This is a genomic window from Thioalkalivibrio sp. ALJ3, assembly GCF_000377205.1.
Classification (GTDB): domain Bacteria; phylum Pseudomonadota; class Gammaproteobacteria; order Ectothiorhodospirales; family Ectothiorhodospiraceae; genus Thioalkalivibrio.
This window is the reverse complement of the sequence record NZ_KB897908.1, coordinates 56,736-286,201: the sequence shown is the minus strand read 5'-3', so window position 1 is coordinate 286,201 and position 229,466 is coordinate 56,736. Positions and strand designations below refer to the sequence as shown.

200 protein-coding genes, 7 tRNA genes, 3 other RNA genes, 2 pseudogenes and 2 riboswitches (1 of these 214 only partly in view) are annotated in these 229,466 nt (G+C 64.2%); of the genes and pseudogenes, 65 read left to right on the top strand and 147 right to left on the bottom strand.

Features of this window, described 5'->3' with window-relative positions:
* Positions 1-219: 219 nt before the first annotated feature.
* From C935_RS0110055 to C935_RS0110035, 5 genes are all read left to right on the top strand, one after another.
* The gene (locus C935_RS0110055; protein ID WP_018862375.1) at positions 220-1,137 is read left to right on the top strand and encodes an HPP family protein; all 918 of its coding nucleotides are present in this window, start codon (positions 220-222) and stop codon (positions 1,135-1,137) included.
* A 63-nt stretch (positions 1,138-1,200) separates the two neighbouring features.
* Positions 1,201-1,277: transfer RNA gene (locus C935_RS0110050), tRNA-Arg, on the top strand.
* A gap of 181 nt (positions 1,278-1,458) precedes the next feature.
* Positions 1,459-1,696, top strand: a riboswitch (cobalamin riboswitch).
* Between the two features lie 186 nt (positions 1,697-1,882).
* Positions 1,883-4,012: a TonB-dependent siderophore receptor gene (locus C935_RS0110045; RefSeq protein WP_231372841.1), complete on the top strand. Its 2,130-nt coding sequence runs from the start codon at positions 1,883-1,885 to the stop codon at positions 4,010-4,012.
* Positions 4,012-5,487, top strand: a complete 1,476-nt coding sequence (locus C935_RS0110040) for a PepSY-associated TM helix domain-containing protein (protein ID WP_018862373.1) — start codon at positions 4,012-4,014, stop codon at positions 5,485-5,487. The genes C935_RS0110045 and C935_RS0110040 overlap by 1 nt, the downstream gene beginning before the upstream one ends.
* 60 nt (positions 5,488-5,547) lie before the next feature.
* The gene (locus C935_RS0110035) at positions 5,548-5,877 is read left to right on the top strand and encodes a hypothetical protein (RefSeq protein WP_018862372.1); all 330 of its coding nucleotides are present in this window, start codon (positions 5,548-5,550) and stop codon (positions 5,875-5,877) included.
* Positions 5,878-5,888: 11 nt separating this feature from the next.
* Here C935_RS0110035 and C935_RS0110030 read toward each other — a convergent pair whose 3' ends face one another.
* On the bottom strand, positions 5,889-6,575 hold the full coding sequence (locus tag C935_RS0110030) for an arylesterase (protein WP_026278758.1): 687 nt from the start codon (positions 6,573-6,575) through the stop codon (positions 5,889-5,891).
* Here C935_RS0110030 and C935_RS0110025 point away from each other — a divergent pair.
* Together C935_RS0110025 and C935_RS0110020 are read left to right on the top strand one after the other, a co-directional pair.
* The gene (locus C935_RS0110025) at positions 6,574-7,284 is read left to right on the top strand and encodes an ABC transporter ATP-binding protein (RefSeq protein ID WP_026278757.1); all 711 of its coding nucleotides are present in this window, start codon (positions 6,574-6,576) and stop codon (positions 7,282-7,284) included. The genes C935_RS0110030 and C935_RS0110025 overlap by 2 nt on opposite strands.
* A complete protein-coding gene (locus tag C935_RS0110020) occupies positions 7,281-9,803 on the top strand; it encodes an ABC transporter permease (protein ID WP_018862369.1) in 2,523 nt (840 codons plus the stop codon). The genes C935_RS0110025 and C935_RS0110020 overlap by 4 nt, the downstream gene beginning before the upstream one ends.
* Before the next feature lie 32 nt (positions 9,804-9,835).
* On the opposite strand, the gene C935_RS0110015 is transcribed toward C935_RS0110020, so the two are convergent.
* Positions 9,836-10,717, bottom strand: coding sequence for an undecaprenyl-diphosphate phosphatase (locus C935_RS0110015; protein WP_018862368.1), 882 nt, complete (start codon positions 10,715-10,717; stop codon positions 9,836-9,838).
* A gap of 258 nt (positions 10,718-10,975) precedes the next feature.
* Here C935_RS0110015 and C935_RS0110010 point away from each other — a divergent pair, with 258 nt between their 5' ends.
* Positions 10,976-11,407 (top strand): Rrf2 family transcriptional regulator, encoded by a 432-nt coding sequence (locus tag C935_RS0110010; RefSeq protein ID WP_018862367.1) that lies wholly within the window; start codon positions 10,976-10,978, stop codon positions 11,405-11,407.
* A 24-nt stretch (positions 11,408-11,431) separates the two neighbouring features.
* Positions 11,432-13,099 carry an ExeM/NucH family extracellular endonuclease gene (locus tag C935_RS0110005; protein ID WP_018868306.1) on the top strand — a complete coding sequence of 556 codons (1,668 nt, stop codon included), beginning with the start codon at positions 11,432-11,434 and terminating at the stop codon, positions 13,097-13,099.
* On the opposite strand, the gene C935_RS0110000 is transcribed toward C935_RS0110005, so the two are convergent.
* The 10 genes from C935_RS0110000 to C935_RS0109955 form a co-directional block, all read right to left on the bottom strand.
* Positions 13,096-14,034 (bottom strand): mechanosensitive ion channel family protein, encoded by a 939-nt coding sequence (locus tag C935_RS0110000; protein ID WP_018862365.1) that lies wholly within the window; start codon positions 14,032-14,034, stop codon positions 13,096-13,098. The genes C935_RS0110005 and C935_RS0110000 overlap by 4 nt on opposite strands.
* A gap of 9 nt (positions 14,035-14,043) precedes the next feature.
* Positions 14,044-14,850: a hypothetical protein gene (locus C935_RS0109995; protein ID WP_018862364.1), complete on the bottom strand. Its 807-nt coding sequence runs from the start codon at positions 14,848-14,850 to the stop codon at positions 14,044-14,046.
* Positions 14,851-14,917: 67 nt separating this feature from the next.
* Complete coding sequence (locus tag C935_RS0109990; protein ID WP_018862363.1) at positions 14,918-16,003, bottom strand: PA0069 family radical SAM protein; 1,086 nt, start codon at positions 16,001-16,003, stop codon at positions 14,918-14,920.
* A 98-nt stretch (positions 16,004-16,101) separates the two neighbouring features.
* On the bottom strand, positions 16,102-16,593 hold the full coding sequence (locus C935_RS0109985; RefSeq protein ID WP_018862362.1) for an O-acetyl-ADP-ribose deacetylase: 492 nt from the start codon (positions 16,591-16,593) through the stop codon (positions 16,102-16,104).
* A 7-nt stretch (positions 16,594-16,600) separates the two neighbouring features.
* On the bottom strand, positions 16,601-17,065 hold the full coding sequence (locus tag C935_RS0109980; protein WP_018862361.1) for a hypothetical protein: 465 nt from the start codon (positions 17,063-17,065) through the stop codon (positions 16,601-16,603).
* Positions 17,066-17,188: 123 nt separating this feature from the next.
* Complete coding sequence (gene pyrC, locus C935_RS0109975) at positions 17,189-18,226, bottom strand: dihydroorotase (protein ID WP_018862360.1); 1,038 nt, start codon at positions 18,224-18,226, stop codon at positions 17,189-17,191.
* A gap of 52 nt (positions 18,227-18,278) precedes the next feature.
* A complete protein-coding gene (locus C935_RS0109970) occupies positions 18,279-18,488 on the bottom strand; it encodes a DUF167 domain-containing protein (RefSeq protein WP_018862359.1) in 210 nt (69 codons plus the stop codon).
* Between the two features lie 183 nt (positions 18,489-18,671).
* Entirely contained in the window at positions 18,672-19,418 is a 747-nt protein-coding gene (locus C935_RS0109965; protein WP_018862358.1) for a class I SAM-dependent methyltransferase, read from the bottom strand.
* Between the two features lie 73 nt (positions 19,419-19,491).
* Positions 19,492-20,385 carry a hypothetical protein gene (locus C935_RS0109960; RefSeq protein ID WP_018862357.1) on the bottom strand — a complete coding sequence of 298 codons (894 nt, stop codon included), beginning with the start codon at positions 20,383-20,385 and terminating at the stop codon, positions 19,492-19,494.
* 164 nt (positions 20,386-20,549) lie between these two features.
* Positions 20,550-21,410: an alpha/beta hydrolase gene (locus C935_RS0109955; RefSeq protein WP_018862356.1), complete on the bottom strand. Its 861-nt coding sequence runs from the start codon at positions 21,408-21,410 to the stop codon at positions 20,550-20,552.
* Between the two features lie 118 nt (positions 21,411-21,528).
* Between C935_RS0109955 and C935_RS0109950 the strand changes: the two genes are divergently transcribed.
* A complete protein-coding gene (locus C935_RS0109950; RefSeq protein ID WP_018862355.1) occupies positions 21,529-23,742 on the top strand; it encodes a bifunctional (p)ppGpp synthetase/guanosine-3',5'-bis(diphosphate) 3'-pyrophosphohydrolase in 2,214 nt (737 codons plus the stop codon).
* Positions 23,743-23,821: 79 nt separating this feature from the next.
* Here C935_RS0109950 and C935_RS13455 read toward each other — a convergent pair whose 3' ends face one another.
* The 10 genes from C935_RS13455 to bluB form a co-directional block, all read right to left on the bottom strand.
* The gene (locus tag C935_RS13455) at positions 23,822-25,585 is read right to left on the bottom strand and encodes a flagellin (protein WP_018862354.1); all 1,764 of its coding nucleotides are present in this window, start codon (positions 25,583-25,585) and stop codon (positions 23,822-23,824) included.
* Positions 25,586-25,897: 312 nt separating this feature from the next.
* Positions 25,898-26,527 carry a YIP1 family protein gene (locus C935_RS0109940; protein WP_018862353.1) on the bottom strand — a complete coding sequence of 210 codons (630 nt, stop codon included), beginning with the start codon at positions 26,525-26,527 and terminating at the stop codon, positions 25,898-25,900.
* 75 nt (positions 26,528-26,602) lie between these two features.
* Entirely contained in the window at positions 26,603-27,373 is a 771-nt protein-coding gene (cobS, locus tag C935_RS0109935; protein WP_018862352.1) for an adenosylcobinamide-GDP ribazoletransferase, read from the bottom strand.
* Positions 27,374-27,482: 109 nt separating this feature from the next.
* A complete protein-coding gene (locus C935_RS0109930) occupies positions 27,483-28,055 on the bottom strand; it encodes a histidine phosphatase family protein (protein ID WP_018862351.1) in 573 nt (190 codons plus the stop codon).
* Positions 28,052-29,113, bottom strand: coding sequence for a nicotinate-nucleotide--dimethylbenzimidazole phosphoribosyltransferase (gene cobT, locus C935_RS0109925; protein ID WP_018862350.1), 1,062 nt, complete (start codon positions 29,111-29,113; stop codon positions 28,052-28,054). The genes C935_RS0109930 and cobT overlap by 4 nt, the downstream gene beginning before the upstream one ends.
* 89 nt (positions 29,114-29,202) lie before the next feature.
* On the bottom strand, positions 29,203-29,727 hold the full coding sequence (cobU, locus tag C935_RS0109920) for a bifunctional adenosylcobinamide kinase/adenosylcobinamide-phosphate guanylyltransferase (RefSeq protein WP_018862349.1): 525 nt from the start codon (positions 29,725-29,727) through the stop codon (positions 29,203-29,205).
* Entirely contained in the window at positions 29,724-31,211 is a 1,488-nt protein-coding gene (locus tag C935_RS0109915) for a cobyric acid synthase (RefSeq protein ID WP_018862348.1), read from the bottom strand. Before C935_RS0109915 ends, cobU begins: the two co-directional genes overlap by 4 nt.
* The gene (gene cobD / locus C935_RS0109910; protein WP_018862347.1) at positions 31,208-32,203 is read right to left on the bottom strand and encodes a threonine-phosphate decarboxylase CobD; all 996 of its coding nucleotides are present in this window, start codon (positions 32,201-32,203) and stop codon (positions 31,208-31,210) included. The genes C935_RS0109915 and cobD overlap by 4 nt, the downstream gene beginning before the upstream one ends.
* Positions 32,204-32,219: 16 nt before the next feature.
* Positions 32,220-33,122, bottom strand: coding sequence for an adenosylcobinamide-phosphate synthase CbiB (gene cbiB, locus C935_RS0109905; RefSeq protein ID WP_018862346.1), 903 nt, complete (start codon positions 33,120-33,122; stop codon positions 32,220-32,222).
* Entirely contained in the window at positions 33,119-33,838 is a 720-nt protein-coding gene (gene bluB / locus C935_RS0109900) for a 5,6-dimethylbenzimidazole synthase (RefSeq protein ID WP_018862345.1), read from the bottom strand. The genes cbiB and bluB overlap by 4 nt, the downstream gene beginning before the upstream one ends.
* 94 nt (positions 33,839-33,932) lie before the next feature.
* Positions 33,933-34,135: riboswitch (cobalamin riboswitch) on the bottom strand.
* A gap of 146 nt (positions 34,136-34,281) precedes the next feature.
* On the opposite strand from bluB, the gene C935_RS0109895 reads away from it, so the two are divergent.
* The 4 genes from C935_RS0109895 (at position 34,282) to C935_RS0109880 (ending at position 38,136) form a co-directional block, all read left to right on the top strand.
* Complete coding sequence (locus C935_RS0109895) at positions 34,282-35,184, top strand: cobalamin-binding protein (protein ID WP_018862344.1); 903 nt, start codon at positions 34,282-34,284, stop codon at positions 35,182-35,184.
* A 6-nt stretch (positions 35,185-35,190) separates the two neighbouring features.
* Positions 35,191-36,162, top strand: a complete 972-nt coding sequence (locus C935_RS0109890) for an iron ABC transporter permease (protein WP_018862343.1) — start codon at positions 35,191-35,193, stop codon at positions 36,160-36,162.
* The gene (locus C935_RS0109885; RefSeq protein ID WP_018862342.1) at positions 36,162-37,016 is read left to right on the top strand and encodes an ABC transporter ATP-binding protein; all 855 of its coding nucleotides are present in this window, start codon (positions 36,162-36,164) and stop codon (positions 37,014-37,016) included. The genes C935_RS0109890 and C935_RS0109885 overlap by 1 nt, the downstream gene beginning before the upstream one ends.
* Positions 37,017-37,287: 271 nt before the next feature.
* On the top strand, positions 37,288-38,136 hold the full coding sequence (locus C935_RS0109880) for a pirin family protein (protein WP_018862341.1): 849 nt from the start codon (positions 37,288-37,290) through the stop codon (positions 38,134-38,136).
* 155 nt (positions 38,137-38,291) lie between these two features.
* Here the strand turns inward: C935_RS0109880 and glpK are convergent, their stop codons facing one another.
* The 17 genes from glpK to rnhB form a co-directional block, all read right to left on the bottom strand.
* The gene (glpK, locus tag C935_RS0109875) at positions 38,292-39,809 is read right to left on the bottom strand and encodes a glycerol kinase GlpK (protein WP_018862340.1); all 1,518 of its coding nucleotides are present in this window, start codon (positions 39,807-39,809) and stop codon (positions 38,292-38,294) included.
* A gap of 49 nt (positions 39,810-39,858) precedes the next feature.
* Positions 39,859-40,245, bottom strand: coding sequence for a VOC family protein (locus C935_RS0109870; protein WP_018862339.1), 387 nt, complete (start codon positions 40,243-40,245; stop codon positions 39,859-39,861).
* A complete protein-coding gene (ispF, locus tag C935_RS0109865; RefSeq protein WP_018862338.1) occupies positions 40,242-40,742 on the bottom strand; it encodes a 2-C-methyl-D-erythritol 2,4-cyclodiphosphate synthase in 501 nt (166 codons plus the stop codon). The genes C935_RS0109870 and ispF overlap by 4 nt, the downstream gene beginning before the upstream one ends.
* A complete protein-coding gene (ispD, locus tag C935_RS0109860; RefSeq protein ID WP_018862337.1) occupies positions 40,739-41,488 on the bottom strand; it encodes a 2-C-methyl-D-erythritol 4-phosphate cytidylyltransferase in 750 nt (249 codons plus the stop codon). Before ispD ends, ispF begins: the two co-directional genes overlap by 4 nt.
* A complete protein-coding gene (gene ftsB / locus C935_RS0109855) occupies positions 41,481-41,888 on the bottom strand; it encodes a cell division protein FtsB (protein ID WP_018862336.1) in 408 nt (135 codons plus the stop codon). The genes ispD and ftsB overlap by 8 nt, the downstream gene beginning before the upstream one ends.
* Before the next feature lie 156 nt (positions 41,889-42,044).
* A complete protein-coding gene (gene eno / locus C935_RS0109850) occupies positions 42,045-43,322 on the bottom strand; it encodes a phosphopyruvate hydratase (RefSeq protein ID WP_018862335.1) in 1,278 nt (425 codons plus the stop codon).
* A gap of 83 nt (positions 43,323-43,405) precedes the next feature.
* Positions 43,406-44,248 (bottom strand): 3-deoxy-8-phosphooctulonate synthase, encoded by an 843-nt coding sequence (kdsA, locus tag C935_RS0109845; RefSeq protein WP_018862334.1) that lies wholly within the window; start codon positions 44,246-44,248, stop codon positions 43,406-43,408.
* Positions 44,249-44,299: 51 nt separating this feature from the next.
* Entirely contained in the window at positions 44,300-45,967 is a 1,668-nt protein-coding gene (locus C935_RS0109840; RefSeq protein WP_018862333.1) for a CTP synthase, read from the bottom strand.
* A 96-nt stretch (positions 45,968-46,063) separates the two neighbouring features.
* A complete protein-coding gene (locus tag C935_RS0109835) occupies positions 46,064-47,740 on the bottom strand; it encodes a PP2C family protein-serine/threonine phosphatase (protein WP_018862332.1) in 1,677 nt (558 codons plus the stop codon).
* Positions 47,737-48,573: a GGDEF domain-containing protein gene (locus tag C935_RS0109830; RefSeq protein WP_018862331.1), complete on the bottom strand. Its 837-nt coding sequence runs from the start codon at positions 48,571-48,573 to the stop codon at positions 47,737-47,739. Before C935_RS0109830 ends, C935_RS0109835 begins: the two co-directional genes overlap by 4 nt.
* Before the next feature lie 32 nt (positions 48,574-48,605).
* Positions 48,606-48,998 (bottom strand): DUF1987 domain-containing protein, encoded by a 393-nt coding sequence (locus C935_RS0109825; protein WP_018862330.1) that lies wholly within the window; start codon positions 48,996-48,998, stop codon positions 48,606-48,608.
* Positions 48,998-49,591 (bottom strand): SiaB family protein kinase, encoded by a 594-nt coding sequence (locus C935_RS0109820; RefSeq protein ID WP_018862329.1) that lies wholly within the window; start codon positions 49,589-49,591, stop codon positions 48,998-49,000. The genes C935_RS0109825 and C935_RS0109820 overlap by 1 nt, the downstream gene beginning before the upstream one ends.
* Positions 49,584-50,279 (bottom strand): ABC transporter substrate-binding protein, encoded by a 696-nt coding sequence (locus C935_RS0109815; protein WP_026278755.1) that lies wholly within the window; start codon positions 50,277-50,279, stop codon positions 49,584-49,586. Before C935_RS0109815 ends, C935_RS0109820 begins: the two co-directional genes overlap by 8 nt.
* A gap of 183 nt (positions 50,280-50,462) precedes the next feature.
* Entirely contained in the window at positions 50,463-51,692 is a 1,230-nt protein-coding gene (tilS, locus tag C935_RS0109810) for a tRNA lysidine(34) synthetase TilS (RefSeq protein ID WP_026278754.1), read from the bottom strand.
* Positions 51,693-51,729: 37 nt separating this feature from the next.
* Complete coding sequence (locus C935_RS0109805) at positions 51,730-52,695, bottom strand: acetyl-CoA carboxylase carboxyltransferase subunit alpha (RefSeq protein ID WP_018862326.1); 966 nt, start codon at positions 52,693-52,695, stop codon at positions 51,730-51,732.
* Positions 52,696-52,853: 158 nt separating this feature from the next.
* Complete coding sequence (gene dnaE / locus C935_RS0109800; protein ID WP_018862325.1) at positions 52,854-56,333, bottom strand: DNA polymerase III subunit alpha; 3,480 nt, start codon at positions 56,331-56,333, stop codon at positions 52,854-52,856.
* Positions 56,330-56,935, bottom strand: a complete 606-nt coding sequence (gene rnhB / locus C935_RS0109795; RefSeq protein WP_018862324.1) for a ribonuclease HII — start codon at positions 56,933-56,935, stop codon at positions 56,330-56,332. The genes dnaE and rnhB overlap by 4 nt, the downstream gene beginning before the upstream one ends.
* 155 nt (positions 56,936-57,090) lie before the next feature.
* Here rnhB and C935_RS0109790 point away from each other — a divergent pair, with 155 nt between their 5' ends.
* From C935_RS0109790 to lpxB, 3 genes are read left to right on the top strand one after another with little or no spacing between them, the layout of a single operon-like run.
* A complete protein-coding gene (locus C935_RS0109790) occupies positions 57,091-58,104 on the top strand; it encodes a Gfo/Idh/MocA family protein (protein ID WP_018862323.1) in 1,014 nt (337 codons plus the stop codon).
* On the top strand, positions 58,101-59,198 hold the full coding sequence (locus tag C935_RS0109785) for a DegT/DnrJ/EryC1/StrS aminotransferase family protein (protein ID WP_018862322.1): 1,098 nt from the start codon (positions 58,101-58,103) through the stop codon (positions 59,196-59,198). The genes C935_RS0109790 and C935_RS0109785 overlap by 4 nt, the downstream gene beginning before the upstream one ends.
* A gap of 20 nt (positions 59,199-59,218) precedes the next feature.
* The gene (gene lpxB, locus C935_RS0109780) at positions 59,219-60,373 is read left to right on the top strand and encodes a lipid-A-disaccharide synthase (protein ID WP_018862321.1); all 1,155 of its coding nucleotides are present in this window, start codon (positions 59,219-59,221) and stop codon (positions 60,371-60,373) included.
* 20 nt (positions 60,374-60,393) lie between these two features.
* On the opposite strand, the gene lpxA is transcribed toward lpxB, so the two are convergent.
* The 13 genes from lpxA to rpsB form a co-directional block, all read right to left on the bottom strand.
* On the bottom strand, positions 60,394-61,176 hold the full coding sequence (gene lpxA / locus C935_RS0109775) for an acyl-ACP--UDP-N-acetylglucosamine O-acyltransferase (RefSeq protein ID WP_018862320.1): 783 nt from the start codon (positions 61,174-61,176) through the stop codon (positions 60,394-60,396).
* Positions 61,173-61,631 (bottom strand): 3-hydroxyacyl-ACP dehydratase FabZ, encoded by a 459-nt coding sequence (gene fabZ / locus C935_RS0109770; protein WP_018862319.1) that lies wholly within the window; start codon positions 61,629-61,631, stop codon positions 61,173-61,175. The genes lpxA and fabZ overlap by 4 nt, the downstream gene beginning before the upstream one ends.
* A gap of 66 nt (positions 61,632-61,697) precedes the next feature.
* Positions 61,698-62,699, bottom strand: coding sequence for a UDP-3-O-(3-hydroxymyristoyl)glucosamine N-acyltransferase (gene lpxD / locus C935_RS0109765; protein WP_018862318.1), 1,002 nt, complete (start codon positions 62,697-62,699; stop codon positions 61,698-61,700).
* A gap of 4 nt (positions 62,700-62,703) precedes the next feature.
* Entirely contained in the window at positions 62,704-63,240 is a 537-nt protein-coding gene (locus C935_RS0109760) for an OmpH family outer membrane protein (RefSeq protein WP_018862317.1), read from the bottom strand.
* 19 nt (positions 63,241-63,259) lie between these two features.
* Positions 63,260-65,602 carry an outer membrane protein assembly factor BamA gene (gene bamA, locus C935_RS0109755; RefSeq protein WP_369771394.1) on the bottom strand — a complete coding sequence of 781 codons (2,343 nt, stop codon included), beginning with the start codon at positions 65,600-65,602 and terminating at the stop codon, positions 63,260-63,262.
* A 32-nt stretch (positions 65,603-65,634) separates the two neighbouring features.
* Positions 65,635-66,996: an RIP metalloprotease RseP gene (gene rseP, locus C935_RS0109750; protein ID WP_018862315.1), complete on the bottom strand. Its 1,362-nt coding sequence runs from the start codon at positions 66,994-66,996 to the stop codon at positions 65,635-65,637.
* Positions 66,993-68,198 (bottom strand): 1-deoxy-D-xylulose-5-phosphate reductoisomerase, encoded by a 1,206-nt coding sequence (gene ispC / locus C935_RS0109745; protein ID WP_018862314.1) that lies wholly within the window; start codon positions 68,196-68,198, stop codon positions 66,993-66,995. The genes rseP and ispC overlap by 4 nt, the downstream gene beginning before the upstream one ends.
* Before the next feature lie 22 nt (positions 68,199-68,220).
* On the bottom strand, positions 68,221-69,054 hold the full coding sequence (locus C935_RS0109740; protein WP_018862313.1) for a phosphatidate cytidylyltransferase: 834 nt from the start codon (positions 69,052-69,054) through the stop codon (positions 68,221-68,223).
* Positions 69,047-69,799 carry a polyprenyl diphosphate synthase gene (gene uppS / locus C935_RS0109735; RefSeq protein WP_018862312.1) on the bottom strand — a complete coding sequence of 251 codons (753 nt, stop codon included), beginning with the start codon at positions 69,797-69,799 and terminating at the stop codon, positions 69,047-69,049. Before uppS ends, C935_RS0109740 begins: the two co-directional genes overlap by 8 nt.
* Positions 69,800-69,813: 14 nt before the next feature.
* A complete protein-coding gene (frr, locus tag C935_RS0109730; RefSeq protein WP_018862311.1) occupies positions 69,814-70,371 on the bottom strand; it encodes a ribosome recycling factor in 558 nt (185 codons plus the stop codon).
* Positions 70,364-71,101, bottom strand: coding sequence for a UMP kinase (gene pyrH / locus C935_RS0109725; RefSeq protein ID WP_018862310.1), 738 nt, complete (start codon positions 71,099-71,101; stop codon positions 70,364-70,366). Before pyrH ends, frr begins: the two co-directional genes overlap by 8 nt.
* Before the next feature lie 121 nt (positions 71,102-71,222).
* On the bottom strand, positions 71,223-72,095 hold the full coding sequence (gene tsf / locus C935_RS0109720) for a translation elongation factor Ts (RefSeq protein ID WP_018862309.1): 873 nt from the start codon (positions 72,093-72,095) through the stop codon (positions 71,223-71,225).
* Between the two features lie 113 nt (positions 72,096-72,208).
* Positions 72,209-72,991, bottom strand: a complete 783-nt coding sequence (gene rpsB / locus C935_RS0109715) for a 30S ribosomal protein S2 (RefSeq protein ID WP_018862308.1) — start codon at positions 72,989-72,991, stop codon at positions 72,209-72,211.
* 292 nt (positions 72,992-73,283) lie between these two features.
* On the opposite strand from rpsB, the gene map reads away from it, so the two are divergent.
* Together map and glnD are read left to right on the top strand one after the other, a co-directional pair.
* Complete coding sequence (gene map, locus C935_RS0109710; RefSeq protein ID WP_018862307.1) at positions 73,284-74,069, top strand: type I methionyl aminopeptidase; 786 nt, start codon at positions 73,284-73,286, stop codon at positions 74,067-74,069.
* A 1-nt stretch (position 74,070) separates the two neighbouring features.
* A complete protein-coding gene (gene glnD, locus C935_RS0109705) occupies positions 74,071-76,752 on the top strand; it encodes a [protein-PII] uridylyltransferase (protein WP_018862306.1) in 2,682 nt (893 codons plus the stop codon).
* 6 nt (positions 76,753-76,758) lie between these two features.
* Here glnD and C935_RS0109700 read toward each other — a convergent pair whose 3' ends face one another.
* Positions 76,759-77,511 carry an OmpA family protein gene (locus C935_RS0109700; protein ID WP_018862305.1) on the bottom strand — a complete coding sequence of 251 codons (753 nt, stop codon included), beginning with the start codon at positions 77,509-77,511 and terminating at the stop codon, positions 76,759-76,761.
* A complete protein-coding gene (locus C935_RS0109695; RefSeq protein WP_026278753.1) occupies positions 77,508-78,611 on the bottom strand; it encodes a hypothetical protein in 1,104 nt (367 codons plus the stop codon). The genes C935_RS0109700 and C935_RS0109695 overlap by 4 nt, the downstream gene beginning before the upstream one ends.
* 292 nt (positions 78,612-78,903) lie before the next feature.
* Between C935_RS0109695 and C935_RS0109690 the strand changes: the two genes are divergently transcribed.
* The 9 genes from C935_RS0109690 (at position 78,904) to hpnC (ending at position 89,287) form a co-directional block, all read left to right on the top strand.
* Positions 78,904-79,575: a PhnD/SsuA/transferrin family substrate-binding protein gene (locus C935_RS0109690; RefSeq protein ID WP_018862303.1), complete on the top strand. Its 672-nt coding sequence runs from the start codon at positions 78,904-78,906 to the stop codon at positions 79,573-79,575.
* Positions 79,576-80,043: 468 nt separating this feature from the next.
* Positions 80,044-80,436: a DoxX family protein gene (locus C935_RS0109685; protein WP_018862302.1), complete on the top strand. Its 393-nt coding sequence runs from the start codon at positions 80,044-80,046 to the stop codon at positions 80,434-80,436.
* A gap of 275 nt (positions 80,437-80,711) precedes the next feature.
* Positions 80,712-83,534, top strand: coding sequence for an EAL domain-containing protein (locus C935_RS0109680; RefSeq protein ID WP_018862301.1), 2,823 nt, complete (start codon positions 80,712-80,714; stop codon positions 83,532-83,534).
* A gap of 76 nt (positions 83,535-83,610) precedes the next feature.
* Positions 83,611-84,231, top strand: coding sequence for an NAD(P)H:quinone oxidoreductase (gene wrbA, locus C935_RS0109675; RefSeq protein WP_018862300.1), 621 nt, complete (start codon positions 83,611-83,613; stop codon positions 84,229-84,231).
* 71 nt (positions 84,232-84,302) lie between these two features.
* Positions 84,303-85,640 carry a TRZ/ATZ family hydrolase gene (locus tag C935_RS0109670; protein WP_018862299.1) on the top strand — a complete coding sequence of 446 codons (1,338 nt, stop codon included), beginning with the start codon at positions 84,303-84,305 and terminating at the stop codon, positions 85,638-85,640.
* A gap of 11 nt (positions 85,641-85,651) precedes the next feature.
* On the top strand, positions 85,652-86,395 hold the full coding sequence (gene ubiG / locus C935_RS0109665; RefSeq protein WP_026278752.1) for a bifunctional 2-polyprenyl-6-hydroxyphenol methylase/3-demethylubiquinol 3-O-methyltransferase UbiG: 744 nt from the start codon (positions 85,652-85,654) through the stop codon (positions 86,393-86,395).
* On the top strand, positions 86,392-87,078 hold the full coding sequence (gene gph, locus C935_RS0109660) for a phosphoglycolate phosphatase (protein ID WP_018862297.1): 687 nt from the start codon (positions 86,392-86,394) through the stop codon (positions 87,076-87,078). Before ubiG ends, gph begins: the two co-directional genes overlap by 4 nt.
* Positions 87,063-88,412, top strand: a complete 1,350-nt coding sequence (gene rmuC / locus C935_RS0109655; RefSeq protein WP_018862296.1) for a DNA recombination protein RmuC — start codon at positions 87,063-87,065, stop codon at positions 88,410-88,412. The genes gph and rmuC overlap by 16 nt, the downstream gene beginning before the upstream one ends.
* A 5-nt stretch (positions 88,413-88,417) precedes the next feature.
* Positions 88,418-89,287 carry a squalene synthase HpnC gene (gene hpnC / locus C935_RS0109650; protein ID WP_018862295.1) on the top strand — a complete coding sequence of 290 codons (870 nt, stop codon included), beginning with the start codon at positions 88,418-88,420 and terminating at the stop codon, positions 89,285-89,287.
* 20 nt (positions 89,288-89,307) lie between these two features.
* Here hpnC and C935_RS0109645 read toward each other — a convergent pair whose 3' ends face one another.
* The 3 genes from C935_RS0109645 to hemN all read right to left on the bottom strand — a co-directional run bounded on the left by C935_RS0109645 (position 89,308) and on the right by hemN (position 91,462).
* The gene (locus tag C935_RS0109645) at positions 89,308-89,505 is read right to left on the bottom strand and encodes a DUF2283 domain-containing protein (protein WP_018862294.1); all 198 of its coding nucleotides are present in this window, start codon (positions 89,503-89,505) and stop codon (positions 89,308-89,310) included.
* Between the two features lie 280 nt (positions 89,506-89,785).
* Positions 89,786-90,007 carry a hypothetical protein gene (locus C935_RS0109640; RefSeq protein WP_018862293.1) on the bottom strand — a complete coding sequence of 74 codons (222 nt, stop codon included), beginning with the start codon at positions 90,005-90,007 and terminating at the stop codon, positions 89,786-89,788.
* Positions 90,008-90,076: 69 nt separating this feature from the next.
* Complete coding sequence (gene hemN / locus C935_RS0109635; protein ID WP_018862292.1) at positions 90,077-91,462, bottom strand: oxygen-independent coproporphyrinogen III oxidase; 1,386 nt, start codon at positions 91,460-91,462, stop codon at positions 90,077-90,079.
* Positions 91,463-91,644: 182 nt separating this feature from the next.
* Between hemN and hpnD the strand changes: the two genes are divergently transcribed.
* From hpnD to C935_RS0109620, 3 genes are read left to right on the top strand one after another with little or no spacing between them, the layout of a single operon-like run.
* A complete protein-coding gene (gene hpnD / locus C935_RS0109630; protein ID WP_018862291.1) occupies positions 91,645-92,502 on the top strand; it encodes a presqualene diphosphate synthase HpnD in 858 nt (285 codons plus the stop codon).
* A gap of 13 nt (positions 92,503-92,515) precedes the next feature.
* A complete protein-coding gene (gene hpnE, locus C935_RS0109625) occupies positions 92,516-93,850 on the top strand; it encodes a hydroxysqualene dehydroxylase HpnE (protein WP_018862290.1) in 1,335 nt (444 codons plus the stop codon).
* Positions 93,847-94,656, top strand: a complete 810-nt coding sequence (locus C935_RS0109620) for an SDR family NAD(P)-dependent oxidoreductase (RefSeq protein WP_018862289.1) — start codon at positions 93,847-93,849, stop codon at positions 94,654-94,656. The genes hpnE and C935_RS0109620 overlap by 4 nt, the downstream gene beginning before the upstream one ends.
* Before the next feature lie 346 nt (positions 94,657-95,002).
* Here the strand turns inward: C935_RS0109620 and C935_RS0109615 are convergent, their stop codons facing one another.
* The 3 genes from C935_RS0109615 to C935_RS0109605 all read right to left on the bottom strand — a co-directional run bounded on the left by C935_RS0109615 (position 95,003) and on the right by C935_RS0109605 (position 99,509).
* Entirely contained in the window at positions 95,003-97,279 is a 2,277-nt protein-coding gene (locus tag C935_RS0109615; protein ID WP_018862288.1) for a YgiQ family radical SAM protein, read from the bottom strand.
* A 143-nt stretch (positions 97,280-97,422) separates the two neighbouring features.
* A complete protein-coding gene (locus tag C935_RS0109610) occupies positions 97,423-97,851 on the bottom strand; it encodes a hypothetical protein (RefSeq protein ID WP_018862287.1) in 429 nt (142 codons plus the stop codon).
* Between the two features lie 101 nt (positions 97,852-97,952).
* Positions 97,953-99,509 carry a glutamate synthase-related protein gene (locus C935_RS0109605; protein ID WP_018862286.1) on the bottom strand — a complete coding sequence of 519 codons (1,557 nt, stop codon included), beginning with the start codon at positions 99,507-99,509 and terminating at the stop codon, positions 97,953-97,955.
* A gap of 130 nt (positions 99,510-99,639) precedes the next feature.
* On the opposite strand from C935_RS0109605, the gene pdxH reads away from it, so the two are divergent.
* From pdxH to C935_RS0109555, 11 genes are all read left to right on the top strand, one after another.
* Positions 99,640-100,284 carry a pyridoxamine 5'-phosphate oxidase gene (gene pdxH, locus C935_RS0109600; protein ID WP_018862285.1) on the top strand — a complete coding sequence of 215 codons (645 nt, stop codon included), beginning with the start codon at positions 99,640-99,642 and terminating at the stop codon, positions 100,282-100,284.
* Positions 100,285-100,362: 78 nt separating this feature from the next.
* Positions 100,363-100,452: transfer RNA gene (locus C935_RS0109595), tRNA-Ser, on the top strand.
* Positions 100,453-100,505: 53 nt separating this feature from the next.
* Positions 100,506-100,636: non-coding RNA, RtT sRNA (locus C935_RS13110), on the top strand.
* A gap of 221 nt (positions 100,637-100,857) precedes the next feature.
* Positions 100,858-101,241 carry a VOC family protein gene (locus tag C935_RS0109590; protein ID WP_018862284.1) on the top strand — a complete coding sequence of 128 codons (384 nt, stop codon included), beginning with the start codon at positions 100,858-100,860 and terminating at the stop codon, positions 101,239-101,241.
* A 12-nt stretch (positions 101,242-101,253) separates the two neighbouring features.
* Positions 101,254-101,610, top strand: a complete 357-nt coding sequence (locus tag C935_RS0109585; protein ID WP_018862283.1) for a YciI family protein — start codon at positions 101,254-101,256, stop codon at positions 101,608-101,610.
* Between the two features lie 42 nt (positions 101,611-101,652).
* Positions 101,653-102,108, top strand: a complete 456-nt coding sequence (locus C935_RS0109580) for an SRPBCC family protein (RefSeq protein WP_018862282.1) — start codon at positions 101,653-101,655, stop codon at positions 102,106-102,108.
* Positions 102,098-102,697 carry an AAC(3)-I family aminoglycoside N-acetyltransferase gene (locus C935_RS0109575; protein WP_026278751.1) on the top strand — a complete coding sequence of 200 codons (600 nt, stop codon included), beginning with the start codon at positions 102,098-102,100 and terminating at the stop codon, positions 102,695-102,697. The genes C935_RS0109580 and C935_RS0109575 overlap by 11 nt, the downstream gene beginning before the upstream one ends.
* Positions 102,694-103,611 carry a VOC family protein gene (locus C935_RS0109570; RefSeq protein WP_026278750.1) on the top strand — a complete coding sequence of 306 codons (918 nt, stop codon included), beginning with the start codon at positions 102,694-102,696 and terminating at the stop codon, positions 103,609-103,611. The genes C935_RS0109575 and C935_RS0109570 overlap by 4 nt, the downstream gene beginning before the upstream one ends.
* A gap of 95 nt (positions 103,612-103,706) precedes the next feature.
* The gene (locus C935_RS0109565; protein WP_012982914.1) at positions 103,707-104,072 is read left to right on the top strand and encodes a DUF1428 domain-containing protein; all 366 of its coding nucleotides are present in this window, start codon (positions 103,707-103,709) and stop codon (positions 104,070-104,072) included.
* On the top strand, positions 104,069-105,385 hold the full coding sequence (locus C935_RS0109560) for an RNA polymerase sigma factor (protein ID WP_018862279.1): 1,317 nt from the start codon (positions 104,069-104,071) through the stop codon (positions 105,383-105,385). Before C935_RS0109565 ends, C935_RS0109560 begins: the two co-directional genes overlap by 4 nt.
* Positions 105,386-105,618: 233 nt before the next feature.
* On the top strand, positions 105,619-106,827 hold the full coding sequence (locus C935_RS0109555; RefSeq protein WP_018862278.1) for a site-specific integrase: 1,209 nt from the start codon (positions 105,619-105,621) through the stop codon (positions 106,825-106,827).
* A 134-nt stretch (positions 106,828-106,961) separates the two neighbouring features.
* Here C935_RS0109555 and C935_RS0109550 read toward each other — a convergent pair whose 3' ends face one another.
* Complete coding sequence (locus C935_RS0109550; RefSeq protein ID WP_018862277.1) at positions 106,962-107,882, bottom strand: replication-relaxation family protein; 921 nt, start codon at positions 107,880-107,882, stop codon at positions 106,962-106,964.
* Positions 107,883-108,635: 753 nt separating this feature from the next.
* Here C935_RS0109550 and C935_RS0109545 point away from each other — a divergent pair.
* A complete protein-coding gene (locus C935_RS0109545) occupies positions 108,636-113,168 on the top strand; it encodes a hypothetical protein (RefSeq protein WP_018862276.1) in 4,533 nt (1,510 codons plus the stop codon).
* A 158-nt stretch (positions 113,169-113,326) separates the two neighbouring features.
* Here the strand turns inward: C935_RS0109545 and C935_RS13305 are convergent, their stop codons facing one another.
* The 10 genes and pseudogenes from C935_RS13305 to C935_RS0109505 all read right to left on the bottom strand — a co-directional run bounded on the left by C935_RS13305 (position 113,327) and on the right by C935_RS0109505 (position 124,501).
* Complete coding sequence (locus tag C935_RS13305) at positions 113,327-113,881, bottom strand: hypothetical protein (protein WP_155996735.1); 555 nt, start codon at positions 113,879-113,881, stop codon at positions 113,327-113,329.
* A gap of 73 nt (positions 113,882-113,954) precedes the next feature.
* Positions 113,955-114,461 (bottom strand): hypothetical protein, encoded by a 507-nt coding sequence (locus C935_RS12795; RefSeq protein WP_018862275.1) that lies wholly within the window; start codon positions 114,459-114,461, stop codon positions 113,955-113,957.
* Positions 114,462-114,891: 430 nt separating this feature from the next.
* A complete protein-coding gene (locus C935_RS0109535; RefSeq protein ID WP_018862274.1) occupies positions 114,892-115,419 on the bottom strand; it encodes a hypothetical protein in 528 nt (175 codons plus the stop codon).
* Positions 115,420-115,519: 100 nt separating this feature from the next.
* On the bottom strand, positions 115,520-115,837 hold the full coding sequence (locus C935_RS13300; RefSeq protein ID WP_196800537.1) for a DUF1889 family protein: 318 nt from the start codon (positions 115,835-115,837) through the stop codon (positions 115,520-115,522).
* 235 nt (positions 115,838-116,072) lie between these two features.
* Positions 116,073-119,267, bottom strand: a complete 3,195-nt coding sequence (locus C935_RS0109530; protein ID WP_018862273.1) for a type I restriction endonuclease subunit R — start codon at positions 119,265-119,267, stop codon at positions 116,073-116,075.
* Between the two features lie 696 nt (positions 119,268-119,963).
* Entirely contained in the window at positions 119,964-120,317 is a 354-nt protein-coding gene (locus C935_RS12790) for a hypothetical protein (protein ID WP_018862271.1), read from the bottom strand.
* The gene (locus tag C935_RS0109520) at positions 120,314-120,967 is read right to left on the bottom strand and encodes a hypothetical protein (RefSeq protein ID WP_155996733.1); all 654 of its coding nucleotides are present in this window, start codon (positions 120,965-120,967) and stop codon (positions 120,314-120,316) included. Before C935_RS0109520 ends, C935_RS12790 begins: the two co-directional genes overlap by 4 nt.
* 20 nt (positions 120,968-120,987) lie before the next feature.
* A pseudogene (locus C935_RS13405) lies at positions 120,988-121,119 on the bottom strand (DUF4357 domain-containing protein); the annotation flags it as partial.
* Entirely contained in the window at positions 121,116-122,525 is a 1,410-nt protein-coding gene (locus C935_RS0109510) for a restriction endonuclease subunit S (protein ID WP_018862268.1), read from the bottom strand. The pseudogene C935_RS13405 and the gene C935_RS0109510, both read right to left, overlap by 4 nt.
* The gene (locus C935_RS0109505) at positions 122,522-124,501 is read right to left on the bottom strand and encodes a class I SAM-dependent DNA methyltransferase (RefSeq protein ID WP_018862267.1); all 1,980 of its coding nucleotides are present in this window, start codon (positions 124,499-124,501) and stop codon (positions 122,522-122,524) included. Before C935_RS0109505 ends, C935_RS0109510 begins: the two co-directional genes overlap by 4 nt.
* Positions 124,502-125,271: 770 nt before the next feature.
* On the opposite strand from C935_RS0109505, the gene C935_RS12785 reads away from it, so the two are divergent.
* Both C935_RS12785 and C935_RS0109490 read left to right on the top strand, forming a co-directional pair.
* Positions 125,272-126,687: a YfjI family protein gene (locus C935_RS12785; protein WP_196800535.1), complete on the top strand. Its 1,416-nt coding sequence runs from the start codon at positions 125,272-125,274 to the stop codon at positions 126,685-126,687.
* 659 nt (positions 126,688-127,346) lie between these two features.
* Positions 127,347-127,592 carry a hypothetical protein gene (locus C935_RS0109490; protein ID WP_018862264.1) on the top strand — a complete coding sequence of 82 codons (246 nt, stop codon included), beginning with the start codon at positions 127,347-127,349 and terminating at the stop codon, positions 127,590-127,592.
* A 916-nt stretch (positions 127,593-128,508) separates the two neighbouring features.
* Here C935_RS0109490 and C935_RS0109480 read toward each other — a convergent pair.
* The 5 genes from C935_RS0109480 to glgC form a co-directional block, all read right to left on the bottom strand.
* Positions 128,509-128,583: transfer RNA gene (locus tag C935_RS0109480), tRNA-Val, on the bottom strand.
* 221 nt (positions 128,584-128,804) lie between these two features.
* A tRNA-Ser gene (locus C935_RS0109475) sits at positions 128,805-128,894 on the bottom strand.
* 56 nt (positions 128,895-128,950) lie between these two features.
* Positions 128,951-130,420: a 4-alpha-glucanotransferase gene (gene malQ / locus C935_RS0109470; RefSeq protein WP_018862262.1), complete on the bottom strand. Its 1,470-nt coding sequence runs from the start codon at positions 130,418-130,420 to the stop codon at positions 128,951-128,953.
* Positions 130,420-132,099: a glycoside hydrolase family 57 protein gene (locus C935_RS0109465; RefSeq protein WP_018862261.1), complete on the bottom strand. Its 1,680-nt coding sequence runs from the start codon at positions 132,097-132,099 to the stop codon at positions 130,420-130,422. The genes malQ and C935_RS0109465 overlap by 1 nt, the downstream gene beginning before the upstream one ends.
* Before the next feature lie 52 nt (positions 132,100-132,151).
* Positions 132,152-133,417, bottom strand: a complete 1,266-nt coding sequence (gene glgC, locus C935_RS0109460; protein ID WP_018862260.1) for a glucose-1-phosphate adenylyltransferase — start codon at positions 133,415-133,417, stop codon at positions 132,152-132,154.
* 68 nt (positions 133,418-133,485) lie between these two features.
* Between glgC and glgB the strand changes: the two genes are divergently transcribed.
* The 3 genes from glgB to C935_RS0109440 all read left to right on the top strand — a co-directional run bounded on the left by glgB (position 133,486) and on the right by C935_RS0109440 (position 136,834).
* On the top strand, positions 133,486-135,696 hold the full coding sequence (gene glgB / locus C935_RS0109455; protein ID WP_018862259.1) for a 1,4-alpha-glucan branching protein GlgB: 2,211 nt from the start codon (positions 133,486-133,488) through the stop codon (positions 135,694-135,696).
* A 554-nt stretch (positions 135,697-136,250) separates the two neighbouring features.
* Positions 136,251-136,472 carry a CopG family transcriptional regulator gene (locus tag C935_RS0109445; RefSeq protein ID WP_018862257.1) on the top strand — a complete coding sequence of 74 codons (222 nt, stop codon included), beginning with the start codon at positions 136,251-136,253 and terminating at the stop codon, positions 136,470-136,472.
* The gene (locus C935_RS0109440) at positions 136,460-136,834 is read left to right on the top strand and encodes a type II toxin-antitoxin system VapC family toxin (protein ID WP_018862256.1); all 375 of its coding nucleotides are present in this window, start codon (positions 136,460-136,462) and stop codon (positions 136,832-136,834) included. The genes C935_RS0109445 and C935_RS0109440 overlap by 13 nt, the downstream gene beginning before the upstream one ends.
* 76 nt (positions 136,835-136,910) lie before the next feature.
* On the opposite strand, the gene C935_RS0109435 is transcribed toward C935_RS0109440, so the two are convergent.
* From C935_RS0109435 to C935_RS0109415, 5 genes are all read right to left on the bottom strand, one after another.
* Positions 136,911-137,342, bottom strand: coding sequence for a restriction endonuclease (locus tag C935_RS0109435; protein ID WP_018862255.1), 432 nt, complete (start codon positions 137,340-137,342; stop codon positions 136,911-136,913).
* Positions 137,343-137,596: 254 nt separating this feature from the next.
* The gene (locus C935_RS0109430) at positions 137,597-137,866 is read right to left on the bottom strand and encodes a type II toxin-antitoxin system RelE/ParE family toxin (protein ID WP_018862254.1); all 270 of its coding nucleotides are present in this window, start codon (positions 137,864-137,866) and stop codon (positions 137,597-137,599) included.
* On the bottom strand, positions 137,850-138,074 hold the full coding sequence (locus C935_RS0109425) for a DUF6290 family protein (protein WP_018140871.1): 225 nt from the start codon (positions 138,072-138,074) through the stop codon (positions 137,850-137,852). The genes C935_RS0109430 and C935_RS0109425 overlap by 17 nt, the downstream gene beginning before the upstream one ends.
* 241 nt (positions 138,075-138,315) lie before the next feature.
* On the bottom strand, positions 138,316-138,723 hold the full coding sequence (locus C935_RS0109420) for a type II toxin-antitoxin system VapC family toxin (RefSeq protein ID WP_018862253.1): 408 nt from the start codon (positions 138,721-138,723) through the stop codon (positions 138,316-138,318).
* Between the two features lie 3 nt (positions 138,724-138,726).
* Positions 138,727-138,963, bottom strand: coding sequence for an AbrB/MazE/SpoVT family DNA-binding domain-containing protein (locus tag C935_RS0109415; protein WP_018862252.1), 237 nt, complete (start codon positions 138,961-138,963; stop codon positions 138,727-138,729).
* Between the two features lie 308 nt (positions 138,964-139,271).
* On the opposite strand from C935_RS0109415, the gene C935_RS0109410 reads away from it, so the two are divergent.
* Both C935_RS0109410 and C935_RS0109405 read left to right on the top strand, forming a co-directional pair.
* Positions 139,272-139,508, top strand: a complete 237-nt coding sequence (locus C935_RS0109410) for a type II toxin-antitoxin system Phd/YefM family antitoxin (RefSeq protein ID WP_018862251.1) — start codon at positions 139,272-139,274, stop codon at positions 139,506-139,508.
* Positions 139,508-139,942: a type II toxin-antitoxin system VapC family toxin gene (locus C935_RS0109405; protein WP_018862250.1), complete on the top strand. Its 435-nt coding sequence runs from the start codon at positions 139,508-139,510 to the stop codon at positions 139,940-139,942. Before C935_RS0109410 ends, C935_RS0109405 begins: the two co-directional genes overlap by 1 nt.
* 78 nt (positions 139,943-140,020) lie before the next feature.
* Here C935_RS0109405 and C935_RS0109400 read toward each other — a convergent pair whose 3' ends face one another.
* From C935_RS0109400 to C935_RS0109270, 28 genes are all read right to left on the bottom strand, one after another.
* Positions 140,021-140,929: a glycosyltransferase gene (locus C935_RS0109400; RefSeq protein ID WP_018862249.1), complete on the bottom strand. Its 909-nt coding sequence runs from the start codon at positions 140,927-140,929 to the stop codon at positions 140,021-140,023.
* A 27-nt stretch (positions 140,930-140,956) separates the two neighbouring features.
* Positions 140,957-141,928 carry a UDP-glucose 4-epimerase GalE gene (gene galE / locus C935_RS0109395; protein WP_018862248.1) on the bottom strand — a complete coding sequence of 324 codons (972 nt, stop codon included), beginning with the start codon at positions 141,926-141,928 and terminating at the stop codon, positions 140,957-140,959.
* On the bottom strand, positions 141,925-142,482 hold the full coding sequence (locus C935_RS13285) for a hypothetical protein (protein ID WP_018862247.1): 558 nt from the start codon (positions 142,480-142,482) through the stop codon (positions 141,925-141,927). Before C935_RS13285 ends, galE begins: the two co-directional genes overlap by 4 nt.
* A 59-nt stretch (positions 142,483-142,541) precedes the next feature.
* Entirely contained in the window at positions 142,542-143,696 is a 1,155-nt protein-coding gene (locus tag C935_RS12780; protein WP_018862246.1) for a glycosyltransferase family 4 protein, read from the bottom strand.
* Entirely contained in the window at positions 143,697-144,815 is a 1,119-nt protein-coding gene (locus tag C935_RS0109380; RefSeq protein WP_018862245.1) for a glycosyltransferase, read from the bottom strand. It lies immediately after the preceding gene.
* A complete protein-coding gene (locus C935_RS0109375; protein ID WP_018862244.1) occupies positions 144,803-145,315 on the bottom strand; it encodes a hypothetical protein in 513 nt (170 codons plus the stop codon). The genes C935_RS0109380 and C935_RS0109375 overlap by 13 nt, the downstream gene beginning before the upstream one ends.
* Before the next feature lie 293 nt (positions 145,316-145,608).
* Positions 145,609-146,727: a glycosyltransferase family 4 protein gene (locus tag C935_RS0109370; RefSeq protein WP_018862243.1), complete on the bottom strand. Its 1,119-nt coding sequence runs from the start codon at positions 146,725-146,727 to the stop codon at positions 145,609-145,611.
* Positions 146,724-147,575, bottom strand: a complete 852-nt coding sequence (locus C935_RS0109365) for a glycosyltransferase family 4 protein (protein ID WP_018862242.1) — start codon at positions 147,573-147,575, stop codon at positions 146,724-146,726. Before C935_RS0109365 ends, C935_RS0109370 begins: the two co-directional genes overlap by 4 nt.
* A gap of 490 nt (positions 147,576-148,065) precedes the next feature.
* Entirely contained in the window at positions 148,066-149,250 is a 1,185-nt protein-coding gene (locus tag C935_RS13105) for a glycosyltransferase family 4 protein (protein ID WP_155996732.1), read from the bottom strand.
* Positions 149,247-149,978, bottom strand: a complete 732-nt coding sequence (locus C935_RS13280) for a hypothetical protein (RefSeq protein WP_155996731.1) — start codon at positions 149,976-149,978, stop codon at positions 149,247-149,249. Before C935_RS13280 ends, C935_RS13105 begins: the two co-directional genes overlap by 4 nt.
* A 227-nt stretch (positions 149,979-150,205) precedes the next feature.
* Positions 150,206-151,045, bottom strand: coding sequence for an FkbM family methyltransferase (locus C935_RS13100; protein WP_081616597.1), 840 nt, complete (start codon positions 151,043-151,045; stop codon positions 150,206-150,208).
* 323 nt (positions 151,046-151,368) lie between these two features.
* A complete protein-coding gene (locus tag C935_RS0109350; RefSeq protein WP_018862239.1) occupies positions 151,369-153,177 on the bottom strand; it encodes an ABC transporter ATP-binding protein in 1,809 nt (602 codons plus the stop codon).
* A 452-nt stretch (positions 153,178-153,629) separates the two neighbouring features.
* Positions 153,630-154,577 (bottom strand): NAD-dependent epimerase/dehydratase family protein, encoded by a 948-nt coding sequence (locus C935_RS0109345; protein ID WP_018862238.1) that lies wholly within the window; start codon positions 154,575-154,577, stop codon positions 153,630-153,632.
* Entirely contained in the window at positions 154,574-155,350 is a 777-nt protein-coding gene (locus tag C935_RS0109340; protein ID WP_018862237.1) for a glycosyltransferase family A protein, read from the bottom strand. The genes C935_RS0109345 and C935_RS0109340 overlap by 4 nt, the downstream gene beginning before the upstream one ends.
* A gap of 477 nt (positions 155,351-155,827) precedes the next feature.
* Entirely contained in the window at positions 155,828-156,742 is a 915-nt protein-coding gene (locus C935_RS0109335; RefSeq protein WP_038044514.1) for a glycosyltransferase family 2 protein, read from the bottom strand.
* A gap of 112 nt (positions 156,743-156,854) precedes the next feature.
* Positions 156,855-158,126, bottom strand: coding sequence for an O-antigen ligase (locus C935_RS0109330; protein WP_018862235.1), 1,272 nt, complete (start codon positions 158,124-158,126; stop codon positions 156,855-156,857).
* Between the two features lie 89 nt (positions 158,127-158,215).
* Entirely contained in the window at positions 158,216-159,151 is a 936-nt protein-coding gene (locus tag C935_RS12850; RefSeq protein WP_018862234.1) for a glycosyltransferase family 2 protein, read from the bottom strand.
* A gap of 156 nt (positions 159,152-159,307) precedes the next feature.
* Positions 159,308-159,934: a class I SAM-dependent methyltransferase gene (locus tag C935_RS0109320; RefSeq protein WP_026278746.1), complete on the bottom strand. Its 627-nt coding sequence runs from the start codon at positions 159,932-159,934 to the stop codon at positions 159,308-159,310.
* 60 nt (positions 159,935-159,994) lie between these two features.
* Positions 159,995-160,675, bottom strand: a complete 681-nt coding sequence (locus tag C935_RS0109315) for an AAA family ATPase (protein ID WP_081616596.1) — start codon at positions 160,673-160,675, stop codon at positions 159,995-159,997.
* A 37-nt stretch (positions 160,676-160,712) separates the two neighbouring features.
* On the bottom strand, positions 160,713-162,467 hold the full coding sequence (locus C935_RS0109310; protein WP_018862231.1) for an ABC transporter ATP-binding protein: 1,755 nt from the start codon (positions 162,465-162,467) through the stop codon (positions 160,713-160,715).
* Between the two features lie 595 nt (positions 162,468-163,062).
* Positions 163,063-163,476, bottom strand: coding sequence for a PIN domain-containing protein (locus C935_RS0109305; protein ID WP_018862230.1), 414 nt, complete (start codon positions 163,474-163,476; stop codon positions 163,063-163,065).
* Positions 163,476-163,751, bottom strand: coding sequence for a type II toxin-antitoxin system Phd/YefM family antitoxin (locus C935_RS0109300; RefSeq protein WP_018862229.1), 276 nt, complete (start codon positions 163,749-163,751; stop codon positions 163,476-163,478). The genes C935_RS0109305 and C935_RS0109300 overlap by 1 nt, the downstream gene beginning before the upstream one ends.
* Positions 163,752-163,884: 133 nt before the next feature.
* Positions 163,885-164,271, bottom strand: a complete 387-nt coding sequence (locus C935_RS0109295) for a type II toxin-antitoxin system VapC family toxin (RefSeq protein WP_018862228.1) — start codon at positions 164,269-164,271, stop codon at positions 163,885-163,887.
* Positions 164,255-164,515 (bottom strand): type II toxin-antitoxin system Phd/YefM family antitoxin, encoded by a 261-nt coding sequence (locus tag C935_RS0109290; protein ID WP_018862227.1) that lies wholly within the window; start codon positions 164,513-164,515, stop codon positions 164,255-164,257. The genes C935_RS0109295 and C935_RS0109290 overlap by 17 nt, the downstream gene beginning before the upstream one ends.
* Before the next feature lie 297 nt (positions 164,516-164,812).
* Complete coding sequence (locus C935_RS0109285; RefSeq protein ID WP_018862226.1) at positions 164,813-165,256, bottom strand: transposase; 444 nt, start codon at positions 165,254-165,256, stop codon at positions 164,813-164,815.
* Between the two features lie 227 nt (positions 165,257-165,483).
* Positions 165,484-165,864: a type II toxin-antitoxin system VapC family toxin gene (locus tag C935_RS0109280; protein WP_018862225.1), complete on the bottom strand. Its 381-nt coding sequence runs from the start codon at positions 165,862-165,864 to the stop codon at positions 165,484-165,486.
* Positions 165,861-166,067: an AbrB/MazE/SpoVT family DNA-binding domain-containing protein gene (locus C935_RS0109275; RefSeq protein WP_018862224.1), complete on the bottom strand. Its 207-nt coding sequence runs from the start codon at positions 166,065-166,067 to the stop codon at positions 165,861-165,863. Before C935_RS0109275 ends, C935_RS0109280 begins: the two co-directional genes overlap by 4 nt.
* Before the next feature lie 113 nt (positions 166,068-166,180).
* Positions 166,181-167,896, bottom strand: coding sequence for a bifunctional sulfate adenylyltransferase/adenylylsulfate kinase (locus tag C935_RS0109270; RefSeq protein ID WP_018862223.1), 1,716 nt, complete (start codon positions 167,894-167,896; stop codon positions 166,181-166,183).
* A 437-nt stretch (positions 167,897-168,333) separates the two neighbouring features.
* On the opposite strand from C935_RS0109270, the gene C935_RS0109265 reads away from it, so the two are divergent.
* Positions 168,334-169,431 (top strand): Wzz/FepE/Etk N-terminal domain-containing protein, encoded by a 1,098-nt coding sequence (locus C935_RS0109265; protein WP_018862222.1) that lies wholly within the window; start codon positions 168,334-168,336, stop codon positions 169,429-169,431.
* Between the two features lie 211 nt (positions 169,432-169,642).
* Here C935_RS0109265 and C935_RS0109260 read toward each other — a convergent pair whose 3' ends face one another.
* The 6 genes from C935_RS0109260 to smc form a co-directional block, all read right to left on the bottom strand.
* Positions 169,643-170,809 (bottom strand): nucleotide sugar dehydrogenase, encoded by a 1,167-nt coding sequence (locus C935_RS0109260; protein ID WP_018862221.1) that lies wholly within the window; start codon positions 170,807-170,809, stop codon positions 169,643-169,645.
* A gap of 397 nt (positions 170,810-171,206) precedes the next feature.
* Entirely contained in the window at positions 171,207-171,539 is a 333-nt protein-coding gene (locus C935_RS0109255; protein ID WP_018862220.1) for a MarR family EPS-associated transcriptional regulator, read from the bottom strand.
* A gap of 120 nt (positions 171,540-171,659) precedes the next feature.
* Entirely contained in the window at positions 171,660-173,576 is a 1,917-nt protein-coding gene (locus tag C935_RS0109250; RefSeq protein ID WP_018862219.1) for a nucleoside-diphosphate sugar epimerase/dehydratase, read from the bottom strand.
* Between the two features lie 333 nt (positions 173,577-173,909).
* Entirely contained in the window at positions 173,910-176,006 is a 2,097-nt protein-coding gene (gene ligA, locus C935_RS0109245; RefSeq protein WP_026278744.1) for an NAD-dependent DNA ligase LigA, read from the bottom strand.
* Entirely contained in the window at positions 176,003-177,196 is a 1,194-nt protein-coding gene (locus tag C935_RS0109240; protein ID WP_018862217.1) for a cell division protein ZipA C-terminal FtsZ-binding domain-containing protein, read from the bottom strand. The genes ligA and C935_RS0109240 overlap by 4 nt, the downstream gene beginning before the upstream one ends.
* A 62-nt stretch (positions 177,197-177,258) precedes the next feature.
* Positions 177,259-180,753 carry a chromosome segregation protein SMC gene (gene smc / locus C935_RS0109235; RefSeq protein ID WP_018862216.1) on the bottom strand — a complete coding sequence of 1,165 codons (3,495 nt, stop codon included), beginning with the start codon at positions 180,751-180,753 and terminating at the stop codon, positions 177,259-177,261.
* Between the two features lie 164 nt (positions 180,754-180,917).
* On the opposite strand from smc, the gene queF reads away from it, so the two are divergent.
* The 4 genes from queF to cysZ all read left to right on the top strand — a co-directional run bounded on the left by queF (position 180,918) and on the right by cysZ (position 183,834).
* Positions 180,918-181,340: a preQ(1) synthase gene (queF, locus tag C935_RS0109230; RefSeq protein ID WP_018174047.1), complete on the top strand. Its 423-nt coding sequence runs from the start codon at positions 180,918-180,920 to the stop codon at positions 181,338-181,340.
* Positions 181,341-181,349: 9 nt separating this feature from the next.
* Complete coding sequence (locus C935_RS0109225; protein WP_018862215.1) at positions 181,350-182,648, top strand: FGGY-family carbohydrate kinase; 1,299 nt, start codon at positions 181,350-181,352, stop codon at positions 182,646-182,648.
* A 245-nt stretch (positions 182,649-182,893) separates the two neighbouring features.
* The gene (locus C935_RS0109220; protein WP_018862214.1) at positions 182,894-183,103 is read left to right on the top strand and encodes a DUF3185 family protein; all 210 of its coding nucleotides are present in this window, start codon (positions 182,894-182,896) and stop codon (positions 183,101-183,103) included.
* 56 nt (positions 183,104-183,159) lie between these two features.
* Entirely contained in the window at positions 183,160-183,834 is a 675-nt protein-coding gene (gene cysZ, locus C935_RS0109215; protein ID WP_081616595.1) for a sulfate transporter CysZ, read from the top strand.
* Positions 183,835-183,852: 18 nt separating this feature from the next.
* On the opposite strand, the gene C935_RS0109210 is transcribed toward cysZ, so the two are convergent.
* Complete coding sequence (locus C935_RS0109210; RefSeq protein ID WP_026278742.1) at positions 183,853-186,078, bottom strand: TRIC cation channel family protein; 2,226 nt, start codon at positions 186,076-186,078, stop codon at positions 183,853-183,855.
* A 130-nt stretch (positions 186,079-186,208) separates the two neighbouring features.
* Between C935_RS0109210 and C935_RS0109205 the strand changes: the two genes are divergently transcribed.
* On the top strand, positions 186,209-187,276 hold the full coding sequence (locus C935_RS0109205) for an ABC transporter substrate-binding protein (protein WP_018862211.1): 1,068 nt from the start codon (positions 186,209-186,211) through the stop codon (positions 187,274-187,276).
* A complete protein-coding gene (locus C935_RS0109200; protein WP_018862210.1) occupies positions 187,263-189,236 on the top strand; it encodes a SpoIIE family protein phosphatase in 1,974 nt (657 codons plus the stop codon). Before C935_RS0109205 ends, C935_RS0109200 begins: the two co-directional genes overlap by 14 nt.
* Here C935_RS0109200 and C935_RS0109195 read toward each other — a convergent pair.
* The 3 genes from C935_RS0109195 to C935_RS0109185 form a co-directional block, all read right to left on the bottom strand.
* Complete coding sequence (locus tag C935_RS0109195; RefSeq protein WP_018862209.1) at positions 189,233-191,335, bottom strand: DUF1631 family protein; 2,103 nt, start codon at positions 191,333-191,335, stop codon at positions 189,233-189,235. The genes C935_RS0109200 and C935_RS0109195 overlap by 4 nt on opposite strands.
* Before the next feature lie 446 nt (positions 191,336-191,781).
* Entirely contained in the window at positions 191,782-192,108 is a 327-nt protein-coding gene (locus C935_RS0109190) for a non-heme iron oxygenase ferredoxin subunit (protein ID WP_018862208.1), read from the bottom strand.
* A 57-nt stretch (positions 192,109-192,165) separates the two neighbouring features.
* On the bottom strand, positions 192,166-192,531 hold the full coding sequence (locus tag C935_RS0109185) for a hypothetical protein (protein WP_018862207.1): 366 nt from the start codon (positions 192,529-192,531) through the stop codon (positions 192,166-192,168).
* Positions 192,532-192,628: 97 nt separating this feature from the next.
* On the opposite strand from C935_RS0109185, the gene C935_RS0109180 reads away from it, so the two are divergent.
* On the top strand, positions 192,629-193,177 hold the full coding sequence (locus C935_RS0109180; RefSeq protein WP_018862206.1) for a pyridoxamine 5'-phosphate oxidase family protein: 549 nt from the start codon (positions 192,629-192,631) through the stop codon (positions 193,175-193,177).
* An 8-nt stretch (positions 193,178-193,185) separates the two neighbouring features.
* Here C935_RS0109180 and C935_RS0109175 read toward each other — a convergent pair whose 3' ends face one another.
* Complete coding sequence (locus C935_RS0109175; protein WP_018862205.1) at positions 193,186-193,641, bottom strand: YaiI/YqxD family protein; 456 nt, start codon at positions 193,639-193,641, stop codon at positions 193,186-193,188.
* Between the two features lie 160 nt (positions 193,642-193,801).
* On the opposite strand from C935_RS0109175, the gene C935_RS13075 reads away from it, so the two are divergent.
* On the top strand, positions 193,802-193,978 hold the full coding sequence (locus tag C935_RS13075; RefSeq protein ID WP_018862204.1) for a PLDc N-terminal domain-containing protein: 177 nt from the start codon (positions 193,802-193,804) through the stop codon (positions 193,976-193,978).
* A gap of 30 nt (positions 193,979-194,008) precedes the next feature.
* Here the strand turns inward: C935_RS13075 and C935_RS0109165 are convergent, their stop codons facing one another.
* Positions 194,009-195,451: a P-loop NTPase gene (locus C935_RS0109165; protein ID WP_018862203.1), complete on the bottom strand. Its 1,443-nt coding sequence runs from the start codon at positions 195,449-195,451 to the stop codon at positions 194,009-194,011.
* A 195-nt stretch (positions 195,452-195,646) separates the two neighbouring features.
* Between C935_RS0109165 and C935_RS0109160 the strand changes: the two genes are divergently transcribed.
* Together C935_RS0109160 and C935_RS12770 are read left to right on the top strand one after the other, a co-directional pair.
* Entirely contained in the window at positions 195,647-197,773 is a 2,127-nt protein-coding gene (locus tag C935_RS0109160) for an HDOD domain-containing protein (RefSeq protein ID WP_018862202.1), read from the top strand.
* A 39-nt stretch (positions 197,774-197,812) separates the two neighbouring features.
* Positions 197,813-199,932 (top strand): annotated as a pseudogene (locus tag C935_RS12770) (EAL domain-containing protein).
* Positions 199,933-199,967: 35 nt separating this feature from the next.
* Here the strand turns inward: C935_RS12770 and C935_RS0109150 are convergent.
* From C935_RS0109150 to C935_RS0109090, 13 genes are all read right to left on the bottom strand, one after another.
* Positions 199,968-202,496: an EAL domain-containing protein gene (locus C935_RS0109150; protein ID WP_018862201.1), complete on the bottom strand. Its 2,529-nt coding sequence runs from the start codon at positions 202,494-202,496 to the stop codon at positions 199,968-199,970.
* Between the two features lie 133 nt (positions 202,497-202,629).
* Positions 202,630-203,751 carry a glycerate kinase gene (locus tag C935_RS0109145; protein WP_026278740.1) on the bottom strand — a complete coding sequence of 374 codons (1,122 nt, stop codon included), beginning with the start codon at positions 203,749-203,751 and terminating at the stop codon, positions 202,630-202,632.
* Between the two features lie 13 nt (positions 203,752-203,764).
* Positions 203,765-205,126, bottom strand: coding sequence for a GntP family permease (locus tag C935_RS0109140; protein ID WP_018862199.1), 1,362 nt, complete (start codon positions 205,124-205,126; stop codon positions 203,765-203,767).
* A 169-nt stretch (positions 205,127-205,295) separates the two neighbouring features.
* A tRNA-Cys gene (locus C935_RS0109135) sits at positions 205,296-205,369 on the bottom strand.
* Positions 205,370-205,456: 87 nt separating this feature from the next.
* Positions 205,457-205,532 (bottom strand) — tRNA-Gly (locus tag C935_RS0109130).
* Positions 205,533-205,605: 73 nt separating this feature from the next.
* Positions 205,606-206,157 carry a CDP-diacylglycerol--glycerol-3-phosphate 3-phosphatidyltransferase gene (gene pgsA, locus C935_RS0109125; protein WP_018862198.1) on the bottom strand — a complete coding sequence of 184 codons (552 nt, stop codon included), beginning with the start codon at positions 206,155-206,157 and terminating at the stop codon, positions 205,606-205,608.
* A gap of 283 nt (positions 206,158-206,440) precedes the next feature.
* The gene (uvrC, locus tag C935_RS0109120) at positions 206,441-208,264 is read right to left on the bottom strand and encodes an excinuclease ABC subunit UvrC (RefSeq protein ID WP_018862197.1); all 1,824 of its coding nucleotides are present in this window, start codon (positions 208,262-208,264) and stop codon (positions 206,441-206,443) included.
* A gap of 161 nt (positions 208,265-208,425) precedes the next feature.
* The gene (locus C935_RS0109115) at positions 208,426-209,064 is read right to left on the bottom strand and encodes a uracil-DNA glycosylase (RefSeq protein WP_018862196.1); all 639 of its coding nucleotides are present in this window, start codon (positions 209,062-209,064) and stop codon (positions 208,426-208,428) included.
* Positions 209,054-209,530 carry a CYTH domain-containing protein gene (locus tag C935_RS0109110; protein WP_018862195.1) on the bottom strand — a complete coding sequence of 159 codons (477 nt, stop codon included), beginning with the start codon at positions 209,528-209,530 and terminating at the stop codon, positions 209,054-209,056. Before C935_RS0109110 ends, C935_RS0109115 begins: the two co-directional genes overlap by 11 nt.
* A gap of 104 nt (positions 209,531-209,634) precedes the next feature.
* Positions 209,635-210,597: a beta-ketoacyl-ACP synthase III gene (locus tag C935_RS0109105; RefSeq protein WP_018862194.1), complete on the bottom strand. Its 963-nt coding sequence runs from the start codon at positions 210,595-210,597 to the stop codon at positions 209,635-209,637.
* Positions 210,594-211,622 carry a phosphate acyltransferase PlsX gene (gene plsX, locus C935_RS0109100; RefSeq protein WP_018862193.1) on the bottom strand — a complete coding sequence of 343 codons (1,029 nt, stop codon included), beginning with the start codon at positions 211,620-211,622 and terminating at the stop codon, positions 210,594-210,596. Before plsX ends, C935_RS0109105 begins: the two co-directional genes overlap by 4 nt.
* A 99-nt stretch (positions 211,623-211,721) precedes the next feature.
* Entirely contained in the window at positions 211,722-211,919 is a 198-nt protein-coding gene (gene rpmF, locus C935_RS0109095; RefSeq protein WP_012982981.1) for a 50S ribosomal protein L32, read from the bottom strand.
* Positions 211,920-212,024: 105 nt separating this feature from the next.
* Complete coding sequence (locus C935_RS0109090; RefSeq protein ID WP_018862192.1) at positions 212,025-212,546, bottom strand: DUF177 domain-containing protein; 522 nt, start codon at positions 212,544-212,546, stop codon at positions 212,025-212,027.
* Between the two features lie 131 nt (positions 212,547-212,677).
* Here C935_RS0109090 and C935_RS0109085 point away from each other — a divergent pair, with 131 nt between their 5' ends.
* From C935_RS0109085 to C935_RS0109075, 3 genes are read left to right on the top strand one after another with little or no spacing between them, the layout of a single operon-like run.
* A complete protein-coding gene (locus C935_RS0109085; RefSeq protein ID WP_018862191.1) occupies positions 212,678-214,096 on the top strand; it encodes an acetyl-CoA carboxylase biotin carboxylase subunit in 1,419 nt (472 codons plus the stop codon).
* Between the two features lie 33 nt (positions 214,097-214,129).
* The gene (gene oadA, locus C935_RS0109080) at positions 214,130-215,956 is read left to right on the top strand and encodes a sodium-extruding oxaloacetate decarboxylase subunit alpha (protein ID WP_018862190.1); all 1,827 of its coding nucleotides are present in this window, start codon (positions 214,130-214,132) and stop codon (positions 215,954-215,956) included.
* Positions 215,957-215,960: 4 nt separating this feature from the next.
* Positions 215,961-216,554 carry a nucleoside triphosphate pyrophosphatase gene (locus C935_RS0109075; protein WP_018862189.1) on the top strand — a complete coding sequence of 198 codons (594 nt, stop codon included), beginning with the start codon at positions 215,961-215,963 and terminating at the stop codon, positions 216,552-216,554.
* On the opposite strand, the gene C935_RS0109070 is transcribed toward C935_RS0109075, so the two are convergent.
* The 12 genes from C935_RS0109070 to C935_RS0109025 form a co-directional block, all read right to left on the bottom strand.
* Complete coding sequence (locus C935_RS0109070) at positions 216,555-216,929, bottom strand: metalloregulator ArsR/SmtB family transcription factor (protein WP_018862188.1); 375 nt, start codon at positions 216,927-216,929, stop codon at positions 216,555-216,557.
* A gap of 110 nt (positions 216,930-217,039) precedes the next feature.
* On the bottom strand, positions 217,040-217,291 hold the full coding sequence (locus C935_RS0109065) for a twin-arginine translocation signal domain-containing protein (protein WP_018862187.1): 252 nt from the start codon (positions 217,289-217,291) through the stop codon (positions 217,040-217,042).
* A 310-nt stretch (positions 217,292-217,601) separates the two neighbouring features.
* Positions 217,602-217,732: non-coding RNA, RtT sRNA (locus tag C935_RS13065), on the bottom strand.
* A gap of 52 nt (positions 217,733-217,784) precedes the next feature.
* Positions 217,785-217,901, bottom strand: a non-coding RNA gene (locus C935_RS13060) — RtT sRNA.
* 66 nt (positions 217,902-217,967) lie between these two features.
* Positions 217,968-218,058, bottom strand: a tRNA-Ser gene (locus tag C935_RS0109060).
* Positions 218,059-218,142: 84 nt separating this feature from the next.
* Entirely contained in the window at positions 218,143-218,391 is a 249-nt protein-coding gene (gene csrA, locus C935_RS0109055) for a carbon storage regulator CsrA (protein ID WP_018862186.1), read from the bottom strand.
* A 68-nt stretch (positions 218,392-218,459) separates the two neighbouring features.
* Positions 218,460-219,704, bottom strand: coding sequence for an aspartate kinase (locus C935_RS0109050; RefSeq protein WP_018862185.1), 1,245 nt, complete (start codon positions 219,702-219,704; stop codon positions 218,460-218,462).
* A gap of 155 nt (positions 219,705-219,859) precedes the next feature.
* Complete coding sequence (gene alaS / locus C935_RS0109045; protein ID WP_018862184.1) at positions 219,860-222,469, bottom strand: alanine--tRNA ligase; 2,610 nt, start codon at positions 222,467-222,469, stop codon at positions 219,860-219,862.
* 259 nt (positions 222,470-222,728) lie between these two features.
* Positions 222,729-223,211: a regulatory protein RecX gene (locus tag C935_RS0109040; protein ID WP_026278739.1), complete on the bottom strand. Its 483-nt coding sequence runs from the start codon at positions 223,209-223,211 to the stop codon at positions 222,729-222,731.
* Entirely contained in the window at positions 223,186-224,232 is a 1,047-nt protein-coding gene (gene recA / locus C935_RS0109035; RefSeq protein WP_018862182.1) for a recombinase RecA, read from the bottom strand. The genes C935_RS0109040 and recA overlap by 26 nt, the downstream gene beginning before the upstream one ends.
* 152 nt (positions 224,233-224,384) lie before the next feature.
* Entirely contained in the window at positions 224,385-224,915 is a 531-nt protein-coding gene (locus tag C935_RS0109030) for a CinA family protein (protein ID WP_018862181.1), read from the bottom strand.
* 7 nt (positions 224,916-224,922) lie between these two features.
* On the bottom strand, positions 224,923-225,222 hold the full coding sequence (locus C935_RS0109025) for a PilZ domain-containing protein (RefSeq protein ID WP_018862180.1): 300 nt from the start codon (positions 225,220-225,222) through the stop codon (positions 224,923-224,925).
* Positions 225,223-225,641: 419 nt separating this feature from the next.
* Here C935_RS0109025 and mutS point away from each other — a divergent pair, with 419 nt between their 5' ends.
* Complete coding sequence (gene mutS, locus C935_RS0109020; RefSeq protein WP_018862179.1) at positions 225,642-228,287, top strand: DNA mismatch repair protein MutS; 2,646 nt, start codon at positions 225,642-225,644, stop codon at positions 228,285-228,287.
* Here the strand turns inward: mutS and recD are convergent.
* Positions 228,284-229,466, bottom strand: the 3' portion of a protein-coding gene (gene recD / locus C935_RS0109015; protein ID WP_018862178.1) for an exodeoxyribonuclease V subunit alpha. Its footprint extends 863 nt past the window's final position; the window shows 1,183 of its 2,046 coding nt (coding positions 864-2,046); its start codon lies beyond the right edge, outside the window — the gene reads right to left on this strand; its stop codon occupies positions 228,284-228,286. The two genes, mutS and recD, sit on opposite strands and share 4 nt — an antisense overlap.

Below are 229,466 nucleotides of genomic sequence, written 5' to 3'. Positions count from 1 at the left end.
AGCGGGTAGTGGTTCTACCCGCAAGCGGCGCAACGCAGGATCGGGGAACAGGGGGCACCAACCCCACAAGCCATTGAAAGCAGGGGCTCGGCCGCTTTTGCGCGGGAACGGCGTTGCGGCTCCTTTGTGCAGAATGACTGCACGGCAGTCACCGCGCCTTGTTCCCACGCAAAAGCGACTCGAGCGCGGACGCGCGATTAAATCAGCGTCTCCCTAGACATGCGCATCGGACGCGACCTCTTTCTCGGCGACTTTCTCGACACCACCAACCACAAGGACAAGCTGATCGCTCTGGTGGGCGCGGTGATCGGGCTGTACCTTTCACTGGAAGTCGCGGCTTCCGTTACCGAGAGCGGGATCAATGGCCTCATCCTGGCCTCTCTGGGGGCGACCGCGGTCCTGCTCTTCGCCGCACCTCGGGCCGCGCTTTCGCAACCCTGGAATGTGCTCGGTGGCCACGCGATTGCTGCCATGGTCGGGGTCGCCGTTCGACACGCGGTGGATCACCCGCTAGTAGCGGCCGCGCTCGCGGTCGGTCTCACTGTCTATGCGATGTACTACCTGCGCTGCCTGCACCCTCCCGGGGGTGCAACGGCGTTGTATGCCGTGATCGGCGGCGCCTCGGTCGAAGAACTGGGCCTACTGTTCATCCTGCACCCGGTCCTCTCCAGTGTGGCCGTCATGTTGCTGGTCGCGGTCGCGATCAACTACCCGTTTCCCTGGCGCCGCTATCCGGCCGCCCTGGCGCGACTGAGCGAGCCCTCGCCTACAGACCCATCCGGCGCACTGGAGCGCTCGGGCATGAGCCAGGCCGATCTGGAGCACGCGATGCGCGATCTCAATCTGTACCTCGACCTGACCGAAGACGACCTTGCGCGTCTGTATCTCCTGGCGCGGCGTCATCACGAGCACCCGGATGCCATCGAGCTCGACGACATTCAGTCCGGGCAGTGCTACAGCAATGGTGCGCAGGACGGCGCCTGGAGTGTACGCAAGGTCCTCGCACGGGACGATGGTCAGGTCACGTATCGCGTGATCAGCGGCGCAGGCGTACCCGAGGAAGGCCACTGCCCCGTCGCGGACTTTGTCGCCTGGGCACACCACCGCGTGGATGCACGCGAATGGCCGTCGCAGTAGCCACTTCGAGGCCCCGCCCCTTTGGCGCGAATCCTGCCGCGCGCTTATACTCGCGACGCGATTGTCTCCGTAGCTCAGCTGGATAGAGCAGCCCCCTCCTAAGGGGCAGGTCGCAGGTTCGAATCCTGCCGGGGACACCATTTTCTTGACCTTCCCCCCAACGTCGCATCTCGATCCCCCACTGCGTCGAGTCTTTTTTGTCATTCGACAAAACCCGATCGCAATGCCTGACGTCACGGCAAAATTACATGAACACAGCTCGCTCATTGTGTTTGGGGCTGCTCACGCCATTCTTTGAACCCGACACTGTATTGCACTAACATCCAAGCCTCGCTCTCGGGTGCCCCTTGGCCATTCAGGTCAAGGTGTTAAACGGGAACCCGGTGAGGTGGTTGTGTTTACAGCAAGCGCCAAACCCGGGACTGCCCCCGCAACGGTGAGCGTGTAGAGACAGGCCAATTAGTGCCACTGCGGTCCCAGCCCGTGGGAAGGCGGCCTGCCTGGGTGAACCTGCGCCCGCACGCGAGTCCGGATACCGGCCCGACGAGTAAGGCCTCGCCACACCTGTGGCTCGGCCGGCCGTCTGGTGGTGCGTGGGGCACAACCGACGAGGAACAGATGGACTCGGTCCAGGCCTTGTCACGTCCGCACGGTTCCGATTTATCGAGAACCCTGTGCTGTTTTGCGCTTCCTCGTATTGCTCCCGCTCAACTGGTCAATGAACCCGTGAAGGAGCACATGCAACATGAGCACGACGCATCTCGGCACTATCAAGCCGTGTCACCGCCTGAAATACATCACTTTCGCGATGACGGTGGGACTAGCTAGCGCCCCGCAGATGGCTCCCGCTGACGAAACTCGTTTGTCGACTGTGTTGGTCGAGGCGGACCGATACAGTAGCGAACTGAACCTGGATGATTCTGCACCCACGGCAAGCCGTCTGGGTATCACGCTCGACGAACTCCCGGCCAGTGCAACGATCATAGACGCGGAAGAGCAACTTGCTCGTGGCGTCCGCAACACTCGAGAGGCTGTAGAAGCTGCAGGAGGTTTCTCTGGAGGAAACCCACCAGGTGCGCCGGCCTCATTCTCGAGCCGGGGATTCACCGGAAACGACATCACCATTCTGTACGACGGAGTGCGAGTCGCCGAACCAAGCATGTTCGCCCGCCCTGGTAGCAACTGGATGTACGACCGCGTCGAGGTCCTGCGCGGGCCGGCATCGGTCCTCCATGGTGAGGGGGCAATTGCCGGAGCCATAAACTACGTGCCGCGCCGGCCGGATCCGGACCGGACCTCCGGGGATCTGCTGCTGGGTGCCGGCTCGTTTGGCGAGAATCGGATTGGCGCTGGCATCGGTGGCCCGACCGATATCGACGGTCTCTCGTATCGTATCGATGGCAGCATCCTGACTCGCGATGGCGAGACCGACCGCACAGGGGAGCACTACGAGAACCTGAGTGCATCCCTGCGGTATGACGCGTCCGACCGACTGCAATTCACGCTTTCCGGTGAATGGATGCGCGATGACATTGAGGCTAATTTTGGTTTGCCTGTCATCGATGGCGGTATCGACGATCGAACAATCGGCAACAACTACAACGTCTCCGACGCCGAGATGGACATGGAAGGCTACTGGGTCCGCTTCGATACCGACTTTGCCGCTACCGACCGGCTTACTTTCCGCAATCAAGTCTACGTCCACGAGGCTAAACGCAACTGGAAGAACATCGAGGCCTATAGCTACGACCCCGAGAACGACGCCATTGAACGTTCAGTTCCGATCCAGATTGCTCATGATCAGGCCCTTGTGGGAAACCGCTTGGAAGCGATTCATGAACACACCCTCTTCGGTCTTCCTCACCGCGTCAGCGTAGGCGCCGAGGTGAGTCGAAATCGCTTCGAACACCACAACAACTCGCCCTACGCTGGACAGGACCGTGTAGACGTACACAATCCCGATCCGGGGCTGTATTTTTCGGACTCCCCGTTCGAACCTGGCATCCGTACGGTCAACCAGCGCTACGCAATCTTCGGCGAAAACCGGCTTGTGTTGGGCGGCGGCGTCAGCGTGATTGGGGGGCTGCGCCATGAACTGATCCGGCTGGATGGCGAGAACCTTCGCGAGAGCGAACGTACAGTTGAACATTACCGCCCGACCACCGGGCGTGTGGGGATTGTCTGGGACTTGCCAGCGGGTTTTACGGCATACGGCCAGTATGCAACCGGCGCCAAGCCCGTCGGCAGCACCGTGACCTTTTCCCCGGGGGCCGAAGGTAACCGCCTGGAGCGATCACGCTCTGTCGAAGCCGGACTTCGACAGAGGACCTGGGACGATCGACTGGAGTGGAGCTTGGCTTTCTACGACATCGCCAAGCGCAATCTCACTACCGAAGTCGCTGGAAATCCGGACGAGCAACGCCAGATCGGGCGTCAAGAATCGCGAGGCGCAGAGCTAACGCTCGCCATCCGTCCGTCGCGGCACTGGCGTTTACAAGCTGACGGGACCGTGCTAAACGCCGAGTTTGCCGACTATCGAGCAGGTGGAGAAAGCTTCGACGGCAACACACCGCCCAACGTGCCGGAACGCCTGGCAAACCTGCGTGCAGAATGGTTCGCAACTGACCGCCTTACTCTGGAGACCAATGCCCGTTATGTCGGTCCGCGAACAGGTGATGACGCGAACACCATCGAAATACCCTCCTACACACTATTAGGAGCTGCTGCCACATGGCATTTTCGAGAGTTTGACCTGACTCTAAGAGGTCGCAATCTAACCAATGAGCAACATGTAACGTGGAGTTCTTTTGGTGGCTCTCAATGGATTCTCGGCGAATCTCGCAGTCTTGAGTTAACCCTTAGCATGCAGTTCTGATGTTCGCCCGGCGCAGTATCTACCTGGCGCATCGCTACCTGGGGATCGCTCTTGGTTTGCTTATGGCCATGTGGTTTACCTCGGGCATGGTGCTCATGTACGTGGGCTACCCTTCACTTTCGCAGGACGAACGACTCTCCGGCTTGCCAAAACTAACGAAGCTTGATGATCTGCTCTCACCCGGTGAGGTGGTGGCCGGCCATGGTCCTATCGACGAGCTTCGCCTCAACAATGCGGGGGGGCGTCCCGTTTACCACATTCGCGACGGAAACGGACGGCGTAGCATCGACGCGCGGACTGGCGACCCGGTGTTGATGTCTGAAGAAATCCTTAATAGAACGGTGCGGCACCATTTGGGCGACAGTGTTGTGGCTGCCACCCTAATATCCGTGGACCAATGGACTGTCCCCAACCGGTTCGACACGCACCGGCCATTGATCCGAGCAAAAACGGACGACGATGCAGGGACATGGATTTATGTCTCCTCTCGTACCGGGGAAGTGGTGCAGTCCGCGACGCGCGCGGAGCGTCGATGGAACTGGGTGGGATCGGTGGTGCACTGGATCTACCCCTGGCAACTTCGCCAGCACCCCGAGATGTGGCGCCAGACTGTCATTTGGCTTTCCGTCCCCGCTTTGCTCCTGGTGGTCACGGGTGTTGTGATCGGCATCTGGCGGCTTCGGCTGCGACGGCGCTACAAGAACAACTGGATAACACCCTATCAGGGCTGGCAACGCTGGCATCACCTGCTGGGCATTACCTGCGCATTGTTCGTCTTTACCTTTATGTTGAGTGGCTTGCTATCGATGAATCCGGGGCAGATTTTTTCCTCGGCCAACCCGACCAAGGAGCTGGAAAAGGCCTGGCAGGGCGGGAAAATCCTCGGCACCACCAAGCTGGCGGGCATGCCACCTGGCGAATTTCTGGACCGTGACGATGATGTTCGCGAAATCGAGTGGCGGCGTCATGCCGACACTCCCCTCATCTTGCTGCACACCACTAGCGAAACGCGAGCCTTGCGCGCCAATGGGAAACCGGCCACATTCACCGACGTACGTCTGGAAGAACACGCCAACCAGGTTCTTCCCGGGGCATCTGTCCTAGAGGTTAAACGCCTTTCGGAACGCGACGCCTACTACTACGCCCGACGTAACGAACGGCCGTTTCCGGTGCTGCGCATTACCTTGGACGACGCCGATCGAACGGCGCTGTACGTCGATCCAGAAATTGGATCAATCGAATCCATTATCGATGACAAAGGACGATGGCGCCGGTGGTCATACAATGCCCTGCACAGCCTGGATATTCCTGTGTTGTGGGAAAACCGTCCTCTATGGGACATAACCATGCTGTCTCTTTCCCTGGCAGGTCTCGGCTTTAGTCTGACCGGCGTCGTGATTGGCTGGAGAAGACTCAACGGAGAGGAACGCACCAAGCGTCGGCCCAGAGGCAAGGACATCCGGGCCAAAAGTTAGCGAGACCGTTGTTTGCCCTACGGGCTGGCATCGTTCTGAAAAGCGCCGTAAGGTAAGCCAATGGCGACGCTCAGCACGGAACAGGCCGAACGACTGGTCGAGCTCCTGGCACCGTTGATCGGGGTGCAGGGGGAGGTGGACGGCCGCATGGTGGAACTGGTCGAGGTCCTCGACGAAGGCCCCCGCGGCGAGCCGGGTGTCGCGTTGATGGAGACCGGCCTGGACCGCCCAATTCAGGCCAATCAGTACGGCGACCCGCTGTCACGACATTCGCTCATCCGCACCCTGCCGCTGCTGTCCGAGGTCGAATCCGATGTCCATCCGGTGCTGCGCCAACTCCTCCCCGAGGATGTACTGGCGGATCTGCGCCGGGCGCTAGGGAAGCACTGATCGGTGTTTCCCTAGGAGACTGAAGCTGCGTCGTCCAGACAGGCCTCGATCCCGCGTATCATGGGCTCCAGGTGGGGCCACACGGCATCCAGCATGTAGGGCTGTGCCTCGGGCGTCGGATGGATTCCGTCATCCATGATCATGCCGTCGCGAAAGGCGACCTCGTGCAGAAAGAACGGCTCGAACACCAGTCCGCGTTCCCGTGCCAGATCCGCGAACACCGCCTCGAAGCGCTGGCTGTATTGGGGGCCATAATTCGGCGGGATACGGATCCCGAGCAACAGCGTCTGAGCACCCGTCGCGTCGATCGCCTCCAGCATCGCCTCCAGGTTCTCGCGCATGGCCCGTGGCGATAGCCCGCGCAGGCCGTCATTGCCGCCCAGGGCCAAAATCACGAGATCGGGACTCTCGCGCTCCAGGACCTCCGGCAGGCGCTCACGTCCCCCGGCCGTGGTCTCGCCACTAATCGAGGCATTCGCGATGCGCCAGGGGTGGTTGCGGTTGCCCAGGCGCTCTTCCAGCAGCCCCACCCAGCCTTCGGCGTCGCTCATTCCATAGGCCGAACTCAGGGAGTCGCCGAACACCAGCATTTTCGCGTGCTCTTTCCCTGAATTTTCCGCGCTGATGGAATTCGCAAGACCAAGCGGACTCCATAGCAACGCGAGCCACGCAAACACCATCAGGGAATAACGCCACATGGATGCATCCTCATCATCGGTTCTGGAAGCCCGAGACCTGCAACAGCGGATCGCCGGTCCCAGCGGTGTACTGGATATTCTGCAAGGAGTAACACTTGCGGTTCACGCCGGCGAGACGGTCGCCATACTCGGCGCATCGGGCTCGGGAAAATCGACGTTGCTTGGGCTTCTTGCAGGTCTGGACGCTCCAACGGCCGGAGAAGTTCGCCTGCTGGGGCAAACCATCAGCGAACTGGACGAGGACGGCCGAGCGGCCCTGCGCGCCGGGCGCGTTGGCTTCGTGTTCCAGTCATTTCAGCTACTCCCGGCACTAACTGCGTTCGAGAACGTACTGTTGCCGCTGGAACTGAACCCCGAACATGAGAGGCGCTCGCAGGCCGATATCTCCGCCTGGGCCCGCGACGCCCTGCAACGCGTGGGACTGAGCGAACGCGAAGCCCACTACCCGTACCAGCTCTCGGGAGGTGAACAACAACGCGTCGCCATCGCCCGCGCGATCGTGGATCGTCCGGCGGTATTGTTCGCGGACGAGCCCACCGGCAACCTCGACGGACAGACCGGCGGTCGCATCATCGAGCTGCTGTTCAGCCTGGCCCGACAACCGGATGACCATGACCAGCGCACCGCACTGATCCTGGTGACACACGACGCCGATCTGGCGCAGCAATGCGACCGCATCCTCCATATCCAGGACGGCGTGCTGGCATGACGTGGCTTGCTGGACGCGGGAGTCCGCGCGAATGGATTCGCGGTACCTGGCGCGAGTGGCGCAGCGCCGAACTGCGCGTGCTGGCTGCGGCGCTGGTCGTCGCGGTGGCAGCGGTCGCGGCGGTCGGATTCTTTACCGACCGCGTGGATCGCGGCATGGCGCAGCAGGCGACGCTGTTGCTGGGTGGGGACATGGCCGTCGTCGGCGACCAGCCGATCCCGGAGGACTGGATCGCAGAGGCCCAACGCCGAGACCTGCAGACCGCACGCACGGCCGCCCTGCCCAGCGTGCTGTTTACCCCCGAGGACGACTCCCGCCTATCCGCGCTGCGGGCGGTGGATCGTGACTGGCCGCTTCTCGGAGAAGCCCTCGTCCGGAGCAACCCGGACGCAGAACCCCAGCCACGCACGCAGGGTCCTGAATCTGGTACGGCCTGGCTGGAAGGCGCCCTGCTGCAAGCCCTGGAGTTGGAGATCGGCGATACGGTCGAGGTCGGCGAACTGGAACTGGAAGTGGCCGGCGAGATCACCCGCGAGCCGGACCGCGGCAGCGCCCTGCTGGATATAGCGCCCCGGCTAATGCTTGCCTATGAAGACCTGGGGGTCAGTGGGCTGATTGGGCCCGGCAGCCGCGTGCGCTACGAACTCTTCGTGACCGGCCCGGCGGCCCAGATCGAAAACTACCGCGACTGGATCGAGGAACGCCTGGAGCCAGGCCAGCGCCTGCGCGGTCTCGATGACGCCAACCCGGAGCTGCAGGTCGCCATCGAGCGCGCCGAGCGCTTCCTCGGGCTGGCCTCTCTGATGGCGGTCCTGCTAGCCGGTGCGGCAATTGCGGTCGCCGCTCATCATTTCGCCCAGCGTCGCGCCGATTCCGCCGCCATAATGCGCGCGCTGGGGGCCAGCGGGCGCCGGGTGCTCAAACTGTATTTTGGCCATGTCCTGATGATTGCCCTGTTGGCAAGCGGCCTGGGCTTGGTCATCGGCTTTGCCGCGCAGTTCGTACTCTCCGCACTGCTCGGCGAGTGGCTGGCGGGCGACCTGCCTCCGCCGGGGTTGCGCCCGGTGGCCGCCGGGCTCGGCGTGGGTCTGATCACCGCGATCGGCTTCGCCCTGCCCGCGTTGCTACGCATCGGCCAGGTGTCGCCCCTGCGCGTACTGCGGCGTGATCTGGGGCTCCCGCCCGCGTCCGTCTGGCTGTCGGGGCTGCTGGCCCTGCTGGCCTTCGGTGCGCTGTTGTACTGGCAGGCGGCCGACCCACGCCTGGCCGCCTGGGTCCTGCTGGGGACTGCGGGCGCGCTGATCGTGCTCGGGGCACTGGGCCTGCTGTTGGTGCTCGCGTTGCGACCACTGCGCAACCACGGGGGCATGGCCATGCGCTTTGGTCTCGCCAACCTCTCCCGCCGCGGCGGCCTGAGCGCCGTGCAGCTGGTCGCCTTCAGCATCGGCATCCTCGCGCTTCTGCTGCTGGCGATCGTGCGCGTGGACCTGCTCTCGGCCTGGGATGCAAGCATCCCCGAAGACGCCCCGAACCAGTTCTTCGTCAATATCCAGCCCGGGCAGGAAGAGGCGTTCGCTGACCGGATCGAGGCCTCCGGGCTCGAACGCCCGCAAATGGATCCGATGATTCGCGGCCGCCTGATCGCGATCAACGACCAGCCGGTCCAGCCCGATGACTTTGAGGACGACCAGACCCGGCGCCTGGTGGACCGAGAGTTTAACCTCTCCTACGCGGAAGAACCGCCGGAGCATAACCGCGTGGTGGAAGGCCACTGGTTCCACCACGGCCCGACCGGCGAGGCCGCGGACGGTGCCTGGTCGGTCGAGGCCGGACTGATGGAGCGTTTTGGTCTGGAGATCGGCGACAGCCTGACCTTTCGGGTCGCCGGGCAGCCCGTGCGCGGTGTCATCGCCAACGTACGCGAGGTCGACTGGGACAGCTTCCGGGTCAACTTCTTTGTCATCGGCCCACCCGCCCTGCTGGGCGAGCAGCCGCGCACCTACATCACTGCACTGCATGTGCCCGAAGGTATGGGCGCAGAGCAGAACCGCTGGCTGCGGGAGTTTCCGGCCATCTCCGCGATTGATGTCGGCGCGATCCTCGAACAGGTCCGGGACGTGATGGATCAGGCCACGCGGGCTGTGGAGTATGTGTTCCTGTTTACGCTGCTCGCAGGCCTGACCGTGCTGTTCGCCGCCGTGCAAGCCACGCGCGACGTGAGGCGACGCGAAACCGCCCTGTTGCGCACGCTGGGGGCACGACGCCACCACATCCGTCGCGCGCTGCTGGCCGAGTTCGGGAGCCTGGGCTTTCTGGCCGGCCTGCTCGCGGCCATCATCGCCACCGCCGTGGGGGCCCTGCTGGCCTGGCAGGTGTTCGAATTCGACTACCGCATCAACCCGATGACATTCGTCTTCGGGATCGCCGGGGGCACCCTGGGAATCGCGCTTGCCGGCTGGCTGGGCACTCGCAGCGTTCTGCGACAGGCGCCACTCGAGGTCCTGCGTGGCCCCGAGTGATGCGCCAGACGGCCCACTTCAGGAAACCCCGATCAGTGACCGTACATGATGTCGACGTCGAGGAAGCCGAACAGCACCAGGGCCGCCAGCGCCCAGACATAGAAGGAAAAGACCTTCAGTCGCGCGCGATAGAGGAAGAACAGCACCATCTTCAGGGAGACCACCCCGACCACCGCGGAGACCACGAACCCCACGATCAGTGGCGTCCATCCGAGTTCACCCAATCCGTTTCCATTGGTCCAGACGTCCAGCGACTGGACGGCGGTTGCCGCCAGGATGGTCGGGATCGCGAGAAAGAAACTGTATTCCGCCGCCCAGCGCCGCTTGAGGCCCGAGAACAGGGCAAAGGTGATGGTCATGCCGCTGCGGCTCAGCCCGGGGACCAGTGCGAAGCCCTGGGCCACACCAATGACCGTGGCAATCTTCGGCCCCAGCTTGCGCAGACCCAACGGGCGGCGACTGAGACGGTCCGTCCACCACAACAGGATGCCCGTCAGCGTGAGTGTGCCGGCGATCAGCGTCGGGTTGGCGAACACGTGCTCGAAGCTCGCCTTCAGCGTAAAGCCGATCACGGCCGTCGCGAAAACCGACAGCCCGCAAAGCAATGCGAGGCGCAGGAACAGCATCTCGCGGCCCGCGCTTCCGCCCGCCGAGGCCCATTGCCAGCTCTCGCGGGCGATCCCGCCGCTCAGGCGCCAGAGACTCTGGCGGAATACATAGACAATCGACACCAGCGTGCCGACATGCACCACCAGGTCGAACAGAATCATCTCCGGGCTTTCCGGCGGCGGCAGCGGTTCGCCACTAAGGATCAGCCAGTGCTGGGTGAGCACCAGGTGCGCGGTCGAGCTGACCGGCAAGAACATGAAGATTCCCTGCACAACACCGAGCAGGGTGGCAACCCAAACTGTCATTCCGATTCCGGTTTTGTCCCAAAGGCGCGCGCAGTATACGGAAACGGCCCGGAAAACGTTGCTACGAGGTTCGCGGAGCGGGGCTCGGTTTCATGCACCCAGCCTGCTTGTTTTTCCACCAGCACGGCTTTATCGTGCCATTAGACATTCACATAGCCGCATATTTGGCAGCCGGCCAACCGAACCTGTTTGCGCGCACGCGCCCGCGGGACCTGGCGAGCGCCGATGAGGCCTGCAATCCGCCAACGAGCCACCTCAATGCAACTAACCCGCTTCACGGACTTCTCCCTGCGCGTCCTGATGTACCTGACAGTCAAACCCAACGACCAGCGTGTCACGGTAACCGAGATCTCCGAACGCTTTGGCATCCCGCGCAACCACCTCGTCAAGATCGTCCACCAGCTGGGCCAGAAAGGCTATCTGGTTACCCGCCGCGGCAAGGGTGGCGGCATCTCGCTCGCACGCGACCCCGAAGCAATCAACATCGGGGCGGTCATCCGTGACATGGAACCCAACCTCAACGTCGTCGATTGCGAAAACCCGATGTGCCCTATTCTGCCTGGCTGCCAGTTGCGCGGGGTACTGGACGACGCACGCGACGCCTTCCTCGCCGTGCTCGACCAGTACAGCATCCGCGACGTGACGCAGTCACCCGATCACTTGCGATCCCTGCTACGCTTTAGCGCCTGAGTCAGCCATCCCGAGGACGCCGCCATGGATCGGCACGTTCCGTCCCATCGCCGCGCACCGCTCTCCGCCGTGCCGGTGCTCTTCGCAACTCTTCTGGCCGCGCCCGTCGCTCAAGCGCTAGCCCCGACGTGTCCGTTCGATGCGGCCAGCCTGACGACCGAGGACTTGCTCGACGATCCACCATCAGACGGTACATCCGTCGTGCTGGAGGGTATCGTCACTGGCGTCTTCATGGACGCTGACGAGCTGGGCGGCTTTTATCTCCAGGATGACGAACCCGACACGCCGACCGGGCTGTTCGTCTACGCCCCGCACCACGACCCGGTAACGCCGGGCGATCGCCTGCGCGTCCAGGGCCGTTTTGGCCATCACCACGGTCGCCCCCAGCTGGCCCGTATCGACGGCATCGAGGCTTGCGGCAGCGGTCGGCTGCCCGAGGCGGTGACGCTCGAGCTCCCACGCGACGCCCAGCGACTTTCGGACTTCGAAGACGTACGCGTGCGCTTTGATCAGACGTTGACCGTAACCGGGCACCATGAGCTTGAGCGTTATGGCAGCCTGAAGCTCTCCGCCGACGGGCGCCTGTGGCACCCGGGGCAGACGGGCGCATTCGACGACCACGACCATGTCGAACGCCGCATCGTGCTGGACGATGGCAGCTACCGCGCCCGCCCGGACCCCATCCCCTATCTGGACGATGAGGGGACACGTCGCGTCGGGAGCCAGGTCACAGGCCTGACCGGCATCCTGACGCATGCCTTCGATGCCCACCGCCTGCACCCGACCGAACCGCCTCAGTGGGAGGGGGGCACTCGCCCAGACGTGCCCGAGCCGGTCACAGGCGGCGCACTGCGCATCGTTACTGCCAACATGGAGAACGACTTTGTCACGTTGGGCGAACGCGGCGCGGCCAGTCGTGCCGAGCGCGAGCGGCAGGAGGCCAAGCTGAATGCCGCCCTGCTTCCCCTGAAAGCAGACCTGATTACGACAATCGAACTGGAAAACCGACCCGCCGCCCGCGAACGCCTGATCGAGCGCCTGAATCAGCACGGCGACATCCCCTACGAGGCCATCCGGCATCCGGCGCCCGGTACCGACGCCATCAAGGTGGGCATTACCTACCGCCCCGATCGGCTGGAACTGCTGGATGTCGTCGCCGACGAAGACCGGGTCCACCACCGTCCGCCGCTACTCGCGTGGTTCGGCACACCGGACGGCGCCCCCCTGTTCGGGGTGGTAGCGGTACATTTCAAGGCCAAGGTCGGCTGTCCGTCCAGCGGCGACGTGGATCGTGGACAGGGCTGCTGGAACGAGCGGCGCACGGCCCAGGCCGAACGCCTGGCGCAGTGGATCGAGCGGGAGCGTCGTGACGGACTGCCCGTGATCATTGCCGGCGATCTGAACGCCTATGCCGCCGAGGATCCATTACGTGTATTGCGCGAGGCGGGCAAGCGCGATCTGGTTTATGCCGAGCCCGACCAGGCCTACAGCTATGTCTTTCGCGGACAGTCCGGCCAACTGGACTACCTGCTCGGCCCAGCGGGAATCGCCGAACGTATCAGGGACGCCGGCTCATGGGGGATCAACGCCGACGAGCCGGCCTTTCTGGGATTCGATGGGAGCCAACCCGCCGAGGGACCATGGCGCGCCTCCGACCACGACCCGGTCTGGCTGAACCTGTGGGTCGACTAGTCGCGCGTCGGGAGTTGCTCTGACGCTCCTGCGTCGGCCTCCGGCTCCGTGGCCTCCTCGTCGATCTTCTCGGCGGCCTCCGTCTCCTCGTCGCTCAGGTTGTCCTGGATCAGGCGCACGGGGATCGGCCCGCCATCGATATGGCTCAGGGTGCGCTGCGGGAACGGGATCTCGATACCGGCCTCGTCCAGTGCGGCCTTCACCTGCATGTGCATGCTGTTGCGCAGATCCAGGAATTTCTCGCGCCGCGCCCATACGGACAGTTGAATCTTTAGCGCGGAATCCCCGTATTCGAGGAAGATGAACAGCGGCTTGGGCTCCTCCAGGCAGACCGGGTTGCGGTCCGCCACGCCCATCAGGATGTCGCGCAGCGCCTTCAGGTCGGTGCGATAGGCGACCCCGATCTGCATGTCCAGGCGACGGATCGGGAAGCGCGTCATGTTGGTGATCTGCGACTTCACCAGGCTCTCGTTCGGAACCCGCACCAGCAGGTTGTCGAAGGTGCGCAGCTTCACCGACAGCAGATCGATGGACAGCACCTCGCCCGTCGCATCCCCCACCTTGATGATGTCGCCCACCGAGAAGGGCCGCTCGCCGATCAGGAACAGCCCCGAGATCAGGTTGGACGCCGAGGTCTGCGAGGCAAAGCCCAGGGCCACCGTCAGGATACCCGCCGCCCCCAGCAGCACGGTGAGATCGAAACCCAGCTCGCGGAGCCCGGAGACGACTGCCAGGACGATGATGATGTAGAAGCTGATACGGCGCATCAGCATGATCTGCTGGGCATCCATGTGCCGCCCAAAGGCCCGCGTCAGATTGCGCGAAACCAGCCGCGCCAGAATCAAACCGACAATGATGTACAGCGAGGCCCGCAGCGCGGCGAGAAAACCGTCGCTGGTCAGAAAATCCATGGTGCCTTGCATCCAGCCGTCCATCCTGTGTTCCTATTGAAACAGGGCGCTGAACGCCCGCACCATCACATGCCGCCCGCCAACCTCGCGCGGCTCGGCGATCCGCTCCGCCCCCTCGGCCTCGGCGGGCGGGCCGGCGTCGATCTTCATCGCCGCCATGTCCTTGTCTTCCTCGCGCTCCATGCGTACCGCCGGGGTCCACAAGCGGTTGTGGCGGTCGGCATATACCGGGAGGCGCGGCACAGGAAGATTCACACGCTCAAGGAACAGCGCATCCACCGCCTTGTTGTGAATCGTCAGTGGCGTGACCACGCGATGCGGGCGCTCGGGGACATCCTCCAGGGCCAGCCGCGCCTGGGTGCGCGTGGCATAGCACAGCTCCCCCTCGACCGTGTTGGGCCCAAACCAGGTGTCCGAGGGTGCGTAAACAGGGAATTCGTGGGCTCGCGCATCGCCCAGATAGAACTGGACCCAGGCGGGCGAACTGAGAAACAGCGTGACCCGGCCCTGGGCAGGCACGTAGAAGGGATTTTCGGGCCGGCTGACCATCGGTCGATCGGCCAGCGCAATGCGCAGCTCCGGCTGTGTGTCGCCGGTGGCACCGGCAAAGCGCAGACGCTCGGAGAGCGATTCGGGCCATTCGGCGTCGGTCGGTACGTCGATATCCAGCGTCGCATCGGCGGCATCTCGCGGCCGATCCAGGCCCAGGCGCCATTCCGCCGGTGTATGTTCAAGCCAGATATCCAGTGGCCCGACGGACCAGCGCCCGATACGTCCCTGTGGCAACGACCAGCTCCCCCACCAGGTCGGTCGCTTCCCTGTCTTGTCCTTGTCGGTCATCCCTGCGGGTGTCCTGTGTCCGGTACCGATGTGCTCCGTGCCCACTGTAGCGCACTCAAGCGTATTCCTAGAATAGGTCCAGCTGCGGACCGCGCTCGGTCTGTGGCGCGGCGGGCGGACGAAAGCGCGTGGTATCCAGATCCGCAAGGCGCCCGGCCAGACCCGCCCGGCGCCGGGCCATCCGAAAGCGCTGACGCAGCAATGCGGCATAGGGTCCGGCGCCCACCATGCGGTGCCCGAAAGTCGAGTCATACAGTCGGCCCCCATGCGCCTCGCGCAGGCGCTGCAGCACATGATCCGCTTTCAGCGGGTGGTGCGTGCGCAGCCAGTCCTCGAACAGCGGCGCCACCTCCCGCGGCAGACGCAGCAACACGTATCCGGCACTGGTTGCCCCGGCCTCGCGCGCCGCATCCAGCAACGACTCCACCTCCCCGTCGGTCAGCACCGGGATCAGGGGTGCGACCAGCACCGCCACCGGTATTCCGGCCTCGCTCAGCCGCCGAATGGTCTCCAGACGACGCTGAGGAGCGGCGGCACGCGGTTCCAGGTGGCGCGACAGTGCCCGGTCCAGCGTGGTCACGGAGATCGCCACCTGCACCAGCCCCTGCTCCGCCATGGGTCCCAGCAGATCCAGGTCCCGCTCCACCAGCGCGGACTTCGTCACGATGGAGACCGGATGACGCGCCTCTGCCAGCACCTCCAGGATCTCGCGGGTGATCCGCCACTCGCGCTCCACCGGCTGGTAGGCATCCGTATTAATACCCAGCGCCAGCGGCGTCACGCGATGCGCGGGTCGTGCCAGTTCGCGGCGCAGGCAGTCCGCCGCGCCGACCTTGGCGAACAGCCGGCTCTCGAAGTCCAGCCCCGGAGAGAGCCCGACATAGGCATGCGCCGGCCGCGCGAAACAGTACGCGCAGCCGTGTTCACAACCCCGGTAGGGGTTCAGGGACAGTTCGAACGGGACATCCGGCGACTGGTTCCAGGACAGCACCTTGCGTGGGTGTTCCGGCGTCACCTCGGTCCGCAGCGGCCGGGGCTCCTCGTCGTCGCCCACCCAGCCATCATCAAACGCTTCGCGGTGGGTGGTCTCGAAGCGCGCCAGGGGCTGGATCGTCGCGCCGCGGCCACGAACCGGTCCATCGCGCTGGTTCATCGGCGCAGGTCGTCAAGGGAAGCACTGATCCATGTACACGCTCGCGCCCGAGCGCGCCCGTGTACATCAATCGGTGCATCCCTGGAAGACAGCATGCGTCAATGTCCCAGCCGTTCGCGGTAGACATCCGCATCGGCCGCACTGAATGCGCAGACCAGCAGACGGCGAAACTGGTCCTCCTGCGCACGCAGCTGTTCCAGCGCGATGCCCGCCGCGCGGTCCTTCGGAAAGCGGTAGACACCCGTGCTGATCAGGGGAAAGGCCACCTCGCGCAGGCCATATTCGATCGCCAGTTCCAGGCTTGCGCGGTAGCAGGCGGCCAGCAGCGTGTCCTCGCCCGCCTGGCCGCCCTGCCACACGGGGCCGACGGTGTGGATCACGTATTCGGCTGGGAGGCGAAACCCGGGGGTGATGCGCGCCTCGCCCGTAGGACAGCCCCCAATGGCTCGGGTTACCTCCAGGAGCTCGGGGCCGGCGGCGCGATGAATGGCCCCGTCGACACCGCCACCGCCCAGAAGGCTCTCGTTGGCGGCGTTAACGATCGCATCCACCTCCAGGGTGGTGATGTCGTCCTGTACGACCGAGATCATCGCGGGCCTACGCCGGCACCATCCAGAGGGTGAGCGACAACAGGATGGCGGTCATGCTCAGGCCGATCACCGGCAGCATCATGATCCCCGCCAGCGGCTCGCGCCGAAACAGCCGGAACGCCATCCCGATGAGCGTCAGGGCCCAGCCGAAAGCAACGAAAAACGCAAGCGCAAAGATCTCGTTGCTCCACAGCACGATCAGGGCCACCGGAAGCGCCAGGTTCAGAAACACCACCCCCAGCTCCTGCGAGCCGGCGGCGCGCCCTGCTGTCAGCGCGTAGCCATAGGCGGCCCAGACCATGACCATGCCAAACGCCAGTGCGCCCGCGGCCGGTGACTCCAGCGGGGCACGCAGGATCGCCGCGCCATGCGGCTCCAGGCCGACGCCCAGCGCAATGATCAGCAGGGCCACACCCACACTGATCAGTAGCCAGAACCACAGGGTTCCGCGTTGTACATCCGGTTCGGTCATGTGCCCTCCCTGGGGTAGGAAATGGAAACGCCATACAAACATTGTCTGTACTACCGGGGACCACCGGGACGGCTTGAGGTTCGACCCGGCCACGATCGGTGCCGGGTCAGTCACGTCGAAGGATCAGTACCGAGCCAACTGCCAGGCAACCGTCTCGCCCGCGCGCAGGGGCACACCCGGGTCATGGCCAAACAGCACGGCCTCCGGCACGGTCCAGTCGACCCGTTCCAGCGTGATGCTGTCGGTATTGCGCGGCAGGCGGTAGAAATCCGGGCCGTGGAAGCTGGCGAAGGCCTCCAGCTTGTCCAGCGCGTCCACCGAGGCGAAGGCCTCGGCATAGAACTCGATCGCGGCGTGGGCCGAGTAGATGCCCGCGCAGCCACAGGCGGACTCCTTCGCATGCCGCGGGTGCGGTGCGCTGTCCGTCCCGAGGAAGAAGCGTGGGTGTCCGCTGGTGGCCGCACGCAGCAGTGTCTGGCGATGGCGTTCGCGCTTCAGGACCGGCAGGCAGTAGTGATGCGGCCGGATGCCGCCGGCGAACAGCGCATTGCGATTGTACAGAAGGTGCTGCGGGGTGATGGTCGCCGCGATGTTCTCGGGGCCCGATTCGACAAACTCCACCCCCGATTCGGTCGTGGTGTGCTCCAGCACCACGCGCAGCTCCGGGAACTCTCGGATCAGCGGCTGCAGGTGGCGCTCGATAAACACCGCCTCGCGGTCGAAAATGTCGACCTCCGGATCGGTCACCTCGCCGTGCACCAGGAGCGGCAGATCGACCCGCTGCATGGCCTCGAATACGGGATAGCAACGCCGGATATCGGCGACCCCGCTGGCCGCATTGGTCGTAGCCCCCGCCGGATACAGTTTCACCCCGTGGATGAACCCGCTGGCCTTGGCGGCCTCGATCATCCCGGGCGTCGTTGCCTCGGTCAGATAAAGCGTCATCAGCGGCTCGAAGTCCGCCTCCTCCGGCAAGGCGGCGAGGATGCGCTCGCGATACTCGGCCGCCGCCTCCACCGTCGTCACCGGCGGCTTGAGGTTCGGCATGATGATCGCGCGGCGAAAACGCCGGGCGGTATCCGGCAGCACGCTGCCCAGCACGTCACCATCACGCAGGTGCAGGTGCCAGTCGTCGGGTCGGGTAATGGTTAGTCGATGCATCGGGTCGGACTCGTCTCGAGGCGCTACCGCCCACTACCGGCGAGAGCGCTTGTTACGGTGAGTTGGATGGTAACGCGCGGCGCAGATCCGCCTCGCTGTAACCCTCGATCGCCACGGTCTTGTCTCGCCCGGTCACGCCCGCCACCACGCTCACGTCCCGGGGCGGGCAACCCAGCGTCTTTGCCAGCAAAGCACAAACGGCCTCGTTCGCGCGGCCCTTTTCTGGCGGGGCCTGAACCTGCAGTTTGAGGATATCGCCCATCCACGGGCCGAGCCCCTGCTTTCAATGGCTTGTGGGGTTGGTGCCCCCTGTTCCCCGATCCTGCGTTGCGCCGCTTGCGGGTAGAACCACTACCCGCTACACGACGCGCCTTGTCTCGGAAAACAGGGGGCACCAACGCGGACGTGCGATTAAATCAGCGTCTCCTTAACCGGGCCACAAGTCCTATTCCGCCGGCCGGGTCGCCCGATAGGCGCTGAAAACGCCGAGTTGCACTTCACGCTCGACGTCGCGAAAGCCGACATCCTCCAGCACGCCCATGATTCTCTCCGGCGGCACGCACTCGTTGATCGTGTCCCAGAAATAGCGCATCAGGAGGTGGCCATCCGGGTCGCGCGTCAGCAGACGACTGAGAAACGGGATGAAGTCGCGGAAATAGAACCGCGCCATCTTGAACTGGCGCTCGGTGCTGGGGCGGGAGACCTCCAGGATCATGCAGCGGCCGCCGGGCTTGAGTACGCGGAAGTACTCGCCAAACAGCTCGTGCAGGTCGCGCACATGGCGCAGGCCGTAGCCCATGTAAACGCGGTCGAACTGCTTGTCCGGTAGCGGGAGTTGCTCGCCCAGGCCCTCGATAAAACGCGCCTTGATCGAGCGCCGGGCCACGTCGATCATGCCACGGCTGGGATCGACACAGGTGATGTTCTCGTCACCGACCACCTTGCGCACCTCGCGCGCCACCGGGCCCGTGCCCGTCGCGACATCCAGGATGTCCATGCCGGGCTTCAGGCCGGACTTCTTCAGCGCGTAGCGGCGATATGCCTGCCCGGTGCCGAGAAAGCCCCAGCGCAAAATACGGTCGTAATGCGGCGCCGTCCGGTCGAACAGGTCGTCGACAAACGCCCGCTTTTCCGACTCGTCGCCGTAATAGTCCTTCAGCACCGGATGCGGTTCATAGCCCGTATCACTCATCAAAGCCCCCCATTTTTTCGTGTGCTGCGTGCCGACCCCCGCGTGACTGTACACAGCGAGCGACCCCAAACGGCTACCCCTCGCGGTACAGCCCTTCGATCTCCACCAAAAGCTCGCTGCGGCAGATGTCGCCATGCAGGATCAGTACGTCTACGTCGTCGCCCAGACACTGGCGCAGATGACGCCACGCTCGCGCGCCGTCCGCGCGATGGCGCAGATAGACCTTCAGCATCGAGAGCTCGCCTGGATCGCGCAGGGCCACGGAGCCCTCCTCGGAGGCCGCCTCCAGCAGCACGCCAATGTTGCGCAGACTCTCGTCAATCTGTGCCTCGAGATCACCGGCATGCCGACTCTCGTGACCCACAATGCTTGCCGTGCCGGAGATGAACAGCTCCGCAGCCCCGCCCGCTTCCTGACTCATCCGTGCGCGCGCGAACGACGGGCTGCGCGGGCCGTACTGCCGCGGATAGCGAAATGCACTGACCTGACGCGGATTCTCGATGCGCAGCGTGGTCTCGCGCATGGCGATGAAATAGATCAGCATGCCGTCGACATGCGTGCCGATAGCCGTCGCTGCCGGCAAGTGCCGCTCGAAATCCGGCAGCGCCTCGAACACCCGAGCGCGCCCGGCACAAAAGCTGCGATAACGCTCTTGGCCGTGCAACTCCTGGTTGATCTCGGGGAAGTAGTTCCAGGCGCGCACCAGATGCCCAAAGCCTCGCTGCTGGCAGGCCTCGAGAATGGCGTGATAGGCGTGCTCGGTGATCGCCTCGGGATCCTCGTCGGCACCATGCGCCCTATACCAGCAGCCCACGAGCCGGTCGCCCGCTTGCGCCAGCATCAGGTCAGCAATCTGTTCGGTGCGTACGGCCCCCGCCGCATACCAGAGCTCGGGCGCCACCTCACTGCCTTCCGGGATCTCCAGCGGCTCGAGACCCAGGGCGATGTCGATACCATCGGGACGCAAAGTAGCGCCGGTAGCGCCCCCAAAACGCAGCGTCAGGATTGGCGCGGCATCCCGGCCTTCCTGTCGTCCGATCGCGAGCCCCGGAGGGCCAAGTTCAAGTTGAGGCATTCATGCGTCCATGCGGTTCGAGGCAGGCACAAAAGCAGGAGATTTTATCACCACGCCTATCCCTCGTCCCCTTCTTCCGACCGCTCCGGCGGACGCAGCTCCAGACCCGCGTCTTCCAGAAACTCGCGCAGACCTTCGGTATAGCGGGGCCCCGTGGCGCGGAACGCGTCGTTATGGCCACCGTCCATTTTCATCAAGCGCGCGCCGTCGCCACTCGCCTCCAGCAGGCGCTCGGAGTGCGCAAACGGCACGATCTCGTCATCGCGCGCATGCGCCAGTAGCAGTGGCGCCTCGATCGCCCCAACCCGCCCCAGCACGTCATATTCATGCCGGATCAGGGCGCGCACGGGCAGCCAGGGATAGATCTCCGCTCCCAGGTCGGCCGCCGAGGTGAATGCCGCCTCCAGGATCACCGCCGCAGGATTCTTCGTTTCCGCCAGCCGCGCCGCCACGGCGGCGCCCAGAGAGCGACCGAACAGCACGATTTCGTCGGGTTCGTACTCCAGGTGTTCGCGCAGCCAGTTCCAGGCCGCGCGGGCGTCCTGATGGGTCCCCTCCTCGTCCGGGCGACCCTGGCTCTGGCCGTACCCACGGTAGTCGATGATCAGCACGGCCAGCCCCAGATGGTGGAACTGCTCGAGTGACTCCAGGCGGTGCCCGATGTTGCCCGCATTGCCATGCAGGAACAGCAGGACGGGCGCATCGTCCGCCGGCCCCGGCAGATACCACCCGTGCAACTGGACACCGTCCTCGGTCTCCAGCGCCACATCCTCGTACTCCAGACCGATGTTCGAGGGATTACCGATTACATTGCTGCTCGGCATGTAGATCAGCCGGTCCTGTGTCAGATAGACCAGACCCACAATCAGGGCATATCCGACCAACAGAACGAGGACCAGCTTGATAAGGTTCAGCATGCCCTGATCGTGACCGGGCATCGGTGCGAAGGCAAGCCAAACCCGACACCCGTCACACAAGTTGCCGTCAATCGCGGCCTTGGCCCCAGGTAAGCCTGACGTACAATACGCATTCACCATGCGCCACTCGCTACTCACCAACACCGACCTGCAGGGCCTGGACCGCGACCAGCTGGTGGCGCACTTTGCAGGGCCCAACGGCGATTCGACGTCATCCGACGCACTGACAGACGCGCTGGCCATGGCGCTGGCTTCGGTGGACACCTCGAGTCTCGAAGCGCACCCCCTGGACGTTGCCGAGATCCTGCGCCAACTGAACGTGGATCGGCAGACGATCACCGCCGTCCTTCTGGTCAGCGCGTATCTCGCCCGACAGGTCAACGAACACTCCCTCAAGGAACGCTTTGGCGACTCCATCGCACGTTTGACGGTCAACGTGGCCACGCTGGTGAGCCGTCGTTTCGAGGCCCCGGCAGGGCGTCCGGAACAGGCCGAACGCCTGCGCCGCATGCTGATGGCGATGGTCGACGACGTGCGCGCGGTGCTGATCAAACTCGCCTATCGGGTGCAGCACCTGCGCCTGGCCGTCAAGGAGCCGGACGACGGCGCTCGCGTACTCGCACAGGAAACCCTTGACGTGATCGCCCCGCTGGCGAACCGTCTGGGCGTAGGTCAGCTGAAATGGGAGATGGAAGACCTCGCTCTGCGCATCCTCGAACCCGAGACCTACCGCGAGATCGCCAAGGGGCTGGAGGAAAACCGCACCGAGCGCGAGACCTATATCGAGCGCTTCGCCCATAGCCTGCGCGACCGGCTGGCCGAAGCCGGTATCCGGGCGCGGGTATTCGGACGGCCGAAGCACATCTACAGCATCTGGAAAAAGCTGCAGCGCAAGCAGACCTCGCTGGACGAGCTCTACGACCTGCGCGCCACCCGCGTAATCGTCGACGAGCTCGCCACCTGCTACACCGTACTCGGCATCGTGCACAACGACTGGCGCCACCTGCCCAGCGAGTTCGACGACTACATCGCCAACCCCAAGGACAACGGCTACCAGTCACTGCACACCGCCGTGGTCGGTCCCGAGGGCAAGGTCGTCGAGGTGCAGATCCGCACCCGCGAGATGGACGACTTCGCCGAGCTCGGGGTCGCCGCGCACTGGCGCTACAAGGAGGGCGGGCGCGAGGACCAGGCACTCAACCGGGCGATCAGCAGCCTACGGCAACTGCTGGAGGCCACCGACAACTCGGATCAGAACCTGCTCGACGAGATCCAGAGCGAGCCACTGCACCAGCGCGTATTCGTGCTCACGCCCCAGGGCGAGGTGATGGACCTGACCCAGGGCGCCACGCCACTGGATTTCGCCTACGCCGTGCACACCGAGGTCGGCCACCGCTGCCGGGGGGCCAAGGTGGACGGGCATATCGTACCGCTCACCTACAAGCTTAAGTCCGGCGAACGCGTCGAGGTGCTGACCACCCGTGAGGGCGCCCCCAGTCGCGACTGGCTCAATCCCAATCTCGGCTATCTGAACACCGCCCGCGCCCGCTCCAAGGTGCGCACCTGGTTCCGCCAGCAGCACCAGGACGAACACCTGGCCACCGGCAAGCACCTGCTCGACCGCGAATGCCAGCGCCTGGGCTGCGGCACCGACCTGGACCGCAGCGCCCTCGCCGAAGCCATGAAGTTTCAGACCTTCGACGAACTGCTGATCGCGCTGGGCGCTGGCGATATCACCACGAACCAGATTGCCGGGCGCATCTCCCAACAGCTGCGCGAGCAGCGCCAGGCAGAGAAAAGCCGTACCGAAGAAGCCGCCCCACCCCGGCCGGCCGAACCCCGCCGGGAAGGCCGCATCCAGGACGACGAGATCCGCATCCGCGGCGTCGGCGGACTGCTGACCACCCGCGCGCGCTGCTGCAACCCGCAAACGGGCGACTCGATCGTCGGCTTCATCACCCGCGGCGCCGGCGTCTCCGTCCACCGCAGCGACTGCGTCAACATCCTGCGCATGCCGGAGGAAAAGCGCGGCCGCCTGATTCCCGTATCCTGGGGCGACGAACCCGAACGCGAACCCATCACCCTCGAGCTCGAGGCCCACGACCGCGCCGGCCTGCTGGGCGAAGTCGGCAACGCCTTCTCCGCCAGCGGCATCAACCTGCTGCGCGTAAGCACCCGCACCGACCCCAACGACCGCAGCGTGCACATGGAACTCGAAGCCGAAATCACGGACCTCGGCGAACTCAGCACCCTGTTCGACCGCCTGCAATCCCTCGGCAGCGTCCAGTCCGTCCGCCGCATCCCCAGCCCTGGGGACGCTGCGAAGCCGTAGCCACCCCGGCTGTTTCGCGGCATCGGGCAGCGCGCTGCGCGATTACCACGCCAGCCTGTGCCTGCCTTGATTTCCCCACTTACTGCAGCAGGGCCAGGGCGTTCTGCGGGACCGCATTCGCCTGCGACAGCACCGAGGTACCGGCCTGCTGCAGGATCTGTGCCCGGGTCAGCTCGGCCGTCTCGGTCGCGAAGTCCGCATCGCGGATACGGGACCGGGATTCCTCCAGGTTCTCCGAGGTCTGCGTCAGGTTGGAGATCGTCGACTCGAAGCGGTTCTGGATCGCCCCGAAGTCACTACGGATGTCACTCACCGCGGTCAGCGCCGAGTCCACTCGCTCGATCACGTTGTTGGCGTTGGCGACCGTCAGCACATCCACGCCCGCCAGGCTGCCACCAGGCTCATTCTCCTCGCTGAAATTGAGCACGTTCAGCCCGACTGTCCCCCCAATGGTGATCTCCGAAGAGGAACGCACGTTCAACTGACCATCCTCGCCCACAAACGCTCGGGCCTCGCCGACCAGCGCGGCATTCATCGCGTCGATTAAATCCTGCTGGCTCGAATAGGTGCCGGCCGCCACCTCGACAGACTCGTTATCACCCGTCCGGATTGTAAAATCACCTTCGCCAACTTCGATGGTCTGGGCAGGGGTCAACGTCCCAGCGGCCTGGACCGTATTTGACTCAGTGCCCGTGTTATCGCTCATTTCAAAATCGGTGATTACGAAGTCGGTCGTATCGTTATTTTCGACGAGAAGGTTCGTACCGTCGTAAATAACCGTGATGTTGTTTTCGTCTATCGCGTTTGTGATTGCTGTCGCCACATCCCCGCCAGAGTCGCCCTCATTCCAGCTGAAGGTCACGTCAACGTCACCACTGCCAAAATCATAGGTGAACGAGCCACTGCCGCCGGTCGACAAATCCAGATTGTTAATCGGGCCGAGAGATGTCGTCGAATTGGAACCTGCAATCACTGACCTAGGCCCCACCGTGTTGGCATCTTCACCCGTGTCATCGGACAGGTTGACGTCAATGGCCAGGTCGCCGCCCGCATATGCCTCGGTCAGGCCGATCACCAGCTCGCCATCGACCACGGAGGCCTGAACGCCGTCCGGAAGATCGCCCCAGCCGTTGATCGCAGCCGCCAGATCCTCAAGATCGTCGACATCCCCGGCCGAAATCGTCAGGGTCTCGCCACCCATCTCGATGGTCCCGGTAACCCCGTCCCCCTCATCGAAGTCCAGATCCCCGAATCCACCAATCGTCAGTTCGGGGTTGCCTTCGGAAAGCACATCACCAAGATCAACGTCACTGGTCGCAGTCGCGATCTTGCCGATATCGCCCAGACGAGTGCTCGACTGCAGGTCCAGATCGATGGTCTCGCCCACATTGGCGCCCACCTGGAACTTGGCATCCCCAAAGCTGCCATCCAGGATCTTCTGGCCGTTGAACGAGGTCTGGTCCGCAATCCGGTCGATCTCCTGCAGACGCTGCTGCACCTCGCGGTTGATCGCCTCGCGGTCGGAGTCGGAGTTGGTCGCGTTCGCCGACTGCACGGCCAGCTCGCGAATACGCTGCAGGTTGTTCTGCACCTCCTGCAGGGCCCCTTCACCGGTCTGCGCCAGCGAAATGCCGTCGTTCGCGTTACGCACGGCCTGGTTCAGACCGCGAATCTGCGTGGTAAAGCGCTCGGAGATCGCCAGCCCGGCGGCGTCATCCTTGGCGCTGTTGATGCGCAGGCCCGAGGACAGTCGCTCAAGGCTCTGGGCAAGCGCGCCCTGCGAATTGCTCAGATTGCGCTGAGCATTCAGGGACATGATGTTGGTGTTGATGATCTGAGACATGGTCGCTCTCCTGTAAGAGTCTTGCGTCACCGCCTCGGCGGTTCTGGCGAACGGGCCAATCCCCGCTCTCAGGAGCCTTAACGACCTCCCCCTGAGAACCTTTAGCTCAGAACCACAATTTTTTTCATCCCCCCGGCAAATGCTTGCCACCCCCACCGCAGCGCCATCCCGATCCCGACTGCCGCACCCGAGTCGTCAACAAAGCGGACCCCAGTTCTTTGGTTGCCCCCTGTAGGAGGCCAGCCCTCTGGCCGATCGATGTTCAGCAGTGCCCCATCGGCCAGAGGGCTGGCCTCCTACAGGGCGGGCGCATCAGATCAGCCAGGTGGTGCCGATGCGGGTCTCGGGGGTGGCGCCGGGGATCAGGTCCATCAGCAGCCAGCCGAAGATGAGGGTGATGAAGGCGCCGCAGAAGACGGTGGCCACGAACAGGCCGATGCGATTGCCACGCTTCAGACCGAGGATGCCGCACAGTGACCAATACAGCAGCCACAGGCTGTAGAGAATCAGCAGCAGGCCGACGGTGTTGCCCCAGGGCCAGGGAAAGGCGGCGGCAACCTTCCCCACCCAGGCAGGCAGCAAGCCGATGGTCACGGCCAGCATCGCCTGATCCGGATGGGAGTAGCCCTGGAATAGCTCGGTCAGGTAGTGCGCGGACCAGGCCAGGCCCAGCACCCCGATGCTCATCGCCAACACACTGTAGACGCCAAAGCCCCACGCGCCCGGCATTGCCCCCGGTGGCAACCCCGTCGGGATGATCTGGTACAGCCACTGGCTGACGATCACACTGACCAGCAGCACCGGGAACGCCAGATGGAGAAAGGTCTGCCACCAGGGCGGGGCCGTTTCCAGTTCGGCCGCCTCGCGTACCGCGCGCAGTGGATTCGTCAGCGTACGCAGGACTAACCGGCCCGGGTTCAGGCGGGAGGGAAATGAGCTCATCCCGTCAGTATGTGGCAATCCCGTGACGCTTTCGTGACAACACCGGCCTCGCACCTCGCCTTGGCCGACCAGCGCCTAGCCCGCGAGTGCCAGCACCAGAATCACGAGCGTCAGGGTTTCCACCAGCTCCAGCGCCGCCCCGGCCGTATCGCCGGTGAACCCTCCCAGCCAGCGCCTCAGCACGCGCGTCGCGGCCCACAGCAGCAGGCCAACGGCGAGCAAAGCCGGTATCACGCCCCAAAGGCCGGACAGCAGGCCCAGCACCAGCACCACGGTGGCCGAGGCGGCGACAACGCCGATGGCGGCGCCCCGTGGAAGGTGCTGCGCCATGTCCGCACCCAATCCCACGGGGTTCACGTAGGGGGTGGTTAGAAACAGAACCGGCGGAACCACGCGCCCCAGCAGCACCGCGAGCAGCAGCGCAATCCAGGCACCGGCCTCGACCACTGCCACCAGCGCCGTACCTTTCAGCAACAGGATCAGGACCAGCGCCGCGACCGCCATCGGGCCACAGGCCGGGTCTTTCATGATGGCCTGGGCCCGCTCCGGATGCCGCTGGCCGCCGACCCAGGCATCTACCGTGTCCGCCAGCCCGTCCAGGTGCAGCGCGCCGGTCAGCGCCACCCAGAACGTCAGCACCAGCGCCGCGACCAGCAACACCGGCGCTCCGGGAATCGCGGACAGCCCGATGCCCACCAGTACCAGCAGCAGCCCCAGGATCAGCCCCACCAGTGGATAGGCGAGAACCGAGCGACCGAGGTCCTCGGGTCGGGGATCCAGCGCAGGTGTCGGCACGCGCGTCAGGAACTGAAGAGCCAGCCAGAAGGGGGCAAACACGGAGTTCATTGCGCCTCTCCTTCCAATCTTACTGTAGGAGGCCAGCCCTCTGGCCGATTGGGAATATGCCAACGCCCCATCGGCCAGGGGGCTGGCCTCCTACATAGGTTCTGCCGGATCACGAGGGCATCCCTGCGCGCTGGCTTGGTTCGACTACGTGCAGCGAGGCCAACGGGACTTCGATCGACAATAGCTTCTCCAGCGGCCAGCCCTCCTGGTGGGCACGCAGCAGGCGGATCACTCCGGCGTGTGTGACGACGAGGACGCGATCGGCCGTCGCGACCACGCTTTGCTCCCAGCCGGCCAGCACCCGGTCGCGGAAGCTGCCGAGGTCTTCGCCGTTCGGTGGCGGGTAGCCGAACGGGTCCTCCCAGAACCGACCCAGCGCTTCGGCGTCCGTCTGCATTAGGGCCTCGGCCGTTTTCCCCTCCCAGTCACCGAAATGTAGTTCCTGCAAGCGGGGATCGCATTGAACCGGAATCCCGGCCGCGCGGGCAAAGCCTTCGGCCGGGAGTCGGCAGCGCTGCAGTGGCGAGCACACAACGCGATCCCACTCGCCGGAGGATTCGAACGCCGCGCGCATCGCCCGCTCACCTTCCGGGGTCAGCGGATCGTCGCAGCCGCGCCCGCGAAAGCCGGTGCCGGTCGTCTCGCCGTGGCGCAGCAGGCCGACCCGGGCTGCCGCATTCACGGGGTATCGCCCGATACGCCAGCCTCGGCGAAGGTGGCCATGCCGGAGTGCAGCTCACAGGCCAGGCGCAGCAGGGGCACGGCAGTGGCTGCCCCGCTGCCCTCGCCGAGGCGCATGCCCAGATCGAGCAGCGGCTCGGCCGCCAGTGCTTCCAGCAGCCGCTGGTGCCCCGGCTCCGCCGAACTGTGGGCATAGAAAAACCAGTCCGCTGTGCCCGGGCACAGCCGCTCGGCCACCAGCGCCGCCGAGGTGCTGATGAAACCATCGACCAGCACCGGCAGCCCGATCTGCGCCGCGGCGATGTAGGCACCGGCCAGCCCCGCGATCTCGAAGCCCCCAAGACAGCGCAGGCTGCCCAGTGCCTCGCCACGCACCCCTGCGTGGGTGCGCAGGGCCTGCTCGATCACTTCGGCCTTGTGGCGTACGCCATTCGCGTCCAGACCCGTGCCGGGCCCGGCCAGATCGACCGGCGGCAGATCCAGCAGTGAGCAGGCGAGTGCAGCGGCCGCCGTCGTGTTCCCGATGCCCATCTCGCCACCGATGAACAGTTGTGCCCCACCCCGTCGCGCACGCTCGGCACACTGGCGGCCGGCGTTCAGCGCGCGTTCCAGTTGCGCCGGTGTCATCGCGGGTTCCCGGGCCAGGTTGGCGGTGCCGGGGCCCAGGTTCAGCTGCTGTACACCGCTGACGGCCGGTGGCTGTGCCACGGTACCTAGATTGATCACCTCGATGGACGCGCCCAGGTGCCGCGCCAGCACCGAGATCGCCGCGCCGCCATTCGCGAAGTTCGCGACCATCTGCGCGGTCACCGCCTGCGGGAAACGCGAAATGCCCTCCGCCACCACACCGTGATCGCCCGCAAAAACCGCAACATGGACACGCTCGAGCGTAGGCTGGGCCGCACCCTGCATAGCGGCCAGGCGCTCGGCGATCGCCTCCAGCCGCCCGAGCGATCCCGGCGGCTTGGTCAGCTGGGCCTGCCGCTCGGCCGCCGCCTGGCGCGCATCGGCGCTCAGGGGTGCCGGCGGCACCTGCAGCCAGTCACAGTCTTCGGTCACTTGTTCCTCCGATATCGAAACCAACGCCCTACATCCATGCGTAGCATCCACAAGCCCCGTCATTGCTTCGTCGTTGCGCGTTGGTGCATTCATTCCAGCCGTTCGCCCTTGAGCACGTGCGGGAGGCCAGCAACGGTCAGCACGACACGGTCCATCGCCGGGGCCAGGCGCTGGTGCAGCCAGCCCGCCTCGTCGGCGAAGCGGCGGGACAGCGCGTCCATCGGGGTAATGCCCATGCCGGTCTCGTTAGACACAAACACCAGTGTGCCCGGCAGGCGGGGCACGGTGGCGATCAGGGCCTCCCGCTCGCGCTCGATCAGGGCCTCGTTCTCGGTGCACAGGAGCTGGGTCAGCCACAGGGTCAGGCAATCCACCAGCAGGCATTCATCTGGCCTTGCGGCCTCTTCCAGCGCGGCGGCCAGACCGGTATCCGCCTCGATCAGCCCCCAGTCCCCGGGACGGTCGGCACGGTGGCGCTCGATGCGGCGTGCCATCTCGGCGTCGTCGGCACGCGCGGTAGCGACATAGGTCACGTGCAAGCCGCTGGCATCGGCCAGCTGCTCCGCCAGCCGACTCTTGCCGGAACGCACACCCCCCAGTACCAGGGCCTTCATGTCACAGGCTCCGTGTTCCCTGCCCGCAGCAGGGCAAGGATGCGCCCCAGGTCCAGATGCGCCTCCAGGGTATCGGCCAGGCGTTCCAGGCCGCGCTCGCGTGCGGTCGTCAGGTCTTCGCCGTGCTCCGTCTCCGTGCGCATGCCGGCCCAGCGCAGAAGGGCCTCGGCTGCGGCGGAGGTATCGAATACCCCGTGGACATAGGTCCCCGCCACGGCCTCGTCCTCGCTGCGTGCGCCATCCGGGCCATGCTGCAGCTCCAGCAACGGGCGATCCAGCCCGGGCCCGGTCGTCACACCGGCATGAATCTCGTAGCCCTCCACGTGGGCTTCCTGGCCCAGCACACGATCCCCGTGAACACGTTCCAGGCGCTTTTCCGGTGCTAGACGCGTCTCGATGTCCAGCCAGCCCAGTCCCGGCGTGGAGCCGGGCCGCCCCTCGACACCGTCGGGGTCGTGCACGGTACGGCCCAGCATCTGGAAACCGCCACACATCCCGAGCACCTTGCCGCCATAACGCACATGGCGCTGCAGCTCTTCTTCCCAGCCCTGTTCGCGCAACCAGGCGAGGTCGTCGCGCACGGCCTTGGACCCCGGCAGGATGACCACGTCCGCCGGCTGCAGCGACTCGCCCGGCCCGGCGAAGCGAAGGTCCACACCAGGGTGCAGGCGCAGCGGATCGAAATCGGTATGGTTGGAGATGCGCGGTAGGGTGGGCACGACGACCTTCAGGGCATCCGCCGCCTTTTCCGGCACCGCCTCGCGCGGCAGGGCATCCTCGGCATCCAGGTACAGCCCGTGCAGGTACGGGATCACGCCCAGCACGGGCTTGCCGGTCTCCTGCTCCAGCCAGTCCAGCCCCGGCTGCAGGAGCGCGATATCGCCGCGAAACCGGTTGATCACAAAACCCTGCACCCGTGTGCGTTCGGTCTCGCTCAGCAACGCCAGCGTGCCCACCAGATGCGCGAACACGCCGCCGCGGTCGATATCCGCGACCAGGATCACCGGACAGTCCACCGCCTCGGCAAACCCCATGTTGGCGATATCGCCTGCGCGCAGGTTGATCTCCGCCGGGGAGCCCGCGCCTTCCACCAGTACATGCGCGTACTGCACCGTCAGCCGTCGATGGGAGGCCAGCACGGCCTCGCGGGCGACGGGCTTGTAGTCGTGGTAGGCACGGGCATCCAGCTCGGCCGCCGGGCGGCCGTGGATGATCACCTGCGCCCCCTGATCGGAACTGGGCTTGAGCAGCACCGGATTCATGTCGGTATGCGGCTCCAGGCCGCAGGCGGCGGCCTGCAGGGCCTGGGCACGCCCGATCTCGCCGCCGTCCAGGGTGACCGCGCTGTTCAGCGCCATGTTCTGCGGCTTGAACGGCACCACCGACAGCCCACGCCGATGCAGCACCCGCGCCAGCCCGGCCACCAGCACGCTCTTGCCGGCATCCGAGGTGGTGCCCTGCACCATGAGCGTTGTACCAGTCATGTCTGTCGCAGCCCCGCTTCCAGCCGCTCCCATTCGGCCTCGCTCCCTGGCAGACCGAAGCGCAGGCTGGCCGGACGGTCGAAACGACGCACGAGGATGCCCTGACGCGCCAGCGCATCCTGAATCACCTGGGCGCGCTCGGTCCGGCACCACTGGAACAGCGGCGTCCTGCCCGCCGGCGGCAAACCGGCATCCCGCAGCAGCGTCTCGAGCCGGCGCCCCGCCTCCTGTAGTCGCCAGCGTGTTTGGGCCTGCCACTCCCGGTCTTCCAGCGCCTGAGTCGCCACCCAACGCGCGGGACCCGGCACGCTCCACGGCCCCAGCAGCTCGGCGATACGCCGCAGCCAGTCATCCGGGGCCAGTACGAAGCCGACCCGCGCCCCGGCCAGGCCAAAGAACTTGCCCAGCGAGCGCAGCACGAACAGTCCCTCGCGCGGCGTATATCCGGCCAGGCTCCGTTCGGGCGTGGTGTCCATGAAGGCCTCGTCCACCACCAGCCAGCCACCGCGCGCGGCAAGCGTGCGGTGCCAGTCGAGCAGCGTCTCGAGGTCGAAATACACGGCGGTGGGGTTGTTCGGATTGACCAGCACCAGTACGTCCAGCGTGGCCGCCGCCCCCGCGAGCTCGTCTTCGCTCACCGCGACCACTTCGTGTCCGGCCGCGCGCCAGGCTCGGGCGTGCTCGTTGTAGCTCGGCTCCAGTACCCCGACCCGCGCACGCCCCGCGCGCAGCCTTGGCAGCGCCTGGATCGCCGCCTGGGAACCGGCGACCGGCAGCAGCGATTCAGCGCTGTAGTACGCCCGGGCCGCCGCCTCCAGCCCGTCCTCGTCCTCCGGCAGGCGTTGCCAGACCTCGACGGGGACTGGCCCTACTGGATAACCCTGCGGGTTGATGCCCGTGGACAGGTCCAGCCACTGCGCCACGGGGATTCCGTAATGCACGGCCGCCGCACGCACACCGCCCCCGTGGACCTGCTCCAGCGGCCCGTTCACGGATTCGGTTGTGGCGTTAGACGAATACAAGAATCAGCACTCCTGTTGCGATGGCCACCAGCCAGATCGCCAGCGCGCGATCAACCAGCTGCAGTGCGCCGTCGATCGTGCTCGGGCCCGGGGCGGCGCCGGCACCGAGAACCGGCCGGTCCTCGGTACCCCCGGCATAGCGTGCCGGGCCACCCAGCGTCACCCCCAGCGCCCCCGCCCCGGCGGCCATCACCGGCCCCGCGTTCGGGCTCTTCCAGCGCGTGCCCTGATCGCGCCAGCAGCGCAGCGCCGTACGTGTCTGCCCGGCCAGCGCATAGGCCAGGCTGGTCAGGCGTGCCGGAACCGAGTTCAGGATATCGTCCAGCCGCGCCGCGACCCGCCCGAAGCGTGCATGGCGCGGTGTGCGGTAGCCCCACATCGCATCCAGCGTGTTCACCAGCCGGTAGACCACGACACCCGCCGCACCCGCGACCAGGAACCAGAATACCGTCGCGAACACCGCATCGTTGCCGTTCTCCAGCACCGACTCCGCCGTGGCCGCACGAACACCCGACGCGTCCAGCTCGGAGGTATCGCGGCTGACCAGCATGCCGACCGCCAGTCGGGCGCCAGGAAGGTCCCCGGCCTGAAGGGCATCAGCCACGCGACGGGCATGCTGCTCCAGCCCGCGCCCACCGAGCGCCAGCCACAGCACGGCCAGCTCCACCAGCCAGCCGCCCGGGAGGCGGCTCAGCCACCAGGCCGCGAGCCCGAAGGGCAAGACCAGTACCAGTACCCAGAAGCCGCCGCGCCAGACCGAATCCGCGTGGCCGAGCCGCTCCGCCCCGGCCGCCAGCATCCCGAAGCCAGCCAGTGGATGGCCGCGCCGAGGGTCCCCCAGCAGCCGATCCAGCACCAGCGCGGCGACCAGCAGGGCGAAGGTGGTCATGCGCGGCGTCGAGCCGTGCGCGGCGCATCCGCACTTGAGTCCCGTTGTTCCCAGCGATTCTCGAACACCAGTTCGTCCAGCGACCGCCGTTGATCCCAACCCTCGGTTTCCAGCATCGGCCGCTCATAGAACGCATCCACATGACCCAGACACAGGATCGCGATCGGCCAGGCCCCTTCCGGCATTCCCAGCTCCCCGGCCAGCCAGTCCGGGTCGAACAGGGAGACCCAGCCCATGCCCAGCCCCTCGGCCCGGGCCGCCAGCCACAGGTTCTGGATCGCACAGGCGGCGGAGCACAGGTCCATCTCCGGGATCGTGCGCCGGCCCAGCACGTAGCGTTCACGCCCGTCGGTCAGGGCGACCACCAGCAGCTCGCCGGCATCGCGGATGCCTTCGAGCTTCAGCCGGTGCACCTCGGCGGCGCGCTCGCCGCAGGCCTCGGCCGTACGCGCCTGCTCCGCCGCTACATGGCCGTGCAGCGCATCGCGCAGCCGCGCGTCTGTCACCCGCAGAAAGCGCCAGGGCTGCATGTACCCCACGCTGGGCGCCTGGTGCGCGGCCTCCAGTAGCCGCCGCAGCGTATCGACGTCCACCGGGTCGGGGCGAAAATGGCGCATGTCCCGGCGCTCGCCGATCACGCGATAGACTGCCGCACGTTCGGCCGAGGCGAACGCGTTCGGATTCTCTTCTGCCTGGTTGGGAACTGGGGCCGTCATGAGGTTCCGTCGAGACGACGGCACGGCGAAACACCGAAGGAGCAGGTGCCTGAGATGGCGCCTGCGCCCCCGACCGTTGCCCGCCGCACGGTCGCAGGATGAATCACAGCCAGGCCGGTCTCCGGGCTCGCGAGCGTCGGGCGATGCCGATCGGCAGACGCCTTCCCAGGCACAGGCCCCAGTGGCCAGTCTGCCGAGCATTGGGTCGCTCGCTTACCGTTGCGGGGGCAGCGCCGGACTTGCACCGGCTTCCCGTTTCACCTGCGCACTGCAGGCACCTGACTAAAGCGAACAATGATACGCGGTCAGGCCACCCGCGGCCAATTTGGGCACCAAACCATCTTGCCCTTGCTGCTATGATGAGACGCTTTCGCTGACCGCAGGCCGCTCCAAAAGCTCCATATTTTTAACGTTATGTTCTTTCGACAACCAACGGATATTAAATGACTTTCAAAGTCTTCCACCGCCACCTGACCTTCCTCGTAGCCACGCTCCTGTGCACGGCGCCGGCACTGGCCGAACCGGTCACAGTGACCGACGATGACGATCGGGAGGTCACACTCGACCGACCCGCCGAACGCATCGTCAGCCTGGCCCCGCACATCACGGAAGTCCTGTTCGCCGTCGGTGCCGGAGACAAGCTGGTAGGCGTCACCCAGCACAGCGATTTCCCGCCGGAGGCGGAGATGATCCCGCGGGTCGGCGGCTACAGCCGCATCGACCTGGAACGCGTGGTTGAAATGGACCCGGACCTGGTGGTGGCCTGGCGCAGTGGCAATTCCAGCTCGCAGATCGAGCGCCTGCGCGACCTGGGGATGAACGTCTATGTCTCGGAACCACGCAGCTTCGAGGGCGTCGCCTCCAGCATGCGGCGCATGGCCCAGCTCGCCGGTACCGAGGAACGCGGCGAAGCGGCGATACAGGCCTTTCTCGACGAGATCGAAACGCTGCGGCTCGACTATGCCGACCGCGACCCGGTCCCGCTGTTCTACCAGGTGTGGGAACAGCCCCTGATGACGGTCAACGACGATCACCTGATCGGCGAGGCCATCCGCCTGTGCGGGGGCAAGAATGTGTTCGGCCACCTGGATCGTCTGGTGCCGCGCATGGACCGCGAGGCCGTGATCGAGGCCGACCCGGAGGTGATCATCGGCGGGGGCATGGGCGAAGACCGGCCGGACTGGGTGATTGCCTGGGAACAATGGGAGGACATGACCGCGGTGCAGCGCGACAACCTGTTCTTCATCCCGCCGTCGCTGCTCCAGCGTCACACCCCGCGGATTGCCGAAGGGACCCGCCTGATGTGCGAGGAACTCGAACGCGCCCGCCAGCGCCGGGCGGACTGACCCTTCGTGACCCGCTCCTTCCTCCTCGCCACGGGGGTCCTGCTCCCGGCGTCGCTGCTCGCGATCCTGATCGCACTGGCCTATGGCAGTGTCGCCATTCCTGCCGGGGACCTGATCGCCGTGATTCAGGGCGAAGGGAGTCGCCTGCACAGCACCCTGGTGCTGGAACTGCGCCTGCCACGCGCCCTGGCCGCGTTCGCCGCCGGCGGGCTGCTGGGCGTCGCTGGCGCCCTGATGCAGGTGTTGCTGCGCAACCCGCTTGCCGACCCCTATGTGCTGGGTCTGTCCGGGGGTGCTTCCGTCGGTGCGCTGCTGGCCATGCTCGCTGGCCTGTCGATGTTCTCGGTCTCGGTCGCCGCCTTCACCGGTGCCTTGCTGTCCACGGTGATCGTATTCGGCCTCGCGCACGGCACCGGCAGCTGGACCCCAACACGGTTGCTGCTGACCGGCGTGGTCGTGGCGGCCGGCTGGGGGGCGGTGATCAGCTTCCTGCTCGCCGTGAGCCCGACCGCGGAGCTGCCCGGGATGCTCTACTGGCTAATGGGCGATGTCTCCCACGCCCGCAACCCCTACCCCGCCTGGGGTGTGCTGGTGCTGGTCGTGCTGCTGGCCCTGCCCCTGGGGCGGACGCTGAACGTCCTGGCGCGCGGCCCGATGCAGGCGGCGGCGCTGGGCGTGGCCGTACGGCCAGTGGAGTGGACGATCTACGTCGCGGCGGCACTGATCACGGCCACCGCGGTCATGCAGGTCGGCGCGGTCGGCTTTGTCGGGCTGATCGTGCCGCACATGCTCCGGCTGGTCTTCGGCAACGACCAGCGCGTGATCCTGCCCGCCTCGGCACTCGGGGGCGGCATTCTGCTGACGCTGGCCGACACCCTCGCCCGCACGATGATCGCCCCGGAGCAGTTGCCCGTCGGCGTGATCACCGCGATGCTGGGCGTCCCCGTGTTCCTGTTCTTGCTGTACCGGAGCCGCTGATGCCTCCGCACACTGCCGATCCCCAACGTCACGGCGATCCCCACGCGTCCAGCACCGAGAGCGTGCACGAGGCGCCGGGGCCTGACACCCTGCTGGCCACCCACGATCTGGTTATCGACATCCCGGAACGCGCCAGCGGCTCGCCCATCGAACTGACCATCAATCCGGGACAGTGCTGGGGCATCCTCGGCCCGAATGGGGCTGGCAAAAGCACCTTGCTTCATACCCTGGCCGGGCTGCGCGCGGCCCGCACGGGAGAGATCCATGTGCAAGGCCGTTCGCTCCCCGAATACTCCCGCGCCCGGCTGGCGCGCGAACTGGGCCTGGTCTTCCAGAAGCACCACGACGGATTCCCCGCGACCGTGCTGGAGACGGCCCTGATCGGCCGCCACCCCTACCTGCGGCCCTGGGACATCGAGACCGCCGAGGACTACGCCCAGGCCCGTGCCGCCCTGGCCCGGATGGACCTAGCCGAGCTGGAGCACCGCCTGGTGGACACCCTGTCCGGCGGCGAGCGCCAGCGCCTGGCCATCGCCACCGTGCTCACCCAGAACCCGCGCCTCCTGCTGCTGGACGAGCCCACCAGCCAGCTCGACCTGCATCATCAAATCGCGGTGCTGGATCACATACGCCGTATCGCCCGGGGCGACCGCGCCGCAATCCTGGTGCTGCACGACGTGAACCTGGCGGTACGCTACTGCGATCACCTGCTTCTGATGTTCCCCGACGGCAAGGCCTGCTGGGGTCCCACCCGAACCATGCTGGTGCCGTCCGCGCTGGAACGGCTGTACAACCAGCCCCTGGGGGTCGGCGAGATCGACGGATACCCGGTTTTCATGCCACGCCCCGATTAGGGGGACGCTGATTGCATCACACGTCCGCGTTGGTACCCCCAATTCCCCGATCCTGCGTTGCGGCTCCCTTATGCAGAATGCTGCACGGCGGTCACCGCGCCCTGTTCGCACGCAAAAGCGACTCGAGCGCGGACGTGTGATGCAATCAGCGTCTCCCTAGCGCTCAGCGGATACCCCTCCGGTCGCAAACCGCCCCATGAAAGGGCGCAGTGCAATTTTCTTTTGTTTTCATGGTCGGTATGGTGCAGGCCTTGTTGCGAAGGAGACCGCCATGAACCCGACCCCCCCGGACACCGTACGCACCGCTCAACCGACCCAGGATGGCGCCGGGGTAAAGATTCGCCGTATTCACGACTTTAACGGGGGACTCGATCCGTTCCTGATGCTGGACGAGCTGAAGGCCAGCGCCAGGGAGGACTACATCGGCGGTTTTCCCTCCCACCCGCACCGCGGCTTCGAGACGCTGACCTACCTCGTCCACGGCGGTCTGACCCACGAGGATTCGATGGGCAACCAGGGCCGTGTGGAGGCCGGCGAGGCCCAGTGGATGAGCGCCGGGCGCGGGGTTATCCACTCCGAGATGCCCCTGCTGGACTCGGACGGGCTGCACGGCTTCCAGCTCTGGGTGAACCTGCCGGCACGGCGCAAGATGGACCCGCCGCGCTACCGCGACGTGCGCGCCGATGAGATGCGTCACTTGCCGGAAGACGACGGCCCGCTGCACTTCAAGGCGATCGCCGGTTCGTGGCAGACCAGCGCCGGGGATACCGAAGGCCCGCTGGAACAGATCGGCGAAAGCGCGGCCATGGCAGATCTCAGCCTGCCGGCCGGGTACCGCCTGTCACTGGCCGTCCAGCTGGACGATCGGGTGCTCGCCTACGTCTACGACGGGGAACTGACCGGGCTGAAGACCGGCCAGCTGGGCACCTGGAGCGGACAGACGCAGATCCACCTGATCGCACAGCAGGATGCGCGGGTGCTACTGTTCAAGGGCCGCCCGCTGGGCGAACCGATCGCCCACTACGGCCCGTTCGTGATGAACACCTCCGACGAGATCGAGCAGGCGATCAGCGACTACCAGTCCGGCCAGCTCGCGGCCGAGCCAGCCAGCATCAACTAGTCAGGCAGAGGGGCTGACTCTGGGAGGGACTTCGCCGCCAGGGCGGCTCCCACAGGGGGCAGAGCGCTGGTTTCGACATCCGGCGCCACCCAGATCACTCTGGGAGCGGGCCTGCCCGCGAAGCCCCTGCCCACACCGGCCAGGCCACCCGCCCGCTAGTCGGTCGCCTCGTTGTCGTCCTCGCGTGCCCAGCCCATCGTGCGCTGTACAGCCTTCTTCCACCCCCGGTAGTAGCGATCGCGGGTGGCCGCATCCATCTGCGGCTCGAATACCCGGTCCAGCTGGCTTTTTTGCTCCAGTTCGTCGCGCGACCAGAAACCCACGGCCAGCCCCGCCAGATAAGCAGCTCCCAGCGCGGTTGACTCCGTAACCGTCGGCCGCTCGACATTGACCCCGAGCATGTCGGCCTGGAACTGCATCATCACGTTGTTGGCAACCGCGCCGCCGTCGACGCGCAGGCCTTTCAGTGCGATGCCGGAGTCCTGCTCCATCGCGTCGATCACGTCCTTAGTCTGGTAGGCCAGAGAGTCCAGCGTGGCGCGGGTGATGTGTTCCTTGCGCGTACCCCGCGTCAGCCCGAAGATCGCGCCGCGGGCATACATGTCCCAGTACGGCGCCCCGAGCCCCGCGAATGCCGGGACGACATACACGCCGTCGGAGTCCTCCACCTTGCTCGCGTAGTATTCCGAGTCCTCGGCCGAGTCGATCAGCTTGAGTTCGTCGCGCAGCCACTGGATCGCGGCGCCGGCGATGAAGATGGAGCCCTCCAGGGCGTACTCGACCTGGCCATCGATGCTCCAGGCGACAGTCGTGAGCAGACCCGAGTGCGACGTGACCGGCTCGGTGCCGGTATTCATCAGGAGAAAGCAGCCAGTGCCATAGGTGTTCTTGGCCATGCCGCGTTCGAAACAGGTCTGCCCGAAGAGCGCGGCATGCTGGTCGCCGGCCACGCCGGCGATGGGGATCTCGTTGCCCCCGAACATCTCGGTGCCTGTATGGCCCAGCACCTCGCTCGAGGCGCGGACCTCCGGGAGCATGGCCCTAGGGATCTCAAGCTCGCCCAGCAGCGTGTCATCCCATTCGAGTTCGTGGATGTTGAACAGCTGCGTGCGCGAGGCATTGGAGACATCCGTCACATGCCGTTCGCCACGGGTGAGGTTCCAGATCAGCCAGGTGTCCATGGTGCCGAACAGCAGCTCGCCGCGCTCCGCGCGCTCGCGCGCACCGTCCACCTGCTCCAGCAGCCAGCGAAGCTTGGTGCCGGAGAAATAGGCATCCACCACCAGACCGGTGCGGCTGCGGATCGTCTCCTCCAGCCCGCGTGCCTTCAGCTCGTCGCAGAAACTCGCGGTGCGTCGGTCCTGCCAGACGATCGCCGGGTGGATGGGCTTGCCGGTTTCACGGTCCCAGACCACGGTGGTTTCGCGCTGGTTGGTGATGCCGATGGCTGCGAGCTGGGCCGGCTTGATGCCGCGGGTCTCCAGCACCTCGCGTGCCGCCCCGATCTGGGTGCCCCAGATTTCCATCGCGTCGTGCTCGACCCAGCCGGGCTGCGGGTAGTGCTGGGTGAACTCGCGCTGGGCGACACCGATAATCGCCGCATCACGATCGAACAGGATCGCCCGGCAACTGGTCGTGCCCTGATCCAGGGCCAGGATGTACTCGCCGTCCATGTTCCCTCCTCGTGCAGCGGGGGTTTCGGCGCGGCGCACCCGCGCGGTGTCAGCCCGCCTCGATCAGTTCGACGGTGTTGCCGTCCGGGTCGCGGACGAACGCGGCCGGTCGCCCCGACTGGCTGCGCTCGGCCGTGTGACCAGCGTCTTCCAGGCGCTGCAGCAAGGAGTCCAGACCACGTACGCGCAAGGCCAGATGCCGATCGCGTCCCCCGCGAACATCGCGTTCGGTGGCGTCCGGGTTGGGCACACCCAGCAGGTGCAGGGTCTGCCCGCCACCCAGGTCATACCACAACCCCGGAAAGCCGAGATCCGGACGTTCCACGGAGCGCAGTCCCAGGATCTCGCCATAGAACCGCGCAGACTCCTCCAGGTCGGTGATCACGACACTGACGTGATCCAGACCCAGCACACTTGGGGATTGAACCGCCGTCATACGTGCATCAGCCCCGAATAAGGCTCCAGCAGCACCACTGCCTGGGCCGCCACGCCTTCTCCGCGTCCGGTAAAGCCCAGGCGCTCGGTGGTCGTCGCCTTGACGTTCACGCAATCAGCCGCAAGCCCCAGGTCCGCGGCAATGTGGTCCTCCATCGCCGCCACATGCGGGGCCATCTTCGGTGCCTGTGCGATCACGGTCGCATCGACGTTCACCGGACGCCAGCCGGCCTCCTGGACCCGACGCAGGGTCTCGCGCAGCAGATCGCGGCTGTTCGCCCCACGAAAGCGCTCGTCGGTATCGGGAAAGTGGCGACCGATATCTCCCAGCCCCGCGGCCCCGAACAAGGCATCGCAGATCGCGTGCAGCAGAACGTCGCCATCGGAATGCGCGACAAAGCCGTGATCGAAGGGGATGCGCACACCGCCCAGGACCAGATGCTCGCCAGGCCCGAAGGCATGCACGTCGAAGCCCTGTCCCACGCGCATGCGGCTCATGGCCGGAATCTCCCGTCCAGACGCCGCTGTTGCATCAGGTACAGCTGGGCCAGCTCCAGATCCTCGGCCCGGGTGATCTTGATGTTCATCATCGAGCCCTCGATCAGGCGCGGACGGGCACCATGCCACTCGATCGCGCTGGCCTCGTCGGTAACCGGGTGACCAGCCTCGCGTGCGGCCCGATTGGCCTCCCGCAACATGCCCAGGCGAAACATCTGCGGGGTCAGTGCACGCCAGACGCGCTCGCGTTCCAGCGTGCGCTCGACCCGCCCATACTCGTCGCTCCACTTGACCGTGTCGGTGCTGGGCGTGGCCAGCAAACCGCCTACCGGATCATCCCGGAGCGATTGCAGCAAATGGTCCAGGTCCGCGCGTGGCAGGCAGGGTCGCGCCGCATCGTGCACCAGCACCCAGTCGTCGGGAGAAGCCCGCTCCTGCAGGAAATCGAGGCCGTTCTGGACCGAATCGGCCCGCTCGGCACCACCGGCTACCCGGAACAGGCGGCCGCCCGCCGTCGGAAGATCCAGCGCGTCCGGGTCCACATCCGGCCCTAGTACCAGGACAACACCGCGAATGCGCGGGTGCTCCAAAAAGATCGACAGGGTATGCGAGAGGATGGTGCGCGAACCCAGCGTCAGGAACTGCTTGGGTCGGTCCGAGCCCATGCGCCGGCCCACACCAGCGGCCGGAATCAGAGCCCAGTAGGCGGGTTCCGTGGAGGAACTGGTTGCGTCGGGATCAGCCATCAAACGGATCCTCGGGTGGCAGCGTATCGGTTGCCGGCTCGCGCTCGCGGTCCGGGATCTCGGCAGGCCCCGGGGACACGTCCCGCGCCGGATCCGGCAGCGGCTCTGGCACCGGGCGCCGGTCGTCGTCCTCGCCAACCACGAAGAAGAAGATTTCGTCTTCGCGGATCATGCCCAGGTCGCGACGCGCGCGTTCTTCCACTGCATCGGTGCCGGTACGCAGGTCCTGTACCTCGGCCTCCAGCGCCTGATTGCGCTGTTCCAGCTCGGCATTGGCCGCGCGCTGCTCCTCTACCTGCTTGCGCAGGTCGCGCACATCGCGCCAGCTGCCCTCGCCCAGCCACAGCGGCCACTGCAACAGCAGCAGCACCACGGCCAGACCGATCAGCAACCCGCGCATCAGCGATTCCCGCGACCGCGACCGGCCGCCTCGGCCAGCCGCAAGGGAGAGAGTCGAGCTTCCATGCCCGGCATTCTACGGCCCATTCGTCGTGGGGCACAGGAACCGCCCCGCAGGCTGTGAACCCCGGACGTGGCAAACGACGCAACCGCCGCCCTATCGCCGGATGTTGAACGCATCCATGCCGGGATACCGCGCCCGGGACCCCAGATGCTCCTCGATCCGGATCAGCTGGTTGTACTTGGCTACGCGATCCGAGCGCGAGAGCGAGCCGGTCTTGATCTGGCCTACCCCAGTGGCCACGGCCAGATCGGCGATGGTCACGTCTTCGGTCTCGCCGGAACGATGGGAGATGACCGCCGTGTACATCGCCTTGCGCGCCAGCTCGATGGCCTCCAGGGTCTCGGTCACGGTGCCGATCTGGTTCAGCTTGATCAGGATCGAGTTGGCCACGCCCTTGTCGATCCCTTCCTGCAGGATCTGCGTGTTGGTCACGAACAGGTCGTCGCCGACCAGCTGCACGCGATCACCCAGGCGCTCGGTCAGGACCTTCCAGCCATCCCAATCGTCCTCGCCCATACCGTCCTCGATGGTCAGGATCGGGTACTGGTCGACCCAGTGTGCAAGGTAGTCGCAGAACTCGTCGGCAGAGAAGGCTTTGCCTTCGGAATCGAGGTGGTAACGGCCGTCGCGGTAGAACTCGGAGCTGGCGCAGTCCAGCCCCAGCCAGATGTCCTGCCCGGCCTTGAATCCAGCCTTGTGGATGGCCTCGAGGATGACCTCGATCGCGGCCGAGTTGGACGGCAGGTCCGGGGCAAAACCACCCTCGTCCCCCACTCCTGTCGCCAGATTGCGCTGGCCCAGCACCTTCTTCAGGGCATGGAACACCTCGGCACCGTAACGCACGGCCTCGCGCACGGAATCCGCGCCCACCGGCAGGATCATGAACTCCTGCATGTCGACGCTGTTGTCGGCGTGAGCCCCGCCGTTGATGATGTTCATCATCGGCACGGGCAGCAGGTTCGCCTGCTCCCCGCCCATGACTTCGAACAGCGGCTGTTCGCGATCGGCCGCCTGCGCGTGCGCCGCCGCCATCGACACAGCCAGCAGCGCGTTCGCGCCCAAGCGCGACTTGTTCTCGGTACCGTCCAGCTCGAGCATGCGGCGGTCGACCGCCGTCTGGTCCAGTTCCATGCCGCGCAGGGCGTTACGGATCTCGCCATTCACATGGCCCACGGCCTTTTGCACACCCTTGCCGCCATAGCGCGCCTCGTCGTCGCGCAGTTCCAGCGCCTCGCGGGCCCCGGTGGAGGCCCCCGACGGCACCGCGGCGCGACCCATCGCGCCGGAATCCAGGACAACGTCGGCCTCGACCGTCGGGTTGCCCCGCGAGTCGATGATCTCGCGGGCATGAATCTCCGCAATCTGGGACATGCTTTCTCCTTGAAAAATAAACCCATCCGCCTCGACAGTTGGAAGCGGAAGTTAAACGAAACTCTTGAATCTGTAATCGTGCCTCAACCCAGCCCGTACTCGGCCTCGGCAAACGGCTGGGCCTTGGTGGCCGCATCCAGCGCCTTGAGCGTGGTCAGCAGCTCCGCCATGCGCTGCAGCGGCCAGGCATTGGGCCCATCGGAGAGTGCGTGCTCCGGGTCCGGGTGGGTCTCCATGAACAGACCCGACACCCCGGAGGCGACGGCGGCCCGCGCCAGCACGGGCACGTATTCGCGCTGGCCCCCGGAGCTCGCGCCCTGCCCGCCCGGCTGCTGGACCGAATGCGTGGCGTCGAACACCACCGGGCAGCCGGTCTGGCGCATCTGGGCCAGACCCCGCATGTCCGAGATCAGTGTGTTGTAGCCGAAGGAGACGCCGCGTTCGCAGACCATGATCTGGTCATTGCCCGCCTCGCGCGCCTTGTCTACAACATTGCCCATATCCCAGGGCGCCAGGAACTGGCCCTTCTTGATGTTCACCGGGCGCCCCTGGCGCGCGACGTTCTGGATGAAGTTCGTCTGCCGGCAAAGGAACGCGGGTGTTTGCAGCACGTCCACCACGGCCGCAACCTCCTCCAGCGGCGTGTCCTCGTGGACATCGGTCAGCACCGGGACGCCCAGTTGCTGCTTCACCTGTTCCAGGATGCGCAGGCCCTCATCCATCCCCAGACCACGGAAGCTCTTCGTCGAGGAGCGATTCGCCTTGTCGAACGAGGACTTGTAGATAAACGGGATACCCAGCTCGTCGGTGATCGCCTTGAGCGCACCCGCGGTGTCCAGGGCCATCGCCTCGGATTCGATAACGCACGGGCCGGCAATCAGAAAAAAGGGCCGATCGAGGCCGATTTCAAAACCACAAAGCTGCATGCTCTGTCCTGTCCGGCGACCGACCCTCACGGGACCAGCCGCGAAGCGTAGTTAGTCCGTCAGCGCCGTCGTGGTCTCCGGCTCGCGCGTGTCCTGATACGTACGCGCGGCACGAATGAACCCGGTGAACAGCGGATGCCCGTCGCGCGGGGTGGAGGTGAATTCCGGGTGGAACTGGCAACCGATGAACCACGGGTGGTCCGCCAGTTCGACCGCTTCGACCAGCTCGCCGGATTCGGAGACGCCGGAGATGTTCAGACCGGCTGCCTCCAGCCGCTCGCGATAGGCATTGTTGAACTCGAACCGGTGGCGATGGCGTTCGCTGACATCCTCGCGACCATAGGCCTCCGCAATTCGCGAACCCTGAGCCAGTCGCGCGGACTGCGCCCCAAGGCGCATCGTACCGCCGAGATCGCTCTCGGCATCGCGCCGCTCGATACGACCCTCGCGGTCCTGCCACTCGGTGATCAGGGCGATGACCGGATGCGGGGTATCCGGGGCGAACTCCGTACTGTGCGCGTCTTCGAGCCCGGCCCGGTCACGCGCGAATTCGATCACCGCCACCTGCATGCCGAGGCAGATGCCCAGATACGGCACCCCGTGCTCGCGCGCATAGCGGACGGCCGCGATCTTGCCCTCGACACCGCGCTCGCCAAAGCCACCGGGTACGAGGATCGCATCCAGGCCCTCCATCTCGCCCTGGATCTCGGCTTCCGCCCCTTCGAGCTTTTCCGAATCGAGATAGCGAATCCGCACTCGGGTCCCGACCTGCACACCCGCATGGGTCAGCGCCTCGTTCACGGACTTGTAGGACTCGGTCAGATCGACGTACTTGCCGATCATGCCGACGGTCACCTCGGATTCCGGAAATTCCATGGCATTGACCACGTGCTTCCAGTCCGACAGGTCGGCCTGCGGGGCCTCAATGTGCAGCTTGCGCAGCACGATCTCGTCCAGCTTCTGCGAATGCAGCCACAACGGGATCTTGTAGATGTTGTCCACGTCCACCGCGGAGATGACAGCCTTCTCCTCGACGTTGGTGAACAGCGCAATCTTGCGCCGCTCCCCCTCGGGTATCGCCTGGGTCGAGCGGCACAGCAGGATATCCGGCTGGATCCCGATCGAGCGCAGTTCCTTGACCGAGTGCTGGGTCGGCTTGGTCTTGATCTCGCCGGCGGCGGCAATGAAGGGCACCAGGGTCAGGTGCATGAACAGGGCATTCTCGTGCCCCAGCTCCACCCCCATCTGGCGGATGGCCTCAAGGAACGGCAGAGACTCGATATCGCCCACCGTACCGCCGATCTCGATCAGCGCGATGTCGGCATCGCCCGCGCCCTCGCGGATCGAGCGCTTGATCTCGTCGGTGATATGCGGGATCACCTGCACCGTACCACCCAGGTAGTCGCCGCGGCGCTCCTTGCGGATCACGTTCTCGTAGATCTGCCCGGTGGTGAAGTTGTTGCGCCGCGAGGTGCGGATACGCACGAAGCGCTCGTAATGCCCCAGGTCCAGGTCCGTCTCCGCGCCGTCGTCGGTCACGAAGACCTCGCCGTGCTGGAACGGGCTCATGGTGCCCGGATCGACGTTGATATAGGGGTCGAGCTTGAGCAGCGTCACCTTGAGACCGCGCGCCTCGAGGATGGCCCCCAGCGAGGCGGATGCAATGCCTTTGCCCAGAGACGAAACCACGCCTCCGGTAATGAATACATAACGCGTCATGCGGGAAACCTGGCTAGGTGACGACGGACCCCCGCCACAAAAGGGCTCACGGGCGGCTCAAATCGGCCGAAATGCTACCAGAGAGCCCCTGTCGGCTCAATCGGCGGTGGCCTCGCGAAGCACACTTTGCGCATTGGGTGGAAGCGGCCGAAAGGCCACCAGCGTCATGTCGTCACGCCGCGGTTCGCCGCCGCGATAATCCTCCAGCACCCGGACCACGGAGTCGATCTTGGCGCTCAGGTCACGCGGGGACTTTTCCGCCAACACCTGGCGCAGACGCCGGCGCCCGAACAGTCGCGGCGGCTCGCCACCCACATGGTCGTGGGCTCCGTCGGTAATCAGGAAGAATTCCATGCCGGGTTCCACCGACACCACGTGATCCACCGGCTGCGCAGGCTCGAGGCTGCGATACCCCAGACCGCCACGAACGCCGCGAATCTCCTCAACCTCTCCCCCGCGATCAATGATGAGCGGAAGCCCCACACCGGCAAAGTTCAATGTCCGGCCATCCGGATCATAGACGCAGACTGCCGCCTCCAGCCCGTCATCGGAATCGGAGTCCTGGCCGTCCTGGCGCAGGCGCGAGCGCACCAGGCGATCCATCTCGCGCAGGATTGCCGACGGCTCCAGCAGCCGGTGTTCATGCAGGATGCGATCCAGCGCGGAAGCCAGCACCAGGGTAATAAACGCACCCGGGACGCCATGCCCGGTGCAGTCCGCCGCGACCAGTACGCTGCGCCCGTCGATGGCTTCCAGCCAGAAGTAGTCGCCCCCGACCAGATGCAGCGGCTCCCAGTAGACCTGTACTTCGTCCAGGTGCCCGTCCAGGGCGTGCTTGTCCGGAAGCATCGCCGTCTGGATGCGCCGTGCGTAGCGAATACTCTCCACGACGAGCCGATTGCTGCGCTCGAGCTCGCGGTTGGCCTCGTCCACCCGTGCCAGCGCACGTTCCGTTTCCTGCTTCTCCGCCTCCAGTTCGCGGGTTCGTTCGACCACTCGACGTTCCAGGTCCTCGTTCAGGGCCTTCAGTTCGCCCCGCGCGCCGTCGCGGGCATCGAGACCCTGCTGAAAGGCATGCAGGAGCCGATCCAGCGACCGGTCCAGGGCCCCCAGTTCGTCGTTGGCGTGATGCCCCATTTCGGGCCGCGGCCACTGGGCCGGGCGGTCGGGGTCGGTACCCGCCACGGCCCGGGAGATGCGCAGCATCGGACGCAGCATCAGGCCGTAGAACAGCAGCACGACCACGAGCGAGACGATCAGCGCCTGTACCACGCTGGTGATTACGCTGTTGCGCAGGCGCTCGACCAGGGCAGCCGCCAGGACATCGGGGGCAAGCTCCACGCGCAACGTGCCGACCGCGCCATTGGTCTCGCGCAGATCCGGGTGGAGCAATTCGCGCTCGTGCTGACGATCGGCGCCGAACAGACGCTCTCCCAGCCAGGAGGCGCCACCCCCCTCGCGTTCCACCTCGGCCAGGGTGCGCCCAAAGTCGTCGAGGATCTCGGCGCGATGGATCTCGTCAAAGGCCTGCAGCCCCGCCACCAGCGATTCGGCCTGATCCGCATTCAACTGGTAGGCCGCCTCGGCCGCCGGAGGCGCAACCAGCCGTTGCAGCCGGTCAATCTGTTCCAGGGTTTCGGCGTGAAAGGCTCGCGAGTCGGCCGCGATCACATAGGCGCTCGCCAGCAGGCTGAGCGCGAGCGCAACCAGCAGGGTCGCAAGCGCCAGTTTGGCGACCAGGCTGCGGCTGCGCGCCGGTCCGGACTCCGTCATGCAGGCTCGCCGTGGAACTGGACCTCGACGCGGTTACGGCCTTTGTTCTTCGCGCGGTAGAGCAGATCATCCGCCGCGGCGACCAGTGCCCCGGCGTCCGGCCAGCGCTCGGTCGTGACCACCAGCCCAATGGAAACCTCGAGGTGAAGCGGCTGGTCGTTCCAGCGCGGGATTGTCTCCTCGACACTGGTACGAATGCGCTCTGCCAGAGTCACGGCCCCATCGAAATCGAGATCCGCGGCCACCACCAGAAACTCCTCGCCCCCCATGCGCCCGGCGTACTGATCGGCGCCGAGCTCCCCGCGCAGGATATCGGCGAAGCTCTGCAGGGCGTAATCTCCGGCCGCATGGCCGTGTGTGTCATTCAGGGCCTTGAAGTCGTCGAGGTCGAGCATCATCACGGTGATGGAACGGGTCTGGTCGCCCACGGTCTCGGCCAGACCTTCCACGCAGTCGATCACCCGGCGGCGAGAGAACAGCCCGGTTAGGGCATCTTCCAGCGCCAGGCGCTCAAGCTCCACCGTCAGGCGTTCGCGCTCGCGCACCTCGTCCGACAGCGCGCAGTTGAGCTGCTCCAGATGGGTGGCCTGCTCGCGCAGCTGGCGGTTCGCGGCCTGCAGATCCAGCTGCATGCGGTCGCTCATACGCATCATGCGGCGCTGAATGCGGTATCCCTCGGAGTAGGCCTTGGCCAGCATACGCACGCCTTCGGCCACGTCATCCAGCGCCTCCAGCATCTGCTCGGAGCGCTGCATAATCTGTTTTTCCTGCTCGAACAGCGAAAAGTCGGCAAGGGATTCCGGATCGTCGCCGTCGCCTGAGGTGGGCGGCATCGTCACTGGCTGTTTGGAGTCGCGAGAGGCGTTCATGATGTCGGGCACATACGGTAGTCAGCGTGGGCAAAGTCCTCGGAAAAGTCCTCGCCGAACTCTTCCATCGTCTCGTCATCCTCGTGGTAGCACCAATTGATCCGTACACTCATGCCGGCCTCCGCGGCGTCCTCAAGGATCTGGAAAAGGTTCATCAGGGCCTTCGCGGTCGAGCTGTTGAAGTAGATCATCTCGACGCTGAACTCCAGCGACTCGCTGGCCCGCTCCTCGACCGCCTGACGCAACCCCTGGGTTAGGGGCCCATAGAAGCTCGCGGCGTCCTCCGGATAGGACTCGCCGGCGATGCGATATTGCCCCGCCGCGAAATCGAACAGGACCTCCGGGGTGCGGTCCGTTGCCTCGTGTCGAATGGGGTCCAATGCTGCCATCAGATATAGGCCTTCAGTACAAAATAGGAATACGCGTCGGAGAGGTGCTCGAAATCGAACTGGATCGGCTCGCTCGCACGGCGCGCGATCTCGATCAGCCCGATGCTGGCGCCTTTACTGCCCTCGTCCGGCGGCTCGCGGAGCTTTTCCTTGTAGAACCGCCTCAGGGCTTCCGGGTCCATCCCCTGCAACTCGCGGAGCCGCCCGCCCAGAGTATCGGCGTCTTCGCGGGCGATGATATTGCCGCAAATCACGAAAAACCGGCCTTTTTCGGAACCAACGGTAATCATTCCCGAGCTCAGTTCCACCGGCGGTTCTGCATCATGCTCGATGCGTTCGGCCGAGTAGCGGATGATGTTCTGCACCTGCTCGACGAACACCGAGAACACCCTATTCACGGTCTTGTTGTCCGTCGACTCCAGCCGGATCTTCTGGCGCAGCGCGTCGCCGAGCGCCTTCAGGATGCCTTCCGAGATATAGCCGGTGAACGAAAAGATGATGCCGCGCCGGGTCATGTTGCGCTGAAAGTCCAGCACCTCTTCGGCGATCAGGCCACCCCGATCGGCTTCGCGCTGCGTGGCGAACTCAGTCATCCGCGCCTCCGTTACTGTCGAGTACATCACTGACGATCGCTGCGTAGCGGCCATCCTCGCGCATGGCATCCAGCGCGACCTGGAGGCGGTCCAGCCGATCGCGATCGGTATCCCGGTGGCAGGCGAGCGACATCACCGTGTCGTTGAAGGCAAACAGCGAGCGCAGTTCGCCGATCTCTTCCAGACGCGCGTACCAGGGTGCGAGATGCTCGCCACTGACCCAGACATCAATCCGGTCGGCCGCGAGCTTACGCGCATTCAGTCGGTCATTGGGGGCGGTATCGACCTCAATCCCCCGTGCCTCGACATATAACGCGACGGCATCATCCCGGTAACCGCCCACTCGATAGTCGTGCAGGTCTTCGAGCGAGTACGCTGCGACGTCGGAGCCCTCAAGGGCATAGGCATGCCACTGATTCTCCACCAGAGGGCCGACCCACTCGAACAGCTCTTCGCGCTCCGGCGTGCGGGTCGTGGAAAACACGCAGGTGTCGGGGCTCGACTGCGCTTCGGCGTAGGCGCGACTCCAGGGCAGCAAGCGGATCTCCGCCTCGATCCCGGTCTCCTTGAGCAGCTGGTTCATCACGCGCACGGAGATACCGTCGAGCTCGCCATCCGGCGTCTCGAAGTTGAATGGCGGATAACTCTCGGTGGCCAGGTTGAGGCTTCCGGCCTGCGCCGATGCGATACCCAGCACCGCGACCACAAGCGCAAGCCCCTGGGCACATTCTCCGACCCGACGACTGATCGATCTCACACTTGGGGCCCCTAAAAAGCGTGACGAAGCTCAAGCATTGGCTTTTACGATCGCCCCGTCAACTGCGCCGAAACCACAGTGTCGGGCGCCGCGCCATCCTGGGGCGCTCAACCGTCAGAGTCCCAATGCCCCATCCCGCCAGACAATGGCCACGACGTGCCTGTCCGATCGCCGCATCACCAGCGGCAGACGTTCGCGCTCCCATGGTGGAACACCCCTCTCCTGCAGCAGCTTTTTCAAGGGTCGACGCCCCGCCGGAGTCACGACCGTTTCGCCTCCTGCGCGATAACCAATCTCCAACTCTTCCAGAGGGTCCACACCCAAAGCGCTCAGCGCCGCGCGCTCCAGCACGCGGCCGTCCGCGAGTGTCAGGCGCGCTTGCCCCGGTGGCCAGGGGGTTACGTCACCCGGCCCGGGTGGATTCGCACCAGGGGCTTGGGTGTGGATCATGCCCCGATAGACACCCATCCAGCCGCCCGCCCAGCGCAGCTCGGGACTGCGATCCGGCGCATGGGTTTCCAGTTGTCGGCAGTACTCTTCCAGCCGGGCGTGCCCCGGGGGACTTAGGCCCTGTGCGCGCAACCATGCTCGCATCCGTGCCCGCCGCTCTGCCGCATCCAGACCCGCCAACGCAGCAACAGGCAACGGGGCGTCATCGGGGAGTTGCTCATCCAGACTCGCCAGTCGGTCGACAGCCTCCTGCTGCCAGCGGGCACAGCGCGCCAGGGATTGATGAACCGGGAAGCGTTCCGCCAGCCGCGGGAGGATCTCGCGGCGCAGGAAATTGCGATCGAAGCGGGTGTCCTCATTGCTCGGATCGTCGTACCAGCCGAGCCCCGAAGTCCGTGCGTAGTCCGCGATGGCCTCGCCCGGGACCTCCAGCAGCGGCCGCCCCAGCCAGGTATCTCCTTCGCGACGCATTGCCCGCATGCCCTGAAGGCCCTCCGGCCCGCTCCCGCGCAGCGCGGCGAGCAAGAAGGTCTCAGCCTGGTCGTCGGCATGCTGGGCGGTCAGGATCAGGTCCCGTCCCCCGAGGCCCTCGCGCAGGGCCGTGTAGCGTGCACGGCGCGCGGCAGCCTCCGGCCCCTCGGAGGCGTCATCAAGAACGGTCACCTTGCGTACGGTCAGCGGTACATCCAGCACCTCGGCAACGCGCACACAGAACGCCGCCTGCGCATCGGCATCCGGTCGCAGACCGTGATTCACATGCCAGGCCTCAAGCCCTTGAGGGCGCAATCGCGCGAGCGCATGCAGCAAAACAGAGGAGTCGCGGCCGCCGCTAAAGGCAACCCGCAGGGAAGTAGAACCGGGGTGATCCTGCAAAAAGGCCCGAACGGCGACCATCACCGGGTGGGCGCGATCCGGCCCCCGGCCCGATGTCTCAGGAGGCGGCTTCCTGGAAGGCACCGTAGTCCATCAGGCGGCGGTAACGCCGATCCAACCGCTTGGCCGGGTCCAGCGCCTCCAGGCCATCGAGGGTTTCCAGCAGTGCCGAGCGCAACTGCGCCGACATCGTCTCGGGATCGCGATGGGCGCCGCCCAGCGGCTCGGGGACGATGCGATCGACCAGCCCCAGATCGTGCAGGCGCTGCGAGGTAATACCCAGCGCCTCCGCCGCCTCGGACGCGCGTTCGGCACTCTTCCAGAGAATGGAGGCACAACCCTCCGGTGAGATGACCGAGTAGGTCGAGTACTGCAGCATCAGCGTGGCATCCCCGACCCCGATCGCCAGCGCGCCGCCCGAGCCGCCCTCGCCAATCACGGTCGCGATGATCGGCGTATCCAGCCGCGCCATCACCATCAGATTGCGGGCAATCGCCTCGCTCTGGCCGCGCTCCTCGGCACCCACGCCCGGATAGGCGCCCGGGGTGTCGATAAACGTGAGGACCGGAAGCCGGAAGCGCTCGGCCGTCTCCATCAGTCGCAGGGCCTTGCGATAGCCCTCCGGGCGCGGCATCCCGAAGTTGCGGTAGACCTTCTCGCGCGTCTGGCGGCCCTTCTGGTGGCCAATGATCATCACCGGGCGCCCGTCGAGGCGCGCCACGCCACCGACAATCGCTGGGTCATCCGCATAGGTCCGGTCACCGTGGAGCTCCTCGAACTCGTCGAACAGCTGAGGGATATAGTCCAACGTGTACGGGCGCTTCGGATGGCGCGACATCTGCGCGACCTGCCAGGGGCTCAGCTTGGCGAAGATGCTCTCCGTCAGCGAACGGCACTTCTCCTCCAGGCGCTGGATCTCTTCCTGGATGTTGACCTCGGCATCGTCACCCACATAGCGCAGATCCCGAATCTTGGCTTCCAGTTCGGCAATGGGTTGTTCGAAGTCGAGAAAATCCGGATTCATGCAGGGTCCCGCGTCGGAAAGATGGGCGTCAGGCGCGGAATTGTAACCAATTACCCCGCACTTCGCTGCCGATTCGAGACCGACCGAGACCTGTCCCCGAAGATGCGGCCGGACCATGCGTCCCTCCTGGCCGCCCGATTCCGCGGGACTCGGCGCCTTCAGCGACCGTACAGGATCTGGGCCTCGCAGTCGGGGCCCAGGGTCTGCTGCAGATTGCGCAGCAGCCGCTCGTCCGGACGAATGGCCCAGGCCTCGGGCAGGCTCAGATCGGCCTCGACGCCATCCCGGCGATAGCACAGGTGGACCCGGCACTGGCCATCGCGATGCTCTTCCATCAGGCCGCGCAGGTTTTGCACCTGTTCCGCGCGCACCCCCTCCAGGCACAAGTGCAGGGCGCGTGCCCACTGCGCCCGTGCCTCGTCCAGGGTGTACACGGCCCGGGCGCGCATGCGGATGCCGCCGGCATAGTCATCCAGCGTCACCGTTCCCTCGGCCACCAGAAGGGTGTCCGGCTCCAGCCGATCGCGGTAGGTATTGAAGTCGTCGTTGAACAGCACGATCTCGGCACGCCCGCTGCGGTCATCCAGGGTCGCGATCCCCATGCGCCCGTTCTGCGTATTGCGTACCCGTACTCCTACCACCAGCCCGGCGATGCGCACGGTCTCGGGGCGTCCACGTCGCCCCTGCTGGCCGCTGTCATCGGGCCGCTGCTCCAGCTTCGCCTCCAGTTCGGCGAACGTGCTGCCCGTCAGCCGCTTGAGCTCGGCACGATAGCGTTCGACCGGATGCCCGGTCAGATACAGGCCCAGTGTTTCTTTCTCCCCGCGCAGGCGGTCGTCGTCCTCCATCTCCGGCAGGGTCTCGCTCTCCGGGACGACGGCGGCGGCCGGATCGCCAAACAGATCCACCACGCCCAGGCTCGCGTTTCGCTCCGTCTGTTCCGCCGCGGCGACGGCCGTGGGGATGTCGTTCAGCAGCGTCGCGCGGTTCGCGCCAATCGCATCCAGCGCACCCGCGCGCACCAGTGTGTCCAGCACCCGCTTGTTGAGCTTGGACAGGTCCACCCGCTGGCACAGGTCGATCAGCCCGTGGAAGGACCCGTCCGCGGCACGTGCCTTCAGCAGCGTGTCGATCGCGGACTCGCCCACGCCCTTGATCGCGCCCAGGCCATAGACCACGGTCCCGGCATCGCGACAGGTAAAGCGGTAGTCCGACTGGTTCACGTCGGGAGGCAGGACGTCCAGCCCCATATTCCGGCATTCGTCGATCAGGCCCACGACCTTGTCGGTGTTGTCCATATCCGCGGACAGCACCGCCGCCATGAACGGCGCCGGGTAGTGCGCCTTGAGCCAGGCGGTCTGATAGGCGACCAGGGCGTAGGCCGCCGAGTGCGACTTGTTGAAGCCGTAGCCGGCGAATTTCTCCATCAGATCGAAGATGTAGGTCGCGGTCCCCTCCTCGACCCCGCGCCCCAGTGCACCCTCCATGAAGATCTGGCGTTGCTTGGCCATCTCCTCGGGCTTTTTCTTGCCCATCGCGCGCCGCAGAAGGTCGGCTCCGCCCAGGGTGTAGTTCGCCAGCACCTGGGCGATCTGCATCACCTGCTCCTGGTACAGGATGACCCCGTAGGTCGGCTGCAGGATCGGCTCCAGGTCCGGATGCGGGTATTCCACCTGCGCGCGGCCATGCTTGCGGTCGATGAAGTCGTCCACCATCCCCGACTGCAGCGGGCCCGGTCGGTACAGCGCCACCAGCGCAATGATCTCCTCGAAGCTGTCCGGCTGCAGGCGCCGGATCAGGTCCTTCATCCCGCCCGATTCCAGCTGGAACACGGCAGTGGTCTGGTAGGCCTTGAGCAACTTGAAGGTTTCGGGGTCATCCAGCGGGACCGCGTCCAGGTCGATACGGGCCTCCGGGTCCATCTTGCGCACGTTCTCGACCGCCCAGTCGATGATCGTCAGCGTGCGCAGTCCGAGAAAGTCGAACTTCACCAGCCCCACGGCCTCGACATCGTCCTTGTCGAAGTGAGTGACCAGCGAGCCGCCGTCGTCTTCGCAGTACAACGGCGAGAAGTCGGTCAGCGCCGACGGTGCGATCACCACGCCGCCGGCGTGCTTGCCCGCGTTGCGCGTAAGCCCCTCGAGCTTGAGCGCCAGATCGATGATCCCGCGCACCTCCTCGTCCTGGTCGTACTGCGCCTTCAGATCCTCGCTCTCGGCCAGGGCCTTCTCCAAGGTCATGCCCAGCTCGAACGGAATCAGCTTGGCGATGCGGTCGACAAATCCATAGCCATAGCCCAGTACGCGGCCACAGTCGCGCACAACCGCCTTCGCGGCCATGGTGCCGTGGGTGATGATCTGCGAAACCTTGTCGCGCCCGTAGCGCTCGGCCACGTAGTCGATCACGTCATCGCGTTTCTCCATGCAGAAATCGACATCGAAGTCGGGCATGGAAACGCGCTCAGGATTAAGAAATCGCTCAAAGAGAAGCTCGTAACGCAATGGATCCAGGTCGGTAATACCCAGCACATAGGCGACCAGCGAGCCTGCACCGGAGCCGCGCCCTGGCCCCACCGGGATGCCGTTGTCCTTGGCCCACTGGATGAAGTCGGCCACGATCAGGAAGTAGCCGGGAAAACCCATCTGGCAGATCACGTCCAGTTCGAGCTTCAGGCGTTCTTCATACTCCGAACGCTCGGCGAACTGAAAACGTTCCAGCCGGGCGTCGAGCCCCTGCGCGGAAATCTCGCGCAGGTGGTCCTCGACCGTGTAGCCTTCCGGCACCGGGAAATCGGGCAACACAGACTCCCCAAGCGTCAGGCTGACACTGCAGCGACGCGCGATCGCCACCGAGTTCGCCAGGGCCTCGGGGATATCCGAGAAGCGTTCCGCCATCTCCTCCGGGCTGCACAGGTACTGATGCTCGGAGTAGCGCCGCGGGCGCGAGGGGTCATCCAGCGTGGTGCCGTCATGGATGCAGACGCGCGCCTCGTGGGCCTCGAAGTCCTCGGCCTTTAGAAAGCGCACGTCGTTGGTTGCCACAACGGGCAGATCGAACTGCTCCGACGCCGCCAGAGCCTGCTCGATCCAGGCCTCCTCGCCCGGGCGCTCGGTGCGTGTCAACTCCAGGTAGAAGCGTCCGGGAAAGCGCCGTTGCCAGGGCTCGAGATCATCGGGGGTCAGTGCGCGCGCAACTCCCGACCCATTCACGAACAGGCCATCGATGCCGCCCGACAGTGCGATCAGGCCCTCGGCCGCGCTGTCCAGCCATTCGGCGTCGATCCGCGGGATGCCCTTTTCCTGACCTTCCTGCCAGGCACGCGAAATCAGTCGGGTGAGGTTGCGGTAGCCGGGGTCGTTCTGCGCGAGCAGGGTCATGCGCGCCACGCTCCCGTCTGCGCGGGCGTCCCGCACCAGCAGATCGGCCCCGATAATCGGCTGCACACCCTGAGCGATGGCCGCCCGGTAGAACTTGACCAGCCCGAACAGGTTGCAGTGATCGGTCACCGCAACGGCGGGCATGCCCTTTTCCGCCACCGCCGCGACCAGCGGTTTCAGGCGCACCAGCCCGTCGATCAGCGAGTACTCGGAGTGCACCCGCAGGTGCACAAAGCCGGGATCATGCAATTCGCCGCTCACGCCTCTTCCCCCGCGACATCGGCCAGCGCCCGCGCCACCGGCCCAAAGCTGCGGCGATGCTCCGTACACGGCCCAAGGCGCGCCAGCGCGTCGCGGTGGTAGGCCGTCGGGTAGCCTGCATGGCGATCGAAGCCGTAGTCGGGATAGCGCTCGTGCAGGGCGGACATCTCCGCGTCACGCGCCACCTTGGCGATGATTGACGCCGCACTGATCGCCGCCACGGAGCCATCCCCCCCGACGATCGCCTCGGCGCTCCAGGGACCCTCTGGTGTGAAGCGGCCGTCAACCAGCAGGTGATCAGGCGGCTGCGACAATGCGGCCACCGCGCGCTGCATCGCCAGCAGGGTCGCGCAATGGATGTTCAATGCGTCAATCTCGGCCGCCTCGGCCCGCCCCAGCGCCCAGGCCACTGCCCGTTCGCGAATCTCGACATCCAGCGCCTGCCGGCGCCGTGCCGAAAGCTTCTTGGAATCGGTCAGTCCCGGTGCTTCGAAACCCTCCGGCAGGATTACCGCGGCCGCCACCACCGGCCCGGCCAGCGGGCCACGCCCCACTTCGTCGACGCCCGCGACCCAAGCGTTTGCCACCCTGTTTGCGGACATCGAACCCCCGATCGGGCCTGGACACCAAGGGAACACTGACACCCGTGTTTCCCTGGACAATAGCGGGAATGGATCGCGGACATGCGCGGTCCGGGCGATCCGTTACAATAGCGCCGGAAATCCTAGCACACGCCCCACGAACCTCGAGCCCGCCCATGTCTCAGAATCCCCTGCGCTGCGCCGCGATCGGCGTCGGTCACCTTGGCAAGTGGCATGCCGCCAAGTACGCCGCCCTGCCCGACACCGATCTGGTCGCCGTAGCCGATGCCGACGCCGCCACCGCCGAGCGTGTCGCCGCCGAACATGGCTGCGCCGCGGTCACCGATCACCGCGAACTACTTGGCCGCGTCGATGCGGTTTCCATCGCCGCACCGACCACCCTGCACTACGACATCGCGCGGGACTTTCTCGACGCCGGGTGCCATGTTCTGGTCGAAAAACCGATCACCGCTACCCTGGAACAAGCCGAAGAACTGAATCGGCTGGCCGAGGCCAAGGGTGTCGTCTTGCAGGTCGGTCATCTGGAGCGCTTCAATGCCGCTCTGCGCCGGCTGACTGACGATCCGCTGCATCCGCGCTTTATCGAATCGCACCGCCTGGCGCCCTACAAGCCCCGCGCGACCGACGTCTCGGTAGTGCTGGATTTGATGATCCACGACATCGACATCATCCTGTCCCTGACGGATTCGCCGCTGACCGAGGTCCGTGCCTCTGGCGCCCGCGTGCTCACGCAGGACATTGACATCGCCAACGCCCGCCTGGAGTTCGCCAACGGCTGCGTGGCGAACGTGACCTCCTCGCGCGTGAGCAACAAGTCCGAGCGCCGCATGCGCATCTTCCAGTCGCACGCCTACGCCTCGGTAGACTTTCAGAACCGCATCCTGTCGCTGAACCGCATTGGCGAGCTCGACCCGGAGACCGGCGCCCCCGAGATCCACCGGGACGAAAGCGTGTTCGACGAGGCTGATGCCCTGCTGGCGGAAATCCGCGCCTTCGTGGCCGCCGTGCGTGGCGAAGGGCCGGTTGTAGTCAGTGGCCGCGACGGACAGCGGGCACTGGCCACCGCGGACCAGATCACCGCGCTCGTCTACCAGAACCTCAATGTGATGGGCCATGCCGATGGCCCCCACAGCCACCTCGACAACCCCCGCACAGGAGTCAAGCCGTGATCCCGATGGTCGACCTGCAGCGCCAGTACCAGAGCCTGCGCCCTGAAATCGATGCCGCGCTGCAGGAGGTCCTGGCCGGGGCCCGCTATATCCTGGGCCCGAATGTCCAGACGCTGGAAGATGAACTGGCACGCTATCTGGGGGTGGACCACGCAATCACCTGTGCCTCGGGGACGGATGCACTGCACCTGGCCCTTGCCGCCGGGGGTATAGGCCCGGGTGATGAGGTCATCACCACGCCGTTCACCTTTATCGCCACCGCCGAGGCGATTCGCTATGTCGGGGCCGACCCCGTGTTCGTGGACATCGATCCCGACACCTTCAACATCGACCCGGAACAGGTGGAAGCCGCGATCACCGAGCGCACCAAGGCCATCATCCCCGTGCATCTGTTCGGACAGCCAGCGGACCTGCCGCGCCTGCAAGCCATCGCCGAACGCCACAAGCTGCTCATCGTCGAGGATTGCGCCCAGTCCTTTGGTGCCGCCATCGACGGTGCACAGACCGGGTCCGCCAGTGCCTTTGGCTGCTTCTCGTTTTTCCCGTCGAAGAACCTTGGGGCCTTCGGCGACGGTGGCTTGGTCACGACCAGCTGCCCGACCTCCGCCGAGGCCCTGAAGCGGCTGCGCAACCATGGCTCCAGCGAGCGGTACTACCACGACGAGGTGGGCTACAACAGCCGCCTGGACGAGATGCAGGCGGCGATCCTGCGCGTAAAACTGCCGCACATCGACGAATACAACGCCCAGCGCCGCCGCGTCGCCGCCAGTTACCGCAAGGGGCTGGAGGGCCTGCCGGTGCAGACTCCGCACGAGGACGGGATCGGCACACATGTCTACCACCAGTACACGCTGCTGACCGATCATCGCGACGCGATCATGCAGGCCCTGAAGGAGGCCGAGATTGCGCACGCGATCTACTACCCGGTCCCGCTGCACCAGCAAAAAGCCTTCGTGGACCTGCCGAACCTGCCGGAAAGTCTCCCGGTCACGGAGTCGGTCGCAGCGCGCTGCCTCTCCCTGCCGGTCTTCCCCGAGCTCGAGGACGAACAGATCGAGACGATCTGCGCCACGATCCGGCGTTCCCTGGCCTAGTCGGGGCAAGGCCCGGCCCCATGGAACGCCACGTGGTCATCTGCGCCGGAGAGAGCTCCGGCGATGCCCTCGGTGCCGGACTGGTTCGCGAACTGGCGTCCCTGGAGCCCGAAGTGCGCTACTCCGGCATGGGGGGCGCGCAGATGCGCGCCGCGGGCGTCGAGACGCTGATCGATGTCGAGGATCTGGCCGTGGTCGGACTCGTCGACGTGCTGGTGAACTACCCGCGCCTGCTGCGGCTGTTCCGGCGCATGTGTACCCACCTGGAGAATAACCGTCCGGACCTGCTGGTCCTGGTCGACTACGTCGAATTCAACCTGCGCCTGGCGGCCCATGCGCGGCGCCTGGGTATCCGCGTCCTGTTCTACGTGAGCCCCCAGTTGTGGGCCTGGCGATCCGGCCGTATCCGCCGAATTCAGCGGTGCGTGGACGCAATGGCGGTACTGTTTCCTTTCGAAACCGACATCTACGAACGCGCCGGCGTCCCGGTGCGCTACGTCGGCAATCCGCTGGTGGACCGGGTGCAGCCACCCTCGGTGCGCCTGGCCGAACGGATCTCCGTTGCCGAGGACGCGCGCGTGATCGGGCTCCTGCCCGGCAGCCGGAGCGGGGAACTCAAACGCCACTGGCCACTACTGGTCGAAACCGTGCAACGCATGCACCAGGAAGACCCCTCGCTGCACTTCGTCGTCGCGCTGGCACCCGGTGTCGACGATACACGCCTGGATGCGCTGGCCCCGCGCGACGGCCTGCCGATCTCATTCATTTCCGGAGAGGATGGAACACATGCGCTGATGGCGGACGCCGATCTGTTGCTGATCGCCTCGGGCACGGCCACGCTGGAGGCCGGTCTGCTCCAGGCACCCATGCTGGTGTTCTACCGGATGGGCGGCCTCAGTCATGCGGTCTTTTCGCGGCTGGTCAGCCTGGAAAATATCGCCCTGGTTAATATCGTCGCGGGGGAACGACTGGTACCGGAATACCTTCAACGCCAGGCCAACCCCGAACGCCTCGCGTCGGATGCGCTCGACCTGCTCCGGCACCCGGAGCGGCTCGGTGCGATGCGGGAATCCCTGGCCTCGATTCGCGAGCGCCTGGGGGACGGTGGGGCCGATCACCGCATCGCGGAAATGGCCCGGGAGCTGCTCAGCCAGGGGCACCTCTCCGCAGGCTGAACTCGCACGCAGTGTTCTCCCTAGTGCGGCCGCCCGCCACGGAGAATGCCCCGCTGGCTATTGCGCACGAAGCCGATCAGGTTGCGCACCTCCGGAACGTCCGTTTCGTCGAACATCGTCTCGAGATGTCGCTCGCGACCGGCCCGGCCGCGCATACCCAGAATAAACACACGATGCAGCGCCTGGATCGCCTCGTTGGAGAAGCCATTGCGGCGCAGCCCAACCTTGTTGATTCCGATTAGCCGCGCATAGTTGCCGCTGGCCAGACAGTACGGAGGCAGGTCGCGGTTCAGCGCCGCCCCCATGCTGGTGAAGGCAAAGGTTCCCACGCGACAGAACTGGTGCACCAGGGTAAAGCCGCCCAGTGTCACGTTGTCCTGAATCTCGACATGGCCGGCCAGCGAGGTCGCGTTGGAAAAGATGATCTTGTTGCCGATGGTGCAGTCGTGCGCGATATGCACATAGGCCATGATCAGATTGTCGTGCCCGATCACGGTCTCGCCCAGCCCTTTCTCGGTGCCCCGATGCAGCGTGACGGATTCGCGGATCACGTTGCGATCTCCGATCACCAGCCGCGTCGGCTCGCCCTTGTAGCTCGTGTCCTGGGGTTCCTCACCGATCGAGGAGAACTGGAAAATGCGGTTCTCGCGACCGATCTCGGTGGGGCCCCGAATCACTACATGAGGCCCCACACGGGTACCGGCCCCGATACGCACATTCGGGCCAATCACGCTGAAAGGCCCGACCTCGACCGAGGAGTCCAGCTCCGCGCTCGGATGTACGTCGGCCCGCGGGTCGATCACGAGGGGATTTCCTGCCCGGAACACATCAGCTGGGCCGTGGCACAAACGTCGTCACCCACACGGGCGACCGCATCAAAGCGCCAGATACCGCGCATGGTGCGCTTGAGATCAACACGCAGGTGGAGTTGATCGCCGGGCACCACCTGGCGCCGGAAACGTGCCTCGTCGATGCCCACGAACAGATACAGCTGTTGCTTGTCCTGATTCTCGTTGCGCGCCTCTTCGGTCTTGAACGCCAGGAGGCCGGTGGCCTGCGCCAGCGCCTCAAGAATCAGGACCCCGGGCATCACCGGCTTGATCGGGAAGTGACCCTGAAAATAGGGCTCGTTGATACTGACGTTCTTGATACCGGTCAGGTAGGCGCCGGCCTCCCACTCCAGTACCCGGTCGACCATGAGAAACGGATATCGATGCGGCAGATAGCGCATGATCTCCTGGACATTGAAGTCATCCACGCGGCATTCCTTTTTTGTTGATTCTGATGAGCCGAGACCAAAGGACGACTCCAACGCAAGCAGGACTCATGCATCCCGTGTCCGGGCAAGCCGACGCAGCCGCGCCAGCATTCGGTTCCACAACCGAGCTTCCTGGTGAGGCACACCGGATGCATACTCACCAGGCTGATCGATAGAGCGCGTGACGAGTGTCATCGCGTGCAGTGTCACCCGATCGGCGATGGTGAGGTGGCCGAGAATCCCGACCCCGCCCCCAATGGCGCAATGCGCCCCGATGCGGGCGCTACCAGCAATCCCCACGCACCCGGCTATGGCCGTATGGTCGCCAATCTGAACGTTATGGGCAACATGAACCAGGTTGTCGATCTTGACTCCGTTGCCGATCCGCGTGGACTCCAGCGACCCGCGGTCGATGGTGGAATTCGCCCCGATCTCCACGTCGTCCCCCACGCGGACATCACCCAGCTGCTCGATTTTCTCCCAGGTGGAGTCCGCCCCCGCCGCGAATCCAAAGCCGTCCGCACCCAGCACCGCGCCGCTGTGGATGATGGCTCGTCGGCCGACCTTCACCTCATCCAGCAGGCTGACCCGAGGATGCAGATAGCTCCCCTCCCCCAACTCGACCCGCTCGCCCAGCACGCTGTGTGCGCCAATCACCACACCCGCGCCGATCCGACAACCGGCGCCAATCACCACGCCGGGCCCCAACTCCGCATCGGCAGCGACGCGCGCGTCCGGATGCACGCGCGCGCTCGGATCGATACCCGGAACAACCGTCCGGCGCCCGGCACCAAACCAGCGGGAGACCAGCCCGTAGGCACGGTAGGGGTCATCGACGGCAATCCATGCTCGTGGCTGCCTACCGATCCACGCGACGCCTGATCGGGGCACCAGGACACAGCCGGCTTCGGTCCGCTCCAGGGCATCCCGATAGCGTTCGGGATCCGTGACAAAGGCCACGTCCGCCGGCCCGGCCTGAGCCAGGGTCGAAAGGCCCCGCAACGGGATATCGGGCGGCCCGGCGAGCTCGCCGGTCACGTACTCGGCCAGCTCCCCGGCGGTGATCACCCGATCAGTCGTCACGCTGCATTGCGGCAAGGATATCGTCCGTGATGTCGACCCGGTCGCTGGCGTAGAGCACGTTGCGTTCGGTCAGGATGACGTCGATCTCGCGTTCGCGCGCAAGTTCCACGATCGCATCGTTGATGCGCCGCTGCAGGCGGGAAAGTTCTTCGTTGCGTCGAACGTTCAGGTCCTCGCTGAAGCTCTCCTGTGCGCGGCGGAACTCACGGGAACGCTGGGAGAACTCGCGCTCGAGATCGGCCCGTTCGGAGGGGTTCATCATGTCGCCGTCCCGCTCGAGCCGGTCACGCATGCGCTGCAGTTCTTCGCGCTCGGCCACCAACTCGGCGTCCCGCGGCGAGAACTCCCGCTCCAGTTCGCGCATGGCCTGCTCGGCCTGCGGCGAATCCTCCAGGATCCGGTTCATCGTCACGAACGCCACGTTCTGGGCCCCGGCCTGTGCGGGGATAGCCAGCCAGCCAGCCAACAAGAGTACGGCGGACAGCACCAGGGCGCCGCCCTTCATGGTCCCACTGCGCTGACTCATCGTTTCTTGCTCCTCACGCTCAGAAGGACGCCCCCAGCAGGAACTGGAAGCGCTGAATATCGTCTTCCGGCTGGTCGTTCAGCGGCTCCGCAACACTGAAACTGAGTGGTCCCACCGGCGAGAACCATGTGATCGCAAACCCTGCGGAGGCCCGCAGTTCACCGGCATCCCAGTCGCCCGGATCGTTGAATACATTACCCGCGTCGACAAAGGTACTCATGCGTACCGCATCGTTGTCGGCCGCAAACGGCATCGGGTAGAACAACTCGCCCGAGATCGTGGTACGGAACCGGCCGCCGTACGGGTCGTCGTTGGAGTCCCGCGTGGCGGGCCTCAATTCACCGTCGAATTCGCGCAACTCGCGCTGATCGCCCAAACGGTTGTCTTCGTAGCCACGCACCGATCGGATACCACCGGCGAACAGGCGTTCATAGAACGGCAGCTCCGACCCGCCGTACCCGTCCGCGTAGGCGATGCCACCCGAAAGACTGAACGAGTAACGGTCCGATAAACGGAAGATCTCCTCACCCGAGTAAGTGAGCTTGTAGAACTCCCGATCACTACCGGGCACCGCCACTTCCAGGCCAATACGGTGTCGCCGACCCTGGGTCGCAAACGTAGTGCGATCCCGCGTGTCGTGGATGTAACTTGTCTCGATCTTGTAGAAGTTGGCGGAACTCCCGAATTCGTCGACTTCCGCGAAGATCTCGTCCGGGCTTCCCCGCCGCCCATCGCGGTCAACCGTATCGATATCGATGTGTTCGAATCCAGGTGCAATCCGGATCCGGTCGAATTCCGACAGCGGGATCCCATAGCTCACGTCAAACCCGTAGCGGTTCGAGGAGTAGCGCGAGATGTTCGCCCGCTCTGCATCAATCTTGCGATAGAAGACGGAGAACCCGCGACTGGCCCCGGCCGGGGTGAAATGCGGATTGGTCACGCTCATGCGGAAGATCTGGTTGACCCGACTGGTGCTGACCTCCGCATTAAAGCGATTCCCGGTTCCCAGGAAGTTGTCCTGCTGCAGCCCCGCCGTCAGCAGAACGCCCTGGTTCTGCGAGAAACCTGCCCCCAGTGTCAGGGCGCCGGATTGCTGCTCGGTAATCGTAATGTTCAGATCCACCTCGTCATCGGTACCTGGCACACGCTGCGTCTCCACGTTCACGCTCTGCACGAATGGCAGGCGCTGGAGCCGCACACGCGAGCGCTCGATCAGCGCCCCGTTGTACCAGGAGCTTTCCATCTGCCGCAGCTCGCGACGATAGACCCGCTCTTCGGTGTTCTTGTTACCAGTGATCTGGATACGGCGCACATACACGCGCGGACCCGGATCGATGAAGAAGGTGATATCGACCTCGCGGCTGTCCTCGTCAACATCCGGCACGGGATTGACATTGGCAAACGCATACCCGTCCTGCATCAACCGATTGGTGATCCGTTCGGCCGACTCCGTCACCTGGCTGCGGGAGAAGGGTTCGCCGACATCGATATCGACCAGTTCCTCCAGTTCGTCGCGCGAGACCACGAAATCCCCGGCCAGGTCGAAGCCGGTGACCGTATAGCGCTCCCCCTCGTCGACGTTAATGGTGATGAACAGGTCGCGGCGATCGGGCGTAAGCGTCACCTGGGTAGAATCGATATCGAACTCGAGAAAGCCCTCGTCGAGATAGTGCGAACGCAGCTTCTCGAGATCGCCCGACAGCTTCTCGCGGGAATAGTGATCGCGGCGGCTGAAGAACGCCCACCAGCGGGGTACGCCCGAATCAAAGCGGCGGGTCAGCTGGCGGTCAGTGAAGGTCTCGTTGCCCACCACATTGACCTGCTGGATACGGGCCACAGGGCCCTCGGCGATATCGATTTCGATATCCACGCGGTTGCGCGGCAGGTCAATGACCTCAACATCGACATCGACGTTGTAGCGACCGCGTGCGAAATACTGCTGACGCAGCTCGCTCTCTATTCGGTCCAACATCGTCCGGTTGAACACCCGGCCACTGCGCAGCCCGGCCGCCTCCAGCGCCTCGCGCAGGCCGTCGTCCGGGATGTCGCGGTTCCCGGAAAAGTTGATCTGGTTGATCGCCGGACGTTCCGAGACAATCACCACCAGCACGTTTCCGCGCCGCGCGATCTCCACGTCATCGAAGAACCCTGTCTGGAACATCTCGCGGATGATCTCCGGGCTCTGACTTTCGTCGAAGGTATCGCCCACTTCGACTGGCAGATAGCTGAGTGCCGTCCCTGCGGTAATCCGTTCCAGCCCCTCGATCTCGATGTCCTCGATCTGGTAGGTCTGGGCCCAGGCCGTACCCGCCAGACCCATAAGGCCGACCAGGGCCATTGCTCTCAAGCTGTTTCGCGACATGCTTTCCGCCAATCAGAAGGGCTGTTTCGGGGTCACCCGAACAGACGTGTCAAATCGTTGTAGAGGGCCAGCAACATCAACCCGGCAATCGCGAGGATTCCGAACTGCTGCCCGATAATCTGGGCGCGCTCGGAGACCGGACTCCCCTTTACCGCCTCCACCGCGTAATACAGCAGGTGGCCACCATCCAGTAGCGGGATCGGCAACAAGTTAATGATCCCGAGCGAGACACTTACCAGCGCCAGAAAACCCAGAAAGGCCGAAATCCCGATCACCGCGGTCGTACCCGCAAACTCGGCTATGGTAACCGGTCCGCTAATATTTTTGACCGACGCCTCCCCGGTCACCATGCGCCAGAGAATGCCGACCGTCAGTATCGAGACATCCCAGGTGCGGGCCACACCCGATACCATGGCCTCCATGGGGCCCTGGCGCACCAGTACAGCCATCTCGCGTGCTGCCGGCTGATCGGGATCGACCCCAGCGCCGATACGTCCTATCGTCTCGCCATTGGTTGCAACCGCATCGGGTGTCACCCGCAACTCGAGCGTCTGGCCGGCACGGTCAACCTGTACCACCTGTTCACGCTCCGGGCTGGCCTGAATACGACGCACCCACTCGTTCCAGTCGTCGATCGCGTCCCCATCAACCGCAAGAATGCGATCACCGGGCTCGAGTCCCGCCGACGCGGCCGGGCTGCCCGACTCGATCTGTCCAATCCTGGGCTCCAGTGCGGGACGGTAGGGCGCCAACCCAACCTGTTCCAGGAACTGGCCCTGGCCCAGAATCGCCTGGCGATCCCGCAGATCCAGCGTTCGTTCCACCTCACGACCATCGCGATCACGCACGAGAACCGGCACCGTATCACCCCGCACGGCGTGGTCAAGCAGACGCAGGTTCGTCTGCTCCCAGTCGCGTACCGAGCGGCCACCCACCGCGAGAATCTCCTCGCCGCGCTCCAGACCGGCGACCGCTGCCGGACTCTCCGGAGCAATCTCCCCGACCACCGGGCGTACACCCCCGACGCCGATCATGAACATCGCGGCGTAGGCGACAATCGCGAACAGGAAATTCGCCAGCGGACCGGCGGACACAATAAACGTACGTGCCTTCAGCCCCTTGTTGTTGAAAGCCCGATCCAGCTCCTCGGGCGCTACATCGCCCTCGCGCTCGTCGAGCATCTTCACATACCCGCCCAGGGGCAGCGCGGCCACGACGAACTCCGTGCGGTCCCGCCCAATCCGGCGACTCAACAGGGGGCGACCGAAACCGACCGAAAAACGCAGCACCTTGACGCCCATTGCGCGGGCCGCAAGGTAATGACCATACTCGTGCACCGTCACCAGAACGCCGATGGCCACGGCGAACGCCAGCAGACTGGTCAGCAGCGTCATGACACTGCCTGGCGCTGCAGACGCCCGATCTCGCTGCCGGCATGGGCCCGCGCCTCCGTATCCGCTGCGAGCACACGCTCGAGGGAATCAGCAACCTCGGCCGACAGCGCTTCCAGTGTTCGCTCGATCACCACCGCGATGTCACTGAATGCTAGACGGCCTGACAAAAAGGCCTCCACCGCGACCTCGTTCGCCGCATTCAGCACCGCAGTGGCGGTTCCCCCTCGCTCCATGGCTCGATAAGCGAGCCCCAACGCCGGGAACCGTTCCGGTTCGGGGTGGCGGAACTCCAGGGGCCCGACGCTCAGCAAATCCAGCGCAGACACCCCCGACGCCACCCGGTCGGGCCATGCCAGCGCATGCGCAATCGGGGTGCGCATGTCGGGGTTGCCCATTTGCGCGAGCACCGACCCGTCGTTGTACGCGACCATGGAGTGCACGATGCTTTGCGGGTGCAGCACCACCTGAATCGCCGAAGGCTCGACCGCGAACAGCCAGCAGGCCTCGATCACCTCCAGCCCCTTGTTCATCATGGTCGCGGAATCCACCGAGATCTTGCGCCCCATTTCCCAGTTCGGGTGGGCGCAGGCTTCTTCCGGCGTAATGTGATCGAACGTATCGAGAGGGCGATCACGGAATGGGCCGCCCGAGGCCGTCAGCCAGATCCGTTCGGCCCCATGGGGCGTCACGGCGTCGGCGCAAACGTAACCGGTCGGCAAGCACTGAAAAATGGCGTTGTGCTCACTGTCGATCGGCAGCAGGCAGGCCCCCGAACGGCGCACGGCGTCGATCAGCAGCGCGCCGGACATCACCAGTGCTTCCTTGTTGGCCAGCAGCACGCGCTTTCCAGCCTCGGCCGCTGCCAGAGTCGGCAGCAGCCCGGCCGCTCCGACAATGGCGGCCATCACCGCATCGACCTCCGGGGCCGCCGCCACCTCGGCCAGGGCCTCGGGCCCCGCTCGCACTTCAGTGGCACATCCAGCCGCCTCCAGTTCGCGCTGAAGCTCGCTCGCGGCCGTCTCCTCGGCCACCACGGCCACACGAGGCCGTACCTCCAGGCACTGTTCCTTCAACCGTTCGACATTGCGATGGGCGGTCAGGGCATGGACATGAAAGCGATCCGGCTGACGCGACACCACATCCAGCGTGCTGACGCCAATGCTGCCGGTGGAACCGAGTATGGTGATCCGCGTGGGGGTCATAACGTGCTACACCTGCGAGTTTTCAAGCCTCGGGCCCGAGGGCGGGCAACAAGGCCAGCCACAGCAAACCGGCCAGGAAGATCGGAGCCGCCGCGATCAGGCTGTCGATTCGATCCAGAATACCCCCGTGGCCGGGCAGCAAGGAACCGCTGTCCTTCGCCCCTGCCTGGCGCTTGAGGATACTCTCGAACAGGTCACCCACCACCGACACCAGGGCAATCAGCACCGACAGCAGCACGAACACCAGTGCATCCATGGGCACAAGGCCCCAGATACCGGCCACCACGACGGACCATGCGAACGCGGCGGCCAGTCCGCCAAGAAGGCCCTCGCGCGTCTTCCCCGGGCTGATATGCGGAGCCAGTGCGTTACGCCCGAAGGCCCTGCCAGCGAAATAGGCGCCGGTATCGGCCAGCCCCACCAAAACGATCAGGTACACCACCAGCAAGGGCGCCAGCGCGTGCAGCCACACCATGGCCATTCCCGCCGGCACCAGCGTAAGAACTGCCGCAACGGTGAGCAGTTTGGGCCGCGGCCCACGGCCATCGACCCCCGAGCGGTAGAACGGCAGCGCCAACACGATCAGAAGCCACCACAGTACCGCGAACAGGAGCACCACCAGATGCATCGGCTGCGCCAGCGTAATGCCCAGCGCAACCAGCGGAGCGACGACCAGAGTCACCAGCACCCCGCGTTCCCAGGCCGCGTGCAATCCGGTCAACTCACCCCATTCCCAGGTGGCCAGCCCAATCGCGGCCGCGATCAGCGCCAGCACCGCCCAGTTGGGCCCGAACGCAATCAGCGCCAGCGCGGGCAACCCGATCGCGGCAGCCGTCACCACGCGGGTCTTAAGCACCGGGAACCTCACTGGCCGAGGGCTTCCCGGCGGGTACACAACCAAAGCGTCGCTGCCGTCGCGCATACCAGGCGAGACTGCGCTCGAAATCTTTCTCGCCCACATCCGGCCAGTAGGTCTCGAGAAACAGGACTTCGGCATAGGCTGCCTGCCACAAGAGAAAATTGCTGATGCGCTGCTCTCCCCCGGTGCGGATCAGCAGGTCCACGTCGCTCAGACCGGCGGTACTCAGCTCGGCCGCGAAGGCCGCCTCGGCATTGCCATCGTGCTCCGATCCACCCTTGGCCGCCCAGCGCCGTGCCGCCTGGAGGATATCCCACCGGCCGCCATAACCCAGCGCCACCACCAGACACATGCCGTCATTGCCGGCCGTGGCCACCTCGGCCTCGTCCATGCGCCCCTGCAGGGTTGGGGGAAAGGTGGCGCGGTCGCCAATAAACCGCAGGCGAATGCCACGCTCCACTAGCTCGGGCAGTTCCGCCTCGATGGCCGAAACGAACAGTTCAAAGAGGGCCTCGACCTCGGCACGGGGCCGGCCCCAGTTCTCACTGCTGAAGGCAAACAGCGTCAGGGTATGGACACCGTGTTCGGCGTAATAGCGCACGGCCCGACGCGTCGCCTCCAGCCCCTCGCGGTGCCCTGCGGAGCGGTCCAGTCCACGGGCCTGGGCCCAGCGCCCGTTGCCATCCATGATGACGGCAACGTGGCCGGGCAGTGCGGGATCGGTAGCGGAGGTAACCGGCATGGCTGGATGGCCGGTCAGACTTCCATCAACTCGGCTTCCTTGTCCTCGAGCAATGCGTCGATCTTGGCGATGTGATCGTCGGTGAGCTTCTGCACCTGTTCCTGGGCCTTGTGCTCGTCGTCTTCCGAGATCTCCTTGTCCTTCACCGCCTGCTTGAAGGTGTTGTTCGCGTCGCGCCGGATGTTGCGCACTGCAACGCGCGCATTCTCGGCCTCGGCCCTGACCACCTTGACCAGGTCACGGCGGCGTTCTTCCGTCAGCGCCGGCAGCGGAACGCGGATCACCGTGCCCATGCTGGCCGGATTCAACCCCAGGTCGGAGGTCATGATCGCCTTTTCCACCTTGGCGACCATGTCCTTCTCGTAGGGGACCACGGCCAGCGTGCGCGAGTCTTCGGCGTTGATGTTCGCCACCTGATTGATCGGAACTTCCATGCCGTAGTAGTCGACATGCACATGTTCGAGCAGACTGGGGTGCGCGCGCCCCGTGCGAATCTTGGCCAATTCGTTGCGCAGCGCCTCGATGCTCTTGTCCATCCGCTGGCGTGCGTCCTTGATCGTGGCGTCAGTCATCTCGGGATCCCTCGACCAGGGTCCCCACCGGCTCGCCCATCACCAGCCGACGGAGATCCCCTTTAGCAAACATGTTCATCACGCGGATCGGCAGGCCGTTGTCGCGGCACATGACCAGCGCGGTCGTATCCATTACGCCCAGCCGCCGCTCCAGCGCATCGTCGAACGTCAGGCGTTCGAACCTGCGCGCATCCTTTCGCGTCATCGGGTCCGAATCATAGACCCCATCCACCTTGGTGGCCTTGATCATCAACTCGGCATTGATTTCGATGGCGCGCAGTGCAGCGGCGGAGTCCGTCGTAAAGAACGGGTTGCCAGTCCCCGCGGCAAAAACCACGATACGGCCCTTTTCCAGGTGACGCACGGCGCGGCGTCGGATGTAGTCTTCACAGACCTGGTTGATGCGGATGGCCGACATCACGCGGGAAAAACGGCCCGCGCGCTCGATCGCATCCTGAATGGCCAGGGCATTGATCACCGTGGCCAGCATGCCCATGTGGTCACCCGTGACACGGTCCATGCCGCCCTGGGCGAGACCGGCGCCACGAAAGATGTTGCCCCCTCCGATCACGATGCCGACCTCGACACCCATGCTCGAAAGCTCCGACACCTCTTCGGCGACTTGCGCCAGGACATCCGGGTCCACCCCGTAGGAGTGCTGGCCCATCAGGGCCTCCCCGCTCAACTTCAGAAGGATGCGCCTGTACGCGGGCTGCCTGTCCTGACTCATTGGGCTCCTTTATCGGGCTCGGGTCCTGCGCCTGCCATGTGGATGGCCGGATTCCGGCCGGGGCCGGTGCGAGCGCGTCCCGCGCCCGCACCGGGAGTCTACGCGAAAGCGATCTGGCGAATCAGGCCCCGCGGGCCTGAGCCATCACTTCTTCGGCGAAGTTCTCTTTTTTCTTCTCAATGCCTTCGCCCACCTCGTAGCGCAGGAAACCGGCCACCGAGGCGCCCTTCGATTCCAGCAGCTGGCCAACGGTCTGATCGGGGTCCTTCACAAACGGCTGACCGACCAGGGTGATCTCGGCGAGGTACTTGCGAATGCGGCCTTCGATCATCTTCTCGATGATGTTCTCCGGCTTGCCCGACTCCTCGGCCTGGGCCTTGAAGATCGCGCGCTCCTTGTCGAGCAGATCCTGCGGCACGCCGGTCTCATCCACGCATACCGGCTTCGAAGCCGCGATGTGCATGGCGACATCCTTCGCGAGGGCCTCGTCGCCCCCCTTCAGGCTGACCACGACGCCAATCCGGGCGCCGTGCTGGTAAAAGCCCAGCGCGTCTTCGGCCTGCAGCCGATCAAAGCGGCGCACCTGGACGTTCTCGCCAACCTTCGCGATCAGCTGGGTCCGGTGCTCCTCGAGGTTCTGGCCATCGACGGTTTCGGCCATCAGGGCCTCAACGTCATCCGCGCCCGAATTCAGCGCGACCTGGGCACAGCGAGCGGCAAAGGCGCGGAAGTTGTCGTCGTTACCGACAAAGTCGGTCTCGCAGTTGATCTCCACCAGCACGGCCTTCTTGTTGCCCTCGGTGACGATCTCGACCCGGCCTTCGGCGGCCACACGACCGGCCTTCTTGTCGGCCTTGGCCATACCGGACTTGCGCATGGCCTCCACGGCGGCCTCGAGGTCACCGCCGGTCTCGGTCAGTGCCTTCTTGCACTCCATCATGCCGGCGCCGGTGCGCTCGCGCAGTTCTTTAACTTGGGCAGCAGTAATCTGCATCGGGATGTACTCCTGAAAAATTCGTCAATCGGACCGGCTGCGTGGCAATCTGCAGCCGGCCCTTGCGTTCAACCAGCCCGAGCGCGATCACACGCATCGAGCCTGAGGCCGACTCAGGCCGGGTTGGCCGGAGCCGCCTCGCTGGATTCGGCGCCACCGTCGGTTGCGGCATCCGAGCCCGCGAACTCGTCCTCGGACACGCCGCCCGTGGTCACCGCGCCCTTGGCCTCGATGATCGTGTCGGCGATCGCAGCCACGTACAGCTGGATCGCCCGCATCGCGTCATCGTTGCCCGGGATCACGTAGTCCACGCCTTCCGGCGAGTGGTTGGAATCGACCACCGCCACGACCGGGATACCGCGCTTCTTCGCCTCGGCAACCGCGATCTTCTCGTAGCCGACATCGATCACGAACATCGCATCCGGCATGCGGTTCATGTCCTTGATGCCGCCCAGGCTGCGCTCGAGCTTGTCCTTTTCCCGGCGGCGGGTCAGTGCTTCGCGCTTGTTCAGCACCTCGAAGCTGCCATCGGCGTCCATGGTCTCCAGGTCCTTCAGGCGCTTGATCGACTGCTTGACCGTACTGAAGTTGGTCAGCATGCCGCCCAGCCAGCGATGGGACACATGGGGCATGCCGCAACGACGGGCCTCTTCGGCGACCACGTCACGCGCGGAGCGCTTGGTACCGACGAACATGATCTTGCCGCCGTCCGCGGCGATCTTGCCAAGGAAGTTCAACGCGTCGTTGAACATCGGCAGGGACTTCTCGAGGTTGATGATATGAATCTTGTTGCGTTCCCCGAAGATGTACGGGGCCATCTTGGGATGCCAGTAGCGCGTCTGGTGGCCGAAATGGACACCGGCTTCCAGCATCTGTCGCATAGTCACGAGGGACATGAGGTTTCTCCTGTAACGGGTTGAGCCTCCACGCATCCCGATCTGAAACCCGGCACGAGACCGAAGCCTCCTGGCAGGCACCCGACAGACCGTGTCGATGCGTGTGTGGATTAAGGTTCGCGAGAACGCCGCCTGTTGGCCGCCTCACGGCCCCGCCGAATTGCCAGCGAGGCGCGCGCTTTATAGCATAGGACGCTGACTCGAACCAACTGTCCGGGCCCTGTTTGGCGCCGTGTCGCCGGCTCCCGAAGACACCGCGCGACGCCGCTCACAGGTCTCGACCGGAGCCCTCATGCCCGTATCCATCAAGACCCCTGAAGAGATCGAACACATGCGCGTCGCCGGCCGTCTGGCCGCCGAGGTCCTGGAGATGATCGAGCCACACGTCCAGGCCGGGGTCACCACCGGCGAGTTGGACCGCATCTGCCACGACTACATCGTGAACACCCAAGATGCGATCCCCGCCCCGCTCAATTACCGCGGCTTCCCCAAGTCGATCTGCACCTCGGTCAACCATCAGGTGTGTCACGGCATCCCGGGCGATCGCAAACTGAAAAACGGCGACATCCTCAATATCGACATCACGGTGATCAAGAACGGTTTTCACGGCGACACATCGCGAATGTTCGTGATCGGCAAACCCAGCATCCAGGCCCAGCGCGTGATCGACGTCGCCCGCACCAGCATGTATCTCGGCATCCAGCAGGTGCGCCCCGGCGCCACCCTCGGCGATATCGGGCATGCGATCCAGCAGTATGCCGAAGGCCAGCGCTGCTCGGTGGTGCGCGAGTTCTGCGGCCATGGCATCGGTCGCGGTTTCCACGAAGACCCGCAGGTGCTGCACTACGGCAAGCCGGGGACCGGCCTCAAGCTCGAGGAAGGCATGTGCTTCACCATCGAGCCGATGGTCAACGCGGGGCGCCGGCATACCCGCATCCTCGCCGATGGCTGGACTGCGGTGACCAAGGATCACAGCCCGTCCGCGCAGTGGGAACACACCATCCTGGTGACCGCCGACGGCTATGAAATACTGACCATGCGCAAGGACGAAACGCCCCCGCAGGAACTCGCGGCCTGAGATGACCACCCTGCCCGCCGGTGACACGCCCAGCGAGGCGGACAGCCCTGCGTTCTCCCCGGACTGGGGCGAGGACTACCAGCATCTGAGCCGTAACCCCGGGAACATCTCCTTGTTCCGGGATCGCCGCCGCGCCATCCTCGAACAGCAGTACCAGGGCTTTCGCGACGGGATGCCGATCGAGGAACTGATCCTCGGCCATGCCCGACGCATTGACGAAATGCTCAAGCTCATCTGGGCCCAACAGGGGCTGGCCGACGACGACCGCCTTTGTCTGGTTGCGGTCGGCGGTTACGGACGCGGCGAGCTGCACCCCGCCTCCGACATCGACCTGCAGATCGTCATTGATGACACCACAGACCGCGAGGTGTTCGACCGCATCAGCGCGTTCGTCACCTTCCTCTGGGATATCGGAATCGAAGTCGGCCACAGCGTACGCAGCATCAAGGACTGCACCCGCGAGGCCCACGACGACATCACGGTCGCAACCAACCTGATCGAATCACGCTACTTAAGCGGAAATTTGAGCCTGTTCAACGATTTTCGCGCCGCAATCGACTCCGATCACATCTGGGATTCGCGCAGTTTCTACGCCGCCAAGCTCGCGGAACAACAGGCCCGGCATCGCCGCTTCGGGGAAACCGGCTACCGCCTGGAACCCAATGTGAAGGAAGGTCCCGGCGGGCTGCGCGACATCCAGATGATCGGCTGGGTGACCAAGCGCCACTACGGCGCCGAACGCATCGAAGAGCTGGTGTCGCTGGGCTTCCTGCGCGAGGGCGAGCTTCACGAGATGCTGGAGGGCCAGAGCTTTCTCTGGAGGGTGCGCTTCGCCCTGCACATGCTGGCCGGGCGCCGCGAGGATCGGTTGCTGTTCGACCTGCAGCGCCAGCTGGCCAACACATTCGGCTTCGTGGACCAGAACCACAACCGTGCGGTCGAGCAGTTCATGCAGCGCTACTTCCGCACGATCAACGATCTGGAACGACTCAACGAACTGCTGCTGCAGCACTTCAACGAAGCCATCCTCGATGATCCACAGGCCCTGCAGGACCCGGCCCGCATCCATCAGCGCTTCCAGGTGCGCGGCGGCTATCTGGAAGCGGCACATGACCAGGTCTTCATGATCTACCCACCGGCTCTGCTGGAGGTCTTTCGCCTGCTGCAGGAGCACCCGGAGATCCAGGGTATCCGCGCCTCGACCATCCGCCTGATCCGCGCCCACCGACATCTGATCGACGGGCACTTCCGCCGCAACCCCGTCTGCCGTGCGCTGTTTATGGACATCCTGCGCGCACCCCGCGGAATTACCAGCCAGCTGCGCCGCATGAACCGTTATGGTGTGCTGGGCAACTACCTCCCCGCCTTCGGGCGCATCATCGGGCGTATGCAGTACGACCTGTTCCACGCCTACACGGTCGACGAACACACCCTCAACGTGGTGCGCAACGCCCGCCGGCTGGCTTTGCCAGAGTTTGCCCACGAGCAGCCGCTGGCCCACCGCATCCATACGGAACTGGAGCGCCCCGAACGGCTGGTGCTGGCAGCCCTGTTTCATGACATCGCCAAGGGCCGCGGCGGCGACCACTCGGAGCTGGGCGCCCACGATGCCCTGCACTTCTGCCAGCAGCACGGCCTGTCGGACGAAGACGCCGGGCTGGTGGCCTGGCTGGTGCGCTCCCACCTCCTGATGTCCCTCACCGCCCAGCGCAAGGACATCTCCGATCCCGATGTCGTACTGGCCTTCGCCCGCGAGGTCCACACCCGAGAACGCCTCGACTTCCTGTACCTGCTGACCATCGCCGATATCCGTGGCACCAATCCGGAACTGTGGAACAGCTGGAAGGACTCGCTGCTGCAGACCCTCTACCACGCGACAGGCAACGTCCTGGAACGCGGGCTCGACGAGGCGCCGAACATGGACGCACAGATCCGCGAAACCCGCGGCGAGGCACTGCAACTGCTCGAGGATCGCGGCTTCGGCACAGGCGAGGCGGAGGCCCTGTGGGACGAACTCGACGACGAGTACTTCCTCCGCCACTCCGCCGACGAGGTCGCCTGGCACGGACAGGCACTGCTGCCACTGAAAGCCGACGACCTGCCATTGATCCTGGTACGCCCCAAGACCTCGCGCGGCAGCACCGAGATCTTCGTCTATGCCGAAGACCACCCCTACCTGTTTGCCCGGATCACCAGTGCGCTGACCCAGCTGGGCCTCGACATCGTCGACGCCCGCATCATCACCACAGCCGGGGGGCGTACGCTGGACACCTTCCTGGTACTCGAGAGTGGTGGCGGGCAGACCGTGGACGCTGGCTACCGCAGTGACGAAATCCGCCAATACCTGGCCAACGAGCTCACCCGCACCGATGGCGAGAACACCCCCGTCAGCCGCCAGCTACCGCGTCGCCTGAAACATTTCGATGTGGATACCCGAATCGAATTCGAACCTGCCTCCAGCGGGCAGGCCACGCGCATGCGCCTGCGCGCGCTCGACCGTCCTGGACTGCTGTCGACCATCGGCCATGTCCTGGCCGCACACGCGATCGACGTACGCACGGCCCGAATCGCCACCGCCGGCGAGCAGGTGGAAGACAGCTTCCTGCTGGCGCGTAACGACCAGGGGCCACTCGAGCCCACGCAGCAAGAGCAACTCCGCCGCGCCCTGCTCGAGGCCATCTGAACCAGGCTACCGTGCCCGCGCCTCCACCGGCGCAGGCGCGTCCGGCGCTCCGAGCAGACGCGCCTCGAAGTCCGTCAGGACGCTGAACTCCACCCGCCGCGAGGCCTCGCGGTCTTCCCGTCCATCCGCATCCAGCACCCGCCGCGAGGACGACAAGCCTACCGCCGCCACCCGCGAACGGAACCAGTCATCTTCCTGCAGTGGCTCGAGCCGATAGGCATGCTCGAGCACCGCCCGGGTACGCCGCTGGCTCAGGTCCATATTGCCGAAATAGGCATCGATCGCATCGTCGCTACCCGCCCATTCGCTGGAGGTATGCCCCTCGATGCGCACCTCGCGGATCACGTCGGCAAACGGGCGCAACTGCTCCGCGTAGCGCGGCATGAAGTCGTCCAGGATCGCCTCGAAGCGCGGCCGGATACTCGCGGAACTACGCTCGAACAAGACCTCCGGCTCGCGGAAACGCAGCGTCAGTGTGTCGCGGTCGAGTTCCGCATTCCAGCGCGGCAGGTCATCGCGGAACTCCTCCTCCAGCACCGAATAGATCGCCGCGCGCAAAGCGGAGGCCTCGTTGCGTACCTCGGCATGGGCCGCACTGGAGCGCTCGACCTGCACCATGTGCAACAGCGCCAGGAACAGGAAGATCATCATCAACGCGGCCATCAGGTCCGCCACCGCCAGCCAGTGCGAGCCCTGATCCGCCTCGTGCGATGTGCCGCGGGCACGTGCGCGGCGCTGCAACAGCCAGCGCAGGATCACGACCGCGCCCCCAAGGTGTCGGCCGGGGTGGCCACACCCACTGCGAATGCCTCGCCCCGCCAGCGCGACTCGGCCGCACGCCCGGACTGCACGGCGCTCTCGATGCTCTCCAGCATCGCCTCCAACCGTGCATCCATTGCGGGGAAAGCCTCGGTGGCTCGATCACGCAGCGCGGCGATGGCACTCAACAGGGCCTCCAGCTCCACCGTCTCCCGCCGCAGACTGGACAGCGTCGCATCCTGCTCTTCGACATGCCGGGTAATCTTCAGCGCCTGTCCAGTCAGACGCTCCAGCGCACCTTCGCTCTGTTCGACGCCCTCCCGCGCCTGGTCGAACGCCCGGTGCAGGGTATCCATCTGCTCGCGGTAGCGATCCTGCCAGTCCACCAGCCGCGCCACGGAGTCGTCCAGTCGGCGGAAGTTCTCGCCGAACTGCTCGCCCAGACGGTCGTTGAAATCGCGAATCACCTGCTCCAGCGCGGCCACCAGATGCCCGCTGCTGAGCTCGCTCATGCGATCCGCCAGCCCCTCCAGGCTCTGCTTCAGCTCGTGGTGTTGATCTTTCAACCGATCATCCAGACGGCGATCCATGCGCTGCACCGCCTGTAGCAGGGCCCGTGTGGCGTCGCGCTGCTCGGCCAGCACACGTTCGGGGTCATCGCTGGCTTGAGGGTCCACCCCACCACCCGGGACCGCGTCCGGGGCCGGCATCATCACCTGCAGAACGCGCAATACCGCCGCCAGCAGGAGACCCACGATGCTGGTCACGAAGGCGAGCTTCAGGCCCTCCAGCAATGCCGGGATGCTCGCTTCCACCCGAGCGGCGTCGAAATCGATCAGCCCGATGGCAACACCAAGGAACGTACCGAGGATCCCCAATGTGGTCAGCAACGCGGGCGCGGCGCCCTGCAGGGCGGGCGCTCGACGCAGGGCCAGGGCCATCAACGCCACGAGAAACAGCCCGAACAGCAACAGCGAAAAAGCGCCGATGACCGTCAGGGGTGTCAAATCCTGCAGCATGGCGAGAAGGGCCTCCGCCACGCGATCGAATACGTTCATGTCCATTCCTCCGGCCGTGTCCGTCGACACGGTGATCTGCATGCCGGAGGCCTCATGCAAGATTAGCGCCAGCTCCCCGCCACCCACGGGAGAAGACCATTCAACGTTCTCGTTAACGAAATCCCGTCAGGCCACGCGGGGAGCCCGCGGCCACTCCGCCAAGTTGTTGACACATGATGGACAGGCCCCTCGATACGCGCTATGGATAGCAAGACGAGCAGCCGCAGGGAGGAGGCGCATGCGAGCCCCCGGGCCACGCGTTTGGTCGTCATGCCGATTTGCCGTGCGTTCGCGGCGGGTGGGGGCTTGCCTCACAATCCTGCTCACACTCCTGATGGCATCCCCGGTCACCGCCGACACATGGACCCTGGGTGTGCAGCCCTTCGCCAGCCCGCCCGTACTGTTCGAACGCTATGCGCCCTTGCGCGACTGGATCGCCGAAGAGCGCGGCGACCCCGTGTTTCTGGAGTCATCCCGGGATTTGTCACAGTTCATTGAGCGCCTCCACGACGAACGCTACGAAATCGCCATCGTCGCCCCCCATGTGGTGCCCCTGCTCGACGCGGCCGGGCCCTATGCGCCCGTCGCACGCTCAAGAGATATCTTCGCCATTGTGATCGTCGCCCCCGCTGACAGCGCGATCAGGAGTCTGACTGACCTTGAAGGCACCACACTGGCCACACCCTTCCGCCACAGCATAGGCGCCACCCTGGCGCGCACCCTCCTGGAGATCGAATTTGCGCCCAATGAGCCAGCAGTCGAATACCTGGAGTTCCCGCACCACCAGGGAGCCACATCGGCCATGCTGCTGGGCCTGGCCGACGCAAGTGTGGTGGTGATCGACGGGGTCGCCCTGCAACCGCGTGAAGAGACGGTCGACACCGCACGACTGATCGCCCTCGCCGACGGCACTCTGGCCCGCATCATCGCTCAGTCGGAGAGTTTCCCCGGCTTCACGGTTGTGCTCCACCAACGTGCGCGCAGCGATGATCTAGGGAGACGCTGATTTAATCGCACGTCCGCGTTGGTGCCCCCTGTTTTCCGAGACAAGGCGCGTCGTGCAGCGGGTAGTGGTTCTACCCGCAAGCGGCGCAACGCAGGATCGGGGAACAGGGGGCGCCAACCCCACAAGCCATTGAAAGCAGGGGCTCGGCCGCTTTTGCGTGGGAACGGCGTTGCGGTTCCCTTGTGCAGAATGACTGCACGGCAGTCACCGCGCCTTGTTCGCACGCAAAAGCGACTCGAGCGCGGACGTGTGATTAAATCAGCGTCTCCCTAGACTTGCAGGGGAAATTCGAGCGGCTGTCGGATACTCCAGACGGACGCGCGCTTCTGCAGGCGATTCGACACGAACGGGGCTTCGATGCCGCCGGCCCGGACGATTTTTCGCGGCTCGCGGGCCTGCTCGAGGACAAAGAACAGCCCGTTTCCTCACCGGATACCCACCCACCATCCACTTACAAGGAGACCACGGATGGACAACATACTGGACGATAGTGGCAAGCTCATTCTGCGCCTGGCCCTGGGCGTAATGATCCTGCTCCACGGGATCGACAAGATCTCTGGCGGTGTCGGGCACATCGAAGGCATGCTGGCCGGCGCTGGCCTGCCGGGGATACTTGCCTACGGTGCCTATATTGGCGAGGTGCTGGCACCGGTCCTGTTGATCATTGGTCTGTATGCGCGCATCGGTGCCGTGCTGATCGCAGTGAACATGCTGTTCGCCATCGGTCTCGCCCATGCGGACGAGGTTGTTCAGTTGACCCAGCACGGCGGCTGGGCCATCGAACTGCAGGCCATGTTCCTGTTCTCGGCAATCGCCCTGGCCCTGACCGGCCCCGGCCGCCTCGCCATCAACCGCTACTAGGGAGACGACACCCCGCGATCAGACGACACCCGCCGTCCAGGGCCATCCCCAGCACGGATCCCTGGACGGCGAATCGGGGAGCGCCAACGGTCGGGCATCATGCCTCCGTGTGAGGAAAGTCATCCTCCATTCAGGTAGCATAATGGACCTTGCAGGCGCTGAAGCCCGGTCAACACGGGCGCCTACGGACGGACCATGTTCCATCTCCCACTCGAATCCAAGCTGCACTGCGTCATGCCGCGCCGTGCCCGTTCTGACGGGTCTACGGGGCCTGCATGCGCCTGAACGTCGCCTGGCAGATCATCATCGGGACCGTCGCGATCCAGGTCGTGATGGTCGGGGCTTTGCTCTTTAGCGGCATCACCCAAGTCCAGCAGAATCAGCAGGAAGTACTGGAACGCACCGCGGAACAGCAAAGCCGGCTGCTGGGGTCGGCCCTCACTCCCGGCCTGGCCTATGCGGACCCCGCGATGCTGCAGGATCTGCTCGGCCTGCTGGCCGACGACTCGAACGTGCTGTACGCAGTGGTACTCGACGCCAGCGATCGCCCCCTGGCCTCGGTCGGCGTCGCACCGGACCACCTTCCCGCGGTCGAGCAAGGCGTACGCAGAGAGGCCGGCCAGGTCGAAATCGCCCGCAGTATCGAGCTTTCCGATCAACCCCTTGGCTCAGTGGCCGTCGGCTACTCCACCGAGGCAATCGAGCAGCTCTCGGCGAACCTCCTGGAACGCAATGTTCTGCTGGCCCTGGGCGTGCTGGGGCTGTCGATCCTCGCGGCCATCCTGTTCGCCCTGATGATGACCCGGCGCCTGCGTCTGCTGTTGCAAGGGAGCAAGGCACTGGAGGCCGGACACCTGGACCATCGAGTGCGTATCGACTCGCGCGACGAATTCGGCGATCTGGCCCTGACGTTCAACGACATGGCAGCCCATCTGGGTACCACTCAATCGACCCTGCAACAGCAAAACCAGCAGCTGAACCGGTCCGTGGCCCGACTGGAATCGATGCTGGGCGGGGCCAACGCCATCCTGTGGGAAGCCAACCCTGACAGCCATGAATGGGAGTTCGTTGCGGGGGATACACGCAAGCTGCTGGGCTTTCCCTCGCGCAACCTGGGCCGCGGCGAGCTCCGCGCGCGGCATATCCACCCGGCCGATCTGCCCCGTGTTCGCGAGGCGGCGCGCGAACCCGGTGCCGGTCCCAAGGTGGTGGACTACCGTTTCGCCCACCGCAACGGGCAATGGATCTGGCTGCGCGACATCCTCTCCTGGGCCGATGATTCAGGGAACCGCCGCAGTCTCCGCGGCCTCACGCTGGACATCACTGCCCACCGGCGCGCCACCGCGGCCCTGAAGGAAAGCGAGAACCGCTACAAGGACGTCGTCAACCACATCTCCGAGGTGATCTTCCGCACCGATGCCGATGGCCGATGGACGCTCCTGAACCCGGCATGGGAAGCCATGACCGGCTTTCCAGTGGAAGAGACCTTGGGCGAACCGCTATGCAACTACGTGGTCCCACACGACCGCGACGACGCGCAAAGCTTCTGCGCCACCCTGCTCGAAGGGGGCACCCACGCGCAGTCCGAAGAGATCCGGCTGCGCACCCACGACGGCGGCCATCGCTGGGTCAGCGTCTACGCCAGTGCCCGCTTCGATGACGATGGCCAGGTCATGGCCATGTTCGGCACCATGATGGATATTTCCGACCGCAAGGAGGCCGAGGAGGAGATTCGCCGCCTTGCCTTCTTCGATGGATTGACCGGACTTCCCAACCGTACACTGCTGCATGACCGGCTGGGCCAGGCACTCGCGAACACGGCTCGCACAGGCCAGCATGGTGCTGTTCTGTTCATCGACCTGGACAACTTCAAGGACATCAACGATACCCTGGGCCATGCGGTTGGCGATGACCTGCTGCGGCAGGTCGCACGTCGCATGGCAAATTCCGTGCGCGAAGCCGACACGCTGGCGCGCCTGGGTGGCGACGAGTTCGTGATCATTCTCAACGACCTCCACCCGGATCCGGCCAGGGCCGCCACCGAAGCGGAGGCGGTCGGACGCAAGCTGATCAACCTCCTGCGCGAACCTTTCGAGCTCGCAGGTCAGAACCGGCATGTCACCCCCAGCATTGGCGCCACGCTCTTCAGTGGCCGCAGCCTCGGCGTGGAGGAGGTCCTCAAGCAGGCGGACCTGGCCATGTATCGCGCGAAGAACGCCGGGCGCAACACGGTACGTTTCTACGACCCCGAGCTGCATCGAGCCGTGGAGGCCCGCTTCGAACTGGAGAGCGAACTGCGCCAGGCACTCGACCACGACGGATTCACCGTGGCCTACCAACCTCAAGTGGAAGCCGATGGACATGTGATCGGCGCCGAGTTGCTACTGCGCTGGCCGCATCCGCAGCGGGGCGAAATCGCCCCTACCGTGTTTATCCCCGTCGCGGAGCAAACGGGTCTGATCGTTCCCATCGGGCGCCAGGTACTGCGTACCGCCTGTGAGCGGCTTGCCGCATGGCAGCATTCTGCTGCGTTCCGCAAACTCACCCTTTCCGTCAATGTCAGCGCTCGGCAGTTTCGCCACAAGCAGTTCGTCCAGGATCTGCACACGATGCTGCAGGAGACTGGCGCCCCGGCCAGCCGCCTGAAGCTCGAACTGACCGAGAGCATGCTGCTTGAGGATGTCGACACGGTCGTCTCCCATATCGACGATCTGCGGCTGCTGGGGGTCGAATTCGCCCTCGACGACTTCGGCACCGGTTATTCCTCCCTTGCCTACCTCAAGCGACTTCCGCTGTCGCAGCTCAAGATCGACCAGTCATTCGTACGGGACGTACTGGACGACCCGAACGACGCCGCGATCGCCCAGATGGTCGTCAATCTCGCCCACACGCTGGATCTGGACGTCATTGCCGAAGGTGTCGAAACCGACGAGCAGCGCGCCTTCCTGTTCGGTCTGGGCTGCCGCCACTTCCAGGGGTTCCTGTACGGTTACCCAGGAGACCTCGAAGGGTTGGAAACTGCCGTGCTCGCCGCATCCCCCGTGAGCCTGGAGCCCACTTTACGGCCCCAAATCGATTCGATTAAATCGAATCGATAAGCCGTATAAAAGGCATTTTCGTTCGCTTTGACAGGAATTACTCTGGGACAGTCAATGCACCCACGAGGTTGATTCCATGAGCACCAAAGTCCTGATTCTGTATTACTCCACCTGGGGTCACATCGAACAGATGGCCGAGGCCGTCGCCCGCGGCGCCCGCGAGGTCTCCGGCACCGAGGTGACGATCAAGCGCGTCCCGGAGCTGATGCCCGAGGAAGTCGCCAAACAGGCCGGGGCCAAACTTGACCAGGCCGCCCCCATCGCCAAGCCAGAAGAACTGGCGGAGTATGATGCAGTCATCATCGGCACCCCGACCCGTTACGGCCGCATGTGCGCGCAGATGGCCAACTTCCTCGATCAAACCGGCGCGCTGTGGTTTGGCGACAAGCTGGTCGGCAAGATCGGCTCGGCATTCAGCTCGACCGCCTCGCAACACGGCGGCCAGGAGACCACACTGGTCTCGACCATCGTCAACCTGATGCACTACGGCATGACCATTGTGGGGCTGCCTTACAGCGAGAAACGCCTGCTCGACATGAGCGAGATCAGCGGCGGCACCCCCTACGGCGCCACCACCCTGGCCGATGGCGATGGCTCGCGTCAGCCAAGCGAGAACGAACTCGCGATGGCCGCCTCCCAGGGCCGGCACGTCGCCGAAATCGCCCGCGCGCAGGCCCTAGGGCGCCAGGCGGCATAGAAACACGGGGGCGCCCCGGGGCGCCCCTTTGGGGTACCATGCGCGGCCGAACCCCCTCGGTCTGGCCTCTCATGTCGACACCCCAAACACTGGTCCTCAGTGCCTCGCAGATTCTTCCGGTGATCCCGCGCGACACGGTGCTCGCCAATCACGCGCTGGTCATTCGCGACGGACTCATCGAGGCCCTGCTGCCGCGTGAGGAAGCCCTCGCGCAACACCCCGATGCCGAACACCTGCACCGCGAAGGCCATGCCCTGATTCCGGGCCTGGTCAACGTGCATACGCATTCGGGCATGAGCCTGTTGCGCGGGTTGGGCAGCGACCGTCCGCTCATGGAGTGGCTCAAGCGTTACATCTGGCCCGCCGAAGGCCGTCTGCTCTCACCCGAGTTCGTGCGGGCGGGCACGCGCCTCTCCATCGCCGAGATGCTGCGCGGCGGGACCACCTGCTTCAGCGATATGTACCTGTTCGTCGACGACGCCGCGCGCGTGGTCGACGAATCCGGCATCCGTGCTGCACTGGGCCTGACGGTGTTTGACTTCCCCACACCCTGGGCCCAGACGACGGACGAGTACTTCCAGCGGGGCGCCGAAGTCGTCGATAACTGGCAGCACCACGACCGCATTCACTACACCGTCGCGCCACATGCCCCCTACACCGTGGGGGACGAGAGCCTGCAGCGCGTGGCGCAGCGCGCCCGCGAACTGGCCGTCCCTATCCACATGCATGTACACGAGACTGCCGGCGAAACCGCCGATGCCGAACGCGACCACGGCGAGCGGCCGCTGGCCCGCCTGGCGCGCCTGGGTCTGCTGGACCAGCCGTTCATCGCCGTACACATGACCCAGGTCAGTGCACAGGACCGCGAGTTGCTTCAAGGGCGTCCCGTGTCAGTAGCGCACTGCCCGGAATCCAACCTGAAACTCGCCTCCGGTTTTTGTCCGGCCGCCGAACTACTGGGCGCCGGCGTGAACGTGGGGCTGGGCACCGATGGCACCGCTTCCAACAACGATCTCGACATGATCGGGGAGATACGCACGGCGGCGTTGCTGGCCAAGGGCGTCAGTGGCGATGCCTCGGCCCTCCCCGCCACCGCCGCACTGGAGATGGCCACGCTGGGCAGCGCCCGTGCACTGGGCCTGGCCGACCGCATCGGGAGCCTGGAGCCCGGCAAGCAGGCCGACGTGATCAGCATCGACCTTCGCGCCATCGAACTTCAGCCCATGCACGAACCCGCCGCACAGATCGTCTACGCCGCCACCCGCGAGGCCGTAACCGACGTCCACGTCGCCGGGCGGCCATTGCTCAGGGATCGGGAACTGCTTACGCTGGACCTGGACGAGCTCCAGGCCGAGGCCCGCGAATGGGGCGCGCGCGTGCTGGAAATCCAGCGCGAACTGGCCGCGTAATCGAGATGATCATGACCCGCGAATCCCACGCCAGTACTGGCGAAAACGTCGATCACGCCGAACTGCACAAGTTCACGCACCGGGCACACGAGTGGTGGGACCCGAACGGCGCCTTTGCCACCCTCCATGCGATCAACCCCCTGCGCCTGGAATGGATCGACCAGCACGCCGATCTGGCCGGCAAAAAGGTGCTGGATGTCGGCTGTGGCGCGGGCATCCTGTCCGAGGCGATGGCGGTACGCGGCGCACAGGTGACCGCCCTCGATGCCGGGGCCGAGCATCTGGAAGTCGCGCGCGAGCACGCACACGACTCCGGGCTGGAGATCCACTACCTGCACACAACCGCCGAGGCCCATGCCGAGCATCATGCAGGCGACTACGATGTGGTCACCTGCCTGGAGATGCTGGAACACGTGCCCGATCCCGAGGCGGTCATCGACGCCCTGGTCAAGCTGGTACGCCCGGGTGGCTGGCTGTTCCTCTCGACCATCAACCGCACCCCTCGCGCGTTCGCCGAGGCGATCGTCGGTGCCGAATACGTGCTGCGCCTGCTGCCCACTGGCACGCACGAGTTCAGCCGCTTTATCCGGCCCTCGGAACTGGGCGCGGTCCTGCGCAAGCACCGCTTCGAGGTCGTCGACATGACGGGGCTCACCTACTCGCCGCTGTCCGGCCGCTATCGGCTGGTCCCGCGCACGGACGTCAACTACCTGATGGCCGCGCGCCGCCCGGACAGCGACAGCGAGACTCCATGAGCCGCGAACTCCGCGGGGTCCTGTTCGACCTGGACGGGACCCTGCTCGACACGGCCCCGGACATGCATGCCGCGCTGACCGTGCTGCTGGCTGAAAACGATCGCCCGCCACTGCCGTTCGAGGCGGTGCGCAATCACGTTTCGCACGGGTCCCAGGCCCTCGTGCAGCTGGGCTTTCCGGATGTCGAGGGTGCGCGCCGCGAGACCCTCAAGCAGCGCTACCTCGAGATCTACGCTCGCGATCTGTGCGTCGACACCAGCCTCTTTCCCGGGCTGGACCAGGTGCTGGACGCCTGCGCACAGCGCGGCTGGCCGCTTGGTGTGGTGACCAACAAGCCCGCCTGGCTGACCGAGCCGCTCCTGGACGCCCTGGGCCTGACGCCCAGACTGGCCGCGATCGTCAGCGGCGACACCCTCCCGCAACGCAAGCCGGACCCCGAGCCCATGTGGCTGGCCGCACGGCAGACGGGGCTCGCGCCCGAACAGCACTGCTACTGGGGCGACGCCGAACGCGATATCGCGGCCGGTCGCGCCGCCGGCATGGCCACCCTGATCGCGCGCTGGGGCTACATCGACGCCACCCAGGACCCGGACAGCTGGGGGGCTGACGGTGCCCTCGATCAACCGGACGACTTCTGGCACTGGCACCAGGCCAAGGCAGGCCCGCAATGGCTGGCGAGCTGACCGCACTCCCCCTCACCGCCTGGACCGCCCTCGGTGCCGCCCTGCTGGTCGGGCTGGTGCTCGGCTATGCCCTGGCCGGCCTGCGCCTCAATCGCCGCGTGGGCGATCTGCAGACGCGCAATGCCCGCCTGGAGGCCGAACTCGAAGCTGCCGAACAGCGCCGTGAGGACCTGCGCCAGAGCTTCGAGACCGCGCGCCAGGAACTCGACCGCTCCTTCTCGGCGCTCGCCAACGAGGCGCTGGAGGCCAACTCCAACCAGTTCCTGCGTCTGGCCCAGTCGATCCTGTCGCAGAAGCTCAGCGAGGGCCAGAACGAGATCGAGCGCTCGGAGAACAAGGTCGAGGCAATGCTCAAGCCCATCCGCGAGACGCTGGGCAAGACCGAGGCCGAGATCAACGCGATGGAGCGCTCGCGGGCACAGGCCTTCGCCGCACTGAATGAACAGATCCAGCGCCTTAGCTCGGACAACGCCACGCTCCAGCGCGAGGCCCACAACCTGGTGCAGGCCCTGTCGCGTCCCGGGGTGCGCGGGCGCTGGGGCGAGCTGACCCTCAAGCGCGCGGTGGAACTGGCCGGGCTCTCGGCGCACTGCGACTTCACCGAACAACCGGCGCTGGACGGCGACGGCGGCCGCCAGCGCCCGGACCTGCTGGTCCACATGCCCGGCAATCGCGCCCTGGTCGTGGACGCCAAGACCCCCCTGGATGCCTATCTCGACGCCGTCGCCGCGGCTGACCCGGAGCCGCGCGCAGCGGCCTTCAAGCGTCATGCCCAACACCTGCGCTCGCGTGTTACCGAGCTCTCCAGCAAGCAATACTGGGCCAGCGTCGAGCAGTCCCCCGAGTTCGCCGTGCTGTTCCTGCCTGGCGACCCGTTCCTTGCCGCCGCGCTGGAACACGAACCCGGTCTGCTGGAATACGCGCTGGAGCGCCAGGTGCTGCTCGCCACCCCGAGCACGCTGATCGCCCTGCTGCGCACGGTCGAGTACGGCTGGCAGCAGGCGCAGCTGACCGAGCACGCGCTGGAGATTCGGGACCTCGGGGCGGAGCTCTCTCACCGCCTGGGCACCATGACCGAACACCTGGCGCGCCTCGGCAAAGCACTGGATCAAAGCACTGACGCCTACAACAAGACCGTGGGCAGCCTGGAGCGCCAGGTCATGCCGAGCGCCCGCCGCTTCCAGGAACTGGGCATCCGCGCGCGCAAGAGCCCCGAAACACCGGACACCCTGAATAATCGCGCGCGCCAGCCCGTCGATCAGGGCCATGACACGGATCGTCCGGACGACGAGTCGAACGACGATAACGGCCCGGACACGGGTTCGCGGGACTAAGCCGCATGGCGGGCCACCCCGACATCCGCGCCGCCTACCGCCACTGCCGGCGCCGTGCGGCGGCGCACTACGAGAACTTCCCGGTCGCCTCCTGGCTGTTGCCCGCGCGCCTGCGCGGGCCGGTCGCCGCGATCTACTGCTTCGCCCGCGATGCCGACGATCTCGCCGACGAGGACCAACGACCGGTCGACGAGCGGCGGGCCGACCTGATCGCAATGCAGGAGCGCGTGCAGATCCTCGAAAGCCCCGCCGCGGAATCCGAACCGGAATGGATCGCGCTGGCCGATGCACGGCAGCGCTTCAGCCTGCCCGCCGCCCCGTTCGTCGATCTGGTCGACGCCTTCATCCAGGATCTGGAACAGACACGCTACGCCACCTTTGGCGAGGTCATGGAGTACTGCCGCCGCTCCGCCAACCCGGTCGGGCGGCTGATGCTGTACCTCGATGGCAACCCGACCGAGGAGATGATCGGCTACTCCGACGCGGTCTGCTCCGCGCTGCAGCTGATCAACTTCTATCAGGACCTGCACCAGGACATCACCGAGAACAACCGGATCTACCTGCCAAAGGACGAGATGGCGCAGTACGGCGTCAGCGAGGAGATGATCGCGGCCGGCCAGACAACCTTTCCGTTACGCAACCTGATGCAGTTCCAGTACGCCCGCGCCGACCGCCTGCTGCGCGCCGGGGCACCGCTCGGCGGCATGCTGCGCGGACGCATGGGCCTGGAGATCCGCGCGATCATCAACGGCGGCGCCCGCGTACTCTGGCGCCTGCGCCAGCAGGACGACGTCTTCGCCCGCCCGCGCCTGCGCGCCCGCGACGCCTGGATCATCCTCGCCCACAGCCTGCGCCCCCGCCGCCGCAAGCGCTGAAAGCGGCCTAAACGCCCCGTTCAGGCCGCTATACCCTCAACGGTCAAGTGCTGCAGGTCGGTACGCTCACTGGCATGTTCGAAGGTGATCGCGCAGACCTCGCCCTGGGCGTCCACATCCAGTGTCGTATTCTCGTCCAGGGAACGGGTCTCGGCCACGTTCTCGCCCCGGAATTCGATGTACAGCGTGTCGGTATCCGCGAAGTACTGGAGCTTCATGGCTTGAACCCTAGGGAAACACTGATCAATGTACACGCTCGCGCTCGAGTCGCTTTTGCGTGCGAACAAGGCGCGGTGACCGCCGTGCAGTCATTCTGCACAAGGGAACCGCAACGCCGTGCGCGCGCAAAAGCGGCCGAGCCCCTTCGGGGTTGGCACCCCAGGTTCCCCGATCCTGCGTTGCGGTCCTTGCCGGTAGAACCACTACCGGCTGCGCACCGCGCCTGGTCTCGGAAAACCTGGGGTACCAACGCGAGTGTGTACATTAATCAGTGTTTCCCTAGATCAAAAAGGCGTTGTGGACCGTCACACCGTCAGGAAGCAACACCACGCGAAGATAGCGGCCATCCGCTTCATCGATCCGGGCCCATCGGCGGATACGACCATCGCCTTGCACTTCTTCCCGGATGGGGTGATCGATCGCGGCCTCGATCCATGTGTCCTTGATGTTGCGGCGATCGGGCCGCACACGTACGGTCTCGAAGTAACGTGTTGTCTTCACCGGAACGTCCCTGTTGCCGGTTCATGAACCTCAAGCTTTCGCCAACGCTGTCGAAACGTCAACCACTGGTCAAACCACCTTGGAGTAACGCCGCTCTTCACGGTGCAAATAGGCGTCGAAGGCCATGGCGATGTTGCGCAGCAGGAGCCGGCCGCGTGGCTGGACCTCCAGGCAATCGCTGCCGATGGTGACCAGGCCGTCGGCCTCCATCTCGGCCAGGCGGTTCAGGGCATCGCCGAAGGTCTCCCGGAAGTCGATGCCGAATGCGTCCTCAATGCCGCCGAAATCGACTCTGGAGTGGCACATCAGCTCGCTGATCACAGAGCGCCGCAGACGGTCGTCCTCGCCCAGCTCCAGGCCGCGGAACACGGGCAGTTGGCCGGCTGCCAGCCGTTCCTGATAGGCATCGGCCTCGCGCAGGTTCTGGCTGTAGCTGTCCCCGATCTTGCCGATGGCGGTGGGCCCCAGCGCGACGAGGTCGTATTCGGCGCGCGTCGAGTAGCCCTGGAAGTTTCGCTGCAGCGTGCCCGCGCGCTGGGCGATCGCGAGTTCGTCATCGGGCAGCGCAAAGTGATCCATGCCGATGTACACGTACCCTGCGTCGGTCAGGCGCTGGATGGTCATCTCGAGGATCGCGAGCCGCTCCGTGGCCGGCGGAAGGTCGCCGTCGCGGATCTGGCGCTGCGTCTTGAACAGCTCCGGCAGGTGCGCGTAGTTGTAAACGGCCAGCCGCTCAGGGCGCAGTTCCAACACGCGGTCCAGTGTCGCCGAGAACGTGTCCACCGTCTGCAGGGGCAGTCCGTAGATCAGATCCAGGTTGGTGGAGACAAACCCGTGCTCGCGCGCCTGGCGTACCACCTGCTCGGTGACCTCGAACGGCTGGATGCGGTTGACGGCCTTCTGCACGGCAGGATCGACATCCTGCACCCCGACACTGATGCGGTTAAAGCCCAGCGACGCGAGAAGCGGCAGGGTACCGGGCCGCACGGCACGCGGATCGATCTCGATCGAGAATTCCCGCTCCGGACCGGTCTCCAGCGTGAAATGCCGGCCCAGGGTCTTCATGACGCGGGTCAGGTCTTCGTCGGACAGGTAGGTCGGTGTCCCGCCCCCGAAGTGCAACTGCCGCACCGGCCGGTCCCGATCGAACAACTCGCCCTGCAGGGTGATCTCCTGTTCCAGCGAGTCCAGATAGTTCGTCGCCCGCCGATAATTGCCGGTAATCACCTTGTTGCAGGCACAGTAGAAACACACCGTGTCGCAGAAGGGCACGTGGACATAGAGCGACAGCGGACGCCCCGCCCCTTCGGCATTCGTCTCTTGAGCCACCCGCACATAGGCCTGCGCGTCGAACCCCTCGTGGAACTGCGGCGCCGTGGGGTAGGACGTGTAGCGAGGGCCGCTCACGTCATAGCGACGCAACACCTCGGGATCGAATACCAGACGCTGTTCCATACGGCTCTCCGCATCGGGAGGGCGGGCCCCTTGCGCCACCCTGACACCCTCACCCTACGCGCCCTCCAGCTGGGCACGGTTGATGTATGTCAAACGTGGCTTCGATCACCGCCGCCATCCGCATCCCGGGCCCGCTGTGCTAGCCTTGCCATCCCAAGACGGTACCCCGATCCCGAGCGCGTATGTCCCCCGACGAATATTGCGAGGAGAAGGCCGCGAAGAGCGGCTCCAGCTTCTACTACGCATTCCGGTTCCTGGAGCCCGACCGGCGCCGTGCGATCACCGCGCTGTACGCCTTCTGCCGCGAGGTGGACGACATCGTCGACGAGGTCAGCGAGGAAAGCGTGGCGCGCACCAAGCTCCAGTGGTGGCGCGAGGAGATCGAGCGCCTGTTCGACCACCAGCCACGCCACCCGATCACCCAGGCCCTGCAGCCGCATCTGGCGCCGTTCGATCTCAGCCGCGAGTATTTCGACGAGATCATCGACGGCATGCAGATGGACCTCGACTACGACAGCTACCCGGATTTCACCACGCTGTCGCTGTACTGCTACCGCGCGGCCAGCGTGGTCGGGATCCTGTCCGCCCATATCTTCGGCTTCTCGGATCGGCGCACGCTGAAATACGCGCATGACCTGGGGATGGCCCTGCAGCTGACCAACATCCTGCGTGATGTCCATGAAGACGCGATGCGCGGCCGGGTCTACATCCCGATGGACGAACTGAAAAAGCACGGCGTAAAGCCCGAGGAATTTCAGGTCAATGTCACGGACGACCGCCATCGTGCCCTGTTCACCGAGCAGGCCGAACGGGCCCGCCGCTACTACCAGCGCGCGGAGGAGCACCTGCCCGCCGAGGACCGCTACGCCCAGCGCCCGGGCCTGATCATGGCCGCGATCTACCGCACCCTGCTCGACGAGATCCAGGACGACGGCTATCGCGTGCTGGAGCACCGCGTGCGGCTGACCCCGATCCGCAAGCTGTGGATCGCCTGGCGCACCGCGCGCCGCCTGAAGCGCGAATACCGCCGCGCGGGCTGACCCCGCCCGCCCCATGGCCGCCGTTCCCGCATCGCATCCGGTCGTCGTGCTCGGCGCCGGCTGGGCCGGCCTGACCGCCGCGCTGACCCTCGCCCGGGCCGGCATCGCGGTCCACCTGATCGAGGCCGCCGCAAACGCAGGCGGGCGCGCCCGCAGCCTGGACCGCGACGGTGCGGAACTGGACAACGGCCAGCACGTGCTGGTCGGCGCCTGTCACGCCACCCTGGAACAGCTGCGCTCGGTCGGCACCGACCCGGAGCGCACCTTCGTGGCCCTGCCGTTCGGTCTGCGCATGCATGCACCGGGCCGCCCTCACCCGGCCTTTGCCCTGGAGCCCCACTCGCCACGCCTGCCGACCCTCGCCAGTGCCCTGTGGCAAAGCCTTGCGGGCATCCCGCTGCACAGACGCCTCCCGGCCCTGCTGGGGGCGGCCTCGATCCTGCATCGGCCGCTGGAGGAGGACGTTGACGTACTCGAATGGCTGCAGGCGCGCCATCAGCCGGACACGCTGATCCGTCAGCTCTGGGAACCGCTGTGCCTCGCGGTCATGAACACGCCAATCCGCAGCGCCTCGGCGCAGATCTTCCAGAACGTGCTGCGCCTGGCCCTGAACCACGGGCCGGACGACGCCCGGCTACTTATCCCGACCCAACCGCTGGGATCGCTGTACCCGGAACCCGCCCTGCGCGAACTGCGCGAGCGCGGTGCCACGGTCGAGACCGGACGGCGCATTGCCGCCATCGAATCCGGGGGCGCCGAGGCCCGCTACCAGCTCCGTGACCGCAACCACCGCGTCACCCATGCCAACGCGGTGATCATCGCCACGTCGCCCAGCGCAGCCGCTCGACTCCTGCCCAAAGCCCCCGAGCTACAACCCCACCATCGGGCCCTGATGGCCATGGGCGAGCGCAGCATCTGCACGGTATACCTGCGCTACCCGGCCCCCCTCCTGGAACGCCCACCGCTACAGGGACTCCTCGACCAGCACGGACAATGGCTTATTCCCCGCCAGGTGGCCGGCGAGCCGAACTGGCTGGCCGTCGTAATCTCCACAGCGGACGACCTGCCGGCGATGACGGCAGAGGAGCGTTGGCGTCGGATCGCGGAAGAACTGGAACGAACCTTCCCCGAACTGGGAATGGCCCAGGCCGGTCGTGTGGTGTGCGAGAAACGCGCCACCATCGATGCCCGCGTCGATCTGGACGCATTGCGCCCGGTAGCCGGCACCCCCTGGCCCGGACTGTTCCTGGCTGGCGACTATGTGACGCCGGGCCTGCCTTCGACCCTCGAAGCCGCCGTGCGGTCTGGATTAGAATCAGCCCACAAGCTACTGGAGACCCTGCCTTGACCGATATCGACATCCCCGCCCTGCTGGACTATCGCCCGGAGCCGGGTGCCTTCAACGACCGCGTGATCCTGGTAACCGGCGCGGCCGCGGGCATCGGGCGTGCGATCGCGCAGGCCTGCGCGGCGGCGGGCGCGATCGTCGTGCTGCTGGACAAGGACATCAAGGGGCTGGAGAAGACCTACGACCTGATCGAGCAGGAAGGCCACCCGCAGCCGGCCATCTATCCGCTCAACCTGGAGGGTGCCACGGTCAAGGACTACGGCGACCTGGCCGAGAACATCCGCGACTCCCTCGGGCGCCTGGACGGGCTGGTGCTGCACGCCGGCTGGGCCGGGACGCTGACGCCACTGAAGGGATACGACCCCGAGCTGTGGTTCAAGGTCATCAACACAAACCTGCACGGCCCGTTCTTCCTCGCCCAGGCGGTACTGCCACTGCTGGAGGCCAGCCCGCACGGCAGCCTGGTCGTCTCCACCCAGGACTGCCGCAAGGCCTTCTGGGGCGCCTTCGGCATGGCCAAGGCCGCGCAGGACGCGCTGATCGACATCCTCGCGCGCGAGCACCGCAACGAAAAGCACTTCATCCATGTGAACGGCATCGACACCGGCCCCGTGCGCTCGCGCTTCCGCGCCAGCCACTACCCCGCCGAAAACGCCGAGAAGCTGCCACGCCCGGAAGACGTCGTCGGCCCCTACCTCTACCTGCTCGACACCACCGATCCGGAACACACCGGCCTGCACCTGTCCCTGGAGGGCCATGTGCCCGAACCGGCACCCCGCCCGCACCGCCAGCCCCAGGAGGGCTAACCGCCGCCCCCCGTAGGAGGCCAGCCCCCTGGCCGATTGGATGCCGGACAGACCCCATCGGCCAGGGGGCTGGCCTCCTACAAGACATTTTCTCTCCCGACGCCCCAACAACCGTGCAGCGGCTATCCGGGATGCCGGGGAGGCAGAGCAACACGATGACCAGGACCGCGGGTCATGGCGGCAGGATGGCAAGGGTCGACACCCCCAACGGCCAGAATAAGGGCATTCCCCGACCCGGCCCTACGCGCCCCTGTAGGAGGCCAGCCCTCTGGCCGATCGGGTGTCGGACATGCTCCATCGGCCAGAGGGCTGGCCTCCTACGCAATTCGAGCAGCGGAGATGGAGTCTACGGGCGCTGCGGTCGGCGCTTGCCGGGGCGGGATTTGGCCCGGGGCGGGCCCTTCTTCGGGCCGGGGCCTGCCGGGCGGGCGGCGGTCTCCACGCCCTTGTGCTGGGTCTGGAAGGTCTGGCCGCGTTTTTTCAGGGCCTTGCCGCCGCGGGTCACACGGCCGCCGGTGGCGGGCCGAGCCCCGCCCGTACCCTGGCCGGTGCCGGCCGGCTGCCAGGTGGGGATCAGGTGATGCTTGCCATTGCCGATCAGATCCGCGCGACCCATGCGCTTGAGCGCATCGCGCAACAGGGGCCAGTTGTTCGGATCATGATAGCGCAGGAACGCCTTGTGCAGGCGCCGCGCCCGTGCGCCGCGCGCGACCGGCACCCGGTCCCCCGCTTTGCGCTTGATGCCCCGTAGCGGATCACGCCCGGAGTGCCACATCGCGGTCGCGAGCGCCATCGGGCTTGGCAGAAAGGCCTGCACCTGATCGGCGCGGAAGTTGTGCCGCTTGAGCCACAGCGCAAGGTTCAGCATGTCCTCGTCGGACGTACCCGGGTGCGCGGCGATGAAATACGGGATCAGGTACTGCTCCTTGCCCGCCTGCTTCGAGTATTTCTCGAACATCGCCTTGAAGCGGTCGTAGGCACCCATGCCCGGCTTCATCATGCGAGAAAGCGGTCCAGATTCCGTATGTTCCGGCGCAATCTTCAGGTAGCCTCCCACATGGTGGGTAACCAGCTCCTTCACATACTCCGGTGACTCCACGGCCAGGTCGTAGCGCAGGCCCGACGCGATCAGGATCTTCTTGATCCCGGGCAGCGCCCGCGCCTTGCGGTAGAGGTTCACCAGCGGCGTGTGATCGGTATCGAGGTTCTTGCAGATGCCGGGATAGACACAGGACAGCCGGCGGCAGCTGCGCTCGATCTCCGGGTCCTTGCAGGCCAGACGGTACATGTTCGCGGTCGGCCCGCCGAGATCGGAGACCACGCCGGTAAAGCCGTCGACCTTGTCGCGGATTTCCTCGATCTCCTTGAGCACGCTCTCCTCGGAGCGACTCTGGATGATGCGACCCTCGTGCTCGGTGATCGAGCAGAACGTACAGCCGCCGAAACAGCCGCGCATGATGTTCACCGAGAAGCGGATCATCTCCCAGGCCGGGATGCGCGCATCGCCATAGGAGGGATGCGGCGCGCGGGCATACGGCAGGTCGAATACCGCATCCATCTCCGCGGTGGTCAGGGGGATCGGCGGCGGGTTCAGCCACACCTCCTTGTCGCCATGGCGCTGCACGATGGCGCGGGCATTGCCCGGGTTGGTCTCCAGATGCAGCACGCGGGAGGCATGGGCGTACAGCACGGAGTCGCCTTTGACCTGTTCAAAGGCCGGGATGCGGATGACGGTCAGGTCTCGCGGCGTACCACGCGGGATGTCGCGGTGGAAGCGAACGACCTGAGCGCCGCCCTCCTCGGTGGCACTCTTCGGTTCCTGCTTCGTTTCGGCGTCGGCACAGGTCGACGGCGAGACCATCGCGTAGGGGTCCGGGTTGGCATCCACCGGCCCCGGGGTATCGACTTCGCTGGAGTCCAGCTCCACATAACCGCCCGGCACCGCATCGCGCAGGAACGCGGTACCCCGCAGGTCGGTGATCTCCCGCGGGTGCTCGCCGGCGGCCACACGATGGGCCAGTTCGACCAGGGCGCGCTCGGCATTGCCGAACAGCAGGATGTCGGCGCGCGAGTCCAGCAGCACCGAACGGCGAACCTTGTCCTGCCAGTAGTCGTAGTGGGCGATGCGGCGCAGGCTCGCCTCGATGCCGCCGGCGACCACCGGCACGTCCTTGTACGCCTCGCGGGCGCGCTGGGCGTAGACAATCACCGCCCGGTCCGGCCGGTGGCCGTGCACATCCCCGGGGGTATAGGCGTCGTTGGAGCGGATCTTTCGGTCAGCCGTGTAGTGGTTGACCATCGAGTCCATATTGCCGGCGGTGACGCCGAAGAACAGATTGGGGCGACCCAGCGCGCGGAACGGCTCGGCAGAGGTCCAGTCCGGCTGCGCGATGATGCCGACGCGAAAGCCCTGTGCCTCCAGCAGCCGCCCGATGATCGCCATGCCGAAACTCGGGTGATCCACATAGGCGTCCCCCGTGACCAGCACGATGTCGCAGCTGTCCCAGCCGAGGTCGTCCATCTCCTCGCGGGTGGTCGGCAGAAACGGGGCGGTGCCGAAGCGCTTGGCCCAATAGGGCTTGCGCGCAAACAGCGAAGGCGGGAAATCGGGGACAGCAGACATGGGCTCGGGCTCCCGGCGCGGGACCGGTGAATTCAAACCCGCGCATTACACGCCGGAATTGACGCCAGATCAAACGGCCCCGGCGCCTGCGGGGCCGAAATTTCGCTTGACGCGACCGACTTCAATACAGCCTTGTGAACAGGTCAACGCCCCTCGCTGGCTATGGTACCGGCCCAGTGCAACTGGGAGAACAGATCCACCGTCGGAGCGGTCGCCGCGCGCCAGCGCATCTCCAGCTCATCGCGCCACTCGGGGTCGGTATCCCGAGCCGCCTCGATCAGGGAATTCACCCAGCAGTCATTCAGTGCAGGCTCCACCGGCACACGGCCATTGGCACCATGAACCATGGCCATCGTATGTACCGGGGCCCGTCCGTCGCTGCGACGCTCGGCAAAGTCCAGTGCCGCCAACACCGATTCGTTGAGGATGTGCTCCTGACGCGCGGGCCCGCTGTCGCCAAACACTTCGGGGATCCGCGGGTCCGACGCCATCAACAACAGTCGGAAGTGGCGCAGGAAGGCATCGGTTCGTGTGCAGCGATCATGGCTCGCACGGACATCGGGAAATAGCATGCGGGACTCCGCTAAAGGGTCCCGCAATGCTACGTAGCCGCACGATTACCCGCGATAACCCATGCTAACGCGGCTCGCCGCGCCGACCTGCACGCACCCAGTCAGGACTTCGGGTACACCCCGGCGTACTGAATGCCCGCCAGTTGCGCCAGTTCGCGGTCGAACGTCGTCAGGTCGTTCGGGCCGAAGTCCTCCAGGCGGCTGTGGCCGCAGGCCCGCGACAGCACACACATCAACTCGGTCGAGGCCCGCAGGAAGCGGCCCAGCCGCTCCCCACCCTCCTGGGCATCGAGCCGCGCGCGCAGCTTCGGGTCCTGTGTCGCCACGCCCGTCGGGCAGCGGTTCGTGTGGCAGATCCGCGCACCCACACAGCCCACCGCCTGGATCGCGGCATTCGCCAGCGCAATGCCGTCCGCCCCCAGCGCCAGGGCCTTCACGAAGTCTGCGGGTGTACGCAGCCCACCCGTCACCAGCAACGTGACCCGGCCACTGGCGCCATTGGCATCCAGGAAGCGCCGCGCACGGCCCAGCGCCGGGATCGTGGGCACACTGATGTGATCGCGCAGCAGCGCGGGCGAGGCGCCGGTCCCCCCACCGCGACCGTCCAGGATCACGTAGTCCGCCCCCGCCTCCAGGGCAAAGGCCAGATCCGCCTCGATATGGTTGGCCGACAGCTTGAAGCCGACGGGAATGCCCCCGGTCTTTTCCCGTACCTCGGCCGCAAATCGACGATAATCCGAGGGCGTCTCGAACCCGTCCAGGCTCGGCGGAGAGAGCGCATCCTGTCCCGCGTCGATCCCGCGCACCCGAGCGATCTCGTCACTCACCTTCGCCCCCGGCAGCACACCGCCGACGCCCGTTTTGGCCGCCTGACCGGCCTTGAAGTGGAAGGCCTGCACCTGTTCCAGCACCTCTTCGGAATAGCCAAACCGTGCCGGGCCCAATTCGAACAGATAGCGCGAGTTCTCCGCTTGTTCGGCGTCGAGCATCCCACCCTCGCCGGAGCAGATCCCCGTGCCGGCCTGCTCCGCGCCGCGCGCCAGCGCAATCTTCGCCTCGCGCGACAACGCGCCAAAGCTCATATCCGACACCAGCATCGGGATATCCAGTTGCAGCGGCCGCTTGGCCTCCGGCCCAATCACCAGGCCCGTCTCGACCGGCGCGCCGTCCGGCAGCGGCCGGCTCGCCAGCTGCGCCACCAGCAGTTGCAGGTCGTCCCAGATCGGGAGCCGGCTGCGCGGAACGCCCATCGCCACCGTCGGCCCGTAGTGGCCCACCTCGTCCAGCCCCGAACGGGCCATGCGATGGATCAACTCGACATGCGGCTCCGTCTCGGTATTGCTCGGGTCCGGCGCCTCGTTACCTTCATCCTGGTCCGATTCGCCCTTTGACTCCGGCTCGGTGCCAATATCGTCCTCGTCGAACTGCTGGTGCGTGCCGTCGCAATACGGAAGATCACCCGACTGCTTGCACTGGCAAAGAAACGCCTCGCCGTCTTCCTTGGGAGTAAAGGCGATGGGCTCAAGCCCCGTACCCTCGTGCGAGCCGTCACAGAACGGCTGGTCCTTTGATCGCCCGCAGCGGCAGAAGTAGTACTCCTCCCCCTTCTTGAGCTCGACACCCTTGGGTTCTACCGCCGCGATCTTCGCTCCAGCCATCTTCCGCTCCTTGCTGTTAGGTACACACGGGAATGTGCAATGTCCCTGTGACAAAAAAGGCACTGCAAATTTCCCGTGCCGTCCGAGACAGCTGCCATTATCATGGTTGTAAACGCCACCGGGAGACCCGATGAGCCCCACCGACCACCGCCACACCCGCCGCGACTACACCCAGGGCGAACTCCACCGCCGCGACCTGCTCGACAATCCGCTGACCCTGCTCGACCGCTGGCTGAAAGACGCGCACGAAGCCGGAAACCCGGACCCCACCGCGATGATCCTCGCCACCGCCGACGCCGACGGCCAGCCGTCCGCGCGAACCGTTCTGCTCAAACACGTGGAAGGCGATGACCTCTGCTGGTACACCGACTCCCGCAGCCGCAAGGGCCAGGACCTCACCGAGAACCCGCGCGCCGCACTCCTGTTCTACTGGCCCGAGACCGAGCGCCAGATTCGCGTCGAAGGCAGCGTAACCGCCCTGCCCGCCGAGGCCGCGGATGACTACTTCGCCCAGCGCCCGCGCGCCAGCCAGCTGGCCGCAGCCGCGTCGATCCAGAGCCAGCCCATCGGCACGCGCGCCGAACTCGAGGCCCGCGTTCACGCACTGGAGAAGCAATACCCGGAAGGCGCGATCCCGCGGGACCCCGCCTGGATCGGCTACCGCCTGCAACCCGAACTGTTCGAATTCTGGCAGGGCCGGGCGGGCCGCCTGCACGACCGCTTCCAGTACCACCGGACGGACGATGGCTGGAAGGTCACCCGCCTGATGCCCTGACGCGCTACCGCTGCGGCCTCCGAATCTGCTAGGATTCGCTCCGCCGTCGCGGCTCGACCCCGCGCGGTGATCCAATTCGGAGAGGTGCCGGAGTGGTCGAACGGGGCGGTCTCGAAAACCGTTGTACTCTCGCGAGTACCGAGGGTTCGAATCCCTCCCTCTCCGCCAGATTTTCGCAAAGGGGCCCGTTTGGCCCCTTTCGCACGTCTGGCCCCTGAGGTATCGGGATTCGAACCCGAGGAATAGAGAATGGTGGTTCGACGAGTGACGCGCAGCGGCACCCGAACGTCGCCGCAGGCGACGGCCCGCAGGGCGAGGCGCGCCGCGCCGAGTAATCCCTCCCTCTCCGCCAGATTCAAGCAAAGGGGCCCAAGTGGCCCCTTTCGCACGTCTGGCCCCTCGTAATCCGTCCGCCGTACAGCCGCTCGCAGTCCCGATCGATCGCAGCCCCCTCCAGACCCTTTCGACTAGTTTCACCAACCATGTCGATTTTCCCGATTGCCGTTCGTCTACAGTTCAAAGGGCCCGCTGAACCGCGCCCGTTTGTTTGATCCCGCCAGAGGAGATACCACCATGGCCGCCAATCCCGTCGTCTGGTTCGAGATTCCCACCGAGGATATCGGCCGTGCCCGTGCGTTCTACGAAGCCGTCCTGGACATGTCGCTCACACAAGCCGATACCAGCGCATTCGCCCCCAGCACGGAGATCTGGATGTTTCCGATGGAGGAGGACCGGCCGGGGTGTGCTGGCGCGCTGGTACAGGGTCCCGACAACCCGGTCGGTTCCGGCGGCTGCATGGTCTATTTCGGCTGCGACGACTGCGGGATCGAGGCGGAACGCGTCGCGACCGCCGGTGGTTCGATCGAAAGCCCCAAGGAGTCGATTGGCGACTACGGATTCTGCGTCATCGCACGCGATCCGGACGGCAATCGATTCGGTCTCCACTCAATGCGTTAGGGGATACCCACGATGAACTTTCTGTTGCTCATCCTCGAAGATCACGGCGACCGCGATGCCCGCAGCGATGCCGAGGGGCAGGCGCTTTACGCGGAAATGCTCGCTTTTGGCGCCGAACTCGACGCGCGTGGCCAGTTGCTTGCCAGCGAATCCCTGCGACCCGACCGCCACGGCGTCCGCATCCGATCCGACGAAGGAAAAACCCGTTTCATCGACGGCCCGTTCATCGAGTCACGCGAGATGATCGGCGGATTCTTCCTGATCGACTGCGCCGACCGCGAAGAAGCGGTGGAATGGGCCACACGCTGCCCCGCCGCGCGATTTGCAACGGTCGAGGTACGCGAATGCGCCCCCTGCCACCAACGCTGACGGCATCACGCCCCTTCTCCCACCTATCGGAGGCCATCAGCCATGTCCATTGACCGCAATGTTCACCTGCACCGCGTCCTGCGCGCGCCGCCGGAGCGCGTCTATCGCGCATTCTTGGAACCCGACGCTATTACCAAATGGAATGCACCGTACGGCTTTACCGCACGCGTCCACGAGATGGATGCTCGCGTAGGCGGCGGCTACCGGATGAGTTTCGTCAACTTTGCTACGGGGACTCATCACGAGTTTAGTGGCGAGTACCGCGAACTGGAGCCGGGCCGTCGAATTGTCGTCAGCGACCGCTTCGACGATCCCTCGCTCGGCGGCGAGATGACGCTCACCGTAACGCTGGATCCAGTCTCCTGCGGCACCGCACTGGATATGCTTCAGGAAGGTCTGCCGGAGGCAATACCACCGGAGCTCTGTGTCCTCGGCTGGCAGGAATCGCTGACCCTGCTCGCCTACCTGGTCGAACCCGAGATCCCCGATGGCGGCTGACCCAGCACCCCCGCAGAAGGAGCGGTCCTTGCTCAAGATCCGGCGCCTTGGTCCGGCGGATCGGACAGCCGCGCATGCCCTGCTCGACCTGTTTACAGCCGTGTTTGGGGAGCCGGGCACCTACTCGGGTGCGCGTCCCTCCGACGACTACCTCAAGCGCCTGCTGGCAAGAGAAACGTTCATCGCCCTGATCGCCGAAACGGAAGGCCACGTCGTCGGCGGGCTGGTCGCTTATGTCCTGGACAAACTCGAACAGGCCCGCAGCGAGGTCTACATCTATGATCTCGCCGTGGCCGACGACTTCCGCCGACGCGGCATTGCCACAGCCCTGATCCGCCACACCCAGGCCATCGCCGCCGAGCTGGGTGCCTGGGTGGTATTTGTCCAGGCCGACCGAACCGACAATGCCGCCATAGCGCTCTACAGCGGCCTGGGCCAGCGCGAGGACGTGCTCCACTTCGACTTGCCCCTGAACAATCCGCGCAATGCACCCCCATCGCACTCCGGCACCGACTTGGGGAACACCGAGGTTCCCCACACCGGGGCCTTCGCGATCAAGCGCTCCGAAACAGGAGACGAGACGCCATGAGCCATTTATCCCAAATCATTGTTCCCCACCTCATGTTCGACAACGAGGCCCGGGAGGCGGCGGACTCTTATTGCTCGATCTTTCCCGACTCGAGCATCACACACCTGACCACGCTACATGATACACCGGGGGGCGACTGCGACGTCGTGTCGTTCGCTCTATGGGGTCATGCGTTCATGGCGATCAACGCGGGCTCGATGTCCCGATTCAACCCGTCGATCTCGTTCATGGTCAATTTCGACCCCTCGCGTGATCCCGACGCCAGAGCACGGATCGACGAGATCTGGGCGAAGCTTGCCGACGGCGGCCAGGTACTCATGCCACTGGACCGCTATCCATTCAGCGAGCGCTACGGCTGGATTCAGGACCGGTTCGGGCTGTCATGGCAGCTGATCCTGACCGATCCGCGAGGGGAAGAACGCCCGCCGATCATTCCGTCGCTACTGTTTGTCGGAAATGTCTGCGGCAAGGCGGAAGAGGCATCCGATTTCTACCTGTCGAAGTTTCGCCATTCGCAGCGCGGGCAGCTCGTCCGCTACCCCAGCGACATGGAACCCGACCGCGAAGGAACGGTGATGTTCACCGACTTCATGTTGGAAGGCCAATGGTTCGCCGCTATGGACAGCGCGCAGGAGCACGATTTCGCCTTCAACGATGCCATATCATTCGTCGTGAACTGCGCCGACCAGCAGGAGATCGACCAGCGCTGGGAATCCCTGTCGGCCTTCCCGGAGGCCGAGCAATGCGGCTGGCTCAAGGACCCATACGGGATCTCCTGGCATATCGTCCCCGAACAGCTGTCCCACATGCTGAAAGATCCCGATCCGGACAAGCTCAGCCGGGTCACCCAGTGCATCCTCAAGATGAAGAAAGTCGATCTCGCTGCCCTGCAAGGTGCATACGATGATCGCTAACCCAGACCAGAAAACGGCCCCCTACCGCACGACCGGGGCCCGGCTCGCTCGGGTACCCGCCCTTATCCCGTCCGATTCTCCAAAGGAGCCAGACCATGAACTACGTTGACGGCTATGTAATACCGATTCCACGAGACCGGATCGAGGACTACCGCCAGCAGGCGGACCTCGCCGCACAAATCTGGCGCGAGCACGGCGCACTGGAAGTCATCGAGTGCGTGGCTGATGACGTCGCGCCGGGCGAGGTGACGTCGTTCCCGCGCAGCGTCCAGGCCCGCGATAACGAAACGGTGGTGTTTTCGTGGATCCGCTTCGAATCGCGCGAGCATCGGGATCGCGTCAATGCCGACGTCATGGCGGACCCTCGCCTGCCTTGTCCGGACAAAACACCGGACCAAGACCCACCGTTCGACCTGCAGCGCATGTTCTGGGGCGGCTTCGAGGTACTGGTGGAACGGTGAGCGGCCGCGACCAGTCCGGTGCACATCCGGCACCTGGGGAGCAGGATACCCAGCGCCGCATCGAGTCCATCTGGCGTCTGGATGCGAGCCGTATCGTCGCATCCCTGGCGCGCTGGAGCGGCAACTACGCCCTCGCCGAGGACGTGGCACAGGATGCCCTGATCGCCGCCCTCAGACACTGGCCCACCCAGGGAATCCCGGAAAACCCGACCGCGTGGCTGCTTCATACGGCGCGCAACCGCGCGGTCGACCACCTGCGACGCGAACATCGGGGCGATGCCCTGGTCGCCGATTACGGCCGTGAAATCGCATGCAGCCACCTGGGGGCATCGACGCCCCAATGGAGCGACGATGTCCGTCACGACACGCTCGCCCTGCTGTTCATCGCCTGCCACCCAATCCTCTCCCCCGACACTCGCTGCGCACTTGCCCTGCGCACCCTCGCCGGGCTCGACAACACCGCCCTCGCCCGTGCCTTCCTGGTCTCCGAGACCACCATCGCGCAGCGCATCGTCCGCGGCAAACGCAAACTCGCCCAAGCCAACGTCCGGTTCGAAACGCCATCGGCGACCGAATGCCGGGAACGCCTGGGATCCGTGCACGAAGTGATCTACCGGCTGTTCACCGAGGGGCATGTAGCCAGCCAGGGCGATGCCTGGACGCACGGCGAGTTCTGTCATGAGGCACTGCGTATGGCCCGCGTGCTCGCACAGGCCATCCCCGAGGACATCGAGACCCAGGCACTGCTCGGCCTGATCGAACTGCATGGTGCGCGCCTGGCCGCGCGCATGGATGCGCAAGGCAACCCAGTTCTGCTCAAGAACCAGGATCGCGGCGCGTGGGATCGCGGCGGCATCCGCCGCGGCCTGATCGCCCTGTCCCGCGCCAACAGGCTCGCCCGAGATCAGAACGCCGGGCCGAGCCCATTTCGCCTTCAAGCCGCCATCGCCGCCTGCCATGCGACAGCGCCCAGCTTTTCCGACACCGACTGGCCACAGATCGCGGGTCACTACGCAACGTTGTTCGCGACCACGGGATCGCCAGCCGCACGCATCCATCAGGCCCAGGCCGCCGCCCAGTTCGACGACCCTGCGCAGGTACTGGCTGCGCTCGACGCCGACATTGATGCCCAGGCGCTATTCAGCTACGTGCCTCTGCACGCCGTACGCGGGGATCTGTTGGAGCGCTGCGGCGAACGCGAGGCCGCGGCAGCGGCGTTCCGGCGGGCTGCCGCGCATTCCGGAAATGAAGCGGAGAAACGCCTGCTGCTTGACCGCGCGCACGCAGCCGCACCCCCAACAAAAAAGGGTTAGGCCCGCATGGACCTAACCCTTTGATAATGCTGGTGGGCGGTACTAGGTTCGAACTAGTGACCCCTGCCGTGTGAAGGCGTTCCGAATCCGCACGCCAAGGCACCCTCGAACCCATCGGAACACTGTATCTCGCTGTTTTAATTATACTTAAACATTTTTTCCAGGGTACCTCCGTGCTCATGGAGTATACTGAGGGATAACTCCACTGCACCCCTATTGCACCCCGAGCAACCATGAAAAAGAAGATCACGAAGTCCCTCCTTAATACCTTCTCCTCTGAATCGGAAGTCGATATCTATGACACCGACCTGCCTGGATTCATCCTGCGCTTTCGACCTAACGGCCGTCACTCCTATCGAGCGCAGTATGCTCGCGGCCGTGCGATCACCATCGGCTCTTCAGCACACCTGACACCAGCTCAAGCACGAGAGGAAGCCACTCGGATCCTCAGCGAGGCCGCATTGGGGAAGGATCCACGAAGCAAGAAACTCCGATCGGACGTTATGACTTTCGGTCACTTCATCCGAGAAACATATGGACCGTGGCTCGTGGCACGCAACCGTACCGGCCAGGCCACCGTCAAGCGATTGAGTTCGGTTTTCGGCACGCTATGGGACAGGCAGCTTTCCTCGATCTCGATTCACGACATCGAGAAAATCAGAGAGCAACGACTTCGGGAAGGCAAAAAAGCGAGCACGATCAACCGTGAGCTCAACGACCTCAAAGCCGCTCTACGACGCGCTGAAGAGTGGCAATACCTAGAGCATTACCCGATCCCGACACTGAAAGCCCTCCGCACCGACAACAACCGTGAACCGCGTTACCTGGGTGAGGCCGAGGAGAAACGCCTTCGGCTCGCTCTCGAAGAACGTGATGAGCTAGCCCGCCGGAAGAGATCCTCAATGAATCTATGGCGACGGGAACGGCGAAAGCCGGAGAAAACCGAAATTTCTCCGAATCGCCCCCCAGACCATCTCACCCCCCTGGTGCTCCTTGCGTTGAATACAGGACTCCGGCGCGGCGAGCTCTTACAGCTCCGATGGAACAATGTCGACCTTGACCGGAACATCCTGACGGTCGATGGGGCAAATGCGAAGTCCGCTATGACCAGACACGTCCCGCTCAATGCGGAGGCTTCTCGAGTGTTCTCTTCGTGGGCAGGAAGAGGTAAGCCGTCTCCGTATGTATTCCCCGGAAGCGACGGACAACCTATGAAAGACCTCAAGTCGTCGTGGAAACGCCTGAAGAATCGAGCCGGATTGCCAGACATCCGGTTCCACGATTTACGGCATACATTCGCTTCAAAGTTGGTCATGCATGCGGTAGACCTTAATACAGTCCGCGAGCTCCTTGGTCATTCCGACATCAAGCAAACCCTTCGCTACGCCCACCTGGCACCCAAGCAGAAGGCCGCCGCTGTCCAGCTACTTGATACGGCCTAACCAACTCCATTCAAACCTCGGAGGCACGTCTGGCTGGCGCCTCCTGATCTCAGGTGGTGATGAATAACAGAGCGCAAGGGCACAGGAAGCCAGAATCCACACGCAAATAAGCCCCGGACAAGCCGGGGCAGTGATCAACAGTAGCTATAGAATAAGGTCGCGGCATCATCAAAACGGAGGTAGCGCCTCTCCCACCACATGACTCCTACCGAGCGAAAATAGGCAATGAGATGGTCCGGTATGTCATACCCAGCCTGGAGATTGTAGTGCTTCGAAAAACGCGTGATGTGCCGCCGTGCCTCGAGCTCATCGCTCACCAGAAAAACGATCGAAGAAATTGCATCGCCAGCAAGCATCGGACCCGGCCTCCGCTCGAGTTTGGGCTTCGTGATCATTTCAACGGTATGGATGAGCCTTCGGTACTCTCGCCGCTTCTTCCACGCCCGTTCGACTTCGACCCACGTCCAACCATCAGAGGTTTTGAACATCAGGTCTGGCACCTTCCCCGGCAGGATGTCGCGACGCCCAGCCGGGTTCCGTCCTGCCTGGATCTCGCGCTCTGTAAGAACGGGGTGGCGTTGGGAGAGCTCACACGCCGTGTCATTCGCCAGCTTCCGGTGGCGCCACAAACGACTCTTGATGAAGCTCGCATCGTCGTTTGTCCGCCTCACCTCACGCCCGAGGTGAAGGCTCAGTTCGGAAGCCCCGGCCTGACGCATCACATACACTGGATCGCCGTCTGGAAGTCGCTTCATCGAGACCATCCTTCGGTCCTGAAGCCGTTTCAAAACACGCTGTACGGACCGGCGAGAAAGCCGACTCATCATCGAGAGTTGCCAGCTCGTCGAATGCCCGAGGCGCTCAATCGCATGCAGCAACAGCAACTCGTTGTGCGTGCCCGTCACGCGACCGTCGGGTGCCTTTTCTTGGCTCGGCCCAACCTGCTGGCGCCCGCCCGTTTCGGGTGAGTAAAGGACCGATTCCGCCTGTAGATGCGACTCTTTGGGTGACGGAACCGGCGCGTTATCGAAGAGGATCTCATTAGGCACTTTCATTGGGAGTGCTCCTGTTTTGGCTTACACCCCCATGTGCGCGGCCCTGTGACACCCCTACGCTTGCTGCCACCGGTCACACCCCTTCGCGCGTGACACAACTTCGAACGCCCATTCGGGCGCTCTGCGCGGCGCTGGCTGAACGCCATCGCCTTGCCACTACGGGCCTCGCTGGACGCAAGGCCCTGCGCACCCCGCCGCTGAACGCGACGGGCCTTGCCCCGCCCCCGCCTCCGCTTTGCTCCCGGCGGGAAACCTCAAATCTCGCCCCGCGCAGCGGGACGACTCCGGTCATCACTCGCCCGGTGGCTCATTCGACTCTTTGAGGTTTCCCGCCGACCACAAGGTCGCCGGGGGCGGCCAGGACCACCCCTTGTCGCTGGGGCGACAAGGGGTTCCTAGTCGCCGGGGGCGCCGACTAGGCCCTTCTCGGCACGTCTGTTCGCCTCGGGGCTCACAGACTTTTCGGCGCGTGGGCGCGCCTACAGCCTCACGGGCTCTGCCGCTGGGGCGGCTGCGCGATTAAAGCCTGGCTGGGGCCAGTCATTAATCTTCCCATCACCACGGCGTAGACGCCGTTTGGTTCCCCACCTTCGCCTCGGTGCCTGACGTACGATCAGGAAGCAGACGTTGAGCGAGGTGCGCCTGCCGCGTTAGCCACCCAACGAGTGATGCAAGAACACATGCCGTGTTGCTTGGCAGCAATACCCCGTGCGCCTAGGATGTTGGCGCCTAACCAGCAACCGGAATGCCCTGATGGCTTTGCCCGACATACAATTCGAGCAGATCCGAGAACACGAGGGTTCTCGCGACCGAGCCTTCGAGGAACTATGTTGCCAACTCGCGGCCCTGGACCCTCGGCCCGACGACTCGGTCTTCTACCGCAAAGGTCGGGGGCGAGACGCCGGGCTAGAATGCTTCTTCCGCCGACCGGACGGCACCGAGTGCGGATGGCAGGCAAAGTATTTCTGGAAGATGGACGCCAACCTCACACGCTCCCTCAGCGACTCTCTTGATTCAGCGCTTCAGCGGCATCCATACCTCACCACCTTCATCGTCTGCATCCCATTTGATCTTTCGAATCCTGGTGGCTCAGAAGATCCCGGCGCCATCGGAAAGTGGAGAACCTGGAAAGAAAAACGGGAGGCTCAGGCGCAAGCCGAGGGGCGCACCCTCGTGATCGACTTATGGTCGGCAAGCACCATCAAGGAACGCCTGACGCGGAGTGGCGCACTCGGCACCGGTCGCATCCTGTTCTGGTTCAACAAGCAACTGCTTTCATCTGACTGGTGCAAGGCGAAGCTGATAACGGCACTAGCGGACTTGGGGAACCGCTACACGGCAGAGAGCCATGTCGACCTACCCATCCGCCGTGCCCTTCTCGGGCTCAGTCGCGATCCGGCCCTGTGGCGGGAACGCCAGACGTGGACCAAGGGGTTCCAACGATTCGCCACCGGTGCTGTCCGCACCTGCACCAAACTTGAGCCGGACGCGGAGGCTCCACTGCCCTGCGATCTGAGCGGTGCAATTGAGGAATTACAAACCGCTCTTGAGGCCCGGCCGCCCGAGCCTTGTGAAACCTCCCCTATCCCTGAGTGGAAGCGTCGGCTGGCCAAAGCCAAGGACGCTGTCGCGCAGACTTTCCGTTGGTGGATGGATCACGGGTGCACGGCCGGCGGCGATGAGGAGACGCAGAACAAAGCCCGGTATTGGCTCTCCGAGCTTGAAAACCGGCTAGAAACAATCGCGGAGGCACTGAACGATCCCCTGTGGCAGCACGTGGATGATCGAGCCGTCGTCATCACAGGTGAAGGCGGCGTCGGCAAGTCCCACCTCTTGGCCGACGTCGCACAATACCAGATCGATAAGGGCCGGCCCGCTGTCCTATTGCTCGGCCAGCACTTCACCGATGGCGATCCGTGGCCCCAGATTATTGGGGGACTCGATCTCCCGACCGGGACAACGACAGACGACTTCCTAGGTGCCCTTGATGCGGCAGCGGAAGGGGCCGGTGTCCGGGGGTTGCTCATCATCGACGCCTTGAACGAAAAGCACGGGCTAGACTTGTGGCCGGACCGCTTGGCTGGGCTCCTCCACAAGGTCCAGGGTTACCCGCATCTTGCGGTAGTCCTGTCGTGCCGGACGACATTCTTGTCCCGCGTTCTTCCAGACACACTGGACGAAGACAGGCTCCCCCGCCTGGAACATCCTGGATTCAGGCCCGAGGACGCCCGGGCGTACCTGAAAGCGCGCGGGTTCGTCCTGCCAGGCACCCCGGTGCCCGCCCCAGAGTTTTCCAACCCCCTCTTCCTGCGGACCTGCTGCGACACGTTGGAACGGGATGGCGTCCAGGAATTCCCGAAGGGCCTGCATGGCGCCACCAATATCTTCAAGTTCTATTTGGAGGCGGTCAGCCGACAGGTGGATGGGCGCCTCGGGCTCTCAACTCACAGGAGGGTCGTGCAAAAGGCGGTCGATGCCTTGGCCAAGAGAATGGCAGACAGACTGAGCGACTATCTGCCAATGGAGGAGACCCTCACGAGTCTGGACCACATCCAGACAACAAACGGCGGCCTTCGCGGCGAGCTTTTGGAAGAACTGACTAGCGAAGGCCTGCTGTCGGCCGAAGTCCAAGGCGACAACGCCGACAATGACCACGTCGTTCGCTTCACCTTCCAACGCTTCAGCGACCACATGATCGCTGCCTCACTACTGGACAGGTATGTTGAGGGCGATGACCCTACGGCGGCTTTTTCCGAAGGCGGCCCCTTGCATGCCTATCTCGCAGGGGAGCCATCCTGGCGCATGGCGGGCGTTGTGGAAGCGCTCGCGGTTCAGTTGCCCGAGCGCTATGGACGGGAAATCATGGACTTCGCTCCAGACGCGCACATGTGGCCACTATCGCATGCCTTCGAGGAAAGCCTCCTCTGGCGAGACCAACGCACATTCACGCGCCGGACCCTCGACCTTGTCCAGGAGATTTTTGGGCTTGGCGGGACGATGGATATCCTCCTGCGCATCGCCACTGAGCCTGACAACGAGTTCAACGCCGACTTCCTTGACGAAAAGCTCCAAAGCTTGCCGATGCCGGAGCGGGATGCATTCTGGTCTATTCCCGTGGCCGAACACGCTAGGGACGACGAAGCGGCCTACTGGACTTTGGTCGACTGGGTCTGGACCGGTGGTTTTGGGCAGATAGAGGACCGGCGGGCCGAACTAGCCAGCGTGGCGCTGACTTGGTTCCTCACGACATCCCACCGCCCCCTTCGGGACAGAGCGACCAAGGCCCTGGCAACCCTCTTCGCGCCGCGCGGGTGGCTGATGCACCGACTGCTGGAGCGATTCTGGGCGGTCGATGACGACTACCTTCGGGAACGCCTTCTTGCCGCGATCTATGGAGGCACCTTACAGGGATTCCTGAACCGTGAGGAGCTTGAGGGCCTCACGACGGAGGTATACATGCGCCTGTTTGCCGATGGCGCGCCTCCGCCCAACACGTTGCTCCGCGATCATGGTCGATGGCTCGTGGAGTATGCGCTTTCACAAGGCGGCTGCCCCGAGAGCGTGGACATCGCCAAGGTACGGCCACCCTACCAAAGCCCCTGGCCCCTGGAGATTGTCCCCGATGACATCATCGAGGGATACACTGCCACCTATCCCAGCGGCGCGACCCTCACAGATGACATTGTCAGGTCTACCGTTAAGGACGGCGACTTCGCGCGCTACATCATCGACCCCTACATCTCGCACTGGAGCGCAGCCCCGATTGGCGTGAAACGCCTCCCGTCACCGCAGGATATTGCCAAGGAATGGAAATCTGATTTCGATTGCTTCGCGAATGTGGACACCCAGGAACGCTATTCGGACGTTTTGAAGTGCAGAAAGGCGCTAGACAATCTCTCACGCCGGGACAAGACTCCCGAACGTGAAGCCTACGACTTGGCTCTGAAGCGGTTCCAGGAGGCGCTGTCCTCCGAACAATGGGAGGACTATCGCACCCGAGCTGGCGAATGGTGGGCCGACGGCATGTTCAATGGCTCGGCGAGCCGAGAACTCGCCATTTTCAACCTGTCTTGGGCGCGTCGCTGGGTCTGCATGCGAGCACACGACCTTGGCTGGTCGGAGGAGCTCCACAATGATTTCGATTCGGGGAGGCTGCCGAGCCGCGACCGAAGGTCCAATGCCATTGAACGAATCGGCAAAAAGTACCAATGGATGGCACTCTACGAACTCGGCGCCCGCCTGGCCGACAACCGCGCTTTCATCGGTGACCGCTGGGGGGCGAAGGAACCCGCGCCGTACGACGGGGAGTGTTTCGGCACGCTCCGGGATCTAGACCCGTCTCTCCTGATCAGGCGGTCGTATGACGACGGCTGGACGACCTTTCCGGAGCCGACATGGTGGGCACCCATCCTGCCACGGCTTGAGTCGACAACGACCGAAGAACGATTTATCTGGATGTATGGCGATGATGGCTTCATCGACGACAGCCAGTGCCTCGACCTCACCGATCCCGACGACCGCCGCTGGTTAACCCTGCAAAATTTTCTGTCAGTCCGCGAGTGGTCGTCTGGAGGGGACAGCCTTCAACGGGAAACATCGTCCCGTATTTCCTGCTTCGTTGTACCTCGCGACGACCTACCGGCTGCGTTGGAAGCGCTCAAGCACCAATCCCTTATCGACCCTCGCGCGGTTCCTTCCCTCGACGTGTCAGGGCACCAGACATATTTCGGCGAATACCCATGGCATCCCGTTCTGGAAGATCTTCCCGATTGGTTTGAAACAGAGACCTATCCCGCCCTGCCCTACCCCACGCGAGCAACGGCAGGCACCTACACCTGTGCGCAGGGTGACTTTGACTATTCACTCGACAACACGATTCGAGTCGCCATCCCCGCTCCTTGGCTTTGCGACCACATGGGGCTTCACCTCTCTGACGGCAAAGCCGCGACGTACGTCGACGATGGTGGATTCGTGCGATTCTGGGATCCCTCTCTTTCGGAGAAAGGACCCCATGCCGGCCTCGTGGATCGAGCCGCTTTCCTGTCCGTTCTTGCGGACCAGAACCTCGCTGCCGTCTGGGTAATCGCTGGAGAAAAAGGCGTCTACGGCGGTTCTATGGGATCAATGACATTCGGCGGTAGGACCGTTTTCACCACCCTCTACACCCTAGAAGACGGAGTTTGGAAGCAACAGCATTACCGGACCCTTGAAGCGCCGACCCGCGAACAAGTCGAACCCATGTTTCAGGACGGAGTCCCCGACTGGATCCAGCTCAGATTAGCGTAGAACCGTCCTTCACAGCCACACCGCTCACCCCATATTTTGGGTCAATCGTCTACTTTCGCCAGCTCAAACATCCCTCTAGAACACTCGCCACCTCGAGCCGCAAACGCAGAGCTCAGCCGCTGAGGCGCATCTGCGCCGATGTCGGCTGAAGCGAAATGTTACACTTCATATTTTTCCATTAACTCAAGCATAGAATCGGATAATTCACGGCGAGTGATCCAAACGTTCTCCCCTACATGCCAAACCGTTCCGTAATCAGTGTTTATTCCAGGAAATGCGAACTGCCGATCAGTATCCTTGTACCTTCTAGCTGCCTCCAATTTTGCCAAGGGCATGCGAATACGTTCGAACTTCCTTTTTAGTTGCTGAAGACTTTTCCTAGTTTCGTCTTCGCTGCTGCGATTTTCTCGGGCTCTCTGATCAAGGGTGCGAACAACCTCATACGCTCCCAACACCCACAAATAGGACATGGTTATTTGCTCGTTCAAGTCTCCCGCCGGGCTGCTAGAACGTTTGTTTCCCAGTATATATTCATCTTCCTTTATCAGCTTCGAATCGAGTACGCCTAGACTTTGAATTGTCATCATCACCCATGGATCCGAGCTCATTAACTTAAATGCTGCGTCGGCCCATTTTTGGTGACGTTCATGGTCACACCCATGTTGATATTCAAGCCTCTTTGCGAGCTGCATTGGATCTAAACCATCAAGCATCACTTAGCCTTCACGTATAACGCGCCGCTGACCGGCGCGACGACAGGATCGTTCAGTTGAGCGGCCTATTATGCTATGTGAAATCAATGACCGCACTTAGGTATCTTCCTTCATCAGTGAGGTTCCAAACCGCTCCCTTACTGCCCAGGGTTCGTTGGGCGTAGCCGTTCTCTACCAGCCAGTCGAGTGCACGGCGGACTTCCTCGGAGGACAGCCCTGTATCCTTCTTTATACCGCCAAAATAGCGCCACGTGTAGTCCGGGTGGTGCAAAGCGTTAACAACTGACCGGGTGGCGGCATCGATACGCGATACATCCGGCACTGGCTTGCGCTCCTCGCCAGACGCCAGTGGCTCGGTTTCCTTCTCTATGACTGCTTCTACCTTCTTGAATTTTTCGCGCAGTTCCGCCTCAAACCCCGCGCCTTTGATACGGCTGAATTTGTCGAGATCAGAAAATGCCAGCGCGATTGCACCAGCGATAATCGCCAAGCCCATTTCGGCGGGCTTTCCCATGAAGCCGAGCGTGGTGGTCACCACAAGCAACACAACATAGCCAGCGATCTGCACCACTATAACCATGGGCACTCCTTATTCGGCATAACGGCCGGCTCACGCGCGGGTTTGTTGCTGCGAAGCAGCGGAAGACCGGTCGCCGTGCAGCCGATTTTTAACGCGTTCAGTTACCTCAACCTGTACGCAACCGACCAAGCCTCGTTCACTGCTCCCAACCAAGACAGTGCTGGAGCGGATAGCCATGGCCACCTTATCCTGGCCTATTCGATCTCCACTGACCAAAGCTGATTCAAGTGTCCAACCTTCCGATCCAGCGTCAGGACGATAAGCCCGATTTACTATCTTCGTCACTGCTTTTGCATCGGTTAACTCACCTTTCCTGATGTCAACTTGAGCCATGCTCGTCCTTTAGCTTTAACGCCGCGTTAAGCGGCCGCGGGCCAACCAAACATCAGGAAACGCGATGGCGTCTCCCCGCGTCGGCTTGAACGCATAGTTAGGTGTTGGCGCAAGCAGGGCAAACGTTTTCGTTCTCAGCGACTTCAAAGCGCTGGCCGCATTGCTTACAGACGCGGCGGACGACACATGACGCCTCTGCTCTCGCGGTTGCGGAGACTGTTATGCCCATGAAGAGCTTGTTGAGGAATTTCATTGCAAACTGCCGGGGAGTGCTGCCTGCGTCGATCTGGACGTGATGGACGCCCGCGTGGGCCGCGACCTTCTTTGCACCGGCCTGGAGTGGCAAAGGCGAAACGATAATACCCCCATCAGAACCGGTGTCGAGAAGGGTGAACGCAAGCGCCCCTACCTTGGCCTGTGATTGGCGAGCCTTCGTGTTCCGCACCTCAACGACAACTATGCGCTCACAATCCTCTGTGACGCCCTTCGCGTCGATCTCCCAGTGCGTGCCGCTGGCGCCGGGAATGGTTTGCTTCCCCTCGAAGCGATCCACACCGAGCTCATTGGCGATCAGGTTGAGAAGCTCTGCCGCAACCTGCTCGTAGCGCTCCCATTCTCTAGACATCGCCGAACCCTCTATGACAACACCTAACGTCTAAGCTAAGCGGCGCGGCGTTAGCCGCGTCCGGTGGAGCGCGAAGCGCGGAACGAACTTGAGCGATTTGTTAGGCTCCATTGCTGTTGGCTCTTTGACGAAGTTGGTCAATGATGTCGTCTCGCCACATTCCTTTATTGCGCACGACAACGCGGCCACCTCCGCCCATACGCCCCGCAAGTTCGCCTAAATCTTTAGCGTGCTTATCCTTCCATCCATTCTTCGCGGCCCAGGATGCGATTTCATCTTCGTTAAGTATCTCTCCCTCTTTATGCAGCAATTTAAATAGTTCCTTTGCTGCTGACTCGTCAGAATAGTGCAGAAGGCCGGTTGAGAGATTCACTCGGTTGGTCAGACTTATTAATGCTTCTTCTACGAGCGGGCTCATACTTTCTCCTTGTAAGCCTAACAGTGTATTAGACAGAATCTGGAACATTTTGCGTTATACAGATTCTGGATAACACCGACATGGCCGTGATATGCCGCAAGCAAGGCGGTCCATACCGTCCGGTTACCAACGCGCAGATGGGAGACCGCTTGGCAACCGAACTGCGGGATGGCGGTGTTGTGCGTTTCAACCCCTCGGGTTGCCGAAGTGAGCGCCAATGCCCTGAGACGCTTGTTCATGGAGCGGGCCTCGTGGGTGTCGAGCGTTGGTCGCCTGCCCCGGCGGTCAGCAGGCGCAGGATCAGCAGGGCGAAGTCGCGTTGGCGCTCCGGGTCGTCGAGGACCTGCATGGAAAGTTTTTCGTGGTCGGTCATGGCGTCGAGGACGGTGTCGGTGACGCGCTTGGGGAACAGGCCGTGCATCACTTGGTCGGGGCTGTGATTCTCGACCTGGGCCATCACGGCGTCGTCGCGGCGGATGCGGTCGGCGATGCCGTTGGCGAACTGGAGCTTGTCTTCGTCGCTCACTTCGGCGCCAAACAATTCGTTGAGCTGGTCGATGATCTCGGAGAGGCGTTTCTTTTCCGGGTCGTGGGGCTTGCCGGAGCCGACGTCGGAGACAGGTTTGAGGCCGTCGTAGTCGGCGCCGTCCTCGGCGAGGCTCAGGCGCTGTTCAGCACGCTTGTTCAGGCGGTAGTGGGTCAGCTCCAGCTCGTCGACGTCGATGGCGTCTTCTTCGATGTTTTCGATGCGCAGCAGCGGGTGCAGGGCGCGGGCGTAGACGTTGAGCTGTTCCAGCTCGCGGTCTTCGAAGTCGACGATCTGTGACAGGAACTCGTAGCTGCGCACGAAGCTCTGCAGGTTCTTGCGGAACAAGTCGAGCTCGTCGCGGGTGGTGTGGGCGTCCTTCAGCTCCTGTTCGGCGCGGTGCAGGCCGGCCTTATTATTGTTGCGCTCGGCTTCGGCGTGGGCGGCCTTCCAGGTCTGGATCTGCTCCAGCACCGCCTTGTAGCGGGTGTGGTAGCGCTCCTTCGCGGGCTGGCAGTAGTAACTGAGCTGGCTGGCGCCGGCCTTCGGATCAAAGAAGGCGCGGGCGAAGTTCTCCACCTCGTCCCAGTGGTAGATCCCGGCGGCGTCCAGGCTCTTCTGCAGGTCGTAGACGATCTGGTGGTCGGAGACGTCGGCCAGCTCGGCCTTGTTGTAGTACGGGCGGAAGGCCTCGAGGATGTCTTCGGCGTCATTGAAGAAGTCGAGGACAAAGGTCGCCTCCTTGCCCGGAAAGGTGCGGTTCAGGCGCGAGAGGGTCTGCACGCACTCCACGCCCTGCAGCTTCTTGTCCACGTACATGGCGCAGAGCTTAGGCTGGTCGAACCCGGTCTGGAACTTGTTGGCGACGATCATCACGTTGTATTCGTCGGTCTTGAACGCTTCGGCCAGGTCGCGGCCCTTCAGCCCCGGGTTCAGCAGCGAGCTGGTCTCGGTCACCTCCTCGGGGATCACCTCGTCCGGCAGGACGGAGCCGGAGAAGGCGACCAGCGCGTGCACGTCGGTGTAGCCCTTGCCCTGGATGTACGCGCGCATGGCCAGCGCGTAGCGCACGGCCTCCTGGCGGCTGCCGGTCACCACCATCGCCTTGGCCTGGCCGTCCAGCAGGTGGCGCACGTTAGCGCGGAAGTGCTCGACGATCACCTCCACCCTCTGCGAGATGTTGTACGGGTGCAGGCGTACCCAGCGGGCGATCTTGGTCGAGGCCTTGCGCGACTCCACCTCCTGCTCGTCGGCGTGCGGGTGCGCCAGCTTCCAAGCCGTGGAGTACGTGGTGTAGTTCTTCAGCACGTCGAGGATGAAGCCTTCCTCGATCGCCTGGCGCATGGAGTACAGATGGAAGGGCTCGGGCTTGTTGTCCGCCGAGGGCGGCAGATCCGGGTCGGGCGGGCGGCCGAACAGCTCCAGGGTCTTCGCCTTGGGGGTGGCGGTGAAGGCGTAGTAGCTGATGCGCTCGGCGGGCTTGCGCGCGGCCACGGCCGCGTCCAGCAGCTCTTCGGCGCTGATCTCCTCGTCTTCCGGCTTGTCCGTTCCGAGAATCGCCTTCAGCTTGGTGGCGGAGGAGCCGGTCTGCGAGGAATGCGCCTCGTCGGCGATCACCGCGTAGCGCCCGGCAGCCAGGTCCGGGCGCTTGTCCAGGGCGTCGAACAGCGCCGGGAAGGTCTGAATGGTCACGATGATAATGCGGGTCTGCTCGGCCAGCGCCTCGGCCAGTTGCTCCGACTTGCTCTGGCTACCGACATCGCGGGTGATCGGCCGCACCACGCCGTGCGCATGATCGAACTGGTAGATGGTGTCCTGGAGCTGGTCGTCCAGCACCGTGCGATCAGTGACCACCACCACGGAGTTGAACAGCTTGCCGCCTACCTCGTCGTACAGCGCGGCGAGCTGGTGCGCGATCCAGGCGATGGAGTTGGACTTGCCGGAGCCAGCGCTGTGCTGGATCAGGTAGCGCCGCCCGGCCCCTTCCTCGCGCGTGGCTTCGATCAGGCGGTTCACCACGTCCCACTGGTGAAAGCGCGGGAAGATCAACGCCTCCTTCTTGCGGCGCTTGCCGTGGAAGTCCTCCTCGGTCTTATGCTCCAGGTGCAGGAAGCGGCCGATGATCCGGAGCCAGGCATCCGGCTGGAACACGCGCTGCCACAGGTAACCGGTGGCGTAGCTGTCTGCGTCCGGGGGTGCGGGATTGCCGGACCCACCGTCTTCCGTGCCCAGGTTGAAGGGCAGAAAGAAGGTGTCCTTGCCGTTCAGGCGCGTGGTCATCGCCACCTGGTCCTGGCTGACCGCAAAGTGCACGAGCGCGCCGCGCTTAAAGGTCAACAGCGGTTCCGGCTTGCGGGTGACCGGGTCCTTCAGCGGGCGGTCGCGCCGGTACTGGCGCTTGGCGTTCTCCACCGACTGCTTGAATTCGCTCTTCAGCTCCAGCGTGGCGGTGGGGATGCCGTTGACGAACAGCACCAGGTCCAGCCGCGGGTTGTACTCGCCGCTACGCGCATGCGGCGAGTACGAGACCTCCGGCACCACCCGCAGGCGGTTGGCGCGGTAGCGCGCCAGGGACTCGGGGTTCATCTCGTGATCGGGCTTGAAGCTGCACAGCTCCAGCTTCACCCCCGGGGTCTTCACCCCGTGGCGCAGCACTTCCAGCGTGCCGTCGCGCTCCAGCTCTCGGGTGACCGCGCGCACCAGGGCCTTCTGCGGATCCTGCGGGTTCTTTGCAGCGAACTTCTCCCAGCGCTGCGGCCAAGCGTCCCGCAGATAGGCGACCAGATCCTCGATGTACAGCGCATTCGCGGCGTCATACCCGCCTGCCGGACCGGTCAGCCAGCCATCGGCGGTCATCGCATCGATGATGTCCTGCTGAAACTGCGCTTCCCTGCTGTCCGCCATTGGCTTCCTCACACCATAGCTTGGTTTTCATTCGGGTAGCTGAGCCCTAGCCCCGGCCGATTATGGCAAACACGCCACCGCGCCCGCTGCCCAATCGACAAGGGTATATCCGTTCATCGAGCCAACCGCCCCTTCTCCACCGTCCCAGTCTCGATGGCAGCAACACCAATGACGCTCAACAACCACGGCCTCTACGGAAGCGAAGGGCTACGGCTACCATGCCGTTATCCAGGATGCTTGAACTAGAAGGATCCCGTTAGCCATATAGGTAGAGAAGAGACGCTATTACGGTTACTACAACATAGGGCAACCAAAACAAATACCTCTTGAGCATAAATAAATCCCTCCAATCCTTCAAAGAAGGCGTTGACAACTTCGTGCTAATGCCCTCAGATGGAAGGAATGGCTCAGGCTCCCCGGCCAATATATCAGTTAACGTTCTCTCTATTTCAAGAGACTTTCGAATGTACTGAATCTCAATCCTTTTGTGCCCCCCTTCAAGCATAAGGAACAGCAGAGACGCGAGAAGCACTAACATATAGATAAACGCTTGTTCTGTTGCATATGCTGCACTCATTAGCGCAGACACTATCGCGTAGAATGTCGCTCGAATCTTCCAAATCGCGTCCGACGAATTGCGAACTAGATCTTGGTATTGACTCCAAGCTGCCAAGGCGATATCCGCACTCTTATCCATCACGACAAAGCTCGAAGCACATCGGTTAGGAATTCCGAAATGAACCGTTCAATGGATTCCGAATGATCCACGTAGTCCTTTCTAAAGAGTGTATTTTCGCTCTCCCGAAGAGCCGCGTTCACCGTTTGAACTAGCCCGACGTTCTCATGATCCGGATTCTCTTCAATAAACTTGTTCAATCGCCTTCTTAACATCATGCGATTATGAGGGGTGGAACCTGTTACCTGGTGACAAATTTGCGAGCACATTCCGTCGAAGGCAACGCGCAAGCGCCCAAGATCATGACCCTTTACGTACACTTCCGGATCGGAAATTGCTCTTTCAATCTCGCGACGTATTTTGTCCTTGATCACATCATGATCCTTTCATTGAGCGTGCGGTCAATCCGATCGAAAAAATCCAGAAGGGGGGCGAACGTTAATAATTCTGGAGAGATTTCACTCGGTTCGAGGTGCCGTTCAAAGATTCGATTCACTCGAATAAGTAAGTCTATATCCTCCTCGGGGAGCTGGGGGAGAAACGCTTCGAGAACTTCTCGTTTTTCAAAAATATATCGCCCTTGCTGCGCCATAGAGAACACCCCTAAATTCTTTAATGCACGGAAGGTATATGATAGCAGCGCATACTCAGCACCTTCGAACTGCGATGGATCTCTTAGCCAGCGGTAGAGCTCGAGCTGCGACTCGATCTCTTGGGTGAAATCTTCTTGAACATGAAACGATCGTTGGAGTAGAGACCATGCACTTTTAGATCCCCCTAGGAGCCTGCCCTCGGACAGGATATGCTTTATAAAAAGTGAACCCTTGTGGTAAAGCCTGAAGAATGTCGCCTGATCGTAATCCACGTAACTTAATGGTCCAAGGACATCGGCTACTTCAGGAATCACGCTGACATCTGCTGCGCGCCGATGGCCAATACGAACGACATCAATGTCGGATTCAAACGTGGATGTTCCGCGCGCGCAAGATCCAATCAGAAGGGTGAATTGATTACCTTCGCTCATAAAGACTTCTGGCCCCTGCCCCGGACTAGCTCGCAGAGCTTGCCAAGCGGACGAATCAGCACATGCCCAGTCCAGTTCATGATCTGGGTCGTCAACAGCCCATGCGGGGTGCCATCGACCAGGAAGAGGCGGAAGCTCCGACCCCGTGTCACGTCGCACCTCCCTGCGCCGAGTATCCGGCCTGCTCCTCCGCGACCATTGCAAGCTCCGATTCCTCCTGCTCAGCAGCACCCGCCCAACCACGCACGTCGATCTTGCCGGTGACCGCTGCAGAGATCAGGGAAGAACGACGCTCTTGCAACACATCAACCGCATTTTTGGATGCATCCAAGAGTCCTTCGATCTGCCCCGTTTGTTGTTCAATATGGCCGACTATCTCGTCCTGCTCGTGTAGCGGAGGCACCGTGATATATAGCCCCTTGATTGTTGCTTGGGATAGGTTATTAGCTAGACCCTCAGCCCCGTTGATCGATTGCTCAATCTGACGACGCAATGGGTTGCTGCCCAATGTTCGAGCGACAAACTTGGCCGACACCTTCAGACTGAAGATCAATCGGAAGAGCTTATCCGATAGCATTAGATTTCCGCGTGAAGATTCCACATAGGCCACCGACCCAATGAGGTCTGTAGATCCGCTGGCGCGGCACATCAGAACGTCCCCACTGCAGACCTCCAGATCTGGCCGCGGATGTAGGGCGTGAGGGAGGGCTTTGTTCTCGCTTTCTCGATAAACTCCGTTATTCACCGCCCCTGCCTTGAGGATCCCCCACATGCCATTCTCTGCTGGCGTGCTGTGGCACTCTGGACTCCAGCCTTGCTCTATTCCTTCTAAGACCCGACGCAACATTACTACGTCCCACTGAGCCGGAACCTCGCCCAACCATTCGACGCCGGAATCCTTCATGGGCACGTTGGGGTCGAGACCCTTGGTAACGGCGTGGGAAATCACCGCCTGCCGCTTCTCCTTCAGCAGCTCGATCAGCCGCCGCTGCTCCTCGATCAGCGCATCGATCTTCCCAGTCTCGTGGTCGAGGAAGGCGGCAATTACCCGCTGCTCGCTCACACTTGGAACCAATACCGGCAACGACAAGAGATCATCGCGGCTCATCTGCAGCGAGTTGGGTCGAATTCCCGTCAAATATTTTGTGTAGCCCGTAACGTACGCCTGACTTCTCATAAGATGATGAGCGAATCGACTTTCAAGATCAGGCAGAATCCAATAGCTGCGATATGCGGGGCTTACATGCCCTACGTATTCGGAAACACCCAACCCTGCATAATTCAACCACATTGTGTTGACAACGAGCTGGCCCGGGCGAACAATCCGGTAGCCGATTAACTCTTCATGCGTCCGGCGTTTATTGTCATCCTCGTACTGCTTAACCTCCACCCCTCGATAACCCGAAACAGATAGCATCACGCCTACGGGCTTTTCATCGATTTTTTCACTACTCTCTTGGAAGACGTGCCTGAATTTGCGTATCTGCCAATGCGCCGGCACCTCGCCCAGCCATTCGACACCGGAGTCCTTGTACTCGGGATACTTCGGGAAGCTCACGCTGACAGCTCCTCGATCATCTGCTTGATGCGGGTGGTGACGGCCTTCAGGTCGGCGTCGATCTCTTCCAGCGGACGTGGGGGCTGGAACACGTAGAAGTGGCGGTTGAAGGGGATCTCGAAGCCGACGATGCCGATCTCACCGTCCTGTTCGTCGCGCTTGTCCTCGTCGATCCACGCATCGGGGACGTGCGGCTTCACCTCGCGCTCGAAGTACTCGAACACGTCCTCGCCCAGCGGGACGTTCTCGGTATCGCGCAGGTCGCTGTCCGGTTCCGGATTACCCTTCTTGTCGGTGCAGATGTCGGCTTCCGGGTCGCGTTCGCTCAGGCCGTTCCACACGGCTTTCAGCGCGGCGGCGGGCAGCTTTACGTCCAGCGCCTTCAACTGGGCCTTCAGGTCGGTCAGGAAGTCCTCGCGGTTGGTGTACGTGCGCTCGGCGTCCAGCCGCTCGCAGGCGGCCTGCACACCCAGGCGGGTGGTCTCGTCCAGCTTCTGGATCGGCTTTTCGGCCAGCATGCGTTCGATGCGCTCGGGGCTGGCCTGGAAATTCAGGCGCAGTGGGCGTTCGACGGTGATGCGGCGGTAGCCGAAGGCCTCGTTCGGGAAGATCTTGCTCTTGTCGCTCTCTTCGAAGGCGCCGTAGCTGCGCACGATGGCGTCGATATTGGCGTCGTCGATGTACTGGCGCTTGGAGCCGAGCGACTTGCGCATCTTCGCGTAGCGCTCGGTGGCGTCGATGAGCTGCACGCGGCCCCGACGCTCGGCCGGCTTGTTGTTGTTCAGCACCCAGATGTAGGTGGCGATGCCGGTATTGTAGAACATGTCGGTGGGCAGGCCGATGATGGCCTCCACCATGTCGTGCTGCAGCAGGTAGCGGCGGATCTCGGACTCGCCGCTGCCGGCCCCACCGGTGAACAGCGGAGAGCCATTGAGGATGATGCCGATGCGCGAGCCACCCTTGCGCGGGTCACGCATCTTGCTGACCAGGTGCAGCAGGAACAGCAAAGAGCCGTCGGATACACGCGGCAGGCCGGGGCCGAAACGGCCGTTGAAGCCCTTGTGCTGGTGCTCGTCCACCACCTGCTTCTGGACCTTCTTCCACTCCACGCCGAACGGCGGGTTGGCGAGCATGTAGTCGGCGCGCAGTTCTTCGAGCTGGTCGTCGGACAGGGTGTTGCCGAGCTTGATGTTCTCGACCTTCTGGCCCTTGATCAGCATGTCCGCCTTGCAGATCGCATAGGACTCGGGGTTCAGCTCCTGCCCGTGCAGGGACACGCTGACATCCTGGCTGATCTGCTGGATGTACTCCTCGCTCTCGGACAGGAAGCCGCCGGTGCCGCAGGTCGGGTCGTAAACAGTGACGATGCCGTGTGGCTGGAGCTTGTGGTCCTGCCCGGTGAGCACCAGCGAGGTGGTCAGGTGCACCACGTCACGCGGGGTGAAGTGCTCCCCGGCGGTCTCGTTGGAGCTTTCCGCGAACTTGCGGATCAACTCCTCGAACACCAGCCCCATGCCGAAGTTGGACAGCCGCGCCGGGCGCAGGTCGATGGCGGCGAAGCGCTGCACCACCTGGTACAGCAGGTTGTTGCTGGCGAGCTGCTCGACGAAGTCCTCGAAGTGGAAGTGATCGAAGATCTCGCGCGCATCCTTGCTGAAGGACTCGATGTAGCTCATCAGGTCCTCGGCCGTCTGCGTATCCGACAGACTCGCGAGCGACAGCGGTGAGGTATTGAAGAACGGCTGCTCCGCTTGCCGCAGCAGGAATTGCTCGCGGACCGTCTCCGACTTGTTCTCGTGCTCCTTTGCAGCAGCCAGCACGCCGTCCTTGGTCGGCTCCAGCACGCACTCCAGCCGCCGCAGCAGCGTGAACGGCAGGATCACCCGCCCGTACTGCGACTGCTTGAAGTCCCCCCGCAGCAGATCCGCCACCGTCCAGATCCACGCGGCGGTCTCCGAATGATTCTCCGTGTTCAAGCCCTGCTCCCCTGTGTGTGACCCGGTTACCGATACCCACATTGTTGCAGCACCGCACCGCATGTGCGAACGGATCGCCCCCGAACTCCGCCCTATCGTTTCCTCACTGGGTTACTCGATCCAGCCCCTGTTGTATGCACTCCAATGACTGTGTTGACCTCAAACGCCACCCAGAGCTAGCCGCTGCATGCAATACAAAAATGCAATACTTTCAGCGCCATGGAAATTTTTTTCCAACCTACCCTTCTCAATCATGCGACAATGTATAGCGTGGAGACACAAAAAACCCCCGGACGGAAACCGGCCGGGGGTAATTCAATCCTAACTCTGTAACGCGGTACTTCAAGCCGAGGATAGCGGTCCTCGGAGACACTGAAGGTACACTCCACTGCTTGTGTCGTCAACAGAACGTACCGCACCAACACAAGGTGCACATCATTGAAACCAGAACAGGATCCTCAGAAACCTCAGCTTGTCCCGGAATCGGAAGCCGCCGAATTGCTCGGCGTCTCTACCTACACACTGAAAAACGCCCGTTTGCACAGGCTCCAGACGAATGCCCTCCGCGACCTTCCCTACGTCAAGATTGGGCGCTGCGTCCGGTATAGCATCGATGACATCCGATCCTGGATCATCAAACATACCGTAGGGGGTGCGTAATGGCCTCCTTCGTCAATCCCTCCACGGCTACCGGGTCCACGAGTGACTGTCAGGCCCCAACCCTGGGGTGGCCGCCACTCCAGCCTATTTTCACCGAAGAGCTTTCCGGAATGGACTTGCGACTCGCTCCCGACGTGCTTCGATGCCACGCAGAGTCGATCGCTCACCATACCGAAACGCCGGTCGAGTTAGCGTTCACACAATTACTTGGCGTCGCGGCGGTTGCGACCGCCCGCCGGTTCCGAATTGAAACCGCTCCGGGACATCATGAGCCTACGAATCTTTGGCTCGCGACAGCGTTATCCTCCGGACAACGGAAGTCGGCTGTCCACAAAATCTGCACACAGGTATTGGTGGGATGGCAAAAACGTGAAGCGAAGAGGCTTCAGGCATTAAAGCAGGAGGTCGATGCCCACAACCAGATCATTGATGCGAAGATAAAGCGCTTAACAAAGTCTCTGGCTTCCACAGCGGACCCTAACGTGTCCGATCAAAAGCTATCTGAGCTCCAGGCACTCGAAGAAAAAAAACGGGAAGAGGTGGTGCTCCCACTCCTTTGGACCAGTGATTCAACCCCAGAAAAGCTCGCCATTTTGTTAGCGGAACACCAAGAGCGCATGGCCTGGATGTCATCGGAAGCGGGGCTCTTCGGGTTCTTGGCCGGGCGATACCAGCGCGGAACCCCAAACCTCGACTTGATGCTGAAGAGTCACTCAGGGGATGCTGAACAGGTCCACAGGGTCGGCAGGGACTCCGTATTGCTTTCCGAGCCCCTCGTAACGATCTGCGTCACACCACAACCTTCGATTCTCGAAAGCCTATCCGGATTGGACGACTTCCGTGATCGAGGACTGCTGGCTCGCTTCCTGTACCTGCAACCGAAAAGCACCTTGGGATACAGGCAATTGGTTGAAGTACCATTGGATCAACAAGCCAAGATCGATTTCGAGGCGGCAGTTGAGGCAATCCTTGACTGCGAAGAAGACACCAACCAAGGCTCGTGGACGCTAACAATCGCGGATGAGGCCCGGGTGGAGCTTCGGCAGTTCGCCCTTGAGATCGAGCACGACATGCGGCCGGACGAACTGGCGGAACACGCGCAAGACTGGGCGGGTAAGGCGCCAGGCGCGACAGCACGAATCGCTGGCGTGCTGCATGCGCTCGAACATGCCCATCGAAGTCCATCAAAGGTTGATGTCTCCTTGAAAACCATGCAGTGCGCCATCTCCATGATGCGAACCTTCTACCAACATAGCTTGGCGGTGCTGGACACAACAGATAACAAAAGCCCGAGAGGTGCCGCGACACGCGTTTGGGGCTGGATCTCGAAACAGAAGCTTGAGACGTTCACACAACGGGATGTTCACCAGGCCTTGAGGGCATCCTTCAAGGAGTCCCGAGAGCTCGAAAAGCCTCTCATGGTGCTCGAGGAACGGGGTTATATTCGGCGATTAGAAACGGGCCAGAGGGGCGCTGGGCGTCGCTCCGTCCAGTTTGAGGTCAACCCGATATTCCTTGGCCAGTAGCTCGGCCTGAGGCCTACGATCCGCGGCTGGTGCCTTGAGGTACCAGCCGTTTTAGCTTTGGCCTCTTCTCCTGCCGAAAGGCCGCTGGTAGCTACCCCGAAGGGATCACAAGCAGCGGCATAGATTGTGTATTTTGAGGATATTGTGGCCAGTTTATGGTTGGCACATTTATAAGCCTGCCCTATTTTAACCGCCCTACCGACAGAGAGGGGTCACCCCCAACCAGAAGGGGGTGGAAGATCCTTCAGGGTCACCTGACCTAGCTGTAATCCGAGGAGGCTGTTACCCCCATTTCAGCCATCCATTCCACATCAACGCCGCCTAGCCATAAGCTGAACACCACTCATCCTGGATGGGGTCACAATCCCAGCCATTCAGATTCCACCACAGCGCTCAGAATCCACAGAATCCTCAAAAACACCCCCTCTCGACCCAGACTCAAGCACGATACTTGCACTGCCCCTTGGGTCGAAGCGCTACGAAGGGCGTAAGCATCGGACTTTCGGACTCGCGCCTGAGATGGGGGAACAGGAGTGGTGCCTAGCATAGAACCGAGCGTTCATGGCTCCGATGCAGCGCCATGACACCCCACCGGTGGCGGTGAACGACATCGGCTGCGGCGATGCTGAACATATGCCCCGCAGGATGGTGAGCGGCCCATGATCCGACCACTGGAATCCGAGCTGGCCTACATTACGCTGCGTATGACGCAGCAGAGCCAGCAGCCTGGACCGGTCCTGGTGGTGCACTCCGATCAGGGGTGTCATCACATCAGCGGTGCCTGGACACGCCTGCTGGCGCATCGTGGCGGACGAACCACCCTGAGTCATCGAATGCACTGGACCCAGCGCTACCTGCGGCTCAACGCCAGGGAGATAAGACGGACAGCCACCCCATCGGGGTGACCACTATCACGTGATTACTCATCCCTGTGACTCGACGGTCAGGGACGAAGCCAATTCGGCACTAAGTACGGAGGGTTGCCCACAAAAAAACCCCGGCACTGGCCGGGGTCGAATGGTGATGCATTAAGCTGCTCCGGCTAGTGCCCGGAACATTAGATCAGCATAGTGCTGCTGCTCTTCCGGGCTATGACGCCCCGCAGGCAGCCAGATTTCCGAAGAAATCCACTGGTCATCATCATCTTCCAGATGAAGGACTAGCCGAACTTGCACGCCGACCTGCCTCCAGTCGTCGCTCGGAATGCGGCGGTGGTAGATAGTTACTCCGTTGGCGGTGAGGTGTGCGGCGAAAGAATCCGCGTCCCCACTGCTACTCTGCTGTGCACGGGCTAAACGCTCGACCAACTTTCCTCGGTCTTGCGAGGTCCCGGCCAATTGCGATGCTTGATGTGATACGACCTTTCTCATGAGTGCCTCCTCGGCTTCTGGGGGTTCACTCACCCTATGCAAGGCCTTATGACACCAGGATCCAGCGAGCCCCCTGTACCCGGCTCGGGAAAAGCTGGTCATACCCAATTTCGGAGCCGCTTTGGGTCCGGGGATGAACGAGCGATGAGCGAGACGGCACGTCACAGCAGGGCCACCGGGATGGCGCTCTGCCATGCGGTTTTAAGCCAGCGGTGCTGCCGTGTGCGGGGGCTATGCCTCAGCGGAGTGCTTCAGCTCGCAGTGGCGGAGAGAGAGGGAATAAGGCCAGGCAATACGGCGGGACACCTCCGCATTCAATGCTCAGGTAGATCTGGGCCACCACGAGCAATAGTGCGGGATTCATCGGTGCCAACCTTGGACACCATGCACCCCTACTGCACCCCCAACAAAAAAGGGTTAGGCCCGCGTGGACCTAACCCTTTGATAATGCTGGTGGGCGGTACTAGGTTCGAACTAGTGACCCCTGCCGTGTGAAGGCAGTGCTCTACCGCTGAGCTAACCGCCCAGAACGGCGGCAAGATTACGTCCAGCCGGAATCGGCGTCAAGGGAGACCCGATCCGCCACAAGGGTCAATTCGTCGCACCACCGCAGGATGTGATGAGCAAAGCGAATCGCATCGGGCTTTCGCTCGACGCAGGGCATGGTGCGTTTCGCGGCGCTCAACCGCACCCTACGAGTGTCTTGCACGATCCCGCGACGGGCTAAACCGTGCAAACCCTGGGAAATGGCGGAGGGGGTGGGATTTGAACCCACGAGGGACGTGAGTCCCTGCCGGTTTTCAAGACCGGTGCATTCAACCGCTCTGCCACCCCTCCGGTGGCCGGCATTCTCCGGGATGCGGGACAGGCTGGCAATGGCGGGCGGGAAGTCCCTACAACCGATTCGTTTCGCGCGCCAGGGCCTGCAGTTCGGCGGCGCGGCCCTCAGGCACCTGCTTCCAGGAGAAGCGCCAGCGCCAGTTGCCATCGTCCATCGTGCCGGGACGATTCATGCGGGCTCGTGCGTCGAGGGCGAGCGCGTCCTGCATGGGGACAATGGCCAGCTGCGCCACGGAACGATAGGCGGCACGGATCAGCGGCCACGGCATCTCCTCGGCACCGCCCTCGTTCAGCGTATTGATCACATGCGCCTGCATCTCGGCAGAGAGCGAGTAAAACCAGCCCAGCGTGGTGTCGTTGTCGTGCGTCCCGGTATAAACGGCGCTGGCCTCGTCGTGGTTGTCCGGCAGATACGGGTTGTCCCAGCCGCCCTCGAAGGCGAACTGCAGGATGCGCATGCCCGGCAGGTCGAAATGCTGGCGCAGCGCCGTCACCTCGGCGGTGATCACGCCGAGGTCCTCCGCCAGCAACGGCAGCGTACCCAGCTCGTCCTGCAACCGGCGGAAAAACGGCTCGCCCGGGCCCGGCACCCAGCGCCCGTTGGTCGCATCGGACTCTTCGGCCGGGATCCCCCAACTCGCCTCGAAGCCTCGAAAATGGTCGATGCGCACCGCATCCACCGTCTGAAGCACCCAGCGCATGCGCTCGACCCACCAGCGGTAGCCGGTCTCCTCCAGGCGGTCCCAGCGATAATGGGGATTGCCCCAGCGCTGCCCGGTCTCGGAGAAGTAGTCGGGGGGAACCCCCGCCACGGTGACCGGGTGCCCCGTCTCGTCCAGGTCGAACAGGTCGCGATGAGCCCAGACATCGGCCGAATCATGCGCGACGAAGATCGGCATATCGCCCAGGATCAGAATGCCCAAATCGGCCGCCTGACGGCGCAGGTCGTGCCACTGGTCGAAAAACACGAACTGGGAAAAGCGCACGCGCTCCAGCTCTTCGCGCGCCTCCTCCTCGACCCGTTCCAGGGCATCCGGATCGCGATCGCGCAACTCCGGCGACCATTCCCACCAGGGCCGATCCTGCTCGCGTGCGCGGATCGCCACGAAGCGCGCATAGTCGTCCAGCCAGACCGGCCCCTGCTCCTGGCAGAATCGCTCATAGGCCTCCCGCCAGACCGCCGGCGTATCGTTCAACCGGGCATGCGCCCGGGCCAGCATCGCTTCCCCGGTGCCGGTGTCCGCGGACAACCCGACCCGCTCGGCCAGCAGCCGGGGATCGATCAGGCGAGTATCGCCGGCAAACGCGGAGATACTCGCGTAGGGCGAGCCGTCCTCGTGTGGAGGATGAAGCGGCAGGATCTGCCATAGCGAAAACCCTGCCCGGCGAGCCCATTCGAGAAAGGCGTAGGCCTCGCCGCCGAGTGTACCGACCGGTTCGCTTCCTGGCAGGGAGGTAGGATGCAGCAGGACTCCCGCCCGCCGTCTCCGCATCAGGGGGTTACAGTGGGCCTCGCCCACCATCAGCCCGTCTGTCCCATGCGCATCGTGCCGCCGGCGGCCGGATCCCCGCCGCCTACCGACAGCACCTCGCCCAGGGACTCGGGAACGTTGAGATTGGCGAGCTGATAAAGCCGTGCCAGATGCCGGCGATAAAGCTGCTCGAAGTCACTAACCGAGCCGGCAGGGTTGTACGCGCCGAACCACCAGCACCAGTCAGATCCTTCGCAGATCGCCAGTTGTTCGCGCAATGCCGGGGTATCCAGCGAGGGATCCTCGGCCACTGCCCGGTCCACCGCCTCGCGGGCCTCGATCAGGCTGTCCCAGCCCCGGTTCTTGTCCGGGTCGCCAATCCAGGTAGAGAACGTCCCGTATACCCAGCTTCCGGCGACCAGCCCCGACAGTTCGCCGCGGTCACGGCTCTTCCCGCTGCGGCGGCACACATCGAAGAAGGTGCAGAGGTTCAGCCCGGTGTGCTTACCCAGCCGTTCGTACAACGCATTGAGGAAGTGGTACCCGTTCTCCGGGTAGTACTCCCAGGCGTTCTCGCCATCCAGAATCACCGAAACCACCCCGCCCTGGGGCGAGACGGCAGCGATGTTTTCCAAGTGGTGGATGAAATCCCCCACCGCGTCGTCCGCATGCCAGTCCGCATACCGAAAACCAATGGCATCGGACAGTCCGTCATCGCGGAAGAACAGCTCGATCTTGCTTCCCTGTAGCTGGTAAGGCCTGTGCAGCCAGCCCTCCTCCTCGGCCGAGCCGGTATTGGACTCGGCCGTCTCGCCCGCCGCCGCAAGGCTGTTGGCGAGCACCGTCTGGCCACTGGCCGTCCAGCACAGCTTGTATTCGTCCAGCAGACGGACGGTGGCCTCGCTCAGGCTCCCTTCGGACGGCCAGCACCCATGAGGCCGAAAGCCAAAATGCTTCTCGAAGATCTCCAGCCCGCGCTCGATATGCCAGCGCACCCGCGCTTCCCCGTCGGGATAGGCGGGGGCCTTGGGCAGTTCGATCTCCGGCATGGCCTCGCGGGCCGAGGCCAGATCGATCATAAGCGGCATGATCGGATGGGCGTACGGGGTAAACGAGAGCTCGACCCGGCCACTGTCCGCCAGCTCGCGATAGCGCGGCAGGATGCCCTTCACCTCGTCGCGGATCAGCGTCAGCAGACGCTGGCGCATGCCGGGCTCGAAGCTGGTATCGGTCTTCAGCCAGCCGCGTACCTCGGGATACGCCCAACGGATGGTCTCGCCCATCCAGGCCAGGTGGTAGCAGGTGGCCAGGTCCTGGAAAAAGCGGGCGTCCAGATGCCCCAAGAGCAGCGGTTCATCCAGCGCGTTACGGGCGATATCGGCGAGCCGCTGGAACAGCGGGAACGGCTCGATCATCCGCGGGGCATGGGCCCGCAGGCACACGCGCAGGATCTCCTGGCGCTGTGCGAGATCCGTCGGCACCACATCCATGTGCAGCAAATCCAGTACCGGATCGCCCACCGGCCGGTGCTCGCGCACACAGACATCGAGGCGCTCACCATAATCCGCCAGCTGCTCCAGCAGGATCGGCGCGAAATTGACTACCGCGCGCGCCTTCGGGCAGGCCTCCAGGTGGGCGGCCATGTCCGTGTAGTCCTTCAGCGCGTGGAGGTACGTCCAGGGCAGCGCGTACTCGCCGGCGCCGCTTTCGAAGTACTGTGGCTGGTGCATATGCCAGCACAGCACCACATCGAGTTTGGGTGGAGTCGGCACCAGCGTGGTACTAGCGGACATAGTGCGTGGCCTGCCCGAGCATCTCGGGTGTCACCACCCGCACGCCTTCGGGCGATATGTAGTAGTCGCGGGCATCCGCCTCGTCGTCCACACCGATCTGGGTTCCGTCGGGCACCCTGCAGCCCTTGTCGATCACCGCCTTCTGGATCACGCAGTCCTCGCCGACCGTCACGCTGGGCAGGACTACCGCGTCTTCCACCGTGGAACCGGCGTTCACCTGCACGTTGGAGAACAGCAGCGAGTGGCGGATCGTGCTGCCCGAGATGATGCATCCACCCGACACCATGGAGTCGATCGCCATGCCCCGGCGATCGTCGTCGTCGAACACGAACTTGGCCGGCGGCAGCTGCTCCTGATACGTCCAGATCGGCCAGTCGGAGTCGTACAGGTTCAGCTCCGGCGTCACGCCGATCAGCTCCAGGTTCGCCTGCCAGTAGGAGTCGATCGTCCCCACATCACGCCAGTAGCCCTGGCGCGCGCCCTGCTCGTCGCGGAACGGGTAGGCCATCACCTGAAAGCGCTCGATGATGCTGGGGATGATGTCCTTGCCGAAGTCGTGCGTGGAGAAGGTGTCGTCCGCATCGGTGATCAGTTGATCGAACAGGAACTCGGTGTTGATCACGTAGATCCCCATCGAGGCCAGCGAGTGGGTGCTCTTGCCCGGAATGCTCGCCGGGTCGTCCGGCTTTTCGGCAAACGACGTAATACGGCTGGAGGCATCCACACCCATCACGCCAAAGGCCTTGGCACGCTCGCGCTCCACCTCCAGGCAGCCCACCGTCATGTCCGCCCCGCTCTCCACGTGGAAGGCGATCATCTGGCCGTAGTCCATCTTGTAGATGTGGTCGCCGGCCAGGATCAGCACGTACCGCGGGGCATGCTGCCGGATGATGTCGATGTTCTGGTAGACCGCGTCCGCCGTGCCCTGGTACCAGGACGTCTCGATGCGCTGTTGCGCCGGCAACAGCTCGATAAACTCGCCGAACTCCCCGCGCAGGAAGCTCCAGCCACGCTGGATATGCTGGATCAGCGAATGCGCCTTGTACTGCGTCAGCACCGCGACCTGGCGAATGCCCGAGTTGATACAGTTGGAGAGGGGAAAGTCGATGATGCGGAACTTGCCGCCAAACGGTACGGCCGGCTTGGCCCGCCAGAGCGTCAGTTGCTTCAGCCGCGAACCGCGCCCACCGGCGAGGATCAGGGCCAGAGTCTCGCGGGTCAGACGACTAACAAAACGTTGCGGTTGCGGATTCATGCACCCATCCTTGCCAATAAACCTCTTCGGGGTTGTGACCCCGGCTAAACACGGAGCGTGATTCGAGTATGACAACAGCCTCCAGCAAATGCATCACACCCGTTGCCGATACCCTGGCGCGTTTGCCGGAGGCGCGCCTCCATGATCCACACAGCGTCCTGGGGCTTCATGCGCTGGATCAAGAGACTGCCTGCTACCGGGCATGGCTGCCGCACGCCAGCGAGGCCTCGATCACACTTTCGGGCGGATCCGACGAACCGCTCACACCCAGTACCAGAATCCCCGGACTCTTCACCTGGCAGGGCAAACGCAATGCCCTCCCCGCACACCCGGAACTCCACTGGAAGCCCGAGGGTGGCACGGATACGTTACGGACCGTTGACCCGTGGAGCTTCGGCCCGGACATCCCGGAGTTCGACCGCCATCTGTTCGCCGAAGGTCGCCACTGGCACGCCCACCGCATGCTTGGCGCCCACCCGCAGAGCCGCGACGGCATCGACGGCGTGCGCTTCGCCGTCTGGGCCCCGAACGCCGAGCGCGTCTCCGTCGTCGGCGACTTCAACCGCTGGGACGGCCGCTGCCACCCCATGACCGTGCACCCGGGCAGCGGCATCTGGGAACTGTTTGTACCCGGTCTGGACCGCGAGACGTTGTACAAGTTCGAGGTCCGCAACCGTGACCACGGCACCATCCATGTCCGCACCGACCCCTACGCCCGCGCCTACCAGCTGCGCCCGGAAACGGCCGCCCGAATCCAGCCGCAAAGCGACTACACCTGGGGCGACCAGAACTGGCTGGACAACCGCGATCCCGAGGGCTGGAAGCACCGCCCCATGAGCATCTACGAGGTGCATCTCGGCTCATGGCAGCGCAGCCCCGAGGGCCAGTGGCCCAACTACCGCGAGCTGGCCGAACGGCTGGTGCCCTATGCCCGCGACATGGGCTTCACCCATCTCGAGCTGCTGCCGATCACCGAGCACCCATTCGACGGTTCCTGGGGCTATCAGAGCACCGGCTTCTTCGCTCCCACCTCGCGCTTTGGCGACCCGGACGATTTCCGCTACTTCGTCGACCAGGCCCACCAGGCCGGACTCGGCGTACTGCTCGACTGGGTGCCCGGCCACTTCCCGCGCGACGAATTCGCCCTCGCCCGCTTCGACGGCACCGCACTGTACGAACACGAAGACCCGCGCATCGGCGAACACCGCGGCTGGGGCACGCTGATCTTCAACTACTCCCGCCCCGAGGTACGCAACTTCCTGCTCTCCAGCGCGCTGTGCTGGGTCGAGGACTTCCACATCGACGGCCTGCGCGTCGATGCCGTCGCCTCCATGCTCTACCGCGACTACGACCGCGAACCGCACGACTGGCTGCCCAACATCCACGGCGGCAACGAAAACCTGGAGGCGATCGACTTCCTGCGCCACCTGAACGAGACCGTACAGACCGCGCACCCGGGCGTGGTCATGATCGCCGAGGAATCCACCGCCTGGCCCGGCGTCAGCCGCCCGCCGTCCATGGGTGGGCTCGGCTTCACCATGAAATGGAACATGGGCTGGATGCACGACACCCTGACCTATTTCGGCATGGACCCGATCTACCGCCACTACCACCACAACCAGCTCACCTTCGGCCAGATCTACGCCTACAGCGAGAACTTCGTCCTGCCCTTCTCCCACGACGAAGTCGTGCACGGCAAACGCAGCCTGCGCGGCCGCATGCCCGGCAACGAATGGGAGCAGCACGCCAACCTGCGCCTGCTCTATGCCTGGCAGTGGCTCTACCCCGGCAAGAAGCTCCTGTTCATGGGCCAGGAATTTGGCCAGGGTCCCGAATGGTCCGAGGACAGCGAGCTGGACTGGTACGTCCTGCAATACCCACTGCACCAGGGCCTGCAACAACTCGTGCGCGACCTCAACTGGATCTACCGCGACCACGCGGCCCTGCACGGCCGCGAATTCGAGCCCGACGGCTTCTCCTGGCTGGACTGCGACGACGCCTCGCACTCCACCCTCAGCTTCCTGCGCCGCGACATCCACGGCCACGAACGCATCGTCGTGCTCAACCTCACCCCCATCGAACGCGGCGCCCACCCGGTCCCCGCCCCGCACCCCGGCGCCTGGCGCGTCGTCCTCAACACCGACGCCCAGGCCTACGGCGGCGAATCGCGCGGACCCGCCCACGCCCACGCCGAACCCATCGAGCGCAACGGCCACCCCGCCACGCTCTACCTCCACCTGCCCCCGCTGACCGCGCTCCTCCTGGAGCCTGCCGGCTGACGGCGCACTACTACCGGACAGGCCCAAATCGGCCAGAGGGCTGGCCTCCTACATCCAACCCCAACCGCCCCCTGTAGGAGCGCAGCCCCCTGCGCGATCACCCACGCCAACCCAACCCCATCGGCCAGAGGGCTGGCCTCCTACGCCAACCCCAACCACCCCTGTAGGAGCGCAGCCCCCTGCGCGATTACCCACGCCAACCCAACCCCATCGGCCAGAGGGCTGGCCTCCTACGCCAACCCCAACCGCCCCCTGTAGGAGCGCAGCCCCCTGCGCGATAAACCACGCCAACCCAACCCCATCGGCCAGAGGGCTGGCCTCCTACGCCAACCCCAACCACTCCTGTAGGAGCGCAGCCCCCTGCGCGATCACCCACGCCAGCCCAACCCCATCGGCCAGAGGGCTGGCCTCCTGCGAATCTAGGCCCATCTGCAGAAACCCATCCCCCTGGGTGATGATCACGCACCACCAAGCCGCCAACACTCGGCATTGAAATCCATCCGCGGGCGCCCCAATATGGCTGATATCACTTTCTGATATCGGATTCCGAAGCCATGCGCACCATCGTCGACATCCCCGAACAGGAACTGCGCGCCATCAAGGCACTGGCACGCCGGGAGAAGATCTCCCAGACCGAAGCCATCCGCCGCGCGGTCAGGTCCTACCTGAAGGACCACCCGCCCCCGGGGCAGGACGCCCCGGCATTCGGCATCTGGGGACAACGCCAGGACGGGGTGGAGTATCAAGAGGCGCGACGCGATGAGTGGTCGCGGTGAAGGCCGTCTTTGACACCAACATCCTGGTGGACTACCTCAATGGCCAGCCTCAAGCCGCCGAGGAGTTTGCCCTCTATCCGGTGCGCCTCATCAGTCAGATCACCTGGATGGAAATCCTCGTCGGCTGCAAAGAAAAACAAGAAGAACAGGAAGTCCGGCAGTTTCTCGAGACCTTCGAAATCACGCCAATCGACCAGCCGATCGCCGAAGCAGCCGTACAACTACGCAAGACACATCGGCTACGCCTGCCCGATGCGATCATCCTCGCAACAGCCGATACCCAGGGGGCCCTTCTCGTCACACGGGATACCAAGGCCTTCTCGCCCGAACTCCCGGGCATCCGCGTTCCGTACAGGCTTTAGATACCCGCCAAACGAGAGAGGCCCTTCCGATGGGGAAGGGCCTCTCTTGAAGAAACATCACGCCTTGATCAAACCGCTAGCCACGCCCCTCGACCAGCGCCTGCGTCTCGCCATCCAGCGCACCCCAGTGGCTGCGCAGCCGCTCCGCCACATCCGCCGGCTCCAGCAAAATCACCGGCATCGCCAGCTCCGCCGCCTGCTCACGCGCCTCCGGCGCAAACCCGGCCAGGCTCACATACATCCCGCGATCAACTCCCTCGCGCCCCGCGGCAAAGGCCTCCAGCTCCGGCGGCTCCACCTCGCTGTCACGATCACGCGCCACGCCCACAATCAAGCGCGGTGCGTCGTCGCCACCGCGCGCCGGAGCCACCACATACTCCTGCCACACATTGCGATCATCCGGCGGCGCATCCACCAGCACATACCCCATCCCGCGCAGCATCCCTTCGATGACACGCCCAATCTCCGAAGTCCCCAACCCCGCCAAACGCTCGGCCCACTCGTCCATCACAACCTCTCCAACTCACGACACCCCGCACGCTAATCCAAACCCCATCACAAAACCACCCACCCCACCATCCCGTACCCGTACCCGTAGGAGGCCAGCCCCCTGGCCGATTGGGGTTGGTCTGGCGTGGGTGATCGGCCAGGGGGCTGGCCTCCTACTCCGAATACCCGTTGTAGAGGTGCGGCCCGTGCGCGATACGCCTTTCATACGGAAGGAAACGACAGAAACCCAAATTCGCACCAAAGGCGAATGCGCTACTGTCGGTAAACATGGTTCCGATGCGCCACCCGAACGACGAGTATCCGCAGCGCTTCGTCCTCGATGGTGGCCAGCACGCGGTAGGGCCCCACTCGATACCGCCAATACTCGCCCAACTCCCCAGAAAGCGGTTTACCGAACCGGCGAGGATCATCCGCGGGCGCGACCCGCTCGGCCAGATACTTCAGAATGCGGTTTACTGCTTGCTTATCGAGCGCTCGCAGGTCCTTCTCTACGCGCTTGTCGAACTCAATCGTCCAGCTCAAGTCGGCGCCTCATCTCATCCATGGAGACCGTTTCTCCGCTTCCCTTGCGGTGGTCAATCAGGCGCTGCTCAGCCAAATAGATGTCTTCGAGATCCTCAAGGTGCTGCACGATCGCTTCGCGCGCATAGAAGCTTTTGCTGCGCCCTGTCGCTTTCGCCAAAGCGGCCAAACGCTTCTCGACATCTTCAGGCAGACGCAAAGCCAACATGTTTCTTCCTCCAGACAGCTGCTATACAAGTATAGCAAACCCCTCTCTATGTAGGAGGCCAGCCCCCTGGCCGATCACCCACACCAACCCAACCCCATCCCTGTAGGAGGCCAGCCCCCTGGCCGATTGGATGTTGGACAGGCCCCATCGGCCAGGGGGCTGGCCTCCTACACCGACTGCCACCCCCTGTGGGAGCGGGCCCGCCCGCGAAGCCCCCCGCCGCCGCGATACCGACACGCGGTCAATGCGCCGCCACCCAATTCTCCACCTGCAGCCCGGATACACGCTCGAATTCACGTCCGTTATTCGTTACCAGCACGGCCCCAATGGCCCGAGCATGCGCTGCGATCAACAGGTCGTTTGCACCAATCGGAGTACCCACGCGTTCCAGCTCGGCGCGGATGTCGCCGTAATGTTCGGCCGCTTCTTCCGGCCAGTCGCACACCCTCGCAAAAGCCAGAAAGCGCTCCAGTGCAGCCTCGCTACGTTCCCTCTGACTTGACCGGCGAACCCCATACCGCAATTCCGCCAGAACGACAGCAGAAAGGCCCACCTCCCCAACTGGGACACCACGCAGCCGGGCGTGCACCTCCGGCGGTCGGCGTTTCATGATGTAGATACAGATGTTCGTATCCAGCATGTAACGCATAGATCACAACGCCTCGCGATCCTGCGCCACGCGATCCTCGATCGAATCGGGAAAGTCATCCGGCAGGGTCTCTCCAGCCCCCTGGAAATAATCATCCCAGGACCTCGGCTTGGCGCGCAGAATCAATGCATCCCCACGCTTTTCAATCACCACCTCATCCGCATCGAACGCAAAACCCTTGGGCAGCCGAACTGCCTGGCTACGTCCATTTCGGAACAAACTCGCCGTGCGCCGCTTCATCGCCAAACCCCACATCCTTTGCATATGCCTCAAGCATATCCCCCACCCAACCACATTCCAAGGCCCCCGCTGCCACCCCCCTGTAGGAGGCCAGCCCTCTGGCCGATTGGGCCTGTCCAACATCCAATCGGCCAGAGGGCTGGCCTCCTACACCGAATGCTTCCCTCTGTGGGGCCGGACCCACCCGCGAAGGCCCCTAACCACAACCCGACGCACGCAGGCATTTCGCGGCAAGCCGGCTTCTCGTCGCTTGCCCTGAACCGGATTTTGTGTACAGTTTATGTGTACACATTGAAATCTGGAGCGACATGAAAGAGGTCAACGTCCGCGATGCGCGCGAACAGCTCTCGAGCATCCTGAAAGAGGTAGAGCGAGGCGAGGAGGTCTGCATCCTGCGTCGGGGTCGGCCTGTCGCACGCGTGGTACGGCCCGCGGGGGAGCCCCCGGCGTTTCGTTCCCGTGCAGACTTGCGGCAGAGCGTGCCGGCCATGCGGGAGGCGTCCGTCGATACGGTTCGCACCCTGCGGGATACCGAACGCTACTGATGTTCTACGCAGACACCAGTGCAGTCCTGCCGTTTTACCGCAGCGAACCCGCCAGTGACACCATCGAACGACTCTTGCTCGCACAGCGCCAGCCGCCCGTCATCAGTGAACTGGTGCGTGTCGAGTTTGCTTCGGCACTGGCCCGGTGGGTCCGCATGGGTGAACTGGACGAGGCCCAGGCCAACCGGATCGAGTCGGCCTTTCACGAAGACGTTCGCGAGGGGCGTTTTCGCCTCGTTGCACTGGACCCAAGTGCCTTTGACCGAGCCATGCACTGGCTGCTCACACGCCGTACAAGCCTGAGGACGCTGGACGCCCTGCATCTGGCGTGCGCCGAGGCCAGCGGGGCTCCATTGCTAACCCTCGATCAGGCACTCCTGGCATCAGCAGAATTTTTCGGCGTCCCTACATTCTCCGATCTCACCCCCCTGTAGGAGGCCAGCCCTCTGGCCGATGGGGGTTGGTCTGGCGTGGGATATCGGCCAAAGGCTGGCCTCCTATGCGCCATGCCGTTATCGGCGGGGGTCGAACGGGCTCGACAGGCGATAGACTCCATGCTGCGCCCACAGCGGTAGCAACGACCTGAAAAAAGGAGCAAAACAGGCCACCTGCTTCCAGACAGGCAGGCCCACCTTTCGTGAGCCGCGAAAGCCGATTACACCCTGCCTCCACGCCGCCAAGGTGCTTTGCTTCTTGTGCGTATCACGATTAAACCGGTACCAGATCAACGGCTCTCCGATGTTCGCGAAGCGCCCTCCTGCCTGCGCCACACGAAACCACAACTCATAATCCTGCCGCCGTCGAAGCGACGCATCATAACCACCAACACCCCGTATCAGATCCCGCCGAAACATCACCGAGGGGTGAATAAACGGACACGCCCAAAGCCGCCCTACCAGCGCGTCATGTTCCTCGGCCACTCGCCTGAGCGGGCCCGGATTCCCCTCCAGATCCAGCTCCTGAGCCGAACTACCCACCAAAGCGATATCCAGGTTCTTCTCCATGAAGGCGCCCTGACGCTCCAGGCGTACCGGAAACGCCAGGTCGTCTGCGTCCATTCTCGCCACTAGGGGATACTGGCACCGTTGAAGTCCAGTGTTCAGCGCCCCTCCGAGGCCAGAACTTTCATGGAGCGAGACCACCTCCAGTCCTTGCCCAAGCCGAGACTGCCACCGGTCCACCACCTGGCTGTGTTTCACAGGCAACGGGCCATCCTTGACCAACACCAACTGGTCCGGCTTCCGAGTCTGCTCGACGGTGATACTGGCAATCGCTGCGTCCAAAAGATCCGTAGCGTCGCTGGCATGGACTGCCATCAGCACAGAGATGCCCAACTGGTTACCCTCAGTCAATGCTGTATACCGAATAACCAGAACGCGCCTCCCGATGGAATGCAGTGGGGCAAAAACAGTGTAATCCACCCATGAGCCGATCCAGGCAATATGAGTTCAAGGTTGCTTGCTCGCCAGCGCCTGTTCCCACCGCCAAGCGTCTGCAACGATGGTCTCCAGATCGTCATACGCTGGTTCCCAGCCCATCATCTGCCGCAACGCTGATCCATCGGCCACCAGCCGTGGCGGATCCCCTTCCCGGCGTGGTCCGTAGCTCACCGGAATCGTCCGGCCAGTTACTTGGCTGCAAGCGTCGATCACGTCACGCACCGAATATCCACGCCCATAGCCACAATTAAACGCCCGCGAGCCGCCCCCGCTTTCGAGGTAATCAAGAGCCAATGCATGAGCCTGGACCAGATCCTGGACGTGGATGTAGTCCCGTACGCAGGTTCCATCTGGAGTCGGATAATCCTCTCCAAACACTGTAATTTCATCACCCCGCCCCGATGCAGCCTGCAACACGCGCGGAATCAGGTGCGTCTCCGGCTCATGACATTCCCCCAGTTGGGCATCCGGCGCTGCGCCGGCAGCGTTGAAGTACCGCAGCGACACGTGCGGAATACCGACATCCATCAGCAACCGTTCGCAGGCCGCCTTGGTCGCTCCATAGGGGTTGATGGGATGCAACGCCTGGTCTTCGGCAATCAAGTCCACACCCGGCTCACCGTAGACCGCAGCGGTGGACGAAAACACAAATCGCTCCACGCCACGTTTCAGACAGGCATGCACCAAGTTGAGGGTGCCGCCCACATTGTTCTCGTAATAGGCCAACGGCAGCCGCCGCGACTCCCCTACCAGACTACTCGCTGCAAAGTGGATCACCGCCTCAATGTCATAACGAGCGAAAACGGCTTCCACCGCCGCGCGGTCCGTCAGATCAGCCACCTCCAGGAGTCCATCGGGGACCGCCCACCGATGCCCAGTAGACAAGTCGTCCAAAACCACCACTGCCCGCCCCTGCTCCTGCAGATAGCGAACCATGTGGCTGCCAATATACCCTGCACCACCCGTCACCAAAGTCGTCATTGGAAAGCCGCCCTCCAATCGGGAAGTGCCTTTTCATGCACCACTCCCACCTGGGCTGGTATGCGTTCGATCTCCAGCAGTCGTGCCACAGCAAGCCGATGGCACCCTCGTCGCCCAAAAATGGGGCGCCCATGGCGATCCACATGCACCAGGATGCCGTCGTACTCTCGGAAGCTCCAAGGCGCGATCTCACCCTGTGGCCGCAATAAACCTTCGGCCTTCACCTGCTCGAACAAACGGTCCAGCCGCTCATAGCGTGCGCGCACGTCCGCCATGGTTCGGCACCCATCCCTTTGTCCACGCTTTTCCAGCGCCTTGGCAAAGTGATCGAACACCCCCGCCTCATCCCACGTGTATCCTTCCAGCCAATGTTTCCGGCAGGCAATCGTCACCCGATCGTCCTCACGCAGGGGTTTGGCGGCCTGATCCCAGCCCCCCCCTAGAACAACACCTGACCCAGCTCCCGACAAATTAATACGCCGATCCAGCGCCCGTGGATCCACCCAGATACGTTCAGCAAAGCGCGGAGCACCTTTGCCGTAACGCAGACGCATTCCCGCATCCTGCCACTGGGCCCGGCCGACGTTCCGTAACCAACGAAGAGGCTCGCGCATCATTTCAACAACTGCTCGTATTCGGCCTGATAACGCCTTGCCATGGTGGCCGCACCAAGCTCGCCGCGCGCCAATGCCAGCGCGGCCTCCGCCATGGACGCGTGTTCCGCGGCCAACAGGTTCTGTAACTGCAGCGCAAAATCCGCCGCATCATTCACCCTGAACAACCGTCCCACACTGGGTGCCAGCGAGACGATCTCACGGTGAGGTGGTATATCCGACAACAACAGCGGCAGTCCCGCCGCCAGCGCCTCAATCGCCGCCATTGGCAAACCTTCGGCGACAGACGGCGACAGATAGAGATCGCAGGCCCTCATGTATTCATTCACATTGCCTACCCGACCCATCAGATGGATGGAGGAATCCCCCTTCGCCTCTTCCCGGCAGGCCTCCAACAACTCGCCATCGCCCAGGAAAAGCAGCTGCGCCTCCCCCGCAGCTGGCTGGAGCGCCTGCCACCGGCGGATCAGGAACAATGGGTTCTTGCGCCTTGAGAGATGGCCGACCACCACTCCAATGGGTCCCTTCTCAGGCAATTCCAACCGACGGCGCAGGGCCCGCTTCTCATCAAGGTCAGCCACGGTATCCGCAACGGAGAAAACCCCATTCGGGATACCAACCGCACGCTCAACCCCATACCGTTCGGACAAGTTCTGTGCCACGGCTCCAGACACCCCGATGCACAAATCCAATCGCCGCATGGCTGCCACATGCGCGCACACCATGAGCCACCCCACAGTCCTGCCATAGGTCAGCGGATAATCCAATTCCGGGAAGTTGTGGATCGTAGCCACCCGCGGCCACGGGCCCTTCAGCCTGGCAGCAAGTCGATCCGCACGAATGCCATGCGTATGCACCAAATCCGGGGTCATGGTTTCGAGCAGCCGCTCAAGACGACGCCGCGCGACGAGCAGCCCCTCCCAGCGAGAAAGCCCGAGAGAAAGGCACTCCACATCCAGGGCGGCAAAATCTTTCCAAAGAGAATCGGATGGCTCGGGCGACAACGTCACGACCGATGGAACAAAACGCGTACGATCCAGATGAGCCAACAACGAATGAAGCTGATTCGTGGGTCCCCTTCGCCGCAGGGTACTCACCACCCATACCACCTTCACCACACCCCGCTGTTTATCTGCCAGCTGACCACCGCTCATTCAATCATCCGTTTCGCACCGAGTCAGCCACGCCCCACTCACCAGCAAAGATTCATACCGGGCTACAACGTGTTCGACGAGAAACCGGTTGGCGGTTCCGCGCACGGCCTCCCGGTCAATATTTCCGGCGAGAATGTTCAGAAAGGCATCCCTGAGCCTGTCCACGTCGCCCTCGGGAACCAGATAGCCATTCACCCCGTCGACCACGATCTCGGACGGGCCATTCGGGCAGTCGAAACTCACCACCGGCGTTCCCAGCGCGATCGACTCGATCAGCACATTCGGCAGGCCCTCATAATGCGAGGTCAGCACTGTCGCACAAGCATGCCGATACCAAGGCTCAAGATCGTGCTGATAACCCAGAAAATGCACCCGGTCTCCAGCTCCAAGCTCTTCGGCTTGTGCTTCCAGGTCTTCCTTCAGGCTTCCGTCCCCGAGCATCACGAGCTGTAGCTCGGGGCATTGGTCCATCGTGCGGGCAAAGGCTGCGAGCAGCCGATCAAGACCCTTCTGTGGCTCAAGGCGACCGGCATACAGCAGGTACGGACCCTCCACGGGCAACCGCACGCTTTGCTCGCCCCCCGCCAGCAAAACCGGGGACACAGGGTTGGGAATTACGCTAAGCCTGTCGCGCGGCACACGGTACCGCTCCATCAGTTCAGCCGCCATCCCCTGCGACTGCGCCACCACATGATCCGCACGTCGGTACACCACCCGAAGACCATAATCCAGCCATCGCCGCGTTAACGAGCGAGAAGAACCGGCGACCGCACTGAGTGTATTGATGGTCCGCACCACCAGGCGGAAACGCGCTCGCATGCGCCACCGCACAGCCATCATCAGCACCCACAGTTCCACAGCAAACGCCAGTACCGCATCCGGAGGGGCCGCCCGGTAATGCGCCACCAGCGGGCGCCAGGCACCGCGGGCGCGCTGCACACCCAGATCCACGATGCGCACCTGAGCACTAACATCTGCCATACGGCGGGCATCCTTGGTCGTCAAAGCGACGACCTCCACATCGTGCCCCCGATCCGCCAGCCCGTTGGCCAGCGTCACGCAAACCCCCTGAGCCCCCCCACCGCCCAGGTTGGCGACAAGCAGGCTCAGCCGCGCCACTGATGAATCGCTTCGGCAATCCGCCGCGCATGCACCTCCGCGGGCTCCCGGCCATCATTGACGACATCAAGCCAGTGAACGCCGTGGTCCACGAATGCATCACGTAACCACCTCTCCCGCTCGCGCACGGGCTGGTTTCGTAACGCCGCTCCATCCTTCTCCGTCAACGGCTGGTCAATCGACTCCTCCAACATCGTTTGAAGGATGCTGTCGTCCAGCACGGGGCGGCACTGCCACCGACTCCACGCCCGCAGGCAACGCAAAGCCTCATCTGGCCCCCAAAGCGCATTCCACTGTCGTGCGCGAGCGCTTCCTGCCTCAATCGCCTGTGCACCGGCCAAGTAGCGTTTGGGCATATGGTCCGACTTGTCACGCAACGCGACCCGCGCCGCCCTGACGGCGCCGGGAGCCGAAACGTGAACAACCATGTCTGGCAGCGGCAGCCGCGCCACAAGGGCTGCCGCGCTCGCGCCACCATCTTTTCGCAACGAATTGGCCATGGCTTGATCGATCACATATACGCGTTGGTGAGGCAATGTCCACTGTCGAGCCCGCTGGATCGCAACGACCCCTGCCCACGTACAGGCTCCGGGGCCATCGATACCCTTGCGATTACAAGCCACCAGGAGACGCCCTAGAGACCACGACAGCGGAAAAGCCAACGGAAGGAGCCAGTCAGCAGGGGAAAGAATGCGTCTTATGCCTTGTGGTGGCACCAGGAATCCGCTCTCGGCTACCGCGAGCCCCAAAAGCGTGGATTTTCCGGTACCCGCACCGCCAATGAAATGAACAATCACTGCAACACCTGCTGCCACAGCGCCATGATGCGTTCCTCTGAAAATGCCTTCCGCACCTGAACGGCCTGCCCACCAAGCTCCGTCCGGATAGCCGCATTGGCCACCAAGCCAGCCATACGGTCGCGCAACTTCTCGACATCTTCAGCAGGCACCAACAAGCCATTTACACCATCCTCAATAATGTCACGCGGCCCCGTATCACAATCAAACGCAACGCATGGACACCCGGCGGCCATCGCCTCCAGTAGCACGTTCGGGAAGCCCTCGTAGCGGGAGCTGAGCACAAAGATATCGGCGCGCTCGTACCACTCCATCACATTGCCAACTCGTCCCGGCAGATGGAGCCGCTCCGATAGCCCACTCTGCTCAGCCAGCCGCTCAACCACGGCACTACCGCCACAGGCCGCCGACGAGCCCGCGTCCACACCGAGGATCACCAGGTCCCATTCGGGCCAATCTTTCGCCAGAGTGGAGAAGGCACGCACCAGCAGGTCGAACCCCTTCTGCTCCGGCTTGCTGCCCACCGCCAGGATGACCTTGCGCTCCGGCGACACAACGCTCCCCGTGGCTACCTCGGGGGGGAAGGAGGGAATCGGCCAGATCACCGGGTTGGGGATCACATGAACATTACGCGCACCAGTGTGGCGCTCCAGCCAGACCGCCGCCTCCCGGGTCTGCGCAATGTGGCCAGCGGCCAAACGGTAGACGAGCCTTCGCAGTAAAGCCCAGGGGCGGCCGGTCGTCTTGCGCCCGGGGTAGTTGCGCTCGGAACCGTATACCCGCACGGGCAAACCGACGGCTGCAAGAATGGCGAGAACGATGGATGTCGTCATCATCGCCACCACCACATCGGGCTGCTCGGCCTTCAAAGCCCGGTGCAGTGCCCGCCAGCGCCTGTAGTTGGCGGTGAGCTTGCCCACCCCTCGGTTGACACCCACCAGGTCCAGCGGGACTCGGCGCACACGATCATCAAGCGGGTAGAAATCCCCCTCCGCCGAAGCCAGGGTCACCACGCCGACATCATGGCCCTGGGCCACCAGATGCCGGGCCAAGGCTGCCGTTACACGCTCGGCCCCGCCGCCGGTCAGCGACTGGATGTAAAAGAAAATCTTCAAGCGCTTACTGCCCCAATCCGACGCAGCTCCGAGAGGATATGACCAGCACGGGCATCCCATGTATGCCGCGCTTCATAGTCCGAACGAGCCTGCTCCCCCAACCGCCGCGCCAACTCCCCATCGTCGCGTAGCAGTTCCAGCGCTCGCACCCACTCCTCTACGTTCCCCGGCCCGGCCAGCAAGGCATTCTCACCATCTCTCAGTACCTCGCGCAGAACCGGCAAGTCGGCCGCCACAATCGGACGCAACATTGCCATGTATTCAAACAGCTTTAGCGGCGACATCCATCGCGCCACATCCCCGCCCCCACCATGAACCGACACCTTCTCCAGATAGGGCGCCACCAGCACGTCACACTCCGCCATCATTGTGGGAAGTTCGCGGTGCGCATAATGCCCCAAGAAATGCACATTGGCAGGTATTACGTGCTCTTCTCGCCAAGTCTGGATGGTCGAGGGGTCCCCGCCGACAATCCGAAAGGTGGCCCAGGGGCAGCGAGGTGCAACCTCCAGCAAGGTCTCCACACCTTTCCCCTTGTGAAGGCTGCCAAAGTAGCCGACAACAAACTCTTCCGATTCGACGAAGGCGTCAGACCTCCCTAAGGTCGGCGCTGCGTCATGGGCCACGATAGTCCGCCCTTTCAGTTCCGGGAACGCACCCACAAGATGGGCCTCCAAAGCTGCGGAAATACAGACGATTGCGCTGAAACCTTTTCCCCCGACAAGCCGCTCCAAGTCGGCACGATTGCGGTCGTTGACCTCCCACTCCGGCTTATGTAGTTCGAAGACCGTAGGCATCCCGCTTTCGGCAGCAATGCGGCAGCCCTGGAGCGACCGTCCATAGGCCATGTGCGCTCCAGAGGTACACAACAGCCATCTCAGCGCCAGCCGGTAGACCAGCCCTCCGCCCCGAACCTGCGGATTCCACAGGGGATAAATCCCGATCGTACGTTGCACCCCATAGAGACCCAAGCTTGAATGCGACGAGCGCGGTAACGATAAAGAAGGAGGAGCAATGGTTACCTCCAGCCCATGCCCCATGAACGCATCGCACATGTGCGCGACATGAACCGAATTGGCTGCTTCCGACGGTACGGGACCACTTGCAATGTAGAGCCACCTAAAAGACACGGAAGCACCTGGGCATAACGTTCATTTCTATATCAACGCCAGATCTCAAGGACGACCATACAGCGACGAACCAGCTTAACGCCGCCAAGGGCCGTGGAACCCGACTAATGCCCCAATCCTGTAAAGCACTAAGTAGTTTCAAAACATCCGCCCACACACCCTTTAAGACCCAGCAACACACGAGTCAATACACCAATTTTAAATAGAATCACGAGCACTGAGCGAGAACCTCAGACATCACCCGTTCGTAATACCCCTCTGTCACTGCAATTGCCCGTGACCTTGCCGAGCGCCCAACGCCTGGCACATCGCCCCAATTCTCAGCAATACCAAAAAGACAATTCGAAAGACGGCCTCCATCCAGCTCACTGACCCACCCATCCCTCCAGTGTGTCAAAATCTCCCCACCCCCTACTGAATTTGCCACAACTGGACTCCCTCTCAACATGGATTCCAGAACGGTTCTCGGAAACCCTTCCGAATAACTCACGCTGATAAGAACATGAATGTCTTTCTCCAAAAGCTTATCTAGATCAACACGACCAAGATCCTCGACACCATCAATCCTATTGAGCTCTCGCCTGATCCGTCTCTGCGACGGACTGATAGCACCACAAACTCTAAGCGTACCCGGCCCACCAAGTTTCTTATACTTTTTCCAAGCGTCCAGCACCACATGAAGCCCTTTTCTTACACCGTGATTGCCAACCCACAGAAAAAGCGGATCAGTCGACAACTCCGGGCAACCCTCTACTACCGGTGTTACCGGTGGTGTGTGGCAAACAATCTTTCGATCATCGACACCTGCACTCAAAAACGTCCTTTTCGCATGCCGACTAAAAACGATAACGCGCGTCGCCAAATCAATCGCTGCGACAGCTGATCTGACATAAGGATAATAATCCCAAGGATCTCTATCTCCACGAAGACCAAGCCCTGCGTCCGAATGGGCCATCTCAAGTTGGTCCCACATATACTTCGGAAAATCAGTGTCACACTCAAGCAACACCGGGATTTCATGCATCTTCGCCCGGCGAACTAGCCCGAGAAAATACGGCTGCGTAAGGACTACGTCAGGATCTATCTTTGACATCAAATTGCAGGCCTTACGCGACAGTAGCCGACAAACGAGAAATCTCTTAAAAGTATTTGGGATAACACGCAATCGTACAAAAGAAAACAACGCTAAGGCCATCCGGGCCATCGTAGATTGTGTAATTGTGCAATTGGTTTGCTCCTCATGGGTCCGGACACTCGTTCCCCGCTCGGGAAGACCAATGTAAGTAATACTAAATCCAGCACTTGCAAGCTTATCCAAGTAATTAGAAACCCTCTCGGCCTTGAAGCCCGCCCCACTAGACGTACTATAAAACACAACAAGAGCTTTCTTCACGACACGAAGCCTCTCACTTCATCGACCGCTTCATCTAGAGAGAGATCAACGGTATCCACACTGCAAACCGAGAACCCCCTCCCAGATAACCAATCGAACAAACCATGAGTATAGGTTTGCGCATCGAAAAGCCCTTGCGAAAAATCATCTCTGTTTCTTAAGGGCAACGGGACTCCCGCACTCCGCGTTTGCATTCGCGAAATACAGATATCAACAGGGCACTTCACGTACACAATTTTAGCGGCAACAGGAAGGCAATCTATAATGTAGTTCGAAAACACCCATGACGAATCTACGCACCCTCGAAAGCCAAAAAGAGACACCAACCGCTGAAGCAGCCCATCGTCATCATAGTATACCTGATCATATTTCCGAGCCACGACCCCAAACACATAATCTCTTTCAATCGCTTTAAGCTGACCCATAAGGCCTCTTCTGCTATCTCTATCAAAGTTAACGTTACAAAAAAACAGCTCATACAATAAAGCGATCCGCATTTCCAACTCTGGATCGCTAGCGATCTTATGATACGACCAGGCGTCAAAAATCCTGAGCTGTTTTCTCAATTGCGAACCGCTCCGCAGAAGAAAACGAAATCGATAGCTCAACTCTGAACACATCTCAGGCCTGGCTATAACGTCATATTTATGAGCAACACCGTTTGAGAGCGCCACTCTTTTCGCCAATGTCGTCTTGCCAGCACCTGGCAGTCCAAAGTAATAAATCATGGCGCCCTCTTGTTTAGAAATGGGCCGGCATCTCTGTACGAACCGATTCACGACACCCAGACCACCAAAACTGCGCCGCCGAGCGTCACGTTCCAACCAAGCCTGCACACTCGAACCAGCCGAAGTTTGTGGGTTCACGAGCCACCTCATCGGATGTGAATGCGACGAGGTTTTCGAGTTCGGCCCACCACAAAGACGACGACCATAAAGAAGCATTCCAGCGGCCGTCAAACCTTCCTATTTCGGAAAAGCATGACCGCTCTGGGCAACGAAAATCCAATCGGCTCGAATCCCTGATCGCGAAGTATAGATTCGACTTCCAATAGAGTGGACTCCTTATTTATCCCACGTTCAGCTCCCACGTCCGCCGACACAAACTGAACCCGCTCCAATGTCCTCTTCGCCCCCAACAACACTTCCGGCTCAGCGCCTTCTGTCTCAAGCTTCATCAACTTAATCGTTTCCCAACTTTCAACAACTCTACTATTCGAAAGTATCTCGTCTAACGTTCGACACTCGACTCTTAGTGGTTGTATGTCTTCACGGGATTGGAAGAGTGATGAATCCCCAGTTTCATTGCCGGGATAAAATTCTTTATAACAAGATTCACTCCATAATGCGACGCCATAGACTTCATGATCGATGCCCTCCATATTGATTTTGAGAGCTTCCACTTCCAACTCATCCGGTTCAACTGCAAGAACCCTAATTTTAGCCCTTCTTCGTAGCGCCTTTGAGAACTCCCCAACGTTCGCACCAACATCAATAACGATATCCCCATCAACCAATGGCACTTCGCCCGCCATGTACTCGTTCTCAATCACATCTAACCGGGCATTGGCTCCATCCTTATACTTTTTTAAGCGCTCTTTTCTAGGGAATACCACCTTGCAACCGGCATCATCTATAATGGTATATTGTTTAGCCCTGTCGTCCCATCGAAGGCTCGCGCGATACCTCAACACTCCCTTGACTAAATTGAATTTTATTGCAAATAACGTCTTTTCACTCCCTTGAACCCATCGATAAAAAAAATCCTGAATGTATTTTTTTTCAATTGAGAACATAGCGACCCCAAATTTTCAACGTCAACCAATCACAAATAGCGAGCCCACTTGCAATCCTCGAGCTACAGATAAAGAGATGCTAATGACCTAGCCGCGCTGTAGGCTGGTCCATTCTAATAAATCCTATCGGATAGATATTATATTCTTTCTTCTTGTCAAAGTTTTACGCACAAATTCTGATTGGTATGACATGATGAACTCCGCGGGCTGTTCCGCGCATAGATGATCAATTCACGAATCTTACAGGTTGCGATTTGGCGTGGAAACCACTTAAACTTGACGCGGGCTGCACATACCTAAAGCTGGCAATGAAGCCGCGGTTTTCAGTACGTAAAAGCCATAGCCCGAAACCGCTCATTGGCCGCAGCGAGCTCGTCGAAGCCCCCCTGCCCCTTCACCTCGCCCGTCTCCATCAGGAAGATCTGTTCGCACTCGCGCACGGTGGAGAGCCTGTGTGCGATGAGGATAATGGTCTTACGGTGCCCAAGATTGTGCACCGCCTCCATCACTGCCTGCTCGGTGAGGTTGTCCAAAGCGCTAGTGGCCTCGTCGAGGATCAGCACCTCGGGATCGTGGTAGAGGGCGCGGGCAATGCCTATACGTTGGCGTTGGCCTCCGGACAGGCGTACGCCGCGCTCGCCGACGGGGGTGGCGTAGCCTTGGGGCATATCGTTTACCACGAACTCGTGCAGGTTGGCGATGCGGGCGGCACGCTCTACCGCGGTCTGGTCGATCTTCTCCGACGGGACACCAAAGGCGATGTTGGCGGCGACGGTATCGTCGGACAGGTAGATATGCTGTGGTACGTAGCCGATGGTGCGCTGCCAGGCGCGAACGTTTGCGTGGGTGATCGGTGCCCCGTCCACTTTGAGCGCTCCTGCGCCGGGAGTGAGCAGGCCGAGGATGATATCCACCGTGGTGGTCTTGCCGCTGCCGGTGGCGCCCACCAGTCCGACTGTGGCGCGGGCCGGAATGGTGAGGGTTAGATCGTTGAGCGCCGGGCGCTCCGCGCCGGGATAGGTGTAGTTGATGTGGTCCAGCTCTATGGCGTGGTTCAGGCCCAGGGGCTCTGGCTGACGTCCTTTCAGTTCCTTTGTTGACAGCGTCTCTTCTCGCCGCAGGCGCGCGAGGTCCTGGTGCAGGTTGTCCAGGGCGGCGTCGGTGAACCGCATCAGGCTCAGGTTCTTGTATACGTCGCCAAGGGCGGGCAACAACCGCTGCGCGCCGAGGGCGAAAACGGCCAGCGTAGGGATAGCCGCCTGAAGCCCCCCGGGCTGGCGCAGCAGGTAAAGGACGACGAGAAAGGCACCGCCGTAGGTCATGGCCTGGAGGGCGTATTTTGGCACCTCCTTGAACAGCACGGCGGAGGCCTGAGTACGGGCGTACCGCTTGGCGGGCTGCTCGAAGCGCTTCAGGTAGGGACCTTCCAGCCCGGTGACCTTTACCTCTTTGATCCCACCAAAGCACTCCTGCACCGCCTCGAAGCGGCCACGATTGGCGGCCACCCGGCGGCGGCCCAGGCGGTTGAGAATGCCGCGAGCCACGAGATAGATGCCGCCGTAGCCCAGAGCCAGCCCCGCAGTGATGGCTCCGGCCAACCTTGGGTCGACGATGAACAGCAGGATGATGATGGCGAGGCTTACCGCCGCGCCGGCGAGGAACAGCATGAGCGGTTTCAGGGCGCCTTTTACGACCTGTTCTGCCTCGGCGAGGATAGACTTGCCAAGGTCCGCGCTGTGCCGGTTAAGAAAGTGGTCGTAAGGCTGGCGCAGGTAGCTTTCCACCAGGTGGCGGCTCAGGGCGTAGCTGCGCATGTGCATGAAGCGCTGCATCAGGTAGGTAACCAGCGCCTTGAAGGTGATGGTGGTGAGCAACGCCAACATCATGACGACGCCGAGGAAGAACATGAACCGATCGGTACTCTCGAACCCGAGCGCGGTGTAGACGGCGTTCAGGTGGCGGTTGGTCTCGACCACTTCCGGGTTCGCCAGCACCATGACGAAGGGCATGATGGAGGCCACGCCGATCATTTCCACGAACGCCAGGGCCACGATGAGCAGCAGCATCAGGTAGGCACGGCGCCGGCCTGGGGCATCGAGCAATGCGTGCAGTTTGCGGATGGTGTTCAGCATGAGGCGTTATTGTGGCTCGACGAGGGTGTCGGCGTTGTGGAGCGACCCGAGTGCGGCGCCAATGAGTGGCCATTACAGGTGGTGATGAGGGTGTTCACGAGGGCTGGGTTCCGCGGGCGGGTCTTCCAGGTAGGAGGCGAGCCTTCTGGCCGATGGCTTGGCGTGCACGCGTGATCGGCCAGGGGTCGGCCTCCTACAGGGGTGCGTTCAGTAGTTGAACACGGATTGGAGCATGTTTTTGGGGTCGGGCTCAAGGTTTGGTGGGGTGTGGACGGGTGAGGGGCGTTGTGGGTGGTCTCCTTGTAGGAGCGCAGCCCTCTGCGCGATTGCTCTCCTTCAGCTTCCTATCGGCCAGGGGGCTGGCCTCCTACGGGGGCGGGGGGTGGGTGGGTTTTGTGGGGGTGGGGATCTCTGCGGGATGGCGTGCGGAGGTTAGGCGCGGGGCCTGGGTTTTACCCCCGGGATGGCGCGACGGCGCGTCTTAGGCCTTCGTCGACACTGACGGGGGGCTCCCAGCTCAGTGTCTGGCGTGTATGCGTGATATCCACCTGCAAGGAATCGAGCAGCCGCGTGGCGATCTCGGCACGGCCCACGGCGCGTGCCCCTGCGCGCAAGAGCGCCGGGGGCACGGGCACCAGCCGCGCTCGCCGCCCCATCGCCGCCGCCACTCTTCGCAGCAGGCCCGTCGTTGAAAGGTCTTCCCCGTCCCCGGCGAGGAACACTCGGTTTGCTGCCGCCGGGTGTTCCAGGCACGTAACCAGCAGGTCGACGAGGTTGTCCAGCCCCACCAGGGAGCGGCGATTGTCCAGTGCTCCCAGCGGGAGCGGCACGCCCTTGCCCACCCAGCGCGCCATCCGCGCGAAGTTGCCTCCGGCGCCTGGGCCGTACACCAGCGGGGGGCGAACAACGACCACCTCCATGCCAGTCTCGCGGGCCAGCGCAAACAGCCCCGCCTCCGCTTCCGCCTTCGAAACACCATAGGGGTCCACCGGGGCCGGGGCATCCTCCGCGGTAAACGCACAATGGGGCGACGTCTGCTCGCCATTCACCTTGATGGAGCTGACGAACACGAAGCGCCGCACACCCGCCTGCGCGGCCTGCCAGGCCAGTGCCAGCGTGCCCTCCACATTGGTGTGCCGATATTCCGCCAGCGGATCGGCCGCTTCCTCGTCCATTACGTGGACGCGCGCGGCCGCATGCACTACGCCCTCCACGCCTTGCAGCGCATCGCTCCAATCCGCATCTGCGCCAAGCGACGGGGTTATTGCCAGCTCCGCACCGTCGGGCAACAGCGCGTGGCGACGAGAAGCGGCCACCGGGGTCCAGCGGCGCTCACGCGCCAGGCTGGAAACCACCGCGCCGCCCACAAAGCCCGTCGCTCCGGTTACCAGAACCTTCATGGTTGCCGCTTGATGGGGTGCAGCACCCCCATTCTGGTTGCCAGGCCCGGGAAGCGGCGTCGCAGTACGCCTCTCAGTGCGTACTGGCCGAAGTAGTACCAGGCCTTGGGTGGCGACAACCCCTCTACGTCCCGATACATCCGCCAGGTATAGAAGGCCGTTGAGGCCTTGTTCGACGAAATCGAATCAGAGCGGACGCGATACAGACCGAGGACTTCATTCAGACCCATCGCTGTCTCGCCGTCTCTGAGCAGTTCCAGCCACAATGCATAATCCTGCCGCCTGCGAATCAGCGGCATATAGCGTTTGCCCAACACGCTCGTATCATACATGGCCGTCAAACAGCCCACGTAACATGTCTTGAGGAGGTCGGAATAATGGAGCCGCGTGGGGACTCCAACAGGCGAGATGGGGAAGCCGTTTTCATCCACCCGCTGATAGGCACCGTAGGAAAACGTGGCGCCTGTCTCGCGCATGAAGGCGACCTGTCGATCAAGCTTGTGGGGCAGCCAGAGGTCATCTCCATCCAGGAAGGCGATATACCTTCCGCGGGCGAGCTCGGTGGCCTTGTTACGCGCCACCGCAGCGCCGCCATTGTGCTCCAGCTGGACTACACGGATTCGCGAATCTTCCTCCGCTAGCTTGCGTATAACCAAGCCGGAAGAATCGCTGGAGGCATCGTCGACTACGATCAATTCCCAATCGGCAAACGTTTGCGCGATTACCGACCGTATACTTGCCTCTACGAACCTTTCACCGTTGTAGACGGGCATTACGACCGAAACGGCGGGGCTGCCTGCATTCCCTAGTTCATCCACGGGAAACCCATCTCAGTAGAGTCCACGTCGCCTGTGTCGTAGAGATCTCCGGCCGCCTTTCACCCCCCTGTGTTTGCGCGAACCGGCAACCAACACCTGCAAAGAACGCCTGATGGAAAACCCGTCGCTTCGGCCAAAAACCGGAAGGTCCGGGCACCACACGAGCGCTTTGCAGCCGCATAACCAAGTCCAACCTATCATGGTCATGAAAGGCACAAACTGCCCGGATCAACGAACCGGACACTGTCTTGTTTGAACTGTGACCCGTACCGAAATTTGCGAGCCTCGCCGGGGTTATTTCCGCTTCTTCCGCGGCCACTGCGGATCGCTCTGACGGCTGCACTGCCCGCCCCGCCCTACCCGCTGGATAGCATTACCATGACGCCGTCGGATACCTCATGCGTGGTCCACAAGCCACCACCGCAATGGCGTCTACATGCGCGCGCGCTCACTCCCGGCGCGCCTGGATCGGCGCACAAAGCCGAGTACTTCACGGATCGTCAGTCGGCGAAACATCGGCCAGAACAAGCCATTTGCGAAGGCTTCCCGCAGCACCCGGAAGAACACCAAGGGCCCTTGCTGCAAGCCCCGGTAAAGATAGCCACCCGCATGCATCCGGCCGGACACGGGCAGCACCTCAAGCGCCTGGTTGACGCGCCCCAGAACCCGCATCCTCGCCAGCAGCGCCTCCACGTTCTCTGCTCCTGTGAGGCTCCCCTTACGTCGAAACAGCCTATAGACCGTCTTCGGAACCACTCGTATGCGCGTCGCCTGGACGGCCGCCAACACATTGAAGCGAACATCGTTACTCACATGCGTCTCTTCGAACCTGCCGATGACCGATTCGATGAAATCGCGCGAATAGACCTTCGCCACAGGATTCACATGCCCCAGCTTTAGCGCTTCCAGTTTCTTGTCGGAGGGGGCATCCAGATACCCCAGGCATAGCTCGTTCATCCGATCGGTCCGGTTGGATGGCGAGCGATCGACTTCCTGCACGGCTTCGGCCAGAAAATAAACAAGCTCGTCCCCGGGGCCGACATGCTCGTCAAACACATCGAACGCGCCCGGTAGAAACTCGTCGTCGGCATCGGCGAAAACGAGCCACATGCCTCGAGCATGTTCCAGCCCCACGTTGCGCGCCGCTCCCGCACCCCCATTTCTTGTGGTCGACATCCAGCGCACCCGAGGCCACTCCTCCTTTAGAGGGTCAAGCGCTGACGGATCCGGGCTGCAATCATCGACCACGATCACCTCCAGCCCGTCGCGGTCAGTCGGCACGGTCCTCAGCAACCGGGCCAGTCTCTCCGGGTCGTTAAAGTGCGGGATAATCAATGAATAACGCATGATCAATCGACGGTTTTCCGGATGGGGTTCCAGGCGATCCAAATGATGTAGCCACGTAACGAGGGCCAGCCCGGGCCCTCACGAGCGCTGACCACTCAACGCGCATAAGAACTTACGACGAGCGAGCCGACACCCAGCGCTGCCCGCCTGCACTGTCGAGGGCTGCACCGCCAGGTGGTCTTTTTGAGAGATACCCCCAGACGATCCCCAGCGGAACAAACAAAGCGATCCAGTCATAAAGGTTTGTGCTCGTCTGAGCGCTCAGCGCGACCACCAGCAGAATCCCCACCAGGCCATAGCCCCACCACTCGGGCCGCCGCCAGATGCGTACAACGGCTCCAACCAGAGCAGCTGCGACCAGGATCATCAAGATCCACGTCGCGAGAATTCCGCCATCTTCCGCCGCATGCAGAAAGACGTTGTGTGCGTAGGTCGGGTGGATGTCGCGGTACGATCCAACCCCGCCCCCCATCCATGGCGCTTGAGCAATGGCCTCAATCGAGCGTTCCCAGATCAAGAATCGGGATTCCGCTTCTAGCGGGTTCTCGAGTACACGGCGTATCCGGCCCTCGGAGCGTGGATCCAGCATCGCCAGCCACGTGACGACCACCGGGAGCACAGGGACCGCCAGCCAGATCCACATGGCCCGCCTGGCGCGCACCAGGCGAACCGACCGGCCGCCCTGCATCAAGCTGGCCGTAAGCCCTATGACCACCACGACCATGGCCGCCACCACGCCCCACAACATTGCACCGCGGCCGTGGTTCAACGCGAGCCCAACGGCCGCCACCGCGCACAGGAGCACGAGCATGATGGTTCGCCGTGAACGGCCTCCGAAAGCCGCCACAGCGACCAGGATGCCGGCCGCAGCGGCGAGCGCCATGGCTTGCCTCAGGCCCGTAGCCAGGTAGCCATCCCGCTCCTGCAACACCTCAAGCCCGAGCCCGGTGACCGTCACACCAATCACCGCCACGGAAAAGAACAAGCCCCCTCCCACCACGACAAGCACGAAGGCGCGAAACGCCTCCGGCACTCTCAATACCGTGCCAAGCGAAAGAGCGACGACCAGCACGGCGAGACGCATCGCGTCGACTGTCTCAAGGGATCCATTGATCATCGATGACGCCGTCAGCGCCGCCACAAACGCCATCATCAACGAAATGCCGAGCAACTGCGGACGGGCGACAGATGGGCGCGCCACGACCACCAGTGTGGCGGCGACCACACTCAACACAGCGGGCACCGCCCAGACCCAATAACCAACCCCAAACACGGAGCGCACAAGGGGTACGAGCACCATCAGCCCCAGGAGGACGGCCAGGGTGACTTCCGCTTGACGCTTCGACACCGACATCCATGACGGAGGCACCCAGGTAGTGACCATTGGCACTCAGACTCCGTGGCCGGAATGGGGGCGCGCAAGGCCTGGAGCTCGGTCGACAGACGACCAATCCAGCATCCCGGACAACACGGTCAAAAGAACCGCCCCCACCCTCGCCTCCAGCGCGGATACAGGCGCTCCGTGAAGGTGCGCGGCAGAACAAGCTGTACAGCCCGCAGGTATGACTGCCAGCTATACGGGCTCGCAGTGAGCGCAGCCAGCAACTCCTTTGCGGCCATGCGCCGGTGCCCAGCCGCCACAAGCTGCGACATCTTCTGCATGTGGTAGTTACGCACAACAGCGGCTCGAGTGCGGTCGTCGACCAGCTTCATGTACGGGCGGCGAACGGCAATCCAGGAGTCGTCCTCGAGCGCTTTCTTGGCTGAGATCCGCTCGTCACCGGACACGTCGCGCCGAGTCAGCACTTCGTCAACAAAGACCGGCTCGCGGCCCGATGCGAGGATTCGCAGAATGATATCGGCCTCCTGACTAGAGGGCAGGTCTGCAAAGCCCCCGATTGACCTGAAAACTTCACATGGGATCACGAGCGATGAGGTGGTCGCCAGGGACTTCTTCATCTGCTGAGCAAGCGGGTCGCTCGAAGGCGGCTCACCAGACAACACTTCTGAATACCCGTCGCTGATCCGCTCGCGGTTGTACAGAAATCCTGTGTTTTCCGCGCCCGCAGCCCGATAGGCCGCTGCATGCAATTCCAGCTTCCGGGGGTACCAGGAATCATCACTGTCCAGAAACGCGAAGAGATCACCTGTTGCGTATTCTGCGCCAGTATTCCGGGCGGCGGCCCCACCACGGTTGATCCTGTGTGTGACGTACTTCACGGCACCCGTTGAAAGGTACGGCTCCAGCTGCCGGCGAGTTTCGATCTGGAAACGAGAATCTTCGCCATTGTCATCCACGACAATGAGCTCCCAGGGGCCATACGTCTGCTCAAGTACGCTTTCGACGGCGGCCAGCGTGGCCTCCGGGCGACGATAGGTTGGCAGGATTACCGAGATCTTGACCATCATCGAAGGGGAGTCACGAGCTCGGGAAGCCGAACCGAGCGGCGGCACGCCAGGCTACTCGAGGCTGCCACTCGGTTGCCCGTACCCGGGGTCGCCGCGACGCGACTCGGGCCGACGCAGGGCCTGCAGGGGCATCGCCCAACATCACACGTGGGCCCGTCACCGTTTCTCGAAAACGAAGAAGCGGTGATAGGGGTACTCCGGAACCCGGAACGTCCGGCCCAAGCGCACCGTGGCATCCGTCAGAAAGGCATTCGTGACTCGCTCCAGTGAGTACCCCGCCTTGTTGATCTCCCAGTAGTGCTGCCCATCGAACTGATGCCGTGGTGCCTTTAGCCGTGGTTTGGGGATCGAAAATTTGACCGCTCCGATCCTTGGCACATGGATCGATACCGGCCAACGGGTGGCCGCGTCCGGCAAGGAGATGACCACCGCCTTTCGCGCCACGCGGGCCATCTCCTGGAAGGCCTCGAGACTCCGCTCGAACGGCAAATGCTCCAGCATCTGGAACGCGCAGACGACGTCGAATACATCCGCATCGAAGGGCAAATGGAACACCGAGGCGACATAGTCAGGACGAAGTTCCGGGTCCAGATCCAGCGTCTCGACGTGAACGCCAATCACGCCTGCCGCCGCCTTGAACAGGCCCGGGCCCGGACCCACCTCCAGGACCCGCTCGGGTTCCAGCCTGGTGACCTCGTCCAGCTGATGCCACACGCTCGCCCACCGACGTTTGTGTACGTAGTCGCCAAAGGCGTAGTGCGACTTGTCCACCTGCTTTCTCATATTCCAGGTCCCAATGATCTCAGCGCAAAGGCCAACCAAGCCCATGAGCATTCGGCGATACTATGCTCTGTACTTTTGCAATTCCCGGTGAATGATCAGTGCCGACTCACCGGGATCCCGTTCGCCCGAGACACGGATAATGGGCCGACCCCGCTGCTGGATGTGGTCGATCAGTTCGCAATAGTGCTTTGCCGCAGCTCGCTTCCAATCCTTACCGTCCCGTTGTTCGAGACGCTCCGCGGCTATTTGATCGTCTGCCTCCACATACACGTAAACATCTGCGAGGGGCATGTTGGCGTAGTGATGCATGATCACCCTGCCCGAAACACCGGAAAGCAGCGCACTCACGCCCCTTTGGGCAACGCCTTCATCCATTACGTAAACACCCCCGGCCGACCGACTTTGCAGTGTCAGATGCCGGACCAAATCCCTCACCAGTGCGTTGCGCCGCATACGCTGGATACGCCGATCCCGCTCGGTCTGTCGAAGGCCGTCCAGGTACATTCGCAATGTTCCATTGGCTACATACGGATGCCTTCGGAAGGTCGTCTTCAAGTGCCCCATGGAAGCGATATAGTCCATTCGGGACCGGCGCAGCATTCGATCCAGCAAGCTTCGCTGGATCGAAGGCACATGCACATCCGATCCAGAACCCGCCTGCTCGGCCAGTGCGCGGCAAATCGTGGACTTGCCCGCTCCCGGCAGGCCGATGAACTCCACCAGGAGCGGCTTTGAAGGCATGCTCACGCAAGCCCGATGCGCTGGATGGATTGATCTGTCACAACCGTGTCCGCACGTCTGAGTGTCCAGACGACAAGGAGACAACCTGACTGCACTTTTCTACAGTGGACAAACGATGCGCGATCAGGATGAGCGTCTTGGTTGCAGCGAGCCGCTCGACGGCCTGCATGAGTGCCGCCTCAGTCTCGGTATCCAGGGCGCTTGTGGCCTCGTCGAACACCAGTACGGGCGGGTCGTGGTAAAGGGCGCGCGCTATGCCGATTCGCTGCAATTGGCCGCCTGAAAGCCGAACTCCGCGCTCGCCGACCAAGGTGGCGTAGCCCTGCGGCATCTCACCCACAATGAAGTCGTGTACCTGAGCCATACGGGCGCATCGCTCGACCTGTTCATGGTCGATCTGATCGGCAGGGACACCCAGCGCGATGTTCTCGGCCACGCTGGAATCAGTAAGGAAAATGTTCTGTGGCACGTAGCCCAGCGCCTGCTGCCACGCGCGCAGATTGTCGGCAGTGATGGGCTGATCATCCACCACGATCGCCCCCTCAGTGGGCCGCAAAAGCCCCAGGAGTACGTCGACCAGCGTGGTTTTGCCGGAGCCGGACGTACCGACGATCCCCACGGACGTGCCCACCGGGATTTCCAGATTGATGCCCTTCAACGCCGGGTGCTCGGCGTTCGGGTACGTGTAGTGGATGTTTTGCAGAGCAATCATCTGCTGTGGGACCAGAGGCTCCGGGGCCCGTTTATAGAGCTCGGCCAATGCCTCCCCCTGGCAAAGGTCGTTGTACGCATTGTCCACGGCCGCCCCACCGAACCGTAATTTGGCGAAGCCCTTGTAGATGTACTGAGCGGCGGGGAGCAGTCGGTAACCGGCAAAGGCATAAAGCCCAAGAATCGGCAGGATGTCGCCCAGAGCATTGCTGTCCGTGCCACCCTGGGTGGCCAGCAGCACCAGCGCAAGCGCGATCACACCACCGAATCCGACAGCCTCGATGATGAACTTGGGGACTTCGCTGAGCGTCTGGTTCGTGGCTTGGTGACGAGCCTGACGGCTGGAGGGGCCGTCGAACCGGGACAGGTAGGCGCGCTCGCGGCCGAGCAGTTTGATGTCCTTGATACCGCCCAGGGCCTCGCTGGCGGCAGTGAAGCGTTCCTGGTTGGCGCGTGCTCGATCGCGCCCCACCCTACCGAGCAGGCCGCGCACACTGCCAAAGATGAGTGCGTACATCCCGCCGATGACCACCGCCACACCTAACGCCAGCCAGGGGTCGACCACCACCAACAGGATGACCAGTGCGAGAAGCACGACGCTGTAGGCGACCATCTGCATCCCGGGCCGAAAGACATTCTGTACGAGCTGGTCCACCTCGGAGAGGATGTTCTTGGCCATGTCGCCACTGTGGCGATCGAGAAAGAACGCGTAGGGCTGGCGCAGGTAGGTTTCCAGCAGCCGCTTGCCGATGCTGTGACGACGCGTCTCGATGAAGCGATTCATCACGTAATGCGTGAGCGAGCGGAAGCAGGCAGAGAACAGGATCAGCCCGAAGGCGGCCGCGCCCAGCGCGAAGATGAAGGCATCCACCGAGGTAAAACCGAGGCCATCGTAGAGGGCGTTGAGCACCGTGTTGGTCTGCACCACTTCGGGGTTGCCCAGCACGCTCAGAAACGGCATGACCGAGGCGACACCGGCGGTTTCCAGCACGGCCATGACGATGACCATACCGAGCACGAGCCCGCCGCGGCGCTTTTCCCTGGGGGTGAGAAGGGCCAGGGCTTTGCGCCAGGTGTTCATCAGGCAAGGCTCCGTTGGCGAGCCTTTTCCTGTAGGAGGCCAGCCCTCTGGCCGATTGGGCCCTGCACACACCCCATCGCGCAGGGGCCTGCGCTCCTACAGGGGGACTGGGCCCGAGATGCGTAGGAGGCCAGCCCTCTGGCCGAGAGGGCCCTGGACACGCCCCATCGCGCAGGGGGCTGCGCTCCTACAGGGGGCGTCTTGCGTAGGAGGCCAGCCCTCTGGCCGATTGGGCCCTGGACACACCGTATCGCGCAGGGGGCTGCGCTCCTACAGGGGGATTGTTGCTGGGCGCAGGGGGTGGTGGGGCCGGGGGTCACTGGGGTTGGGTTCCGTTGGGGTGTTGCTCTGCAGGAGGTTGGCTGCTTGGCTCAAGGGTGATCGGCCAGGGGGCTGGCCTCCTACAGGGTGGTGCGTTCAGTGGTTGAACGCGGATTGGAGCATGGTTGGGGGGTTGGGCTCAAGGTTTGGGGGGTGGCGCGGCATTGGTGGTGGCTGGCGCTCTGGCCGATGGGGCCTGTCCAACGCCCAAATCGGCCAGGGGGCTGGCCTCCTACATTTTCGGTCGGGATGCGGCCGTAGGGGCGTTTACGGGTCAACGGGGAATCCGGTGGACGTGCAGGCCGGGTACCTTTTCAAAGTCGCCATCGCCCGTCACGAAGGCGCCTTGCGGGTCGACTGCGAGCAGGGATGCTGCCTGAATGGCGTCGGGTGTGCGCAGTCCATGGTGAGCACGCAGTTCCGTCGCTTTGTCCAGAATGGCCGTATCCAGCGCAACGACCGACAACCCCGGGTCGTCGAAAAATGCATCCAGTTGTTCAAGAACCGGGGTGTTCGATTCGCGCAGCGGGCGCACGCGGCATTCCAGGCGGCTCAAGGCGGAGACCACCAGCGCCGGAGGGCCGTCGCTCTGCTCCAGATTTCTGAGCACCTGGCGAACCGCCTCTCGGGTACGAGTATCGCCCTCCAGGAGATAGATGATGGCACTGGCATCCAGGAATGCCAGCATCAATCGGACCAGCCTTCGCGCTCCGATTGCAATTCACGGTCCAGATCCTCCCGGCTTCGGGGTGCAGCCGGCGTTGCATCGTCTTCCAGCAACCGGTGCCACAGGTGCCCCCGGGCCTCTACGCCCGCCGCCAAACGCTGGTAGGACTCCTCGCTCAGGATCACGTAACGCGGACGATTGCGCTGGATCACGTGCACCGGCCCCTTCTCCAGCGCCCGATCCACCGCGCTAATGCCGCGCCGCTTGATCTCCTGCGCCGAAATCACATTCTCCATACACCCTCCAGTACCGATTTGAGTACCGATTATAGCACCTGTAGGAGGCCAGCCCCCTGGCCGATTGGGACATCACCACCGCCCCATCGCGCAGAGGGCTGCGCTCCTACAGCAGAGGGTGACGGGTTGTCGCTTACACCAGGCGGATGGGGCCTGGGTACTGGGCCAGGCGGGTGTCGCTGGTGAGCAGGAGGTAGCCTTCGGACTCGGCCTGGGCAATCAGGATCCGGTCGAACGGGTCCTTGTGGATCTCCGGCAAGTGGCCCACCGCCAGCGCATGGGTCCCGTCGATGGGTAGTTCCGTATAGCCGTGCTCGCGAAGCTCCCGTCGCAGGACAGCTGGCTCGACGACGAAGTCGCTACGCCCGAGGCCCCTCTTGATGGTGACTTCCCACAGGCTGGCGGCACTGTACGCGAGGTCATACTCAGGGTTGAGGATTAGCTCGCGCGCCTCGGAAGGCAGCCGTGGGGAATCGGCAGCCGCCCACAGGAGGATGTGCGTATCAAGAAGGAGATGCATCGTCGCCCTCGAACGCCTCGACAATGGCCTCCTCGCCCATCCGTTCGAAGTCGTCCGGCACACTCACCTGCCCTTTGAGGAAACCGACGCGGCTGGCCACAGCCGGTACCGGGGCCTCGACACGCGTAAGGCGGGCAATCGGCTTGCCGGCCCGAGCGATCACCACCGGCTCGCCCCGGCTAACCTTGTCCAGCAGGCGGGACAAATGCGTCTTGGCCTCATGGATGTTTACCGTCTCGTTCATGTCTGCCCTCGCACCGGTATCCGACTTAGTTTAATTGACTAGACTAGATTATACCCAGGATAAGCACCACGATGCAGGGGGCGGCCTCGGGCCGATTGGGGGTATACCCGGCGCCGCATCGCGCAGGGGGCTGCGCTCCTACAACAATCGAACACCCCCTGTAGGAGGCCAGCCCCCTGGCCGATCGGGGCATCACCACCACCCCATCGCGCACAGGGCTGCGCTCCTACAGCAACCCGACCCCCGTGTAGGAGGCCAGCCCTCTGGCCGATTGGGCGTTCGGCGCAACCCCACCGATCAAAGCCAGATCGCGTCCCAGTGAGGATAGTCACCCAGGTTGCGCACCAAACCGGCACGCAAGGGATTGGCGGCGATATAGCGGGCCAGCGCCGTCAGGTCTTCTTCGCGGCGTACCGCGTGATCGTGGAACCCGGGCTGCCAGAGCGCTCGCCCGAGCCTGCGGGCGGTGACTGCCTTGACCGACCGCACGACGGTGGACAGGGACATGTTGTCGCCGAGCGTCATCAGCCAGTGCAGATGATCGGGCATCACCACATACGCCAGCGTATCCGCATGCCCGAGCGATTGCGCGTGGCGCAGCGTAGCGACCAGTGCACGGGCGGCGGTGAAATCGCGGAACACCGGTGTGCGATCCCGCGTGACGGTGGTGATGAGGTAGATGCGCCCGGGCTCGGAATAGCGGCCACGGCGCAGGGCCTGAGCGTGAGGTTTGCCATCCATGGCATCGCTCCCGTTGTCGGATTGGTGTGTTCGCCGAGGGGCGGGTGGGGGTTGTCTGGTGTTCTCTTCGGCTGGCCATGAACCAGGTTCTGGTCGTTGGGGCTTTGTCTGGCTTCCCATCGCGCAGGGGGCTGCGCTCCTACAGGATGCCCGGGACCCATCGTAGGAGGCCAGCCCCCTGGCCGATTGGATATGTCCAACACCCCATCGGCCAGAGGGCTGGCCTCCTACAGGGGATGCCTCGGGATGTAGTGAACGGCCGGAAGCCCGTCGAAATCCGCGTCCTGGGTCCAGAGATCGGCCTGATGGGCGCGCGCGGTGGCGTAGATAATGCTGTCGGCGAGCGGGAGACGGTGCTGGTTGCCAAGGCTGGCGGCGGACAGCGCCAAAGGCCCCGTGAGTTCGACGAGTTCGCCCTGCTGCATCAGTGCGGCGGCCTGCAGGGCCGCCGCCTCGCCTCGTTGCTGGAGTACCCGTTTGAAGACTTCGTAGAGGCTGATTGTGGGCACGATCAGTTCTGCCGTGGTCTCGATTGCATCTGCAAACACATCGGCATTGGGGCCGTCGGCAAAGTATTCCAGCCACGCGGACGAATCGACCACGTTCACACGCGGTCTCCGTCGCGCGGGATGTCTGGGGCAATGCCCTTGAGGAACCCCCGCATCTCGCTCATACGCCGTTCGGGAATCAGTTCGATGCGGTCGTCGTACGCGACAATCTGAACCTTCTGGCCCGCACGAAGATGCAGCGCCTCGCGTACCGCCTTGGGGATGACGACCTGATATTTCGGAGAGATGGTGAGGGCTTCCATTACAGCACCTTGATCGATCGATGGTTCGTTTTACGAATTTAGCATCGATGCGGCAGATTGGCGAACGCTCCTTGTGCCCCCTGTAGGAGGCCAGCCCCCTGGCCGATCGTGCGCTAAGGGTTACGGATGAACCCCATGGCCTCCAGCTTGAGCAGAATGCGGTGGGCGGCTTCGTCCGGAGTCATCTCGCGGGTGTCGAGGCGCAGCTCGGGGTTTTGCGGCTCCTGGTAGGGGTCGTCGATGCCGGTGAATTCCTTGATGATACCGGCGCGGGCCTTGGCGTAGAGGCCCTTGCGGTCGCGGGCCTCGCAGGTGTCCAGGGGCGTGGCGACGTGGACTTCGATAAAGCCCCCTACCCGCTCGATGCGTTCGCGCACGCGGCGGCGCATGTCGGTGTACGGCGCGATGGGTGCGCAGATGGCGCAGCCGCCATTCTTGGTGATCTCGCTGGCAACAAAGCCGATGCGCTGGACGTTGATGTCGCGGTGCTCCCTGGAGAAGCCGAGCTCGCTGGAGAGCTCCTTGCGCACGATATCGCCATCCAGCAGCGTGACGGCGCGCCCGCCCAGTTCCATCAGCTTGACCCGCAGGGCGTTGGCCATGGTGGACTTGCCTGAACCGGACAGGCCGGTGAAGAACACGGTGAAGCCCTGGCGGTCGCGCGGCGGGAAGCTGCGGCGAAGCTCCTGCACTACCTCCGGGTAGGAGAACCATTCCGGGATCTCCAGACCTTCGCGCAGGCGGCGGCGGAATTCCGAGCTGGGGAGGCTGAGGGTGTGTTCGCCCTCGCGCACCTCGTCGGCCGGCACGAAGTCCGCCCGATCCTGCACGTAGGTCATGGCCTGGAAAGGGACCATTTCGATGCCGATCTCGTCGGCATGGTGCTGAATCAGTTCCTGTGCCTCATAGGGGCCGTAGAAGGCCTGCTCGTCCGGGCCTGCATCGGGGCTGGCATGGTCGCGGCCGACGATCATGTGCGTGCAGCCGTAGTTGCGGCGGATGATCGCGTGCCACAGGGCCTCACGCGGGCCGCCCATGCGCATCGCCAGCGGCAAGAGGCTCAGCTGGGTGGTCTGCTCCGGGGCCTGACGCAGCACATGCTCGTAACAGCGCACGCGGGCGTAATGATCCACGTCGCCCGGGGCGGTCACGCCCACTACCGGATGAATCAGCAGGTTGGCCTCGGTCTGGCGCACGGCGCGCCGGGTGAGCTCCACCTGGGCGCGGTGCATGGGGTTACGCGTCTGGAAGGCGACTACGCGGCTCCAGCCGAGCTTCTGGAAGTATTCGCGCAGCTCTCTCGGGCTGTAGCGGTAGTTGCGAAAGTCGTGGTGGACCGGGGCCTCGAGACCATGCAGCGTGCCGCCCAGATAGACGGGGCCCGTGCGATGCAACAGCTCGTTGACGCCCGGGTGCACGGTATCGCGAGTGCCAAATACCTGTTCCGCCTCGCGAGTGCGATCGGGCGTCCAGCGATGCTCCACGTCCATCACCGCGACGAGCATACCCTCGTCATCGCGCAGGGCGATGCGGCTGCCCTCCTCCACCTGCGCGGCGAAGGCTTCGGTCACATCCAGCGCGATCGGCATCGGCCACAGCGTGCCGTCGGCCAGGCGCATGTTCTCGAGCACGCCGTCGTAGTCCGCCGGGCCCATGAAGCCCGTCAGCGGGGAGAAACCCCCATTCAGCAGCAGCTCTGCGTCACACTGCTGGCGCAGGGTCAGGTCCCAGGAGGGCATATCCCGCGCCGCTTCCCTCAATTCGCGGGCCGTCGCCTCGTCCACATAGCGCTCGCAGAGCACATCGCCATAAGGCGTAATCAATTCCATTCCGTCATCCGTTCTCGTTTCGCGTTCTGTAGGAGGCCAGCCTTCTGGCCGATTGGGGCATCACCAACACCCCATCGCGCAGAGGGCTGCGCTCCTACAGGTACGTACATGCCACCGCGGTGCGCGTCGCCCGCCCGCGTGCCGCCGTACGGCGTGACCCATTCCACTCCGTCATCCGTCGTCGCCTCGCCTTCTGTAGGAGGCCAGCCCCCTGGCCGATTGGGGCATCACCAACGCCCCATCGCTCAGGGGGGCTGGCCTCCTACAGGGGGATGCTCGGGGGTGGATGCGAATTTGACCACGCACACGCAGGATGGGCAAATGCCAAGCTCGGGCGTTTTCTGAGACGGAACTAACGTCCGTCCATTGGCCGGATTCCCTTTATTCGACTAAATCCGGACAATGCGTGCGCTTGAACAATGACCCGAGACCGCTCGATGGCTGCGAACGACCACAAGACCAGCACACCCTCGTCGCCGCCAGAGCGCGACAAGATGCTCTCCCGTCCCTACGACGACGAGATCAGTCTGATCGACTTGTGGAAGGTGCTGGAGCAGCGCAAATGGTGGTTGATCGGGATTGCGCTCGCCGTACTGCTGGCAGGCGTGATGTATGCCTTGATGCAGACGCCGCGCTATGCGTTCGACACGTGGATTACCCTGCCAGCGGATATCGAGGGCAAGGCCCTGGTGGACGTGGCGGCCCTGCGCGAAGAAACGGAACTTCAGTTGGTTGACGCGGCCATCGCAGAGTTGGCCAGCGAACACGACGTACGCGGGCTCTCGGCCTCCCTGGAGAGACTGGGAGAAATGCCGTTGGTGACGCTGTCGACTCTGGCTCCCAAAGAACGTGCCTCGTCGGTGGAGGCATTGCACGCCCGAGTTGCGGACAACCTGCAGGCTCGGGCAGCGCAACGTATTGCCGTGGCACGCCAGGAACTCGAGGGTAAATGGATGGCGCTGCAGCGGCAGCACGAATTCCGCCAGGCATCCCTCGACCGAGAGGAGCAGGAGCTTGGCCTGGCGCTGGACTCCGCAGAGCGCCAACTGGAGCGCCTCGCAGCACGAGAGGAGTTGCTGGGCGAACAACGGTCGGAGGTTCAGTTGCTACTCGACGACCTTGCTGGTCTCGGTGGTGACCTGCCGGCCAACGTGCGTGTCGAACGACAGACCACCCGTGCAGCACTGATGGAGCGCTCTCAGCACCTGCAAGAAGAAATTGAGGTCACTATTCCGGCCTCGCGCGAAGAACTGCAGCAAAAGGTGGAACGCAAGACCATGGCGCTGCAGGAGATTCCCTTCGCTCGCGCGCTGGACCGAGACTGGTTCGAATCTGCGCGCCTGCAACATGAACCAGCCATCGAGCGTTACTCCAACCTGGAAATCGGCGAGATCGCCGTGATGTCGGCCTCTCCGGCTGAAGACCGCCGGGGTCTGATCATTGCGCTTTCTGTGGTACTGGGACTGATGTTGGGCGTGTTTGGCGCCTTTTTCCGAGAGTTTCTGGCGAACGTCAGGGCTACGGAAAACAATTAAATCGCCCTCCAGCCAACGGCCCATCACCGTAGGAGGCCAGCCCCCTGGCCGATCGGGCCCGAGATACACCCCATCGCGCAGGGGGCTACGCTCCTACAGGCGGGAAGGCCCAAGATCCGTAGGAGGCCAGCCTCTGGCCGATTAGGCCTGTCCGACACCCCCGATCGGCCAGGGGGCTGGCCTCCTACAGGGGTGTTGGTGTGTAGAAGGGTTAGTCGCTGCCGAAGAGGTCGCGGGTGTAGATCTTGTCGGTCTGGTCGCGGATGTCGTCGGTGATGCGGTTGGCGACGATCACGTCGCTCATGCGCTTGAACTCTTCGAGGTCGCGGATAACACGGGAGCGATAGAACTCCTCGTCCGGGAGCTCCGGCTCGTAGACGACCACCTCGATGCCCTTGGCCTTGATGCGTTTCATCACGCCTTGGATGGCGGAGGCGCGGAAGTTGTCGGAGCCGCTCTTCATCACCAGCCGGTAGACACCGACGATCTTGGGATTGCGGCGAATGATCGCGTCGGCCACGAAGTCTTTGCGGGTACGATTGGCGTCCACGATGGCCCCGATGATGTTGTTGGGGACTTCGTCGTAGTTGGCCAGCAGCTGCTTGGTGTCCTTCGGCAGGCAGTAGCCCCCGTAGCCGAACGACGGGTTGTTGTAGTGGCTGCCGATGCGCGGGTCCAGACATACGCCGTCAATGATCTGGCGGGTGTCCAGGCCATGGGTCTCGGCATAGGTGTCCAGCTCGTTGAAGTACGCCACCCGCATGGCCAGATAGGTGTTGGCGAACAGCTTGATCGCCTCGGCCTCGGTGGAGTTGGTGAACAGCATCGGGATGTCGTCGTCGATCGCACCCTCGGCCAGGAGGTTGGCGAAGGTCTCGGCCCGCTCGGATTGTTCACCGACGATAATGCGGGAGGGGTGCAGGTTGTCGTACAGCGCCCGGCCCTCGCGCAGGAACTCCGGCGAGAACAGGATGTTGTCGGTCTCCATTTGCGCCTTGATCTCGCGCGTGTAGCCGACCGGCACGGTGGACTTGATCACCATGGTGGCGTGCGGGTTGATCGCCAGCACATCGCGGATCACGGACTCGACCGTGTTGGTGTTGAAGTAGTTGGTCTGCGGGTCGTAGTCCGTGGGCGTGGCGACAACGATGAAGTCCGCCCCCTCGTAGGCCTGCTGCTTGTCGAGCGTGGCGGTCAGGTTGAGGGATCGGTTCTGCAGGAAATCCTGGATCTCGGCGTCGATGATCGGCGATTCCTTGCGGTTGATCTGCTCGACCTTCTCGGGCACCACATCCAGCGCCACCACCTCGTGGTGCTGCGCCAGCAACACCGCATTGGAAAGGCCTACATAGCCGGTACCGGCAACTGCGATCTTCATCCCGAATTCCTTGTCATTCCTGTTTGTTGATGTGCGCATTGGTTGAGGTTAGCCACCGTTTGCGGCTGGCCGGTACCGTATCGGCGAGGATCCGCCCTCTGGCCCCGAAACCGTAGGAGGCCAGCCCCCTGGCCGATAGGGCCTGTCCAACACCCCATCGCGCAGGGGGCTGCGCTCCTACATCCGCAGAGGCATCCCCCCCTGTAGGAGGCCAGCCCTCTGGCCGATGGGGCCTGTCCAGCACCCCATCGCGCAGAGGGCTGCGCTCCTACAGTGACAGCCCGCGGGGCGGTCGGGCTTCTCCTAACCGACTCGCTGGGTTAGCGCGCGCAGAATACCGGTGCCTGGCGATGGCGTGTCGTGCACGGTGCGCGTTCCCCGCTGAACGACCGTGGCTTCAGTCACGTTCCTGGCGCCCCACCTCGGCCCGCAGCTGTTCGATCTCGGCCATCAAGGCCTCGTGTTCCGCGCGTTTACGTTGCAGGAAGTAATAGGCCAGTCGTGCCTTTTCGCTCACGCCGCTCGGGGTGAGCTTATACAGATATCCGCGTTTGTTACCGCTGCGCGTGAAATTCTGCGCCTTGACCCAGCCACGCGCGAGCAGCGCCCGGAGGGCGTGATTGGTCCCCCCGACGGAAATACCCAGCTCGCGCGCCAGAGCGCGCTGCGATCGCGTGGGGTCTTCCTCCAGCAAGCGCAGGAGTTTGAAATGAAGTTCGTCGGAAGGCATGGAGTCGCAATTTCGGCTGCGCGGGGGGCAGCACGCGGTTGGCTGTTCATTCAATGAACGGCGATTCCAGCACGGCACCCGGCACGCTGCAAGCCCGCATGCGAAAGTTGGCCCCGTTGCTCACCCCGATGGCAAGCCCATACGTTCGAGCGTCTGCGGGGAATGCTCCGCTGGTGAGTACTCGTGTACGACGCCACGGAGCGTTGTGCAGGCTTGTTCGGTATCCATTTCGCGGTCCGCTTGGTCGAGTTGTGCGAGCGCGGCGCGAACATCGGCAGGGGCAACACAGTCCTCGCGAGCACGCATGATCCGCGGGTGCACGGTAGCTTCCACATTGTCGCCGATCAGCAGCTCCTCGTAGAGCTTCTCGCCGGGACGCAATCCGGTAAACACGATCTCGATGCCGTCTTCGGGGTAGCCGTCTTCCTTCACCTGACGTCCGTGCAGCCGGATCATTCGACGTGCCAGGTCGACAATACGTACGGGTTCGCCCATATCCAGCACGTAGACCTCGCCCCCCTGGGCCATCGCCCCGGCCTGAATCACCAGCTCGGCCGCTTCCGGGATCGACATGAAATAGCGAGTGATTTCGGGATGGGTAACGGTGACCGGACCGCCATCGCGGATCTGCTGATGGAACAACGGCACCACCGAGCCCGAGGAGCCCAGAACGTTGCCAAAGCGCACCATACTGAAGATGGTGTCGCGCTTCTCGCGGGCGCGGTCCTGCAGGACCATTTCGGCCATGCGCTTGGTCGCGCCCATTACGTTCGTAGGCCTGACGGCCTTGTCGGTGGAGATCAGGATGAAGCGCTCGACCCCGGCTTCGATGGCAGCATCCGCGAGGATGGCCGTGCCGAACACATTGTTCCGCACGCCTTCGATCAGATTGGCTTCCACGATCGGCACGTGCTTGTAGGCGGCGGCGTGATAAAGCGTTTGCACCCCGTATTCGCTCAATACGGCGGAAACCCTGCGTGGATTGGCAACGGACCCGAGAATGGCGTGAATCGCGGGCATCCGGCCAGACGGCACCGATCGCTCCAGCAGCTCGCGTTCAATGCTGTAGAGCGCGAACTCGTTGCGTTCATAGAGCACCAGTGCGGCGGGTTCCTCCAGCACGATGCGGCGGCACAGCTCGGAGCCAATGGAGCCGCCGGCGCCCGTGACCATGACGACACGGCCCCGAATACTGCGCTGCAGCAACTCGGGCTCGGGCGGGACCGGATCTCGACCGAGCAGATCCGCCACATCGATATCTTCCAGCTGTTCCAGGCTGGCCTGTCCAGAGACGACCGCCTCCATCGACGGCACGGACTGAACATACAGGGGCAGGTGTTCCAGCCTTTCCAGGATGTGCCGACGCTCGTTGCGGGTGGCCGAGGGAAGCGCGAGCAACAAACGCCCCACACCGAACCGATCCACCACGCCGGACAGTTGCTCCGGAGAATGAACCGGTACCCCGTCGATCGAACTACCCTGCAGCGCTCGATCTTCATCCACGAACGCCACAATGCGGAAGCGGCCGCCCGCCTTGAGCGCCGACAGGAGCTGGACCCCTGCCTCGCCGGCGCCATAGACCACAACTGGCTCGGCCCCTTGTGCAACATCCACGACCGAGCGATACCAGGCTCGCACCAGGAAGCGGCTGCCACCGACATAGAGAAAGGCCACAATGGCGAAGTTGATCGGTACCGAGCGCGGGAACCCCTCCAGCTGGGCAATCGCGACGGACGCCCATATGACCATCGCCAGCACCACGACCCCGGACCCTACCGCCCAGATAGCGCGTGACCCCATGAAACGCACGACGGCACGGTACAGGCCCAGACGGGCAAACAACGGGATCCCCACGATCACGATCAAGGGGAAAAGCCACCAGGCCTGCTGCATGACCGGAGGGAACGGCTCGGCCAGGCGGATCATGAAACCCGACCACAGCGCGAGTGGCAGCATGACTGCATCGGCCGCAATCATCAGCCAGCGCTTCTTGCCGCGCGGCAGCCTCAGCAGACGTTCCAGCCCACGGTTCAACATAGTGTGATGTGCCCGTCCGGCATCCTGATCGTGGCCTCAAGCCCTGTCGACAAAACCCAGCCCGACCACACTACATCAAGTGCCGGACCCTGGCGCCCGCCGCACTCCATCGCGGCGCGCGAAGCATAAGCAACCCCTGATGAAAATGCATCCATCCAGCGCCCCAGGCCATCGCTACACCCCCTGTAGGAGGCGAGCCTCTCGCCGATAGGGTGCTGGATACGCCCCATCGGCCAGAGGGCTGGCCTCCTACGCAAGACACCCCCCGGTAGGAGCGCAGCCCCCTGCGCGATGCGATGCCGGACACGCCCCATCGGCCAGGGGGCTGGCCTCCTACAGGGGGGATTCGTTGAGGAGCTCGGCGAGGTCGTCGGGGCCGAGGATGGGGATGCCGAGGGATTCGGCCTTGGTGACCTTGGAGCCGGGGTCGGCGCCGGCGATGACTGCGGTCGTCTTCTTGGAGACGGAGCCGGTGACCTTGGCGCCGCGGGCCTCGAGGGCGGCTTTGGCTTCTTCGCGGGTCATGGTGTCGAAGCTGCCGGTCAGGACATAGGTGTTGCCGGCCAGTGGGGTCGCGTCGCTCGATTCTGCCGCTTGCGACCGCGGCGGGTCGGGCCAGTGGACGCCGGCGTCGCGCAGGGCCTGGATCACGTCGCGGTTGTGGGGCTCGGCGAAGAAGTTGGCGATGTGTTCGGCGACGATGGGGCCGACGTCCGGAACCTCCTGCAGGGCCTCGGCATCGGCCTGCATCAGTGCGTCCAGGTCACCGTAGTACGTGGCCAGGTTGCGGGCGGTGACCTCGCCCACCTCGCGGATGCCGAGGGCGAAGATGAACCGCGCAAGCGTGGTCTCGCGCGCCTGTTCCAGGGCATTCACGAGGTTCTCGGCGAGCTTGGGGCCGACCCGCTCCAGGGCCTCCAGGCGTTCGGCGTCCAGCGCGAACAGGTCGGCCGGGCTTTGCACGATGCCGCCATCGGCGAGCTGTTCGATCAGCTTTTCACCGAAGCCTTCGATGTCCATGGCCCGGCGCGAGACGAAGTGCTTGAGGGCCTCGCGGCGCTGCGCGGGGCAGACGAGCCCGCCGGTGCAGCGGGCGACGGCCTCGCCCTCCGGGCGTTCGATATGCGAATCGCACTCCGGGCAGCGCGACGGCATCTCGATCGCGCGGGTGTCCTGCGGGCGCTCCCCGCCGGCGCGGCCGACCACCTCGGGGATCACGTCACCGGCGCGGCGCACAATCACGCGATCGCCGATGCGGATGTCCTTGCGCGCGATCTCGTCCATGTTGTGCAGCGTGGCATTGCTGACCGTGACCCCGCCGACCAGTACCGGCTCCAGCCGCGCGACCGGGGTCAGCGCCCCGGTGCGGCCGACGCGGAAGTCGACGGCGCGCAGCGTGGTCGTCTGCTCCTCGGCCGGGAACTTGTGGGCGATGGCCCAGCGCGGCGCGCGCGAGACGAAGCCCAGTTGCTGCTGGTCCTCCAGCGAGTCGACCTTGTAGACGATGCCGTCGATCTCGTAGTCCAGCTCGTGACGGCGCTCGGCCAGGCGCTCGTAGTAGGCAAGGCAGCCCTCCGCACCCTCCAGCACTGCCCGCTCGGGGCAGACCGGGAAGCCCAGGTGATGCAACCAGTCCAGCGTTCCGGACTGGGTGTCCGGCAGCGTGCCGCCCTCGACATGGCCGATGGAGTAGGCAAAAAAGCTCAAGGGGCGCCGCGCCGTCACCTTCGGGTCCAGCTGACGCAGACTGCCGGCAGCGGCGTTGCGCGGGTTCATGAAACCGCGCTGGCTATCGGCCTCCAGGCCCTGGTTAAGACGCACGAAATCCGAGCGGCGCATGAACACCTCGCCGCGCACCTCCAGCACGCCCGGCGCATCGTCGGTATAGCGATCGCCGAGATGCAGCGGGATCGGGCGCACGGTGCGGACATTGCCGGTCACGTCCTCGCCGGTCTCGCCGTCGCCGCGCGTGGCGGCCTGCACCAGGCGGCCGTTCTCGTAGATCAGGCTGATCGCCAGGCCGTCCAGCTTGGGCTCGGCCATGTAGGCGACGGCATGTTCGACACGGTCGGGCTCGCCGGTCTGCTTCGCCAGGCGCTCGCGCACGCGGCGGTCGAAGTCGCGGATCTCGTCCGCTTCGAAGCCGTTGGCCAGCGACAGCATTGGCAGGCGATGCCGCACCGTGTCGAAACCGGTGGCTGGGGTGCCGCCGACACGCTGGGTGGGAGAATCCGGGGTGACCAGCTCGGGGTGTTCGGCCTCGAGTAGTTCGAGTTCGCGCATCAGTGTGTCGAACTCGGCGTCGGAGACCTCCGGGTCGTCGAGGACGTAGTAGCGGTAGTTGTGGTGCTCGATCTGGCGCCGCAGCTGCTCGACCCGTTCGCCCGCCTCCCCCACCGCGCCCCCCCGGGACGCGGAGGGGGAACTCACCGCGCCCTCCGCCGCCGCAGCAGATCCGGGCGGTGGCGCATCAGCCACTCGTTCAGGTCCTCGCGCATGTAGGCAAGCGTCTGGTTGGTGGCAGTGGACTGCTGGGCATCGAGGATGGAGCCGCCCAGATCCCGCGCCAGGCCGTGCGCATTCTCCAGCAGCGCCTCGAACGCGCGTTGCGGATCAGCGCTGTTATGCACCTGCACGAACAACGTGATGCCAGGGGTCATCGTGTCCGTCAGATCCTGTTCGCGCAGCGTGCCCGGCGGCACCATGTTCGCGGCGGAGAACAGCGCCTGGCGGCTGTCGATCTCGGCATCGTGGTAGTGGTAGATGTCCATCGCGCCCGACTTGAGCCCCGCGCGCTGCAGTGCAGCCCCCAGGGCCACGCCGGTAAACGGCCGGTTGCGCGGCGCGACCACATGCAACAGCAGGATCTTCTCGTCGGAACTCGGTCCACCCCGTAGAGGATTGCGCCCGACCACACGGGGTTCGGACACATGTTCGCCCAGTGTTTCCATGTCGGGGGACGGTTCCTCGATCAGTTCGGGGTCCACCTCGTGATCCGGGTGCAGTTGCTCGCCGAGCGTCTCTTCCGCACGCGGGCGACGCAGACGAACACTGCGCAGCGCGGCGATGCCCGAGCGCATGCGACCACCCAGCTCGTCCATCATGCTCTTCGCGGTTTCCGCGGCACGGGATTTGGGGCGACGGCGTGGCGCGTCCTCCGGGTCCGGTTCGAACGCGCCATGCGGCGGTGGCGGAACCGGCTCTTCGTCGTTGTCCAGGACGCCGTAAATATCCTGTGCTCGATCGGCATGCCGCTCGCCCGTGGCCAGGAGTTCGTCGTCCTCCGCCGAGGTCACACCCAGATGCGGCTCCGCGCGCTCGCGCTGGGGAATGCGCACATCGTCGAAGCCCTCATCGGAATCCACTTCCTCGGCATCCCGCGTGTACTCGCGCGAGGTTTCCAGTGGATCGGCCCAGCCTGCTTCTGCCCCCAGACTGTCGGTTTCCCCCTCCCGGCGTCGCGGACGGGCATCGTCCTGGGCGCGAATGTGTACGGCATCGTCGCTCCAGTCCGTGGCGTCATCATCCAGATCCGGCGCGCGATCGCGCGTGCGCAGGCGATGGGCCATCCAGATACCGGCGACCAGTACGATGCCCAGGATCACCAGACTGATGCGCATCCAATCCACTCAATACCTCGTCATTACGTGTTGTACGGCCGCGCGAATTCGGACGGAACCGCTCAGGCCTCGGCCAGTTCCACGGCCTCGTCGATGTCCACGCTCACCAGACGCGAGACCCCCGGTTCGTGCATGGTAACGCCGATCAGCTGTTCCGCCATCGCCATCGTGGCCTTGTTATGGGTGATGAAGATGAACTGGATCTGCTCGGACATGTCCTGAAGCAGCTCGCAGAAGCGCCCGACGTTGGCCTCGTCGAGCGGCGCATCCACCTCGTCCAGCATGCAGAAGGGTGCCGGATTCAACTCAAAGATAGCGAACACCAGCGCCGATGCTGTGAGCGCCTTCTCGCCTCCGGACATTAGATGGATGGTGGAAAGCCGCTTGCCCGGCGGGCGGGCCATGATGTTCACGCCGGTATCCAGCAGGTCGTCGCCGGTCATCTCCAGGCGCGCCTCGCCGCCGCCGAACAGGCGCTGGAATTTCTGCCCCAGCCCGGCGTTCACCTGATCGAAGGTCTGCTTGAACAGCTGGCGCGTCTCGCGGTCGATGCGGTGCATCGCCGCCTCCAGCGTCTCCAGCGCCTCGATCAGATCGGCATGCTGCTCTTCGAGATAGCGTGAACGTTCCTCCAGGCTGCGCGCCTCGTCGATCGCCGCCAGGTTGATCGGTCCCAGGCGTTCGATCTTGCGGTCGAGCTCCGCAATCGCCTGCTCCCAGGCCGGGACGGTCGCATCCTCCGCGAGCCCCTCCGCCAGCGGCCCGGCCTCGAACCCCGACTCCTGAAATTGACTCTTCAACTGTTCGATCTGCACCGAGCGTTCGCGCTGGTCCAGGCGCAGCTCCTCGCAGGTGGAACGCTGTGCCTCGACACGGCTGTCCAGCTCGCCGGCCTGCGTGGCCAGCTCGCGCAGCCGCGCATCGCAGGCCTCGAGATCCGCGCGCGCCCGGGTCAGCCGTTCTTCTGCCTGCTGGCGCTGCTCCGCGGCAGCCTGCAGATCTCCGCGCCATTGCTCCAGCGGCCCCTCGCGCCCGGCCAGGCCCTGCTGCAGCTTCTCCAGGCGCTCGCGATCCTCCGCGCGCTGGCGTTCCAGACGTTCGCGTTCGCTTTGCTCGCGCTCCAGCCGATGGCGCGCCTCCTGCTCCGCCATCCGCGCCCGCCCAGAGACATCGCGCGCCTCACGCACCGCATCGCGGGCCTGACTATGGGCGTCGCGCGCGGCCTCCAGCCGACTCTCCAGCGTTCCGCGGTCGGCCTCCAGTGTTTCCAGCGTGGCGAGGGCCTGGTTGCGCTCCTGCTGGGCGGTCTCGAACTGCTCCCGTGCGCGAACCGTTTCTTCTTCCAGCTCGCCCGCCTCGCGATCGATCCGCGCCTGCTGCTGTTCCAGCTGCCGGGCCTGATCGCGCAGACGCTGGATCCGCCGGTCGCGTTCGTCGATCTCGCCCTGCTGCTCACGCAGCTGGGCATCCAGCCGATCGCGCTCGGCCTGTGCGGCATCGATGGCCTCGCCCCGTTCCGCCAGGGTGGCCTGGTGCTGCTCGATCTGACCCTGCAGCTGCTCTTCCTGTTCGCGCAGCTCGCGCGCCAGGCGCACCCGCGCGACCGCGCCGGAGGCACCGCCTTCCAGCGTGCGGTGGGCGACCCACCCCGGCCCCATCCAGGTACCGTCGGGCGTGATCACGCTCTCGTCCGGTGCGAGGCTCGCAACGCGGCGCCGAGCCTCGTCCAGATCCTGCGCACAGTGAATGCGTGACAGCCACTGCGTCACGGCCGCGGAGCCGCGCACGCGGACGGCGAGCGAGTCGTCCGAGATCGCCGCGCCGGCATCCGTCTGCGTACTCACCAGACGCAGCGCGGCATCTGGCCAGTCTTGCGTAGCCTCGGGTGCGTCCAGCACGGCAGCCTCCAGCCAGGCCCCCAGCACCAGCTCCACGGCCGTATCCCAGCCGTCGTCGACCTCCAGCTGCTGCACCAGGGGCCGCGAGAGGTCCAGCCCCTGTTCGCGCGCCCAGGCCTCGCGGCGCTCGCGCGTCTGGGCGGGGTCGTCCTCGCCGGCGAAGTGCTCCAGCCCCGCCAGACGCCCCGCGACCTCGCGCGCCTCGCGCTCGGCCTGGTGCAGGGCGTCGCGGGCTTCGCGGCGGGCCTCGTTGAGCTGGTTCAGTTGTTCCTGTTGCTGCTCGCGCTGCTGACGCAGCTGCTCCAGGCGCTCGGCCAGGGCATCGCGCTCGCCCTGCAGCCGTTCGGCCTCCTCGCCGGGATGGGTCTGCGGCAGGGCCGCGCGCTCGGCGTCGAGGCGTTCGCGGCGCTGCTCAAGGCGCGCGAGCTGGTGCTCGGCGTGATCCATGCGCGAACGCGCGAGCTGCGCATTCTGGCGCGGCTCGGCCAGGGCGCGCTCCCACTCGGACTGGGCCTCGCGCGCGGCCTGAAATTCCGTTTCGGCCTGCTCCGCCGCAGCCTCCAGCCGTTCGCGCTCGGCCTCCGCGGTCTCTGCCTCGTGCTGGCGCTGGTCGCGCTCGTGTTCGGCCTGGGCAATGCGCTGCTCCAGTGCCGCAAACGCCTCGCCGGCCGTCTGCAGACGCTGTTCCAGCTGCTGCAGCTCGGCACGCTCGCGGGCCAGTTCGTCCTCCGCATGGCGGATCGACTGTTCCAGGCGCGAGACTTCGGCCGCGCGGTCGTAGTAGGCGGACTGCGCCTCGGTGGTGGCCGCCTCCAGGTCTACGCGCGTCTGGCGTTGTTGTTCGGTTTCGGTGCGCACCTTTTGCGCCTCCGACTGCATGCCGGCCAACTGGGTCTCGGCCTCCTGCAATCGACGCCGGCTCGCCTCCAGTTCCTGTTCCTGCGCACGCAGACGCAGCAGGATCGCCTCGGCGCGTTTCTGCCGCCGCTCGGCGGCGAGGGTCTGGTACTGCTCGGCCGTGGCGGCCTGGCGATTGAGGCGTTCGGCCTGCTTGGCGACTTCGTCGCGCACGTCGTCCAGGCGCTCGAGGTTCTCGCGGGTGTGACGCACGCGGTTCTCGGTTTCGCGTCGGCGCTCCTTGTACTTGGAGATGCCGGCGGCCTCCTCGAGATAGACCCGCAGTTCCTCGGGGCGCGCGTCGATCAGGCGCGCGATCATGCCCTGCTCGATGATCGCGTAGCTGCGCGGGCCGAGGCCGGTGCCCAGGAACAGGTCCACCACGTCGCGTTTGCGGGCACGCTGGCCGTTGAGGAAGTACTTGGACTGGCCGTCACGCGTCAGCGCCCGGCGCACGGCGATCTCGCCGTAGGCGCTGTACTCGCCGCCCAGGCGGCCATCGGAGTTGTCGAAAATCAGCTCGATCGAGGCCTGCCCGACCGGCTTGCGGCTGGAGGAGCCGTTGAAGATCACGTCCTCGCTGGAGTCGCCGCGCAGGTGCTTGGCCGAGGACTCGCCCATCACCCAGCGCACGGCGTCGATGGTGTTCGACTTGCCGCAGCCGTTCGGCCCGACGATGCCCACCCGGTTTCCGGGCAGCACCAGCGTCGTCGGGTCGACGAAGGACTTGAAGCCGGCCAGCTTGATTCGGGCGAGTCGCACGTTCGGCGTAATCCGCGGTCAGGACACTCGGGGGTAGAATGGTACACGCTTGTGCCGGTAACGTGACCGTCCCGTTCACCATCACAACATAACGCCTGTGAAAGCCTGCTTGCAGGTGTGCCCGTCCGCAGGCGGGACCATTCATTCGGAAACGAGAAACGTAGATGCCCAGCCAGCCGAGCAAGACTCTGGAGACCTTCGACAACCCGGCGCCGGAGAACGATTTCGCGATCTATATCCGCATCCCGGAGTTCACCTGCCTGTGTCCGGCCACCGGCCAGCCCGACTTCGCGGAACTGCACCTGGAGTACGTGGCCGACCACAAGTGCGTGGAGCTGAAGTCGCTGAAGAACTATATGTGGTCGTTCCGTGACGAGGGGGCCTTTCACGAGGCCGTGACCAACCAGATCCTGGCGGATCTGGTCGCGGCAACCGAGCCGCGCTTCATGCGCCTGACCTCGTACTTCAACGTGCGCGGCGGTATCTACACCTCGGTCGTGGCCGAACACCGCCAGCCCGGCTGGACCCCACCGGAGCGGGTCACGCTTCCGCCTCCGGGACGCAGCCCGCTGCATTCGGGTCTCTAGCCGAGTTCCATGCACGCGATTGGCCTCGACCTGGGGACTTCCGGCATCCGCCTGGCGCTGGTGGACCCGGACGGCGCACGGGTGTACTCCGCCTCACGGGATCTCCCGGAACCGGAAGCCGACGGCGACGGCATCGCGGAACAGGACCCTGCCCAGTGGTGGACCCTGGTGCGCGACCTGCTGCGCGAGGCCGCGGAACACCTGAAGGGCGAGCCCGTGGCGATCGCGGTGGACGGCACCTCTGCCACGCTGTTGTTCCTGGATGCCGACGGCCGGCCGGTACGCCCGGCGATGATGTACAACGACGCCCGCGCCATCGACATGACTGCGATCCTCGCCGGGGTCGCGCCCAGCGGGTCGGCCGTGCACAGCCCCAGCTCCTCGGCGGCGAAGCTGCTGTGGGTGCGCCGCCACGAGAGCCTCTCCGGCGTGCGCCGCGTGCTGCATCAGGCCGACTGGATCGCCGGGCGCCTGCGCGGACGCTTCGACGTGATGGATGAGAACAACGCCCTGAAGCTCGGCTATGACGCCCTCTGGCACGGTTGGCCCGACTGGCTGGAGGACATCCTGACCACCGATGCCAATCTGCTGCCGGAGGTTGTACCGGCGGGAACGAACCTGGGGCCGGTCGCCCCGGAAATGGCGCAGCACCTGGGCCTGAACCCGGCCTCGCGGGTGATTGCCGGGACCACCGACAGCATCGCCGGCTTTCTCGCCTCCGGCGTGGAGGACGACCGCACCGGCGTCACCAGCCTGGGTTCGACCATGGTGATCAAGCAGCTCTCGTCGGAGCCCGTGTTTGCCCCCGAGCTGGGCATTTACAGCCATCACCTGTTCGGCCAATGGCTGATCGGCGGTGCCTCCAACAGCGGCGGCGCGGTACTGCGCCAGCACTTTGACGACGACACGCTACAGCGACTCAGTGAGCAAATGGATCCGGATACGGACACGGGTCTCGATTACCTGCCTCTGCCCCGACGGGGCGAGCGCTTTCCGGTCAGTGATCCGGAACTGGAACCCCGCCTTACGCCACGCCCGGATGAAGACGCGCGCTTTCTCCAGGGGCTGTTCGAGGGGATCGCGCGCATCGAGCGCGACGGCTACCGGCGTCTGACGGAGCTCGGGGCTCCACGCGTGGAGCGCATCATCACGCTCGGTGGCGGGGCCGCGAACCCCACATGGACGCGCATCCGCGAGCGCATCCTGGATATCCCGGTGATGGCCGCAGACAACGACGACGCCGCACACGGTGCCGCACGCCTGGCGCGCATCGGCATGGATCTGGAGGCTTTCTCGCCTTCTCGCTGAGGGCCAACGGCGATCGGCCAGAGGGCGGGCCTCCTACGCAAGACACCCCCTGTAGGAGCGCAGCCCCCTGCGCGATACAACGCCGGACAAGCCCATCGGCCAGAGGGCTGGCCTCCTACGCGGGACACCCCTGCGCGACAGGGCGCCGGACAGGGAAACTGGCGTTTCTCGGGATACGTCACCGCCAGCGCCGGATATCAGTGCTACATTCAGGCAAAGCACCACAACAACAAAAGGACGCAAACATGCACTGGAGTCGTATTCTCGGAATCGCCCTGCTGGTGGGTGGCGTCATCCTGCTGGTGATGGGGTACAACGCAACGGACAGCCTGGGTGAGGAGTTGCACGAAACCTTCACTGGGCGCTACACCGACGAGACCCGCATGTATCTGATTGGCGGCGGGATCATGGCGGTGGTCGGCCTGGTCCTGACGCTGTTCGGGGCCCGCCGCTGAATCAGCGGGCAAGGCCTCTCTCGCCGCTTTACGCGTTCCTCGCCCCGTTCCGGGGCCTGACACGCGTGCACGAACCCGCCCTGCGCGGGCTCGTGATCATTCCGCTGATCATCAACATTGTGCTGGTGGGCGCCCTGGTCGCGGCCGCCGCCGTGGGCTTTGACGCTCTGCTGGCCGCCTGGCTGCCGCAGGCCTGGGACTGGCTGGCCTGGCTGCTATGGCCGCTGTTCGCCCTGTTCCTGCTGCTGGTGATCGGGATTTCCGCCGTGGCCCTGGCCGCGATCGTGGCCAGCCCCTTTTCCGGGCCGCTTGCTTACCGCACGGCAGAAGGACTGGGCCACCCGCCCCAGGCGGAGCCCCGCTCGCTGACCGGGGAGTTCGTACATGCGCTTGCCACCGCTGCGCGCAAGCTCGGGTATTACGCCCTGCTGCTGATCCCGGTGCTGATCATCACCTTCGTGCCCGGGCTCAACCTGCTCGCGCCCGCAGCCTGGTTCCTCTATGGCAGCTGGGTCCTGGCGGTGGAGTTCATGGAGGTTCCGCTGGCCAACGACGGCCTGGCATTCCATGCAGTGCGCCAGCGCCTGCGGGCGCGCCGGCTGCAAACCCTCGCGTTCGGCGCCGGGACGACCCTGCTGGCGATGGTGCCCCTGGTGAACCTGCTACTGGTGCCAGCTGCGGTGGTCGGGGCCACGCATCTGCGCACCCGCCAGTTGGTCGCAACCCCGTAAATCACGGGCAGACGACGGTCAGTCGGCGCGCAAAAAGCGTTTCTGGAGTGCGCGCCGATCACGCTGTACCGGGCTCGGCGTCGGTTCGAGCCTTCGCTCCGCGTACTCCGCCAGCATCCAGAGCATGCGTTCGACGCGGTGCGTTCGCTGCAGCACGCGATCCAGTGCACTCCCGGGCTGGAAATGATCGGGGTCGAGGTAGCGGGCACGCAGGGCATCGAAGCGGCTGCGCTGATTGGCCGTCATGTCGCGCAGCCATGCCAGGTCGTCGTGGTCCGTGGAACTCACGGCCATGGTCGCGGTATCCAGCAGACCGCGCAGGGCCTCGAGAACGCGCCCTTCCAGGGCCCGCGCCATCTCGTCGGCCGCGGTTTCGGCGTCGGTCGCGGTCTCACGCAGGTGGTCATACATCTGCTGCTCCAGACGCGCGACCAGCCGAAAGCGGTCACGCAGGGCCTCGTGCCGGCGCGCGGCGGCCTCCAGCAGGGGCTCGCCCGCCAGCCGGTCCAACTCGGCCAACACCGGCTGCAGCAGGTATTCGAAATCCTTGTGCAGGCGTTCCAGCTCCCCGGGCTCGGCCGGGCGAGCTCGCCCCTCGGCATCCTCGGTGAGGTAGGAAGTCAGGCTCGACCAGGCCTCGGTTTCGCGGCGTACCAGTGCATCCAGACGCCGTTCGGGCAGGGTATGCGGGTCACCCATCTGCAACGGGTTGGGACGACCCCAGTAGAGAACTCCAAGACGCGCCAGGAACAGCAGCACGATCACCGCATGCGTCGCGATCAGGATAAACCCGAGGCTCAGCTCCACCGGGGGCCAGAGCAGGATCAGCGAATAGAGAATGCCGCCCAGGACCGAGATCTCGGCGAAGGAGTCGCGCTTGAGCATGTCGATATTGAAGTCCGAGCGCACCACATCGCGCATGATCACGCCGAACGAGGCGGTCACCACGGCCATTACCGGGCCCCAGAGCCACAACGGGCTGGCCTGCGACTCGACCGCCACCCCGACCCCGATCACGGTGAACGAGGCCACTGCCCAGGCATCCAGTCCACGCTGCAGATTCCCCACGACGCGCCCGCCCAATCCCTTCCGCTGCCGCGCCAGAAGTTCCTGGACGACATGCCAGCGCACCAGCACATGGTCATGCAGCTTGTACAACACGAAGCCGACTCCCACGACAACAATCGGGACCAGCAGGAACTCCGGCGTCTCGAAGATGAAGATCGGGTCGCGGCCCAGCAGCAGATCGCGCAGCACGCCGCCACCGATGGCCGGCAGCGAGGCCAGGACCAGGGCACCGAACAGGTTGTAGCGTTCGCGCCGGGCGAGGATCAGCCCGGAGGCGGAAAACGCGAGGATCCCCAGCAGGGTGAGCGTATTGAACCAGGTCTCGCTGGTGGCCATTGAGAGAAACGCGGGCAGCACATGCTCGACTTCCAGCGCGACAATCCGGCGGCTGTCCTCCAGTGCCTGCAACTGCGAGTTGAACTGCTCGACGAAGGACTCGGGGACCGTGGCGCGGGAGAACATCACGCGCACGCCAACGGCGCCCAGGTCCAGGGGATGCACCTGAATCAGACGGGCGCGATCCGTTCGTGCCAGCAGCAGATCCACAATCACGGGATCCGCGACAAAGCCATCAATCCGGCCCTCAACCAGCGCCTGGATGTGGGCCTCGTCACCGGCGGCGGGGTACAGGCGCGCGTCCTCCCCCGGATCCGCGACCAGATCGGCCAGCTCGCTGGAGGCGTAGGCATAGCCCGTGGTCACACCCAGCCGGAAGTCTCCGTCCCGTACCGCACGGACCAGGGCCGTGCGGTCCTCGAACACGTAATCACCGCGCTCGCCGGCGCGCACATAGAGGGCGTTCCGTTCCTGGCGGTAAGGCCGCGAATAATGCGCATAGTCGAGGCGCCCGGGCTCGAGATAGGTACCGACGACAAAGTCGATCGCACCGTGGCGCAATGCGGTGAGCTGCTCGCTCCAGGCAAGCGGTACGAACTCGGCGCCATGCCCGACACCGGCCAGCGCCTCCTGCGCGACCAGCACGTCGAGCCCGGTCGGGGATCCCCGGGACGCGCTGTCGGAATCGGCCTGATACGGGGGACGCTCGAACCAGCCAGAGCGCAGCACGTCCGGTGCCGATTGTTGCGTGATCGGGATCGGGGTACCGATATCGGCTGCGGACGGGGACGAGGATGCAACGGCGGTTAACGGCGCGAGGACTGCCAGTGCCAAGGCCATCCACATAACCCCTAACCCACACGCGACACGCGAACGCCACTCTCCCAGCATTCCCCGATACCACCACTCCCGTATAACGCCCGTCTGACGCCCGGCGCGCGCCCGGGTGCGCCCACCGGGACACCCCGGTATGCTGTCGCCGTCTAAGACCGTCACGGCCTGCCCCTTCTCCATGGACGCTGCATACGCACGATTCCCCAATCCGGCGGCCAATGGCTTCCGCCTCCCCCGGTGCCGCGCCGTTGCCCTGGTGGCGGCCCTGCTCCTTTTCACCAGCACCGCAATGGCCGGCACGCAGACCCTGCGCTTTCAACCCCACTGGGTACCCCAGGCGCAGTTCGCCGGCTTTTACCTTGCCAAGGACATGGGGTGGTACCAGAACGCCGGGGTGGAGCTGGAAATCCTCCCGCACGGCGCGGAGCACCCCGCCCCCGCCACACTGGCCAACGGAGAGGCCGATGTGGCTCTGCTCTACCTCACGCAGGCACTGGAACTCCGCGAACAGGGCGTGGACGTGGTCAACGTAGCACAACTGATCCAGGACTCCTCGCTGGTGCTGGTGTCCCTGGCGGAATCCGGGATCATGGTACCGGAGGATCTCGACGGACGGCGCGTCTCGCGCTGGGCCAGCTTTAGCCTCCAGCCGGAGGCCTTGTTCCGCACCTACGGGGTAGCGCCCGATACGGTCGACCAGGGAGCAACGATGGCTGCATTGCGCACCGGTGCCGTCACGGCGGCAATGGCAACGCGGTACAACGAGTTGGTGGACCTGTATCTATCCGGTCTGGACCCGGACGAAATCGACATCATGCCGCTGGAAGATCACGGCGTAGGCCTGGCCGAAGACGGCATCTACGTCCTGGAATCGACGCTGCGCGAACATCCCGACGCCATCCGCTCGTTTGTCGAGGTTTCCCTGCGCGGTTGGGAGCACGCATTTGCCCATCCGGATGCTGCGCTGGACGCGGTGATGGATCGCATCATCCGCGCCGGGGAGCCGACCAACCGCGCCCACCAGCGTCTGATGCTGGAGGCGTTACGGCCGCTGTACCTGAAAGACGAGACCCTGCGGGGGCCGCGCCTGAACCGGCAGGACTACCAGCTGGCCGTCAGTCTGATGCGCAACCTGGGGCACCTGGAATGGGAGCCCGTGCCGTACGAACAGTTTCACCGGGACGTGATGCATGAACGGCCGTAAGAGCCTCGCGGTCCGCCTGGCGCTGGTCACCCTGCTGACGACCGGCTCGATCTTTTTCGTTTCCTCCGGCGCGCTGTATTTTCTGGTGCGTGACATCATGCTGGAGCACGCCGAGGACCAGGCACGCGAGCTGACTCACGCGACGGCCAACCGCATCCGTTCGTCGCTGAACGAGGTGGCCGGGTCGGCCCAGGGCCTCGCCAGCGCCCTGAACTCGGGACAGATCCGGCCCGATGGCCTGTTCCCGGTGCTGGATGACGTGACCCTCCAGTCCGATGCCGTACAGGGCGCCGCCGTCACCTACGAGCCCTATGCCGCCGACCCCGACGAGCGCTACTACGGCCCGTTTTCCTACGAGACGCCGGATGGCGTCGCGCGGATGAAACTGGGCGGCGACGACTTCGACTACTTCACTCGGGACTGGTACCAGATCTCGGCACTCACGCGTAGCGGCTTCTGGACCGAACCGTTCCCCTCGGCCGCCGACCCGAACCGGCTGATCACCACCCACTCGCGCCCTTTCTTCGACCCCGACGATACGGACAAACTGCGCGGCATCGTCACCATGGACATCGAACTGCCGGCTTTGACCGAGCGGGTCGACGAAGTGGAGATTTTTGACACCGGCTTCGCCTTTCTGGTCAGCCCGCGCACCCGGTTTATCACCTACCCGCAGCGCGACTGGATCATGCGCGAGAGCCTGTTCAGTCTGGCCGAGACACTCGGTGAACCGGATTTGCGCGAGCTGGGCCGACACATCCAGCGTACCGACGAAGGATTCACGCGCGTTCCGAAAGCACTCCTGGATGAGCCGGCACGGCTCTACCATGTGCGCCTGCCCGAGACGAACTGGGCAGTGGGCGTGATCATCCCCGAACGCGAGCTGTTTGGGGACATCCTGCGGGTGATGCACTGGGTGCTGATCATCGCCGCAATCGGCTTTTTCATTCTGCTCGGCACCATCATCGGCATATCGCGCGGGATTACACGGCCATTGAAGGGCCTGGCAACCAGCGCCGGCGAGATCGCCCGCGGAAACCTGGAGCGCCCGCTGCCAGCGATCCGCACCGGCGACGAGGTGGGCCAGCTCGCCCATTCACTGGACGAAATGCGCCTGTCGCTGAAGGACTACATCAATGACTTGACCGCGACCACCGCCGCCAAGGAGCGCATGGAAAGCGAGCTGAAGATCGCACGCAACATCCAGATGAGCTTCCTGCCCAAGCGGCTCGACCTGTCCGACCTGGACGTGGGCATCGATCTCGCGGCGCGCCTGATACCGGCCAAGGAGGTCGGCGGTGACCTGTACGACTTCTTCCCCCTGCGCGAGCACAACGCCCTGTTCTTTGCCGTCGGCGATGTCTCCGACAAGGGCGTGCCGGCCGCGCTGTTCATGGCTGTGACCAAGACTCTGGTCAAGGGCATCGCCGAGCAGGACCCGCGCGATCCCGGCGAGATCCTGACCCGAGTCAATAACGAGCTGTGTCTGAACAACGAAAACGGCATGTTCGTAACCTATCTGTGCGGGGTGCTGGATCTGGGCACTGGCGAGGTCCACTTTGCCAACGCGGGCCACAACCCGCCGCTGATCCGCCGCGCTGATGGCGCGTACGACTGGCTGAGGCTGCCGCCGGGGCTGGTCCTGGGAGCGATGGAAGACATGGAGTACCCGGTGCACACCGTCCAGCTGGCACCCGGCGATTCCTTGCTGCTGTACACCGACGGGGTCACAGAGGCGGCGGATGCGGCGCAGAGTCTCTACGACGAACAGCGGCTGTTCACACTGTTTGGTGAAATTGCCGCGCGCCCGGCGCGACAGCAGGTCGATGCGATACTGGAATCCGTCGCGAATTTCGCCGGCGGCGCCACACAGGCGGATGACATTACCGTGCTGGCGCTACGTTACTGCCCAGGGGACAGGGAGGCCTGCCAGGGAGATGCCCCGGCCGATCGGCGCTAGCGGATCATGGCGTCCAGTGGGTTATCGCGCGGTAGCGCGCGCATCCGACCTTCGCGCATTTCGTGCGCCACACCCTGCAGGCTGTGGCGACGGCTGGTCACGCCGTCCAGCGACAGGAACAGAAAGCGCCGCGTCGCTTCGCCACGCCAGACCAGCGCCATACGCTGTGCCTCGCCCGTGGCCTTGTCGGCAAACTCGAACCAGTCACCGATACGAATACGCGTCGCCTCGAACACATAGGTATCGTCCTGGTCCGCCAGCAGGTCTGGGTCGTCGTCCTCGAAGCGCACGGAACGGCGCGCCCGGATACGTTCCTGCGGATCGAAGCGGGGCTCGTCCCCGGAGGCCCGGATCCGTTGCAGGTGCGCCTGCCCAAGGTGCTGCACCACGGCCTTCACGCGTTCTTCGGTAACACCGGCGTCGCGCGCGGTCGCGACGATGCGTTGCACCATCGGGTTGACCTCCTGCGGGGTCGCCCGATTACAGATCGCCTTGGCCACGTCCTTCACCGTCTGGTCCAGTTGCTCGGCCGCGTCACCATCGGCGGCCAGCAGATCTTCCCAAGCCTCGGCGATCTGCTCGGCCGAGCGCTCCGGAAGCTCCGCACCCGTCTCCAGTACGCAGATCGTCAGGCTGCGCCGGGCGCGCGCGGAGCGCTCTTCCTGACGCAACGGATCGATGTGGAGGTCCTGCTGATCCTGCCAGCGCGCATCCTCCTCCTCGATCGCCGCCAGCCAGTCGTCCAGCAGGGCCTGCGCGGCGTCGCGATCCATGCTGTCGGCCTCGTGGCGCAGCCGATTCACCGAGTCCTGGATGTGCTGCAGATAGGCCTCGATCGCTTCGTTGCCCTCGGCCTGGTCATCGGGGCTGACGCGCACACCGGTATTGATCAGGCTGCCGATCCACAACCGGAGCGGGTGCGAGCGATCGCGGAAGAAGGCGAGATCCCGGATCACCACGCGCGCCAGCGAAAACTGCATGTCCGCGATGGCCGCCCGCACGCGCGAGTTGAACCCGACCTGCCGAAAGATGTGATCGAACATCCCCTGCAGCAGATCGAGGATGAACGGCGTCAGCGATTCGCGCGAAAAGTCCGCGGACTCCGGATCGGTGCGTGCACCACCGGCACCCGGAACAGCCCCGCCCCCTTCCGGCACGCCGACCGCATGGGGCGAACTGGCAGGCATGCCCTGCGCCTGGACCATTCCCCGCGCCCATTGGGCCCAGGCGGCAGGATCGGCATCCGGCGTCGGCATTTCGCGCGACCCGGCAGTAGCCGCGGCTCCCAGGCCCAGCGCCGCCATATCGCCATCGTCGGAAGAGTGCGCCGGGCTTTTCGGTTTACTGGTCGCGGTGTACTGGGCCCAGCTCGCACGTTGTTGGGGCACGCTCTCCGCTGTCTGTGTCTCCGGGTTTCGCGGCGGCTCCTTGACCAGACCGCACTCGTCAATGGTTTCCACCACGAATGCCAGCATCGGGGCCCCGGTACGGCCCATGCACTGCACATAGGCACGCATCAGGTCCAGGGTCATCGCCGTACGGCCAAACTGGCGCTCCGCCGCCTCGATCAGGCGTTCGTACCAGTGCAGCGGTGACCACGGCGCCCAGCCCGGATGCTCGAAACGATGTTCCTCACGCGCGGCCTGCTGGAACATGTAGTACGAATAGCGATTGTGCTCGCGGATCACGCCTTCGAGCTTGTGACGCAAGGAACGCCGAGTACTCTGGTAGTCGTCGAGGATTTGCAGACCGGAGTCATTCCCCGCATAGCGCGTCCCGGAGAAATCGTACTGGGGCGGATAGGTGGTAGTACGCAGATCGCGCTCAAGGGCCTCTTCGAACTCCCGTCGCAGCACGTACTGGTACGCCTGAAGCTGGTTGGCCCACTCGACCGCATCGCCCGCGTGTTCCCCCCAGGCCCGGCCGGCATCCCACTCGGACGCGACCCAACCCATGCATTGGTCCAGGTGATCGACCACGCGCGGGGCGATGCCCCCCGCCAGTTCTGCGCGCTGAACCTCGGACAGCCCCGACAGACCACTCCAGATCGCCGTATCGTCGTGGTACTGACCTCGTTCCTTCGAGTCCGATCCCGCCATGCGTTCCGCCTTCGCGACCGGCCGCGACGCGGCCGTTAGCCCGGTGTTAGGCAGCTAGTGTACAGATCGGGAAGCGGTATAACAGCTACAATTTCCGTTTTTCGCCGCGAACGGGTGTGGAAATGGGTCACCTAGGGAGACGCTGATTGAATCGCACGTCCGCGTTGGTGCCCCCTGTTTTCCGAGACAAGGCGCGTTGTGCAGCGGGTAGTGGTTCTACCCGCCCGTTGCTGATTGATTCGGGGCGCAACGCAGGATCGGGGAACAGGGGGCACCAACCCCACAAGCCATTGAAAGCAGGGGCTCGGCCGCCCGTTGTTGATCAAAAACGGGCGCGGGAACGGCGTTGCGGCTCCTTTGTGCAGAATGACTGCACGGCCGTCACCGCGCCTTGTTCCCACGCAAAAGCGACTTGAGCGCGGACGCGCGATTAAATCAGCGTCTCCCTAGTCGTCCAGCGGCTCGGAACCCACCTGCACCATGCCGTCATGCACACGGGTGGGGAAGCGGGTCAGGGGGTCTTCCGCCGGAGGCTCCATGACCTCGCCGGTGCGCAGGCAGAACTGGGCCTCGTGTAACGGACAGGTGATGCAGTCGTCATCATCCAGTTCGCCATCGGCGATGGGCACCTCCTCATGCGTACAGAGGTTTTCCACCGCGTAGAACTCGCCAGCCAGGTTGAAGATCGCGACCTCGGTCCCCGCCGTCTCCACCAGGCGGTGGTCGCCGTCCTCGATACTGTCCGCCGGTGCCACGTCGATCCAGTCGCTCATCGTTCCCCCGAAGATTTCCGAGTCGGTTGTGTCATTTCCGGGCCCACGCTCCCCATGTCAGTGATTGGCGTCCAGCGCCGCCGTTGCGGCCGGATCGATCTCGATCAGTCGCCCTTCCTCCGGGTGGTAACTGAAGCGTCCAACCACGCGGATGTGTTCACCCAGCCGGTCCGATACCTCTTCGTGCGGCTCGACCGCCACGCGGTTTACATCCTCGTCCTCCAGCCAGTAGTGGTAGCGCTCGGGATCCTCGTCGAAACGCTTGACCACACCTTCGGTCTGCACCAGTTCGCCGTTGAACTCGGCAGCCGCCCCTGCGAGCTGGGCCAGAGTCACCTCCGAGACGCGCTCCCCGCCCCCACAGGCGGAAAGACCGAGTACCAGCAAAGGAACCAGGGACAGGGGGCGTAGCAGAGTCGTCATGAGCATCTCCGGACAGAACTAACCTTGTAGTAATCTACCGAGGGTATCGAAACACGCTTTCGACGTCCCGATTCACCCTGCCGCAAGCGGTAATGCGATGGCCAAGACCTTTCCCGAGCTGGATGAACGGCTCACCACCTTTATCCATGAACAGCCGGTGTACTTCGTGGGGTCGGCACCCCTCGCAGCCGACGGGCACGTAAACCTGTCCCCCAAGGGACTGGACACCCTGCGCGTTCTCGGTCCTCATCGGGTGGCCTATCTGGACCTGACAGGCTCGGGCAACGAAACCTCCGCTCATCTGGCCGAAAACGGCCGCATCACGCTGATGTTCTGCGCCTTTTCCGGAAAACCGAAGATTTTGCGGCTGTACGGCCAGGGCAGGAGCGTGCTCCCGTCCGACGCTGACTGGGACGCACTGAACAGTGCCTTTCCGGAACATCCGGGGACGCGTCAGATCGTCGATGTCGAGATCCACCGCATCCAGACCTCCTGTGGGTTTGGCGTCCCCGAGGGCGAGCTCCGGCCACGCGCCACATTGACCGAGTGGAGCGAACGCAAGGGCCCGGAAGGCCTGAAACGCTACTGGGAGGAGAAGAACGCGGTCAGTATCGATGGACTGGACACGCCGCTAGGGAAACACTGATTGATCAGCTAACGAGTTTTCGCCTGACGCGTCAGCAGGCGGTCGAGCTGGTTGGCAAAGGCCTGGCGATCGGCCTGGCTGAACGCCGCCGGGCCGCCCGTATCCACACCACTGGAACGCAGGGTCTCCATGAAATCACGCATGCTCAGGCGCTCGCGTATCGTGCCCTCGGTATACAGTTCGCCGCGCGGATTCAGCGCCTGGGCGCCCTTGGCGATGGCCTCGGCGGCCAGCGGTATATCAGCGGTGATCACCAGGTCACCCGCCTCCAGCCGCCGCACGATCTCGTTGTCCGCCACGTCAAAGCCGGCGCCGACCTGAAGGGAGTCGATCCACTTCGAGGGCGGCGTCCGCAGGGGCTGGTTGGCCACCAGCGTCAGCGGTACCTGGGTGCGCTTGGCCGCCCGGAACAGGATCTCCTTGATCACCGCGGGACAGGCGTCCGCGTCTACCCATATCTTCATGCTCATCGATCGCTGGCCCGAGAAAGTTCCGCAGCATAGTCGGTTCGGCGATCGGGGGCACACTCCACCACTTGCGGGTTGGCCGTGACCCCATCCCTCGTGCCACGGTGATACGCTCAACGGAAACGACGCACCCGCGTACGTCGACAAGGAGCACCCCATGGGTATCGAAGTCACCGGAATTCTCGGTCTGATCTGGCTGATCATCGTGATCTGGGCCATCGTCCGTACCGCACAGAGTCCGGCGGGGCCTGTGGTCAAGCTACTGTGGATTCTGATCCTGCTGTTCCTGCCGGTGTTGGGCCTGATCGCCTGGCTGCTCCTCGGGCCGAAGTAGTCCAGGGCCCCCGCCGGGGGAGACGCTGGGCTAGTCGCCGTCCCCGCGTCGCTCCAGTTGCTCGATCAGTAGCTGGCCTTCGGCCCGCGAATCGCGCAACCACTCCAGCAAAGCCTGCTGAGACCCGAAGACGGCCACGTCCACGCGGTGTACGGCATCGGGTTTCGTGTTCGGCGTTTTTCGTTCACTGACCGCCAGCGGGCCATATCGGCCAAAATCCGGCGTTACGACGTTATCGGTTGCAGGCCCCTCCTGGACAACACCCCCGTCTCCCGATTCGTCGCTTCCTTGGCGATCCAGACGCTCGTGGATACGGGCCAGCACGCCTTCACAGGTGCCGGGATGCTGAATGATCCACTCGATCAGGGCCTCGGGATCCACCGCGGGGATGCCAAAACGATCACGGTAGTCGGCTTCCAGTGCCTGGATCCATTCGGCCATTGCACACGGCTCGTCGAGCTCGCTTGCCAGACTGCGAAACTCCTTACGCAAGGCCTCGAATCGTTCCTTCACGCTATTGCGGGATCCCGATACCGGCGCGTCCACAGGCGGAGTGGAGTCCGGTTCCGCGGGTAACTGCTCCGATGCCGTTGCAGCGGCCCCGGAATCCGCATCCGCGGGCTCTTCCGGCCTGGGCGCACGCAACAGCTGACGAAACCAGAAGCGGCTGAACGACGAGCGGTTCGAGGAATCCCAGGGCAGCTCGTTCAGGGCCTGTGCAAGCCGCTGAAACGGGCGCACCGACGGATCATGCTCCGAGAACATCGCCACGGGGTGCTGCAAGGTCACGGCCGCCCGCAGGCTTTCATCGCGCTGGATAAAGCCGAGAAAGCCCACCGAGATCCCCAGGTACTTTTCCACCGCGCCGCTGAAGCGCTGATAAACGGCACGCGCCTCGCTGATATCGGCCACCATGTTCACGACCACCTGGCAATCCACCGGATGCCGGCGCAGCGCGACTTTCAGCAACGAGAAGGCGTCGGTGAGCGACGTCGGCTCCGGCGTGATCACCAGCAGCGCCTGATGCCCGGCCGCGACGAAGTCCAGCGTGGTGTCGCCAATCCCCGCGGCGGTATCCAGGATCAGATCATCGAAATGCTGCTCGATCCGCGCCAGCTCGGTCACCAGCCGCCGCTGCCGCGCAGCCGACAGCTCCACGCAATCGCGGATACCCGAAGCCCCGGGGATGATCTTCATCCCGTATGGCCCATCGAGCAGGATGTCCTCGATCGGGCATTCCCCGGCCAAGACGTCCGCCAACCCCTTTTGTGGGTGCAGCCCCAGCAGGATATTGACGTTTGCCAGCCCAGTATCCGCATCCAGGACACATACCCTGCGTCCGGCCCGGGCCAGCGTGATCCCCAGGTTGACCGCGATACTGGACTTGCCCACCCCTCCCTTGCCACTGGTGACCGCGAGCACGCGGGGTATCGATATCGGCGTACGGTTACTGTCGGACTCCGGGTGATTCATGGGCTTCAAAGCCTCCTGCCTCTCGAACGGCCTCACGGACACCTCACACTTGATCTAACGGAATCGCTGGCACAAGGCAAGTCCGAGCAGTATAGTCAGGAACCAGAAGGCCTTTGCGGCGCGGTGGACCACGCGGCGGACCGGCCACGGATCGGGGAAATTGAAGGGCACCGTCTCAGGTCCCCGGGGAGGAGCATGGCCACGGCGTATACGGCAACGGAAACGGAGACGATTCCCAGCCTCCCCCAGGCTCTGATTTCCGTTCTGGATGCCAGCCAGGCAGGCGAGGCCGATTTCGAGGCCCTGAGCCGGGCCATTCTTCGCGACACGGGCATGACCAGCCGACTCCTGGCCGCAGCCAACTCCCCCTTCTATTACCGCGGCTCGCCGTGCCGCACCATTGACCGCGCCCTGTTCAGCCTCGGGCTGGACACCGTGCGCAGCCTGGCGCTGACCGCTGCGATTCAGCAACTTTTCGGACACTACCAGCCCCGGCATCGCAGTGCACTGCGGATCATCTGGCGCCAGGCCCTGACCACTGCGATGCTCGGCCAGGTCCTCGCCTCGCTCACACGCTACCCACGGCCCGAAGACGCCTACCTGGCGGGATTACTGGTCGACCTCGGCAAGCTGATGCGCCTGGCCACCGACGAGGCCAGTTACTGGCCGGTGCTCGAGGGCAGTGCCAATGATCGCGAGCTGGTGGACCGTGAACGCGAAACCTACGGTCAGCACCATGCGGAGCTTGCTGCCCAGCGCCTGGGCCAGTGGGGTCTGAATGGCTTTGTCGCCGATGCCGTACGCTTCCATCTGGAGCCCACCGACCAGGTACGCGATGCACACCATCTGGTCAAGGTCACTCATCTCGCCCACCGTCTTGGCTGCGAAGACCCCGATGACTTGAGCGACCCGGCGCTCGCTGCAGCACATGACCTGTTTGGCCTCAACGAGGGCTTGACGCGAGAGCTGCGCAAGCGGATCGAAGACGACGTCGAGCGGGTGGCGGGGTCGCTCGGGATCGAGCTGGATTCGAGGCCGGACCCGGCACAAGGCGACGAGACCGATCCCGATCAGGCCGCGCGCGAGGCATTGGGGATGCGCGTACGCGACCTGACCGAGCTGGAACGGCTAACGGGCGAGATGCTCCGCACCGAGGGCCCACACGAGCGGGCCCGGGCCGCCCAACGAACCCTGTTCCTCACGCTGGGCCTCGAGCGTAGCCTGATTTTCCTGACGGACACCGATGGCATGTCGGTTTCCGCATGGCTCGACGAAGAAGACGAACCCGACTTCACACTGCCCCTGCTCCCCGGACGGAGCCTCGTGACCGACACCCTGCTGGAACGCGAGATGCGCCGCCACGAACTCGCCACCGAGACGGCGGCTCCGGTAATCGATCAGCAACTGTTTCGGTTATGCGAGGCCGAGATCCTCTGGGCCTTTCCCCTGCTGGCCGATCGCCAGGCACCTCCGGCAGGCGTACTGATACTCGGGCTGGACACGGCGCGGGCACAGGCGCTCGAAGAGCGCAGCGAGTTCATTCGGGCGCTGGCGCGCGAGATTGCGCGTGCGCTTGTGGCGCCCGACACCCCACACGTGGAACCGCTTGAGCGAAGGCGCAGCGACCAAGCGACTCAGCAGCGAATCCGCGAGACGCTGCACGAAGCGGGCAACCCGCTCAGCATCATTCAGAACTATCTGGGCGTACTGAACGCGAAGCTGGGCGAGGAACACGAAGCCAACCACGAGCTGGCCCTGATCAAGGAAGAGATCGATCGCGTCGGACGCATCCTGCTGCGGCTGCAAGACCCCAACCGGGACATCACGGGGCCGACGGCAACGTTGAATCGCCTGGTCCAGGACGTGGCCGAGATCGTGGATCATTCGCTTTGCCGCACGCGCGGGATCCGCATGGAGCTCGACCTGGCACCCGGCGACCCGCCCCTGTCCGTCCCCAGCGACCATGTACGCCAGATACTGACCAACTTGCTCAAGAACGCCGCCGAGGCACTCGAGTCCGGAGGCTGCATTCGCTTGCAGACCCGGGACCCCGAGGACCTTCACGGACAACGCGTGGTAACCCTGGTTGTCGCAGATGATGGCCCGGGGCTTCCCGAGGAGGTTCGCGCGGCGCACTATCGCCCGGTCAAGTCACAAAAAGGCGCAAGTCATGCAGGACTGGGCCTGAGCATTGTCCGCCGCCTGGCGGACGAGATCGGCGCCCACATCCACTGCGACAGTGACCGCGAAGGAACGCGGTTCGAAATTCGTCTTCCGCATCGCGAAACCGAAGCGGGAGAGGTCGGAACGGGACAGGGATAGTCCGCAAACGATGATGCGAGCCTACGGCGGGAGCCACCCATGACCGAATCCGGCCAGACCAAATCGCCGCGCATTCTCGTCGTCGACGACGACGCCCGCCTCCTCGACAGCGTGCGCCAGCTGCTGGAGCTACAAACGTTCACGGTGGAAACCGCCCCGGGCGGAGGGGCCGCCATCGAGATCCTCCGACGCGACCCGCCCGATCTCCTGCTGCTCGACCTTTGCATGCCGGAACTGGGGGGACGGGATGTCCTGCGTTTCATACAGGCCGCCGGCCTCGCGGTCCCGGTCGTTGTGATCAGCGGCAACACCTCGGTTGACGATGTCGCCGGGGCCCTGCGTGAAGGCGCCTCCGATTATCTGAAAAAGCCGTACCAGCCGGACGAGCTGCTGGCGACCGTGCGCAATGCCCTGCACAAGAAAGAACTCGAAGACGCCAACCGCAACATGCGCACGCGCCTGGAGCGTTCCGAGCGCCTGCACCGGCTGATCGTGAACAACTCCCCGGACATCGTTTCATCCTGGACCGCGAAGGGCGTTTTCGTTTCGTGAATTCGCGCGTACACGAACTGCTTGGCTACTCCCGCCAGGACCTTCTGGACACCCGTGTGCTGGACCTCGTGGAGCCGGATGACCACGAAAAGGCGGAGTATTTCTTCGAACAGGCCGGACGCAGCCATGCCCATATCCGCTCCGTGGAACTGGCGCTGAAACCCCGTGAAATGGCCCGTACCCGGCGCTATTTCGAGGTCGCGGTCTGGCCCACGGCGGCCAGCGACGACACGGGCGAGACCCTGATCTACGGGACCGCTCGCGACATCACCGACCGCAAGGAATCCGAGGCCTTTATCAATTTTCAGGCCTACCATGACCTGCTCACCCGCCTGCCGAACCGTGCCCTGTTCCGCGACCGCGTCGACGTGGCCATCGCCCAGGCCCAACGGCACAGTCACCCGCTGGCAGTGATGTTCATCGACCTCAACCGCTTCAAGGTAATCAACGATTCACTGGGCCACACCATCGGCGACCGCCTGCTGCAGGCGGTCGCCCAGCGCCTGCTCGGCTGCATCCGCAAGGGGGACACACTGTCGCGATTCGGCGGTGACGAATTCACCCTGCTGCTACCGGAGATCAGCGACAAGAATGCGGCCGTCGAGGTCGCCGAAAAGATCCTGCAGAGCCTGAGCACTCCGTTTCACCTGGGCGGGGACCACGAGCTGTATGTCGGGGCAAGCATCGGGATCGCCATCTACCCCGAGGGGGGCGATACGCTCGAAGCGCTGATCCGCCACGCTGACATCGCGATGTACCGCGAAAAGAACACGGGCAAGAACGGCATCCGCCTGTTCGCCCCGGAGATGCACGGCAACACACCCCACCGTCTGCAACTTGAGCAGGACCTGCGCAAGGCGCTTGAGCGTGAAGAGTTCCACATCCTCTACCAGCCGCAGGTCGACGGCGAGACGGGACAGCTCCTGGGGGTCGAGGCGCTGATTCGCTGGGATCACCCCGATCGCGGCGTGCTCGGGCCGGCCGAGTTCATCCCGGTAGCCGAGGACACACGCCTGATTGTCGACCTGGATCGCGCCACCCTGCGCAACGCCCTCTGCGACATCCGCGATGCCCATCGACGGGTAAAGGATCTGCGCCTGGCGGTAAATCTGTCGCCGGTTCTGATCGAGCGTGATGACTTTGTCGACGGCGTCCTGGGCCTGTTGGTGGAGACCGGCTTCCCTCCCGAGTTGCTGGAGATCGAGATCACCGAAAGCCTGTTGATGAGCGACACCCACGACACCGTGGCCAAGCTGAACCGCCTGTGCGAGGCCGGGGTCCAGGTCGCTGTGGACGACTTTGGTACCGGCTATTCGTCTCTCAGCTATCTACAGAAGCTCCCGGTCCACACGCTGAAGATCGACCGTAGCTTTACCCACACCATCTGCACCGAGGGCGAGGCCTGCATTGTCAACGCGATTGTTTCCATGGCGCGCGGCCTGCAGATGAACATCATCGCGGAGGGCGTGGAAACCTCGTCCCAACAGAACTATCTGCGCCGCCTCGGCTGCCCGATGATGCAGGGCTTCCTGTTCGGCCATCCCTCCCCGCTCGCGGACCTGTTGCAACAGGAATCGGACTTCGGGCGTCACACCGTCCGATCCTGAGTCCGGTTACAGCCACATCCCGCCCTCGCGGCAGGCTATGCGTCAATACCTTGCAGAGCCTTGTCGGCCGGTGCCGGACGACCCAGCAGATAACCCTGCCCGAAACGACAGCCCTCGCCCAGCAGGAAGGCCTGCTGTCCGGCCTCTTCCACACCCTCGGCGATCAGATCCAGCCCCAGCGCCTCGGCCAGGGCAATGATCGCGCATATGATCGATTCGTTATTGCGGGAGTAGCCGATATCGCGGACCAGTGACTGGTCGATCTTCAACCGCCGCAGCGGCAGCCGGCGCAGATGCGCCAGGTTGGAGTAGCCCGAACCGAAGTCATCCATGGCCAGTGTCACACCCAGGGTCTCCAGGCGGTGCAGAACGGCCAGGGCCCGCTCCGGCTGCTCCATCATCATGGTCTCGGTCAATTCCAGCTCGAGCCGGCCGGGCTCCAGAGCATGACGCGCCAGGATCTCCTGAATCGCCGCCACCAGAGTCTCGTCATGCAGTTCCCGGGCCGAGAGATTCACCGCCACCGTCGGTATCTTGCGGCCTTCCTGGTCCCAGTGCGCCAGTTGGGCACAGGCCGCGTTCAGCACCCAACGGTCGATGGCCTGAATCATCCCGGTCTCCTCCGCCAGTGGTATGAATTCCGCCGGCGAAACCATTCCCCTTTGCGGGTGGCGCCAGCGCACCAGCGCCTCCATACCCACCAGTCGGCCCGTCCGCATGTCCCGCTGCGGCTGGAAGTAGAGCAGCAATTCATTGTTGGCGACCGCGCTACGCAAATCGTTTTCCAGGAACAGGCGATGTTCGGTCTGAGCTCCCATTCCCGGTTCGTAGACATGCCACGTATCGCCACCAACGCTGCGTGACACGGCCATCGCAATCTCCGCCGCTGTCAGCAGTTCGTCGCGCGTAGTGCCATGTTCGGGGAACGTCGCCATCCCCACACTCGCGGTGGTCACCAGCGAGCGTCCGCCAACGGCACTGGGCTCGCGCAGAACCTCCAGCAAGCGCTCGAGGAAGGGGACAGCACCCGTGTCCAGCGGTGGCGACTCGACGATCAGGCAGAACTCGTCGGCACCCACACGCGAAATGGTATCCTGCGGCCCCAGCAGGCGCCCGAGCCGCTCGCCCATGGCCTCCAGCACCCGGTCTCCCGCGGATGTTCCAAGGGTTTCGTTGACATTCCGAAAGCGGTCAAGGTCAATCAGCACGACCCAGCGAACCTGGCCATCGGCCAGCGCCCGCTCCAGCGTGTGTCCCAGACGATCATGCAGCAATACGCGATTGGGCAGCCCCGTGCACGAGTCATAGTGCGCCATCTGCCGCAACGCTTCCTTTTGTTCCATGCTGGCGGTCAGGTCCGTCCAGCTGCCAACCACCTCGGCTCCGCCCTGCCCCTGGATTCTGCCAGGCACGATCCGCAGCTCGTCGCGGATATGGCGCAGCTTGCCCCAGCCATCGAACAGCCGTAGCTCACGGACCATATGACGTTCCTGGAGCAGACGCCGATTCTCGCGCAGGGCGGTCGGCCGGTCCTCCGGGTGCACTTGTTGTTCCCACCAGCCCGGTTGCAGGGCGGTCTCGGGATCGAACCCGAACAGGCGCTGGAAATTGCCACTTACCCAAAGGAGTTTGAAATCCTGCGCATTGAGTTGATAGAGCACCACGGGCCCACTCTCCAGCAGATGCTCGAGCCGCTGGTTGGCTTCGCGCAAATCATGCGTCCTTGCGCGCACCGTGCGCCTCAGCCAAAGCGCCATCAGCGCCAGAACAAGCGCGCTCCCCCCAGCGGCGGCCAGGGCCGGCCACGCCCACGCCGGAATCTCGCTCCCGAGGGTCGTCGGCTCCAGAGCCTGCTCCATCGCCTGGTGATAGGGCGAACCGGCCTCACCCTTCCAACGCTGCAGATAGGCGTCAAGGACGTCCAGTCGCTCAGCCTGCCTCCCGGGCGCGGCCGCAAAATAGAGACCGACCTGGTCAAAGGTGATGGGCGTTTCCACCAGCATGTGCTGACGAGCGTGACGGCGTCCATAAAAGTTGTTGCTGATCGCAACGTCGGCCTCGCCCGCGGTGACTGCACCCAGCACGGATTGCATGTCGGGACGAAGTACGAGTGTCCAGTCCAGACCCTCGCTCCGCGCATACTCGCGCAGATAATCGCTTTGAACCGAACCATCGAGCACCGCCAGCCGGAGGCCTTCCAGTGACTCCATGCGGTCCAGGCCCGAGTTGACGGGAGCCAGCACCTGACTCCACGCCTGAACCACCGGAATCGAATGGAACGCAAGGCTTTCACGACGTTCCGGAGTCAGGGCGACATCCGGCATCAGGTCGATCTCGCCCGCTTCCAGTGCATCCAGACAGGCCGACCACTCGCACGAGACGTACTCCACCTGCCAGTGCTCGCGGCGGGCAATGGCCTCCAGAAGCTCCACGAACACGCCACCGGCCGCCCCGTCGTCGCCGGTGCCGACCTTGGGCACATTCTCGTAAAGCCCGACGCGCACGTTCTCGTCCGCGCTGACCCCAACCGACAGGCACATTGTGGCGGCGAGCAGAAGGCCCATGGCCGACGCTCGCCATGGTCTCCACACACAGCTGCTGATGTCGTTGAAGAAAATCAATGCACGCCCCTGTGCGACAGGCCCCGAATAGTGCCATGAATGGCCACAGCGTGAACCCCTGTCAGTCGTCCGTCCTTTAGCTCAACCGCGCCTCCACGAGTTCACGCGTGCGTTCCATGATCCAGCGCCCGGGTTCGTCCATGGCCTGTTCCAGCGTGATCGTGCCATCACAAAGAGCGCGTGCGTCGGCGAGTCCCACCGCTTCGAGTTCCTCTGGCGTGGCGTCGATGGACCCGGCAACGGCGACGGCCGGCACACAGCAGCGCCGTGCCCGCCGGACCACCTCGGCCACGACCTTGCCATGCACGGTCTGCCCATCGACCTGTCCCTCGCCCGTGATGACCAGATCACTGCCGGCAATCGCCGCATCGAGATCGATCATGTCCGCCAGATACACCGCCCCCATACGCGACTGTCCACGCAGGACACAGGCCAGGGCGAAACCCAGACCTCCAGCGGCACCCGCCCCGGGCATAGCGCCCGGGCGGCGCAGCTCCCCCGCCGCGTCAATGGCGCGTTCCAGGCGCTCCATGCAGGCATCCATGCGCCGGACGTCGGACTCCGCCAGCCCTTTTTGCGGACCGAACACCGCCGCCGCACCCCGGTTGCCCGTCAACGGATTGTCGACATCGTTCAGCACCGTGATGCGAAGCCCCGACAAACGGGGCTCCAGACCGGAAAAATCGGCACTTTTCACATCCTCCAGCCGCTCCGGAACGGGATCCAGGTCGCGCCCTTCGCGGTCACGGAAGCGAACCCCCAGCGCGTGCAGCATCCCGGCACCACCATCCACCGTGCCGCTACCGCCGAGTCCGATCAGCACATGCCGGGCACCCGCATCCAGTGCTGCCAGGATCAGGTGCCCCACGCCACGGGTATCGAGCTTCCATGGATCTCGCTCGGCCTCGGGTATCAGGCCCAGCCCACACGCAGAGGCCACATCGATCACCGCACGCCGCGTGACGTCGTCGCAGCCCCAGCCCGCCGATACATGCTGCCCGCGCGGGTCACGGACATCGGACAGATGCCAGGCCCATCCCAGCGTGTAGCTCACCAGCTCCGCCGTCCCTTCTCCACCATCGGCCATCGGCAGGGCCCGGATACGGGTCGATGGACTCGCGGCATGCACGCCACGAGCCATCGCCTGGGCCACATCCTCCGCATCCAGACTGCCCTTGAAGCTGTCCGGACACAACACGACCCGCCTCAGCTCAGACAAAGACGAGCCCCAGCAGGTAGATCACGATCATCGCGCTCACACCCTGCAACAGCGTGGCGGTCGTATAGGCCTTGTAGGCGGTCGACACCTTCATGCGGCTGAACTGGCTGACCACCCAGAAGAAGCTGTCGTTGGCGTGAGAGACGGTCATCGCCCCGGCGCCCACCGCCATCACCGCCAGCACCATGCCCATGTCCGAATCCAGTCCCAGCGCGGGCAGCAGCGGCGCCACCATGCTGGAGGCCGCGACCAGTGCCACCGTCGACGAGCCCTGGGCAGACTTGAGCGCAGCCGCCAGCAGGAACGGCACCAGAAGCCCCAGTCCAAGACCCGTCAGCATGTCGCCGAGCTGATCACCAATCGGGGTCTCCTGCAGGACCGAACCAAACGCGCCGCCCGCCCCGGTAATCAACAGGATTGGCGCCGCGAGCAGGACCGCATCGACCGTCATCTGGTGGAAACGGCCTCGCTTGTCGTCACCCTTGACCAACAGCAGGGCGAACACCACGCCAATCGCCAGCGCGACCACCGGCTGACCCAGGAAGATCAGCGCCGCCGCGAGCATGCCGGGGTCGACGTCGCGTGTGGCCAGCGACGCGATCGAGCCGATCGAGATCAGCACGATCGGTGCCAGGATCGGCATGAATGCCGCCAGGGTCGTCGGACGGTGGGTCAGATCGGGCTCCGGCTTCTTCACCTCCTGGCCGGTGGCCTCCTCGATCGGATCCGGCTCCAGCAGTTCATCATCATTCGCATGGGTATAGCGACTCGCCCAGAGCCAGCCCACCGCAGCCGCCACCGCGGCCACCACGAGGCCGAACAGGATCACCAGTCCCAGCGCATCGGCGATCCCGATGTTGCTCGCCGCGGCGATCGGGCCCGGGGTCGGCGGAACGAAGTTGTGCGTGGCGAACAGACCCGTCGCCAGCGCGACACTCATCGCCACCAGGGACACGCCGGCCTTCTTCGCCAGCGCATTCTTCAGGGAGTTCAGGATTACGTAGCCGGAGTCACAGAACACCGGGATCGACACGATGTAGCCGATGATCGTAGCCGTCAGGTTGGGGAAACGGTCCGACAGCGCGCGGATGATCGCCTCCGCCATCACGATCGCCGCCCCGGTGCGATCCAGGATCACTCCGATGATCGTGCCCAGCGCGATCACGATCCCGATATAGCCGAGCGTCCCGCCGAAGCCGTCGTTGATGACGCTAATCGCCTCTTTCGGGGCAATACCCCCGATCAACGCCATCACAAAGGCCGCCAACAACAGGGCGAGGAACGGGTGGACCCGCAGCTTCACGGTAGCAAACACCAGTGCCGCCACGACGATAATCAGGCCAATAATCAGCATCTCGCGTCCCCCATCTTGTTTTGGTTATTGAAGGAAACGAACGTTTCCCCAGAAGAGCATAGACCCTGTAACCCTTCCTGGGACGAGAATTTTCATACCGGTTTCAGCACAGTGGGGAAACCAAAAAGAAAAGACCGCCCGAAGGCGGCCCTGGCACGAAGCGCAATGATGGAGGCTGGGGTCGGAATCGAACCGGCGTACACGGATTTGCAGTCCGCTGCATAACCACTCTGCCACCCAGCCTGTATCGGGTGGGTCCCGGCCCGCAAGAAGCAGCATGCGGAGGCCGAAACAGAAAACCCCGGCCGAACCGGGGTTTCAGGAATCTGTTGGAGCGGGAAACGAGATTCGAACTCGCGACCCCAACCTTGGCAAGGTTGTGCTCTACCAGCTGAGCTATTCCCGCTCTTCGTTAACGGCGCGTATTCTACCGTACCAGAGGCGGACGTCAATAGTCTGCCCGGGTCCGGCACGCCACATCAGCGTCCGCGCGCGGCCGCCAGCATGTACTGCACCATCGACACCAGCGTGAGGATGGCCGCCAGATACAGCAGCCATACACCGATCGCGAAAGTCGGCAGCCCAGCGACCGGCTCCGCCCACAGGAGCAGGAAGATCGCCACCATCTGGGCGGTGGTCTTGACCTTGCCGACCCAGGACACCGCCACCTTCGCACTGGCGCCGACCTCGGCCATCCACTCGCGCAGGGCCGAGATTGCGATCTCGCGCCCGATGATTACGACCGCCGCCAGCGCCAGACCCACACCCGGGTTGTGATCGACCACCAGAACCAGCGCGGCCGCGACGATCAGCTTGTCCGCCACCGGATCGAGGAACGCACCGAAGCGGCTGGTCACCTCCCAGCGCCGTGCCAGATAACCGTCCGCCCAGTCCGTGATCGCGGCGAGGGCGAAGATGATCGCCGCGACGATGCCGGCCGTGGGCATCGGCAACGCATAGAACACAACGATCAGCAGCGGGATCATCACGATCCGCGACCAGGTCAGCCAGTTGGGGAGTTCACGGATCATCTGCTGGTTAGTCCAAGGGAAACACTGATTAATGTACACGCTCGTGCTCGAGTCGCTTTTGCGTGCGAACAAGGCGCGGCGACTGCCGTGCAGTCATTCTGCACAAGGGAACCGCAACGCCGTTCCCACGCCAAAGCGGCCGAGCCCCTTCGGGGTTGGCACCCCAGGTTCCCCGATCCGGCGTTGCGCCACTTGCGGGTAGAACCACTACCCGCTGCACGACGCGCCTTGTCTCGGAAAACCTGGGGTGCCAACACGAGTGTGTACATTAATCAGTGTTTCCCTAGTGAAACTGGTCGTAGATCGCCTGCGCGAGCCGCCGGTGGATGCCCGGCACCTTGGACAGCTCGTCGACGCCGGCGCGTGCCACCCCGCGCAGCCCCCCGAAGTGGCGCAGCAACGCGCTACGGCGCTTCGGCCCCAGCCCCGGAATCGACTCCAGTGTCGATTCCTTGCGCGCCTTGGCCCGGCGCGCACGGTGCCCGGTGATCGCGAACCGGTGCGCCTCGTCGCGAATCTGCTGGATCAGGTGTAGCGCACCCGAGTGCGCGGGGAGTATAGAGGGGGCCTCCACCCCGCTCAATATCAGCGTTTCCATACCCGGCCGGCGTTCCTCGCCCTTGGCGACGCCGATCACACGGATGTGATCCAGCCCGAGGTCCGCCAGCACATTGAGCGCCTGCGTAACCTGGCCCTTGCCGCCGTCGATGAACAGGATGTCCGGCTCCTGCCCTTCCCCCTTCTTCAGGCGGGCGAAGCGCCGGCTCAGGGCCTGATGCATCGCGGCGTAATCGTCACCGGGCTCGATCCCGTCGATGTTGAACCGCCGGTAGTCGGACTTGATCGGCCCCTCTGGCCCGAACACCACGCAAGAAGCGACCGTGCGCTCGCCGCCGGTGTGCGAGATGTCGAAGCACTCCATGCGCTTCGGGGGATTCTCCAGATTCAGTTCGGCGGTGAGCGCGTCCAGGCGCGCAGCCTGTCCGGCCTGACTGGCGATGCGGGTCTTCAGGGCCAGTTCGGCATTGCGCCGTGCCATATCCAGCCAGCGCGCCCGATCCCCGCGCAACGACCAGGCGAGCTGGACCTTGCGGCCGTCGCGGCGCTCCATCAGGAAGGCCTCCAGCGCCGGCGCGCCTTCCGGCTCATGCGACAGCAGCACGCGCGCCGGCGGTTCGCGTTCGGCGTAGTACTGCGCCAGCACCGCCGCCATAATCTCGGACGTGTCGGTGGCCTCCGGCACGTTCGGGAACAGCTCGCGGTTGCCCAGGTTCTGCCCCCCGCGCACGAAGAAGATCTCCACGGCCACCGCGCCCGCCTCCTGCGCCAGGGCAATCACGTCGGCGTCACCCTCGCCGCCGGAGACAAACTGCTGCTCGGAGATCTGACGCAGCCGCGCGATCTGGTCCCGCAGTCGCGCCGCATGCTCGAAATCGAGGCGTTCGGAGGCCGCCTCCATGCGCTGCATCAGGTCGGCGATCACCACCTCGCTCTTGCCCTGCAGGAACTGCACGGAGGACTCGACGTCGCGGGCATACTCCTCGGGCGTGATATAGCCCACGCAGGGCGCCGTACAACGCCCGATCTGATACTGCAGACAAGGCCGGGAACGGTGCGCGAACACGCTGTCCTCGCACTGGCGAACCTGAAACAGCTTCTGCAGCAGCGCCAGGCTCTCGCGCACGGCCCCGGCTGAAGGGTACGGGCCGAAATAGCGCACCCCTTTCTTTTTCGCGCCCCGGTGAAAACCCAGGCGCGGGTACTCCTGGCTGGACACGAAGATGTAGGGGTAGCTCTTGTCGTCGCGCAGCAGCACGTTGTAGCGCGGCCGGTGGCGCTTGATCAGGTTGGCCTCGAGCAGCAGGGCTTCGGCCTCGGTATGCGTGACCGCAACACGGATGTCCGCGATCTGGCGCACCATCGACCGGATCCGCGGCCCGCGATCGTCCGAACCGCGAAAGTAGCTGGCCACACGACTCCTGAGATTGCGCGCTTTGCCGACATACAGCACGCCGCCGCTGGCATCCAGCATCTGATAGACACCGGGCGACTGCGTCAGCGTCTTCAGGAAGGCCTTGGAATCGAAACCGGTTTCGGGCGCGCTCATGACAGCTTCAGGATACCGGAACGGCCAAAGGAGTCAGCCAAACCTGTACGGCAACTGGGCGTGGGAAACATCAGCAGTGGGCGTTCAACGCCCTTGGCACTTTGGCACCCCGCAACATTGGGCGCCACGCCCTCACGGGCAGCCGGGCCGCCACAGGTTTTCTACTTGAGATGAGTACGGATGCGGGCGAACAGTTCGCCGAACATGGCCGGGGTGAGGCGGCGGGTCTGGGTGTTGTAGCGCGAGCAGTGGTAGGAATCGACCAGACGCAGGCCATCCAGGTCATGCTCGGCGCCGTGGGCAAAGCGCCGGCTCGATAACGGCAAGCCACGCGCCCGAAGGACCGCGTCATGGGCGATCTTGCCCAGTGCGAGGATCACTTGGGGCTGCATCGTATCCATCTCGGAGGCCAGGAAACCGTTGCAGGTGCGGATTTCCTCGGTGGTGGGCTTGTTCTGCGGCGGCAGGCACTTGACGGCATTGGTGATGCGGCAGTCCAGCAGTTGCAGCCCGTCGTCCGCGTTCACGCTCTCGGGGGCCGTCGCAAAGCCGTAGTGGTGCAGGGTCTCGTAGAGCAGCACCCCGGCGTAATCCCCGGTGAAGGGGCGCCCCGTGGCGTTGGCCCCGTGCATTCCCGGGGCGAGTCCGACGATCAGCAGGCGGGCATCCAGCGGGCCGAACGAAGGGACCGGCGCCGCATGGTAGTCCGGGTGCTTCGCTCGCACGTCTTCCAGAAAACCGGCCAGGCGCGGGCAGCGCCGGCAGTCCGGATCGAACACGGGAAAGGAATCAGCTTGCATCGGGCCAGTCGCGGTAGGGGTTCCGGGCCAGCTCGGTGTTGTAGTAGCGCGGGTCGTGCGAGACCTCCGCACCCAGCCACTCGGGGCGCGGGAAGTCGGCATCGCTCGCGGGCAATTCCAGCTCGGCCACGATCAGGCCGGCATTGGCGCCCTCGAACACGTCGATCTCGTATTCCCAGCCGTCGACATCCACCCAGTAGCGTGTCTTCTCGACCTGCGGGCCGGCGAGGGTATCGAGCAGACGGTGGGCCTCGACGACCGGGATCGCGTACTGGTACTCGTCGCGTTCGACACCCAGGGTCGCGCTCTTGATATTCAGGTTCGCGCCCTCCTCGTCCACGCGCACGCGGATCGAGGCGCGGTCGTTGCCGCACAGGTAGCCCTGGCGCATGCGCTGGGAGCGGACCACGGCCTCGCGCCAGGCATCACTGGCCAGCAGAAACTTGCGTTCGATCTCGCGACCCATGTCGTCGACTCCCGTCTTTCGGCGAACCACTTCGTATCAGGCTTTGGCAGGGGCTTCGCCTGCAAGCAGGCTCCCACAGGAGGGGAATCGCGAAGCGGCGCGTGCTACATCCGGATCAGCGCGGAGCCCCAGGTAAAGCCGCCGCCAAAGGCCTCGGTCAGGATCAGGTCGCCCTTCTTGATACGCCCGTCGCGCACGGCGGTATCCAGCGCCAGCGGGATCGACGCGGCGGAAGTGTTGCCGTGCTGGTCGACCGTGACCACGACGTGATCCATGGACATGTTCAGCTTCTTGGCCGTGGCCTGGATGATGCGGATGTTGGCCTGATGCGGGACCAGCCAGTCCAGCTCGGACTTCTCGATCCCGTTGTATTCGAGCGTCTCGTCAACGATCTGGTCGAGCGTGTTGACCGCAACACGGAAGACCGCGCGGCCTTCCATGCGGATAAACTCGAGATCCGGGTTGTCGCCAGGCTGCGAGACCCCGCCCGGGACCTCCAGCAGGCCCTTGTGGTGGCCATCCGCGTGCAGGTGGGTGGAGATGATGCCCGGATCCGGCGAACGCGAAAGCACCACCGCGCCCGCACCATCGCCCCACAGGATACAGTTGCCGCGGTCGGTGTAGTCGGTGATACGCGAGAGCGTCTCGGCCCCGACGACCAGCACATGCCGGATTTCGTCGCTCTGCATGAAGCGGTCGGCCGTGGCCAGGGCATAGACAAACCCGGAGCACACCGCCTGTATGTCGAAGGCCGGGCAGCCGCCGATCCCGAGCTTGGCCTGCAGGATGCAAGCGGTGCTGGGGAAGATCTGGTCCGGGGTCGTGGTGGCGACGATGATCAGGTCCAGGTCGGCGGGGCGGATGCCCGCGGCGTCCAGCGCGCGCTCGGCGGCCTTCAGCGCCAGGTCGGAGGTCACCTGGTTCTCGGCCACGATGTGCCGCTCGCGAATCCCGGTACGCTCCTGGATCCAGGCGTCCGAGGTATCCACCATGGCCTCGAGATCGGCGTTGGTCAGGATCCGCTCGGGCAGGTAGCTCCCGGTCCCGCTGATGCGTGCATGCTTCACTGCGCGTGCTCCTGCCCCAGTAGCTGCTCCAGCTGCTTGTCGATGCGGCTGGAGATGTTTGCCTCGGCCTCGATCCGGGCAATGCGAATCGCGTATTCGAATGCTAGGGCATCGGCACTGCCATGGCTCTTGATCACCACGCCCTGCAACCCCAGCAGCGAGGCCCCGTTGTAGCGCCGGTGGTCAAAGCGGTGGCGCAACCGGCGCAGCACGGGCAGTGCGAACAGACCGGCCAGTCGCGAATACAGCGAGGCGCGGAACTCGGCCTTCATGTTGGTGGAAATCATCTTGGCCACGCCCTCGCTGACCTTCAGCGCGACGTTGCCAACAAAGCCGTCGCAGACGACCACGTCGACATCACTGCAGTAGACGTCGTTGCCCTCCACGAACCCGACATAGTTCAGGCTGGATTCCTCCAGCATGCGACCCGCCTCGCGTACCCGATCGTTACCCTTGATGGCCTCCGACCCGATATTGAGCAACCCCACCTTGGGGGCCTCGAGCCCGTCTACTGCATTCGCCAGCACCGAGCCCATCACCGCGAACTGGTACAGGTGCTCCGCCTCGACATCCACATTGGCGCCGAGATCCAGCATGTGGGTATGGCCATACAGGGAAGGCAGCGCGGTCGCGATGGCCGGACGATCGATCCCCGGCAGGGTCTTCAGCACATAGCGCGCGGTGGCCATCAGCCCGCCGGTGTTACCGGCCGACACGCAGGCCTGCGCGGTACCTTTCTTGACCTGGTCGATGGCGACGCGCATCGACGAGTCGCGTTTGGTACGCAGGGCGACGGCCGGCGGTTCCTCCATGCCGACCACCTGGCTGGCATGCACGATCTCCACGCGTTCGCGCTCGGCCGCCGTCCAGCCTGCAAGCCCCGACTCGATGGTCGCTTCGTCTCCCACCAGCAGCAGACGGAAGTCGTCGGCCACCTTCAGCGCCCGACGCGCGGCCGGCAGCACCACGGAGGCCCCGTGATCGCCCCCCATCACATCCAGCGCAATAGTGAATTCGCGGCTCATGCGCGCGCCTGTGACAGGCCCGAGGAACGGGTCCAGTTAAACGCGGAAAGGCCACGGTGCAGCCGCAGCCGTGGCCCCAGCAAGGTCATCACGCCGAACTTAGTCTTCGTCGTCTTCGACTTCGACGTCCTGCTGGATCACCTGGCGACCACGGTAGAACCCGTCCGGGGTCACATGATGCCGGCGATGGACCTCTCCGGTGGTCGGATCGGTGGACAGGGTCGCGCCCTTCAGCCCGTCGTGGGAACGGCGCATGTCGCGCTTGGAACGGGTTTTGCGGCGTTGTTGCACAGCCATGATGAATCTCCAGATTAATCAAATCCCGCCTGGGCGGGGTTAGCCCGAATCAAAAACGGGCGCAAGTATAGCGTTTCGAGCCGGGCGGCGCCCCACTCCACCAATCTATCGGTCGTCGCCGTTGCGCGAACTGCCCTTTAGCTGTTCGAGCACCGCAAACGGATTGTCCTCGCGCTGTCCGGGAACAAATTCGGGTTCCACGGCAGGCTCGCAGTCCGCGTGGCGCGGCACCAGCGGCCTGGCCAGCAGCACCTCGTCCTCGGCCCAGACCGCCGGGTGCAGCCGCCCATCGTCCTCCAGTTCGAGGATATCCTCGTCCGCGCCCAGGCCTTCCACGGAACCGCCCGCCGGCAGGATCACTGCATCGGTCTCGAGCCGGAATTCCCAGGCCAACGGTTGCAGACAACGCTGGCAGGTCTGCCACAGCTCGCCGGTGATCACTCCGGTCAGCCGCATCTCGTCCAGCGCGCCGCGCTCCAACCCGAAACGGACATGAATCCATAGCGTGTGCTCGGCCAGCGCCTCGTCCCGCAGGCGCGGCAGATCCTCCGCAGACAAATCGCCTTCGAATTCCTGGTGCCGGGCCCGTGGCTGCCACGGGTCGAGAGATACGGGAATACGACTCATAGAACACTCTCGTGCAAGGGCGCGGAATATACGCGTGCGAGACCTATTCTGTCAAAGCGAAACAGAAACTTGCAGCCCTTCGACTGCATGTCGATACTCGGGCTGTCACTGACCTTCCCGGGACCTTCCGTTTGATCCGCAAGCTGCTCATAGCCAACCGGGGCGAGATCGCCGTGCGCCTGACCCGGGCCTGCGCGGAGATGGGGATTACCTCGGTCGCGGTGCATACCGACGCCGACCGCCACGCCCTGCACGTAAAAAAAGCGGACGAGGCCTACGCCATCGGTCCTGACAGCATGGGTGGCTACCTGAGCATCCACCGGCTGCTCAGCGTCGCCCGGGCCGCCGGATGCGACGCTGTGCACCCGGGATACGGTTTTCTCTCCGAGAATGCGGATTTCGCGGCCGCCTGCGCCGCGCGCGGGCTCATCTGGGTCGGCCCGGACGCCAGCGTCATTCGCCGCATGGGCGACAAGGTGGCCGCGCGGCAGGCCATGATCGAGGCCGGGGTGCCGATCACACCAGGGTCAGAGGGCAACCTGGAGACGCTGGAGGCCGCTCTGGAGGCCGCCGAGGCAATCGGCTACCCCGTGATGCTCAAGGCGACCAGTGGCGGCGGCGGGCGCGGCATCCGCCTGTGCGAAGATCCGGACGCCCTGAGGCACAACTTCGACCGCGTACGCTCGGAGGCCACACGCGCGTTCGGCAGCACCGAGATCTTCCTGGAAAAAGCCGTGGTCAACCCGCGTCACATCGAGGTACAGATCCTCGCGGATATGCATGGCAATGCCGTTCACCTGTACGAGCGTGACTGCTCCGTGCAGCGGCGCCATCAGAAACTGATCGAGATCGCCCCTTCGCCGCAATTGTGCGAGGCCCAGCGCGAACGCCTGGGCTCGCTGGCCGTCACGGCCGCGCAGACGGTCGGGTACCAGAACGCCGGGACCGTCGAGTTCCTGATGGACGGCGATGACACTTTTTATTTCATGGAGATGAACACACGTCTTCAAGTCGAACATCCAGCTACTGAGATGATCACGGGCGTGGACATCGTGCAGGAGCAGTTGCGCATTGCCAGTGGCGAACCGCTGCGCTATGAGCAATCACAGATCACCCGACGCGGCTTCGCCATGGAGTTTCGCATCAACGCGGAAGATCCGACCAACGACTTCCTGCCGAGCTTTGGTCGCATTACGCGCTACTTTGCCCCCGGCGGCCCGGGTGTTCGCACGGACGGCGCGATCTACACCGGCTACGAGATCCCGCCGCACTACGACTCGATGTGCGCCAAGCTGATCTGCTGGGCGCTGGAGTGGGACGACCTGCTGGCACGCAGCAATCGTGCCCTGCGGGACATGGGCGTGTTCGGGGTGAAGACCACCATCCCCTACCATCTTGCAATCGTGAACCACCCGGATTTTCGGCGCGCGGATTTCAATACCGGCTTCATCGCAGATCACCCTGAACTGACCAATCTGCCGGCCAAGCGCTCCGAGCGCCAGATGGCCGTCGCAATCGCGGCCGCAATCGCCGCCCACCACGGGCTTTAGCAAGACATTGCCCCCCGGACCACCGGACTAGCCATGGACCGAGTTCACATAACGGATGTCACTCTGCGCGACGGCCACCAGAGCCTGATCGCCACGCGCATGCGCACCGAGGACATGCTGCCGATCTGCGAGCAGATGGACGCGATCGGCTTTCACTCCCTCGAGGCCTGGGGTGGAGCCACGTTCGACGCCTGCGTGCGTTTTCTCAAGGAAGACCCATGGGAACGCCTGCACCAGCTCAAGGCCGCACTGCCCAACACGCCGCTGCAAATGCTGCTGCGTGGGCAGAACCTGCTCGGCTACCGCCACTATGCGGATGACGTCGTGCGCGCCTTCGTCGAGCGGTCCGTGGCCGGCGGCATCGACATCATCCGCATCTTCGACGCGATGAACGATGCACGGAACCTGCGCACCGCGATCGAGGCCACTCGCAAGGCCGGTGGCCATGCCCAGGGCACGCTCTGCTACACCACCGGGCCGGTACACTCCGCCGCGCAATTCGTCGTCCTCGCCCGCGAGCTGGTGGACATGGGGGCACAGAGCATCGCAATCAAGGACATGGCCGGGCTGCTGACTCCAGCGGCCACCCGTGAGCTGGTTACCGAGCTGGTGGATGCGCTGGATGTACCCATCCACCTGCATGCGCATGCCACCTCGGGTCTGTCCGAGCTGTGTCACTGGCAGGCGATCGAGGCCGGCTGCCGCCACATCGAGACGGCGATCTCCGCCTTCGCCGGGGGCACCAGCCACCCCCCCACGGAGAGCCTGGTCGCAGCGTTGTCCGGCACCGAGCACGACACGGGCCTGGATCTCGTGGCCCTGCAGAAGATCGGGCTGTATTTCCACGAGGTGCGCAAGAAGTACCGGCGCTTCGAGAGCGAGTACACCGGCGTCGATACCCGAGTACAGGTGAACCAGGTACCGGGTGGCATGATCTCCAACCTCGCCAACCAGCTGCGCGACCAGAACGCGCTGGATCGCTTTGATGCCGTGCTGGAGGAGATCCCGCGCGTGCGCGAGGATCTCGGCTATCCGCCCCTGGTCACGCCGACCTCGCAGATTGTTGGCACCCAGGCGGTGATGAACGTCCTCGCCGGGGAGCGCTACAAAACCATCACCAACGAGGTGAAGCAGTACCTGACCGGACACTACGGCCGCGCGCCGGGATCCATCAATCGCGTGATCCAGCGCAAGGCAATCGGCAACGCCGAGGTCATTGACGTGCGCCCGGCGGACCTGTTGAAGCCGGAGATGGACCATCTGACCCGGGAGATCGGCGACCTGGCCCAAGGGCCCGAGGACGTGCTGACCTTCGCGCTGTTTCCCGAGGTAGGCCGGACGTTCCTCGAACAACGCCGCGACGACACGCTTGAACCGGAACCGTTGAACCCACCAGACAGCACCCAGGCCGGCTGCCCGGCACCGGTGGAATTCAACGTCAGCTTCCATGGGGAGTCGTACCACATCCGGGTCAATGGCAGTGGACACCATCGCGAGGACACGCGCCCGATGTACATCACAGTCGACGGCATGCCGGAAGAGGTTCTGATCGAGACGCTCGATACCATCGACACGGCCGGCGGCGGTGGCGCCGAATCGCCGCGCGCAGGCACAAGATCCCGGCGCGCCACCCGCCCGGGCGATGTCACCACCTCCATGCCCGGCACCATCATCGACGTACTGGTGGCCGAGGGTGACGTTGTGGAGGCCGGACAGCCCGTACTCGTAATCGAGGCGATGAAGATGGAATCGGAAATCGCCGCGCCTATTGCCGGCACAGTGCGCGCAGTAAACGTGGCCAAGGGTGCGGCCGCCAACCCGGACGATGCCCTGATCGAGATCGACGCCCTCGATGGGTAACCCCATGCACGAGATCGTCCTCGCCTCCACCTCGCCCTATCGCGCGCAGCTGTTGCAGCGGCTGCATCTGCCGTTCACGACCGCTGCCCCGCAGGTTGACGAGGCTCGACTCCCGGACGAAGAAGCGGCGGCCCTCGTACAGCGCCTCGCAGAGGCCAAGGCCCGTGCAGTTGCCGATATCCACCCGGACGCATTGATCATTGGATCCGACCAAAGCGCCAGCCATCAGGGCCGCATCCTGGGCAAGCCGGGCAATGCCGAGCGCGCCCGCGAACAGCTTGCCTCGCTGTCCGGCGGCACGGTCACCTTTCACACCGGGCTGTGCCTGCTGGATGCCCCCAGCGGGAAGACACGGGTGGCGGACGTTGAATACATCGTCAGCTTCCGCCCGCTGTCAGATGCCGAGATTCGCGCCTATGTGGCGCTGGACAATCCCGTGGACTGTGCCGGCAGTTTCAAGTCGGAAGGGCTGGGTGTCAGCCTGTTCGAGCGCATGGAGGGCGCGGACCCCACCGCCCTGGTGGGTCTGCCGCTGATCCGCCTGTGTCAGTGGCTGCGGGAAGCAGGCATTGCCATGCCTCCCGCCGAGGAACACTGATCAGGTTTCCGACGAGCGCCGAGAGTCCGGCAGCCCCAGATCGGCATCACGCCACATCGCCTGCAGGCGCGCATGATCCTCGCGGAGTGTGCCATCGATGCGCGAAGCCTCGGCCGTCGACGCCAGGACCTCACGGGCCCAGTCCGGCAGCTTCGGGTGCAACCGATAGTAGATCCAGTTGCCTTCGCGCCGCGTCGTCACCACGCCCTGTTGACGCAATGCGGCCAGATGGCGCGAGACTTTCGGTTGCGAGGCCTCCAGTGCGCTCATCAGCTCGCACACGCAGAGTTCGCGCTCGATGTGAATCAGGAGCAGTGAACGCAGTCGGGTATCGTCCGCCAGTAGGCTGAACAACACGGTAGGGGTCAGGGACATAGGAAATCCACTTCGGCCGATCCGGCCACCATAAGTCGGCCATTAAAGGCAAGATTAGCACGCACGGGAACCCAAGAGCCCCAGTGCGTGCGGGTATTCAGCAAAACCATCTAGTGGTGATGATCGTGACGCAGGAACACGCCAAACCGGGTCGTTTCAGGCTCATGCTGGTGAAGGCTTTGGAGCAATTCTGCGCCGAGCGTAACCGCTGACGCCGCTCCGGGCACCACCAATCCGGCCGACAGGGCCATGCCGGCCTTGAGAAAATTCCTGCGATGCATACGCGTCGTCCTCCGTTCCTTCGGGGGAAGCGAAAACGCGGGGCTGACAACCGCCTTGTTGTTCTTGTAATCCGGAACCATGCCAGGGCGATGGCTCCATGACGATCGCGGGAGAACCGTCGCCCGCCCCCAGTATCGCGGCGTAACGCATCCTCCCGGGGTACCGCGGACCCTTGCCAGGCCCGAGCTTCCCTGTACCCGCTCACAAGTAGGCCACCACCCAAACGGCTGGATGGGGGCCGACCGGCCCATAACATAGACGAAAATGGGAGAATTACCAATCATTCGGGAGACCGACGTCACAAAGTCGCACCGAAAGCCTTGCGCACGAAAGACTGCCAGGGAGGCGCGCCATGCGCCAAAGGGTCCTCTCGGGCCCCTTTGCTGGGTCTGGCGGAGAGTGAGGGATTACTCGGCGCTTAGCGCCTCGCCCTTCGGGCCGTCGCCTGCGGCGACGTTCGGGCGCCGCTACGCGTCACCCGTCGAACCACCATTTTCTATATCTCGGGTTCGAATCCCGATACCTCGGGGGCCATACGTGCGAAAGGGGCCTCTCGGGCCCCTTTGCTGGGTCTGGCGGAGAGTGAGGGATTACTCGGCGCTTTGCGCTTCGCCCTTCGGGCCGTCGCCTGCGGCGACGTTCGGGTGCCGCTGCGCGTCACCCGTCGAACCATCATTCTCTATGTCTCGGGTTCGAATCTCGATACCTCGGGGGCCATACGTGCGAAAGGGGCCTCTCGGGCCCCTTTGCTGGGTCTGGCGGAGAGTGAGGGATTCGAACCCTCGATGGGCTTTTGACCCATACTCCCTTAGCAGGGGAGCGCCTTCGACCACTCGGCCAACTCTCCGGAATGCGCGGCACAGGATACGGACTTGTGCCCATAAAGAAAAGGCCCGGCGGTTGCCGCAACCGCCGGGCCTGACAGGCTTGGTCAGTCGTCGCGCGAGGAAGCCGCCACACTCCCTCCCGGGGCGGACCCACCGCCGGACGAGCCCTGATCATCGCCGGTCGCGCTGGATTCGCGCTGAATACGCTGGAAGATCTCCTCGCGGTGGACCGCCACGTCCTGAGGCGCATTGATCCCGATACGAACCTGATTGCCCTTGACCCCCAGGACGGTGACGGAAACGTCCTCGCCGATCATGAGGGTCTCGCCCACACGTCGAGTCAAAATGAGCATGCTCTTCTCCGCAGTGCCTGTGTCGGACGCAGTCGGTCGTCCGGTAACCGTTTTACGGTTTGTCATCCTTAACCGTCCTCCTGTTGACCGACAGGTTCCTGCTCAAGTTCAAAGGCATCATGCAGGGCGCGTACAGCAAGTTCGAGGTACTTCTCATCCACAACCACCGAGATCTTGATCTCGGAAGTGGAGATCATTCGGATGTTGATCGTCTCGCGCGAGAGTGCCTCGAACATCTGGCTGGCGATCCCGGCATGCGAGCGCATGCCGACACCAACCACGGAGATCTTCACAATGTGCGTATCTCCGGAAACCTCGCGCGCATTCAGTGCCCTGCAGGCATCCTGCAGAATCGCCAACGCCTTGTCGTAGTCGTTGCGATGCACCGTGAAGGTGAAGTCGGTGGTCTGATCCGCGCCCACGTTCTGCACGATCATGTCCACTTCGATGTTGGCGTCCGCGATCGGCCCGAGGATACGATGCGCGACCCCCGGCTGATCGGGGACGCCCTGAACCGTTAGCTGGGCCTCGTTCTGATTGAACGCGATACCCGCAACCAGCGCCTGTTCCACCTGCGCATCCTCCTCCGTGGTAATCAGGGTCCCCGGTCCTTCCTCGAACGAGGACAGCACTCTAAGAGGGACGTTGTACTTGCCCGCAAATTCCACCGCGCGGATCTGCAGCACCTTCGAGCCGAGGCTCGCCATCTCCAGCATCTCCTCGAAGGTAATGCTATGCAGCCGCCGTGCCTGGGGCACCAGGCGGGGATCCGTGGTGTACACACCATCGACGTCGGTGTAAATCCGGCATTCATCGGCCTTGAGTGCCGCGGCCAGCGCGACGGCCGTCGTATCCGACCCGCCGCGGCCCAGCGTGGTGATCGCGCCGTGCTCGTCCACCCCCTGGAATCCGGCCACAACGACGACTCGGCCGGCCTGCAGATCCGCCCGCACGCGGGCATCGTCGATACTGCGGATGCGCGCCTTGTTGTGCGCACTGTCGGTGCGAATCGTGACCTGGGCGCCGGTATAGGAGCGTGCGGGACAACCATGCGCCTCCAGCGACATCGCCAGCAGGGCAATCGTCACCTGCTCGCCGGTGGACAACAGCACGTCCAGCTCGCGGCCATCGGCTCGTGGATTCAGCGCATGGGCGAGACCCAGAAGGCGATCCGTCTCGCCGCTCATCGCAGAGACAACGATCACCACTTGATGACCCTCCTCGCGCAGCTTCAAAGCCCGCTCCGCGACCGCCTGGATGCGCTCGGTGGTGCCCACCGAGGTGCCCCCGAATTTCAGTACCAGCAACGCCATTGCACGATTCCATTCACCGCCACCCGGAAAGGCGGCGCATTAAACATCATTCAGGTCGTTATTGCGAGAACCCCCGGGCCTTCACGAGACGCGCCGAGGGCTGTTCCGGACACGGGTCGCCACCGCGGTGCGCGCCCCGCGATGACGAGGCGTCGTCAGGCGCGTTCGCGTACCCAGTCGGCGACCGAGGCGAGCGCGGCATCCAGCTTGTCCGGGCTCTGGCCGCCGGCCATCGCCATGTCCGGGCGACCGCCACCCTTGCCATCCACCTGCGCGGCAACGTGACCGACCAGGTCGCCAGCCTTGAAGCGGTCGGTCTCGGCCTTGGTCACGCCGGCCACCAGGCTGACCTTGCCCTCGCCGGTCGCGGTGCCCAGCACCACCACACCCTGCCCCAACTTCTGCTTGAGCTGGTCGACCATGTCGCGCAGGGCCTTGGGCTCCACGCCCTCGACCTTCGCGGCCAGCACCTGCACGCCGCCGACCTCCTGCGCCTGCGAGGCCAGATCGCTGCCGGCCTGGCTGGCCAGCTTGCCCTTGAGCTGTTCGATCTGTTTCTCCAGTTCGCGCGAGCGCTCCTGCAACTGGGCGACCTTGTCGGCCGCCTCGCCGCGCCCGGAGCGCAGGCGATCGGCGATCGCATCCAGATAGCCGAGCTGCTGGTCAACCCAGCGCAGCGCCACCTCGCCGGCCACCGCCTCGATACGGCGGATACCAGCGGCCACCCCGCCCTCGGAGGTGATGCGCAACAACCCGATGTCACCGGTGCGGTCCACATGCGTGCCGCCGCACAGCTCCACGGAGGTGCCGATCTTCAGCACCCGGACCTGATCGCCGTACTTCTCGCCGAACAGCGCGACCGCGCCGGACTCCATCGCCGACTCGATGTCCATCACGCGGGTATCGGTGGCCTCGTTGGCCAGAATCTCCGCGTTCACCTGGGCCTCGATGGCGCGCAGTTGCTCGTCGGTCAGCGGCTCCATGTGGGTAAAGTCGAAGCGCAGGCGCTCGGCATCCACCAGCGAGCCCTTCTGTTGCACGTGGTCGCCCAGCTGATCGCGCAGGGCCTTGTGCAGCAGGTGCGTCGCCGAATGGTGACGGCGGATGTTCTCGCGGCGTGGGCCTTCGACCGCGGCCTGCAGCCTCTGGCCGACCTCCAGCGTGCCGGCGCGAACCTGGCCGACATGGATATGCGCCGCGCCCTGCTTGCGGGTGTCGGCGACCTGAAAGCGCACGCCGGAACCGCTCAGCGTGCCGACATCGCCAACCTGGCCACCGGACTCGCCGTAGAACGGCGTGCGGTCCAGTACCACCAGGCCCTCGGCGCCGACCTCGAGTCGCTCGACCGGCTCGCCGTTCTGGTACAGCGCGACCACGCGACCCTCGTCGTCGACGGTCTCGTAGCCGGAGAATTCGGTTTCCTGATCGACCTGCGGCAGGCCGCCGTCGTCCATGGAGAAGTGACTCGCGGCGCGGGCACGGGCGCGCTGATCCGCCATCGCGGACTCGAAGCCCTCCATGTCCAGTTCCAGGCCGCGCTCGCGCGCGATGTCGCCGGTCAGGTCCACCGGGAAGCCGTAGGTGTCATACAGCAGGAAGATGGTCTCGCCCGGGATCACCTTGCCCTCGAGATCGCGCAGGTCGTCCTCGAGGATCTTCATGCCCTTGTCGAGCGTCTCCAGGAACTTGCGTTCCTCCTTCTCCAGCACCTTCTCGACCCGGGCCTGAGCTTCGGCGAGCTCCGGGAAGGCCTCGCCCATCGCGCGCACGAGGTCGCCGACCATCTGGTAGAGGAAGGCATCCTGCGCACCCATCTTGAACCCGTGGCGCGCGGCGCGGCGGATGATGCGGCGCAGCACGTAGCCGCGGCCTTCGTTCGACGGCAGCACGCCGTCGGTAATCAGGAAGGCGATGGAACGGATGTGGTCGGCGATCACGCGCAGCGAGGCGGAGTCCTGCTCCTGCGCCCCGGTCACTCGCGCGGCGGCCGCGATCAGGTCCTGAAACAGGTCGATCTCGTAGTTGGAGTGCACGCCCTGCAGCACCGCGGCCAGGCGCTCCAGGCCCATGCCGGTATCCACCGACGGGCGCGGCAGCGGATTCAGCGTGCCGTCCGCATCGCGGTCGTACTGCATGAACACCAGATTCCAGATCTCGATGTAGCGGTCGCCGTCCTCGTCCGGGGAACCGGGCGGGCCGCCCTCCACCTCCGGACCGTGGTCGTAGAAGACCTCGGTGCAGGGGCCGCAGGGGCCGGTGTCGCCCATCTGCCAGAAGTTGTCGGAACCGCCGCCCGGCTTGTCGCCAATACGCACGATTCGCTCGGCCGGAACCTGAATCTCGTTCGCCCAGACGTTGTAGGCGTCGTCGTCCGTCTCGTAGACGGTGACCCAGAGCTTTTCCGGCGGCAGGCCGATGGTCTCGGTCAGGAACTGCCAGGCGTAGTGGATCGCATCGCGCTTGAAGTAGTCGCCAAAGCTGAAGTTGCCCAGCATCTCAAAGAAGGTGTGATGCCGTGCGGTGTAACCGACGTTCTCGAGGTCGTTGTGCTTGCCGCCCGCCCGCACGCAGCGCTGGCTGGACACCGCACGGTTGTACGAACGCTTCTCGCGACCGAGGAACACATCCTTGAACTGCACCATCCCCGCATTGGTGAACAGCAGCGTGGGATCGTTGCCCGGCACGAGCGGGCTGGAGGGCACGATCGTATGGCCATGCCCTTCAAAGAATTCGAGGAAACTCCGGCGAATGTCGGCGCTTTTCATGCGGTTCCGATTGAATATGGGGTCAAAACCGGAATCCTATCACGCAAGCCCCCAACCCGCGTATTGCCGCCCCCGCCTTCGGGCCATGATGTAGGAGGCCAGCCCCCTGGCCGATGGGGCACCGCCAACGCCCCATCGCGCAAGGGGCTGCGCTCCTACAACGACAAAGCCACCACCCCTGTAGGAGGCCAGCCCTCTGGCCGATGGGGCATTATCAACGTCGCATCGGCCAGGGGGCTGGCCTCCTACGTCCTACGTCCTACCGGGTCCCGTCTTTCCAGGCGGCGAGGGCCTGGTGGGCGACGCCACCGGGGAAGCCGCGGCCGGCCAGGTGGCGGAGCATGCGGGCCTCGTCCTCGCGGGTCTCGGGGGGATGACGGAAGTGGCGTTCGAGCTGGCCACGGGCCTGCTCGGTCCAGTCGACCTCCAGGGATTCAATGGCGGCATTAACGGTATCGCTGCCGATGCCGTTGTGGGCGAGCTCGGCGCGGATGCGCTGTTCGCCGTAGCCCTGATCGGTGCGGTGGCGGGCGATGAAGTCGGCGTAACGGGTGTCGCTCAGGTAGTCGAGTTCGCGCGCACGCTCGAGCGCGGCATCCACTGCGTCGCGCTCGAAACCGCGTTCGGCGAGCTTGCGCGCGAGCTCCAGCGCGGAATGCTCGCGCCGCACCAGAAGCCGAAGCCCAGCCTCCAGTGCGGCGTCCGGGTCGGCCGGATCAGCCTTGCTCCTCGACCGAGGCATCGGCCGGCACGTCCTCTACCGGGGCCTTGTTGCGCTTCGGCAGCAGGCGTTCGCGCAGGGTCTTCTCGACTTCCTCGGCGATCTGCGGGTTGTCCTTCAGGTACTGGCGGGCGTTCTCCTTGCCCTGGCCGATACGCTCGCCGTTGTAGCTGTACCAGGCGCCGGCCTTGTCGATCAGGCCTTCCTTCACGCCCATCTCGATGATCTCGCCCACGCGCGAGATACCCTCGCCATAGAGGATCTCGAAGTACGCCTCCTTGAACGGGGGCGCCATCTTGTTCTTGACGACCTTCACGCGGGTCTCGTTGCCGATCACCTCGTCGCCCTTCTTGATCGCGCCGATGCGGCGGATATCCATGCGCACGGAGGAGTAGAACTTGAGCGCGTTGCCGCCGGTAGTGGTTTCGGGACTGCCAAACATCACGCCGATCTTCATGCGGATCTGGTTGATGAAGATGACCAGCGTGTTCGAACGCTTGATGTTGGCGGTCAGCTTGCGCAGGGCCTGCGACATCAACCGCGCCTGCAGGCCAACGTGGGAGTCACCCATCTCGCCCTCGATCTCCGCCTTGGGCGTCAGCGCGGCCACGGAGTCGACGATCACCACGTCCACCGCACCGGAGCGAACCAGCATGTCGGCGATCTCCAGCGCCTGCTCGCCGGTATCCGGCTGCGAGACCAGCAGATCGTCGACGTTTACGCCCAGCTTCTCGGCGTAGGTCGGGTCCAGGGCGTGCTCGGCATCCACGAACGCGGCGGTGCCGCCCACCTTCTGTGCCTCGGCCACCACCTGCAGGGTCAGGGTCGTCTTGCCCGAGGACTCCGGCCCGTAGATCTCGACCACGCGCCCGCGTGGCACGCCACCGATGCCCAGCGCGATATCCAGCGCTAGGGAACCCGTGGAGATGGCCGGCACGTCCACCGCCTGCTGATCGCCCATGCGCATCACCGCGCCCTTGCCGAATTGGCGTTCGATCTGCCCCAGTGCGGCGGTCAGGGCCTTCTTGCGATTCTCGTCCACGGTATGCCTCCCGATGCTTGCAGCGATGGTTTCCGATCCGTTGCGGGGCGGATACGGGGCCGCAGTATCCCACAGGGCGGGGAGCGACCCAACCCGGGTTCACGGTTCTAAAGGGATCACCGGGGACGGCCGGCCCCGGACTGGTCGACGGGTCAAGCGGCCTCGTGCGCCAGCAACGCACTGAGGGCGTGCAGCATCGCCCGCAGGCGCACCTGGTGGCGTTCGCCGTCAAAATGCAGGGTCTCGACCCGCGCATCCTGCCCGCGCTCCTGCCAGCCGAAGCAGACCGTACCCACCGGCCTGTCCGCGCTGCCGCCACCGGGCCCGGCGATGCCGGTCACCGAGAGCGCCAGGTCGGCATCGCAGTGGGCAAGCCCGCCCTCGACCATCGCGCGCGCCACGGCCTCGCTGACGGCGCCGTGCTGCTCGATCAGCTCGCCCGGCACCCCGACCATCCGCGTCTTGGCCACGTTGGAGTATGCCACCCAGCCGCACTCGAACCAGCCCGAGCTGCCGGGGACATCGGTAATCGCCTGGGCAATCCCGCCGCCGGTGCAGGACTCGATGGTGCACAGCTTGCGTTCACTGGCGAGCAGCCGCTCGCCGAGGTCGTAGACCAGCGCCGAGAGCCCGGCCAGATCGGGCTCGTGCGGGATCACAATCGACGTCGTTTGCGCTTCCATGTCCGAATCATCCCTCGCTGTCAAAGGCAATGGCCACCCGCCAGATCACCTGATCGTCGCCCAGGGGCTCGCAGCGCACTACCTGGCCGGCACGCTCCAGCGCGGCCAGTCGCCCGTCCGGGTTGTTGATCGCAATGCTCACACGCTCGCCCGCCTGTGGCGCATGGGGCCAACGAAAGGCACAGCCGCTGGCCGACAGGTCCTCCAGCCGTACCTCATCCACCGCACCGGTCGCCATCCAGGTCACTTGTGCGGGGGTGTCGACCTGCATGCGCCGGAAGCCCCGGCGGTCATCTTCTCCCAGCATGCGTACCCTCCTTGACTCCACCCGAGTGTGGCACATCACGTCCCGTGATGGTGCACCTGCCACACGGGGCCGCGCATCCGTATACTGCGCGGCAGGGAAACACTGATTAATGTACACGCTCGCGTTGGCACCCCAGGTTTTCCGAGACAAGGCGCGCCGTGCAGCGGGTAGTGGTTCTACCCGCCCGTTGCTGATTGATTCGGGGCGCAACGCCGTATCGGGGAACCTGGGGTGCCAACCCCACAAACCATTGAAAGCAGAGGCTCGGCCGCTTTTGCGTGGGAACGGCGTTGCGGTTCCCTTGTGCAGAATGACTGCACGGCAGTTACCGCGCCTTGTTCGCACGCAAAAGCGACTCGAGCGCGAACGTGTACATTAATCAGTGTTTCCCCAAGCCCGGATCGACCACAGCCGAACCGATGAGCACCGCCGAGCCCCTCTCCGCCCACACTCCGATGATGCAACAGTATCTCGCCATCAAGGCCGAGTACCCGGATACGTTGCTGCTCTACCGCATGGGGGATTTTTACGAGTTGTTCTACGACGACGCCGAGCGCGCCGCCGGGCTGCTCGACATCACCCTGACCCGGCGCGGCGAATCGGCCGGGGCGCCCATCCCGATGGCCGGGATCCCCGTGCACACCCTGGAGAGCTACCTGGCCCGCCTGCTGAAGATGGGCGAGAGCGCCGCGATCTGTGAACAGACCGGCACCGTCGGCGCGCAGAAGGGGCCGGTCAAGCGCGAGGTCGTGCGTATCGTGACCCCGGGCACAGTCACCGAGGAGGCGTTGCTGGATGCCCGCCAGGTGAACCGCCTGGTCGCGGTCTGCCCGGCCGCCTCCGCCGCCGTGAAGGGCCGCAAGACCGGCTACGGCATCGCCAGCCTGGAGTTCGCCAGCGGCCAGTTCCGCGTACTGGAGGTGGGCGACGAAACCGAACTGGCCGCCGAACTGGCGCGGCTCGACCCGGTGGAGCTGCTCGTGCCGGACCAGGCGGGTGCGCTCCCGGGCACCGAGCCCTTCGCCCCCCAGCGCCACGCCGACTGGCATTTCGACGCGGTCTCCGCCCATCGCCTGCTGATCACCCATTTCGGCACCCGCGACCTGTCCGGCTTTGGCTGCGAGGGACTGGACCTGGGCATCGCCGCCGCCGGCGCCCTGCTCGCCTACGTGCAGAACCGCCATCGCGGCGATCTCGCCCACATCACCAGCCTGGCGCACGAGCAGCGCAGCCAGATGCTGGTACTGGACCCGGCCACCCGCCGCAACCTGGAACTCACCCGCACCCTCACAGGCGAGCGCCGTGGCTCCCTGCTCGCCCTGCTGGATACGACGCAATCGGCGATGGGCGCCCGCCGCCTGATGCAGTGGCTGCACCAGCCACTGCGCGACCGCGCGATCATCCGCGACCGTCAGACCGCGATCACCGCCCTGCTGGAACAGGAGGCCGTCACCCCGATCCGCGACGCTCTGGCCGGCAGCGCCGACAGCGAACGCATCCTCTCGCGCATCGTGCTGGGCAGCGCCCGTCCGCGCGACCTGACCGCCCTGCTCGCCAGCCTGGAGCGCCTGCCGGCCCTGTACGCGGCCCTGGCGCCGCTGGCCGATGCCGCCGAACGCCTGTCCGCCCTGCATGCCGCGCTGGCGCCGGAAGATGACCTGACCGCCCGGCTCGGTGCGGCCCTGGTGGAGGAGCCACCGCTGCGCGTGACCGACGGCGGCATGATCCGCGCGGGCTACGACCCTGAGCTGGATCGCCTGCGCACGCTGGAAAGCGACGCCGATACCTTCCTTCGCGAGATCGAGGCCCGCGAGCGCGAGGCCACCGGCATCCCCACGCTGAAGGTCGCGTACAACCGCGTGCACGGCTACTACATCGAGGTCTCGCGCAGCCGCTCGGCCGAGCTCCCCGGCCGCTTCATGCGCCGTCAGACGCTGAAGAACGCCGAGCGCTACACCACCGAGGAACTCAAGCGCTTCGAGGACGAGATCCTGTCCGCCCGCGAGCAGGCCATGCTGCGCGAGCGCGCACTGTTCGACGACCTGATCGCCGACCTGCAGGCGCGTGCGCCGCGCCTGCGCACGATCGCGGACGCGGTGGCCGAGCTGGATGTGCTCGCCTGCCTGGCCGAGCGCGCGGCCCGCCTCGACTGGCATTGCCCGGAACTGGTCCAGGATCCCGGCATCCAGATCGAGCAGGGCCGGCATCCGGTGGTCGAGGCCGGGCTCGACGCCCCGTTCGTCGCCAACGACACCGAACTGGACCCGGAGGCGCGCCGCCTGCTGGTGATCACCGGCCCCAACATGGGCGGCAAGTCCACCTACATGCGCCAGACAGCGCTGATCGTGCTGCTCGCCTGCATGGGCAGCTTCGTACCGGCCGCGCGTGCGCAGATCGGCCCCGTGGACCGCATCTTTACCCGCATCGGCGCCTCCGATGACCTGACCTCCGGACGCTCGACCTTCATGGTCGAGATGACCGAGGCCGCCAACATCCTGCACAACGCCGGCCCCGAGAGCCTGGTGCTGATGGACGAGATCGGCCGCGGCACCAGCACCTTCGACGGGCTGGCCCTCGCCCTGGCCTGCGCCGAACGTCTGACGCGCCACAACCGCGCGCTGACGCTGTTCGCCACGCATTACTTCGAGCTGACCGCGCTGGCCGAGCGCGAACCGGCCGTGGCCAACGTGCACACGGACGCGATGGAGCACGAACACAGCATCGTGTTCCTGCACCAGGTCCGCGAAGGCCCGGCGAACCAGAGTTACGGGTTGCAGGTCGCGCAGCTGGCCGGCGTCCCGGCCGATGTACTGAAGCTCGCCCGCACCCACCTGCGCGAGCTGGAGGACCGGGCCGCGGCGACCGACTCGCCACAGCTGGGCCTGTTCACACCGGAGCCCGCGTCAGCCGCCCACGAGGTCGCCGAGGCGACCCCGGAAACCGAACCGCCCAGCCCCGAAGAACGGGCCCTGAAAGCCCTGTTCGACACGCTCGACCCGGACGAGATGAGCCCGCGCGAGGCCCTGGACGCCCTCTACCGCATGAAGGACGCCCTGCGTAGTTAGGTAGACAACCAGGTACGCAGGCCGCCGCTGCGTCGGGTCGGCTGGCGGCTCGCTTGCTGCAGCACCCCTGCCTCCGGCTCGAACAGGCTCAGCCAGCCGCTCGCGCGCGTGATCGCCGTGTAGGCCAGCTCGCGCGTGAGCAGCGGGCTCTCCGGCGGGGGCAGCAGGAAGGCGACATGCTCGAACTCCGAGCCCTGGGACTTGTGCACCGTCAGCGCGAACGCCGTCTCCACGGACTCCAGGCGCTGCGGGATCATCCAGCGCACATGCCCGTCCGCCGCGACGAAGGCGACCCGCAGGGCCGTTTCCGCCGTGTCACTCTCGTCCGTTCCCACGTCACCCCGGACCAGCCAGGCGGGCACGCTCAGGGTTACGCCGATATCGCCGTTGATCAGTCCCAGCGCGTAGTCGTTGCGCGTCACGATCACCGGGCGTCCCTCGTACCAGGCACTCTCCGCCTGCAACACACCACGCGCCGTCAGCGCCCCGGCGACGCGGCGGTTCATCCGGTCCACACCCCAGGGCCCCTCGCGCACGGCGCACAGCAACTGGAAGCGCCCGTGCTCGCGCAGGGTGCCGCGCGCCCATTCCTCCCACGCGCCGCGCGCATCGCGGTATGCCGGGCGTTCGGCCGTCAAATGCTCCAGATAACGGACCACCCCGAACGGTGCCGCATCGGCATGCCCGGCCCCGTCCAGCACCCGCCGCAGCAGGGCCGGATCGTCCGGGCCCTGCAGCACCGCCGCGTGGACATCCTCGCCCGGGTGGCCCGTCACCTCGGCCGTGCCGTCGTTCACCGCCGCGGCCAGACGACCGATCCCGCTGTCCGCGCCGAAGCGTCGGCTGCGGCGCAGCATCGCCACATGCTGGTCCAGTGCCCGCCCGTCCTCGTCCACGTAGCGCGCGGGCAGCTCCATCCCGGCTGTCTCGCGCAGCCAGGCGGCCGTCTGCGGCGTGTAATGCCCGCCGTCGGCCCGCGCGCACAGCTCGCCCAGCACCGCCCCGGCCTCCACCGAGGCGAGCTGGTCGCGATCCCCCAGCAGCACCAGCCGCGCCTGGGCCGGCACCGCGGCTATCAGGCTGGCCATCAGCTCCAGATCCACCATCGAGGCCTCGTCGACCACCAGTACATCCACCGGCAGGGGGTTGCGCGCATCGTGGCGGAAGCGCCGGGTATCC

Coding starts and splice junctions, on each gene's coding strand:
- C935_RS0110055 (WP_018862375.1), top strand. CDS start 220: ATGCGCATCGGACGCGACCTCTTTCTCGGCGACTTTCTCGACACCACC.
- C935_RS0110045 (WP_231372841.1), top strand. CDS start 1,883: ATGAGCACGACGCATCTCGGCACTATCAAGCCGTGTCACCGCCTGAAA.
- C935_RS0110040 (WP_018862373.1), top strand. CDS start 4,012: ATGTTCGCCCGGCGCAGTATCTACCTGGCGCATCGCTACCTGGGGATC.
- C935_RS0110035 (WP_018862372.1), top strand. CDS start 5,548: ATGGCGACGCTCAGCACGGAACAGGCCGAACGACTGGTCGAGCTCCTG.
- C935_RS0110025 (WP_026278757.1), top strand. CDS start 6,574: ATGGATGCATCCTCATCATCGGTTCTGGAAGCCCGAGACCTGCAACAG.
- C935_RS0110030 (WP_026278758.1), bottom strand. CDS start 6,575: ATGTGGCGTTATTCCCTGATGGTGTTTGCGTGGCTCGCGTTGCTATGG.
- C935_RS0110020 (WP_018862369.1), top strand. CDS start 7,281: ATGACGTGGCTTGCTGGACGCGGGAGTCCGCGCGAATGGATTCGCGGT.
- C935_RS0110015 (WP_018862368.1), bottom strand. CDS start 10,717: ATGACAGTTTGGGTTGCCACCCTGCTCGGTGTTGTGCAGGGAATCTTC.
- C935_RS0110010 (WP_018862367.1), top strand. CDS start 10,976: ATGCAACTAACCCGCTTCACGGACTTCTCCCTGCGCGTCCTGATGTAC.
- C935_RS0110005 (WP_018868306.1), top strand. CDS start 11,432: ATGGATCGGCACGTTCCGTCCCATCGCCGCGCACCGCTCTCCGCCGTG.
- C935_RS0110000 (WP_018862365.1), bottom strand. CDS start 14,034: ATGGACGGCTGGATGCAAGGCACCATGGATTTTCTGACCAGCGACGGT.
- C935_RS0109995 (WP_018862364.1), bottom strand. CDS start 14,850: ATGACCGACAAGGACAAGACAGGGAAGCGACCGACCTGGTGGGGGAGC.
- C935_RS0109990 (WP_018862363.1), bottom strand. CDS start 16,003: ATGAACCAGCGCGATGGACCGGTTCGTGGCCGCGGCGCGACGATCCAG.
- C935_RS0109985 (WP_018862362.1), bottom strand. CDS start 16,593: ATGATCTCGGTCGTACAGGACGACATCACCACCCTGGAGGTGGATGCG.
- C935_RS0109980 (WP_018862361.1), bottom strand. CDS start 17,065: ATGACCGAACCGGATGTACAACGCGGAACCCTGTGGTTCTGGCTACTG.
- pyrC (WP_018862360.1), bottom strand. CDS start 18,226: ATGCATCGACTAACCATTACCCGACCCGACGACTGGCACCTGCACCTG.
- C935_RS0109970 (WP_018862359.1), bottom strand. CDS start 18,488: ATGGGCGATATCCTCAAACTGCAGGTTCAGGCCCCGCCAGAAAAGGGC.
- C935_RS0109965 (WP_018862358.1), bottom strand. CDS start 19,418: ATGAGTGATACGGGCTATGAACCGCATCCGGTGCTGAAGGACTATTAC.
- C935_RS0109955 (WP_018862356.1), bottom strand. CDS start 21,410: ATGCTGAACCTTATCAAGCTGGTCCTCGTTCTGTTGGTCGGATATGCC.
- C935_RS0109950 (WP_018862355.1), top strand. CDS start 21,529: ATGCGCCACTCGCTACTCACCAACACCGACCTGCAGGGCCTGGACCGC.
- C935_RS13455 (WP_018862354.1), bottom strand. CDS start 25,585: ATGTCTCAGATCATCAACACCAACATCATGTCCCTGAATGCTCAGCGC.
- C935_RS0109940 (WP_018862353.1), bottom strand. CDS start 26,527: ATGAGCTCATTTCCCTCCCGCCTGAACCCGGGCCGGTTAGTCCTGCGT.
- cobS (WP_018862352.1), bottom strand. CDS start 27,373: ATGAACTCCGTGTTTGCCCCCTTCTGGCTGGCTCTTCAGTTCCTGACG.
- cobU (WP_018862349.1), bottom strand. CDS start 29,727: ATGAAGGCCCTGGTACTGGGGGGTGTGCGTTCCGGCAAGAGTCGGCTG.
- C935_RS0109915 (WP_018862348.1), bottom strand. CDS start 31,211: ATGACTGGTACAACGCTCATGGTGCAGGGCACCACCTCGGATGCCGGC.
- cbiB (WP_018862346.1), bottom strand. CDS start 33,122: ATGACCACCTTCGCCCTGCTGGTCGCCGCGCTGGTGCTGGATCGGCTG.
- bluB (WP_018862345.1), bottom strand. CDS start 33,838: ATGACGGCCCCAGTTCCCAACCAGGCAGAAGAGAATCCGAACGCGTTC.
- C935_RS0109895 (WP_018862344.1), top strand. CDS start 34,282: ATGACTTTCAAAGTCTTCCACCGCCACCTGACCTTCCTCGTAGCCACG.
- C935_RS0109885 (WP_018862342.1), top strand. CDS start 36,162: ATGCCTCCGCACACTGCCGATCCCCAACGTCACGGCGATCCCCACGCG.
- C935_RS0109880 (WP_018862341.1), top strand. CDS start 37,288: ATGAACCCGACCCCCCCGGACACCGTACGCACCGCTCAACCGACCCAG.
- glpK (WP_018862340.1), bottom strand. CDS start 39,809: ATGGACGGCGAGTACATCCTGGCCCTGGATCAGGGCACGACCAGTTGC.
- C935_RS0109870 (WP_018862339.1), bottom strand. CDS start 40,245: ATGACGGCGGTTCAATCCCCAAGTGTGCTGGGTCTGGATCACGTCAGT.
- ispF (WP_018862338.1), bottom strand. CDS start 40,742: ATGAGCCGCATGCGCGTGGGACAGGGCTTCGACGTGCATGCCTTCGGG.
- ispD (WP_018862337.1), bottom strand. CDS start 41,488: ATGGCTGATCCCGACGCAACCAGTTCCTCCACGGAACCCGCCTACTGG.
- ftsB (WP_018862336.1), bottom strand. CDS start 41,888: ATGCGCGGGTTGCTGATCGGTCTGGCCGTGGTGCTGCTGCTGTTGCAG.
- eno (WP_018862335.1), bottom strand. CDS start 43,322: ATGTCCCAGATTGCGGAGATTCATGCCCGCGAGATCATCGACTCGCGG.
- kdsA (WP_018862334.1), bottom strand. CDS start 44,248: ATGCAGCTTTGTGGTTTTGAAATCGGCCTCGATCGGCCCTTTTTTCTG.
- C935_RS0109840 (WP_018862333.1), bottom strand. CDS start 45,967: ATGACGCGTTATGTATTCATTACCGGAGGCGTGGTTTCGTCTCTGGGC.
- C935_RS0109835 (WP_018862332.1), bottom strand. CDS start 47,740: ATGACGGAGTCCGGACCGGCGCGCAGCCGCAGCCTGGTCGCCAAACTG.
- C935_RS0109830 (WP_018862331.1), bottom strand. CDS start 48,573: ATGCCGCCCACCTCAGGCGACGGCGACGATCCGGAATCCCTTGCCGAC.
- C935_RS0109825 (WP_018862330.1), bottom strand. CDS start 48,998: ATGGCAGCATTGGACCCCATTCGACACGAGGCAACGGACCGCACCCCG.
- C935_RS0109820 (WP_018862329.1), bottom strand. CDS start 49,591: ATGACTGAGTTCGCCACGCAGCGCGAAGCCGATCGGGGTGGCCTGATC.
- tilS (WP_026278754.1), bottom strand. CDS start 51,692: ATGGTCGCCGTTCGGGCCTTTTTGCAGGATCACCCCGGTTCTACTTCC.
- C935_RS0109805 (WP_018862326.1), bottom strand. CDS start 52,695: ATGAATCCGGATTTTCTCGACTTCGAACAACCCATTGCCGAACTGGAA.
- rnhB (WP_018862324.1), bottom strand. CDS start 56,935: ATGTCCGCAAACAGGGTGGCAAACGCTTGGGTCGCGGGCGTCGACGAA.
- C935_RS0109790 (WP_018862323.1), top strand. CDS start 57,091: ATGTCTCAGAATCCCCTGCGCTGCGCCGCGATCGGCGTCGGTCACCTT.
- lpxB (WP_018862321.1), top strand. CDS start 59,219: ATGGAACGCCACGTGGTCATCTGCGCCGGAGAGAGCTCCGGCGATGCC.
- C935_RS0109760 (WP_018862317.1), bottom strand. CDS start 63,240: ATGAGTCAGCGCAGTGGGACCATGAAGGGCGGCGCCCTGGTGCTGTCC.
- bamA (WP_369771394.1), bottom strand. CDS start 65,602: ATGTCGCGAAACAGCTTGAGAGCAATGGCCCTGGTCGGCCTTATGGGT.
- rseP (WP_018862315.1), bottom strand. CDS start 66,996: ATGACGCTGCTGACCAGTCTGCTGGCGTTCGCCGTGGCCATCGGCGTT.
- ispC (WP_018862314.1), bottom strand. CDS start 68,198: ATGACCCCCACGCGGATCACCATACTCGGTTCCACCGGCAGCATTGGC.
- uppS (WP_018862312.1), bottom strand. CDS start 69,799: ATGCCGGTTACCTCCGCTACCGATCCCGCACTGCCCGGCCACGTTGCC.
- frr (WP_018862311.1), bottom strand. CDS start 70,371: ATGACTGACGCCACGATCAAGGACGCACGCCAGCGGATGGACAAGAGC.
- pyrH (WP_018862310.1), bottom strand. CDS start 71,101: ATGAGTCAGGACAGGCAGCCCGCGTACAGGCGCATCCTTCTGAAGTTG.
- tsf (WP_018862309.1), bottom strand. CDS start 72,095: ATGCAGATTACTGCTGCCCAAGTTAAAGAACTGCGCGAGCGCACCGGC.
- rpsB (WP_018862308.1), bottom strand. CDS start 72,991: ATGTCCCTCGTGACTATGCGACAGATGCTGGAAGCCGGTGTCCATTTC.
- map (WP_018862307.1), top strand. CDS start 73,284: ATGCCCGTATCCATCAAGACCCCTGAAGAGATCGAACACATGCGCGTC.
- glnD (WP_018862306.1), top strand. CDS start 74,071: ATGACCACCCTGCCCGCCGGTGACACGCCCAGCGAGGCGGACAGCCCT.
- C935_RS0109695 (WP_026278753.1), bottom strand. CDS start 78,611: ATGCAGATCACCGTGTCGACGGACACGGCCGGAGGAATGGACATGAAC.
- C935_RS0109690 (WP_018862303.1), top strand. CDS start 78,904: ATGGCATCCCCGGTCACCGCCGACACATGGACCCTGGGTGTGCAGCCC.
- C935_RS0109685 (WP_018862302.1), top strand. CDS start 80,044: ATGGACAACATACTGGACGATAGTGGCAAGCTCATTCTGCGCCTGGCC.
- C935_RS0109680 (WP_018862301.1), top strand. CDS start 80,712: ATGCGCCTGAACGTCGCCTGGCAGATCATCATCGGGACCGTCGCGATC.
- wrbA (WP_018862300.1), top strand. CDS start 83,611: ATGAGCACCAAAGTCCTGATTCTGTATTACTCCACCTGGGGTCACATC.
- C935_RS0109670 (WP_018862299.1), top strand. CDS start 84,303: ATGTCGACACCCCAAACACTGGTCCTCAGTGCCTCGCAGATTCTTCCG.
- ubiG (WP_026278752.1), top strand. CDS start 85,652: ATGACCCGCGAATCCCACGCCAGTACTGGCGAAAACGTCGATCACGCC.
- gph (WP_018862297.1), top strand. CDS start 86,392: ATGAGCCGCGAACTCCGCGGGGTCCTGTTCGACCTGGACGGGACCCTG.
- rmuC (WP_018862296.1), top strand. CDS start 87,063: ATGGCTGGCGAGCTGACCGCACTCCCCCTCACCGCCTGGACCGCCCTC.
- hpnC (WP_018862295.1), top strand. CDS start 88,418: ATGGCGGGCCACCCCGACATCCGCGCCGCCTACCGCCACTGCCGGCGC.
- C935_RS0109645 (WP_018862294.1), bottom strand. CDS start 89,505: ATGAAGCTCCAGTACTTCGCGGATACCGACACGCTGTACATCGAATTC.
- hemN (WP_018862292.1), bottom strand. CDS start 91,462: ATGGAACAGCGTCTGGTATTCGATCCCGAGGTGTTGCGTCGCTATGAC.
- hpnD (WP_018862291.1), top strand. CDS start 91,645: ATGTCCCCCGACGAATATTGCGAGGAGAAGGCCGCGAAGAGCGGCTCC.
- hpnE (WP_018862290.1), top strand. CDS start 92,516: ATGGCCGCCGTTCCCGCATCGCATCCGGTCGTCGTGCTCGGCGCCGGC.
- C935_RS0109615 (WP_018862288.1), bottom strand. CDS start 97,279: ATGTCTGCTGTCCCCGATTTCCCGCCTTCGCTGTTTGCGCGCAAGCCC.
- C935_RS0109610 (WP_018862287.1), bottom strand. CDS start 97,851: ATGCTATTTCCCGATGTCCGTGCGAGCCATGATCGCTGCACACGAACC.
- C935_RS0109605 (WP_018862286.1), bottom strand. CDS start 99,509: ATGGCTGGAGCGAAGATCGCGGCGGTAGAACCCAAGGGTGTCGAGCTC.
- pdxH (WP_018862285.1), top strand. CDS start 99,640: ATGAGCCCCACCGACCACCGCCACACCCGCCGCGACTACACCCAGGGC.
- C935_RS0109590 (WP_018862284.1), top strand. CDS start 100,858: ATGGCCGCCAATCCCGTCGTCTGGTTCGAGATTCCCACCGAGGATATC.
- C935_RS0109585 (WP_018862283.1), top strand. CDS start 101,254: ATGAACTTTCTGTTGCTCATCCTCGAAGATCACGGCGACCGCGATGCC.
- C935_RS0109580 (WP_018862282.1), top strand. CDS start 101,653: ATGTCCATTGACCGCAATGTTCACCTGCACCGCGTCCTGCGCGCGCCG.
- C935_RS0109575 (WP_026278751.1), top strand. CDS start 102,098: ATGGCGGCTGACCCAGCACCCCCGCAGAAGGAGCGGTCCTTGCTCAAG.
- C935_RS0109570 (WP_026278750.1), top strand. CDS start 102,694: ATGAGCCATTTATCCCAAATCATTGTTCCCCACCTCATGTTCGACAAC.
- C935_RS0109565 (WP_012982914.1), top strand. CDS start 103,707: ATGAACTACGTTGACGGCTATGTAATACCGATTCCACGAGACCGGATC.
- C935_RS0109555 (WP_018862278.1), top strand. CDS start 105,619: ATGAAAAAGAAGATCACGAAGTCCCTCCTTAATACCTTCTCCTCTGAA.
- C935_RS0109550 (WP_018862277.1), bottom strand. CDS start 107,882: ATGAAAGTGCCTAATGAGATCCTCTTCGATAACGCGCCGGTTCCGTCA.
- C935_RS0109545 (WP_018862276.1), top strand. CDS start 108,636: ATGGCTTTGCCCGACATACAATTCGAGCAGATCCGAGAACACGAGGGT.
- C935_RS13305 (WP_155996735.1), bottom strand. CDS start 113,881: ATGCTTGATGGTTTAGATCCAATGCAGCTCGCAAAGAGGCTTGAATAT.
- C935_RS12795 (WP_018862275.1), bottom strand. CDS start 114,461: ATGGTTATAGTGGTGCAGATCGCTGGCTATGTTGTGTTGCTTGTGGTG.
- C935_RS0109535 (WP_018862274.1), bottom strand. CDS start 115,419: ATGTCTAGAGAATGGGAGCGCTACGAGCAGGTTGCGGCAGAGCTTCTC.
- C935_RS13300 (WP_196800537.1), bottom strand. CDS start 115,837: ATGAGCCCGCTCGTAGAAGAAGCATTAATAAGTCTGACCAACCGAGTG.
- C935_RS0109530 (WP_018862273.1), bottom strand. CDS start 119,267: ATGGCGGACAGCAGGGAAGCGCAGTTTCAGCAGGACATCATCGATGCG.
- C935_RS0109520 (WP_155996733.1), bottom strand. CDS start 120,967: ATGAGCGAAGGTAATCAATTCACCCTTCTGATTGGATCTTGCGCGCGC.
- C935_RS12785 (WP_196800535.1), top strand. CDS start 125,272: ATGGACTTGCGACTCGCTCCCGACGTGCTTCGATGCCACGCAGAGTCG.
- C935_RS0109490 (WP_018862264.1), top strand. CDS start 127,347: ATGATCCGACCACTGGAATCCGAGCTGGCCTACATTACGCTGCGTATG.
- malQ (WP_018862262.1), bottom strand. CDS start 130,420: ATGGTGGGCGAGGCCCACTGTAACCCCCTGATGCGGAGACGGCGGGCG.
- C935_RS0109465 (WP_018862261.1), bottom strand. CDS start 132,099: ATGCACCAGCCACAGTACTTCGAAAGCGGCGCCGGCGAGTACGCGCTG.
- glgC (WP_018862260.1), bottom strand. CDS start 133,417: ATGAATCCGCAACCGCAACGTTTTGTTAGTCGTCTGACCCGCGAGACT.
- glgB (WP_018862259.1), top strand. CDS start 133,486: ATGACAACAGCCTCCAGCAAATGCATCACACCCGTTGCCGATACCCTG.
- C935_RS0109445 (WP_018862257.1), top strand. CDS start 136,251: ATGCGCACCATCGTCGACATCCCCGAACAGGAACTGCGCGCCATCAAG.
- C935_RS0109435 (WP_018862255.1), bottom strand. CDS start 137,342: ATGGACGAGTGGGCCGAGCGTTTGGCGGGGTTGGGGACTTCGGAGATT.
- C935_RS0109425 (WP_018140871.1), bottom strand. CDS start 138,074: ATGTTGGCTTTGCGTCTGCCTGAAGATGTCGAGAAGCGTTTGGCCGCT.
- C935_RS0109420 (WP_018862253.1), bottom strand. CDS start 138,723: ATGCGTTACATGCTGGATACGAACATCTGTATCTACATCATGAAACGC.
- C935_RS0109415 (WP_018862252.1), bottom strand. CDS start 138,963: ATGAAGCGGCGCACGGCGAGTTTGTTCCGAAATGGACGTAGCCAGGCA.
- C935_RS0109410 (WP_018862251.1), top strand. CDS start 139,272: ATGAAAGAGGTCAACGTCCGCGATGCGCGCGAACAGCTCTCGAGCATC.
- C935_RS0109405 (WP_018862250.1), top strand. CDS start 139,508: ATGTTCTACGCAGACACCAGTGCAGTCCTGCCGTTTTACCGCAGCGAA.
- galE (WP_018862248.1), bottom strand. CDS start 141,928: ATGACGACTTTGGTGACGGGTGGTGCAGGGTATATTGGCAGCCACATG.
- C935_RS13285 (WP_018862247.1), bottom strand. CDS start 142,482: ATGCGTCTGCGTTACGGCAAAGGTGCTCCGCGCTTTGCTGAACGTATC.
- C935_RS12780 (WP_018862246.1), bottom strand. CDS start 143,696: ATGAGCGGTGGTCAGCTGGCAGATAAACAGCGGGGTGTGGTGAAGGTG.
- C935_RS0109375 (WP_018862244.1), bottom strand. CDS start 145,315: ATGGCCAATTCGTTGCGAAAAGATGGTGGCGCGAGCGCGGCAGCCCTT.
- C935_RS0109365 (WP_018862242.1), bottom strand. CDS start 147,575: ATGGCCTATGGACGGTCGCTCCAGGGCTGCCGCATTGCTGCCGAAAGC.
- C935_RS13280 (WP_155996731.1), bottom strand. CDS start 149,978: ATGATTTATTACTTTGGACTGCCAGGTGCTGGCAAGACGACATTGGCG.
- C935_RS13100 (WP_081616597.1), bottom strand. CDS start 151,045: ATGTTCTCAATTGAAAAAAAATACATTCAGGATTTTTTTTATCGATGG.
- C935_RS0109350 (WP_018862239.1), bottom strand. CDS start 153,177: ATGCTGAACACCATCCGCAAACTGCACGCATTGCTCGATGCCCCAGGC.
- C935_RS0109345 (WP_018862238.1), bottom strand. CDS start 154,577: ATGAAGGTTCTGGTAACCGGAGCGACGGGCTTTGTGGGCGGCGCGGTG.
- C935_RS0109340 (WP_018862237.1), bottom strand. CDS start 155,350: ATGCCCGTCTACAACGGTGAAAGGTTCGTAGAGGCAAGTATACGGTCG.
- C935_RS0109335 (WP_038044514.1), bottom strand. CDS start 156,742: ATGCGTTATTCATTGATTATCCCGCACTTTAACGACCCGGAGAGACTG.
- C935_RS0109330 (WP_018862235.1), bottom strand. CDS start 158,126: ATGGTCACTACCTGGGTGCCTCCGTCATGGATGTCGGTGTCGAAGCGT.
- C935_RS12850 (WP_018862234.1), bottom strand. CDS start 159,151: ATGATGGTCAAGATCTCGGTAATCCTGCCAACCTATCGTCGCCCGGAG.
- C935_RS0109320 (WP_026278746.1), bottom strand. CDS start 159,934: ATGAGAAAGCAGGTGGACAAGTCGCACTACGCCTTTGGCGACTACGTA.
- C935_RS0109315 (WP_081616596.1), bottom strand. CDS start 160,675: ATGCCTTCAAAGCCGCTCCTGGTGGAGTTCATCGGCCTGCCGGGAGCG.
- C935_RS0109310 (WP_018862231.1), bottom strand. CDS start 162,467: ATGAACACCTGGCGCAAAGCCCTGGCCCTTCTCACCCCCAGGGAAAAG.
- C935_RS0109305 (WP_018862230.1), bottom strand. CDS start 163,476: ATGCTGGCATTCCTGGATGCCAGTGCCATCATCTATCTCCTGGAGGGC.
- C935_RS0109300 (WP_018862229.1), bottom strand. CDS start 163,751: ATGGAGAATGTGATTTCGGCGCAGGAGATCAAGCGGCGCGGCATTAGC.
- C935_RS0109295 (WP_018862228.1), bottom strand. CDS start 164,271: ATGCATCTCCTTCTTGATACGCACATCCTCCTGTGGGCGGCTGCCGAT.
- C935_RS0109290 (WP_018862227.1), bottom strand. CDS start 164,515: ATGAACGAGACGGTAAACATCCATGAGGCCAAGACGCATTTGTCCCGC.
- C935_RS0109285 (WP_018862226.1), bottom strand. CDS start 165,256: ATGGATGGCAAACCTCACGCTCAGGCCCTGCGCCGTGGCCGCTATTCC.
- C935_RS0109275 (WP_018862224.1), bottom strand. CDS start 166,067: ATGGAAGCCCTCACCATCTCTCCGAAATATCAGGTCGTCATCCCCAAG.
- C935_RS0109270 (WP_018862223.1), bottom strand. CDS start 167,896: ATGGAATTGATTACGCCTTATGGCGATGTGCTCTGCGAGCGCTATGTG.
- C935_RS0109265 (WP_018862222.1), top strand. CDS start 168,334: ATGGCTGCGAACGACCACAAGACCAGCACACCCTCGTCGCCGCCAGAG.
- C935_RS0109260 (WP_018862221.1), bottom strand. CDS start 170,809: ATGAAGATCGCAGTTGCCGGTACCGGCTATGTAGGCCTTTCCAATGCG.
- C935_RS0109255 (WP_018862220.1), bottom strand. CDS start 171,539: ATGCCTTCCGACGAACTTCATTTCAAACTCCTGCGCTTGCTGGAGGAA.
- C935_RS0109250 (WP_018862219.1), bottom strand. CDS start 173,576: ATGTTGAACCGTGGGCTGGAACGTCTGCTGAGGCTGCCGCGCGGCAAG.
- C935_RS0109240 (WP_018862217.1), bottom strand. CDS start 177,196: ATGCGCATCAGTCTGGTGATCCTGGGCATCGTACTGGTCGCCGGTATC.
- queF (WP_018174047.1), top strand. CDS start 180,918: ATGCCCAGCCAGCCGAGCAAGACTCTGGAGACCTTCGACAACCCGGCG.
- C935_RS0109225 (WP_018862215.1), top strand. CDS start 181,350: ATGCACGCGATTGGCCTCGACCTGGGGACTTCCGGCATCCGCCTGGCG.
- C935_RS0109220 (WP_018862214.1), top strand. CDS start 182,894: ATGCACTGGAGTCGTATTCTCGGAATCGCCCTGCTGGTGGGTGGCGTC.
- C935_RS0109210 (WP_026278742.1), bottom strand. CDS start 186,078: ATGGCCTTGGCACTGGCAGTCCTCGCGCCGTTAACCGCCGTTGCATCC.
- C935_RS0109205 (WP_018862211.1), top strand. CDS start 186,209: ATGCTGTCGCCGTCTAAGACCGTCACGGCCTGCCCCTTCTCCATGGAC.
- C935_RS0109200 (WP_018862210.1), top strand. CDS start 187,263: ATGAACGGCCGTAAGAGCCTCGCGGTCCGCCTGGCGCTGGTCACCCTG.
- C935_RS0109195 (WP_018862209.1), bottom strand. CDS start 191,335: ATGGCGGGATCGGACTCGAAGGAACGAGGTCAGTACCACGACGATACG.
- C935_RS0109190 (WP_018862208.1), bottom strand. CDS start 192,108: ATGAGCGACTGGATCGACGTGGCACCGGCGGACAGTATCGAGGACGGC.
- C935_RS0109185 (WP_018862207.1), bottom strand. CDS start 192,531: ATGACGACTCTGCTACGCCCCCTGTCCCTGGTTCCTTTGCTGGTACTC.
- C935_RS0109180 (WP_018862206.1), top strand. CDS start 192,629: ATGGCCAAGACCTTTCCCGAGCTGGATGAACGGCTCACCACCTTTATC.
- C935_RS0109175 (WP_018862205.1), bottom strand. CDS start 193,641: ATGAAGATATGGGTAGACGCGGACGCCTGTCCCGCGGTGATCAAGGAG.
- C935_RS13075 (WP_018862204.1), top strand. CDS start 193,802: ATGGGTATCGAAGTCACCGGAATTCTCGGTCTGATCTGGCTGATCATC.
- C935_RS0109165 (WP_018862203.1), bottom strand. CDS start 195,451: ATGAATCACCCGGAGTCCGACAGTAACCGTACGCCGATATCGATACCC.
- C935_RS0109160 (WP_018862202.1), top strand. CDS start 195,647: ATGGCCACGGCGTATACGGCAACGGAAACGGAGACGATTCCCAGCCTC.
- C935_RS0109150 (WP_018862201.1), bottom strand. CDS start 202,496: ATGGGCCTTCTGCTCGCCGCCACAATGTGCCTGTCGGTTGGGGTCAGC.
- C935_RS0109140 (WP_018862199.1), bottom strand. CDS start 205,126: ATGCTGATTATTGGCCTGATTATCGTCGTGGCGGCACTGGTGTTTGCT.
- pgsA (WP_018862198.1), bottom strand. CDS start 206,157: ATGATCCGTGAACTCCCCAACTGGCTGACCTGGTCGCGGATCGTGATG.
- uvrC (WP_018862197.1), bottom strand. CDS start 208,264: ATGAGCGCGCCCGAAACCGGTTTCGATTCCAAGGCCTTCCTGAAGACG.
- C935_RS0109115 (WP_018862196.1), bottom strand. CDS start 209,064: ATGCAAGCTGATTCCTTTCCCGTGTTCGATCCGGACTGCCGGCGCTGC.
- C935_RS0109110 (WP_018862195.1), bottom strand. CDS start 209,530: ATGGGTCGCGAGATCGAACGCAAGTTTCTGCTGGCCAGTGATGCCTGG.
- plsX (WP_018862193.1), bottom strand. CDS start 211,622: ATGAGCCGCGAATTCACTATTGCGCTGGATGTGATGGGGGGCGATCAC.
- rpmF (WP_012982981.1), bottom strand. CDS start 211,919: ATGGCTGTGCAACAACGCCGCAAAACCCGTTCCAAGCGCGACATGCGC.
- C935_RS0109090 (WP_018862192.1), bottom strand. CDS start 212,546: ATGAGTCGTATTCCCGTATCTCTCGACCCGTGGCAGCCACGGGCCCGG.
- oadA (WP_018862190.1), top strand. CDS start 214,130: ATGGACCGAGTTCACATAACGGATGTCACTCTGCGCGACGGCCACCAG.
- C935_RS0109075 (WP_018862189.1), top strand. CDS start 215,961: ATGCACGAGATCGTCCTCGCCTCCACCTCGCCCTATCGCGCGCAGCTG.
- C935_RS0109070 (WP_018862188.1), bottom strand. CDS start 216,929: ATGTCCCTGACCCCTACCGTGTTGTTCAGCCTACTGGCGGACGATACC.
- C935_RS0109065 (WP_018862187.1), bottom strand. CDS start 217,291: ATGGTTCCGGATTACAAGAACAACAAGGCGGTTGTCAGCCCCGCGTTT.
- csrA (WP_018862186.1), bottom strand. CDS start 218,391: ATGCTCATTTTGACTCGACGTGTGGGCGAGACCCTCATGATCGGCGAG.
- C935_RS0109050 (WP_018862185.1), bottom strand. CDS start 219,704: ATGGCGTTGCTGGTACTGAAATTCGGGGGCACCTCGGTGGGCACCACC.
- alaS (WP_018862184.1), bottom strand. CDS start 222,469: ATGAAAAGCGCCGACATTCGCCGGAGTTTCCTCGAATTCTTTGAAGGG.
- C935_RS0109040 (WP_026278739.1), bottom strand. CDS start 223,211: ATGCCTCGGTCGAGGAGCAAGGCTGATCCGGCCGACCCGGACGCCGCA.
- C935_RS0109030 (WP_018862181.1), bottom strand. CDS start 224,915: ATGGAAGCGCAAACGACGTCGATTGTGATCCCGCACGAGCCCGATCTG.
- C935_RS0109025 (WP_018862180.1), bottom strand. CDS start 225,222: ATGCTGGGAGAAGATGACCGCCGGGGCTTCCGGCGCATGCAGGTCGAC.
- mutS (WP_018862179.1), top strand. CDS start 225,642: ATGAGCACCGCCGAGCCCCTCTCCGCCCACACTCCGATGATGCAACAG.